186 protein-coding genes, 5 pseudogenes, 2 riboswitches and 1 other annotated feature (2 of these 194 only partly in view) are annotated in these 230,686 nt (G+C 49.5%); of the genes and pseudogenes, 87 read left to right on the forward strand and 104 right to left on the reverse strand.

Annotated features, from left to right (window positions below; all coding sequences use genetic code 11):
- From MHH78_RS18765 to murB, 14 genes are all read left to right on the forward strand, one after another.
- Window positions 1-280 carry the 3' portion of a DUF2500 domain-containing protein gene (locus tag MHH78_RS18765; protein ID WP_076079279.1) on the forward strand. The gene continues 119 nt to the left of window position 1, outside the view, so only the last 280 of its 399 coding nucleotides appear in the window; the start codon falls outside the window, past its left edge; its stop codon occupies window positions 278-280.
- A gap of 238 nt (window positions 281-518) precedes the next feature.
- On the forward strand, window positions 519-941 hold the full coding sequence (locus MHH78_RS18770; protein WP_036726550.1) for a cell wall hydrolase: 423 nt from the start codon (window positions 519-521) through the stop codon (window positions 939-941).
- Window positions 942-1,115: 174 nt separating this feature from the next.
- Window positions 1,116-1,508, forward strand: a complete 393-nt coding sequence (gene gerQ, locus MHH78_RS18775) for a spore coat protein GerQ (RefSeq protein ID WP_341170343.1) — start codon at window positions 1,116-1,118, stop codon at window positions 1,506-1,508.
- A gap of 316 nt (window positions 1,509-1,824) precedes the next feature.
- On the forward strand, window positions 1,825-3,141 hold the full coding sequence (locus tag MHH78_RS18780; protein ID WP_341168390.1) for a hemolysin family protein: 1,317 nt from the start codon (window positions 1,825-1,827) through the stop codon (window positions 3,139-3,141).
- Between the two features lie 161 nt (window positions 3,142-3,302).
- Entirely contained in the window at window positions 3,303-5,222 is a 1,920-nt protein-coding gene (locus tag MHH78_RS18785; protein ID WP_341168391.1) for a sensor histidine kinase, read from the forward strand.
- Between the two features lie 93 nt (window positions 5,223-5,315).
- On the forward strand, window positions 5,316-6,074 hold the full coding sequence (locus MHH78_RS18790; RefSeq protein ID WP_341168392.1) for a DsbA family protein: 759 nt from the start codon (window positions 5,316-5,318) through the stop codon (window positions 6,072-6,074).
- Window positions 6,071-6,505, forward strand: a complete 435-nt coding sequence (locus MHH78_RS18795; protein WP_076079276.1) for a disulfide oxidoreductase — start codon at window positions 6,071-6,073, stop codon at window positions 6,503-6,505. The genes MHH78_RS18790 and MHH78_RS18795 overlap by 4 nt, the downstream gene beginning before the upstream one ends.
- A gap of 226 nt (window positions 6,506-6,731) precedes the next feature.
- A riboswitch (cyclic di-AMP (ydaO/yuaA leader) is annotated at window positions 6,732-6,891 on the forward strand.
- 128 nt (window positions 6,892-7,019) lie between these two features.
- A complete protein-coding gene (locus MHH78_RS18800) occupies window positions 7,020-8,837 on the forward strand; it encodes an APC family permease (RefSeq protein ID WP_339314571.1) in 1,818 nt (605 codons plus the stop codon).
- 174 nt (window positions 8,838-9,011) lie between these two features.
- Complete coding sequence (locus MHH78_RS18805) at window positions 9,012-10,049, forward strand: ABC transporter substrate-binding protein (RefSeq protein WP_341168393.1); 1,038 nt, start codon at window positions 9,012-9,014, stop codon at window positions 10,047-10,049.
- Between the two features lie 152 nt (window positions 10,050-10,201).
- Window positions 10,202-11,263 (forward strand): FecCD family ABC transporter permease, encoded by a 1,062-nt coding sequence (locus MHH78_RS18810; RefSeq protein ID WP_339257241.1) that lies wholly within the window; start codon window positions 10,202-10,204, stop codon window positions 11,261-11,263.
- On the forward strand, window positions 11,260-12,294 hold the full coding sequence (locus tag MHH78_RS18815; RefSeq protein ID WP_341168394.1) for a FecCD family ABC transporter permease: 1,035 nt from the start codon (window positions 11,260-11,262) through the stop codon (window positions 12,292-12,294). The genes MHH78_RS18810 and MHH78_RS18815 overlap by 4 nt, the downstream gene beginning before the upstream one ends.
- Before the next feature lie 42 nt (window positions 12,295-12,336).
- On the forward strand, window positions 12,337-13,143 hold the full coding sequence (locus MHH78_RS18820; protein WP_036726562.1) for an ABC transporter ATP-binding protein: 807 nt from the start codon (window positions 12,337-12,339) through the stop codon (window positions 13,141-13,143).
- 9 nt (window positions 13,144-13,152) lie between these two features.
- Window positions 13,153-13,962 (forward strand): (2Fe-2S)-binding protein, encoded by an 810-nt coding sequence (locus MHH78_RS18825; protein WP_341168395.1) that lies wholly within the window; start codon window positions 13,153-13,155, stop codon window positions 13,960-13,962.
- Window positions 13,963-14,129: 167 nt separating this feature from the next.
- Complete coding sequence (gene murB, locus MHH78_RS18830; RefSeq protein WP_341168396.1) at window positions 14,130-15,044, forward strand: UDP-N-acetylmuramate dehydrogenase; 915 nt, start codon at window positions 14,130-14,132, stop codon at window positions 15,042-15,044.
- A 96-nt stretch (window positions 15,045-15,140) separates the two neighbouring features.
- On the opposite strand, the gene MHH78_RS18835 is transcribed toward murB, so the two are convergent.
- Window positions 15,141-15,476: a hypothetical protein gene (locus tag MHH78_RS18835; RefSeq protein ID WP_341168397.1), complete on the reverse strand. Its 336-nt coding sequence runs from the start codon at window positions 15,474-15,476 to the stop codon at window positions 15,141-15,143.
- Between the two features lie 175 nt (window positions 15,477-15,651).
- On the opposite strand from MHH78_RS18835, the gene MHH78_RS18840 reads away from it, so the two are divergent.
- From MHH78_RS18840 to MHH78_RS18880, 9 genes are all read left to right on the forward strand, one after another.
- The gene (locus MHH78_RS18840) at window positions 15,652-16,392 is read left to right on the forward strand and encodes a ZIP family metal transporter (protein WP_076079268.1); all 741 of its coding nucleotides are present in this window, start codon (window positions 15,652-15,654) and stop codon (window positions 16,390-16,392) included.
- A 72-nt stretch (window positions 16,393-16,464) separates the two neighbouring features.
- Window positions 16,465-16,508, forward strand: a riboswitch (PreQ1 riboswitch).
- An 82-nt stretch (window positions 16,509-16,590) separates the two neighbouring features.
- Window positions 16,591-17,091 carry a preQ(1) synthase gene (gene queF / locus MHH78_RS18845; RefSeq protein ID WP_036726570.1) on the forward strand — a complete coding sequence of 167 codons (501 nt, stop codon included), beginning with the start codon at window positions 16,591-16,593 and terminating at the stop codon, window positions 17,089-17,091.
- A 45-nt stretch (window positions 17,092-17,136) separates the two neighbouring features.
- On the forward strand, window positions 17,137-17,802 hold the full coding sequence (gene queC, locus MHH78_RS18850) for a 7-cyano-7-deazaguanine synthase QueC (protein WP_340993125.1): 666 nt from the start codon (window positions 17,137-17,139) through the stop codon (window positions 17,800-17,802).
- Entirely contained in the window at window positions 17,802-18,284 is a 483-nt protein-coding gene (locus tag MHH78_RS18855; protein ID WP_341168398.1) for a 6-pyruvoyl trahydropterin synthase family protein, read from the forward strand. Before queC ends, MHH78_RS18855 begins: the two co-directional genes overlap by 1 nt.
- Window positions 18,277-18,999, forward strand: coding sequence for a 7-carboxy-7-deazaguanine synthase QueE (gene queE, locus MHH78_RS18860; protein WP_341168399.1), 723 nt, complete (start codon window positions 18,277-18,279; stop codon window positions 18,997-18,999). Before MHH78_RS18855 ends, queE begins: the two co-directional genes overlap by 8 nt.
- A 96-nt stretch (window positions 19,000-19,095) precedes the next feature.
- Window positions 19,096-19,257 carry a hypothetical protein gene (locus MHH78_RS18865; RefSeq protein WP_209989982.1) on the forward strand — a complete coding sequence of 54 codons (162 nt, stop codon included), beginning with the start codon at window positions 19,096-19,098 and terminating at the stop codon, window positions 19,255-19,257.
- Window positions 19,258-19,311: 54 nt separating this feature from the next.
- A complete protein-coding gene (locus tag MHH78_RS18870) occupies window positions 19,312-20,124 on the forward strand; it encodes a VanW family protein (protein ID WP_341168400.1) in 813 nt (270 codons plus the stop codon).
- Window positions 20,125-20,322: 198 nt separating this feature from the next.
- Window positions 20,323-21,237, forward strand: coding sequence for a DMT family transporter (locus MHH78_RS18875; protein WP_341168401.1), 915 nt, complete (start codon window positions 20,323-20,325; stop codon window positions 21,235-21,237).
- Between the two features lie 74 nt (window positions 21,238-21,311).
- On the forward strand, window positions 21,312-22,148 hold the full coding sequence (locus tag MHH78_RS18880) for a class I SAM-dependent methyltransferase (RefSeq protein ID WP_076079262.1): 837 nt from the start codon (window positions 21,312-21,314) through the stop codon (window positions 22,146-22,148).
- A 37-nt stretch (window positions 22,149-22,185) separates the two neighbouring features.
- On the opposite strand, the gene MHH78_RS18885 is transcribed toward MHH78_RS18880, so the two are convergent.
- The gene (locus MHH78_RS18885) at window positions 22,186-23,103 is read right to left on the reverse strand and encodes a LysR family transcriptional regulator (protein ID WP_076079261.1); all 918 of its coding nucleotides are present in this window, start codon (window positions 23,101-23,103) and stop codon (window positions 22,186-22,188) included.
- A 260-nt stretch (window positions 23,104-23,363) separates the two neighbouring features.
- On the opposite strand from MHH78_RS18885, the gene MHH78_RS18890 reads away from it, so the two are divergent.
- From MHH78_RS18890 to MHH78_RS18920, 7 genes are all read left to right on the forward strand, one after another.
- Window positions 23,364-24,317: a phosphate ABC transporter substrate-binding protein PstS family protein gene (locus MHH78_RS18890; RefSeq protein ID WP_036726583.1), complete on the forward strand. Its 954-nt coding sequence runs from the start codon at window positions 23,364-23,366 to the stop codon at window positions 24,315-24,317.
- A gap of 165 nt (window positions 24,318-24,482) precedes the next feature.
- The gene (gene pstC / locus MHH78_RS18895) at window positions 24,483-25,316 is read left to right on the forward strand and encodes a phosphate ABC transporter permease subunit PstC (protein WP_442792645.1); all 834 of its coding nucleotides are present in this window, start codon (window positions 24,483-24,485) and stop codon (window positions 25,314-25,316) included.
- A complete protein-coding gene (gene pstA / locus MHH78_RS18900) occupies window positions 25,313-26,209 on the forward strand; it encodes a phosphate ABC transporter permease PstA (RefSeq protein ID WP_036726586.1) in 897 nt (298 codons plus the stop codon). Before pstC ends, pstA begins: the two co-directional genes overlap by 4 nt.
- Before the next feature lie 97 nt (window positions 26,210-26,306).
- Window positions 26,307-27,083 carry a phosphate ABC transporter ATP-binding protein PstB gene (pstB, locus tag MHH78_RS18905; RefSeq protein WP_036695365.1) on the forward strand — a complete coding sequence of 259 codons (777 nt, stop codon included), beginning with the start codon at window positions 26,307-26,309 and terminating at the stop codon, window positions 27,081-27,083.
- A gap of 75 nt (window positions 27,084-27,158) precedes the next feature.
- Complete coding sequence (locus MHH78_RS18910; RefSeq protein ID WP_341168402.1) at window positions 27,159-27,512, forward strand: hypothetical protein; 354 nt, start codon at window positions 27,159-27,161, stop codon at window positions 27,510-27,512.
- 76 nt (window positions 27,513-27,588) lie between these two features.
- Window positions 27,589-28,317, forward strand: a complete 729-nt coding sequence (locus MHH78_RS18915) for an MBL fold metallo-hydrolase (RefSeq protein ID WP_341168403.1) — start codon at window positions 27,589-27,591, stop codon at window positions 28,315-28,317.
- Entirely contained in the window at window positions 28,310-28,894 is a 585-nt protein-coding gene (locus MHH78_RS18920) for a TetR/AcrR family transcriptional regulator (protein WP_076086118.1), read from the forward strand. Before MHH78_RS18915 ends, MHH78_RS18920 begins: the two co-directional genes overlap by 8 nt.
- A gap of 39 nt (window positions 28,895-28,933) precedes the next feature.
- Here MHH78_RS18920 and MHH78_RS18925 read toward each other — a convergent pair whose 3' ends face one another.
- Window positions 28,934-29,593 (reverse strand): helix-turn-helix transcriptional regulator, encoded by a 660-nt coding sequence (locus MHH78_RS18925; RefSeq protein ID WP_076086121.1) that lies wholly within the window; start codon window positions 29,591-29,593, stop codon window positions 28,934-28,936.
- A gap of 167 nt (window positions 29,594-29,760) precedes the next feature.
- Here MHH78_RS18925 and MHH78_RS18930 point away from each other — a divergent pair, with 167 nt between their 5' ends.
- The 5 genes from MHH78_RS18930 to MHH78_RS18945 all read left to right on the forward strand — a co-directional run bounded on the left by MHH78_RS18930 (window position 29,761) and on the right by MHH78_RS18945 (window position 32,888).
- Window positions 29,761-31,167, forward strand: coding sequence for an MFS transporter (locus MHH78_RS18930; protein WP_341168404.1), 1,407 nt, complete (start codon window positions 29,761-29,763; stop codon window positions 31,165-31,167).
- Window positions 31,124-31,456 (forward strand): winged helix-turn-helix transcriptional regulator, encoded by a 333-nt coding sequence (locus MHH78_RS33955; protein WP_445668051.1) that lies wholly within the window; start codon window positions 31,124-31,126, stop codon window positions 31,454-31,456. The genes MHH78_RS18930 and MHH78_RS33955 overlap by 44 nt, the downstream gene beginning before the upstream one ends.
- A 26-nt stretch (window positions 31,457-31,482) precedes the next feature.
- Window positions 31,483-31,842 (forward strand): HesB/IscA family protein, encoded by a 360-nt coding sequence (locus MHH78_RS18935; RefSeq protein WP_339257200.1) that lies wholly within the window; start codon window positions 31,483-31,485, stop codon window positions 31,840-31,842.
- A 28-nt stretch (window positions 31,843-31,870) separates the two neighbouring features.
- A complete protein-coding gene (locus tag MHH78_RS18940; protein WP_143803904.1) occupies window positions 31,871-32,155 on the forward strand; it encodes a hypothetical protein in 285 nt (94 codons plus the stop codon).
- Window positions 32,156-32,243: 88 nt separating this feature from the next.
- Window positions 32,244-32,888, forward strand: a complete 645-nt coding sequence (locus MHH78_RS18945) for an AlkZ-related protein (protein ID WP_341168405.1) — start codon at window positions 32,244-32,246, stop codon at window positions 32,886-32,888.
- A gap of 159 nt (window positions 32,889-33,047) precedes the next feature.
- On the opposite strand, the gene MHH78_RS18950 is transcribed toward MHH78_RS18945, so the two are convergent.
- The 3 genes from MHH78_RS18950 to MHH78_RS18960 form a co-directional block, all read right to left on the reverse strand.
- Complete coding sequence (locus MHH78_RS18950) at window positions 33,048-33,224, reverse strand: hypothetical protein (protein WP_155991496.1); 177 nt, start codon at window positions 33,222-33,224, stop codon at window positions 33,048-33,050.
- Between the two features lie 240 nt (window positions 33,225-33,464).
- Window positions 33,465-34,694, reverse strand: a complete 1,230-nt coding sequence (locus MHH78_RS18955) for an aminopeptidase (RefSeq protein ID WP_341168406.1) — start codon at window positions 34,692-34,694, stop codon at window positions 33,465-33,467.
- Between the two features lie 53 nt (window positions 34,695-34,747).
- Window positions 34,748-35,992 (reverse strand): aminopeptidase, encoded by a 1,245-nt coding sequence (locus MHH78_RS18960; protein WP_341168407.1) that lies wholly within the window; start codon window positions 35,990-35,992, stop codon window positions 34,748-34,750.
- 162 nt (window positions 35,993-36,154) lie between these two features.
- On the opposite strand from MHH78_RS18960, the gene MHH78_RS18965 reads away from it, so the two are divergent.
- Window positions 36,155-36,436, forward strand: a complete 282-nt coding sequence (locus tag MHH78_RS18965; protein ID WP_341168408.1) for a hypothetical protein — start codon at window positions 36,155-36,157, stop codon at window positions 36,434-36,436.
- 82 nt (window positions 36,437-36,518) lie between these two features.
- Here the strand turns inward: MHH78_RS18965 and MHH78_RS18970 are convergent, their stop codons facing one another.
- On the reverse strand, window positions 36,519-37,871 hold the full coding sequence (locus MHH78_RS18970; protein ID WP_445668052.1) for a TrkH family potassium uptake protein: 1,353 nt from the start codon (window positions 37,869-37,871) through the stop codon (window positions 36,519-36,521).
- A 148-nt stretch (window positions 37,872-38,019) separates the two neighbouring features.
- On the opposite strand from MHH78_RS18970, the gene MHH78_RS18975 reads away from it, so the two are divergent.
- Window positions 38,020-38,379: a VOC family protein gene (locus MHH78_RS18975; RefSeq protein WP_340940436.1), complete on the forward strand. Its 360-nt coding sequence runs from the start codon at window positions 38,020-38,022 to the stop codon at window positions 38,377-38,379.
- Window positions 38,380-38,818: 439 nt separating this feature from the next.
- On the opposite strand, the gene MHH78_RS18980 is transcribed toward MHH78_RS18975, so the two are convergent.
- Window positions 38,819-40,141: a hemolysin family protein gene (locus MHH78_RS18980; RefSeq protein WP_076086188.1), complete on the reverse strand. Its 1,323-nt coding sequence runs from the start codon at window positions 40,139-40,141 to the stop codon at window positions 38,819-38,821.
- A gap of 115 nt (window positions 40,142-40,256) precedes the next feature.
- Here MHH78_RS18980 and MHH78_RS18985 point away from each other — a divergent pair, with 115 nt between their 5' ends.
- The 18 genes from MHH78_RS18985 (at window position 40,257) to MHH78_RS19070 (ending at window position 64,497) form a co-directional block, all read left to right on the forward strand.
- Complete coding sequence (locus MHH78_RS18985) at window positions 40,257-41,024, forward strand: DUF1836 domain-containing protein (protein WP_341168410.1); 768 nt, start codon at window positions 40,257-40,259, stop codon at window positions 41,022-41,024.
- An 82-nt stretch (window positions 41,025-41,106) separates the two neighbouring features.
- Window positions 41,107-42,324, forward strand: coding sequence for an MFS transporter (locus MHH78_RS18990; RefSeq protein WP_341168411.1), 1,218 nt, complete (start codon window positions 41,107-41,109; stop codon window positions 42,322-42,324).
- Window positions 42,325-42,511: 187 nt separating this feature from the next.
- Window positions 42,512-43,855 (forward strand): ABC transporter substrate-binding protein, encoded by a 1,344-nt coding sequence (locus MHH78_RS18995; protein WP_341168412.1) that lies wholly within the window; start codon window positions 42,512-42,514, stop codon window positions 43,853-43,855.
- Window positions 43,856-43,916: 61 nt separating this feature from the next.
- Complete coding sequence (locus MHH78_RS19000; RefSeq protein ID WP_341170344.1) at window positions 43,917-44,825, forward strand: carbohydrate ABC transporter permease; 909 nt, start codon at window positions 43,917-43,919, stop codon at window positions 44,823-44,825.
- 3 nt (window positions 44,826-44,828) lie between these two features.
- Entirely contained in the window at window positions 44,829-45,677 is an 849-nt protein-coding gene (locus MHH78_RS19005; protein ID WP_076086200.1) for a carbohydrate ABC transporter permease, read from the forward strand.
- A 30-nt stretch (window positions 45,678-45,707) separates the two neighbouring features.
- Entirely contained in the window at window positions 45,708-47,522 is a 1,815-nt protein-coding gene (locus MHH78_RS19010) for a sensor histidine kinase (RefSeq protein WP_341168413.1), read from the forward strand.
- Window positions 47,519-49,138 (forward strand): response regulator, encoded by a 1,620-nt coding sequence (locus tag MHH78_RS19015; RefSeq protein ID WP_341168414.1) that lies wholly within the window; start codon window positions 47,519-47,521, stop codon window positions 49,136-49,138. Before MHH78_RS19010 ends, MHH78_RS19015 begins: the two co-directional genes overlap by 4 nt.
- A gap of 840 nt (window positions 49,139-49,978) precedes the next feature.
- The gene (locus MHH78_RS19020) at window positions 49,979-51,691 is read left to right on the forward strand and encodes a TerB N-terminal domain-containing protein (protein WP_341168415.1); all 1,713 of its coding nucleotides are present in this window, start codon (window positions 49,979-49,981) and stop codon (window positions 51,689-51,691) included.
- Window positions 51,692-51,700: 9 nt separating this feature from the next.
- Window positions 51,701-53,020, forward strand: coding sequence for an ATP-binding protein (locus tag MHH78_RS19025; RefSeq protein WP_076085734.1), 1,320 nt, complete (start codon window positions 51,701-51,703; stop codon window positions 53,018-53,020).
- Window positions 53,017-55,218, forward strand: a complete 2,202-nt coding sequence (locus MHH78_RS19030; protein ID WP_076085737.1) for a DEAD/DEAH box helicase — start codon at window positions 53,017-53,019, stop codon at window positions 55,216-55,218. The genes MHH78_RS19025 and MHH78_RS19030 overlap by 4 nt, the downstream gene beginning before the upstream one ends.
- A 156-nt stretch (window positions 55,219-55,374) precedes the next feature.
- Window positions 55,375-56,016: a hypothetical protein gene (locus MHH78_RS19035; protein WP_076085809.1), complete on the forward strand. Its 642-nt coding sequence runs from the start codon at window positions 55,375-55,377 to the stop codon at window positions 56,014-56,016.
- 385 nt (window positions 56,017-56,401) lie between these two features.
- Window positions 56,402-57,217: a membrane protein insertase YidC gene (gene yidC / locus MHH78_RS19040; protein ID WP_076085740.1), complete on the forward strand. Its 816-nt coding sequence runs from the start codon at window positions 56,402-56,404 to the stop codon at window positions 57,215-57,217.
- Between the two features lie 317 nt (window positions 57,218-57,534).
- Window positions 57,535-57,996, forward strand: a complete 462-nt coding sequence (locus MHH78_RS19045) for a GNAT family N-acetyltransferase (protein ID WP_341168416.1) — start codon at window positions 57,535-57,537, stop codon at window positions 57,994-57,996.
- Window positions 57,997-58,089: 93 nt separating this feature from the next.
- On the forward strand, window positions 58,090-59,466 hold the full coding sequence (locus tag MHH78_RS19050; protein WP_209873932.1) for an extracellular solute-binding protein: 1,377 nt from the start codon (window positions 58,090-58,092) through the stop codon (window positions 59,464-59,466).
- Window positions 59,467-59,686: 220 nt separating this feature from the next.
- Window positions 59,687-60,577, forward strand: a complete 891-nt coding sequence (locus MHH78_RS19055; RefSeq protein WP_036726672.1) for a carbohydrate ABC transporter permease — start codon at window positions 59,687-59,689, stop codon at window positions 60,575-60,577.
- An 18-nt stretch (window positions 60,578-60,595) separates the two neighbouring features.
- Entirely contained in the window at window positions 60,596-61,420 is an 825-nt protein-coding gene (locus MHH78_RS19060; RefSeq protein WP_076085749.1) for a carbohydrate ABC transporter permease, read from the forward strand.
- A 90-nt stretch (window positions 61,421-61,510) separates the two neighbouring features.
- Window positions 61,511-63,298: a cache domain-containing sensor histidine kinase gene (locus tag MHH78_RS19065; RefSeq protein ID WP_341168417.1), complete on the forward strand. Its 1,788-nt coding sequence runs from the start codon at window positions 61,511-61,513 to the stop codon at window positions 63,296-63,298.
- On the forward strand, window positions 63,295-64,497 hold the full coding sequence (locus MHH78_RS19070) for a response regulator (RefSeq protein ID WP_076085754.1): 1,203 nt from the start codon (window positions 63,295-63,297) through the stop codon (window positions 64,495-64,497). The genes MHH78_RS19065 and MHH78_RS19070 overlap by 4 nt, the downstream gene beginning before the upstream one ends.
- On the opposite strand, the gene MHH78_RS19075 is transcribed toward MHH78_RS19070, so the two are convergent.
- The 3 genes from MHH78_RS19075 to murI are packed head-to-tail and all read right to left on the reverse strand — an operon-like array spanning window position 64,475 to window position 66,702.
- Window positions 64,475-65,071, reverse strand: coding sequence for a DUF2441 domain-containing protein (locus MHH78_RS19075; RefSeq protein WP_341168418.1), 597 nt, complete (start codon window positions 65,069-65,071; stop codon window positions 64,475-64,477). The two genes, MHH78_RS19070 and MHH78_RS19075, sit on opposite strands and share 23 nt — an antisense overlap.
- A gap of 44 nt (window positions 65,072-65,115) precedes the next feature.
- Window positions 65,116-65,889 carry a GNAT family N-acetyltransferase gene (locus MHH78_RS19080; RefSeq protein WP_341168419.1) on the reverse strand — a complete coding sequence of 258 codons (774 nt, stop codon included), beginning with the start codon at window positions 65,887-65,889 and terminating at the stop codon, window positions 65,116-65,118.
- Between the two features lie 6 nt (window positions 65,890-65,895).
- Window positions 65,896-66,702: a glutamate racemase gene (gene murI / locus MHH78_RS19085; RefSeq protein WP_341168420.1), complete on the reverse strand. Its 807-nt coding sequence runs from the start codon at window positions 66,700-66,702 to the stop codon at window positions 65,896-65,898.
- A 102-nt stretch (window positions 66,703-66,804) separates the two neighbouring features.
- Here murI and MHH78_RS19090 point away from each other — a divergent pair, with 102 nt between their 5' ends.
- Window positions 66,805-67,332, forward strand: a complete 528-nt coding sequence (locus MHH78_RS19090) for a GrpB family protein (protein WP_341168421.1) — start codon at window positions 66,805-66,807, stop codon at window positions 67,330-67,332.
- A gap of 7 nt (window positions 67,333-67,339) precedes the next feature.
- Here the strand turns inward: MHH78_RS19090 and MHH78_RS19095 are convergent, their stop codons facing one another.
- Both MHH78_RS19095 and MHH78_RS19100 read right to left on the reverse strand, forming a co-directional pair.
- Window positions 67,340-68,497, reverse strand: coding sequence for a C45 family peptidase (locus MHH78_RS19095; RefSeq protein WP_341168422.1), 1,158 nt, complete (start codon window positions 68,495-68,497; stop codon window positions 67,340-67,342).
- A 307-nt stretch (window positions 68,498-68,804) separates the two neighbouring features.
- Complete coding sequence (locus MHH78_RS19100) at window positions 68,805-68,927, reverse strand: hypothetical protein (RefSeq protein ID WP_268748454.1); 123 nt, start codon at window positions 68,925-68,927, stop codon at window positions 68,805-68,807.
- Window positions 68,928-69,138: 211 nt separating this feature from the next.
- On the opposite strand from MHH78_RS19100, the gene MHH78_RS19105 reads away from it, so the two are divergent.
- The 5 genes from MHH78_RS19105 (at window position 69,139) to MHH78_RS19125 (ending at window position 74,720) form a co-directional block, all read left to right on the forward strand.
- Window positions 69,139-71,685, forward strand: coding sequence for a diguanylate cyclase domain-containing protein (locus tag MHH78_RS19105; protein WP_341168423.1), 2,547 nt, complete (start codon window positions 69,139-69,141; stop codon window positions 71,683-71,685).
- A gap of 376 nt (window positions 71,686-72,061) precedes the next feature.
- Window positions 72,062-72,742, forward strand: coding sequence for a succinylglutamate desuccinylase/aspartoacylase family protein (locus MHH78_RS19110; protein ID WP_076085775.1), 681 nt, complete (start codon window positions 72,062-72,064; stop codon window positions 72,740-72,742).
- A 100-nt stretch (window positions 72,743-72,842) separates the two neighbouring features.
- On the forward strand, window positions 72,843-73,223 hold the full coding sequence (locus MHH78_RS19115; RefSeq protein WP_340940476.1) for a GntR family transcriptional regulator: 381 nt from the start codon (window positions 72,843-72,845) through the stop codon (window positions 73,221-73,223).
- The gene (locus MHH78_RS19120; protein WP_341168424.1) at window positions 73,220-74,089 is read left to right on the forward strand and encodes an ABC transporter ATP-binding protein; all 870 of its coding nucleotides are present in this window, start codon (window positions 73,220-73,222) and stop codon (window positions 74,087-74,089) included. The genes MHH78_RS19115 and MHH78_RS19120 overlap by 4 nt, the downstream gene beginning before the upstream one ends.
- Entirely contained in the window at window positions 74,082-74,720 is a 639-nt protein-coding gene (locus MHH78_RS19125) for an ABC-2 transporter permease (RefSeq protein WP_341168425.1), read from the forward strand. Before MHH78_RS19120 ends, MHH78_RS19125 begins: the two co-directional genes overlap by 8 nt.
- A 97-nt stretch (window positions 74,721-74,817) precedes the next feature.
- Here MHH78_RS19125 and MHH78_RS19130 read toward each other — a convergent pair whose 3' ends face one another.
- Entirely contained in the window at window positions 74,818-75,180 is a 363-nt protein-coding gene (locus tag MHH78_RS19130) for a ribosomal protein L7/L12 (protein WP_341168426.1), read from the reverse strand.
- 173 nt (window positions 75,181-75,353) lie between these two features.
- Here MHH78_RS19130 and MHH78_RS19135 point away from each other — a divergent pair, with 173 nt between their 5' ends.
- Window positions 75,354-76,307: an NADP-dependent oxidoreductase gene (locus tag MHH78_RS19135; RefSeq protein ID WP_341168427.1), complete on the forward strand. Its 954-nt coding sequence runs from the start codon at window positions 75,354-75,356 to the stop codon at window positions 76,305-76,307.
- Here MHH78_RS19135 and MHH78_RS19140 read toward each other — a convergent pair.
- A complete protein-coding gene (locus MHH78_RS19140) occupies window positions 76,304-76,906 on the reverse strand; it encodes a TetR/AcrR family transcriptional regulator (RefSeq protein WP_341168428.1) in 603 nt (200 codons plus the stop codon). The two genes, MHH78_RS19135 and MHH78_RS19140, sit on opposite strands and share 4 nt — an antisense overlap.
- A gap of 154 nt (window positions 76,907-77,060) precedes the next feature.
- Between MHH78_RS19140 and MHH78_RS19145 the strand changes: the two genes are divergently transcribed.
- Entirely contained in the window at window positions 77,061-77,252 is a 192-nt protein-coding gene (locus MHH78_RS19145) for a hypothetical protein (protein ID WP_076085806.1), read from the forward strand.
- Between the two features lie 92 nt (window positions 77,253-77,344).
- Window positions 77,345-77,815 carry a GNAT family N-acetyltransferase gene (locus tag MHH78_RS19150; RefSeq protein ID WP_341168429.1) on the forward strand — a complete coding sequence of 157 codons (471 nt, stop codon included), beginning with the start codon at window positions 77,345-77,347 and terminating at the stop codon, window positions 77,813-77,815.
- Window positions 77,816-77,839: 24 nt separating this feature from the next.
- Here MHH78_RS19150 and MHH78_RS19155 read toward each other — a convergent pair whose 3' ends face one another.
- Window positions 77,840-78,619, reverse strand: coding sequence for a helix-turn-helix domain-containing protein (locus MHH78_RS19155; protein WP_076074960.1), 780 nt, complete (start codon window positions 78,617-78,619; stop codon window positions 77,840-77,842).
- A 134-nt stretch (window positions 78,620-78,753) separates the two neighbouring features.
- Between MHH78_RS19155 and MHH78_RS19160 the strand changes: the two genes are divergently transcribed.
- From MHH78_RS19160 to MHH78_RS19175, 4 genes are all read left to right on the forward strand, one after another.
- Window positions 78,754-80,544 (forward strand): glycoside hydrolase family 2 protein, encoded by a 1,791-nt coding sequence (locus MHH78_RS19160; RefSeq protein ID WP_341168430.1) that lies wholly within the window; start codon window positions 78,754-78,756, stop codon window positions 80,542-80,544.
- A 124-nt stretch (window positions 80,545-80,668) separates the two neighbouring features.
- Window positions 80,669-81,142 carry a C40 family peptidase gene (locus MHH78_RS19165; protein WP_341168431.1) on the forward strand — a complete coding sequence of 158 codons (474 nt, stop codon included), beginning with the start codon at window positions 80,669-80,671 and terminating at the stop codon, window positions 81,140-81,142.
- Window positions 81,143-81,287: 145 nt separating this feature from the next.
- Window positions 81,288-81,713, forward strand: coding sequence for a MarR family winged helix-turn-helix transcriptional regulator (locus MHH78_RS19170; RefSeq protein ID WP_076074967.1), 426 nt, complete (start codon window positions 81,288-81,290; stop codon window positions 81,711-81,713).
- Between the two features lie 117 nt (window positions 81,714-81,830).
- Window positions 81,831-83,213 (forward strand): MFS transporter, encoded by a 1,383-nt coding sequence (locus MHH78_RS19175; protein WP_341168432.1) that lies wholly within the window; start codon window positions 81,831-81,833, stop codon window positions 83,211-83,213.
- 658 nt (window positions 83,214-83,871) lie between these two features.
- Here the strand turns inward: MHH78_RS19175 and MHH78_RS19180 are convergent.
- Window positions 83,872-84,915 (reverse strand): YeiH family protein, encoded by a 1,044-nt coding sequence (locus MHH78_RS19180; RefSeq protein ID WP_341168433.1) that lies wholly within the window; start codon window positions 84,913-84,915, stop codon window positions 83,872-83,874.
- A gap of 127 nt (window positions 84,916-85,042) precedes the next feature.
- Between MHH78_RS19180 and MHH78_RS19185 the strand changes: the two genes are divergently transcribed.
- Window positions 85,043-85,936: a LysR family transcriptional regulator gene (locus MHH78_RS19185; RefSeq protein WP_341170345.1), complete on the forward strand. Its 894-nt coding sequence runs from the start codon at window positions 85,043-85,045 to the stop codon at window positions 85,934-85,936.
- Window positions 85,937-85,949: 13 nt separating this feature from the next.
- Here MHH78_RS19185 and MHH78_RS19190 read toward each other — a convergent pair whose 3' ends face one another.
- Window positions 85,950-86,525 carry a dihydrofolate reductase family protein gene (locus MHH78_RS19190; RefSeq protein ID WP_341168434.1) on the reverse strand — a complete coding sequence of 192 codons (576 nt, stop codon included), beginning with the start codon at window positions 86,523-86,525 and terminating at the stop codon, window positions 85,950-85,952.
- A gap of 1,475 nt (window positions 86,526-88,000) precedes the next feature.
- Here MHH78_RS19190 and MHH78_RS19195 point away from each other — a divergent pair.
- Both MHH78_RS19195 and MHH78_RS19200 read left to right on the forward strand, forming a co-directional pair.
- A complete protein-coding gene (locus MHH78_RS19195) occupies window positions 88,001-95,530 on the forward strand; it encodes a SpvB/TcaC N-terminal domain-containing protein (protein ID WP_341168435.1) in 7,530 nt (2,509 codons plus the stop codon).
- Window positions 95,531-95,607: 77 nt separating this feature from the next.
- Window positions 95,608-104,862 carry a Tc toxin subunit A-related protein gene (locus tag MHH78_RS19200; protein WP_341168436.1) on the forward strand — a complete coding sequence of 3,085 codons (9,255 nt, stop codon included), beginning with the start codon at window positions 95,608-95,610 and terminating at the stop codon, window positions 104,860-104,862.
- Window positions 104,863-105,457: 595 nt separating this feature from the next.
- Here MHH78_RS19200 and MHH78_RS19205 read toward each other — a convergent pair.
- Window positions 105,458-106,588: an IS4 family transposase gene (locus tag MHH78_RS19205; RefSeq protein WP_341168437.1), complete on the reverse strand. Its 1,131-nt coding sequence runs from the start codon at window positions 106,586-106,588 to the stop codon at window positions 105,458-105,460.
- Between the two features lie 284 nt (window positions 106,589-106,872).
- On the opposite strand from MHH78_RS19205, the pseudogene MHH78_RS19210 reads away from it, so the two are divergent.
- The 3 genes and pseudogenes from MHH78_RS19210 to MHH78_RS19220 all read left to right on the forward strand — a co-directional run bounded on the left by MHH78_RS19210 (window position 106,873) and on the right by MHH78_RS19220 (window position 115,011).
- A pseudogene (locus MHH78_RS19210) lies at window positions 106,873-108,176 on the forward strand (IS1380 family transposase).
- Window positions 108,177-109,341: 1,165 nt separating this feature from the next.
- Window positions 109,342-110,724, forward strand: coding sequence for a hypothetical protein (locus MHH78_RS19215; protein ID WP_341168438.1), 1,383 nt, complete (start codon window positions 109,342-109,344; stop codon window positions 110,722-110,724).
- A gap of 486 nt (window positions 110,725-111,210) precedes the next feature.
- Window positions 111,211-115,011: a hypothetical protein gene (locus MHH78_RS19220; RefSeq protein WP_341168439.1), complete on the forward strand. Its 3,801-nt coding sequence runs from the start codon at window positions 111,211-111,213 to the stop codon at window positions 115,009-115,011.
- 1,027 nt (window positions 115,012-116,038) lie between these two features.
- Here MHH78_RS19220 and MHH78_RS19225 read toward each other — a convergent pair.
- The 19 genes and pseudogenes from MHH78_RS19225 to MHH78_RS19315 all read right to left on the reverse strand — a co-directional run bounded on the left by MHH78_RS19225 (window position 116,039) and on the right by MHH78_RS19315 (window position 140,027).
- Window positions 116,039-116,551, reverse strand: a complete 513-nt coding sequence (locus tag MHH78_RS19225; protein WP_341168440.1) for a hypothetical protein — start codon at window positions 116,549-116,551, stop codon at window positions 116,039-116,041.
- Window positions 116,552-116,859: 308 nt separating this feature from the next.
- Window positions 116,860-118,350 (reverse strand): hypothetical protein, encoded by a 1,491-nt coding sequence (locus MHH78_RS19230; RefSeq protein WP_076074980.1) that lies wholly within the window; start codon window positions 118,348-118,350, stop codon window positions 116,860-116,862.
- A gap of 1 nt (window position 118,351) precedes the next feature.
- On the reverse strand, window positions 118,352-119,203 hold the full coding sequence (locus MHH78_RS19235) for a hypothetical protein (RefSeq protein ID WP_076074982.1): 852 nt from the start codon (window positions 119,201-119,203) through the stop codon (window positions 118,352-118,354).
- A gap of 132 nt (window positions 119,204-119,335) precedes the next feature.
- Window positions 119,336-120,094 (reverse strand): annotated as a pseudogene (locus MHH78_RS19240) (IS4 family transposase); the annotation flags it as partial.
- Window positions 120,095-120,219: 125 nt separating this feature from the next.
- Window positions 120,220-121,275, reverse strand: coding sequence for a hypothetical protein (locus tag MHH78_RS19245; protein ID WP_341168441.1), 1,056 nt, complete (start codon window positions 121,273-121,275; stop codon window positions 120,220-120,222).
- A 30-nt stretch (window positions 121,276-121,305) separates the two neighbouring features.
- Window positions 121,306-122,577 (reverse strand): hypothetical protein, encoded by a 1,272-nt coding sequence (locus MHH78_RS19250; RefSeq protein ID WP_341168442.1) that lies wholly within the window; start codon window positions 122,575-122,577, stop codon window positions 121,306-121,308.
- Window positions 122,574-123,860 carry an ATP-grasp domain-containing protein gene (locus MHH78_RS19255; RefSeq protein ID WP_341168443.1) on the reverse strand — a complete coding sequence of 429 codons (1,287 nt, stop codon included), beginning with the start codon at window positions 123,858-123,860 and terminating at the stop codon, window positions 122,574-122,576. Before MHH78_RS19255 ends, MHH78_RS19250 begins: the two co-directional genes overlap by 4 nt.
- Window positions 123,857-124,726 (reverse strand): sugar phosphate isomerase/epimerase family protein, encoded by an 870-nt coding sequence (locus MHH78_RS19260; protein ID WP_341170346.1) that lies wholly within the window; start codon window positions 124,724-124,726, stop codon window positions 123,857-123,859. The genes MHH78_RS19255 and MHH78_RS19260 overlap by 4 nt, the downstream gene beginning before the upstream one ends.
- Window positions 124,716-125,708 (reverse strand): hypothetical protein, encoded by a 993-nt coding sequence (locus MHH78_RS19265; protein ID WP_341168444.1) that lies wholly within the window; start codon window positions 125,706-125,708, stop codon window positions 124,716-124,718. Before MHH78_RS19265 ends, MHH78_RS19260 begins: the two co-directional genes overlap by 11 nt.
- A gap of 4 nt (window positions 125,709-125,712) precedes the next feature.
- Window positions 125,713-126,855, reverse strand: coding sequence for a hypothetical protein (locus tag MHH78_RS19270; protein WP_341168445.1), 1,143 nt, complete (start codon window positions 126,853-126,855; stop codon window positions 125,713-125,715).
- A complete protein-coding gene (locus MHH78_RS19275) occupies window positions 126,852-127,109 on the reverse strand; it encodes an acyl carrier protein (protein WP_341168446.1) in 258 nt (85 codons plus the stop codon). The genes MHH78_RS19270 and MHH78_RS19275 overlap by 4 nt, the downstream gene beginning before the upstream one ends.
- On the reverse strand, window positions 127,093-128,637 hold the full coding sequence (locus MHH78_RS19280) for a class I adenylate-forming enzyme family protein (protein WP_341168447.1): 1,545 nt from the start codon (window positions 128,635-128,637) through the stop codon (window positions 127,093-127,095). Before MHH78_RS19280 ends, MHH78_RS19275 begins: the two co-directional genes overlap by 17 nt.
- Window positions 128,634-130,430 carry an ABC transporter ATP-binding protein gene (locus MHH78_RS19285; RefSeq protein ID WP_341168448.1) on the reverse strand — a complete coding sequence of 599 codons (1,797 nt, stop codon included), beginning with the start codon at window positions 130,428-130,430 and terminating at the stop codon, window positions 128,634-128,636. The genes MHH78_RS19280 and MHH78_RS19285 overlap by 4 nt, the downstream gene beginning before the upstream one ends.
- Window positions 130,417-131,790 (reverse strand): glycosyltransferase family 4 protein, encoded by a 1,374-nt coding sequence (locus MHH78_RS19290; protein ID WP_341168449.1) that lies wholly within the window; start codon window positions 131,788-131,790, stop codon window positions 130,417-130,419. Before MHH78_RS19290 ends, MHH78_RS19285 begins: the two co-directional genes overlap by 14 nt.
- The gene (locus MHH78_RS19295; RefSeq protein ID WP_341168450.1) at window positions 131,753-132,700 is read right to left on the reverse strand and encodes a DUF6005 family protein; all 948 of its coding nucleotides are present in this window, start codon (window positions 132,698-132,700) and stop codon (window positions 131,753-131,755) included. The genes MHH78_RS19290 and MHH78_RS19295 overlap by 38 nt, the downstream gene beginning before the upstream one ends.
- Before the next feature lies 1 nt (window position 132,701).
- Entirely contained in the window at window positions 132,702-132,974 is a 273-nt protein-coding gene (locus MHH78_RS19300) for an acyl carrier protein (RefSeq protein WP_341168451.1), read from the reverse strand.
- A gap of 26 nt (window positions 132,975-133,000) precedes the next feature.
- A complete protein-coding gene (locus MHH78_RS19305; RefSeq protein ID WP_340952673.1) occupies window positions 133,001-133,282 on the reverse strand; it encodes a phosphopantetheine-binding protein in 282 nt (93 codons plus the stop codon).
- Entirely contained in the window at window positions 133,275-134,423 is a 1,149-nt protein-coding gene (locus MHH78_RS19310; RefSeq protein ID WP_341168452.1) for an AMP-binding protein, read from the reverse strand. Before MHH78_RS19310 ends, MHH78_RS19305 begins: the two co-directional genes overlap by 8 nt.
- Before the next feature lie 267 nt (window positions 134,424-134,690).
- Window positions 134,691-140,027, reverse strand: coding sequence for a sugar-binding protein (locus tag MHH78_RS19315; RefSeq protein ID WP_341168453.1), 5,337 nt, complete (start codon window positions 140,025-140,027; stop codon window positions 134,691-134,693).
- Between the two features lie 427 nt (window positions 140,028-140,454).
- On the opposite strand from MHH78_RS19315, the pseudogene MHH78_RS19320 reads away from it, so the two are divergent.
- A pseudogene (locus MHH78_RS19320) lies at window positions 140,455-141,198 on the forward strand (suppressor of fused domain protein).
- An 85-nt stretch (window positions 141,199-141,283) separates the two neighbouring features.
- Here the strand turns inward: MHH78_RS19320 and MHH78_RS19325 are convergent.
- The 11 genes from MHH78_RS19325 to MHH78_RS19375 all read right to left on the reverse strand — a co-directional run bounded on the left by MHH78_RS19325 (window position 141,284) and on the right by MHH78_RS19375 (window position 153,582).
- The gene (locus MHH78_RS19325; RefSeq protein ID WP_341168454.1) at window positions 141,284-142,633 is read right to left on the reverse strand and encodes an FAD-dependent oxidoreductase; all 1,350 of its coding nucleotides are present in this window, start codon (window positions 142,631-142,633) and stop codon (window positions 141,284-141,286) included.
- A gap of 41 nt (window positions 142,634-142,674) precedes the next feature.
- Window positions 142,675-144,303, reverse strand: a complete 1,629-nt coding sequence (locus MHH78_RS19330; protein ID WP_341168455.1) for a response regulator — start codon at window positions 144,301-144,303, stop codon at window positions 142,675-142,677.
- Window positions 144,284-146,137 carry a sensor histidine kinase gene (locus MHH78_RS19335; RefSeq protein ID WP_341168456.1) on the reverse strand — a complete coding sequence of 618 codons (1,854 nt, stop codon included), beginning with the start codon at window positions 146,135-146,137 and terminating at the stop codon, window positions 144,284-144,286. Before MHH78_RS19335 ends, MHH78_RS19330 begins: the two co-directional genes overlap by 20 nt.
- 60 nt (window positions 146,138-146,197) lie before the next feature.
- A complete protein-coding gene (locus MHH78_RS19340) occupies window positions 146,198-147,691 on the reverse strand; it encodes an extracellular solute-binding protein (RefSeq protein WP_341168457.1) in 1,494 nt (497 codons plus the stop codon).
- Window positions 147,692-147,729: 38 nt separating this feature from the next.
- Entirely contained in the window at window positions 147,730-148,611 is an 882-nt protein-coding gene (locus tag MHH78_RS19345) for a carbohydrate ABC transporter permease (RefSeq protein ID WP_341168458.1), read from the reverse strand.
- 13 nt (window positions 148,612-148,624) lie between these two features.
- Entirely contained in the window at window positions 148,625-149,590 is a 966-nt protein-coding gene (locus MHH78_RS19350; protein ID WP_445668053.1) for an ABC transporter permease, read from the reverse strand.
- A gap of 245 nt (window positions 149,591-149,835) precedes the next feature.
- The gene (locus tag MHH78_RS19355; protein WP_339314436.1) at window positions 149,836-150,222 is read right to left on the reverse strand and encodes a MerR family transcriptional regulator; all 387 of its coding nucleotides are present in this window, start codon (window positions 150,220-150,222) and stop codon (window positions 149,836-149,838) included.
- Between the two features lie 22 nt (window positions 150,223-150,244).
- Window positions 150,245-151,189, reverse strand: coding sequence for an aldo/keto reductase (locus MHH78_RS19360; protein WP_341168459.1), 945 nt, complete (start codon window positions 151,187-151,189; stop codon window positions 150,245-150,247).
- 220 nt (window positions 151,190-151,409) lie between these two features.
- Window positions 151,410-151,829: an arsenate reductase (thioredoxin) gene (gene arsC, locus MHH78_RS19365; protein WP_341168460.1), complete on the reverse strand. Its 420-nt coding sequence runs from the start codon at window positions 151,827-151,829 to the stop codon at window positions 151,410-151,412.
- A gap of 20 nt (window positions 151,830-151,849) precedes the next feature.
- Window positions 151,850-153,133, reverse strand: coding sequence for an arsenic transporter (locus MHH78_RS19370; protein WP_445668101.1), 1,284 nt, complete (start codon window positions 153,131-153,133; stop codon window positions 151,850-151,852).
- 122 nt (window positions 153,134-153,255) lie between these two features.
- Window positions 153,256-153,582: an ArsR/SmtB family transcription factor gene (locus MHH78_RS19375; RefSeq protein WP_076075131.1), complete on the reverse strand. Its 327-nt coding sequence runs from the start codon at window positions 153,580-153,582 to the stop codon at window positions 153,256-153,258.
- 133 nt (window positions 153,583-153,715) lie between these two features.
- On the opposite strand from MHH78_RS19375, the gene MHH78_RS19380 reads away from it, so the two are divergent.
- From MHH78_RS19380 to MHH78_RS19390, 3 genes and pseudogenes are all read left to right on the forward strand, one after another.
- On the forward strand, window positions 153,716-154,165 hold the full coding sequence (locus MHH78_RS19380; RefSeq protein WP_076075134.1) for a MarR family winged helix-turn-helix transcriptional regulator: 450 nt from the start codon (window positions 153,716-153,718) through the stop codon (window positions 154,163-154,165).
- Window positions 154,166-154,224: 59 nt separating this feature from the next.
- A pseudogene (locus MHH78_RS19385) lies at window positions 154,225-154,904 on the forward strand (methyltransferase domain-containing protein).
- 12 nt (window positions 154,905-154,916) lie between these two features.
- Window positions 154,917-155,465, forward strand: coding sequence for an arsinothricin resistance N-acetyltransferase ArsN1 family A (locus MHH78_RS19390; RefSeq protein ID WP_341168462.1), 549 nt, complete (start codon window positions 154,917-154,919; stop codon window positions 155,463-155,465).
- A gap of 58 nt (window positions 155,466-155,523) precedes the next feature.
- On the opposite strand, the gene MHH78_RS19395 is transcribed toward MHH78_RS19390, so the two are convergent.
- A complete protein-coding gene (locus MHH78_RS19395; protein ID WP_341168463.1) occupies window positions 155,524-157,050 on the reverse strand; it encodes an NAD-dependent epimerase/dehydratase family protein in 1,527 nt (508 codons plus the stop codon).
- Window positions 157,051-157,222: 172 nt separating this feature from the next.
- Here MHH78_RS19395 and MHH78_RS19400 point away from each other — a divergent pair, with 172 nt between their 5' ends.
- Window positions 157,223-157,783, forward strand: coding sequence for a TetR/AcrR family transcriptional regulator (locus MHH78_RS19400; protein ID WP_341168464.1), 561 nt, complete (start codon window positions 157,223-157,225; stop codon window positions 157,781-157,783).
- 16 nt (window positions 157,784-157,799) lie between these two features.
- Here MHH78_RS19400 and MHH78_RS19405 read toward each other — a convergent pair whose 3' ends face one another.
- The 9 genes from MHH78_RS19405 to MHH78_RS19445 all read right to left on the reverse strand — a co-directional run bounded on the left by MHH78_RS19405 (window position 157,800) and on the right by MHH78_RS19445 (window position 168,402).
- Window positions 157,800-159,968, reverse strand: a complete 2,169-nt coding sequence (locus tag MHH78_RS19405) for an MMPL family transporter (RefSeq protein WP_445668054.1) — start codon at window positions 159,966-159,968, stop codon at window positions 157,800-157,802.
- A 184-nt stretch (window positions 159,969-160,152) separates the two neighbouring features.
- Window positions 160,153-160,806 carry a response regulator transcription factor gene (locus MHH78_RS19410; RefSeq protein WP_341168466.1) on the reverse strand — a complete coding sequence of 218 codons (654 nt, stop codon included), beginning with the start codon at window positions 160,804-160,806 and terminating at the stop codon, window positions 160,153-160,155.
- Between the two features lie 11 nt (window positions 160,807-160,817).
- Complete coding sequence (locus tag MHH78_RS19415) at window positions 160,818-161,984, reverse strand: sensor histidine kinase (protein ID WP_341168467.1); 1,167 nt, start codon at window positions 161,982-161,984, stop codon at window positions 160,818-160,820.
- Between the two features lie 204 nt (window positions 161,985-162,188).
- Window positions 162,189-164,126 carry a bile acid Fe-S flavoenzyme BaiCD gene (baiCD, locus tag MHH78_RS19420; protein WP_341168468.1) on the reverse strand — a complete coding sequence of 646 codons (1,938 nt, stop codon included), beginning with the start codon at window positions 164,124-164,126 and terminating at the stop codon, window positions 162,189-162,191.
- Between the two features lie 169 nt (window positions 164,127-164,295).
- A complete protein-coding gene (locus tag MHH78_RS19425; protein ID WP_341168469.1) occupies window positions 164,296-164,880 on the reverse strand; it encodes a TetR/AcrR family transcriptional regulator in 585 nt (194 codons plus the stop codon).
- Window positions 164,881-164,994: 114 nt separating this feature from the next.
- The gene (locus tag MHH78_RS19430; protein ID WP_341168470.1) at window positions 164,995-165,450 is read right to left on the reverse strand and encodes a GNAT family N-acetyltransferase; all 456 of its coding nucleotides are present in this window, start codon (window positions 165,448-165,450) and stop codon (window positions 164,995-164,997) included.
- 148 nt (window positions 165,451-165,598) lie between these two features.
- Window positions 165,599-166,747 carry a galactonate dehydratase gene (gene dgoD, locus MHH78_RS19435; protein ID WP_341168471.1) on the reverse strand — a complete coding sequence of 383 codons (1,149 nt, stop codon included), beginning with the start codon at window positions 166,745-166,747 and terminating at the stop codon, window positions 165,599-165,601.
- Entirely contained in the window at window positions 166,744-167,415 is a 672-nt protein-coding gene (locus MHH78_RS19440) for a bifunctional 4-hydroxy-2-oxoglutarate aldolase/2-dehydro-3-deoxy-phosphogluconate aldolase (RefSeq protein WP_341168472.1), read from the reverse strand. Before MHH78_RS19440 ends, dgoD begins: the two co-directional genes overlap by 4 nt.
- A 30-nt stretch (window positions 167,416-167,445) precedes the next feature.
- Window positions 167,446-168,402 carry a sugar kinase gene (locus MHH78_RS19445; protein WP_341168473.1) on the reverse strand — a complete coding sequence of 319 codons (957 nt, stop codon included), beginning with the start codon at window positions 168,400-168,402 and terminating at the stop codon, window positions 167,446-167,448.
- Between the two features lie 219 nt (window positions 168,403-168,621).
- On the opposite strand from MHH78_RS19445, the gene MHH78_RS19450 reads away from it, so the two are divergent.
- The gene (locus MHH78_RS19450) at window positions 168,622-169,296 is read left to right on the forward strand and encodes a FadR/GntR family transcriptional regulator (RefSeq protein ID WP_341168474.1); all 675 of its coding nucleotides are present in this window, start codon (window positions 168,622-168,624) and stop codon (window positions 169,294-169,296) included.
- Between the two features lie 64 nt (window positions 169,297-169,360).
- On the opposite strand, the pseudogene MHH78_RS19455 reads toward MHH78_RS19450, so the two are convergent.
- The 3 genes and pseudogenes from MHH78_RS19455 to MHH78_RS19465 all read right to left on the reverse strand — a co-directional run.
- Window positions 169,361-169,684: pseudogene (locus tag MHH78_RS19455) on the reverse strand (MFS transporter); the annotation flags it as partial.
- A gap of 142 nt (window positions 169,685-169,826) precedes the next feature.
- Window positions 169,827-170,312, reverse strand: a complete 486-nt coding sequence (locus tag MHH78_RS19460) for a DinB family protein (protein ID WP_341168475.1) — start codon at window positions 170,310-170,312, stop codon at window positions 169,827-169,829.
- A gap of 107 nt (window positions 170,313-170,419) precedes the next feature.
- A complete protein-coding gene (locus MHH78_RS19465; RefSeq protein WP_341168476.1) occupies window positions 170,420-171,259 on the reverse strand; it encodes an SDR family NAD(P)-dependent oxidoreductase in 840 nt (279 codons plus the stop codon).
- Between the two features lie 198 nt (window positions 171,260-171,457).
- On the opposite strand from MHH78_RS19465, the gene MHH78_RS19470 reads away from it, so the two are divergent.
- Window positions 171,458-172,366, forward strand: coding sequence for an AraC family transcriptional regulator (locus MHH78_RS19470; protein WP_445668102.1), 909 nt, complete (start codon window positions 171,458-171,460; stop codon window positions 172,364-172,366).
- Between the two features lie 132 nt (window positions 172,367-172,498).
- On the opposite strand, the gene MHH78_RS19475 is transcribed toward MHH78_RS19470, so the two are convergent.
- The 6 genes from MHH78_RS19475 to tnpA form a co-directional block, all read right to left on the reverse strand.
- Entirely contained in the window at window positions 172,499-173,725 is a 1,227-nt protein-coding gene (locus MHH78_RS19475) for a macrolide family glycosyltransferase (protein WP_341168478.1), read from the reverse strand.
- Window positions 173,726-173,794: 69 nt separating this feature from the next.
- Window positions 173,795-175,159, reverse strand: a complete 1,365-nt coding sequence (locus MHH78_RS19480) for an MFS transporter (protein ID WP_341168479.1) — start codon at window positions 175,157-175,159, stop codon at window positions 173,795-173,797.
- Window positions 175,160-175,306: 147 nt separating this feature from the next.
- Window positions 175,307-177,160, reverse strand: coding sequence for an alanine--tRNA ligase (locus MHH78_RS19485; protein ID WP_341168480.1), 1,854 nt, complete (start codon window positions 177,158-177,160; stop codon window positions 175,307-175,309).
- A gap of 69 nt (window positions 177,161-177,229) precedes the next feature.
- Window positions 177,230-177,473 (reverse strand) — a binding site (T-box leader).
- 53 nt (window positions 177,474-177,526) lie between these two features.
- Complete coding sequence (locus MHH78_RS19490) at window positions 177,527-178,108, reverse strand: TetR/AcrR family transcriptional regulator (protein ID WP_341168481.1); 582 nt, start codon at window positions 178,106-178,108, stop codon at window positions 177,527-177,529.
- A gap of 148 nt (window positions 178,109-178,256) precedes the next feature.
- The gene (gene tnpB, locus MHH78_RS19495; protein WP_341168482.1) at window positions 178,257-179,330 is read right to left on the reverse strand and encodes an IS200/IS605 family element RNA-guided endonuclease TnpB; all 1,074 of its coding nucleotides are present in this window, start codon (window positions 179,328-179,330) and stop codon (window positions 178,257-178,259) included.
- A 6-nt stretch (window positions 179,331-179,336) separates the two neighbouring features.
- On the reverse strand, window positions 179,337-179,738 hold the full coding sequence (tnpA, locus tag MHH78_RS19500; RefSeq protein ID WP_143803733.1) for an IS200/IS605 family transposase: 402 nt from the start codon (window positions 179,736-179,738) through the stop codon (window positions 179,337-179,339).
- A gap of 254 nt (window positions 179,739-179,992) precedes the next feature.
- Between tnpA and lpdA the strand changes: the two genes are divergently transcribed.
- Entirely contained in the window at window positions 179,993-181,369 is a 1,377-nt protein-coding gene (gene lpdA / locus MHH78_RS19505; RefSeq protein WP_341168483.1) for a dihydrolipoyl dehydrogenase, read from the forward strand.
- 172 nt (window positions 181,370-181,541) lie between these two features.
- Here the strand turns inward: lpdA and MHH78_RS19510 are convergent, their stop codons facing one another.
- Window positions 181,542-182,546, reverse strand: coding sequence for a M23 family metallopeptidase (locus MHH78_RS19510; protein WP_341168484.1), 1,005 nt, complete (start codon window positions 182,544-182,546; stop codon window positions 181,542-181,544).
- Window positions 182,547-182,755: 209 nt separating this feature from the next.
- On the opposite strand from MHH78_RS19510, the gene MHH78_RS19515 reads away from it, so the two are divergent.
- Complete coding sequence (locus MHH78_RS19515; protein ID WP_341168485.1) at window positions 182,756-183,481, forward strand: response regulator transcription factor; 726 nt, start codon at window positions 182,756-182,758, stop codon at window positions 183,479-183,481.
- Entirely contained in the window at window positions 183,478-185,247 is a 1,770-nt protein-coding gene (locus tag MHH78_RS19520; protein ID WP_341168486.1) for a sensor histidine kinase, read from the forward strand. The genes MHH78_RS19515 and MHH78_RS19520 overlap by 4 nt, the downstream gene beginning before the upstream one ends.
- A gap of 73 nt (window positions 185,248-185,320) precedes the next feature.
- On the opposite strand, the gene MHH78_RS19525 is transcribed toward MHH78_RS19520, so the two are convergent.
- The 35 genes from MHH78_RS19525 to MHH78_RS19695 form a co-directional block, all read right to left on the reverse strand.
- Window positions 185,321-185,746 (reverse strand): SRPBCC family protein, encoded by a 426-nt coding sequence (locus MHH78_RS19525; protein WP_341170348.1) that lies wholly within the window; start codon window positions 185,744-185,746, stop codon window positions 185,321-185,323.
- Between the two features lie 37 nt (window positions 185,747-185,783).
- Entirely contained in the window at window positions 185,784-186,470 is a 687-nt protein-coding gene (locus MHH78_RS19530) for a TetR/AcrR family transcriptional regulator (RefSeq protein ID WP_445668055.1), read from the reverse strand.
- A 55-nt stretch (window positions 186,471-186,525) separates the two neighbouring features.
- Window positions 186,526-187,698 (reverse strand): FAD-dependent oxidoreductase, encoded by a 1,173-nt coding sequence (locus MHH78_RS19535; protein ID WP_341168488.1) that lies wholly within the window; start codon window positions 187,696-187,698, stop codon window positions 186,526-186,528.
- Between the two features lie 33 nt (window positions 187,699-187,731).
- Entirely contained in the window at window positions 187,732-189,153 is a 1,422-nt protein-coding gene (locus tag MHH78_RS19540; RefSeq protein ID WP_341168489.1) for an MDR family MFS transporter, read from the reverse strand.
- 499 nt (window positions 189,154-189,652) lie between these two features.
- Complete coding sequence (locus MHH78_RS19545; RefSeq protein WP_341168490.1) at window positions 189,653-191,116, reverse strand: alpha/beta hydrolase family protein; 1,464 nt, start codon at window positions 191,114-191,116, stop codon at window positions 189,653-189,655.
- A 188-nt stretch (window positions 191,117-191,304) separates the two neighbouring features.
- Window positions 191,305-192,513, reverse strand: a complete 1,209-nt coding sequence (locus MHH78_RS19550; RefSeq protein WP_341168491.1) for a GDSL-type esterase/lipase family protein — start codon at window positions 192,511-192,513, stop codon at window positions 191,305-191,307.
- A 17-nt stretch (window positions 192,514-192,530) separates the two neighbouring features.
- The gene (locus MHH78_RS19555; protein WP_341168492.1) at window positions 192,531-194,747 is read right to left on the reverse strand and encodes an FAD-dependent oxidoreductase; all 2,217 of its coding nucleotides are present in this window, start codon (window positions 194,745-194,747) and stop codon (window positions 192,531-192,533) included.
- Between the two features lie 99 nt (window positions 194,748-194,846).
- The gene (locus tag MHH78_RS19560; protein WP_341168493.1) at window positions 194,847-196,472 is read right to left on the reverse strand and encodes a response regulator transcription factor; all 1,626 of its coding nucleotides are present in this window, start codon (window positions 196,470-196,472) and stop codon (window positions 194,847-194,849) included.
- Window positions 196,469-198,208: a sensor histidine kinase gene (locus MHH78_RS19565; RefSeq protein WP_341168494.1), complete on the reverse strand. Its 1,740-nt coding sequence runs from the start codon at window positions 198,206-198,208 to the stop codon at window positions 196,469-196,471. The genes MHH78_RS19560 and MHH78_RS19565 overlap by 4 nt, the downstream gene beginning before the upstream one ends.
- 91 nt (window positions 198,209-198,299) lie before the next feature.
- On the reverse strand, window positions 198,300-199,886 hold the full coding sequence (locus tag MHH78_RS19570) for an extracellular solute-binding protein (protein WP_341168495.1): 1,587 nt from the start codon (window positions 199,884-199,886) through the stop codon (window positions 198,300-198,302).
- Between the two features lie 65 nt (window positions 199,887-199,951).
- Window positions 199,952-200,821, reverse strand: coding sequence for a carbohydrate ABC transporter permease (locus MHH78_RS19575; protein ID WP_341168496.1), 870 nt, complete (start codon window positions 200,819-200,821; stop codon window positions 199,952-199,954).
- A gap of 13 nt (window positions 200,822-200,834) precedes the next feature.
- Window positions 200,835-201,782 (reverse strand): ABC transporter permease, encoded by a 948-nt coding sequence (locus tag MHH78_RS19580; RefSeq protein WP_036726841.1) that lies wholly within the window; start codon window positions 201,780-201,782, stop codon window positions 200,835-200,837.
- Between the two features lie 170 nt (window positions 201,783-201,952).
- Window positions 201,953-203,557: a hypothetical protein gene (locus MHH78_RS19585; RefSeq protein ID WP_341168497.1), complete on the reverse strand. Its 1,605-nt coding sequence runs from the start codon at window positions 203,555-203,557 to the stop codon at window positions 201,953-201,955.
- On the reverse strand, window positions 203,541-204,293 hold the full coding sequence (locus MHH78_RS19590; RefSeq protein WP_341168498.1) for an ABC transporter ATP-binding protein: 753 nt from the start codon (window positions 204,291-204,293) through the stop codon (window positions 203,541-203,543). Before MHH78_RS19590 ends, MHH78_RS19585 begins: the two co-directional genes overlap by 17 nt.
- A 137-nt stretch (window positions 204,294-204,430) precedes the next feature.
- Window positions 204,431-205,987: a glycine betaine uptake BCCT transporter gene (locus MHH78_RS19595; RefSeq protein ID WP_341168499.1), complete on the reverse strand. Its 1,557-nt coding sequence runs from the start codon at window positions 205,985-205,987 to the stop codon at window positions 204,431-204,433.
- Window positions 205,988-206,100: 113 nt separating this feature from the next.
- Window positions 206,101-206,289, reverse strand: coding sequence for a hypothetical protein (locus tag MHH78_RS19600; protein ID WP_036726849.1), 189 nt, complete (start codon window positions 206,287-206,289; stop codon window positions 206,101-206,103).
- A 101-nt stretch (window positions 206,290-206,390) separates the two neighbouring features.
- A complete protein-coding gene (locus tag MHH78_RS19605) occupies window positions 206,391-206,693 on the reverse strand; it encodes a MazG-like family protein (RefSeq protein WP_341168500.1) in 303 nt (100 codons plus the stop codon).
- Between the two features lie 36 nt (window positions 206,694-206,729).
- On the reverse strand, window positions 206,730-207,761 hold the full coding sequence (locus MHH78_RS19610; RefSeq protein WP_341168501.1) for a hypothetical protein: 1,032 nt from the start codon (window positions 207,759-207,761) through the stop codon (window positions 206,730-206,732).
- Between the two features lie 91 nt (window positions 207,762-207,852).
- Window positions 207,853-208,689 carry a class I SAM-dependent methyltransferase gene (locus MHH78_RS19615; protein ID WP_341168502.1) on the reverse strand — a complete coding sequence of 279 codons (837 nt, stop codon included), beginning with the start codon at window positions 208,687-208,689 and terminating at the stop codon, window positions 207,853-207,855.
- A gap of 243 nt (window positions 208,690-208,932) precedes the next feature.
- Complete coding sequence (locus tag MHH78_RS19620; RefSeq protein ID WP_341168503.1) at window positions 208,933-210,522, reverse strand: ABC transporter ATP-binding protein; 1,590 nt, start codon at window positions 210,520-210,522, stop codon at window positions 208,933-208,935.
- A 179-nt stretch (window positions 210,523-210,701) separates the two neighbouring features.
- Window positions 210,702-211,094 (reverse strand): GNAT family N-acetyltransferase, encoded by a 393-nt coding sequence (locus MHH78_RS19625; protein ID WP_341168504.1) that lies wholly within the window; start codon window positions 211,092-211,094, stop codon window positions 210,702-210,704.
- The gene (locus tag MHH78_RS19630; protein ID WP_076075252.1) at window positions 211,087-212,367 is read right to left on the reverse strand and encodes an ABC transporter ATP-binding protein; all 1,281 of its coding nucleotides are present in this window, start codon (window positions 212,365-212,367) and stop codon (window positions 211,087-211,089) included. The genes MHH78_RS19625 and MHH78_RS19630 overlap by 8 nt, the downstream gene beginning before the upstream one ends.
- Window positions 212,368-212,378: 11 nt before the next feature.
- Window positions 212,379-214,103, reverse strand: a complete 1,725-nt coding sequence (locus tag MHH78_RS19635) for an ABC transporter permease (protein ID WP_341168505.1) — start codon at window positions 214,101-214,103, stop codon at window positions 212,379-212,381.
- Window positions 214,104-214,384: 281 nt separating this feature from the next.
- Complete coding sequence (locus MHH78_RS19640; RefSeq protein WP_341168506.1) at window positions 214,385-216,631, reverse strand: hypothetical protein; 2,247 nt, start codon at window positions 216,629-216,631, stop codon at window positions 214,385-214,387.
- Window positions 216,632-216,879: 248 nt separating this feature from the next.
- Window positions 216,880-217,629: an ABC transporter permease gene (locus MHH78_RS19645; protein WP_076075260.1), complete on the reverse strand. Its 750-nt coding sequence runs from the start codon at window positions 217,627-217,629 to the stop codon at window positions 216,880-216,882.
- Window positions 217,626-218,411: an ABC transporter permease gene (locus MHH78_RS19650; RefSeq protein WP_341168507.1), complete on the reverse strand. Its 786-nt coding sequence runs from the start codon at window positions 218,409-218,411 to the stop codon at window positions 217,626-217,628. The genes MHH78_RS19645 and MHH78_RS19650 overlap by 4 nt, the downstream gene beginning before the upstream one ends.
- On the reverse strand, window positions 218,408-219,121 hold the full coding sequence (locus MHH78_RS19655) for an ABC transporter ATP-binding protein (protein ID WP_341168508.1): 714 nt from the start codon (window positions 219,119-219,121) through the stop codon (window positions 218,408-218,410). Before MHH78_RS19655 ends, MHH78_RS19650 begins: the two co-directional genes overlap by 4 nt.
- A 91-nt stretch (window positions 219,122-219,212) precedes the next feature.
- Complete coding sequence (locus MHH78_RS19660; protein WP_341168509.1) at window positions 219,213-220,223, reverse strand: HAMP domain-containing sensor histidine kinase; 1,011 nt, start codon at window positions 220,221-220,223, stop codon at window positions 219,213-219,215.
- Window positions 220,220-220,897: a response regulator transcription factor gene (locus MHH78_RS19665; protein WP_036726867.1), complete on the reverse strand. Its 678-nt coding sequence runs from the start codon at window positions 220,895-220,897 to the stop codon at window positions 220,220-220,222. Before MHH78_RS19665 ends, MHH78_RS19660 begins: the two co-directional genes overlap by 4 nt.
- A complete protein-coding gene (locus MHH78_RS19670; RefSeq protein ID WP_036726871.1) occupies window positions 220,872-221,087 on the reverse strand; it encodes an aspartyl-phosphate phosphatase Spo0E family protein in 216 nt (71 codons plus the stop codon). The genes MHH78_RS19665 and MHH78_RS19670 overlap by 26 nt, the downstream gene beginning before the upstream one ends.
- Before the next feature lie 208 nt (window positions 221,088-221,295).
- On the reverse strand, window positions 221,296-222,705 hold the full coding sequence (locus MHH78_RS19675) for a transcriptional regulator (protein ID WP_341168510.1): 1,410 nt from the start codon (window positions 222,703-222,705) through the stop codon (window positions 221,296-221,298).
- A gap of 584 nt (window positions 222,706-223,289) precedes the next feature.
- Window positions 223,290-224,276 carry a hypothetical protein gene (locus tag MHH78_RS19680; protein ID WP_341168511.1) on the reverse strand — a complete coding sequence of 329 codons (987 nt, stop codon included), beginning with the start codon at window positions 224,274-224,276 and terminating at the stop codon, window positions 223,290-223,292.
- Window positions 224,277-224,292: 16 nt separating this feature from the next.
- Window positions 224,293-225,054 carry a (S)-benzoin forming benzil reductase gene (locus MHH78_RS19685; protein WP_341168512.1) on the reverse strand — a complete coding sequence of 254 codons (762 nt, stop codon included), beginning with the start codon at window positions 225,052-225,054 and terminating at the stop codon, window positions 224,293-224,295.
- An 11-nt stretch (window positions 225,055-225,065) separates the two neighbouring features.
- A complete protein-coding gene (locus MHH78_RS19690) occupies window positions 225,066-225,680 on the reverse strand; it encodes a TetR/AcrR family transcriptional regulator (RefSeq protein ID WP_341168513.1) in 615 nt (204 codons plus the stop codon).
- 157 nt (window positions 225,681-225,837) lie between these two features.
- The gene (locus MHH78_RS19695; RefSeq protein ID WP_341168514.1) at window positions 225,838-227,715 is read right to left on the reverse strand and encodes a beta-L-arabinofuranosidase domain-containing protein; all 1,878 of its coding nucleotides are present in this window, start codon (window positions 227,713-227,715) and stop codon (window positions 225,838-225,840) included.
- A gap of 352 nt (window positions 227,716-228,067) precedes the next feature.
- On the opposite strand from MHH78_RS19695, the gene bioA reads away from it, so the two are divergent.
- The 3 genes in view from bioA to bioB are tightly spaced (at most 5 nt apart) and all read left to right on the forward strand, a layout consistent with a single transcriptional unit that may run on beyond the window.
- Window positions 228,068-229,390: an adenosylmethionine--8-amino-7-oxononanoate transaminase gene (gene bioA, locus MHH78_RS19700; protein ID WP_341170349.1), complete on the forward strand. Its 1,323-nt coding sequence runs from the start codon at window positions 228,068-228,070 to the stop codon at window positions 229,388-229,390.
- A gap of 5 nt (window positions 229,391-229,395) precedes the next feature.
- Window positions 229,396-230,142 (forward strand): dethiobiotin synthase, encoded by a 747-nt coding sequence (gene bioD, locus MHH78_RS19705; RefSeq protein WP_341168515.1) that lies wholly within the window; start codon window positions 229,396-229,398, stop codon window positions 230,140-230,142.
- 5 nt (window positions 230,143-230,147) lie between these two features.
- Window positions 230,148-230,686: the 5' portion of a biotin synthase BioB gene (bioB, locus tag MHH78_RS19710; RefSeq protein ID WP_341168516.1), read on the forward strand. Its footprint extends 460 nt past the window's final position; 539 of the gene's 999 nt are visible here — the first part of the coding sequence; it begins with the start codon at window positions 230,148-230,150; its stop codon lies beyond the right edge, outside the window.

Below are 230,686 nucleotides of genomic sequence, written 5' to 3' on the forward strand. Positions count from 1 at the left end.
GAGCCGGAACAATAATGCCCCCCTGCAGTCCATTCCCGCCCGTATCGTGAGCAAGCGGACCGAAGTGCGCCAGCAGCAGTCCCAGGAGGATAGTCTCTCCAGCCGGACCAGCACCACCTACTATCTGACCTATGAAGCTGAGGATGGGGTGCGCAGGGAATTCAAGGTGGAGGGACAGGAATACGGGATGAGTGCTGAGGGGGATCAAGGCATACTGACGTATCAGGGGACACGGTATCATGGCTTTCAGCGGCGTCCTCACTACTCCACGGCGGAGTAGCTAAGATGGCAATGTATTATAGATGGTGATAGGACCCCCTGGTTCCCGCTGTGGAGCCAGGGGGTTTTTGCGTGTATCCGGCATAGAGATGGAAGAAGAGGAAGCAGGAAATTGGGCGCAGACTGTCACCTCCTGGGCGAATACACATACAATACAGCGAGCAGCAAAAGAACAACGGAGAATCACATAGTTTGCATAGCTTCACCCGTCCATGAAATGAATGTAAGGAGGAGAACGCGTGGCTGTCATCAAAACAAACTCGGAGGACGTTAGAGTGCTTGCACGGCTGATGCGGGCAGAGGCTGAAGAGGATGGGGAGTCAGGCATGCTGATGGTCGGCAATGTCGGCGTGAACCGGATTCTTGGAAATTGTCTGGATTTCAACAACATCCGCAGTGTGAACGACATGGTGTACCAGAGCCCCGGCGGCTTCGAAGCCCCGCAGAAGGGATACTTCTATCAACGGGCGCGGGAAGCCGATATCCGGCTGGCGAAACGTGCGATTGCCGGGGAGCGAACCTGGCCGGCCTCGAATGCGCTCTGGTTCTTCCGCCCTGTCGGCGACTGTCCGGCGACCTGGTACAATCAGCAGAATACCGGACGCTACAAGGCTCACTGCTTCTTCACTCCGACACAGGGAGATTGTCCGGCAGTATACTAGGCAAGACAAGGCAGTTATTACACTTTAGGAGGTAATCCGTACATGATCGTTCAACCGTACCGCCCAGTTCCTTATATGATGGGCAGCAATCCAGCAGGCAGTATGAACAATATGAACAATATGAATAATATGGAGAACATGAATAACATGAACAACATGGGGCACATCGGGAATATGGGGAAAATGGGAAACATGGGGAATATGGGAAACATGGTCGGCATGCCGCCCCAGGTCAGCAGCGGCAGTCCCATGTTGCCTGGCGGCACGGTGGTCTCAACAGCCGCACCTGTGTTTGAACAGTCCTACGTGGAGAACATTTTCCGCCTGAACCTGGGCAAGGTAGGCACCTTCTATTTCACGTATGAGAACAACAAAGACTGGAATGCCAAGGTCTATACAGGGGTGCTGGAAGCTGCGGGCCGTGACCACCTGATTATCAGCGACCGGGCTACCGGCCAGCGGGTAGTGCTGCTGATGGTTAACTTTGATTACGCTACTTTCGAAGAGCCGCTTGTCTATCAATATCCGGGCGTTGTCGGGAATCCGCTTGGAGTGCGCAACTGCTAATCCGCTTTTTTCGGCCATTTATCCATAGAATCATCCAAAAACGGCTGTCCGCCTTGGTTTGAGGCGGTCAGCCGTTACTTATGCTCCCGTACGTACATATGCTGTATTTTTCGAGGGGACACGCATGCTTGCTGTTTCACCTAATATATTTATATAATGAAAGTATTATTTATAATCCGTGATTTTGTATAGGAGATGAGGGCATTGGGGAATTGATACGCAAGGGTTCTTTTAGCGTAATCGAGTCTGACATTTTGAGCAAACGAAGGAGGTGGGCCTATCCAGCCGTACAGATTACGGTGGATAGGAGTATAAATTGAGCGACCCTTTACCCGGTATATTACATGTAGGACTTATTATTTTGCTTGTGCTGCTTAACGGTTTTTTCGTTTCGGTGGAGTACGCGATGGTGAAGGTGCGCAGCGGGCGCATTGAATCGCTGATTGAGGAAGGCAGCAAGAGAGCGCTGGCCGCAAGGAGCATCGTCCATAATCTGGATGGCTTCCTGTCGGCCTGCCAGCTTGGGGTAACCCTTGCTTCACTTGCACTGGGCTGGCTCGGAGAACCGGCCGTGGCCACGATTGTGGGGCCGCTGGTCAGGGGTCTGGGCTTTGATGATACTACTGTATTTGTCATCTCCCTGATTATTGCCTTCATGTTCATCACGGTTCTCCATATCGTACTCGGCGAGCTTGCACCGAAGACCATTGCTGTGAATAAGGCTGAGGCGGTGCTTCTGTTAACTGCGGGACCGATGAACGTTTTCTACCGGATCATGTTTCCATTCATCTGGGTGGTTAACGGGCTGGCCCGGGGACTGCTGCGGATCTTCCGTCTGACACCGGCTTCCGAGCTGGCTACTGCGCATACGGAGGAAGAAATCCGCATCCTGATGCAGGAGAGTAACAAAAGCGGCCTCATCGACAACACAGAAATGACATTGGTGGATAATATTTTTGGATTTGCCGACACCATGGCCCGGGAGATTATGATTCCGCGTACCGAGATGATCTGTCTGAACACGCATCTGGAGACGGAGGAGAATCTGGAGATTGCCTTCGATGGCATGAGAACCCGGTATCCGGTCTGTGACGGAGACAAGGACCATATTCTTGGCTTCATTCATATTAAGGATATGATCCGGGAGAAGGCGCCGAGCTATAATGAATTGATCCGTCCGATTTTGACGGTACCGGAATCGATTCAGATCAGCAGCCTCCTGAAGGTCATGCAGCGTGCCAAGACCCAGATCGCCATTCTTATTGATGAGTACGGCGGTACCTCGGGGATGGTTACACTGGAGGATATTATGGAAGAGATTGTCGGTGAGATTCAGGATGAGTTCGACGAGGAGCGGCCCGGCATTGAGCAGCTGGGAGAGGATGAGTTCTCCGTTGACGGACTGATGCTGATTGAAGAGATTAACGACAAGCTCGGAATCCATATGGAGACTGATGATTATGATACGATCGGCGGCTGGCTGTATTCCAAGCTGGAGGTCAATCCGCCGCAAAAGGGCCAGTCCTTTGAGTTCGACAATCATTTATTCGTGGTCGAAGAAACCGATAATAAGCGGATTTCCCGGATCAAGCTGCTGAAGCTGCAGTTATTGACGGAAGAAGCCGGAGCATAAGCTGCTGCATACAATATAAGCATGGCGCTACTACAGCGCTGTGCTTTTTTGTCATTATAAGGACGAATGGTTCTGACCTGTCTCCGATTCGGCCGGATTTAAGGCGGGTAAGGAAGTGTAAATACATGTAATCTATCCGATTCAAGAAAGGGGCGGGAGCGTTGGAACATCCTCACAACAATTACAATGATCTGCTTGTCCTCTTGTCGGTTGCGATAGCCTTTCTCTCCTGCTTCACGGCGCTCGATCTGACGGAACGTCTGCTTCGCGGCCAGCGGAGCTCCCGGTTCATCCTGCTCATCTCCCTGGTGCTTGGCACAGGCCTGTGGAGCATGCATTTCATCGGGATGCGCGCAATGGATATGGCCGTTCCGGTATCATATAATCTGCCGTTACTGGCGTTCTCTCTAGTGATTCCCGTGGCAGCTTCATATATGCTGTTAGCTATGCTGAATAACCCGCACACCCGCAGCAGGGTCTATCGGGCTCTGGGCGGCCTGTTGTTCAGCAGCGGCATCCTGATTATGCATTTCAGCGGCATTCTGTCCATGAGACTTACGGCAACGTATGAGCAAGGCGCCTTTTCTATTATTCTGGCGGTATTGTTCGCCCTGATCGTTCCGGTGGTCACCGCTTCCTACGATCCGAAGTGGCTGGAGCAGGCCTACAATATGTTCAGCTTCAAAAAGCTGCTGCTTGTCCTGACCCTGACCGGCGCGTTCACAGGCATCCATTACGCTGCCATGGCGGGCGCTTCATTCCCTCTAGGAGAACCGTCCAGTGCAGCCGCGCACGTGCTCTATTTGCAGGATTCGATACTGGGAATGATCCTCTGTGGCTCCTTCCTGTTCATTGTGTCGATCGTCCTTGCTCTGTTGTACAGGGACCGGCAGCGGGTACTCCAGTCAGCCGCCTTCAATGAGCAGCGGTATACTGCGCTGTTCGAGCATAACCCTGATATGGTGATCTGCATTGATCCTGCCCGTAAGAAGATAATCAGTGCTAATCCTGCTCTGCGGGACATTACCGGATATAGCAGCGAAGAACTGGGGAATTATAAGGCGATACTATACAGCGAACGGGATGAAGCGGCCGTACGGGAGGCCATAACGCGCGCTTCACGGGGGCAGTCCTCCAAGCTGGAGCTGAAGGTACGGAGCAAAGGCGGGGAGCAGCTGATCTGTAGTGTCACCGTCTTTCCTTTGCTGCATCATACGGAGCAGTGGGTCTATATTGTGGCCGAGGATGTGACTGCCCTGATGAAGTATCAGTATGAGCTGCTGGAGGCCAGGGATGCCGCGGAGAGTGCGGTGACGATGAAAAGCGAGTTCCTCGCCACCATGAGCCATGAGATCCGCACGCCGCTGAACGGCATTATCGGCGTCAACCAGCTGCTGGCCGAGGAGATCAGCAATCCTGAGCATCTGGAGCTCCTACGGCTTCAGAGTACAAGCAGCCATGCTCTGCTGCATGTGATGAGCGATATTCTCGATATCTCCCGGCTGGAGGCGGATGCCCTCTCGCTGAACAAGGATTCTTTCGGGCTAAAGGCGCTGCTCCAGGGCTGTATGGACTTGTTCATGGTGAGCACACAAGACAAGCCGTTATCTCTGGAGCTGGAGATCGAAGAAGGGCTTCCGGACAAGTTCACCGGGGACCCTGCGCGTATCCGCCAGATTCTGATCAACCTGATCGGCAATGCGGTGAAATTCACGCCATCCGGCACGGTAACAGTTAAGGTGGAGTCCTATGGCGTCAGGGAGACCGCTCAGGCGCTGCAATTCATGGTGCGCGACACCGGCATTGGCATCTCACCGGATAAGCTGCAGCTGCTCTTCCAGTCCTTCTCGCAGGTGGACGGGTCGCATACCCGCAAGTACCCCGGCACGGGTCTGGGCCTTGCGATCTGCAAGAAGCTTGTAGACCTGATGCAAGGAGAGATCTGGGCAGAGCCGGCAGAAGGGGGCGGCACACAATTCTTCTTCAGAATTAAGCTGCAGTCGCAAGAGGATTCCCCGGAGGTATTTTTCGGCAAGGATACAGGGGAGGGGGAGTCAGCGGAGGAGAATGAAGCCGTATAAGACAGCGATTGCCAACAAGAGAGTTAACATTATATAATTTGAAAGTAACTATTCTTTTATCACGACAGTCCAGAGGACGGAAAGGAACTCTCTTTGAGCAAAACGAAAAAGAACCGTGTCATGGCTCCCCAAATGAGCAAGCAGGAGAAGCGCAGGGCAGAGCAGGAGCAGCAGAAGCAGAAAACGAGAATTCTGATCGTGAGTACGGTGGCCATCGTTATTATTATTTTTGTAGGCTTATTCATGCTTGCTTCCAAGGACTCTTCGCCTGCCGGCACAGACAGCACGCCGGTTGCCTTCAATTACAGTGAAATGATGCGGCTTGGCAAGGAGGATGCTCCGGTCAAAATAGTGGAATTCGGCGACTTCAAATGTCCGGCTTGCGCCCAGTTCACCGGTGTCATCAAGCCGCAGATCGTTCAGGGCTATGTAGATCAGAATAAAGCAGCCTTTTATTTCGTGAATCTGGCCTTCATCGGCAAGGATTCGAGAACGGCCTCCCTGGCAGCCCTATCGGTGTATCATCAGAACCAGGAAGCGTTCTGGAAGTACTTCGATGCGATCTACGCCAATCAGGGGAATGAAGAGGAGGAATGGGCTACGCCCGACTTCATGGTGAGTCTCGCCAAGCAGCTGGAACTGCCGGTGGATTATGATCTGCTGCGCAAGGATATTGATGACCGCACCTATGAGAAGGAGCTGGACCGGGATATTCAGCTTGGCACCGATACGGGCGTAACGAATACGCCATCCTTGTACGTGAACGGCATCAAGGTGAAGGAGCCTTTCAATATGGAGGCGATTGACGCCCAGATTCAGGCAGCAGCAGCGGGAGCAGGGGCCGCCCAATGACCGCCTTCTCTGCCTTCTGCCGGCGTAACTGTCTCTACTTGGCCTGGTTCGTCTGTGTGGTTGCTGTAGCGGGAAGCCTGTATCTCAGTGAGGTCCTGCATTACGAGCCCTGCAAGCTGTGCTGGTTCCAGCGGATCTTCATGTACCCGCAGCTGTTCCTGCTGGGGATCGCCACCTACCGGGCGGACAAGCGGATCATTCCTTACGTGCTTCCCCTTAGTCTGATCGGCGGCAGCATCTCCATATATCATTATGCGGAGCAAAAAATTCCGGCGCTCAGCAAGGTGCTTCCCTGCACCATCGGCGTACCGTGCAACAAGGATTATCTGAACTGGTTCGGATTTATAACGATCCCTCTGCTTGCACTTATAGCCTTTGCCTTAATCTCCATTCTGCTCTGGACAGGACGCAAAGAGGAGCCGGCAGAGTAAGAAGCTGACGGGCAGAAGGAAGAGAAGAGAATACCCTTAATTTTAGCAAAAAATAATAGGCAAAAACCCTGTAAAATCACGTGGTAAAGGGATAATGAAAGAGAATGAAAGATCAAGACATACCGGATGATGGATTTGGTTGTTTTGAGTGCTTTTCATTCTTTTTTCATTTGTTTCCACGCTTTACGGAAGACGTGTTGTAGCTTAATATTAGTCCTTGTGAGAAGTTGAATATGCGCTGAATTTTCCGGAAGGAAAAACGGGGGAACCACACTTTGGCCAAGGCCAAAAGGGGTGAATCGGAGCAGGCTACCTGACCTGTAACCGTAGGGCTACCACAGTCCGAATCCGCCAGCTAACCTCGTAAGCCACAAGTGGGATAATGACCATGCACATTAGGCATGCGGATCATTTCCGTATGCTTATTTTGGTGCCTGCATTTATGAAATCCACTTATGAAAACAGCGCAGGGAAAGCCCATTTCAACTTAACCAAGAGAGGAACTGTTACTACAATGGTAAGCAAGGTAAAACGACTATTGATCGGGCGTCCGATGAAGTCGAACGAACTCGATCATGAAAAGTTATCCAAGGTGAAAGCACTGGCTGTCCTGTCTTCTGATGCGCTCTCGTCTGTAGCCTACGGAACAGAACAAATTCTGATTGTACTGGTGGCCGCCGGGTTCACCGCTATCTGGTACTCTTTGCCAATTGCATTAGCCGTATTGGGCTTGCTGGCCATTCTGATTCTATCCTACCGGCAGACGATCTTCGCTTATCCCCAAGGCGGGGGCGCGTATATTGTCGCCAAAACCAACCTCGGGGTTCATACCGGCTTACTGGCCGGCGGCTCTCTTCTGGTGGATTACATTCTGACGGTGGCGGTAAGCGCCTCGGCGGGGACGGATGCAATCACTTCAGCTTTTCCAAGTCTGCATAATCATAGTGTTCTGATAGCGGTATCTGTTATCGTGCTCTTAACGATTGTTAACCTGCGGGGAGTGACCGAATCGGCCTCCTTCATCGCTATCCCGGTCTATCTGTTCGTTGTTTCCATCTTCGTGCTCATCATCTCGGGGGTCTTCAAATATATGACCGGCGGCGCCCATGCCCATGTTCCTGAGATTGGCTCGGCGGTATCGAACGTGAGTATGTTCCTGCTGCTGAAGGCCTTCAGCTCCGGCTGTTCGGCTCTGACCGGGGTAGAAGCGGTCTCCAATGCTATTCCTAACTTCAAAGCGCCCGCGGAGAAAAATGCAGCCAAAACGCTGATGCTCATGGGCCTCATTCTCGGGGTAATGTTCACAGGTATTACGCTGCTCGCTTACTGGTACGGTATCATGCCTGATGAGAAGGCCACGGTGGTCTCACAGATTACCGAATCTACCTTCGGCCGCGGCGGACTGTACTTCTTCATTCAGGGGATTACGGCGGTTATCCTGTTCCTGGCAGCCAATACGGCGTACTCAGCCTTCCCGCTGCTGGCGTTCATGTTCGCCAAAGACAAATATCTGCCCCATGCCTTCATGGTGCGCGGCGACCGGCTGGGCTTCTCCAACGGTATTATTTTCCTCGGTGTCATGTCGGCTGTGCTGGTGGCGGCGTTTCACGGGAATACGGAAGGACTCATTCCATTATATGCAGTAGGGGTATTCATTCCGTTCACGCTGTCGCAGCTGGGCATGATGGTCCAATGGTACAGAACGAAGCCGAAAGGCTGGCAGAGCAAGTTCGCCGTCAATACGGTGGGGATGCTCACTACATTAACGATCACCCTGATTTTCATAATCACTAAATTCTCCAGCGTGTGGATGGCCTTTATCTTCCTGCCGGCTGTTATCATCGTGTTCCACCGGATTCACCGCCATTATATGAATATTGCCGATCAGCTACGGATCTGTCCGGCTACCGATAAGCCTTGTATCAAAGGAAGCACCGTAGTCGTTCCGGTCGCCGGTGTGACTCGCGCTGTACTGCATTCGATCAGCTATGCGAAGTCATTGACCGATAATGTGGTCGCTGTATATGTAGGCTTCGATGAAGAAGAGATTCACAAGATGGAGCAGAAGTGGGAGGAGTGGAACCCCGGCGTACGCCTAATCGTCCTGCGCTCCCGCTACCGCAGCATTATCCGTCCGCTGGTGAAGTTCATCGATACAGTAGAGTGGAAGACCTCTTCAACCGATCATATTACCGTCCTGATTCCGCAATTCGTGACCAAGCACTGGTGGCAGGCGGTGCTGCATAATCAGACCAGCTTGTTCATCCGCTCTTATCTGATGAATCAGAAGGACATTGTCATCGCCACGGTTCCTTTCCATCTGCATAAATAATATAGAAGATTATAGGAAGACGGCTGTTTCTGCTTAATGCGGAGACGGCCGTTTTTACGTTATTAAAAGTTATTGGTTGACATAGAGAATGAGAATCAATATCATCAGTATAGACAAGATGAAGGTAACAGGGCTTTTGCCAATCATGAGGGTAACATACTGGAGGGGTATTCAATGTTTTCGTTCAACCTGCAAGGATCAAGAAGCGGGAAGCTGGCGGTGGCCGGACTTATGACTACAACACTGCTGCTGTCCGCTTGCGGAAATAATAATAGCAACGCAGGCAGTAACGGTGGAGCAGGCACCGCACCTGCGGCAACCGCAGAAGCGACTGCGGAGGCCACAGCGGTACCTGCAGCAACTGCAGCACCCGCTGTGGAGAAGACCGTAACGGATGCAATGGGACATAAGGTGACCGTTCCCGCTAATCCGCAGCGTGTAATTGCTTCTTATCTGGAGGATTATCTGGTAGCACTCGGCGTGACTCCGGTTGCCCAGTGGTCTACGAAGAATGGTACTCAGGCTTACCTCGCTGCTGAGCTTAAGGACGTTCCGCCGATCAGCTATGACCTGCCGCTTGAAGCCGTCACCAGCTTCACGCCGGATTTCCACATCGTCCAGTCGGAGGGCTCGGTTCAGAACGGTCTTTATGACCAGCTGAACAAAATCGCACCAACCTATGTACTCGGCGACGAGGTCAGCAGTGACTGGCGTGCGGCCTTGCTCAAGATCGGTGAGCTGCTCAATAAGACACCGGAAGCGGAGAAGGCTATTGCAGATTATGACCAGAAAGCGGCTTCGGCCAAAGCGGCTGTATCTGAGGCGATTGGTGATGATTCAGTAGCGGTTCTGTGGCTGGTGTCTAAGAATTTCTTCATCGTGGACGAGACCCGCAGCAGCGGTGCGGTATTGTATGGCGATCTTGGAGTGAAGCTCCCAAATCTCGTGACCGACATTCCTGCAGAATCCAGAGCACCGTGGAACCCGATTTCACTGGAGAAATTATCTGAGCTGACTGCAGAGCATATCATTCTGGTGAACAGTGACAAGGCAAGCGGAGCTGAGATTACAGAAGGTGCAGTCTGGAAGGGAATCCCGGCCGTTAAAGCAGGGAATGTTCATGAATTCGGCAAAGATACCAGCTGGCTGTACAGCGGTCCTATAGCCAATACCAAGACCATCGATGATATTCTGAGCAGTTTTGTGAAATAGGTTCTTTACCGGCCGGAGAATGGTGCAGGCTTTTATATCCTCAGGATATAGAAGGCTGCCTCTTTTTTAAGTTGAACAATATTCATATCTTTGCGATAATGAGAATCATAATCATCTATATTTCCCTAATAATCCTGATAAGGAGACGGCATATGGCTTCATCCACAGATTCTGCTCTACAAGCTCCTTCTGTTGAAGGGAACACATCTGTCCGGTCGCGGCCGCTTGCCGCTGCTGTTATTCTGGTGCTGGGAATAGCAGCGATTGTCTTCGGCCTGATGGTATCCGTATCGGTCGGTGCGGCGGATATCCGGCTGGCTACCGTATGGGAGGCGGTGTTCCGGTTCAATCCGGAGCTGCCCCAGCATCAGGTCATCCGGGAGCTGCGGATTCCCCGGGCTGCCGCAGGAGCGCTGGTCGGCGCATGTTTTGCCGTTGCCGGTGCGATTATGCAGGGGATGACCCGCAACCCGCTGGCGGATTCCGGACTGCTTGGTCTTAATGCAGGTGCGGGCGTTGGACTGGCTCTGGCTTTTGCTTTCGCGCCAACATTATCCTTCGCGTACATCATGCTGTACTGCTTCCTTGGAGCGGCTGTGGCCTCACTGCTGGTATTCGGGATCGGTTCGCTCTCCCATAGCGGACTGACCCCGCTTCGGCTGACCCTCGCCGGTGCGGCAGTAAGCGCCATGCTGCTGGCGGTTAGTCAGGGCATTGCTATCCTGTTCAGCCTCTCCCAGGATATCGCTTTTTGGATGGCCGGGGGGATTGGAGGAGCGAGCTGGAAGCAGCTGCAGGTAATATCTCCTTGGGTCGCGGCGGCCCTGATCGGTGCACTGATGTTGTCGCGTTCGATTACGCTACTGAGCCTGGGCAGGGATGTTGCAGCAGGTCTCGGACAGCGCACCGGTCTGGTACAGACTGCAGGGATGATTATTGTCGTCATCCTCGCCGGAGCGGCAGTCTCCACGGTAGGGCCGATCGCTTTTGTCGGATTAATGATTCCGCATATTACGCGTTACCTCGTTGGGGTTGACTACCGCTGGATTATTCCCTGCTCCGCAGTCCTTGGAAGCATTCTGGTCCTGGTGGCCGATATTGCGGCCAGGATGATTAATGCGCCATACGAAACACCAATAGGTGCCTTAATTGCAGTATTCGGCGTACCGTTCTTCATCTATCTGGCCAGCAAACGCAAGGGGGAGCTGAAATGAACCGTTCCACCTCATTCCCCCCGGCCAAGCCGCGCCTTTCCAGAGAGGCTGGTATTCTGACACTGCTTGCTGTGCTTATCGTCATTCTGTTTCTGGTCAGTATGAATACCGGCTTAATGCGTCTGACACCGCTCGAAGTTCTACATACCCTATCCGGCAACGGCACCAAGCAGCAGCAGCTGATTTTGTTTGATTTCCGGCTGCCCCGGATCGTGATCTCCTTGCTGATTGGTGCAGGCTTCGCGGTAGCCGGTGCAATTCTGCAAGGCTTGTCGCGTAATGCTCTCGCTGAGCCTTCCACCCTGGGGATCAATGCCGGAGCCGGATTCGCTGTACTGATCTTTATCTCCTTTGTACCGGCTACTACAGCAGCTCCGATCCTCGTGCTTCCGCTACTGGCGCTTGCAGGGGCCACGCTTACTGCAGCACTGATCTACTTCCTGTCTTACAGGAGGGAGGATGGGCTCTCGCCGACACGGCTGATCCTGATCGGGATTGCTGTGGGTGCCGGGATATACGCTTTTCAGCTTATTTTGTCATTAAGACTCGACCCGCAGAATTATCAGTTCGTAGCTATCTGGCTGGCCGGCAAAATCTGGGGCGGAGACTGGCGGTTTGTGCTGGCCCTTCTACCCTGGATATTGATCCTGCTGCCCTTCGCATTCTACAAAGCCCGGGTGCTCAACGTACTGAATCTGGGCGATGAGCTCTCCAAGGGACTGGGCCTACCGCTCGAACGGGAACGGCGGTGGCTGCTGGCTGCGGCTGTTGCGCTGGCAGGAGCCTGTGTATCGGTAAGCGGCAGCATTGGTTTTGTCGGGCTAATTGCGCCGCACCTGGCCCGCAGGCTGGTCGGCCCGCGCCATCAGATCCTGCTGCCTGCGGCTGCCCTGATCGGAGCCCTGCTGCTGCTTACGGCAGATACGATCGGTCGCTGGATCCTGCAGCCTGCGGAGGTACCTACTGGTATCGTAGTAGCGATTATTGGAGCACCGTACTTTTTATATCTTTTGGCCACATCGAAAGCGTAGTACAGGGATGTATATATTAAAAAAATCTAAGGAGTGTTTATCATGTCGGAACGTTTAAATACAGAGCAGCTGAGCATCGGATATGCGGAGACTATGATTGTAAAGGGGCTGAATCTATCGCTTCCGACAGGGAAGATTACAGCGCTTGTCGGGGCGAACGGCTCCGGGAAGTCCACGATTCTGAAGACAATGGCCCGGATCATGAAGCCGAAGAGCGGCAATGTAATGCTTGACGGGAAGTCCATTCACAATCTCTCCACCAAAGAGGTGGCCCGCCAGCTGGCGATTCTGCCGCAGAATCCTACGGCCCCGGACGGCTTAACGGTATCTGAGCTGGTAGGGTATGGACGGTATCCGCATCAGAAGGGCTTCGGCAGCCTGACGCCTGAAGACCGCAGCATTATTGCCGAGGCGATTGAATTGACCGGCATGAATGAATTCCGTGACCGGCCGATTGACCGTCTCTCCGGCGGACAGCGGCAGCGGGCCTGGATCGCCATGGCGCTGGCCCAGCAGACGGATATTCTGTTCCTTGACGAGCCGACGACCTTCCTGGATATGGCCCATCAGCTGGAGGTGCTTCAGCTGCTGCAGAAGCTCAATGAGCAGGAAGGCCGGACAATTATTATGGTTGTCCATGATTTGAACCATGCCTCCCGTTACGCGCAGCATATGGTAGCGATCAAATCCGGTAATGTGATCAGCGAAGGCGCTCCGAATGAGGTAATGACACCGGCGGTGCTGCGCGAGGTATTCGGCATTGAGGCGGATATTGTACCTGATCCGCGTACAGGTGTGCCGCTCTGTCTGCCTTACGAGCTGGCTGCGTACAAAGTTGCCGGGCTGTAGGAGAGGAACATGAATGAATTCCTGAGGCAAGAATATAAGTCTAAATTTGACCTCCATCTTGAGGTGCCGGAGGGAGCCGTGTATTCCTTCGCTGCTGCTGAGCTGGCAGAAGAGGCGGGGATGAGGACCTTCATGGAGGCTTACCGGCCGCTGATGAAGGCGCTTGACGATAAAGCGGCCGGTGCGTACTTCGGCGGTTATCTGAGCATTATTGCACTCGCGGTCCAGTATTCCGTGACCGGCTTCTTGTGCGTACCGGACTTCAGCTTACGGAACCTTCAACTGCATCTTGTTCCGGCAGATGGCTACTGCAGAATTGCCTTCTCGCTTCGTGAATGGGGGATGGTACAAGCTCCGGCAGATGAGCCGGACCGGAAGGCTTGGCGCAATGAGGCGCTCACCAGCTTCTACCAGAGCACGGCCGGGCCGCTGATCCGGATGGCTTCACAGGTGAGCGGACTTTCGCCCGGGGAGATCTGGGGGCAGCTGCCGACCAAATTCAACTATTATGCGGAAGCCTTTGCCGCTGAACTGACAGATCCGCTCCTGCTTCGCCGGCTGGAGGAGGATTACGCGTATCTGAAGGATGAGCTGCCCGCTGCCGTATTCGGGATGCCGCGGAATCCGTTCCAGGTGAAGGTACGGAGAATTGAATCGCTCACGGACCCGCAGCAGACGGTTCAGTTGCGTAACCGCTGCTGTATGTATTACCGGACTGAGGGCGGACGGCTGTGTTATACCTGCCCCCGGATGAAGGAGGAGGAGCGGTCCGCACGGCGGGAGGAATTCCGTGCCGAGCGCGCAGCGGCTGGAGAATAGGGTATAATTGGGAATTTCGAAACATAATAATGCTGTATGCAGCTTCGTAACAGGCTCCTGTCATTGACAAGGGAGCCTGTTCGTTGTTAAAGTTGTGGTTGCTGAGGCGTGATTGGCCGGCGATGAGCCCCACCATTATCTTGTTCATAGAGTTAGGAGCATGAAGAATGAATATTGACAACATATATGAGGATTTGCAGCCGCTTGTTACAGCAGGCTCACTGAAACGCCGGGAGAGCCTTAAGAATCTGGTCTATACCCGCATGGGCGGCGAAGCAGATATTTTGGCTGCTCCTGTTACATATGAAGAGATCCAGAGTATCTATGCTTATGCCCAGGATCATCAGATCCCGCTTACAATTCTCGGAAACGGCTCCAATGTCATTATCCGGGACGGAGGCATCCGCGGCATCGTGCTCCAGACCTCCGATCTGTCAGAGATGGGCATCCGTGGCGGCCTGCTCTATGCGCAGTGCGGGGCGAAGATTATCGATGTCTCGGGCTATGCGCTGGAGCAGGCGCTGACCGGTCTGGAATTCGCCTGTGGCATCCCCGGCACGGTAGGCGGGGCGCTATATATGAATGCTGGAGCCTACGGCGGGGAAGTGAAGGATGTGCTGCACAGTGCGCTTGTCGTTGACCCGGACGGCCAGCTTGTGACCCTGCACAGCGACCAGCTTCAATGGGGCTACCGCAAAAGTATCTTCTCCAGCGGAAAGTATATCGTGCTGGAGGCCAGATTTGCGCTTCTTCCAGGCGATCCTGCCGCGATTAAGGCGTCCATGGATGAGTTAACCTATCTCCGGGAATCGAAGCAGCCGCTGGAGTATCCGTCCTGCGGCAGTGTATTCAAGCGGCCGCCGGGCCGGTTCGCGGGGCAGCTGATTCAGGAGAGCGGACTCCAGGGGACGCGCATCGGAGGTGCAGAGGTCTCACGCAAGCATGCGGGCTTCATTATCAACGCCGACAATGCAACGGCCAGCGATTATATCGGATTGATCCAGCATGTACGCTCAGCGGTGAAGCACAAGTTCGATGTGGAGCTGGAGACGGAAGTAGAGATTATAGGGGAAGAACTATAGACGATAGTTGTGGAAAAAGAGGGTGCAGTCCTAAGCCGGAATGTTGGTTTAGGACTGCACCCTCTTTAGATTCTTACGGCCGGAGCCGCCGGATAATCAGCTTACAGCCAGTGAATATTTCGCCCGGCTCGTTTGCAGATCCACCTTGGCCTCGGATACCTCATGAAGCTCTAGTCCGCTCACTGCCAGCTCATATCCCGGCTGCGGCAGAGGCACAAGCTCACCATCCGCATTCAAGGTACTGCCTGTACCGCGCAGTATGACTGCACTGTCCAGGTAATCATCAATGACATCGTCAGCGTTCCGGTAGTCAACGGTCTCCAGCTTGAAGTGGACGGTGTCCAGGTCATCCAGCTCCTGCTTTTCGATGACCAGCGTTGTATCCTTCCGGGCTTCCAGCCAATCTATAAGCTTCTGTACGTTTGCTTCCATAGTATGATCCCATCCTTCGGTTAATAGAGATTGTTAATTCTAAGTTACCCCTTTCCATGCAAATGAATCCGTGCAAATTAGTTGAACTATGCAAGGTGTTTGCCGTTCTTCATTCGTGTGTAAACTATTCTTATGCATTGTAATAATGCCAATATCTTATAAGAAGGTGAAGCGGATGGGAAACGCATTGTTATGGGGCGCAGTCTCCGGCTCGGCGGTCTTGATTGGCGCACTCTTGGCCTTATTCCTGCGGATTCCGAATAAGCTGATCGGCTTCATTATGGCGTTCGGGACCGGTGTCCTGATCGGCGCGGCGGCGTATGAATTGCTAGAGGATTCGGCCAGTGACGGCGGACTGGCCCCGACGATTATCGGGTTCACCGCTGGAGCGCTGGTGTTCACGGTGTTCGACTGGCTGATCTCGCGCAAGGGCGGAGCCGGACGTAAGCGCTCAGCCAGAGCGTCTTCAGGGAAGAGTGATGCCAAGGGCGGAGGGCTGGCTATTTTTGCCGGAACGGTACTGGATGCGATTCCTGAATCAATCATGATCGGCGCAAGCCTCATTGCCGGTCAAGGCGTTAGCGTACTGCTGGTCATTGCCATCTTCATCAGCAATATTCCCGAAGGCTTGTCCAGCACGGCTGGACTGAAGCAGGACGGCTATGGCAAAGGCAAGATTATGCTGCTGTGGCTCGGCGTACTCGCTATCTCCACACTGGCCTCAGGGGCGGGATATGAGTTCATGGATCACGCAAGCGGGTATACGGAAGCGCTGATTGCCTCTTTTGCCGGAGGAGGGATTATTGCTATGGTGTCCTCCAGCATGATGCCCGAAGCCTACGAAGAAGGGGGGCCGCTCACGGGGTTCATCGCTGCGATGGGACTGCTGTGCTCGCTGATTCTGGATCAGCTGTGAGGGTTGTCAAGCCCGCTGTAATCATGGTATAGTTCAAGACGCACCAAGATAAAGAAGGAATCTGCGCCGCGCGCAGGAGAGGTTCGCGAACTCCCTCTATAAAAAACTAAGCTATCTTAGTAGAGCCAGGTTTTCGAAATCTCGTTCTTCTTTCCAGTTCAGGCCAGGGGCCTAGGGAAAAGAGAGGGGTTTTTTGTCATGTCAGAAGGCAGAATGCAAGAGGAAATGCAGGAGGTTACCCTGCTGGGCAACCAAGGCACGCAGTACAAGTTCGGCTATGATCCGGGGATTCTGGAGGCGTTTGATAACAAGCATCCCGGCCGCGATTATTTCGTCAAATTCAACTGTCCCGAGTTCACCAGCCTGTGTCCCGTGACCGGTCAGCCGGATTTCGGGGTGATGTATATTTCGTACATTCCTGATATCCGAATGGTGGAATCGAAGTCACTGAAGCTCTATCTGTTCAGCTTCCGCAATCATGGGGATTTCCATGAGGACTGTGTCAACATTATTATGAATGATCTGATCTCGCTGATGGAGCCGCGTTATATCGAAGTGTGGGGCAAATTCACGCCGCGCGGCGGTATTTCCATCGATCCTTACTGCAACTGGGGGCGTCCGGGAACCAAATATGAGGCGATGGCCGAGCACCGGCTGATGAATCATGATTTGTATCCCGAGAAAGTGGACAACCGTTAATCCGCAGAAGCCAGCTTCACAGAGCAATAAGGAGGAGAGATCATTATGGTAAATAGAAAAGCATTAGTCGTCTTCAGCGGCGGCCAAGACAGCACGACCTGCCTGGCGTGGGCATTGCAGGAATTCCAGGAGGTTCAGGTGGTCACGTTCAATTATAATCAGCGCCATGCGGCCGAGATTGAAGTCGCCAAGGCGATTGCCGCAAGGTTCGGCGTGAAGCAGCATATTCTGGACCTGGGGCTGCTGAACCAGTTGGCTCCGAACGCTTTGACCCGGGATGATATTGACATTACCGCAGGTGAAGGGGAAGAGCTGCCCAGCACGTTCGTGGATGGACGTAATCTGCTGTTCCTGTCCTTCGCGGCCATTCTGGCCAAGCAGCTCGGCTACTCCAACATTATCACCGGGGTCTGCCAGACGGACTTCAGCGGGTACCCGGACTGCCGTGATGTGTTCGTGAAGTCGCTGAATGTCACGCTTAATCTGTCCATGGATGTGGAGTTCGTCATTCATACCCCGCTGATGTGGCTGGACAAGAAGCAAACCTGGAAGCTGGCAGACGAGCTGGGCCAGTTCGATTATGTCCGGGAGCAGACCCTGACCTGCTATAACGGAATCATCGGCAGCGGCTGCGGCACCTGTCCGGCATGTCTTCTGCGTAAGCGGGGTCTGGAGCAATATGAGGCAGAGCGTCAGGAGGCGGGACTATAATGCGGGGCGAAGTAGCGGTCTGCAAAATATTCACCTTCGACGCTGCCCATCAGCTGATCGGACACAAGGGGAAATGCAGTAATCTGCACGGACATACCTACAGGCTTGAGGTAGTGCTGAAGGGCGTGCCGTCCGTGGTAGAAGGGCAGTCGGATGAAGGGTTCGTCATCGATTTCAGCGATATTAAGGCGGCTGTGCAGGGGGCGGTGGTTGGGCGTCTGGATCATGCTTTTCTGGCGATGGGCAATGAGCCTGTGCTGGAGACGCTGATGGCGACCGGCTCCAAGGTAGCGACGCTCTCCTTCCGCACCACTGCGGAGAATCTGTCTGCCTATATTGCCTATGAGCTGAAGCAAGCGGCGTTGCCGGTGTATTCGGTCAAGCTATGGGAGACTCCGACCTCCTGGGCTGAGGTGCTGGCAGCAGATATCCCCGAGGAGGGACCGGCTTACCGGCTGTATGGAGGCTGCGATAATGAGTAGAATCCCGGTCATTGAAATGTTCGGCCCGACAATCCAGGGGGAAGGGGCGGTCATTGGCGTCAAAACGATGTTCGTCCGCACCTACGGCTGCGACTACCGCTGCGGCTGGTGCGATTCCGCCTTCACCTGGGACGGCTCGGCTAAGGATAAAGTAACGATGCTTACGCCGCAGGAGATTCTCTCCGGGTTGCTGGAGCTGGCCGGGGAGAATTTCAATTGTGTGACCATCTCCGGGGGGAACCCGGCACTGATCGGGGAGGCGATGGGCGAATTCATCTCCCTCCTCCACGAGCGGGGCATCCAGGCGGCGATTGAGACGCAGGGCAGCCGTTGGCAAGACTGGTTCCATGAGGTGGATATGCTGACGATCAGCCCCAAGCCGCCCAGCTCCGGGATGCAGACGAACTGGGATAAGCTGGATGAGATTATGCATAGAATCGCTGATAACGGCAAGGCTGCGCATAGCCTGAAGGTGGTTGTTTTTAACCAGGAGGATTATGAGTATGCCCGCAAGGTTCACTTCAGGTACCCTGAGGTCCCGCTGTTCCTGCAGCCGGGTAACGATAACGTCACCGAGGAAGGTGACATCTCAGGCCGTCTGCTGGGGCGGCTGGAATGGCTGTTCGGCCTGGTCATTGCCGATCCGCAGATGAACCGCGCACGGGTGCTGCCGCAGCTGCATGCCCTGATCTGGCATAATAAGCGGGGAAAGTAAGATTTTCTCATAAGGATTAGGTATACTGAAGACTGGGCTTCTTGAGCAAGGAGGCCCGGTCTTTTACTATTTGCAGGAAACAGAGGAGGAATTAGAATGGGGAATGGTTATTACGCAGGCTGGGGTACACTGGCTCTGATTAATGCCGGACTGGCGCAAGGGAAGAACCGGAGCGGAATGAACTGGTTTCTATTGTCATTGCTGCTGGGACCGCTCGCTACGTTTATTCTGGTAATCTCTGAGAAGCTTCCAGAGTAGAGGATTATATAATTATTGAATCGGCAGAATTGCTACACGGGGGAGGTATGAGCAATGACGATGCAGGCTATGAAGCCGATCCGGCGTTCCAAGCTGCGATTGTTTGCTGGGAAGCGTTATTTCACCTGGAAAAGATACTGGAAATGGATCACAGCAAGCGGACATCTAGCCAAAGAGCAGCGAATTGAAGCCCTGCCGTACGGTGCGGCCAGCCATGCTACACCGCTGCTGCGCAAATTGCGCAATGTGGATATGCAGCTTCAGCACAACAAAGTCGTGAACCTGAGGCTCGCGGTGGCGAAGCTGGACGGGCTTGTCATTCAACCGGGCGAGAGCTTCTCCTATTGGCGCAGGATCGGCAAACCGACGCGAAGAAAAGGCTACCTGGACGGAATGGTGCTCCATTATGGCGGGTTCCGTTCCGGCACAGGCGGCGGGCTCTGCCAATTGTCCAATCTGATCTACTGGATGACGCTGCATACGCCGCTTACGGTTACCGAGCGGCACCGGCACAGCTATGATGTCTTCCCCGATGAGCAGCGGACCCAGCCCTTTGGCAGCGGGGCTACCTGTGCCTATAATTATCTGGATCTCCAGCTGCGCAATGATACAGAGCATGCTTATCAGCTTAAGCTGCACCTGGATGAGACTCATCTGCACGGAGAATGGCGCTGTTCAGGGCAGCAGCTCTACCATTACGAAGTCTATGAAGATGGCCACCGCATCAGCCTGGAGCCGTGGGGCGGGTATATCCGGCGCAATGCGATCCGCCGCAGAGTGCTGACGCATAGCGGAGAGCTGGCCGGTGACGAAGCGGTGGCCGAGAACCACGCGCTGATGATGTATTCTCCGCTGCTGCACGGATAAATCCGCAGGATTTGGGATATACCATAGTGTAAAGAGAACAAATATAAGGCATGGAACCCGTCGGAGGCGGATTCTGTGCCTTTGTTTGTGCTGAATAGCAACATATAGATTCTATATTTTGAAAAAATGCTGCTTTTTTCGCCGATTTACGTTAAATTAACATAATGAGTCTTACATCCTATGAAGGGGCGTTCTGTCATGCGTACCAATAAACCGCCCGTTCCCGTGCCTCTCCTGATGGTAATCGGAATTGTGGCCATCTCGTTTTCTTCCATCTTCATCAAATGGTCCTCCGCGCCCGTATCGGTCCAAGGGATGTACCGGCTGCTGTTCACCTCGCTGCTGATGCTGCCGTTCGCCCGTCCCTATAGCGGCGCACTCTTTCAGCTGCGGCGGAAGGACTGGCTGCTGCTGGGAGTGTCCGGTGTCATGCTTGCCCTGCATTTTCTGCTGTGGATGGGTTCGCTGAATTATACCTCGGTAGCCAGCTCGACGATGATTATGGCGCTGGAGCCGTTATTCATTATGCTCGGTGCGTACATACTGTATAAAGAGCGTAATTCGGTCTTTGCTATCCTGGGGATGGCGATTGCCATCTTCGGCGTTACTTTTATCGGCTGGGGAGACATTGGCTTGTCTGCTGAGAATCTGAAGGGCGACATGCTGTCGGTTGGAGGAACCGTAGCGGTAGCCGCACATATGCTGCTTGGACAAAAGCTGGTGGCGCGTATGCCGTCCTATCTGTACAGCCTGATTGTATTTATCGCTGCGGCCGCCGTATTTGCCGTCTACAATCTCGTGACCGCCACACCGTTCTTCGATTATCCGGCCCGGGAATGGGGCATCTTCGTCCTGCTGGCGGTGGTGCCCACCGTCTTCGGCCATATCCTGTTCAACTGGCTACTGCAATATACGTCGGCGACTACCGTCTCGATGAATATTCTGGGAGAACCTGTTGGCGCGAGTATTCTCGCATTCCTGCTGCTGGGTGAGCAGCTTAGCGGCCTGCAGTGGGCGGGCGGCGTGCTGGTCATGGCCGGGCTGGGCGTCTATCTGTATGCCGGGCGAAGGAAAGCGCTGAAGCTCCGGCAGTCTCTGCCGAATGCTTCCTAACTTATACGCGGACAGACCCGTGAGGCAAACTTGATTACATTTTATAGAACATAGATAAAGGGGTAACGAAAGCAATGAATGAACCTAATCAGAATGAACCGGATGGCCTCAATAAGGAGGCGGCACCTACAAGCGAGGAGCTGTGGAATGAGGATACCTATGCGGCCTGGACCAGCCGGTTTGGAACCCCTGCGGAGGCTGCGGAGAAGCTGTCGAAGGACCCTGCGGGGAAGCTGTATCCGCTGAATACCTATCTCGGTGAAGTGAAGGGCCGGAGGATCATGAATCTGATGGGCTCTAACGGCATGAAGGCGGTAGCGCTGGGGCTGCTAGGGGCTGAGGTGACTGTCGCGGATTTCTCGGAGGCCAATGCCCGTTATGCTGGTGAACTCGCGCAGGCGGCCGGAGTGCAGCTTGACTATATCGTGTCGGATGTCCTGGAGCTGCCGGAAGCGCAACTTAACGGCTCTTATGATACGGTTTTTGCCGAAATGGGGATTGTTCACTATTTTACGGATTTGACTCCGTTCATGGCTACGGCCTACCGCTTGCTGGCACCGGGCGGAACGTTCGTACTGCGGGATTTCCATCCGGTAACGACCAAGCTGATCTCCTCCAAGGGGTCGACGGCCAAGGTGCGTAAGCATAAGGTGAGCGGGGATTATTTCGATACGGCGCTTGAAGAGAAGCAGGTGTCCTATTCCAAATACATGCCTTCTCCAGGAGGAGCACCGGAGGCGGACAAGCCGAATGTCGTCTACTGGCGGCGCTGGACGCTGGGCGAGCTGGTTACCGCTGCCGCTGCCAGCGGACTGGTGATAAGAGAGCTGGTGGAGGAGCCCAATCTGTCGTCGGATGTGTACGATAAGGGAATTCCCAAGACCTTCACCCTGGTAGCTGTCAAAAGATAATAAGGTTCACCATCACACGGTATCCCCGTTAGCGCAGTTACACAGGCGCTCCGGGGATACCGTTTATTTGTGCAGAACTCGCTGCCATCCCAGCAAAAGCCTGCTGGAGCGGGGAAAGCGTATAGTCCTTGCGCCAGGCCAGCACAAAGGATCCGTCAGCCGGAAGAATTCCGGGCAGCTTGGCGTAGGCCAGACGGCCCGCCGCTACTTCACCCTCAATCCCGGAACGGGAGAACACGCCCACCATACGGCCTGTGTACAGCATCCCCTTGACGGCCTCCGGCGAGCCCAGCACCGCATGGTTCCAGACTCTTACATTATTAAGCTGTGCCCACTGGTCGGAGATTCCGCGCAGGAAGGAGGCGGCTTCATGCTGCACCCAAGGCTCGCGGGCTACGGCTTGGGCGGTCAGCTCCTGCTCCCTGGCAAAGGGATGCTCCGGCGCAAAGACCAGCACGGTCTCCTCTTCAGCAATCACCTGCGTATGGAAGGTATCATCCTGGCCCTCTGCACTATGCAGCACGGCGAGCTGGATCTCCCGGCTGCGCAGACGTTCCCGGATGGCGTCATCCGGCAGTACGGATAAGTAGACATCGATCCCGTCATATTGCTGTGTGAATTGGGACAGCAGTTTGGGCACAAGATAACTGGCAGGGATATCGCTTGCGGTAAGCTCCAGATTCCCCGAGGCGAGCGAGGTGAACTGTTTGACCGTCCGCTCGGCCTCGGCGCTCAGCGAGACAATACGGACCGCATACTGATACAAGGCGCGTCCGGCATCCGTCAGCAGGACCCGGCCGCTCCGGTACTGGAACAGGGAAGCACCCAGCTCACTCTCCAGACTTTTCATATGGAAGGAGACGGTAGGCTGCTTAAGGTTCATCTCGGCGGCGACATCCGTTACTTTTTTATATTTTTCGATGAGAACTAGGATTTGCAGCTTTACAAGGTTCATGAAGATTCCTCCGGGGATGGGGCAGAAAGACCCCTATTGTTGTTTCGGTATAGATTTTATCTATTCAACTACTCAATTAATATTATAACTTTTATCCTCCGGTTTACAAACTCAGTACTTTTATCTAACGAACGGGCCCTAGAATAAGAAGAGTCAGAAGAGACGCTGATAGACACACAATAATGCTTCCCAAGTGAGTTTTGTACGAAGCAGATGGAACGCAGCAGACACTCACAAAACCTTTAGGAGGAAAAAAAACAATGCAATTCAAAAAATCGTGGATCATGGCTTTGACTCTTACCAGCGTACTGGCACTTTCAGCATGCGGCAACGGAAACAACGGGGGAAATAAGGCAACAACCAATAACGGAGGGAATACACCGGCTGCTACAAACACAGAATCCAGCAGCGGTGCGAAGCTGAGCGGTTCGGTCCTGGCATCAGGCTCCACAGCACTTCAGCCGCTCGTAGAGCAGGTCGCTGAGAAATTCATGGATGCGAATGCAGGCGTGGACATTCAGGTTCAAGGCGGCGGCAGCGGAACGGGCTTGACTCAGGTCTCTGAGAAGCAAGTCGATATCGGGAACTCGGACGTATTCGCTGAAGAGAAGCTGAAGGATGCAGCGAAGGCGGCTGAGCTGGTGGATCATCAGGTGGCGGTTGTAGCGATTGCGGCAGTAAGCAACCCGGCAGCAGGCGTAGACAGCTTGACCAAGCAGCAGCTGGTGGATATTTTCACAGGTAAAATCACGAACTGGAAAGAGGTCGGCGGTGCAGACCAGGCCATCCAGATCATCAACCGTCCGGCAAGCTCAGGTACCCGTGCTACCTTCGAGAGCTTCGCTCTTGGCACCAAGACCGAGGATCTGAAGGGCTCGATCCAGGAGGATTCCTCCGGTACGGTTAAGAAAATGATCGGCGAAACACCGGGAGCTATCGGTTATCTGGCACTGTCCTACCTGGATGATTCCGTGAAAACATTAAACTATGACGGCGTTGAGCCTTCGGTAGACAACGTAGTGGCCGGTAAATATCCGGTATGGGCTTACGAGCACATGTACACTAACGGTGAACCCAATGAGACTGTAAAAGCCTTCCTGGATTACTTCCTGACGGATGAAGTACAGACTGGCGATGTGGTAGAGCTTGGCTACATTCCGGCTTCCAAAATGCAGGTATCGCGTGATGTTGCAGGTACTGTAACACCTAAATAAGCTTCACCGGTTCGCAAGGTTAATTGATTTCAACTTTAATGTGATTAGAGGCGGATAAACTCTGCCTCTCTTTTCACTTTAGAAAGAGGGAGCATCTTGAGGGGACAACCAACAAACAAGCGGCTGGAAAAACATCATATAGAAAATTTAATCGGACGTATTTATATGTCCTTTTGTGTGCTGCTGCTCATTGTCATCATTATATCCATGGTCTATTTCGTAGCCTCCAAAGGCGTGGCCAACTTCGTGAGCGGTGAGGTCAAGGTCTCTGAATTCCTGTTCGGCACGAAGTGGTCGCCTGAAGCAGACACACCTTCCTATGGAGCCTTCCCGTTCATTTCGGGTTCCTTCCTGGTCACGCTGCTGGCTGCGCTTATCGCAAGTCCGCTCAGTATCTGCGCTGCGCTCTTCATGACAGAGATTGTGCCGGGCTGGGGTAAAAAGCTGCTGCAGCCGGTCATCGAGCTGCTGTCAGGCATTCCATCTGTTGTCTACGGGTTCGTAGGCTTAAGCGTCATTGTTCCATTTCTGCGGGATACGCTGCCCGGACAGGGCATCGGGGTGGCTGCAGGCGCGCTAGTGCTGTCGGTCATGATTCTGCCGACGATTACCAGCGTGGCTGCAGACGCGCTTGCTTCATTGCCGCAAAACTTGAAAGAATCCTCCTTTGCGCTCGGTGCCACACGCTGGCAGACGATCTCCCGGGTCATTCTCCCGACGACCTTCCCGGCGATTATGACGGGTGTAGTGCTTGGTATGGCCCGCGCCTTCGGCGAGGCTCTTGCCGTGCAGATGGTTATCGGTAACGCGCCGTTCGTGCCTCACTCCCTGTTCGAGTCCGCGTCCACCCTTACCAGTGTCATCACGCTGGGCATGGGGAATACCACGATGGGTTCACCGCAGAACAATGCGCTGTGGAGTATGGCGCTGGTGCTGATGCTGATGACCTTCGTATTCGTCCTGCTGGTGAGAATGCTCGAAAGGAGAAATAAAATTTGAAGCCGAGAACTGCGAATAAAATAGCCACAGTCGTTATCGTAACCTTTGCATTGCTGATCGTAGCCATCCTGGTTAGCTTGCTCGGATATATCCTGATCCGCGGTTTCAATCATATTAGCTGGGACTTCCTGACCTCCGCGCCGCAAAAGATCCGCGCAGGCGGAGGCGTCGGGCCGCAGCTGTTCAACTCATTGTTCCTGCTGGTGCTGACCTTGATCATCACCGTGCCGCTGGGGTTGGGTGCCGGAATCTTCATGGCAGAGTATGCCCGTCCCGGCAAGCTGACCAACTTCATCCGTCTGGTCGTGGAGGTATTGTCGTCCTTCCCGTCGATTATCGTGGGTCTGTTCGGTCTCTTGCTGATCGTCAACACCTTCAATCTCGGGTTCTCCCTGATTTCGGGTGCGCTCGCGTTAACCTTCTTCAACCTTCCGCTGATGGTGCGCATCACGGAGCAAGCCTTCCGCACGGTGCCTAAGCAGCAGAAGGAGGCAGGCTTCGCGCTTGGACTATCCAAGTGGAAGATTGTCACCTCGGTCTTGCTTCCGGTAGCCTTGCCGACTATTATCACTGGCACAATCCTGTCGGCTGGCCGCGTGTTCGGTGAAGCAGCCGCGCTGATGTTCACGGCAGGGATGAGCAGCCCGCGCCTGGACTTCAGCAACTGGAATCCTCTTAGCCCATCCTCACCGCTCAATCCGTTCCGTCCGGCGGAGACGCTGGCGGTGCATATCTGGAAGGTCAACAGTGAAGGCCTGGCACCGGATGCACTTCAGATCGCAGCGGGTGCTTCAGCCGTACTGGTGCTGACCGTATTAATCTTCAATCTGGCTGCCCGTTACTTCGGCAGATTCATCTACCGCAAGCTTACTGCATCCAAGAGAATGAGCTAGGCTTGTTACACACAGGGAGGGCACAGGCTTCCGAAGCGAGTTTTGCGCAGAAGAGTCAGAATGTGTAAGCTATCAGAACTTTTAGGAGGAGTAAGGGATGGGAATAGCAGAGCCAGTCGTACGCGAATCATTTCAAACGGAGGATCTGAGTATTTATTATGGGACGTATGAGGCGGTGAAGGGGATTAGCCTTCCTTTTGCCCAGAATACGGTTACCGCATTGATCGGCCCGTCGGGCTGCGGGAAATCAACCTTTCTTCGTTCGCTGAACCGGATGAATGACGATATTTCCGGCTCTACTACCAAGGGCAGCATCTGGATTGACGGTGTCGATATCAATGCTACAGGCACGGATGTAATCAAGCTGCGGCAAAAGATCGGCATGGTCTGGCAAAAGCCCAATCCGTTCTACAAATCGATCTACGACAATATCGCCTTCGGCCCGAAATATCACGGCATCAAGGGCAAGCAGGCGCTGGATGAAATCGTCGAGAGCAGCCTGCGCCGCGCCGCCCTGTGGGACGAGGTCAAAGACCGCTTGAAGGATTCCGCTCTGGCGTTGTCCGGCGGACAGCAGCAGCGTCTGTGTATCGCCCGGGCGCTGTCGGTCAACCCGCAGATCCTTCTGCTCGATGAGCCAGCTTCGGCCCTTGACCCGGTATCAACCGGTAAGGTGGAGGAGCTGATCAAGGAGCTGAAGGAAGAGCTGCGCATCGTGATCGTCACTCACAACATGCAGCAGGCCGCGCGGATCTCGGATTACACCGCCTACTTCTATCTCGGCTCTCTGGTGGAATACGACAAGACCGAGAAGGTCTTCACGAACCCCGAGAACCAGATGACGCAGGAGTACATTATGGGCCGGTTTGGCTGAGCGGGAGACGGGCCGGGACGCGTATAGAAGGGAATAGACAAATTCGATCACACTGATCGTTCAGGACACCATCCAATGCGGGTGGTGTTTTTGGCTGTTCAGGAGATAATCAGCCGCGAGGGGGGCGGACTCAATGTAATCGAAAAACCGATTACATTGCGCGGAGCGAGGGCGTGCGGACTCAATGTAATCGAAAAACCGATTACATTGGGCGGAGCGAGGGCGTGCGAACTCAATGTAATCGAAAAACCGATTACATTGCGCGGAGCGAGGGCGTGCGGACTCAATGTAATCGAAAAACCGATTACATTGGGCGGAGCGAGGGCGTGCGGACCCAATGAAATCGAAAAACCGATCACATTGGACTGGCACGAGGAGCAGAGACTGGATGTCGCCACACCCCTGCCTAAGCCGTTCACTTTTGTATGAGTAAATATCTCTTGCGAAACTAATCTAATTAGTTTATATTTTAACTAATGAGATTAGTTTCGAGGAGGAAGTTACGATGAGAGTAACAAGAGAAGGGCATTTGCATCAGCTTACGTGGCTGCCGCGTATTTTTCCAGTGAATTGTTATTTGATCGAGGAAGAACAGGAGCTTACACTTATTGACGCGGGAATGTCCTACAGTTTGAAAGGCATTCTAAGCCAGGTTGCCAAGCTTGGTAAGCCGCTGACCCGTATTATTCTCACTCATGGTCATATGGATCATGTCGGGGCGCTTGATGCCTTGAAGAAGGAGGTGCCGGAGGCTAAGGTCTATATCTCGGAGCGGGATGCTGCATTGTTGGCTGGTGACCGCTCGCTTAGAGCCGGTGAGCTGCAGACTCCTATTAAGGGCAGTGTACCCGCCAAAATAGTGACCCGGCCCGACATTCTGGTGCATGACGGCGATAGCATCGGCTCGCTGACAGCGTTCAGCACTCCCGGACATACGCCGGGATCGATGTCTTTTCAGGACCGGCGCAGTGGAGCGCTGATCGTTGGTGATGCGTTCCAGACCTTCCGGGCCACGGCAGTGTCCGGCAAGAAGGTTCCCTGGTTTCCTTTTCCGGCTATGGCGACTTGGAGCCCCGAACAGGCCTTGGTGAGTGCCTACAGGCTGATTGATCTTGCCCCTTCTGTACTGGCGGTAGGACATGGTGATCTGCTTGTAGCTCCGATAGAGGCGATGAAGCGGGCGGCTGCGGAGGCCGAAGGGCAAGTAAAGGGAGGAGAGAGGGTACATGGCTAGAGCAGGACTGGATACACACACGCTGGTACTGGCCGCAGCAGAGCTGGCAGACGCACACGGAATTGAGGAAGTTACGCTTGCTGCGCTGGCCGCCAAGCTGGGCGTACGTTCTCCGTCGCTCTATAATCACATTAACGGACTCTCAGGGCTGCGTACACTGATGGCGGTATATGGTCTGGAGCAGCTGCATGAGGTCATATCGGAGGCAACGGAGGGGCTAAGCGGAGAGGCTGCAGTACATGCCATGAGTCAGGCTTACATCGGATTCACCAGAGCGCACCCGGGGCTGTACCAGACGACGCTAAAAGCACCCGAACAAGGAGACACCGCTCTGGAAGCGGCGGGAGGGAAGATCCTGTCGCTCATCATCCAGGTGATATCCGCATTCGGTTTGGATGAGGAAGGCAATCTGCATGCTGTCCGTGGACTACGGAGTATCCTGCATGGATTGTCTACCCTGGAGCATCAAGGCGGATTTGGAATGCCGCTTGACCTGAATGTTACACTCACCCGGCTGATTAATACCTATATTGCGGGAATCCGCTGTATGGGAGCGGACGAAGTACGCCTGAAATAACAACAAAGAGCAATCTCCAAGAAGAGGTTGCTCTTGTTGTCACGGCTTATGTTGCCTTACGGTGTAGATACAGTTTCTGCCTCCCTTTAAAATGTACTCCCCCCGTTCAATATGAATATCCTCCCCTAGAACGGTTTTAAATAAATGCAGTTCATTCTTGCATAACCCGGTACATACAGCCGCCGCTTCACAGATCGGGCAATGTTTCTCGATGAATAAGAGACTGCCATCCTCCTGCTCCTTAACCTCGGCCATATAACCTTCATTCGTTCGAATCTCGGCCAGTTTCTCCAATTTCTCTCTAACATCCGATGCCGTACCAAGATGCTTGAGATATTGTGCCTGCATGTTTTTATTTCGAACATCCAGCAGCTTGTCCAGCCCTTCATTGCCAAAAGCCTCTTTCATCGAATTAATGAGACTGATGGATAAATCCGAATATCCGGTTGGAAAAAAACGATTAGCTGCGGGTGTTAATATCCACAGCTTGGTGGGCCGGCCCATGGGACGGGCCTCTTCCACATTCGTAACCAATCCCTCTTCCTTCAGTGCATTCAAATGTTGGCGAATAGCCATTCCAGACAGCGAAAAATGAGCGGAGAGGGTCATAACATCCATGCCCCCACGCTCCTTTAACAGATCAATGATCGCTCTTCGGGTACGGGTGGAGACATCCTTTTTGATTTCATTCCGGCTCATGGTGCTCCTCCTTTTTGCAGCTATTGAAGCTTCATCACTCCCTACATTTTAAATAAAAATGTTGACAAAGTCAAAGGCCGAATGTAGCCTAGACATTATAAACAAAAATGTTTACTAAGTATCCGGATACGATGTATACATACCAATTTTCTTGGAGGTCACCATTCATGTCGTCTAATCATCAAAGTATTTTCAGCCCGCGTTATTTTGCACTATCCATAGGGATTATCCTGTCCGTGATGGCCGTTGGATTCGAAGGTCTATCCGTAACCACCATTGCTCCTTCGATTGCCGGAGACTTGAACGGTCTTAGCCTGTTCGGATGGATATTCAGTACGTACCTGCTTGCGCAGATTATCGGTACACTGGTCGTCGGTCGAATTATAGATAAAAGAGGACCTGCTGCACCATTCACATATGCGCTTCTGTTGTTTATCGCAGGACTGGTCGCTGCCGCAACCGCAGGCGATATGTATATCATGATTGGATCACGGGCCCTGCAAGGTTTGGGTGCCGGAGCTATGATGACTTGTGTGTATACGGCTATTTCCTTAAGTTACCCGGATGAGTTACGTGCCAAAATACTTGGAGCCTTTGGTACAGCCTATGTTCTTCCGTCCATGCTCGGTCCATATGTGGCAGGTCTTATAGCAGATCAGTGGTCGTGGCGGTTTGTTTTCTGGGGGATCTTACCTGTGCTGGTTGTTTCAGCAGTGCTTAGTTTACCGGCTTTCAGGAAATTGAAAGTGCAGCAGACGGGAGGGGACAGCGGATCTTCATCCACTTGGATGGCGTTACTCTTAACGATGGGTACAGGCCTTTTCCTGATTGGTCTAAGTATGCTTCCAAGTATAATGGGATTTATATTCGCCCTGATTGGCCTCGTAGGTGTGATATTACCGCTCCGTCAATTGCTGCCCAAGGGAACACTTACGCTGCGAAGAGGGATGCCGGCGATTCTCGCAACACGCGGATTGTTCTTCGCTGCCTATGCCAGCACACAGAATTTCCTGGTATTGGCTCTAATTGATGTGCAGGGAATTACACCTTCTCAGGCGGGTTTAATCGTAGCGAGTGCTGCACTAAGCTGGTGTATCATTGCGTATGTGCAAGGACGTTGGGATGCGGCAGATCAGGGCCGTGGACGTCATATGAGAATTATTCTGGGGGTATTTCTGCTAGCCATAGGGATTGCCATCGTCTTTTGGATACCGGTTGTGTCTGTTGCCGTTGCAGTTATGGGTCAGATTATCGCGGGGGTCGGTATTGGATTGGCGCATCCGGTTAGCGGTGTTGTAGCCTTTTCCCAAACAGGGGAAGGCGGCGCGGGCCAAACCTCGGCAAATCTGCAATTTGCGGATTCTTTTACACCCGGTGTAGTTATTGGGATTGGGGGTTCCATCCTTGTCGTGTGTCAGGCTGCTGGAATGTCACTGCAATCCGGCTTAATTGTAGCCATGGGCTTCCATCTCTTGTTGATCATCATAAGTATCATTGCCAGCACCCGGATCTCACCGCAATCCATCAAGAATGCTGATCCTAAGAAAGAGGGTGTACCGGTCATTGTCCAATGAGGATAGGGAGAAACTTCTTATAGCCTATGACATCATCGGGTCCAAATGGACGATCCATATCTTATTCACTCTTTCTTACGGTCCGAAGAAGTTTAGCGAAATGACCCGGAGTATTCCTTCCATTACGCAAAGAATCCTTTCCCAGCGTTTAAAGGAGCTTCAACATCATAATCTGGTCAGGAGAACCAGTCCCCAGCGTCCTACACGAACCATGTATGAACTTACACCAAAAGGAGTAGCTCTCGCTACGTTCATACCTTGTCTAATGGACTGGGGGACCCAAAACTAAATTAAGCTTGTATAGGAGGAATGAAAATGAACATTGAGGTCAGTGAGATCGCAGCAGAGAAAATCGCCGAAATCTTATTAACCGCTGATACAAGGCACTCTTTTCTTAGAGTAGGTGTTGAAGAAGGGGGATGCAGCGGATTGTCTTATACCCTTGTCTTGGATGAGCAGCAAACAGAGGAGGATGTGGTGTTCAATAAAGATAAATTCCGTCTATTAGTTCACACGAAGAGTATTCCATATATCGATGGTCTCGAAATTGACTATGAACAAAGCGGAATGATAGGCGGATTCACCATGAATAACCCTAATGCCAAAGCCTCATGTGGATGCGGGGCCAGTTTTCGAATGGCTAACTATCGGGGGGAAGTTAAAAAATGTGATTAACCTGCAGGAAGGGAAGGAGAGAAGAGAAATGATATCATTTGAGGTATCTGAACAAGCGATTGATTCTTTTAAGGATGAATGGGGTTTGGCAGAGGCCCAACATGTAAGGATTTATGCAAAATATGCGGGTGGAGGCTCAGATGCTTTTACGATTGGCATCAATGCAAGTGCTACACCGATCGATCCGGCAGTGGTTCAATCCATCGGAGGCTTTCATTTCTTTGTCGAGAAATCAGATGCCTGGATTTTACAGGATGAACATTTTCAGATTGGCTGTAATGAAAATGGTATATTTTTAAACAAAATCTCCTAATGAGCTTATGCAGGAAGTGAATTTGCTCATTTATAATGATAAGCTTAATTTGGTGTACAAGCCAGATTGATTTAGGAGGCTGAATGACGTGGGCGAAGCAGGTAAGCAAGAGAATGTAACCACCTTTGAAGAGATGGCTGAGGTAGTTGCTAGGCTGGGGATTGTGCCGCTGGCACCCCTGATCCCGGAGCATCCGTCTGTGAACGGGCTGACGCTGGCGGAGAATTGGCATACGGATACAGAGCTGGACCCCTGGCGCTGGCGGGTCAGATTTCCCGGAGAAGGCTTAGCCGGCTACGGAAAATTCATCAAGAAAAAAGCCGTGCTCGTATCCCGCGAGTGGCTTCCGGCTTACTTGGCAGCGTCCGGGCCCCGGCAGTCTCTGGAAGAGCGGTATCAGAGCGGCCTGGCCACGAGAGAAGCACTGACTCTGCTGGAGATTATCCGGGCGAATGAGGGAATAGAGACACGCCAGCTGCGCTCTATGGCGGATATGAAGGCCAAGGAGAAGAAAACGGCTTTTGACAATGCAGTAACGGAGCTGCAAGGGTCTCTGGATATCGTAATCTCCGGCGTGAAGCAACGGGTGAATGCGGACGGAGAGCCGAATGGCTGGAACAGCACCTCTTTTGAAACCTCGGGGCACTGGATGCATGAAGCGGGCATTCCGCCCTTTGAGGGATCGAGAGAAGAGGCGGTTGCCTGGATTAATAAGGCACTGGGCTGGAAATAGACAAAGAACGGTAGTCCTTCATATGAAGAGGGCTGCCGTTTTTGGCGTTTTGACATGGGATACAAATAAAAACGGCTAATCTCATTCCCGCAGGAGACTGGCCGTAAGCGCTTACGAATATGTGATTGTACTGCGTATCTTGTGTATATTGAAGCAGCCTTACAGCATGGGGCCAAGGTAGGCAACCAGGAAGTACAGGAATCCGAACAGCAGCATGATGTAGGCGGTGTACTTGATGGCGTCGGAGGCAACGATACTTAAGTCTTTGGGAGCCTGGACTTCCAGACGTTCTGTTTCCATAGAATCCGTGTTGTCATGAGTGAAAGTTTCTTTCATCTGAATTCCCTCCTTAGATTATTCATGGACTAAAACATTCCTCTTTTGGAACTGTAAACACTATCTATAATTGTATTGTGACATATTTGTGAACTAATTTCAACAATATTGTGAAAATTCTTTGACTGAATGTTCACATTTGGGCTGTTTGGGTTGCTTTGACCTCATTTCAACACAAAGACCCCGCCATATTCCTCAAGAGGAGATAGCGGGGTCTCATTCATAGTACATAGATTAAGCTTAAGCCCAGTCTCCATTCCGGAAGATCGGGTCGGTGGAGCCGTCATCGGCAATTCCGTCGATATTCATCTCCGGGGAGCCCATCATGAAGTCTACATGAGTGAGACTTTGGTTCATGCCCTTGTCTAAAAGCTGTTCCTTGCTCATATTAATGCCGTCCTGCAGGGTGAAGGCGTAGGAAGCGCCAAGTGCCAGATGGCAGGAAGCATTCTCGTCATACAGGGTAGTGTAGTAGAGAATGCCGCTCTCCGAGATCGGGGAGTGGAAGGGCACAAGCGCCACTTCGCCGAAGTAGGCGGCCCCTTCATCCATAGCCAGCAGGGAAGCAAGGGCTTCCTGGCCGACTTCAGCAGTAAAGTCTGTCACTTTACCATTCTCCAAGGTCAGGCTGAAGCGGTCGATGATGTTGCCGCCATAGCTGAGCGGCTTCGTGCTGCGGACCGTGCCGTTCGCACCCGTCTTCAGCGGAGCGGTGAATACTTCCTCGGTCGGAATGTTCGCCAGGAAGGACATGCCGCGGCTGTTCACCGCACCCGCCTGACACCAGATATGCCCTTCAGGCAATTCGATCGTCAGATCAGTGCCTGGAGCTGTGTAGTGCAGCTTGCGGTATTTCTTCGCGTTCAGCAGCTCACAGCGCTGCTTCAGACCGGCCAGATGGACACTCCAGGCCTGCACCGGATTCTCCTGGTCTGCGCGCACGGCCTTGAAGATGGCGTTCCAGAGCAGTTCAATCTGCTGCTCAGGTGCAGCGTCCGGGAACACCTTCGCGGCCCAAGAGGCGGATGGGAAGGCGAGGCCGGTCCAGCTGACCTGGTTAGCCATCAGCATCTCGCGGTAAGGAGCCATAGCTTGACCGGCGGTCTTCTGATGGTCCGCAATGCGGCTTGCATCTACTCCGTTCAGCAAGTCCGGATTCGCGGAGATGATTGTCAGGAATGCCGCTCCGCCTCTTGCCAGATCCTCCAGCTCATCGGCCTGCCACTTCGGCGGCTCAAGGAAGCTCTCGGACGGCGCCAGATCATAGCGGGTACGGGTGACGAATTCATCGGAATAGTTAACCTTGACGAGCTTCGCACCTGCTTCATAGGCCTGGCGTACAATCAGGCGGACCAGTGCAGCCGATACGATATCCGCATTCACGACAAGGGTCTGGCCGGGTTGGATATTAACGCCGATCTTTACAGCGAGCAGTGCGTAATTCTCCAGCTTTTGGTTGAAATCCAGCAATAGCTTCAGCTCCATTCATTATCTAATGAAATGCAATAGCTTATAAGGGGGGGTTAGAAGGCCCAGTTGCCCTTCTGGAAGACCGGCTCGCGTGTACCGTCAGCGGTAATTCCGTAGATATCCATCTCGGCCGAGCCGATCATGAAGTCAACGTGAGTCACACTGTTATTGAGGCCGCGGGCGGTCAGTTCATCCTGGTTCATTTCCTTGCCGCCTTCCAGACAGAAGGCATAGGCGGTGCCAATAGCCAGATGGTTGGAGGCATTCTCGTCGAACAAGGTATTGAAGTAGAGAATCCCTGATTCCGAGATCGGCGACTGATGCGGCACAAGTGCAACTTCCCCCAGATACTTGGCGCCTTCATCCAGGCTGATCAGATATTCGAGGGCTTCCTGGCCCTGCTCAGCGCTCACACTGGTAATCCGGCCCTGTTCAAAAGTGATCGAGAAGCCGTCAATTACATTTCCGCCGTAGCTGAGCGGCTTCGTGCTGCGGACCGTACCGTTAACGCCGGTTTTCAGCGGAGCTGTGAACACTTCTTCCGTTGGCATGTTGGCGACAAAAGAATGACCTTTGGCATTGATGCTGTCCCCCTGCGCCCATAGATGGCCTTCAGGCAGCTCGATGCTAAGGTCAGTTCCAGGTGCTATGTAATGCAGGCTGGCGTACTTCTTCGCGTTAAGAACATTAGCCTTCGACTCAAGTGTGTCGAGATGCTCCTGCCAGGCGGCAACAGGGTCCTCACGGTCCAGACGGACAGTATGGAAGATAGCCTCCCACAGCTTGTCTACACGCTGGTCAGCAGGGACATCAGGGAATACCTTGTCTGCCCAAGGCTGGGACGGAATCGCTACAATGCTCCAGCTAACCTTGTCGGACATCTGCAAGTCGCGGTATTTTGTAAGTGCTGCGCCCCGTGTCTTCTGGAAATTGGCAATCCGTTCAGGATCAATGCCTTTGAGGGCATCCGGGTTCTCGGCAATGACCGACAGGAAGGCGGCACCGTTCTCGGCAAGCTCGGTCATTTCACCGGCAAACCAGGTTGGGGCCTTGGTGAATACTTCGGGCGACGCATGCTCGAACTGCTGGCGGGTGATGAACTCGTCACTCCAGTTCACCTTAACCTGACTTGCGCCGATGGCATACGCCTTGGCCGTAATCAGGCGGACGAACTCAGCCGCAGTGATCGGTGCGTTCACGACCAGGATTTGTCCCGGCTGAATATTCACACCGATTTGAACTGCTAAATCAGCGTATTTACTTAGCTTGTCCTGAAGCTCTGTTTCAGTCATTGACATTTCCTCCATTACCATTATTTTTAGCTCTGTATAAGCATTGTACTAAATTATTAACCGCCGGATGAAAAAAGTCAATTACAGCGCAAAAGGAAAGAGAAATGCTGACATATCAATGTTATACTGAATATTGTGGGCATGATCAGATGAAAGGAAGGAAAGAGGATGAACCTGGAAATCACCAAAGCAGAAATGAAACGCGTAGAGGATAGAAGTTTTGTGGGGAGAACGGTATTTACATTAGAGAATCACCGTTCCCCTTATGAGATTACTTTCTACAGTTCCCGTGGAACCGAATGGGATTACAGCCTGAGCTTCGCCGGGGAGCCGGGGAGTGAGGAGCAGTTCCTGGAAGTCGATGCGCTGCTGGAGAATGACGATGATCTGTACAATCAGCTGCTGGATGCAGCGCTGGATACCCAGGATATCCCGGAAGAGGAAGCTTAAGCTTATTCCGGATATAACAATGCGACCCCGTCCCGTCTGATTGCCTAGGACGAGCAGGGTCGCATTTCTTATGTGTGCTTTCTTAGCCGATGGTGATATTGCCTTCCGGGTAACGGTACAGCTCCTTGCTGTTCTTCGGCTTGAGCGCATAGGCCAGAGTAAGCGGTCCGGTCCGGCCCACGAACATAAGAATGATCACCAGCACCTTGCCGATCGTGGTCAGCTCTGTGGTCAGTCCCATAGTGATGCCTGAAGTGCCGAAAGCGGACACCGCCTCGAACAATACGCTCAGGAAATCCGCGCTCTCTGTTACGGACAATAGCATGGTAGAGATGACCACCAACATTAGAGAGAGCAGCGTCATAGTAATAGCCCTGTATACATTCTCCTTCGAGATCCGGTGGCGGAACATGACGATATCCTCTTTGCCCCTTAGCTTGGCGTAGGCGGTGCTGGCCAGAATCGCAAAGGTGGTAATCTTGATTCCGCCGCCGGTGGAGCCGGGAGCCGCCCCGATGAACATCAGCAGAATCATCAGGAATTGGGTGGATTCCCGCAGCAGCGGAATCTCAATGGTTGTCACCCCGCCGGAACGGGGCGTAATAGCTTGCAGGAAGGAGGCCATAATCTTGCCTCCGGCATGCAGCGGCTTCAGTGTAGCGTTCAGCTCCAGCCAGAAGAAGACAACAGCTCCGACCAGAATCAGCACTGCTGAAGTTGCGAGCACGACCTTCGAATGTAGTGTCAGCCGCTTGCGCTTGGGATAATCGATCACATCGGACAATACAATGAAGCCGATACCGCCGAGGAAAATCAGCAGCATGGAGGTAATATTCACAATAGGATCTTCCACATAGCGTGTTAAACCGCTGAATGGCCCGTGAACGTCGCCGAACAGATCGAAGCCCGCGTTGTTGAAGATGGAGATACTATGGAATATTCCGTAATACACTGCTTTGCCTATAGGCATATCTACTATAAATCTTGCGGCCAGCAGAATGGCGCCGGTCAACTGGATCACGAGGGAGTAGATAAGCACCCGGCGGATCAGCTTCACAATACCCTGCATGGAATTCTGGTTCATGGATTCCTGCAGCAAGAGGCGTTCCTTCAATGAGATTCGTTTGTTCAGCACCAGCGTAATCAGCGTAGCCATCGTTACGAATCCAAGACCGCCGAACTGGAACAGCACCAGCAGCACGATCTGTCCAAAGGTCGAAAGCTGCGTACCCGTATCTATGACGGCAAGTCCGGTTACACAGGTCGCAGAGGTCGCCATGAACAGCGCATCAATGAACGAGATTCTTCCGCCCGTAGAAGCGGCAGGCAGGGACAGCAGCAGGGTTCCGGCAGCGATCAGCAGCACGAAGCCGAGCGATAGTATTTTGGGCGGCGTCAGCTTCAAATGCCCAAAGAAAAGGTTAGCCAAGTTCATTCTCCTGACAATAGGGATAGGATCTGACAAGATTATAGCATAACTTATATTCTCATCCCTAAACAGGCAGGAAATTGACATATTTTATCGAAATCATTAAAGGCTGTAGGATTCAACAACTTGCACTCTATGAGGAGGCTATACTGCTGTGACAAGTCCGATACGCAATCAGATTGGCGCTGTCTTCATCCCGGTTAGTGATATCGAAAGGTCCAAGAACTGGTATTGCAGTCTGCTCGGACTGCCGCTTGACGGCGAAGTATTATTCGGGCATCTGTATGAGGTGCCGATGCAGGGGCCGGGGATTGTACTGGACAGTAAAATATTCACAGCCGAAGCCGTGCTGAAGGTGCCGTCCTTCCATCTGCTTACCGATGATATTGATGCCGCCTATGATTATGTCAAAGCCAGCGGGGCAGAGATCCTTACGGATATTGAGAATGACCACTGGTTTAACTTTAAGGACCCGGACGGAAACGTGTTAATGATCTGCCGCTCCGTCACTTAGTTAACCGGGTTAATTATATTTGTTAATCACGTTAATTATACAAGGATAATATTCGCTTTTTATTGCAGGAGGAAAGGAAAAGTATATAGTTAATCGCATTAACTATAAGGATGGAATAAAGGAAATGACGAACGGATTCGGAGGAAGAGCACTACCTGCAATGAGTTGGTGGAAAGTTGTAGTTTGATTTTGCTAACTTTAACGGTACCGTTTCAGCGAGAAATAGAAGGAACATTTATCGTGTGCAACATATAAATTTGAACAAAGCATCCTAACGGATCCATAGGATTACCTGCGTGGTAGCCGAATGTATGTTGTTTTTTACATACATTGTGTCCATATGCCGCTGTGCCAGCCGATTACATTCAAGTACAAGAACAAAGGCGCTCCCCAGTAACTCAAGGGGAGCGCCTTACTTGTTGCAGCTTATCTATAAGCCTTACTCGTGGTGTGCATCTGATTCTTCGGTGACCGGAAGATCGATCAGGATCTCCACCTTGCGGATACGGTGGCGGTTCATCTCTCGGACCGTCAGGGTGACATGCTCGTAGGTGAGGCTTTTGCCGACAGCCGGTTCTTCCATATGACTGTACAGCCATCCGCCGATTGTGGTGACTTCTTCATCATGGAAATCAAGTCCGGTAAGATCCTTGACCTCCAGCAGGGAGACATTGCCGTCGAACAGATAATGAGTGTCGCTCAGCTTTTCCACATTTCTGCGCTCATCCTCGTCGAACTCATCGCGGATCTCACCGACGATCTCCTCCAGAATATCCTCAATCGTAATCAGACCGGAGGTGCCGCCGTATTCATCCAGCAGCAGGGCGATATGCACGCGCTCCTTCTGCATACGGGTCAGGAGGGTCTTTACTGGCGTAACCTCCGATACTGTCACCAGAGGCAGGATCAGGCTTTTGAAATCGAAATCAGGATTATTGTCGTATTGCAGGTAGAGCTGCTTGGTATTAATCATGCCAATGATATTGTCTTTGCTGCCGTCAGCTACAGGGAAGCGGGTATACTGCTCCTTGCGGATAATTTCAAAATTCTCCTGCAGCGAATGATCGGTGAACAGGCAGACCATATCTGTCCGGGGAACCATAATTTCCTTGGCGAGCATCTCATCAAAGGTGAAAATCCGGTTAACATAACCATATTCCGCTTTGTTGATTTTGCCGCTCTCATAGCTCTCGGACAAGATCAGGCGGATCTCGTCTTCACTGTGCGCGTCGCCGTGTTCACTGGCAGGCTTCATGCCGAACATACGGACGAGCAGGTTGGCAGAACCGTTCATGATCCAAATCAAAGGGTACAATATTCTGTAGAACCAAATAATCAGCGGTGCGGTAATCTGACCAATTTTCTCCGGAATATTAATAGCGGCGGTCTTCGGTGCAAGCTCTCCGACCACGACGTGGAGGAAGGTGGCGATAATGAAGGCCAATGCAAAAGCAATGGGCTTACTAACGTTGTGACTCACACCAGCCAGATCAAACAGTGGAATGAGCAGCTGCTCAAAGGCAGGCTCTGCCAATGCCCCGATCCCGAGTGCAGTAATCGTGATACCGAGCTGACAGGCGGACAGATATCCGTCCAGGTTAGCGGCTACCCGCTGTACTGCCAGTGCGTTCTTCTTGCCGTCCAGCACCATTTGGCTGACCTGGCTGCCCCGTAATCTCACTACTGCAAACTCCGTCGCTACAAAAAATGCGGTTAAAATAATCAAAATTGCCACGAGCGTCAAACTAAGTCCTATACCCATATAATCTTTACCATCCCTTTCGTCCCTAAAATAGGTTATACTCATATTATGAGTTCATATGAACCTATTGTACGAACTTTTCAGTGAAATATCAAATGGTGGAGGGTTGCCAGCTATGGAAGCTTTTACACTTAGCCGGATAGAGATGTCCGGACTATTACTGTCTCTAGGGCCCAACTCGGAGCGTAAGCCGCTCCATATTCTGCAGGAAGCCTGGACTAAGTTCCACCGTGACGAGGTGCGGGAGGGGACAAGCCTGCCCGCTTTTCTGTCTACGGATATCCCCCCGATTCTGCAAAAGCTGATCAAAGGCGGCGGCGTCAAAGGGCTGTCCCTGGGTGAAATTGCTTCGCTTGGCGGTCTGATTGAGTATTCCACTTTATCCGTCTCTGCTATGCAGAATTGGGTGAAGCGTGATTTCAAGGAATATCTCGGGTCCCCGCGTGAAGGGAAGAAGTACTCCATTAATCAGGCGGCCATTCTATTTATAATAGATGATCTGAAGGCTGCGCTTGATTTCGAGAGCATCAGGCAGCTCTTTCGTATGCTGTTCCTGGCGCCTGAGCGCGATGACGATGATCTGGTGGAGCCGGCACAGCTGTATCACGGATATGCTGAGCTGTTCGAGGAGATCAAGACCCGTTCCCCGGTGCCGGCGCATGGGCATGCTCTAACCGGTAATCCTAAGGAATATCAGTGGAAATCGGACAGCGCAATCAAGTCGGCCATGGACAAAATGATGAAGCGACTCAGCCACCTGAGCAGAGGGCAGCGGGATGCGGTGCAGAATATGCTGCTGATCGCTGCCATCTCGGTGCAGACCTGTTATTTTCAGGCGATGGCCCGGCAATATTTCAATGCGGTGTTATTCCTTGATTTTTGAATCATCCGCTTCTAGAATGTGTAAGTGATACTAGTCAGGAACTATTGGATTAGCGGGAATCAGGGGAGAGGGGCCTTAAGTCATGTGGAATCAAATGTCGCTGCTGCAGAATCCGAAGCAGCGGAAGCTGCTCTTCAGTGCAGGTCTAAGCTGGATGTTCGACGCGATGGATGTAGGGATGATCTCGTTCGTCGTGGCTGCACTAGCCAAGGAATGGTCGCTGGGACCGGAAAAGATCGGCTATTTAACCAGCATTAACTCGGTAGGGATGGCGGTCGGTGCAGCCGCAGCCGGAATTATGGCGGACCGCTTCGGCCGCAAATCGGTGCTGCTCTGGACGCTGCTGATCTTCTCGATTGCAAGCGGACTGTCGGCATTCGCCGCAGGTTATGCAGTATTATGTGTGCTGCGCTTCGTTGCCGGCTTCGGGCTGGGCGGAGAGCTGCCGGTGGCTTCTACGCTGGTATCCGAGAGCATGCCGGTCAAGGAAAGAGGCCGTGCTGTTGTGCTGCTTGAGAGCTTCTGGGCGGTGGGCTGGATTCTGTCGGCGCTGATTGCGTACTTCGTCATTCCGGATTACGGCTGGCGGGTCGCCTTCGCCATCGGGGCGGTACCGGCGCTATATGCGCTCTATCTGCGCAGGGCAATCGATGACTCACCGAAGTTCGCGGAGATCAAGAAAGCTCCTCCAGTGCCCTTGAAGAAGCGTGTAGCGGCAGTCTGGTCGGCAGAGTACCGCCGCTCGACCATCATGCTGTGGATTCTGTGGTTTACCGTGGTGTTCTCTTATTATGGAATGTTCCTGTGGCTGCCGACGGTGATGGTGCTGAAGGGCTTCAGTCTGGTCAAAAGCTTCGAGTATGTGCTGATCATGACACTCGCCCAGTTGCCGGGGTACTTCACCGCCGCTTATTTCATCGAGAAATACGGCCGCAAGTTCGTACTGGTCATCTACCTGCTGTTGACAGCCGTTAGCGCTGCCTGGTTCGGCAATTCAACGACCGAAGGCATGCTGATGGCTGCCGGGATCTGCCTGTCGTTCTTCAACCTGGGAGCGTGGGGCGGGATGTACGCCTACACACCTGAGTTGTATCCGACTAAGATCCGTTCTACAGGTGCCGGACTCGCCACCTCCTTTGGACGGATTGGAGGCATTATTGCCCCAACGCTGGTCGGCCTGTTGGTTGGCAAGGCGGTCGGGATTGGCTCCATCTTCATGATCTTCTTCGTCACGATTGTAATCGGCGCTCTGGCGGTGCTGTTCCTGGGGAAGGAAACGAAGGGACTGGAGCTAGAGTAGACTGCTTACGGAACAGATTTATACTTAAAAGAACTAACCAGGACTAACAGGCCAGCCGGAAGATTCCGGCTGGCTTTTGTCTTACTTATTTGATATAACCCCTTACTTTTCTGGATTTACCCTATGCAGAGCGTTCCGTATAATCATTAATGTAACCGCTTACTTCACAAATTTGAGGAGGCAACAGATGACAATCAAGGGGACCAAAGGACTTGTACTGCTTCTAAGCTCCATAATGCTGATGACTACGGCTGCATGCTCATCCGGCGGATCGAATGCACCGGACGGCGCTAAGGCTTCTTCCAAGACTGAGGGTTCGGCACCTGCAATTGAGCTGCGAATGACCTGGTGGGGCTCGCAGACACGCCACGATCTGACTACCAAGATGATCAAGCGCTTCGAGGAGAAGAATCCGGGTATTACGATTAAGCCGGAATATTCCGGCTGGGACGGCTATTTCGATAAGCTGTCTACCCAGGTGGCTGGCTCGAATGCTCCGGATATCATTCAGATGGACTATGCGTTCCTGTCCGATTACGCCAAGCGCGGCACCTTGCTTGACCTGACGCCTTATACCCAGGATGGAACGCTGCGGACGGAGGACCATGACAGCAGCATGCTCTCGGCAGGAAGCATTGACGGCAAATTGTACGCCGTCACGCTTGGAGTGAACGCTCCCGGCGTTGTCTATAATGCTTCCGTGCTTCAGGAGCTGGGAATTGCGGAGCCGCAGGAGTCGTGGACGTGGAAGGATTTTGCGGAGATGGCGAATACGATTGCTAAGAAGAAAGGCGACGGCTACTATGGTACGCCGGATATTTCGGGCACTACGAACATCTTCGAGGTATTCGTGCGCCAGAACGGGAGCGGCCTGTTCGCCGGGAATAAGCTCGGGGTCTCCCGGGAGGTCATCGATGAATGGTTCAATTACTGGCAGGGGCTGCGGGACAGCGGCGGCGCTACAACGGCAGAGGTAACTGCCGCGATGACGAATGCTCTGGAGACCCGGCCACTGTCCATTGGCCAGTCTGCCCTTGATTTTGCCTGGTCCAACCAGCTGATTACCTATCAGAATGTGCTGAAGGATCAGAGCCAGAAGCTGAAGATGCAGGTGATTCCGCATATGGAAGGGGAGCAGAAGATCGGCGAATATCTGAAGCCCGGCCAGTTCATCTCCGGGAATGCCAAGACCAAGTATCCCAAAGAGGTGGCGAAGCTGATCGACTTCATGGTCAATGATCCGGAAGGCACCGCTATTCTGGGGGCTGAACGGGGAGTGCCGGTCAATTCCGCAGTGCGGGAGCAGTTGAAGCCCTCGCTTACCGCCGAGGAGCAGTTAATCTTTGATTTTATCGATGTGGTCTCCAAGCATTCCAGTGATATTGACCCGCCTTACCCGCAGGGCTTCTCGGAGATTGATAAGAACTTCAAGAGCGCCAGCGAGCAGATCTCCTTCGGTCAGGCCGGCATTCCGCAGGTAAGCGAGCAGTTCATCTCCGGTGCTAACGCCATACTGGACAAGGCCAAATAAATACAGAGGAGCGAGAGAGCCATTGAGTGCAGATCTGATTACAGTAGATAGACCAGCAGGGATGAAGCGGCGTAAAACAAAGCTGCGCTACAATCAGAACGGGATTGCCCTCCTGTTCCTGTCGCCCTGGCTGCTGGGGCTGGTGTGCCTGACCTTGGGGCCGATGGCGGCCTCACTCTATTTTTCTTTTACAGATTACAGTATTCTGGAGAGCTCCAGATGGATCGGATTGGATAACTTCACCACCATGCTCACTGCAGATCCGCTATTTATCCAGTCGCTTAAGGTGACATTTATCTTCGTATTCGTGTCGGTGCCGCTGAAGCTGATGTTTGCCTTGGCGGTCGCCCTGCTTCTTAACAAAGGCATACGGGGCCTCGGCATCTACCGGACGGTCTATTACATCCCTACGCTGCTTGGAGGCAGTGTCGCTATTGCGATGCTGTGGCGCAAGATGCTCGGCGGCGATGGGCTGCTGAATCAGCTATTGGCCATGGCGGGGATACAGGCGCCTGACTGGGTATCGAATCCCAAATACTCGCTGTATTCGCTGATCCTGCTGTCGGTATGGCAATTCGGCTCGTCGATGATCATCTTCCTGTCCGGGCTGAAGCAGGTGCCGCCGGAATATTATGACGCCTCCTCGGTGGACGGTGCAGGCAAAGTGGGGCAATTCCTGCACATTACGCTGCCGGTGCTGTCTCCGGTTATCTTTTTCAATGTCATCATGCAGACGATCACCGCCTTCCAGTCGTTCACCCAAGCGTTCATTATCAGTAACGGCAGCGGGGGACCGGTGAATTCCACCCTGATGTATTCCCTGTACCTGTACAAGAAGGGCTTCTCCTTCTTCCAGATGGGCTATGCCTCGGCGATGGCCTGGGTACTGGTGCTGCTGATCGGGGTATTCACACTCCTGCTATTCGGCAGCAGCAAGCTGTGGGTGCATTATGAAGATGGGGGGAAATAAGCTATGGATACAGGCAGCGCTTCGAAAAGTGCCATATGGCTCAAGCACTTCATCATCTGTCTGATCGCCTTTGTCATGCTGTACCCGGTGCTGTGGCTGGTAGGCAGCTCGTTCAAGCCGGCGAATATGATTTTCTCGGAAATCTGGTTCTGGCCCCGGCAGTGGAATTTCCATAATTATGTCAGCGGCTGGTTCGGGTTCCAGGGCAGCTCCTTCGCCCGGTTCCTGCAGAACTCGGCTCTGGTCTCTCTGGGGGCCGTGCTCGGTAATGTGATCACCTGCTCCATGGCGGCTTATGCGTTCGCGCGGCTGAATTTCCGGTTCAAGGCACTGGGCTTCGCGCTGATGCTGATGACGATTATGCTCCCGCTGCATGTGACCCTTATCCCGCGTTATATCCTTTTCAACAGCCTGGGTTGGGTGAACACCTTCGCGCCGCTGATTCTGCCCAAGTGGATGGCGACGGACGGCTTCTTTATCTTCCTGACGGTCCAGTTCATCCGGGGTTTGCCGAAGGAGCTGGACGAAGCGGCAACGATTGACGGCTGCGGGCCGGTGCAAATCTTCAGCCGGATTATTATTCCGCTGGCGCTGCCTGCGCTGATCACGACGATGATTTTCACCTTTATGTGGACCTGGGATGATTTCTTCAGCCAGCTCATCTTCCTTAGCGATATTGGAAAATACACCGTGCCGCTCGGGCTGCGGCTGTTCCTGGACTCCAGCTCGCAGTCGGATTGGGGCCCGATGTTCGCCATGTCGGTGCTGTCGCTGGTGCCGTGCTTCATTCTCTTTATCACGCTGCAAAAGTATTTCGTGGAAGGAATTGCGACATCCGGCCTGAAAGGATAGAATCTTGGGAAAAGCATAGGGATGGGGCAAATGCAAAAAAGAATGCTCGGCACCTGGCTGCTGCGGATCAGGCGGAGCAAGCTCTCCACGCTGATGGCGGCCAGTATTATTACGTTCAATCTGATCTTTCTCGGGTTCATAGTCCTGCTGGCGTACCGGACCTTCTCGGACGTAACCTTCAGCGAGATCAGCACCACCAGGCTTGCCCTGCTGAATGAGAGCACGAAGCGCGGCTTCGACTTCATGACCAATGTGTCAGGCACCGCCTACTCTATTGCCGCGAACAAGAACGTTATTGAGGGGCTGGAGACTACGCCTGGCTCCAAGTATCAGATGATCTCCAGGAGGCGGGAGATTACGGAGATTCTCCAGCATTCGCTGGTGCTGAACGAAGGGGTAAGCTCAATTGAGATTTACAGTGACTTGTTCAGCGGGGTGCCGCAAAGCTCCACGGACCTTGTCTTTCCTGTCTCTTCGATTAGGAACGAGAGCTGGTATCCCCAGCTGAAGCAGGCGGATTCACTCTGGGTTCCCCTGGAGGGCAGCGGCGGCGAAGACGAGCCTTATCTGATCGGCCATATCCAGCATCTGTTCGGAAATGAAGGCAAAACGATCGGCTACCTCTATATCCGGCTGTCCGCAGACGATATCCTAAAGCAGTTCAAGGATATCCCTGCTGTGCTGGACGGTCAGATTCATCTGGTGGATACAAGCGGCAATCTTCTGCTGCTGGTGAACAAGGAGGAGGGCTCTGCCGGCAAAACTGTACTAGATGCGGACTGGCTCTACCAGCATACGTATGAGGGCAATGAAGGCTATGAGCTGCTGAACAAGGACGGACAGTCCTATCTCGTCCTGTTCTCCAGACCGAGCACTATCTCCTGGCGGCTGGTTCAGGTCATCCCGACCCGTGAGTTGCTGCAGGAGGTTCGTAAGGCGGACAGGCAGGTGATCGGGATCGGACTGCTCTGCCTGCTCCTGTCGGCGCTGCTGGCGTACTTCTTCATCCGCAATATGATCCGTCCGGTACGCAGGCTGATTCAGGAGATGCGGAAGCTGGAGCGCGGAGACTTCCGGGCTAGTATGAGTGAGTCGCTGACGGAGGAATACACGCAGATGTCTTACGGCTTCAACCACATGGTGAACCGGCTGCAGGAGCTGGTGCAGAGCGAGCGGGAAGCAAGCGCCGCGAAGCGGGAGGCTCAGGCAGGGCTGCTGGAGGCCCAGATCAAGCCGCATTTCCTGTACAACACACTGGATATGATTCACTGGAAGGCAATGGATTACGACGCCCAGGATATCAGCTACATGATTACCCAGCTTGGCAAAATGCTGCGCATCGGCCTGAGCGGCGGCAGAATGCTCATTCGTCTGCGCGACGAGCTGGAGCATGCGCGGTGTTATGTCAGCATCCAGCAGGAACGGCTGCCGATTGCCATTGAGTATACGGAGTCGATTGCGGACCCGGCGGTCCGGAGTTATTTCATTCCGAAGGTCATTCTCCAGCCGCTGATTGAGAATTCAATTATTCATGGCAGCCGGGAGCCTGGCTCCGGCCCTTTGCAGATTCATCTGGAGGTGCAGGAGATTAAGACGCCGGGAAGGCAGCCTTACTTGCAAATCACACTGCTGGATAACGGCCGGGGCTTAGAGGAAGGCTGGTCGATGGAGCAGGTGAGCGGCATCGGCACCCGGAATGTGATGAGCCGGATTCAGTTGTACTGCGGGGAACCGTATGGACTATACTTGGCCAACCGGCCGGAGAGAGGGGTTGCGGCTATGATTACGCTGCCAGTCATTGAGACGGAGGAGCAGCTGGAACGGCTGCTGCGCGATCAGATATGAGCCGCTCTATACTGCTGGTGGATGACGACCCGCATATTCTGAAAGCCCTTACGAGACATGTGGGCTGGGAGAAGCTGGGCCTGACCCTGGCTGGAACAGCGGTCAACGGCCATGAAGCGCTGGAGCTGTTCCGCAGGCTCTCCCCCGATCTGGTGATGACCGATGTCTATATGCCGGGCATGGGCGGGCTGGAGCTTACAGAGGCGCTAAGGGAGCTGGCCCCGGAGCTGCCGGTTATTATCTTGAGCGGCTACGAGGAATTCGAGAATGCCCGGCAGGCGATGCGCTGGGGCGTCAGCCATTTCCTGCTGAAGCCGGCCCGGGTAGACGAGATCGAAGCAGTGCTTCGCGCTGTGCTGCTGGATCTGGATGCCGGAGAGCAGAAGAAGCGGCTGGAGGAGCGTTATCAGCAGGAAATCGGCCGCACGCTTCCTTTTCTGCGGGAACGTCTGCTTATGGAGCTGTTGACCACCCGCTACAGTGCGGAGGAATGTTCCGAGGAGCGGCTCGGATATCTCCAGATTACCCGTCCGCAGCGGCTGGCGGCGGCCAGCATCCAGCTGAACCGGCCTTCGCCGCTGCATAAGCTGAAGGAGCGCGAATGGCAGCTGCTGCGCTTCGGAGCGGGCAATATCTGCCGGGAGACACTCCAGCACAAGCTTGCCGGACATCCCTCTGTGCAAGGTCATGTGCTGGACTATTCCGACGATCTGCTGGTGGTGCTGCTGCTGGATCGTGAGGCGGGAGAACCGATCCCGGTTCTGAAGGAAGTAGTGCAGGAGACGATGGATAAGATCCGAAATTACATTCAGCTTCAGGCCTATGCCGGCATTGGTTCGGTCAAATCTGCCATCCATGAACTGATCGATTCTTATCTGGAGAGCAGAGAGGCGCTTGCTTCCGCGGAGTTTCAGGAGACCAGTCCCATCTATGCCTATGAGCCGTGCAAAGCCACCAACCCGTGGACGCTGGAGGACTATTCCCGGCTGCTCCAGGAGTGGAATGAGGTGCTGCTGTGCAGGGATTCCTCAAAAGTATGGGAGACCTGGGAGATCATCTTCGGCAGGCTCCGGCAGGAGGACCAGAATAATATTCAGGACATACAGACGGTGTGTGTCGGGCTGTTCACTACGCTGATGTATTACTGGAATGCCTGCTGCCCGGGCCGCACTCCCCCTATGAGCATGTCCGAATTCCTGCAGGCGGTGACGGGCTATTATACCTGGAGAAGCTTGACGGAGTGGATGGGGCAGATGATTCCGGCCTTCCTGACCGCAGCTTTTACCGAGATGAACGTCAAGAAGAACCGTCTGGTAGAGAGCGTCAAAAGCTATGTGGAAGCCCACTACACTCAGGAGATCAGCTTCATGGGCCTCGCGCAGGAGCTGCATGTGCATCCGAAATATCTCAGCCAGCTGTTCAAACGGATCAGCGGTGAGAATTTCGTCAGCTACCTGAATCAGTACCGGGTGGACCGGGCCATCGAATTCCTGCAATCCGGCCAGCATATGGTGTATGAGATCAGTGAAATGGTCGGCTTCAACAACCCCGCCTATTTCAGTCAGGTGTTCAAGATGATTACCGGGCGCAGCCCGAGTGATTATTTGAAGGGGTGAGGGTGGGGGGCAAGGGCAGGTGCAAGTACTATATAAATTGAACTAGTGGTTTTTTATGTTTTGGGAATAGCCGTGACTCCAGAGAAGTTTTGGACTTCCGGCCGCTGTTGTGTTTGAATTTCCTGATTTAAACCGCGTTACGCGGTAGAAATTCAAACACAAAGGCGGTCGCTACCGCTCCTCCAGTTCCAAAATTCCCCTCCGCCACTTTTCCTTTAACTTGAATTTTTAGTTCAATTTATATAGTAAACCCCTGTAGCTTTGCTCCGCTATTGCAGCCCGCAGGGTGAGTATAGTATATTCTTATGGAGACACAAACGAACGTTCTCATTGCCCGGCAGGTTACATCAAGTTGCGGTGTGGTGACAGACGCTCTCATCCAAGATCTTGAGGAGTTAGTCTCTCAAGGTCTTTTTATTGATTTATGGCGGTACGCCGGCGGCGGGTGCATTCCTGCTGTGCGACTGTGCGACTCTATAGACAGATGCTTCAGATATTTTAGCGGTTATGCGGACTGAGAATCCGTTATTTCTTCAAAAAGCTACTTTATGAGGCCCGAGCGGACTGAGAAGCGCTTATTTGGGTTATTTGGCCCTGAAATGAGACGATATTGTCTAATTAAGGGATTCTGAGTCCGCTTGACTGTCATATTTGCCGGATTTGTTCGGAATAACGGAATCTCAGTCCGGCAGAGCGGGATAGGAGTAGCGGGGAGTAAGAGTAGCAAGTATAGTAACTTTATTAACTGCTCCAATACATGACTGGAACGGCTGCATCGGCTGCTTAGGGTATATGATATAATGTGAGAATTACCAAGACATACGGGTGGGGCGATGAAGCATGGCTAAAGACAGGCAGGGGCTGCATTTCTCGGAGTTGGTCTGGGAGAGTACGGAGCAGAATGTGGCGATTCCGCCGCGCGGTACTGTAGATGAAGGCAGCCGGAAGCCTAAGTCAGAGCCGGTTAAGAAGACAACGTCCGGTTACGATACAGTCCAGCTCCAGCTCTGGGATATGGAAGAGAGTGTGGAGCCGGTAACCACTACAGAGAGCGAGTTCGTCCAGCGTGCACGTGAGCTTGTAGAGCATAAGGAGCCTGCGGCGCTGTTCGTCCCGTTCAAAAGCTATTGGCCCACCTACGGGCATATGACCGGCGCGCAGAGCAGATGGTATTTCTTTTGGCGGGATGAAGTCCGGCAGGGGAGATACCCGAAGACCGATCTCTCATATATCTTCCTGCATATCTATGAGCTGATTAACGGTGTGGGCTGGGACGAGCCTCAGGAGGGCTGCCGTCAGCTCGGTCTGCTGTGGGAGGCCTACCGTGATAGTTACAAACGTCTGGATCAGTACCTTGGCGGGTGGATTGCGGATTTCTCTTTTGTCCATAAGCTGGATATCCCTCTCTCGGAGATTGTGGCCCGTTCGCGCGGGCTGGCCGGGGATCTGGCTGAGCTTGAGCTGGTCCGCTGCCTGTCTACTGCCCCGGAGCAGCTTAGCATCGAGGTACTGAGTGTGATGTCGGACTATGATATCAGCAAGTCCAAATTCTATACCGGCGAGGGTAAAATCGCTGCGGATCGTTATATTCCCCAGGTTGTAGCCCTAATTGATGCTTATGTCGCGCGGAAGCATGGCTCGAATCTAATCACGATGTTCCCGCCTGCCCCTCCTGTCGTCCGTGAGCGTTATTTGTTCCGCAGCGCGGTATACGATATCTCCCTGTATGGCTATTCTGTTCTTGTGCCTGTCATCCGGGTCAGCAAGTCCCCGCCGCTGCGCAGCCTGATTACCCGGCTGTTCCGGCTGACCGAGAATAAGCTGCGGGCGCTGATGGGATACCGGGGAAGACTGAAGGATGTCCGGGTTGATGCCGATATGGATGATCTCGTCACCCGGTTCCTGGAGCGTGAATTCCGCAAGGCGGAGCTGGAAGAGAAGGGACCGGCAGTGGTCATTGACCAGCAGAAGCTGGAGCAGTTGGCAAGCGACTCCGAGGTGGTGCGTTCCTTGCTTACGGTGGAAGACACCGGGGAGCCGGGTCATGAGGATGACGCGGAATGGATAATTGAGTCTGAAGGAGCACATGGAGGAGCCGAATCAGCGGGCGAGGAAAGTGTTGCGAATGCGAATGAAAGAGTTGCATCAGCTGTATCGGCAAATGAGGATAGCTCTGCAAAAGCTGAAGAGCAAGCGGGCCGGATGGCTGGTGGTGGGCGGTTAGGAGGCACGCGGGAAGACCTCCCGGGTGATTCCCTGTCTGCCGGACAGAAACTTGCCGATTCTCAGCCGCCAGCCTCAGATAGCGAAGCGGACCGCTGGACGCTGTTCGCTTCAGAGCTGACTCCGCTGCAACGGGAGGCCGTGCTGACGCTGGCAGAGGAGGACGGCTCTGCGAAGGTGCAGCGGCTGGCTGCGGGAGCAGGAACGATGGCAGAGCTGCTCTACGATGAGATTAATGAGCTGGCAATGGACAGTCTGGGAGACCTCATTATTGACGGGGAAGAGCTGACCGAAGAATGTCTATCCATGCTGGACTATATAAAGAGGTGAAATTCGTAAATGAACCCACTCAAAATACCGAAGCGGATGACCACCGCGCTCGTCAATTCGCTGACAGCGGGAGTTGTACCGCGTATCGGTCTTGAACATATCGCCGTCGGCCGGCGGCCGGAGGTGGAGGCGATTCTCCGCGATATGGAGAATATCGCCGATGGCGGAGCTGCCTTCAAGCTGATAACAGGCAAGTTCGGCAGCGGTAAAAGCTTCCTGCTCCAGATCATCCGCAACTATGCGATGGACCGTGACTTCGTGGTTGCCGATGCTGACCTGTCGCCGGAGCGGCGGCTGGTCGGCACGAAGGGCCAGGGGCTCGCCACCTACCGCGAGCTGATGAGCCATCTCTCGACCCGGACCCGCCCGGATGGAGGGGCGCTGGAGATTATGCTGCAGAAGTGGATCATGACGCTGCAGCAGGCGGTGATGCAGGATAAGGGCTATGGCCCTGATGCGCCGGAGCTTGGCGATGAGGTCGGGCAGCGCATCTATTCGGTGGCCTCCGAGATGCGCGGGCTGGTGCATGGCTTCGACTTCGCCAAGGTGCTGGCCTCCTACTGGAACGGGCACAAGCTGGCCGATGACGGGCTGAAGCAGGATGCCCTGCGCTGGCTGCGGGGAGAGTTCCCGACCCGCACGGAAGCGCGGAAGGCGCTCGGTGTTGGGGTCATCATCGATGATGACAACTGGTATGACTACATGAAGCTGTGGGCGGAATTCACCGGAGCCATCGGTTATAAGGGCTTGCTGCTGTTCATCGATGAAGGGGTGAACCTCTACAAGATTACCAACAGCATCTCGCGGCAGAGCAATTACGAGAAGCTGCTGACTATGTTCAATGATACGATGCAGGGCAAAGCAGAGCGGCTGGGCATCTTCGTTGGCGGTACGCCGCAGTTCGTGGAGGACCACCGGCGCGGTCTGTTCAGCTATGAGGCCCTGCGCTCCCGGCTGGTGGCCGGACGGTATGCAGGCAGCGGGCTGAACAATTACACAGGGCCGATTATCGCGCTGGACATGCTGTCCCATGAAGAGATTCTGATCCTGCTCCAGAAGCTGCGGGATATCCACGCGCTGCACTACGGATATGAAGCAAGACTGACACAGGAGCAGCTGGTGCATTTCATGGAGGAGGCGGTCAACCGGCTGGGAGCTGATGAACTGCTCACCGCACGAGAGGTGGTGCGGGACTTCATGGATCTGCTGCATACCCTGCACCAGCATCCGGAGCTTTCATTCGAGAAGCTGGTCGGGGAGCGGACTTCGCGGCCTGCCGAGACGGAACAGAATGAGCTGGACGGCTTCCTGGCGGAGTTCGACCTATGAGTGATAATCCGTTCTACCGGCTGGCCCCGTTCATCAAGGAATTCATCTACAAGAACCGCTGGGATACGCTGCGCGAGGCGCAGGTCGATGCCTGCCGTGTGCTGTTTGACACGCCGCATCATCTGCTGATCGCTTCAGGGACGGCTTCAGGCAAGACCGAAGCAGCTTTCTTCCCGGCGCTTACGGAGCTGCACCAGCGTCCGTCTGCATCGGTAGGTATTCTATATATCGCGCCGCTGAAGGCGCTGATTAACGACCAGTTCACGCGGCTGAATGATCTGCTGCGTGAAGGGAACATTCCGGTCTGGCACTGGCATGGCGATGTGCCGCAGGCGGACAAGACCAAGCTGATGCAGAACCCTTCAGGGGTGCTGCAGATCACCCCTGAATCGCTGGAGGGCCTGCTGATGAACCGCCCGAATGCGATCCCGGCCCTGTTCCATGATCTGCGCTTCATCGTTATCGATGAAGTTCATGCCTTCATGGGCGCGGACCGCGGCATTCAGGTGCTGAGCCAGCTGGCGCGGATCTCGCGGATGGCGGGCTGTCATCCGCGGCGGGTCGGCCTGTCTGCGACCTTAAGCGACTACGCCTCCGTCACGGAGTGGCTGGCGGCAGGCACGCGCGAGAGCGTGGAGGTCAGCGCGCCGCAGGGCGGGCGCAAGCTGCGGCTGAGCGTGGAGCATTTCTCGTTCCCGGATGCGCGGAATGAAGAGGAGGCCGAACACCTGGAGCGGGCGCGCCAGGCTTACTATGGCTTCATCTATGATCACACGCATGTGAAGAAGGCGCTCATCTTCACGAACAGCCGCACCGATGCCGAAGAGGCCATCCTGGAGATGCGGCGCATTGCCGCCAAGCGCGGCGAGCGGGATGTCTTCCATGTGCATCATGGAAGCATCTCCGCGATGCTGCGCGAGGAGACCGAGGCCACGCTCCGTGAGGGCGCAGGGCCGGCTGTGGCTGCAGCGACGCTGACGCTGGAGCTGGGGATTGACCTGGGCGAGCTGGAGCGGGTACTCCAGCTCGGCGCGCCTTATAGCTGCGCGAGCTTCGTGCAGCGGCTGGGCCGCTCGGGCAGGCGCGGGGACGCCGCCTCCGAGATGATCTTCGTCACGCCAGAGGAGGAGGACGAGGAGGCGCAGCTCCCGGCGCGCATGCCGTGGACGCTGCTGCGGGCCATTGCCGTCATCGAGCTGTACGTACGCGAGAAGTGGGTAGAGCCGCTGGCCGTGCGCCAGCTGCCGGTCGGTCTCCTGTATCATCAGACGATGAGCATTCTGAAGAGCATGGGCGAAGCAGAGCCGGAGGAGCTGAAAGAGGCTGTGCTTAGCCTGCCGTCCTTCCGCAGCATCGATCCCGCTGATTATGATGACTTCATGGAGTACATGCTGGGCATGGGCCATATCGAGAAGATGGATGAAGGCAGCCTGCTAATTGGAATGGCTGGCGAGAAGATCGTTAACAACTTCCGCTTCTATGCGGTATTCAAGGACGATGAAGAGCATGTCGTCTATAACGGAACCGAGGAGATCGGGTCCATTACCACCGTTCCGCCTCCGGGCTACTGCTTCACACTGGCAGGCAAGCTATGGAAGGTCGAGGAGGTGGACAACCGCCATAAGGCCGTTTATGTCAAAGGCTCACGCGGTAAAGTGGATACCTTATGGCTCGGCGCAGGCGGAGATGTCCATACCCGGATTATGACGAAGATCCGCGAAGTATTAGGATCTACGGCTCTGTACCCATACCTTGCACCAAGCGCGGCCGCCAGACTGGAACGGGCCCGCAGGCTCGCGAAGGAGAGCGGACTGCTGACGCGTTCCGTTCTGCCAGCCGGGGGAGACTCCATGTTCATCCTTCCGTGGGCTGGCAGCCGCCAGTTCCGTACGCTGGAGCGCCTTCTCAAGAACAATCTGAAGGAGCCGCTTGGCTTGCGCTCGGTCGTGCCCATGGAACCGTATTACATGGTAGTCGCCGGTAAAGTGGATGCAGAGAAGCTGGAGGATGAGATTATCGCTGAGACCGCTGCCGCTACGGATGCACTCGCGCTCCTGAAGCCGGATGAAGCCCCTTACCTCGGCAAATATGATGAGTTCATCCCGCATGACCTGCTGCGCAAAGCTTTTTCGCTCGACGGCCTTGATGTGCCGGGTCTGGTCGGTGTGGTCAAACAATGGAAGCAGCCTCCGGCATAATTGATATAGTGATAGCCAATATGCGGAGATGTCTCTCGCTTATACAACAAGAAGCAGTTGATCCTATCGTGATCAACTGCTTCTTGTTTAACCACGGAAATTATACAAAGAACTACGGTATAATTAGAAAAATATTATATGGTGGGTGAGGATTCTATGGAAGCAAAAGCGTTAGAGCGTTTACCAGATCCAACAATGTTACAAAAGCTAATGAAAATCAAAGCATCACTGAATATTATTCTTTGTCAGGAGGAATGGCTTCGTTACCATAGCTATGTTCAAGATTGGAATGAGGGTGTTTCTATGGCGAAAATAGATAATGGATCAGGGGATCATCTGTTTATTTTGTTTTCTCCTGAAGGCTCCATCATAAAAGGCTTCGATCACGAATCTGAATTAAGCCCATATGCACAAGATGAACATAAAGTATGGCAAGGGATTTATGATGACGTCCCAAAGGAATTATTATCATTACTTGAAGATGATGCAATTGAAAAAGAAGATGTGACTTTTTGTATTTGGCGTAAAAACAGTGACACTAGCTGGCACAAAGGAAACGTTGAGATTCCAGAAGGTACAAGTGATGGTTCTGATTTTTTATTGGGCTGTATATTCCATACACCAGAGGATTTTGTGGAATTTGCAACAGGTTACTTTGAATTATCCCTATCCTTAGAGGTTGTTGCAAAAATCTACGAGGATCTCCTCATTACGGAAGAGATGATCCATATCTTGAATTCCAGCTGTGACGTAAAGGAAGTTCTTCAAGAATTAGAGCTATTACGCTTAAGAGGTTAGTGAGATTCGCCAGCATCCTGGAACCACACCGTTACTCTAACGTATAGACGTTTAACCATTATTCAAATTATTCCATTATGACGCATACAGGCGGAGGTGAACCGGACTGGAGTATTTATACGACTTGATTCAATTGGCATTCTCCATCGCTTTTATCTATTCGTTAGTGTCGATACCCCTTACCTACTTTTCTTTGCAGGAGATCCACTGGGGTCATGAACTTGCTGCACCCGGTTTAACCTGGTCTGTATCGGTCCGGCTGTCGGAGCCGAGCAGTATTCAGCGGTGGATCGCACGAACCGCCAGGCGTAGAGAAGCACCTGATGAGGATGACAATAGTCCTTTCCTACATTGAGATCCATACATTCAATTAGGGAGGGCAACAATGAACAAGATGAACCTGTATCCAAAATGGGCCAAGCCCCTTCTCGTCCTAGCAATGGGACTTATTACGGCCATAGTGCTTAGCGGCTGCTCAGCAGCATCCCAAACCAGCCCGATTAGTGCGGATTCCCCAGGGATATTCAACCACTTCTTTATTTATCCGTTTTCGTTCTTAATCCAATTCTTCGGAAATGCCTTTCAAGGAAATTACGGTTTATCGATTGTGCTGATGACGCTCATCATCAGGCTTGCAATCCTGCCGCTCATGATGAATCAGACCAAGAAGCAAATGGCTATGAGAGCAAAGATGGCCGTCCTCCAGCCGGAGTTAACGGAGCTGAAGGAGAGGTATAAGAACAATGCCAGTGCGGATGCCGCTAAGCAGCAGCAGGCCGAGATGATGCTGCTCTACCAGAAGCATCAGTTTAATCCGTTAAGTATGGGCTGTTTACCGATGCTGCTCCAATGGCCGATCACCCTCGCATTTTATTACGCCATTCGCCGTACCCCAGAGATTGCCGCACACGATTTCCTGTGGTTCAACCTGGGAACCGCAGATATGATTCTGCCGCTTATTGCCGCTGCGGTCTATTACGTGCAGTTCCGCGTATCGCAATCTGCAGCTGTACAGAATCAGCAAAGCCCGGGTAACCAAATGGCTTGGATGGGATGGCTGTCACCGGTCATGATGGGACTGTTCTCGTTTCAGGTACCCGCAGCCTTGCCGTTATATTGGGTGGTTGGCGGGATATTCATTATCGTGCAGACGGTCATTCTGAATATACTGTACGCGAAGCCGGACTTACAAAGTAGTTGAATCTGGAAGCAGCCGATCTAACGTGATCGGCTGCTTTTACTGAAGATGCACTTCAGAAATTAGCAAAAAGCAAAAAGAAGCGGAGGGGAAATTTGGAACTGTAGGAGCGATAGCGACCGCCTGAAAGCTTTCCGCAGGAAAGCTCCCTTCTGAAGCATCAGCAGTCACCGGATTTCTACCACGAACAGTGGTTTAAATCAAGAAATCTGGTGACAACAGCGGCCGGAAGTCCAAATGTTCACCGCAGTGACGACCAAGCTTAGAGTTCAATTCTTTAGTGCTTTTTATAAAAATATAAATAGACGAGGTGACTCCAAGTGATTTCACTTATAACTGTAAGACTAGCGTCCATAGCAGATGCTGAGGCACTGTCGGGACTCAATCAAGAGTTCAACGGCGGCGTCCACAGATCCCCGGCCCGAATTATTGAACATCTACATACTAACCGTAACGAACTGATTGCCGTAGCCGAGTTGAACGGTAGCATCGTGGGTTTTGGCTGCGCTCAAAGCCTGTATTCCTTTTGCTATGAGGAGCCCTATGGAGAAATTACAGAACTCTATGTGCAAGATACCGCCCGAAGAAAGGGAGCTGCCAGAGCTATCATTACTTGTCTGGAAGACGAGCTTAGGTTGCGCGGAGTGAGACGGGTCAAGGTATTGACGGGTAGAAGGAACACTGCGGCTATTCGGACCTACGAAGATTGTGGCTATGTGAAAGACGATGAGCAGATGTTAGATAAAGAGCTGACGAATGAAGCCCGCCCAAGCATACCCTAGAAAAAACAAACCTCATTTCTGCAGTTCCCACCTTGCCCGGAAGCGCTCTACGCGATGATAATTAGCTTATCACGACAGAGGGGGCTTTAATGAATGGTCAACAGAAAAATGAAGCAAACCGCCACCGTCGCGTTCGCCGCGCTAATGGCAGTAAGCCTTGCCGCATGCGGGAACTCGAACAACAACGCCAATTCCAAGGCTAAGGACACCGCCGCACCGAACGCCGCCACAGGCAGCGGCAATGCCGCTGCTACAGACGCTCCGAGCGACAAGAAGGTAACCATTACCTTCCAGAACATCTACCCTGACCCAGCAACACCGTCTTACAAAATGATCCACGAGCTGACTGACCAGTACATGAAAGAGCATCCCAATGTAAAGATTGAGCTGGATACGCTGAACACGGATCAACAGAAGGTGAAGCTGAAAACACAAGCAGCCTCCAAAGAAATACCTGATATTACGATGGTTAACCCTGCCGCTCAAATGAAGCCCTTTGTAGATGCAGGATTATTAGCCCCGCTGAATGATGTGCTCGATCAGAATGGACTGAAAGATACGTACCAAGCGGGTCTGCTCGACTATTACAGCTTCGATAACAATGTGTATGCGCTTCCTGACGGCAATAATATCGAAGTGGTCTACTACAACAAAGACTTGTTCGCCCAAGCCGGAATTGCAGCACCTCCAACCACGTTTGAAGAATTACTGAAGGACGTTAAGCTCTTAAAAGACAAAGGGATTACTCCACTGGCTATCGGTGAAAAGGATTCGTGGACCGGCTCGTTCCTGTTCATGAACATCCTGCTTCGTACTAACGGCGGTCCTGGCTTCCTGAAAGACGTAGTGGATGGCAAGAAAACATTTGAAGATCCTGCCTTTGTTGAAGCGGTAGACGCGTTCCAGCAACTGGTAGCAGCAGGCGCATTCCCTGACGGGGCAACTTCCATCGATGCAAATGCCGGCGGGAACATTTTCAGATCCGGTAAGGCAGCAATGTGGGTTATCGGTACTTGGGAGACGGGCGCGAATGATGCTTCTTCCGTAGCCGGTAAAGTGGGAGCCTTCCAATTTCCTACTGTTAACGGTAAAGGTGATCCGAACGAATTCATGCTTGCACCGGGCAGCGCATTTGCCGTGTCTGCAAACAGCGAGCATCTGAAGGAAACGAAGGATTTCCTGAACTTCTTCGCTTCTGAATATCCTAAAAAACAGTTCGAACTGAAGAATGCTGTAGGTATCGGGCAAAAGGTAGACGGTGACCTGAAAGCTGCCGGTTACTCCGAGCTGGCTATCACTGTGGCCGGTCTGTTCAACCAAGTAAAAGGCGGCGATCTTTCCTTCGACAACACGATGAATCCAGCAACTTCACAAGTCCACCTCAGCAGCATTCAGAACCTGTTCGTTCAAAAGATGGATTCCAAGGCGGTAGCCAAAGAGCATCAGGCCGCATTTGAAGCCAATAAATAAGCCTAAGACTTCAGCGTTTCGTATAATCTAAGCTTTACTCAATTTACGCCATCTAACGCATTCCCTGCAATCGTATAGCCGTCCTGCTCGATGCGAAGCCAGCTGATTCAGGCTGCTTCGTATCGGGTTTATCATGCACTTTTTAAAGTTAATAGCATTAATCATTAATGATATGAATCAATAGATAAAGAAGAATCTGCTTGATTAGGAGGCGGGAAAGATGAAAGTCCTTAAGGTTCCGGCATACACAATCGCTGCCTTCATACTGCCATGTCTGTTGCTCTATGTGTGCCTGGTATTCGTTCCCATACTGGTCTCATTATACACGGGCTTATTGAAGTGGGACGGTCTAACGACCTCTCAGTTCGTCGGCTTCGGCAACTTCAAGAATATGTTCTGGAATGACCCGGTGTTCTGGCCCTCTGTTCGGAGAACGCTGCTGTACGCCGTGGCTTCCATGCTGGAAATCCCGCTCTGTCTGGGGATGGCGATCCTGCTGAACCGCTATCTGCGCAGAGCCAACACGCTGGTGTCGATCTACTTCACGCCGGTCATCTTATCAGTCGTTATTATTGGACAACTCTGGAAGACCATCTATAACCCTACTTCGATGGGGGGGATGCTGAACGGTGTGCTGGTGTCCCTGGGGCTGGAGAGCTGGACGCATAACTGGCTGACCGAGCCTAATATCGCCATGTATTCTCTGTATCTGGTGTCCCTGTGGCAGTATTTCGGCTACCATCTGCTGATTCAGTATACCGGAGTGCAGAACATTCCCGACGAGCTGTACGAAGCGGCCAGAATTGACGGGGCTGACGGCTTCAAGGCGGATCGTTACATTACGCTTCCGCTAATCATTCCGATTTTCAAAATCTCGATCATCCTGGCGTTCATCGGGTCCCTGCAAGCCTTCGACCTGGTCATGGTCATGACTGGCGGCGGTCCGGCGCATGCAACCGATGTCATCTCCACCCATATGTATAACAGCTCCTTCTTGTCCTTCAAGTATGGCTACGGCAGCGCGATTGCGACGTTCCTCGTGGTGGTCTGTCTCATTTTTACCGGCATCATCAACATGATCTTCAACCGGCTTGAGCGAAAATTCGAATAGGAAAGGAGTGCGCGGACCATGCGTAAGCTTAAAAAAGGAATCGTGTATCTTCTTTTTGCCATTCCTGTCATTACCCAGCTCTACCCGCTACTGTGGCTCCTGCTATACTCTCTGAAGACGAATGAGGAGATTCAGGACGGGAGCTTCTTTTCTTTACCGCGAAAATTTCAATGGCATAACTACTACGAGGCTTACACCTCGGGCAGTTATCTGAAGTACCTGTCGAACAGCGTGTTCGTTACCGCCCTTACGATGATTTGTGTCATTCTGCTGGCTTCTATGGCAGCCTATGCGATCTCCCGGTTCCGGTGGAAATACGGCAATGTCGTGATGACCATTTTCCTGATGGGGATGATGATCCCGATGCAGGCCACGCTGCTGCCGCTGATGATTATTTTCAAAAACATGCATATTCTCAACACCCACTGGTCGCTGATTCTGCCGTACATCGCGTTCTCGACTCCCATCGCCGTGTTCATCTTGAGCGGCTTCATGAGAGCTATTCCACATGAGATCGAAGAATCGGCGTTCATCGACGGGGCGAGCGTGTACCGGATCTTCCGCAGCATTATCCTGCCGGTGTCGATTCCGCCTGTCATGACCGTATGTATCTTAACCTTCATCAATATCTGGAACGAGTACATCCTGGCTGCTACGTTCATCTCGTCAGAGAAGCTCAAAACCCTTCCATTCGGGGTCTATACCTTCGTGAGCCAGTATTCGGTCAACTACGGGAATATCGGGGCCTTCCTGGTGATGGGCGCGCTGCCGGTCATTCTGATCTACTTCTTCCTGTCGAATCAGATTACCAAAGGGATGGTGGCCGGAGCGGTTAAGGGGTAGGGTAAGGCATGCTGAATTCCCTCATTGCATAAAAATGGAAAAGTTTTATAATAGGAAACGGCAGAACAGGTGCGTAAAGGGGAGAGTCTTATGAAGCTCGGCTTTCATTCCATTCATCATCGGTTGTTCTTGCTGTTTCTTTTTTGCATGTCCAGTATTCTGCTTATTGTCAGCCTGCTGTACTATAACCGGACTACAGACCAATTGCATGAGAAGATCGGTGATTTGTCGCAAAAAAACGTCGCCCAGAGCGCAGGCCTATTTACGCTTCTCTATAAGGGGTATGACGCCTTGTCCAAATCGCTCAGCAATAACTTCGAGATGATCCGCTTGATTAATGAGAAGACGGACGGGCCGGCGGTGGCTTATATCAATGAGCAGACGGTGACGAATATCATCGGCTCGATCTTTTATTCGCGGGACGATCTGGTGGGTATTCATGTGATCACGGACCGCGGCAAGATCTACAACTATGGCAACTATATGAATGTGGTCGATCCGAATTATAGGCAGGAGGACTGGTACCGGCAATTGCAGGCTTCCTCAGGGAAAATGGTCTGGCTCGGGGTGTACCCGCACTCCCTGATCGACCAGGTGGAGGACAGTCCGGTCTTCGCCTTCGGGCGGCAGCTCTATGACCTGAATGAGCATAAGCCGATAGGCATCGTGCTGTATGAGACAGACCCGCAGCCGGTGCTGGACGCGCTGGAGAATCTGAAGCTGGGCGCGCACAGCCAGGTCTACCTGATGTCCCCGGATGGACGGTTTGTCACCTCGGCCACAGATCCCCAGCCGGACGCTGCCCGTCTGCCTAAGCTCCCCGCTTCGGAGCATGTGATGGTTCAGCAGGAGCGCGGCCAACTGGTTGTGGCGTCTAAGCTGTCTTTCTCGGGCTGGTGGGTGATGAGTATTACGCCGGACAAGGATCTGAATGTGGAGCTGGTGGAGATGAAGCGTTATCTCTTGATCGTGATTTCGGCGCTGATCCTGGTCTCCACATTAATTGCTTCCATTGTATCGAAGACCATCTCTTCGCCGCTGAAGAAGCTGATCCGCGAGATGCGGCAGGTGGAGGTGGGGAATTTCCGCGGCATGGTCAAGGTCTCTTCGTATCAGGAGATTAATATTCTGGTCGCTTCCTTCAACCGGATGGTCCGGCGGATCGAGGAGCTGATTGAACGGGTCAAGCTGTCCTCGGTCAGCGAAAAAAATGCGGAGCTGCATGCCCTGCAGTCTCAGGTGAACCCGCATTTTCTATACAATACGCTGGATATGATCTACTGGATGCTCGATGAGGAGGGCAATGAACAGCTTGGCGAGCTGGTGCTCTCTCTGTCATCTATGTTCCGTTACAGCAGCCAGTGGGAGGACGGGGCCGATGTAAGCCTGAGTGAGGAGCTGGAGCAGATCGGGCATTACCTGAAGATTATCTCGATCCGTCTGGAGGGCCGCCTCGTAATCGTGACGGATATCGATGAACGCTGGCTGAACATAAGGGTCCCGAAGATGACGGTGCAGCCGGTCATTGAGAATGCGGTCAAGCATGGACTGGAGCCGCTCTCGCGTCAGGGGATTCTTAAGGTATACACCCGGCAAGAGGACGACCACCTTGAGCTAATTGTGGAGGATAACGGGGACGGAATGAACGGGGAGCAGCTTGCAAGGCTACAGGAGTCGCTGAATGTGGATGGTCCTGATAGTTCGGGCTCCAGTGGCAGAGAAGGCGGCAAAAGCGGGATCGGACTCCAGAACCTGCACCGCCGCCTGCGGTTCATGTTCGGGGAGGGCTATGGTCTGCAAATTCAGAGCTTCCCCGGTGAGGGGACGCAGGTGGCGATCGTGCTGCCTATTCCAGTGGAAGGAGAGCTGCCGGGATGAATATTCTTATAGCCGATGATGAACGGGCCATCCGTGAAGGCATCAAGCGTACGATTAAGCAGATTAGTGCAGAGCATCAGGTGTTCGTGGCTGAGCGGGCGGAGGAAGCGGTGAAGATTCTGGAAGAGCAGCACATCCATATCGTGCTGACCGATATTCTGATGCCGGGCATGAACGGGCTGGAATTCATGAAAATCTCGAAACGCCGGTATCCGTATGTGAAATGGATTGTCATCTCTGCCCACAGCGAATTCTCCTATGCCCAGGAAGCGGTCCGGCTGGGGGCACGGGACTATCTGCTCAAGCCGATCGGCAAGCATAAGCTGACCGAGCTGATCGACAGCCTGACAAGCGAAATCCAGCAGGATAACCAAATCTCGCGGCAAGGCGAGCGGCTGAAGGCCAGTCTGCGGTTCCTGCGCGAGGGGGTTTTTCAGCGGCTGGCCTCCGGGCTGGATATCGGGAATCTGGACATCGACGCGTTCATTGAAGATTATCACTCCTTCTATCTGGTGATGGTTCAGCTGGAGGCGGGGGATCAGAGCGCCCGGCTGGAGCATTTCATTGTTGAGAATGTTCTCTCCGAGCTGATCGAGCGGTATGGGCGGGGCTTCGTGGTCAGCTATGACCGCCAGCACCTGCTGGGCCTGATCTCACCGGGCGAGAGCGTCCGGGTAGAGCAGTTCCAGGAGGAGGTGAAGACGCATCTGACGCATTATTTGAAAATCCCTTTTCAGATGATCTATTCCGGGCGGAGCTGTGACTTCCATACGGTGCCGCAGATCGTGAAGCGGATGCGGGAGGCTTCGGCCTTCCAGGGGCCGCCGCTTGAGCCGCTCAAGGGGAGTGGGGAGAAGGCGATTGAAGTGGCGCTGCACTACATTAAGGAGCATTTCTACGAGGAGCTGTCACTGGAGAGAATCGCTTCGGTGGTGTTCCTGAATCCGGCTTATTTCAGCCAGCTGTTCAAGCAGAAGACGGGGCAGGGGTACAAGGAATATGTCACCTCGCTGCGGCTGGAGCAGGCGAAGCTGCTACTACTGAATCCGGGGCTGAAGCTGGCCGATATCGCAGAGCGGGTAGGCTACCAGGACATGCGCCATTTCACCCAAATGTTCCGCAAGAAATACAACCTTACCCCCACAGAATACCGCCAGCAGGAGAGCATCAGCATTCTTAGGAGCAAGGGTACTCTGTGAGGATGTCTACGACTTCGATTCTTCCGTTAATCAACAGCTCTGGGAGCGTATTATTATAATTACCTTTCCAGTATTCTCTGGCTTGTTCGATTTTACGGGAGAATGGGGCCCCGTCTTCCTTGGGCAATAGACTGCCGTCACCTTCAAAAATAGCTCCAGTGACCTTAAGTTTCACGATCTGCAGCACTTTCCGGTGATACGAATCGAATATGCTTTTCCACATCAGGGCGTCTTCATAGCTCTTTGCTGCGTATAAGCAAGACAAACGTGAAGGATACTCAGGATGTTCCTGTAACCTTACCATTTCAACGATCACCTCTCGAACCGCTCGGATGGTCTGCTCCGCATACTTAACTGTAACATCTGCATCCTCTTTATCCAATTTCAAACCCTCCTCAGTATAATTGCCGTGCAGGATTTGAATAACGTCTTCCCCTTTGGCATTCAACTGTTCTTGCTCAAAAAAGAAGCGATACAAGGTGTTTTTTTGCTGGTTGTCAAAATGAATGATTTGATTCAGGGCCATCTTCTTCCGGGTTACAATGTGGTAAACGTATCTATCGCTTGCTTGCATAGTCTGCCTCCTGTAGATATGGTTGATTACACTAATTCAATCCATCAATAATTAAGCCAGTGCTCCAGCGTAACAGCGCGGGTAAGGCCAATGGATTCGGCGAGGCGGATGGAGGCGAGGTTGTTCTCCAGCACCTGGTACCTGGGAATGTAGCCCCGTTGCAGAGTGTGGAAGACTGCTGTGCGGACTACGCGCTGTGCCAAGCCTCGCTGTCTGGCAGCTTCTATGGTACGCACACCGCCAATCTCCCAGATTCGTTCCTCATTGCGGTACACCATACATGTACTGAGTGGCGTATCCCCGTCAAATAACGTCACAGCGAACGCCCCGTCTGCAAAATACTGCGTGATCTCCTCTAGCGAATAATCATTCGCCATCCACAGCGGCAGCAGCCGTTCATCGATAGCTTCACTGACCGTGCAGGCCTCATCTGCGCTGAACCCCTGGCCTTCGGCCGAAGAATAAGAATAGAGACTACGGACCCGCCGCAGCGTGAAATACGGTTCCAGCGCCTGACGGTACGCATCCTCCTGAAGCTTGAAGACCAGGTTGGCGTCCCGCGGCAACCGCTTCAGCAGGGCAGGGAAGACCTCAGGACTGCTATAGTCCATCAGCACAACGGTGTCAGCCTCCGGGTAGGTCCGGTGATCATAGCCGAAGGTTGTGGCAGGCATAAGCAGCAGCACGCCCCACTCATCCTGTTGTTCAATCAGCACGCTGTCGATCTGAGCGTGATAAGCCGTCATCATTTTGAGCAGCGTAACATTTTTCAGCGGATTCCGGCGTAATTTCTCCATTATGGCTGTATAGTGACTCATGCGGGATCACTCCTTTTTGCTCAGATTAATAGATTGTTCAATGTCATCCAGACGCTTGAACAGGCGCTCATACTTGGATAACAATGCAGGATTGTCTACCTGTAAACTGGACCTGTAAAAAAGGATATCGCCCGTCCCCTCATTGATCCGGCCCCCCGCTTCAAGGAGCTGTTTCAAATGTCTGGCGGTTCCGAGACTGCCCGAGATGAAGTCAACCGTATCCGGGAATATCTTCCGCAGGCTTCCCTCGAAGTAGGGGAAATGGGTACATCCAAGGACCACCGTGCTGTACCGCTTAAGGTCCAAGTGTGCCAGCGCTCTTTTCAGATAGGGAATAATTCTCTCTTCGTCAAAATCAAAATGCTCCGCAAACTGAACCAGCCCGGGCAGCGGCAGACTGTCTACAATCTCCCCGTGATCAATGCGGTGCACCAAATCATGATACTTCTTCTCCTGCAGCGTTAAGCGGGTGGCGAGTACCAGCACCTTCTTCTGCTTGCCCTCCGATTGTTCAACCGCAGGCTTGACTGCCGGCTCGATCCCGAGGACCGGAAAGTCATACCGTTGCCGCAGCTCTTCGATCACGATGCTGGTGGCTGTGTTACAAGCGATAACCAACGCTTTGATATGCTGCTTGGCCATGAATTCCACCGCTTGCAGGATGTACTCCCTGACTTCGTCTTTCGTCTTCTCCCCATAGGGCACATGGTCTGTATCTGCATAGAAGAGGTAGTCCTCTTGCGGCAAGAGCTTAAGCGCCTGATGAAGCACGGTTAACCCGCCAATTCCGGAGTCAAAAAATCCAATTCGCATATGTCCACTCTTTCCGTCATTATTAAAAGGATTCTATTATTCTATCATTAGACTTATTGTAGAACTATAGTGTATGGATAAAATCGAAGGAGGAGAGGGATTATGGCTGAGAAGACTAAGGTTGTAGAGGTGGTTCCGTATGATCCGGCCTGGAAGGCGGAATATAGCAGAATTGAGAAGCGGATGCTGGAGATCGCCGGAGATCTGATTATCGCAGCGGAGCATGTGGGCAGCACCTCGATTGAAGGATTGTGGGCCAAGCCTGTGATTGATATCGATCTGGTGATGGAGAGCTATGACCAGCTGCCGGAGATCATCCGCAGACTGCATGCATTCGGTTATGAGCATCAGGGTAATATGGGCATTGAGGGCCGGGAAGCCTTCAAGAGCAACCAGGATGACGGATTCATGAAATACCATCTTTATGTATGTCCCAAGGACGGCAAGGGTTACGTGGAGCATATCCGGTTCCGTGATTATCTGCGCAGCCATCCCGCTGCCCGGGAGGAATATCAGGCGGTCAAGCAGCGGCTGGCTGAAGAGTACCGTTATGACATTGATGCCTATTGTGACGGGAAGACGGCGTTTGTGCAGTCTATTCTGCGGAAGGCGTCACAGCAGCAAGAATGAGGTAATGTTACCGGGTAGGGGTCCAGAATCCCTCAGCGGAACGCTTGTCCGGCAGTACTGCCTCGTATACACGCATTCCCGCCGGGTCATGGAACCCGAATGTTCTCCAGCCGTTTAACTGCGGGGAACCGAAGCAGATATGCAGCTCGCGGGCGGTGTTGTCACAGACCATGGACCATAGGGTGCCTAAGCCTTCGCTGTAATGGTGACAGCAGATCCCCTCGGGATATTCCCTTCCTGCGGCGGCTTTCATGGCTTCTACAGGATTGATAGGGGTGTTATCGTCCATAAGTGCTGCACGCAGCGCGTCATATCTTGTCCATGAGTTCTCCATGACTTGCTGATTGTGTAGCTGCATGGAGGGCAGGGTGTAATGGTTCGCCGAGAGCACAAGCTGGCTTGTGCTTAAGCTGGCAGCAGCCGGATGATATTGGATCGCTTTCCCGGTACCAGCCGTCTCCACAAGGGCGATGTTCCCTTGGGCGTCAGAGATCAGGAAGTTTCTGTAGTCAGCCACCGGCATGCTGCGCATGAGCTGGACCGCTTCTTCCGCGGTAGTACATTGATCCAGCAAGGCCCGGACTACGCCTGGAAAAATAAAGCCCTCCCCGGTCATCTCCGGCCGGACTCTCCCCGAGGTGGTGGTTACGGTAAGCCCTGCCTCATTCATCCCGTCATAACGCCCGAACAGCTGCAGCGCAAAGCCGGTATGCGCCGGTTTGCCCTTCACCCGGGTTGTGCTGAGCAGCAGCTGATTATACGGCTCATCCTCCCAGCCAAAATCATAATTACGCATATGACAGATATGTCTGCTCTGTTCCCCACTTGCTCCAGTTCGGTAGGCTGCCTGTGTGCAGTGGCCCGGTGCCTGAAAATAGGAATAATAGAATACGACATGGGCGGCCTCTACGCCGGTCTCATCGGCGAAGCCTTGAATTTCTTCATTCAAGCCGGGGCAGTAGCGCTCGAAGCTCTCCATGGCTTTGTCCGCAGCATAGGGAGTCAGCGGGGAGGCTCCTATGAAGGGGGAGGACAAGAAGGATAGCATGGCGGAGTTATTCTTATGATGGGCGCCCAAGGCGCGTCCGACCTCATAATGAGTGCCTTCGGTAACGAGATGTGTAAATTGTGCGGTCTTGCGCTGTAACAGGGGATTAGCCTCCATGTGAATGTTCCTTCTCTCGGTTATTCTCTGCGCAGAGTAGGTTCATTATAAGGGGCCTATAGATCAGGCGGCAAAGCCTGATGCGCCCCAAATCCCCGGATGCGCAGCCAAGCGGCGAAGCGCAGTTATGAATTAGTCGCATTTTCACTGGAATAGAAGGAAATACTTGTATTATTGAGGTTTTTAAGGTAAATTATTGGTAAGACTTTCGGATTACAATTCTTCCGGAAGTGCAACCTAATACTTGGTATATGCAAGCCGAAGAGGAGCATTTCCCCCAAATGCTCCTTTTTGCGTGGGCAGGCTGTTAAGGTGCGAATGAAACGGTCTGAAGCACATAGCGGATGAGGAAGAAGGCAATGATCAGTATGGAGAAGGCGCTTAGCAGAAAAGAAACAATCTCTCTACCTGAACGTTTGGTTCGCCGCATTACGGTCACCTCGGAGTATAGGAATGGATTAGCCGTCACAGGTTATGCTCTATCCATCCATATTATACATAATTATTCCAGGACTGTAATACAAGCCAAAACAGGCTGTGCAGACCAGACTTATGTTTGTTATTGCTGCCCAAAGTAAGTTAGAATGAACCTACGCCAAAACAGCTTAGAAATCATTTACTTCAATGGAGGCATTGCACCTATGTCAGATTTTAATACAGAACATGAGAATCAGCCGCTGAACCGGACCCTGTTGAATGAAGCCGGGCTGGACCCCAAGGAACCCGTGGATCTTAATAACTGTGAGAAGGAGCCCATCCATATTCCCGGACTTATTCAGCCGCATGGTGTATTGCTGGCTGTAACTCAGGACACAGCTCCTAGGATTGTCCAGGCCAGTCTGAATACGGGTAAGTTACTGGGAACAGCTGCAGAATCACTGTTAGGAACGCCTATGGCTGACCTGGTAGGCCCGGAGCAGCTGAAGATGATGCTTGAACGCAGTGTGAATGCGAAAGAAACAGCAGATTTACAATATATAGTTATAACGATTAAAGTGGCAGATCAGCCGGTGGACTTCTTCTGCATCATTCACGAAAGTGAAGGGTTGATGATCGTTGAACTGGAGCCTGCCTCCATCGATCAGAGCGACAGCTCCAATGACTTCGACTGGATCCGCACGTTCTTCGGACGGCTGAAGCATACGGCGAACCGTCTCGAAGCCAGCCAGGCCGCCGCCGAGCAGGTGAAGGAGATGCTCGGTTATGACCGGGTCATGATCTACGAATTCGATGAACAGTGGAACGGCAAGGTGATTGCGGAAGCCAAGGAAGAAGGACTGGAACCGTTCCTTGGCCATCATTATCCTGCGTCTGACATTCCGAAGCAGGCGCGTGAGCTGTATCTGCGCAACTGGCTGCGGACAATCGTCGATGTGAACTATCTTCCGGTTCCGATCACCCCGGTGCTGCAGCCGCTTACCGGTAAGCCCTTGAACCTCAGCTTGTCCATCCTCCGTAGTGTGTCTCCGCTCCATATTGAGTATTTGCAGAATATGGGGGTAGGCGCAACGACCACCATCTCGCTGATCAATAATAACAAGCTCTGGGGACTGATCACCTGTCATCACTATTCTCCCAAGTATGTCCCGCACCGTATCCGTAATCTGTGTAATTTCCTGGGTGCCTTCTTCTCGAGTGAGCTGTACCAGCGTCAGCAGCTCGACAATTATCAGACGGAGCTGGAGCTGCGGACCAAGGCGATGAGGATTGTCGATATTTTCACAGGTAACGTCAGCTCTTCCCGGGTGATTGAACAGCTCGGCGATGAAGAGCAGACGCTACTGGGTATGATGGAGGCTTCCGGCGCAGCCGTGTGTTATCAGGACAAGCTGATGCTGTTCGGAGTAGCACCCTCCCAGGAGCAGGTGCGGGAGCTTGCCGGCTGGCTGGCAGGGAAGTCGAAGGATTACACCTACTGCACCTCCAGGCTCAGTCTGGAATATGAATCAGCCAAAGCTTACAAGAATAAAGCCTCCGGTGTCATCTATCTCTCCCTGACTCCAGGACACCAGAATTACATGATCTGGTTCAGGCCTGAGGTGGTCGAGATTGTGGACTGGGCCGGAGATCCGGCTAAGGCTGTCATTCAGGAGAATGACGGACAGCGCCTGTCTCCCCGCAAGTCCTTTGAGAAATGGCGGCAGGTGGTTCAGTCCACCTCACTTCCGTGGAGAGAGCAGCATCTTAACATTCTGCCTCAGCTCAAATCTATTCTGCGTGGACAGACCGAGAACCAACTGCGTCAGGCGGAAGAACAGGCCCTGCAGAATGCCCGCAGTCTGCGCCACAACGAACAGCGGTATCTGCAGCTGATGGATCTGTCTCCGGTAGCCTTCTTCATGATTACCGATGATGTGATCGCCTACTGCAATAACCGTGCAGTGGAGCTGATGGGTGAAGAGAAAGGAAAATCCCTGATCGGGCAGCCGTTCCTGAACTATGTGCAGGAGTCTTACCGGCCAGCCCTGGAGCAGCACTTCACAGACCTGAGCCAGAATGTGACCCAGTTCGTATCCGATCAGGGACAGTTCCTGAGCAGTGACGGGCAACCGCTGGACGTAAGCCTGAGTCTGGCCTCGGTTATTCATGGCGGCAGACCATCCGTTATGGCGGTGCTTAACACTGGAACCGGTACAGAGGCGAAGGGTGAAGCCTATATCGATGCGGCCAATCAGATGCAAAGCTATCTGACGACCGATTCACTAACCGATCTGCCGAACCGCCAGGCCCTTGTGCATGAGCTGGATCATCGCTGGGAGGATACGCTGAATACCCGGGAACCCTTGCTGCTGCTGTCGATTGATATCGATGATTTCCATTCCTATAATGCGGTACACGGGCTGAAGGGCGGCGATCTCTGTATCCAGTCGGTAGCCGACGTACTGAATATCATCAGCATCACGCACGGCACCTTCGTGGCCCGCTTCAGCGGGGCGAACTTCATTCTCACGATGGCGGGTGCGTCCGCCTCCCAGGCGGAGCAATTAGCCGAGTCCGTCCGTCAAGGTGTCTCTGATCTGCAGATTCCCCGCGACCGCTTTGAAGAGGAAGGGGTGGTCACTGTAAGCATAGGCGGCCTGTTGAAGGTACCGGTTCCCTCTGACCGCCCGTCTGACTTCATTGCCAAGGCGGAGAAGGCTCTTTATGAGGCGAAGTCTGCCGGGAAGAACCAGGTCGTGTTTTATTAAAATAAAATTTATATGCTTCACACTATAAACTATCCTTCTATTTCTCGCTGAAACGGTACCGTCCTTTAAAAGGACTACGAAGCTGTTTCTACTTGACACCCGCTAGTACTATCGTGCATCCAGAGAAGAAGCCGGATGAGTCCATATTGGACTTGTCCGGTTTTTTTAGAAAGAATTTATATGTTTTGGGGCCCCCGCAAAGTTTTTGGGTCATCACCTACGCTAAAGCTCCACTTTGTGGGGTTATTTTGCTGTCCTATTCGTCCAATCCCCCGCAGGTAATCCGCATACATTACAGAGTAACCGTTGGTGCTGTCCAGAATCTTGTATACCATCATCCACATGATCCGCATTATCCAGAGCGAGGTGAACCACATTGTCTGTAGAGAAGCATACGCTGGCGGCAGGAACGCCCTATGCCACACCTTATTATGTCATTAGCAGCGGTGTCCCCGGACCTGTATTCATGATCATCTCCGGTGTTCACGGCAATGAGCCGGCGAGCAGCCGTGCAGCGCAAGGCATCGCCAGCCGGCTCAGCCGGGGAGATCTGATGCTGCGTTCAGGAAAGCTGATTATCGTCCCGCTGGTGAATCAAATCGCACGGCGCAAGGGGATTCGCGGGAAGCCCGACCTGAACCGTACCTTCCCGCGCGGACAAGGCGCCCCGGCCCGTCATCCATTGTCGGCAGCCGTATGGCAGCTTGCCTTGCGCTACCGTCCCTCGTGGGTACTGGATCTGCATGAGGCGAACGGGTTGTCCGAGCTGAATCCGAAGCGGGTCGGCCAGACCTTGATCATCAGCCCGGTCAGCCGGGCGCATGGACTGGCGAAGCAAATTGTGATGCGGATGAATCAGACGATCACTAATAGAGCTTACCGCTTCAACATACGGCATAGGGAGCGTGCAGGAACTTCACGGATGGCCTTCCAGCGCCTGCTCGGTGCCCGGGCGGTGACCGTAGAGACCTGCTGGAGCTTGGATTACGCCTTAAGAGTAAGGCTGCAGAGTGAGATCGTATACCACTTTCTGCGGTCTCAGGGAATGATCGGCTAATTAAGGGGATGACATTAAGAGATTGACACAACTGGACATAGTGTATATATTACATATATACACTAGTTACAACAAACACAAAGGAAGCTGATGCTGCTGCATGAATATCGTGATATCAAGTACATCTGGCGAACCCATCTACGCCCAGATTGTGGGACAGGTCCGCCAGATGATTCTCCAAGGCGAGCTGGTCTCGGGTACGCCCCTGCCATCGATCCGCTTACTGGCGAAGGAGCTGCAGATTAGCGTCATTACCACCAAGCGGGCTTATGAGGAGCTGGAGCGGGAGGGGCTGATCAACTCGATTGTCGGCAAGGGGTCTTTTGTCTCCGGGGCCGATCAGGAATATATCCGGGAACAGCGGCTGCGGATGGTAGAGGGCAAGCTGAAGGATATTATTGACGAGAGCAGACAACTGGGCATGGAATACGCTGAACTCGCGGAGATGCTGAAGCTGCTCTATGAGGAGGAACAGGAATGAGTACTGTAATTGAGCTGGACCATGTAACGAAGAGCTACGACCGTTTTGAGCTGAAGGATATTTCGTTATCGATTAAGGAGGGTTACATTACCGGGCTGATCGGCCCGAATGGTGCAGGCAAGACCTCAATGATCAAGTTGATGATGGGCTTAATCTTGCAGGATCAAGGGGACATCCGGGTCTTCGGCCAGAACAACCGTCAGGAGCAGGCTGCGATTCGGGGGCGGATCGGCTACGTCTCGGATGAGAGCTTCTATTATGAGCATATGACCGTGAAGCAGATGAAGAACATTATTGCTCCGTTCTATCCCGGTTGGAACAACGATACATATCTGAGATTTCAGGAGCAGTTCAAGCTGTCTCCGGGCAAGAAGATTAAGGACTTGTCAAAGGGGATGAAAATCAAATTCTCACTCGCCGTAGCCTTGTCCCATGGTGCCGATCTGCTGATTATGGATGAGCCTACTTCGGGGCTTGATCCGATCTTCCGCCGGGAGATGCTGGAGCTGCTCAGTGAGCATATCCAGGATGAGAAGAAGTCGATTCTATTCTCCACTCATAACACTACGGATCTGGACCGGATTGCCGATTATATTGTATTCATTAATGAGGGACGGGTTGTGTTCCATGAGATGAAGGAGAGTCTGAGCGAGCGCTATCTGCTGGTCAAAGGCGGGAAGGAGCTGCTGGACCGGGATGTCCGGCGGTGGTTCGTGGGGCTGCGGGAGAACGGGCTGGGATTCGAGGGCCTGATCAGCAATCGTGCGGAGGGCGAACATTACTTCAGGGACACGGCACTCTGCGAGACACCTACGCTGGAAGAGATTATGTACTACACGGTAAAAGGGGACGAAGCCCATGCATAATTCCATAGCGCTGATCCGTAAAGACTTCATTCTTACCCGGAAGTTCGCTTTGCTGCTGATTCCCTATTTTGTGCTTATGTTATATTCCAGTGCACAAGCCTATACGGTATTCTCGTTGTTGCCGGCACTATTGCTCCTGATAAACGGCTGTACGATTGATATGCAGCATAACAACCAGAAGTTTCTGGCCACGCTCCCGGTGCCAAGGCAACGGCTGATTCAAGCGAAATATCTGACGATCATTCCACTCTCGCTATTCAGTCTCATTTGTACCTTAATCATGTACTGGGTTGCGGTGACTATGGGCAAGCTGGATGAACCGCTGCGCTGGAGAGAGCTGGGCCTGATTACGGCGCTGATTCCGCTGCTGGCCTCATTCTATCTCCCGCTGTATTACTGGTTAGGGCAGAAAGGGATGCAGTTCGTCAATATAGTGTTTATGATGGTCATTATGCTGAGTTTCACTACAATTGGAAGCTTGAACAAAGAGTTTCCGGCGGTCGCTCAATGGGTTCAGGACGGTAAAATAGACAATATGCTGCCCGTAGTCATCGGCGTGCTGGCATACCTCATTATTATCTATAGCTCCTATCTGATTTCGTCGCGAATTTATATGCACAAGGATATTTAGCTTCATTGCCGGTATGAGCTTCATCCCAAGAATGACCTCAGCTTCCACAATCCCGTGGCAGTCTGAGGTCATTCTTGATCATTCACTCATGGTTCACTCAGCGGAAGTTCCCGCCCCGTTCCAGGTTATCTACGAAGTCCTTGGCTTCCTTGAGGCCCAAATTCCGCGCTTCGCGTATGACCTTGATCGCCTGGATCTTCTTGCCTTCGGCCATGAGCAGGCGGATTCTCCGCTCGAGGTCCGGTGCCAGTTCCGGGTTCTGCACGAATAAGGGAGCCGGGATGTCAGTAGCTCTGCCGCTAGCCGGGGAAGAGTACATTCCGCCGTAAGCATCTCTTTGCGCTAACCGGGACTCTAGCTCATTCACACGTCTCTTCAGACTGAACACACTGAGCATAAGCAATAGCGCCAGCACCAGAGCCAGAATGGCGATGAGATCGATCGTATCCATATGTTCCATAGGCATTGCTCCTTCCCTAATTATCTACTACCCGTAAGAAGAAAGAATGAACACTTCAGGCCTGAATGTTGATTGTATCCGCTTGGGCGGGACCCTACAATGAATTACAGGAACAGTACACCTATTGCTTCAACGGTACGCGGATTCCCAATTCATCTGGAGGAGTGATCGCAGTGAACGAAGCTACACCTATGAAGGCGATTCGGATACATCAATTTGGAGGGCTAGAAGAGTTAAGGTATGAGGATGCGCCGATCCCCGTTCCCGCAGCGGACGAGATTCTGATTAAGGTGGCAGGGACCGCATTCAATCAGGCAGATGTCAAAATCCGCAAGGGATACCTGCAAGCTATTTTCCCGCATGAATTTCCTTACATTCCTAACTTTGAGGTGTCGGGTACGGTGGAGGCAGCAGGAGCAGAGGTTACGGACTTTCAGCCGGGGGACAGAGTCTATGCTGCACTCGATATGTCCCGGGACGGTGCTGCCGCAGAGTATGTGGTTACCAAAGCGCAGTATGCTGCGCTGGCGCCAGTCTCCCTGGAGCTATCCGATGCTGCCGCGCTGCCGATTGGTGTCTTAACCGCATGGCAGGGGTTATTCGATCATGGTAACCTGCCGCAGGGTGGGCGTGTACTGATTGCCGGAGCCGCTGGCGGGGTAGGCAGCTATGCAGTGCAATTTGCCAAGCAGCATGGAGCGTATGTTATCGGGACTTCCTCGGCGGCCAGTATGCCGATGCTTCAGGAGCTGGGGATTGACGAAATCATTGATTACACCAAGGAGAGCGTCACGGACAAGCTGAAGGATAAGGTGGATCTGATCCTCAATCTGTCCCCTGAGAGCACTGAGGTACTCAACACATGGCTGCCGCTGCTAAAAGAGGGAGGAGCGCTGATCTCGGCGGTGAATCCTGCGGACGAAATGCTGGCAGCGCAGCTTGGCGTTAAGGCACACCGGCTGTTTGCACAAGAGGATCGCACGCTGCTGACGCGGGTTGCAGAGCTGGTGGATGCGGGCAAGCTGAAGCTCTGGATTACCGGCCGTCTGCCGCTGGCCGAGCTGGCTGCCGCACATGCCATGAGCGAGGCCGGTAAGCTCCGTGGTAAGGTACTGATTACGATTTAAGACTTAGCGATCAGAGTCGACTGCATGAATAAGACCTCATTATAGATCACCGCCAGCTCCTCCGGAGTATAAGGCATCCCGCTGTGCAGCCATTCTTCCGTAATTCCGAGAAAAATGGACGCGGAATGCGCAGCGAGATACTCTGGAGGAACCGCCGGGTGGTCGGTAAATACGCCATTCATCTCCAGCTTCCGGTAGAAGCTGCGCTTGATAACCTCCTTGAATTGCCCCGGAAATGCCGCATCCCCTTTAGCTCCGAGAAATAAGCGGATACGCTCGCCGTGCTGGTGCAGATACTCAAGGATATGCACCAAGGGCGGATAGGGCAAGCCCTTCAGATAATGCCCGGACATCTCTTCACGTACGATTTTGACAACCATCACCTGCTCCAGACCTGTCAGTATTTCCCTCTGCAGCTGCTCCAGGAGATCGTATTTATCTGTAAAATGCAGATAGAACGTTCCCCTGTTAATATGTGTTCTAAGCGCCAGCTGGCGTACGCTCACCTTGTGAAATCCTTCCTGCTCCATGAGCTGGAGGAAGTTATCCTCGATCAAAGCCCGGGTTCCCGCTGACATCCTCTCATGTATATCGCCCATAATGTGTTCGCCTCTTCCGTTAACTGCTGAAACTCTATCTTTTTAAAATAGGATATTTAAAGCCAAAATTCAAATGTTAGCTAAGCCAAAGTCTTTCTGTTTACCATAAATGAGATTAAATGGTGTATAATTGAGGGAAAGGGAGGCGATTGTAATGACTGATTTCTTCAATCCGGGACCTCATGCGAATTCGACTGATCCCGGCGGGCACAAAGCCAATCATGACGTCAATGAACAGAAGCTTCATAACGAAGGGCCTCAGGGATTCTGGCGGCAGATCTCTGATCTGGTAATTGCAGTAGCTGTTATTGCTTTGATTGTTGTTGTGATCATGTGGATTTTTTGATTATCTTTGATTATATAAGAAGCACTTAAGATTAGCACTTACAGCATGGTCGTCGCTGCGGTGAACATTTGGCCCTCCGGCCGCTGTTGTGTTTGGATTTCCTGATTATAACCGCTCCTCGCGGTAGAAATCCAAACACAGCCTTTGCTTACGATGCGAGCTTTCCTTCGGAAAGCTTTCAGGCGGACGCTATCGCTCCTCCAGTTCCAAATTTCCCCTCCACTTCTTTTGCTTTTTTTGTTAATTTCTTTAGTGCGTCTTATATAACATCTCCACATCCGTCCCATCATAACGGTGAAATCGGGTATTGGATCGGTGAAGCCCATTGGGGGCACGGTTACGGAACCGAGGCTGCCAGAGCGGTTATTGAATTTGCTTTTACCGAAAAGAAGTATCACAAGGTCTATGCCCGGCATTTCGCCTCCAACCCGGCCTCAGGAAGAATTATGCAGAAGTGCGGAATGACCTATGAAGGCACATTGAAAGATCAAATACATAAGATTAATTCGTATGAGGATTTGGTTTATTACGGAATCGTTAATCCCGCTCATCTAAGCCAATAACCCCGAGCCACTCTTCCTTCGCCATCAGCCCTGCACTCGATATTCACTCGGCGTCTGGCCGGTGAACTTCTTGAACTGCCGCATGAAATGGACATCGTTCTCATAGCCGCAACTCGCAGAGATCTGGCAGACGCTATACGTGGTGCTCTTCAGTAAATAGGACGCATGCCCCAGCCGGTTCTGAATGATGTCGCTGACGGCCGGAATGCCGAAGATCTGCTTATAGATCTGCTGAAAATAGGACGGGCTCATGTTCATCCGCTCCGCGAGCTGTTCGACAGAGTACCAGGTGGAGGGGGAACTGAGCACTTCATTTCTCAGGTTCAGGAATGAATCATAGTACTTGCTGACCGGCTGGCTGGCCTCCACATGATGCCGCATATCGCTAAGCTTCATGAACAGGCAACGAATAATGGAGTCGATAATCTCCTGGCGGAAGCTGCCGTTCTGCAGATTCTCCCAGTGAAGCTCATTCACTTTTCTAGTGATATAGAGCGGGTCATGGGCCTTCATTAAGGTGTCCAGCGGCAGCTTCAAGCGTTCAAACCAAGCATTCGCCCCCTCCAGCTCGAAGTGAAACCAGTCATGCACCAGCGGCAGCTCTGCGTCTCTGTAGAAGTAGTGGCTGTTTCTGTTATAGATGATGTAAGTATTCGGTTCAGCATAGACGCTCCGCGTCTGAAGCCTCAGCTCCATCTTGCTCCGAAAGAATACAAAGACGTAATCGCCGGAGCCTTCCGGGCGGTCAATCGTCATGCCCTCTGGATGAATAACATTCGAACCGCACCGCTTTAGGGTGATCATACACAATTCCACCTTTTAGATGATAGATCAGTCAATCAATAGAATAATTCATTTTCTTTCCCGGGACAAGGGAGTACTCTGTGATAGTGAATATGGAGAATACTTCAGTAATGAGAAAGAGGGTTAATTCTAATATGACTGGAACAACGACGAAAGCAGCTACGAAATTCTATACCCCGAACTACCCGAGACCCCAATTTGTCCGCAGCCAGTGGCTGGATCTGAACGGAGAATGGGACTTTAGCTTCGATGATGATCACGCAGGCATTGCGGCGCGCTGGATGGATTATTTTCCGGCCACACATACCATTAACGTTCCATTCACCTACGAGACAGCGGCCAGCGGCATCGGTGAGGAGACCTTCCACCCACGGATCTGGTACCGCAAGCAACTCGTCCTGTCCCCGGCGGTAGAAGGGAAGCGGACGGTGCTGCATTTTGAAGGCGTGGATTATAAGGCGGTCTGCTGGGTGAACGGCGGCTATGCAGGAGAGCATGAGGGGGCGTATAGCCGGTTCTCCTTCGATATTACCGATCTGCTCAGGCAGGATGGCGTGAACGAGATTGTGCTGATGGTGACTGACAGCGACAGTTGTCTGCAGCCCCGGGGCAAGCAGCGCTGGGCGGGCCGGAACCACGATTCATTCTATGTGCAGACGACAGGCATCTGGAAGAGTGTCTGGCTGGAGCATGTCCACGCTACCCGGCTGGATTCAGTGAAAATGACGCCAGACATTAACCGCCAAATGCTCCGGCTGGATTACCACATGCAAGGCCTGACCGAAGCAAAGGATCTCCGGCTGGAGACGGAAATTACGTTTCAGGGCCAACGAGTAAATAAGCTTAGCCTGTCGGTGGACAGAGCGAGGATGACTGTGGAAGTTAGCATGATGGAGGGCATTAACGGCCCTTGGCTGCAGAACCTGTGGTCACCGGGGAATCCGAACCTTTTTGACATCGAATTCGTGCTGTATGCGGGTGAACAGGAGATTGACCGGGTAGGCTCGTATTTCGGTATGCGCAGCATTTCGATCAAGGGGGGCCAGATCCTGCTGAACAACCTCCCGCTGTATCAAAGACTGATCCTGGACCAGGGCTACTGGACCGATACTCATTTGACTCCGCCGTCTGAAGAAGCGCTGATTCAAGATATTGAGGCGATTATGGAGATGGGCTACAACGGCCTGCGTAAGCATATGAAGGTTGAAGATGCCCGCTTCCTGTACTGGTGCGATGTTAAGGGGCTATTGGTCTGGTCTGAAATGGCGGCGGCTTATGAATTTAATGACGAGGCTATGGAGCGTTTCACCAACGAATGGCTGGAGGTCGTGCGGCAGCAGTATAATCATCCGTGCATCATCACCTGGGTGCCTTTTAACGAATCGTGGGGAGTGCAGAATATCCTTCATGACGTCCGGCAGCAGACATTCACGGAGGGTATCTATTATTTGACCAAATCTATCGATCCTTATCGGCCGGTGATTACGAATGACGGCTGGGAGCATACCGTGTCCGACATTCTGACCCTGCATGATTATGTGGAGCGGGGCGAAGCGTTATATGAAACTTACAGGGACAAAGACTCTATTACCGGCAGCAGCGGCACGTATAACGAATGGAAGTTTGCTTTTGCAGAAGGTTACAGCTATAAGGGGCAGCCGATCATCATCAGCGAATATGGGGGGATTGCGTTCAAGAGCGAGCACGGCTGGGGTTATGGCCAGCAGGTGGATAGCGAGGAAGCTTTTGTGGAGCGGTTCGGCAGCTTGACCCGGGCGATTCAGGCGATTCCGTTCATCTCCGGCTACTGTTATACGCAGGTTACAGACGTTCAGGATGAGGTCAACGGCTTAATGACCGCGGAGCGCGAGCCGAAGGTACCGCTTACGCGGATACGGGAGATTAACCTGCGCCAGGGGATGTAAACTCTTTCAAAAAGCACCGAAGGGGTTGACGAACGAAGAATATTAAACTATCATTCATAATAGTTACAAAAAATTAATATATGTCAGGCAGCATTAGCCGGCAAGAAAGGAGACTGAGTTCTTTTTGAAGAAAGGAATCGTGTGGCTACTGGGTATTGTACTATTGCTATCGTTTGGATCCGAAAGAGCATCTGCGGATAACAGCTCCAGGCTTGACCAAGAGGTTAATGAGGTTATGGGCACTCCATATAAATGGGGGGGCACCAAGGTATCTGAAGGGTTTGACTGTTCCGGATTTATAATATACATATTTGGCAAGTTCAACTTAGATCTTCCGAGAACATCCAAGTCGCAGGCGAGCGCAGGCGAATATGTAGCCAAGTCCGATCTACGTCCGGGAGATCTTGTCTTTTTCGACACCGGAGGCAACGGCATCTCGCATGCAGGCATCTATGTGGGGGATAACCAATTTGCACATTCCTCAAGCAATAATGGAGTAACCATCACCAAGCTGTCTTCGAGCTACTACAAGGATAGATACGTAACCGCCAGAAGAACCATTTCGGAGAGCATGTATCAGAAGATGACTGGCAATTAAATATATTAATACTACGAGCCTCTAGAACTTCTAGGGGCTCTATTTATATATAAAGACTGATCTTTAAATGATTTGACACGGGAATGAGGTGAGATTATAATGGTCGCAGCAACTATAGTCATGACTGCTATCAAGGAGGTCAACCTTGGAATTAGAACAATATATTGGTGTGAATGTGCAGCGCGCGGCACTTAAATTGAATAATTACTATCAAAAGGTAGTTAACCCGTTTGACATCACAGTGGATCAGTGGGAAATCCTAATCGTACTATGGGAAAAGGAAGGAATCACGCAAAAAGAACTTGCCGAGAGACTGCACAAGGACCAGACTAATGTTGCACGAATGCTGTTTAAGCTGGAAAAGAAGGAGTTTATATATCGTGTGGTTCATGAAACGGATAGAAGGTCTTTGCGTGTATATTTAACGCCTAAAGGACGAGATATTAAAGATGAAATTCTGGCCCCTTCCAATGAAGCCTATAATAAAACGATCCAGGGGTTATCCAAAGAAGAAGTTGAGACGTTTCGAAGGGTTCTTACTGTAATCTATAACAACGTAAAAGACTTATAGCCGACAGAGGAGTTTCTCTGCACTTAAAAGGGAGAGACTTTTCTGGCAAAATACTTGCTGAGGCAACTATGGTTGAGACTATTAATAGCATATTCTATTTCTAAGGAGAGTTGTAAGATGGAACTATCAGCAGAAGAAACAGGGGTTTTCGACGCCAAGTATAGAGCATTAACCATTGGAATTATTCTTGCTGTAACTACCGTTGCGTTTGAAGGTTTAGCAGTGGTTACAATTGCTCCAAGCCTGGCACAGAAATTGAACGGGCTGCATTTATACGGCTGGATATTCAGCTCTTTTCTGTTGGCACAAATCCTGGGAACGATGATCATAGGAGCGCGGATTAACAAAAACGGCGTATTTGCATCGTTTGGCCTATCCATACTATTTTTTGTGATCGGCATCGTGATTGCGGCTACTTCCGTGAATATGCTTACCCTAATTATAGGGAGAGTTTTTCAAGGCTTTGGTGGAGGTGCTATCATTACATGTGTGTATTACAGCATTACTGTAGGTTATCCCGATAAGCTGAGAACGAGAATACTTGCTTTGTTTTCCGGCGCATATATTTTACCTGCATTAATTGGCCCTTATATTGCCGGGCTTATAGCGGAGCATATCTCCTGGAGAGTTGTTTTTTGGCTGGTGCTTCCCTTCATTGGTTTGGCCGTCTTGCTGACGCTTCCCGCTTTCCGAAAATTTACAGGTAGAGTGAATACACCGTCCAAGAATAACCGAAAAGAAGGCTTTGCAGTACTACTGACTATTGGAGCGGGAATGTTGCTGGCTGGGCTGGGCTTCATAACCGATTGGAAAGGCATGGTGCTGTCGGCAGCAGGCTTGCTTATCATGATTCAGCCCTTGCGGAAGCTGCTGCCAGAGGGCACCTTAAGTGCCAGAAGAGGTTTGCCGGCTACGATTGCTTCCAGAGGATTCTTTGTGGCCAGTTATAATGCGACCGAGAGCTATGTTGTCCTGGCTTTGACAGATGTGAAAAAGCTTCCTGCGGATATGGCGGGATTAATTGTAGCCGCAGGTGCATTAAGCTGGTCAGCGGCAGCCTGGATCCAGTCCAAGTTAGATGCCAAGGATCATGGGACGGGACGGAAGAAGCGGGTAACCGTTGGTATTGGATTTATGATTATTGGAGTGGCTGCGGTCATTCTCGCTGTTGGCCTTCCCGAAGGAGGGATCGCATTTGCAGTGATTTCACAGCTTTTCACTGGCTTCGGCATCGGTTTGGCACATCCTACGACCGGAGCGATTGCACTGCAGCATACCACAACAGGTGAGGAAGGAGAGATAGCCGCCAGCCTTCAGTTTACAGATGCATTTAGTCCGGGGTTAAGCATTGGAATCGGCGGAGGCCTTATCGCCGTCAGTCAATCACTGGATTTGGGGTTGTTGACTGGGATTATATTGGCTCTGTCTCTTCAATTGTTTTTCGTTCTTTTAAGTTTTATGCTTTCCTTCCGTATTAAGCAGGCGAAGGGCTTCTTCTAACAGAAAGATTAACAAACTCCAGATCGATATAAGTATTTCTTATAAAAATACCTGAAAGAAATACGGCGCATCATCGCAGCCGATTCAATGATCATCTTCGGATTCCATGGAGAGCAGTTTACTCCTTCCGGTGGCGTGGACTCCTTCATTACCAGTGTCGAACAGCTGCGGCATGGATTGGACATCTTTCCTGTAGACTGAGATAATACAATGGAATCCATCTAAGGTGGTGTATGCAGATGCCGGCAACCTGGACATTTCATGCAAGCAGAATCAGAGTATCCCCTACTGTTAACTAATCATTTACAGGGGGAATCTAGAACCGCCCGGCCACCCTTCATGAAGGAGGCTGGGTGTGTTTTCCGAAAGGACACAACTATGAACCTGTCAGAACTAACCCAACATACTGCATCCCGCCTAAGTCCAATGCGACTGATCCCATGGGCATGTAGATGACCGGGAATTAGCCTGATCTCTACTCCTATAATCAGACGGCGACGTTGCCCTGGAATCCACCGGGGGGAGTCGCCGTTTTTGTTAGGGTGTGTAGCTCATAGTGTGCCCTGGCTCCTCGATATGCACCATCACCCGCACCAAATAATCCTCCGGATGCTTTATAACGATCTCATCCAGCAGGAATTCCTCGTAAGCATCTCTTTTAATAACATAAGTTCAAAACCTTCACAAGCAGGAAACCTAACCCGGATAGCAGGACCGATCCGATCAAGCCGGCTCCGAAGGCCTTGAGGCCCATGCGTCTAAAAGCAGCTAAATCTACGTTCAGGCCGAGGCCCGCCATAGCCATTGCAATGAGGAAGTACGCAGCAAGTATAAGCTTATCCGTGATTGCTTCAGGGATGATCTGCAGAGTATTGACGGTGCTCATTAGCAGGAACCCCAGGATGAACCACGGAACTGGTATAGATTTCAGACGGGATCGTCCGGTCTCCAGGTTTGCCTGCCGCTCCTTGCGGTTGGCCCAGATTCCGATGATTACAGCGATCGGCACCAGCATGGTGACACGTGTTAATTTGACGATGACTGCCAGATCAACCGCCTGCTTGCCGGCCGGCCCAGTTGCTGCAATGACATGAGCAATTTCGTGGAGCGTTGCGCCTGAGAAGATGCCGTAGCCCAGTGGAGTCAGGTTAATGAAAGGGTAGAGAAGGGTATACATCAGTGTGAAAATGGTGCCCAAGATCGCAACGGTTGCCGCGCTGATCGCCGTTTCCTCGTCACTTGCTTTGAGCTGCGGAGCGATGGCTACTACCGCTGCCGCTCCGCAGATCGCCGTGCCGCAGGCCGTCAGCAGTCCCAGTCTGTTTTCTACCTTGAACAGTCTCGCAAGCACAAGCACCGTACAGAATGTGAACCCAATACAAACCAAGGCGATCAGCAGTACCTTGGGGCCAGCCTGAAGGATATCCTTCAGGCTAAGCCGCATGCCGAGCAATATGATGCCATATCGCAGAAGTTTTTTGGAGGTAAAGGAGATTCCATGTGTTAGATAACTCGGAATGCCTAGCGTTGCTCTCCAGATCATTCCGAGCAGAATAGCTATGACTAACTGTCCCATAATGCACAGGAAGGGGAAGGCGGATATGTATTTGGCAAATAGGGCCAGCATCAGAGGCAAGGCGATACCGAGCGCAAATCCCAGCTTCTTCTTTTCTTTCATGTGCACAGCTAGGTGTAGATTCATCGAAGTCACGTCCAATAAGTTGAATTTAGTTCCTTTAAACACTATATTCAGTTATGATTGATTAGGGAAATACGGATTTTGAATCTATATCATAATAAATTGTTATCTTAAAGGTGGTGCGCGATCGATCATGCTTGAATCCCTGGTAGTCTATGTAACGGTTGTGGAGCAGCGGAACTTTTCCAGGGCGGCAGAGCTTCTGCATCTGTCACAGCCTGGAGTCAGTCTGCAGATCCGTAATCTGGAGAAGGAACTCGGCGTAAGGCTCATGAACCGTTCGCCCAAATGGGTGAAGTTGACGGAAGCGGGGGAGCTGTTCTATAGACGCGCGAAGGAAATGCTGAATCTCTATGAGTCCGTGAAGCTGGATCTGGCCCGGCTGCATGATACCGTCAGCGGAAGCTTACATATCGGGGCAAGCTTTACGATTGGCGAATATGTGTTGCCCCGGCTGTTCTCATCCTTCGCCAAGCAATATCCCGATGTGGACATGGGGATGACGATTGCGAATTCATCAGAGATTGCGTCTGCCTTGCGGGAGAATAAGATTGAAGTGGGGCTGATCGAAGGAAGTATCGAGGCGGCAGATCTGCAGGTTGTTCATTTTATGAAAGACGAACTGATCATCGTTGCTGCTGAGAATCACCCGCTCTCACGAACGGGCGTGGTGGAGATCAACGTACTACAGGATCAGATATGGGTGCTTCGTGAGGGCGGCTCGGGGACGCGTTCGTTCAGTAATCATTTTTTGGAACAAGCGGGCTTAAGAGTGATGCGCTCCTATGAGATCAACAGCAGTCAGGGCGTGAAGGAGGCCGTAGCTGCCGGACTGGGGATTTCTATTCTCTCGAAGTGGGTGGTCCGCAGGGAGATCGAGACCGGTAAGCTCATAGAAATTCCTGTGCAAGGCCTGAGCCTTGAAAGAGACTTCTCGATTGTGCGGCTGACCGGTCATGTTCCCAGCAGAGCGAATGAGGTGTTCGTGGAGAGATTGGTGAAGCTGGATAGTGCTTTTACCTGAATATTCGACTAGGTCATCTAACGGTCTGGTATACGAGGCCTATGGCTCCAGAATCAAATGTTTTGTTCTCGATAAGCTTCAGATTAATCTTCTCCTGGACACCTTGGAATAACGGCAAGCCGCTGCCGATCACGATGGGGGAGACCGTAATTTTATACTCATCGATTAAGCCAAGCTGCATAAGGGTATGAGCGAACCGGGGACTGCCGAGGATAACGATATCCTGGCCTGGCTGTTGTTTGAGACGCTTGATCTCTTCCTCGACGTTCTCTTTGACCAGTCTGGAATTATTCCATTCGACGTTCTTCAGAGTTGTGGAAAAGACTACTTTGGCTGTCTTCTCAATCCATTCCGCATGATCCCGTTCATACGGAGAAGCGGATGGATCTGAGGGTACGGAGGGCCAATAACTGTGCATCATTTGATATGTACCACGACCCCAAATGACCGTGTCCGCAGTACTCAGAATTCCCCTCGCGTGGCTCTCCAGATCAGCATCATAGGCAACCCAGCTAATATCCATTGGGCCGTTCGGGCCTTCTACAAAACCGTCAAGCGAAGCGTGCAGGAATAGAACGAGTTTTCTCATATTCGTTGATCCTCCGATATTCAATTTGGTTATTAGGCTTAGTATAACTCATTATGTTTTGAATATTAAAGATTTAAGATTTAAGGATTGATTATGGAAGAGACAACACTATAGATAGGATTCTAGATTGAACTTGGCTAGGAGTATTACAATATTTGGTATGATCATAATGAATGATGAGCTTGTGTAAGCTGAACATGATCTTGCAGTGTCATAATAATGCTTGTCAGTATAATTAATGATACAATTGTTATCTATGTTTATTAGATAAGGATTTATGTCCGCGGGTAGATGAGACAGTTGATGCGTTATTGGGATGGAAGCGATAAATACAACGTAGCATGTAAACCGTCAAAATCCTGTCAGAGGACGATTAGTACATGATTGTACAGTGACACAAATATTGCCTGATAGAAAAGCCTTTAATAATAAGGCTTTTTTTATTTTTTGGAGAAACTTAGTGTCATATATATGCGACACAAAGTTTCCCCCGTTCAAGGAGTTTGACGCTAAAGTTCCCCCTTTAAAGGAGAATGTAATATAAGAGGAAGCGTTAGTATCACTGCAACTAATCACATCCGTCAAGAAATCCGAATTCGCCAGAACTAGACTATTTTTAATAAAGGATTTTTGAAATAACTGAAAGATTAATTTTTATAAAAGAGGCAGAATATGTGTAAACCAATCATTCTCAATAATCTTAGAGTGAAACGATGATATGCATTTAGTAAAATTAAATAGGGAAGTTATATTATATGGGCCGTTAGAATACGATCATTGGGTTTTGATTGAAATGGATCCATTGGTACAAATTATTGTGAAAAACCATTGGAGATTAATCATGCATATTTGGAAAGCCCGATTATTGGGGTTCGCATTGTGTGAAAATCGGAATTCGTACTTGTCGGTATCGTTAAACTATGGAGGAGAATAATGGCTATTTATTTAGTGAGGCATGCTATTGCCGATGAAGTATACTGTGGGGCTTAAGTCAGAGAGGACTTAATTTACAAGGCTATAGGGAATCTGATTAGGTTGTTATATTAAAGATAACAATGGCATCTTTCAAAAACAACATACGCAGTGGAGAGGAACGAATAATGGCGTAATTGCTGGAATGCTAAACGAAATCGTTTATGAACGATTCTCAGGGCTATGTTTTTCGAGGTTACATATGGGACGAGAAGTATCCTGGCGATGAGAATCCACTGGAGTTTTATTAACGAGTCGAAGAAACATTCAAGCGATTTGGGAGCCAAGGAACGGTCGATGAGATTCTCGGAGAATAAAATTCAAAAGAAATAGCAGTACCTGAAAACACTGATGCTCATGTTAGTGTTTTTTTGTTTGTCATACAATCGGCTTCTCCAAAACTCAGCAATTAAATTTTATGAATAAAAATTCTCCCCAAGAAAAAAATACCTGTAAAGACTTAATAGGAAATGATTAATCAATCACAACGAAGAGGTGAAACCGTGCATAGAGAGACAGAAAGATCCCACTCGACAGAGTCGTTTATTAATCCGGAAAGAGGAAAAACGGAGTCCAATGCCATCGAAATTCCAACCATTTCCTTGCCGAAGGGGGGAGGTGCAATCAAAGGCATAGATGAGAAATTCTCTGTCAATGTGATGAACGGAACAGCTTCTCTGTCCATCCCTTTGCCTTTTGCATCAACTAGGGGCAACGCACTCGCTGCTTTAAACTTGTCCTATAATTCAGGCTCGGGGAATGGAATATTTGGGTTAGGATGGACCTTGAATCTTTCCTCCATTAAACGGAAAACAGATAATAAATTGCCCCGTTACCACGACGAAGCCGATTCGGACATCTTTCTCCTGTCGGAAGCCGATGACCTTGTTCCAGAATACGCCAAAGGAGCGGATGGACGTCTTCGCAACAACACGGACAGCACCTTCATATACAAAGAGAAGCTTTCCCCCGATGGTTTCTTTATGATCCGATCCTACCGCCCCCGCATTGAGGGCTTGTACGCCCGGATTGAAAGATGGACAGACCTTGCCACGAAAGAAAGGAAATGGCGAGTAGTGACCCGAGACAATATAACCACGCTGTTTGGCTGGAGTGCATCCTCCAGGATTTCCGATCCTGCAGCCCCTGCAAAGATATATGAATGGCTTCCGGAAATTACATTCGATGACAAGGGAAACTGCGCTTATTACAAGTATAAGAAGGAGGACGGCAAAGGGATCAAACCGGGGAAGCTGCATCAACAAAATCGCTTGAGAAATGGGCAGCCCACATACACCAATTTGTATTTGGACAAGGTGTTGTACGGAAATAAAACACCCTTCGGTTTATTTGGAGCTGCCTACCCGGATGAAGCGGACTACTTGTTCCAGACTGTGTTTGATTACGGTGAATATGAGATGAATGCGCCTTTTGCTAAAGGCGGTGAATGGGAATACAGAACCGATTCCTTTTCGGACTACAGGGCCGGGTTTGAGATCAGAACCACCCGACTTTGCAGACGGGTGCTGCTGTTTCATTATTTTGCCGAGCTTCCCGGAGGCTCCGCTGTGGTACGGTCACTGGATTTTGCCTATGATACTGCAGGTGATGTTGGACTAACATTCCTGATATCAACCACTACCCATGGGTATATCAAGAAACCGGATGGAGGTTATACGGATAAAGCGATGCCTCCCCTTGAATTTGGCTATCAGCAGTTGGAGTGGAACAAGGAGATCAAACCTTTGGCTGCGGAGGCACTGATTCATGCGCCTGCCGGACTGGATGAACCGCGATATCAATTTACGGATCTTTTTAATGAAGGGCTTTCCGGCATTCTGACTGAACAAGCGGGAGCGTGGTTCTATAAACATAATCTCGGAAACGGAAATTTCGGACCGGCCAAATGCATTGCGCCAAAACCTTCATTCACCGGGCTTGGCTCAAAGCTGCAGCTGATGGATTTGGCTGCGGATGGCATCAAGCAACTGGTCAGCTTGTCCGGCGAACCGCGAGGGTATTTTGAGCTGAGCGAAAGGGAAGAGTGGCAGAGATTCCAGCCGTTTCAGCACCTGCCTAATATTAATATGGATGATGCCAATGTCCATTTGCTTGATCTCAACGGGGATGGGCAAGCGGAAATTCTCGTCACGGAGGATCATATCTTCACCTGGTATGAATCAGCAGGGCGGGAGGGATATCAAGATAGACATAGAGTTTACAACCCTTTCGATGAAGAGGCAGGCCCGTATCTTGTTTTTTCCGATCCCAGGCAAAGCTTCTTCAAAGCGGATATGTCCGGTGACGGGCTGATAGATATGGTAAGAGTAAGAAATGGCCAGATCTGTTATTGGCCCAATTTAGGGAACGGCAATTTCGGCGCAAAGGTGGAGATGGACCATGCCCCGGTATTTGACCACCCGGATGTCTATCATCCATCCTACTTGCGCTTTGCCGATATTGACGGCTCAGGAACCACTGATATTATCTATCTGGGCAAAAACAAGTTCACCTGCTGGATGAATTTAAGCGGAAATGAGTTCGCTGTCGTCCCAGTCGAGATTGATTCCTTCCCTGAAATTCATAATTTGACAGAAACCACAGTTGTTGACCTGCTGGGCAATGGGGTTGCCTGTGTAGTATGGTCGAGTCCCTTGGCGAAGGATGCGCCGTCGCCACTCCGGTATATAGATCTGATGAACGGCAAGAAGCCTCATGTTATGGTGCTGTACAAAAACAATCTCGGTAAAGAAGTTAAACTTAAATACACCCCTTCGACCACATTTTGCCTTGAGGACAGGCAGGCGGGTAACCCTTGGGCGACCAAACTGCATTTCCCGGTACAATGCATTTCCGAAACGGAAATCCGCGACTGTGTTTCAGGGTATCGGTTCGTCAGTGCCTACCGGTATCATCATGGCTATTACGACCATATGGAAAGAGAATTCAGGGGATTTGGCATGGTAGAGAAGACAGATACGGAACAATTCGACCACTGGATCAAAGGAGGGGCCAGCAATATCGTCGATCAAACGCTTCATCAAGCGCCGGTGCTAACCAAGAGCTGGTACCATACCGGTGCTTATCTGGACATGGGCAACAGCAGTAATCCGTTCGCAGAGGGATATTGGCATGCAGTAATGGCCAAGCACGGATTTGAGGTGGACAACTTAGAAGCAGCCTTGCCGGATTCATGGATCGATGCTGCACCGGTGACAGACCCGGGTCACATTGCCCAGCCCAGCGGCAGGGAGATGAGAGAAGCATTCCGCGCTTGCAAAGGAAAGACGCTTCGTGTGGAAATCTTCTCTTGCGATGCTCCGGTCTCGGATGCATCTGACGAACAGATACGGAAACAGCTCACTCCATACTCTGTAGCCGAGTACAACTGGATGATCGAGCTGCTGCAGCCTACGGGACAGAATGAACATGCCGTGTTTGCGGTCAAGGATAGTGAAACGGTCACCTACAACTATGAACGGAACACGAAAGACCCGCGGATTCTCCACACCCTTAACCTGAAAAGTGATGAATATGGAAATATTCTGGAATCGGCTTCAGTGGTATATCCGAGGCTTCAGCCGGAAGATTCACTACCCGCGCCGGTCAAGGAAGCTCAGAGCAGGACAACGATAACGTTTACGGAGAACCGTTATACTAACGACGTGGATACCGATAACGCATACAGATTGAGACTCCCTGCTGAAACGAGGAACTATGAATTAAGGGGCATACCAAAGAACGGAACCCTGTATGCAATCAGTGATTTTGCAGACATCCTCACAGCTTCCGCGGAAGTGGACTACCATCAGACGGAGCAAGCGCCCGAACCGGGCAGTCCGGTTAGAAGATTAATTGAACATGTCCGCACGTTATACCGCAGCAACAATTTGAAGGACACTCTAAGTTCTGATCAGTTGGAATCCCTTGCACTACCTTTCGAGAAGTATCAGCTCGTCTGCTCATCGAATCTGCTCGAAAGCGTCTACGGGGCAAAAGTAAATGAAGAATTGATGCTTGAGGGCAAATACACCTTGCTGGATGGCAATGAACACTGGTGGCGCGGCTCAGGAACCACTCAGTTTCTTGAGACGGGTGAAGCGGCTGCTTCTGCGCGGAGCCGATTCTATCTTCCAATATCCTATACCGATCCCTATGGGGCGATAACGAAGGTGAAATACGAGGAGAATTACCATCTTTACATGGAAGCGACGGAAGACGCATTGGGAAATACAACTAGGATCGAATTATTCAATTTCAGGACACTCTCTGCGCAGCGCATCAAGGATCTGAACCATAATATTTCTGAAGTTCTTACTGATGAATTGGGTTTTGTAAAAGCAATGGCAGTCCTGGGCAAGGGAACGGAAGCGGATGATCTAGAGGGCGTCTCGGAATATGCTTCTCCATCTGAAAATACGTTAACAGACGAGTTCTTCCACTCTGGCGCATCGGATACGCTGATGGCACGCGGAAAAAGTTTGCTGCAGCATGCGACCGCAAGATTTGTGTATGACTTAGATGCCTATACCCGATCAGGCAAGCCGGCCGTTGCCGCTTCTATTCTGAGAGAGCAGCATTATAAGACAAACAGCGATTCTCCTGTCCAAATCAGTCTGGAATACTCTGGCGGTCTCGGACAAACCGTAATGAAAAAAGTCCAGGCTGAACCGGGGGCGGCCAAACAAGTGATTATCCATGCAGATCATACGTATACAGTTAGCACTGTGGATACGGCTGCGCTGGAACCCAAGCAGCTGCGCTGGATTGGCAGTGGCAGAAGCGTGCTCAACAATAAAGGTAATCCTGTAAAACAATACGAGCCCTATTTCTCAGTAACGCATCACTATGAAGATCTGCAGGTATTGGTGGAGACCGGGGTTACACCCGTGTTCTATTATGATGCGCCAGGCCGGTTAATCCGGACCGAAATGCCAAACGGTACGCTCACTCGCACGGAGTTTGATGCATGGAAGCAGGTTATCTACGATCTGAATGACACGGTGCTGGAGTCTGAGTGGTATGCCAAACGTTCGAAACGGCAGATTGATGCCGAGCTTATTGCGGCAGGGAAGGACCCGGCTCGGGAAAAGGCAGCCGCAGACCAGAGTGCCAAACACGCTGGCACACCCAATGTCCAGCACTTGGATACCTTGGGACGACCAGTCTTGTCCACTGAGCATAACCGGGATTTGAATGGTGATGAAGAGTTTTGCCTGACCTTGGCCGAACTTGATATCGAGGGCAATCTGCGCAAAGTGACCGATGCTCGCGGTAATGCAGTAATGATGTTCAAATATGACATGCTCGGCAACAAGATCTATCAAAACAGTATGGACGCAGGGCAGCGGTGGACTTTGATGAACATTCTGAACCTTCCGCTTCGTACCTGGGACGAGAGAAAGCATGAATTTCAATATGATTACGATCTCTTGCATCGGCCGACCCATAGCAAGGTTATCGGCGGAGATGGCGAAGCACCGCTGAATCATATTGTTGAGCGGATCATATACGGGGAAACGCAGCAGAGCGCTGAGCTGAGTAACCTTAAGGGTCAAATCTTCCGGCGGTACGACACGGGAGGGATGCTGGAAATGCCCGGATATGACTTCAAAGGGCAGTCTAGATCCACAACCCGCAAGCTGTTCAGCAACTATAAGGGGGTTGCCGACTGGACAGATGCCAATTTGGCCGCTGATCTGGAAGCCGAAGGATTCACCTTTGTGACGGAAACTGATGCGCTCGGCAGGATAACCAAGCAGACAGCACCGGATGGAAGTGTGATTGTGCCTGCGTACAACGAAGCGGGTCTACTGGACAGTGAAAGTGTCACCCATCCTGGGAGCTCCCAGGATGCTGTATACATCAAGAACATTGACTACAACGAAAAAGGCCAGCGCAACTCTATCGAGTACGGCAATGCTGTTATCACCCGGTTTTATTATGACAAGGAAACTTTCCGGTTAAATCGGCTGGAGACAAAGCGCATGAATGGCGACCCGCTCCAGGATTGGTCTTACACCTATGATCCGGCTGGGAATATTACTCATATGGAGGACAGAAATATTCCCGCAGTATTCTTTGACAACCAGAAAATTACCGGCGTCTCTACATATATGTACGATGCCCTGTACCGGCTGGCGGAAGCTACCGGCAGAGAGAATGACTCTGCTGTGGCTCCCGGGAACACAGACAACTGGAGTGACTTTACCTTCATGAAGCAGTTGAACCCGGGCGATCCGCTCGCCATGCGGAAATACACGCAGAGTTACCTATATGACAAGGCCGGAAATATAGTACAGATCAGCCACCAGGCTCGTGACAACAACTGGACGAGAAAATACAACTATCAGGCAGCCAATAACCGGCTAATCAGCACTCAGCTTGGTGCGCATAAATACAGTTATACGCTTCATCCGCGTCATGGCTATATAACCGCAATGCCTCATTTAGAAGAGATGGTCTGGAACTTCAAGGAAGAACTCATCGGGACTATCCGCCAGAAGCGCACCGATGGCGGGACGGCGGAAACGACCTATTACCAATATGACAGCCAGGGGCAACGGTTACGGAAAATCACTGAGAACCAGGCTAACAGAGGGGATATCCCAAACAAGAAAGATGAGCGGATCTATATTGGCGGCTATGAGCGGTACAAGCAGCACAGCGGTACAGATGCCGGATTGGAACGCACCAGTCTTAGCCTAATGGACAAACAGCACCGGTTGGTGATGATTGACACCGAGACAAAGCCAAGGGCAATTGTCGGCATTCCCATGGGGCGAACGGCGCCAGTTCAGACCGTGCGTTATCAGCTGCACAATCACCTGGGCTCGGCGGCACTGGAGCTGGATGGGACGGCGAGGGTTATCAGTTACGAGGAGTTTCACCCTTATGGCACAACCGCTTATCAGGCCAGGAACGCCGCAATTAAGTGCGCCGCGAAGCGATACCGCTATACAGGTATGGAGCGGGATGAGGAGAGCGGTCTGGAATACCATAGTGCGCGGTACTATGCTTCGTGGCTGGGGCGATGGGTGAGCGCGGATCCGGCAGACTTGAGCGGTGGCTTAAATGTCTACCGCTATGCCATGAACAATCCTGTCAAGTTCTTTGATGCTAACGGGATGTGGGAAGTGGACATGCATTTAGGTGCAGTGTATTGGGTTGGCAGATTGGCTGGTGCCACACATAAAGAAGCGTTACAGGCTGCAATTGCCAGCCAGTCGCTTGATGATTCTATGCACACTGAAGCAACATGGATGAAAACAATAGCTTTCTTTACCATGTCTGATGAAAAAATGAACCGCGCCAACAATTCCCATTCCCTAAATGTGACCTCGGAAGAGAGCTTGCGTGTAGCAAAAGCCGGCATCGACAGTAAAAATATCCATCTTTTTGGATTGGGTCTGCATTCCGCCGGCGATTTTCTCCCGCATGCGAATTTGTCGGGATACAGTACGTGGGGACATCAAAATGGAATGAATGAGGATCTCTCCATATCCTTTATGTTCACTTCAACTGCGGATGAAACTCATAGAAACCCCAACAAAGCGCTGGCTACGTTTGAACGGTTCCGCACCTTATGGTCTGGATATAAAGGCACTGAGAGTAAAATCCCTGAATTTGATAAGAAGACGTTGGCCCTGATCTCGGATTTCATTAACGCCAAGGACGAGAAAGCGAAAACTGAGGCATTAAAGAAAGGTTTACAGGCTGCAAAAGTGGGCGAAGAGGAAATTGAACAGTTCCTAGCATTGTTTGGCGATAAGGAAGCCCGGCAGGCGCTTTGGGAGAGCAGCTCCACTGATCAGAGCCAGATCGAAGCATTGGAACAGTCAGGTACGATCTGGGATTCCATTCAAAACGGTGAGAATACGAAGTTGATGAATTCGAGACAAATTAATATTGACGATGAGCTGAACGGTCTACCGACTATGTCTAAGAATCAGGTTTTACTGAATGAACAAGAAGAGGACAGCAGAAGCTCCATTGACGCCCACCGAAGAAGAATCCACGAATTTGCACGTTAATCGCCTGTCAGGCAGGAGCCGATTTTGCCAGTAGTCGATCACTGATAATCATAATCGAAAACCAAGGAGTGTCGATCATGACCGACAATAACCGTGACAAGCATCACCTGAAGCTGGAGCTGCTAAAGTCAGAGCTGCAATCCAAGGAACAGCAAACCGTGTTCGAGAATATTTACACCAAACATACCGGCGATTGGTCCGGCATTAAGACTGAGCTAAGCAATGAATCAGCCTTCTCAGCCCCGGATATCGGAAATCTGGAGTTTACCCACCGCCTGGGTGAATGGAGCAGTTACAATACCAACCTGATTGCTGCATTCAAGCAAGACGATCAGATTCACACCATGCGTGATATTGCCATGCAATGGAACACGGCTGCGTTCATGAAAAAAGTCAAAGATTATGCACCGGCTGAAACGGAAGAGGAGAAGCAGGCCTTTGCCCGCCATTTGCACCGCGAGTTATTTCAAATGGAACCTACCGCGCTGCTGATCAACATGATCAAAGATCCGCAGGTTCCATTATTAAACGATGCTATCGGTGCTCAGGTAGGCATGATCCTAGAGAAGCATCCCGAATTCAACATTAAGACTACCTCGGTTTACGAAATTCTCAATCAAGCCGATACATTTAGCGGCATTCCTGCGGAATACCAAGAACCGCTGAAGAATCGGATAAAGACATTGCAACGGATCACAGCGCTAAGTCCGGACTCGGAGGCGCTGCCTGTTCTGTACAACATGAATTTTCATTCAGCCCATCAAATTTCGGAACTGCCAAGAACACAATTTATAGATGCTCTGTGCACAAGCTGTATGGATGACAGCACGCTTGCGCAAATCCATACCAATGCCGAGCGGGCGCGCGCGCGCAACGAGCAGACGATTATGGCTTTGAGAGAGATGTATAAGGGCACCGGCATTGCGATGATTGACAAGAGTCTGCAAGTCACAGAACAAGCAGAGCTTGAAGCTGAGAGTGAGACTGCATTATCCCTGCTGAAAAAGACTACGGAGAAGCATAACCTGTCCTGGGATTTGCTGTTTGGCGATGCTGATTTTGGTGAATGTGATGAGTGCAGCTCTGTATACAGCCCGGCGTCTTATTATGTGGAACTGCTGGAATATCTTCGCAACAACAACTTGGGCGGACTTAACCGGAAGTATGATAAAAGCTGCCCAACAGAGATTCTTTCCAGTCCTTACGATTTCTCCGACACACCTCTTGACAAGCTGTTCAAGCGCAGACCCGATTTGGGTTGCCTGGAGCTGACCTGCCAGAACATCAACACCCTTATTCCATATATTGACCTGGTCAATGAGGTAATGGAAAATTACGTTGCCTTTAAAAAGCTGAAGCCTTTCAACGTAGCGGATGAATCGAGCAGTGAACTGCTGGCAGAACCGCAGCATACTGAATATCAAGCTTATTGCCTCTTGAAGAACGAGGTATATCCGTTCAATCTCCCTTACCACCAGCCGATAGATGCGGAGAGAATATACCTGGAACAACTGGGAACCAGCCGGTACGAGCTTATGGAGACCTTCCGCAAAAGCAACAATGGAGGAAATGCTGAACATACCCGCCTCAATGATGAAGTACTGGGCAGAGCAGCGGATGCGGAATATTTAGGGATAACTCTGGAGGAATATATTATCCTGACCAAAGAGTCTTTCATAAGCAAAGACCTGGTGGATAAGCTGGAACGTAAATCTCAAACCGATGACGAATACCGGAAACGTATTGGCGTGAAGGAAGTATTTCAATATTACGGATATGATGATGAGCGTTCCATGCTGGACGAGGATGGGCTTGCGCTGATTAAAAGGGAATTTTTGCGCCGGACCGGCATCGACTACATCAGTCTGGTGGAACTGTTGAAAACCGGCTTTATCAATCCCAACTTACCTAGGGGAAAATCGAAAGTCATTACCGATAGCTTGCACTTTAGTTATCGCTTTTTGCAAAACTACGCCAAGGCTTACGGGTTGGATAGAATGGCAAGCGATTTGGCAAAAGGTGAGAAGCTGGCTCATTTGATGCCCATACTTCAGCAGTTATTTACGGGAAATCTAAGGTGCTCTATAACTGATCAGAACACCCCCGAGATTTCCGAAAAGGATATCATTCAGTGGATTAAATGCGAATTCTATAAAGTAGGTAAGATGATTGTAATTGAGAACGGAAAGAGCTGCTTGAATGGCCGGATTTTGGGGCTGCATGAGGTTGAATTGAAGGTAGACAATTGCATGCTGAGTTATAGCGGCAATGAACAGATTGACGTCCATATCGGAACAATAGATAAACAAACCGGGAAAGTCCTGCTTGAGGACACATCCTATTTAGATTTAAATACGTTACAGCGCCTAACGTTTATTAGCGATAGAGGCGAGAAGGGCATCTTTCTGCCTGTCAAGGAGCACATTTATCTGAACTTGTTGAAGCACAGGGACACTGGGGATCTCAGTACGGCAAGGCTGCAGCATCTGGATGGAACAGCTCTGACGGTCCTGGAATATGATAGAATTCATCGCTTTATCAGGCTCTGGCGCAAGCTCGGATGGACGATCCGTGAAACCGATCAAGCCATTGCCGGACTGGGAACTGCACCATCCCGGGAGAGTAGCCCGGCGGAGCGCTTATTCACCTACTCCGGCTGTGAAGACGAGTGTGGAGATACGGAGTGCATGGAGTGCGAAGAGGATGCAGGTAGGACCTATGCGGATATCAACTCAGCACTGATTCATCAGCTTGTACCTGTAAAGAAACTTTTGATCAGAACCGCGCTGGAACCCTTTCAACTGCTTCCGTTCTGGACCCATATGGATACGGAGGGGAACCATTCGCTCTATCGGCAGCTGTTTCTCACTTACAATATAATCGGCAGCGAGCCCATTTTTGTACCGGATCAGTACGGGAATGTTCTGACAGACGAAGACATCAAACTGTCCGATTATCACTCTCTTATCATGGCCGCCCTTGGCTTGAAGGCGGATCATATTAATGATATTATGTCTGCCGCGAAAAAAGAAGACAAGCTTACCGTAAGCAATTTGTCCGTCCTGTACCGCTACCGGCTGCTGTCCGATGTGCTGGATCTGGATATTCCGGAATTTCTAAACAGCCTTCCGGTCAAAGAGCAGGGTGAAGGCCTTCAGGATATCTTCCTCAATGCCTATGAGACTTATATGTTTGTAACAGATTATGACCGTATTGAACCTTCCGGGTTCACCAGTAAGCAGCTGAGCTACATTATCAAGGGGTTAGATGACGATAAGGAACCTCTCGCCCCTACCCAGTTGGAGATTTTGAAACTGGCCAAAGGGTTGTACGACGCATTGAACATCATCGAAGAAGAGAATAAAGATATTAAGGCCGCTCGTTCAAGCAAGGGTACGACGTCTGCTCAGGACTCTGAAGAGCAGGCTACCAGCACGCTCATTCGGACCAAAATGAGTCTTCTCGGAACTATCCAAACGGACATTATTGAGAAGATTATTGGACTTCTGGAAGGAACAAATATATATACAACCAGCGCGCCTAAGAAACTTTCCCTCTCTGTGCCGGAAGCGCTGGCCCGTAAACTGAAATATGAAAAAAAGCAGGGAACACTCTCAATTACAGGAATTTTAACGAAATCTGAAATAACAGATTACCACAAGCTCAGCATGAATGAAGGCTGGCTTGAAGCTTTGACCTCTATTCAAAAGCAGCAGGCAAAACTATTTAAAGAACTTCTGACGGATATGCTCAAAAGCGTAAAGACCATTCCGGCAGACCGGAAAAAAGAAATTAAGGACATCATCATGTTGGGTGACGTCAGCGCAGCACCGAAAACAACAAGTGCAGAGGATGCCGATACTGAAATCAGCGTAGACACTGACACCGAAAGAGAAACTGAAACCAAACCAGAAACGGCCCCGTTAAAAAGAATAGCTTTTCTCGAATTCTTCATGCCTTATCTACGCCAGCAGCTCACACGTAATGCTGTGATGAGTACGCTTGCGGAATTTGCCGGGCTTGAAGCGGAGATTACCGATGTTCTGGTTTCCCATATCCTGAGAATAGGCGATTCCGCAGAACCGATTTACAGCATTTTTGAGAATATCAAGAGAAGTGCTGTACCTGCGAGCAGCAGCGGCTATCTGGTAACCGCCAACACAGACTATACGTTTATCGTCAAATCAAGCAATACCGAGCCGTTTATCAGCATTAACGATGAGGCGCTTGTGAAATCGGAAGAGGAAGCGGCGGCGGATGAATGGTGGAGCGAGCCGGTAACACTGCAAGCTGGAAAGCTATACCTGTTGAAAGCAAAAGGGGTCGAGCTGGAAAATTTGTTCTGGAAGACCACTACTACTGCGGTAGTTCCTATTCCTCCCTCCGCATTGATCCCTGACTTTGCTTCCGAGAAGTGTACTCCGGCATTGGTTGCTTTGAAGAAAGCGGCTGTACTGGTGTCCACCTTTAAATTAAGTGCGGATGAAATCCGATTTTTTGAGCTGCATAATAAGGGCTTTGATGAGTTAAGCTTTCATGCCCCACAGCTTAAACATTGGCTGCGTCTGGAGGATTACGTTAGACTGCGCAATTCTTTGCCGCAGCATAAACTGACGATCCTGGAATTTTGGAAATGGATTTATAAGTCCACAAAAGAGGAGAACGAGAAAGAGCTTATTCAGAAGATTGCCGACCTCACGACCTGGAAACACGAACATATTCAGAAATTAACCGCTCCCAGTTATTACAATTTAATTCAATGCGATGACTACCGGGACGAACGTAGCCTGCTTAAATTGCAGAAGGCAGTTGAGATTATTGACAGAATCGGGGTTCCCGTGGAAGCGTTATTCACATGGGCGGAACCCGTTGCAAAATTTAATGAGCACCGCAAAATTGCTGACAGCATTAAAAATGCCCTTCGCGCCAGAACAAACCGCACCGACTGGGAACAGGTGGCGAAGCCGCTTCATGACAAACTGCGCAACCATCAAAAGGAAGCATTGACCGGCTATTTATTGCAGCAAAAAGAACTGATTGAATGGAACGTGACGGATGCAGATGGGCTGTTCGAATATTTCCTGATCGACGTTCAAATGGATGCCTGTATGGAAACCTCGCGCATCAAACAGGCGATTTCCTCTGTGCAATTATTTGTGCAGCGCTGCTTTTTGGGATTGGAGGAAGAGCACAGCGGCATTAAACCGGGTGTGCTGGACAGACCCCGCTGGGACTGGATGCAGCGCTACCGTGTCTGGGAAGCCAACCGTAAAGTATTTCTGTATCCCGAGAACTGGATCGAAAGTAACCTGAGAGATGATAAGAGTCCGTTCTTCAAGGAACTCGAAAGTGAATTGTTGCAGGCGGATATCAATAAACAGAATATCACCGATGCTCTGAAGTCTTATCTGTATAAGGTAGATGAAATTGCCAATATGGAGGTAGTCGGGTTATATGTCGAGGGAATCCAAACCAAGACCAGCTGTGGCGAAGAGCACATTACGGAGTGGTGCGAAGGCGCAAAGCTGCATGTTTTTTCCCGGACACAGAGTGCTCCGTATGTATTCTATTACCGGTATCTGGCCCTGGATAAAATGTATTGGTATCCCTGGGAGAAGATGCAGGTGGATATACCCAGTTATGATGTGGAGTATATCGAACCAGAAACTGGGCGGTTGGTTTCTGACAGCGGATGTTATGTAATCCCGGTGGTTTGGAATAAACGCCTAATCGTATTCTTTCCGCAGATCATGAAAAAAACAGTACCAAATGAAGAGTGCAAGGAGACAACTCTTAAGGACCTTAGCACAAAAACAGTGGATCAAATGAAACCAAGCGATTTCTATGAAATTAAACTGGCGTGGAGCGAACACCGGAACGGAAAATGGACACAAAAACAAGTCAGCAACGATGCAGTCGTTACGGCACACAATGTTGAAAATAAAGTTCTTATTGCCATTCAGCACTTCAAGTTCATTCCAATTGTTGAAGCGGAGAAGGTCACGATCAACATTGATGATGCCTATAAAAATGAGGCTGATGGTAAGTACAAAGGCGCCTTTGAATTTAACGGGACTTCCGCAAAAGTTGTGACGACGCCCATCACTACTAAACCGATATCCATTCAATATTTCAACCAGACTTTAGGGGAATTTGGTTATGAAATGCATACCTGGCAAGTAGTGAAATGCACATCCGAGTCCACAGAACAGTGGGTCCCTCAGTATAATGGCGTGTTCTTTTATGAATTCAAAAATAATGAACGAATATGGGGGCCTAGACTGAATAATAAAAATTTAAACCATAATAGAATTCTCAACCATTACAGAAATTTCCACCACCCCGACACACAAAATCTGCTGGGATATATGAACATCGAAGATTTGAAAGCTTTTTTCAAAGCCAATCAGTCGCTGGATCTAGATTTTGGAAGGTATCAGGATGACGTTGAACTATCGTATCATGAACTGAAGGGGAGCTATTCGCTCTATAACTGGGAGCTTTTCTTTCATACGCCTGTTCTCTTGGCAGACGCGCTTAGTAAAGCACAGCAGTTTGAAGAAGCTGCGAAGTGGTTCCACTATGTGTTCAATCCGATAGCAGAAGGGAATAAGGATAACCGTTTCTGGCAATTCAAACCCTTTTCACAAATCAACAGCCAGAGAATTCTGGACAGTATATTTAACGACCTTAAACCTAACACAGTGAATAAAAAAATCAGTGAGTGGCGGGATAAACCGTTTATGCCTCATCTGGTAGCACGAAGCAGACCTGTCGCCTATATGAAATGGGCCGTCATGAAATACATTGATAATCTGGTGGCCTGGGGAGATCAGCTCTTCCGTCAGGATACGATTGAAACGATCAATCAGGCAACACAGCTCTACGTATTGGCAGGCCATATCCTGGGTCCGCGGCCGATGATGATCCCAAGGAGCGGCAAAATCAAACCCCAGACCTATCTGGGTCTGTTGGATAAATGGGACGCTTTTGGCAATGCCTTGGTAGAACTGGAGCTTTCAGTGCCATTCAGCAATCAAATCGAGCTTCCATTTGGCGAGGTGAATCATGAGTTAGTGTTTGCCAACCTCTTCGGTTTGGCCTCATCACCTTACTTCTGTATCCCGAACAATCCTAAGCTTATGGGGTATTGGGATACTCTAGCCGATAGGCTCTTTAAAATCCGCCATTGCCAGAACATTGAAGGGGTCTTCCGCAAGCTGGCTTTGTTTGAGCCTCCGATTGATCCGGCTCTGCTGGTTAAGGCGGCGGCACAAGGCCTTAGCATTGCTTCTGTATTAAATGATCTCAATGCACCAATGCCTAATTACCGCTTCTATTATTTGCTGCAGAAAGCGCTTGAACTGTGCAATGAATTGAAATCACTCGGCAGTTCCATGCTCTCTGCTATTGAGAAGAAGGATAATGAGGCTCTTACGCTGCTCCGTGCCAAGCATGAAGGAGTCATGCTGAACCTGATGATGGAGATCAAGAAGAAACAACTCGAAGAAGCTCAAAAAAATGTAATCTCCTTGCAGCAAAATCGTACGACATTAGAAGCAAGAATGAAATATTATTTGAAGCTAACTGGAATGGAAGAAAGCCTGGTACCTGCTCCAGAAGCAGATTTCAGTGAGATTCCGAACGACATCGTGACTGTGGATGGGGAAAGCGGCTTGAAATTGATCCCGTTTGAGAAAGAGGATATGGACAAAGCAAGCGCTGCGGCAAAAATGCAGAGCGAAATAGGAAAACTGGAAGCCTTGGCGTCAACGCTCCATGTCCTGCCTGCTATGAACTTCTTTGGAGAGCCACTTGGGGTTGGCGGAGGTGGTCAGTGGGGATATCCTAATGTGGCCAATGCCACATCAGCCATAGCCCGACATAAGAAAAATGATGCCGATGAGCTGTCTTTTGAATCCTCCATGGCTGGCAAAAAGGCCGGATTTACCCGGGCGATGCAAGAGCGTACCTTCCAGGCCAATGCTGCCGGATATGAACTTAAGCAGCTCGACAAACAAATTACAACCCAAGAGATCCGGATGGATATGGCCAACCAGGAGATAACCAATCAGCAGAAGTCTATAGACAATGCAATGGAAGTTGAAGAATTTATTAAAAACAAATATTCAAGCGAAGAGCTTTATCACTGGACGAGGGGAAGTCTGAAGACCCTGTACCGCCAGGTATATGATCTGGCTTATGATCTCGCCAAGAAAGCGGAGAAGACCTATTGTTTTGAACGTGGAATCACCAGCGCAAACTTTATACAGCCCGGTTATTTTGATGCAGGTAGGGATGGATTGCTCTCGGGTGAGCAGCTGTATGTTGGACTTAAGCAGCTGGAAGCCGCGTATCAGAATGAACGGGGCTATGATTATGAGGTTACCAAACAGATTTCTCTTTACCAACTCAATCCTTTGTCGGTCATACAGCTCAGGGAGACAGGCAAATGTGAATTTGCATTACCGGAAATTTGGTTTGATATGGATTATCCGGGACACTACAAACGCCGGATCAAATCTGTTTCGCTTACAATTCCTTGTATCGCCGGACCCTATACAGGAATCAATGCTAAGCTCAGCTTGCTGGAGAACAAATTCCGTAATACAGCCATCGGTTCAAAAGCTTATGAAGAGAAAAAGGGAGAGCCGGATCTCAGGTTCAGTGCTTACCTGGTACCCATCCAAGCAATTGCTGCGAGTTCTGCGCAGAATGACAGCGGTATGTTTGAGTTGAATTTCAAGGATGAACGGTATCTTCCTTTTGAAGGAGCGGGAGTGATCAGCAAGTGGCGCCTGGAATTGCCGTCCTTCCGGCAGTATGACTATGGCAGTATTTCGGATGTCATTATGCACTTGAAGTTTACTGCAAGCGAAGGCGGTGAACAGTTAAAGTCCGCTGCTTCCGAATTCGTATGGAAACAGCTAAAGAATTTTGAGGAGGAGTTAAGCGATACTGGATTAACTGTTGCCCTTAGCATGAGACATGATTTACCGAATGAATGGTTCTCTTTAACAAATAGTGGGACCGTCAAAATGAAAATCAGCAAAAAGAATCTGCCTTATTCGGCTCAGAAAACCAATTCAGAAGTTGTGAGTTTGTTGTTGGTAGCGAAACTTGGTAAGAGCCAATCGTTGCTCACAGTTAATCTTGGGCAGGGGCCGTTTACACTTGAAAAAAAGACAACAGAAACTAATTTACTGCAAGGTAGGTCACCATCTACAATCATGCTGGATATAGATTTTAACTTGTCCATTGATGACATTCAGAAGGTGGATCTTGAGGACCTTTATCTGGTGATGAATGTGATATTAGTTCCGCCTAAGTAAGTATACTTCATGCGAATGACGTACAAATACCTGAGACTAAATTGGGAGATAAAGCCTTTCGTACACATTCAAAATAGTGAACATTGATGCAATATGGCGGAAGCTGTGATATATAGCGACATAAGCTGCCGCCTTTTTTCATCCTTGAGATCTGCGAGTTGCTTACGAAGCTTACGCATCTCTTCATCGTCGCCTTTAACTCTGCCGCTTGCGGTCTACGCCGGCGACAAGTTCCATTTGTGAAGGACGAGTTTTATTTCACCTGAGAATGATTTGGTCATTAAATGAATCGAGTAGGAGGGGGCGGCCCCCCCCCGTCCTCTCACACCACCGTAAATGGGGGAACTTTAGAGTCAATGAAGGGGTAAACTTTATGTCACTGTAGAACATGAATTATTAAACGATTGAGTCGAGGTTCACTTTTAAATAATTACTTCTTCACAAAACCCGTATTTCTTTTAATATATAATTAATCAATATTTCATCATATTTTAAAGTAATTATATATATTGTGTCACTTATTATTAAATTCAAATTCTAACCTTTACTTTATAGAATTAAATACTCTTATATGCAGGCATGTTGATTACCCATATTATGGGATGACAAAAACACCTAAATGTTCTTTACGCCTGAGCTGATTAAGCTGAACCTGCCACTCCAGCGGAAGATTAAATATACGCCAGTACTGCATAAATTCCCAAAGAGTCAGCTTAGCAAAGACCGGTACCTTCGGATGAATTTCATCAAAAATGTATTTTAGAAGCACATATGCGGTAAGGGCCACAAACAATTGGCTATACACTGCATTTTCGGTGTTTCCAAACAGACAAGGGACATTCAAATGCTGTTTCACCCAGCGGAAAAAGACTTCAATCTCCCAGCGTGCTTTGTAAATTTCAGCAATCACGTGAGCGGACTCTTTTCTCAAATCAGTGACGACCCGTACGACTTCGCCCCGGTCATTTTCAAATTCAACGACGCGGTGGCGCTGGGCGGATTGGTGTTTCCCTTGACCGATATAACAGGTAATATCGCGTACAATTTTGGTGTCTCCCTCTGCCGGTCGCTGACGTTTTCGCGGCAACACCAAGTGGAGATTGTCTTTCAAACGAATCACAAAGGACTGACCTTGCTGCACATATTGATCCAATCGACCGATTTTTCCATATGCCCGATCCTGGACTAGAAGGTAGTCCTTATCGGCCAAGACTTCTCCAAATGGAGCGTCATTGCGCCGGGCAATCGATTCGACCACCTTCACGGGTGAATGCTGTCCATGCGAGAAGGCCACATGCAGCTTGATACCTCCTCTGAATTTTTTATACGGAGCCCAAGACATACGGGAGTTTGCCGCCGTAACCGTCGTAGAGTCAATAAGCAGAAGATCTTTAGGCAGATTCAGGTGCCGCCGGGTTTGCCGGTTACATTTCTGGACGAGCATTTGAAACAAACGCTTGAAGATATCGTAAGGCACTTCACCGGCTTTGCCCGAAAGAGTGGAGTAATGAACCTTGGGCAAATCGTAGTTCGAGCCCACCCGAGCACTTTGACGAAAGCCATCCCATTGGTGGTAGCAGGCTTGGATAAAGTAGTCGAACAACACACCGACAGTCATTTTGGTTCCTGTATCCTCGTAGTTCTCGGTTTGCCCAGTCACCATTTCGACTTCTTCCGGGGTTAATACTTGTTTGAACACGGCCAGGAATGGGGTATTATTATTCATGAGGTCGCCTCATTTCGGTTTGGTTTGGTCGTACTTACCATTACCCGAAATGGCGGCCTTTCTTGTCCCTTTTTTTGGGAAATCAACACGCTTATCTTATATGTAAAAAATATATCTGATGAATTTACTCTTGTTTATATATAAATAGATTGCATCGTGTAATATAATGTAAATAATCCTAAATTTCGAAAGTAATCTTCTATAAAAACAAAAAAAGGGCTCAAATCTTTGGTAGAATGGTGTTTACGACAACAACATCACCCAAAGAGAGGAGCACCTTTTAGGTGAAGTCTACCACATCTATTTCTAAAATCAAGACCGAATTTTCCCTGACTCAGTCGACAAGCATCGGAGGAAGCAAGATCTTCCTGGATTATCTCGAAAAAATCAAACTGCGCCAGGTGCTGCACACCGTATCCGGAGGCAAAGCCCGCAATGCGCGTTTCTCCATGCACCACATTCTGCTGTATCTCATCGTCGGCTGGGTCTTGGGCTGTGAGCGTCTGTTTCACTTTCGCAGATGGCAAAAGGACTCCCTGCTTCAGCGTTTTCTCGGTGGGCGCTGTCCGCACCACTCTCTTCTGTACAAAGAACTGGCTCGACTGGCCAAAATGAATCCCCATGTACATACGCAACTCCGGCTCGTGAACTTCGAAGTGATTCGGCCAGCTCTGCCCTCCAAACTCATTCTCGATTTGGATTCCACCGTGGAGACGGTCTATGGGAATCAGGCTAAGGCCGCCAAAGGGGTAAACGCCCATAAGCCGGGGCGCAAAAGCTACCATCCCTTGCTGGCTTTCGAAGGACAATCTCACCTCTGCCTAAATGCCGTGCTACGCGGCGGAAACGTTCACTCCTCCACGGAGGCGTCGACGTTTCTGGAAGAGACCTTTGGCCTCCTGGGCCAGCACCCGGTCCAATACGCCCGGTTTGACAAAGGCTTTGGCGGCGAAGACTTCTATTCCTTGTGGGAGGAACGAAAGATTGGCTATGTGGGCAAAATGAAATGGACGAAGCGTCTGTCCGCTGAAGTGGCCTCTTGCCGGTACTGGAAACGTTACGTCGACGAAGACTGGATCATTGAAGGCATCGCCCTGTGGTACCAAGCGACCTCCTGGACGAAGCCACGGCGGGTCGCCGTCATCCGCAAAGCCACCGTTGTTCAAGACGACCAAGCGTGTTTCCTGCTGGACACGGATTGGCAGTACGAAGCCATCGTCACGAACCTGGACTGGGAAGCGATCGGGACGTATGGCGGTTTTACAACCAGCGCTGCTGCATGGAAAACTATATCAAAGAAGCCAAGCGTGGATTTTCCATCGACAAGATCGCAACCGGCTCCTTTGAAGCCAATGAAATCGACCTCCTCGTCAAATTGCTGGCGTATAACCTTTATGAGCGCTTCAAACGATATTGTTGTGAACCTATTCATTTTGGTTATACAGTAGCAAGGTTTCGTCTAGAATTTTTTCAGTGTGCGGCGACGCTGATGAGTCACAGTCGAACCACCGTACTCAAACTGACGAAGGAATTTGTAAACCGCCACGCCTGGAGGCGAATAGAATCTCGAATCGCCCTGCTCGAATGAAGCCTTCTAGAATTTAACATGGAAATTCAAATGCCCGGTCCTCTGGGGTGGGGGAATCTGTACGCAGCACCGTCAGTTTGGAATATCCCCCCTGTTAGTACACCCTGATTTTTACAGGTTTTTTTGGCGGACAATCCTTGGCTTCCTTGTCACTACGCACTTTCGAAATTCAGGATGAATATTCTAACAAATGAGTTCTTAAGACAAGACTGGTTCAACAATTGAAGATAATCAGCAAATCTGGTTTTTGGGAACTGAGTATGAGCACTTAGTTGCAACTGGTATGGTGATCGAAAATACAGGCTTCGGCTTAAATCCGGGCCAAGTTTCTATGAACTACTTTGGACTTGAAGGTGAGGTATACGAGTATTCTCAATTTCACTTAACTCACTTGGGAATAAAATTAATTAACGTCTAGTTTCCTTATTAGGAACAAATATTTCTGCAAAATAAGCAATAGTCTTGAACTTTTTACAGAATACAACTAAATGATTTCCCCCTGCTGAGTACAAAGCATTGATAAAACAGGTCCCAAAAAGAGAAAGACCAGCCCTCGATGTGTTGCTCCAAATTTTTCTGTATTCCTTTTTCGCTACTTAAGATTGTCGGGTCACTGTTTAGAAAGTATAAGCATTGCTATTCTAAGTTTATGGTATTAAAATGCCTCGTAAAAAGAAAAACGATCGTCGTGAGACACTCATATGTAATATAAATGCTGAAATGTGAGAGTCACACTGTCCAATAATGGTAGTACCGTACGTGAAGGAATCATATAAGTAGTAGACGTATAAGGTGTATATCCTGATATCCAATAATTAAGAAGCAGCTGGGAGAGTTTTACAGTATGGAGCTTCATATATGACTCTCTTGGCCATCTAAATAAGACGAAAGTGATAGTTCACAGCAATTATCGTAGTGGTCAGGGTGATCTTATCTCACTAACGAGCAAGTGAGTAGGAACTTCCTTATCGGCACCAAAAGAAATTTATGTAAAAATCTCTAAAGTGCCTCGTCAAGCTTTAACATCGAATATTGTGAGAAGTTTGAGCAGCTGAGATCTATACGATATCGATATATGAGATATCGTAGACTAAAAAACACTATATAATGACGTAATGGTAACTGGGAATAAGCCTAAGAAAGCATAAATAAAGGAGGTTTTGATTTGACATTTATATCCGTTAACAAAGAACTTATTTGCAGTAATTTAAGCAAGAATAAACTGAATAGAATTATAAATATTTACTATGGTGAAAAAGTAAAACGTGATGAGTTAGAAGCGTATGAACAAGGGCTATACGATTATTTAAAAGAAGAATATCCTTCACGTGAACGATTGGAGCAAGCATTAGGTGAAATTCAACATTTCAATGATTTATCGAAAGACTTCTTGGTGATGGCTATTAACTTTCAGATTTCCGCTGCTGAAGTTGTTTATTATATGGCCAGCGAGTCAAGCATAGCTCGCCTAGACACACTTTTTTTCCCCATGGTGTACCTTTACAGACAAAGTATAGAACTTCTGCTCAAAGCGATTTATTTTCAAGAGGTACAGGATCAATCTGAGAGAAAGTTATTCATTGGAAGAACCCGACATGATTTGAGCACATTATATCAAGAGGTGACGGCCTTACCTATTAATCCGGATCAAGATAAGGCAGGATATACATGGTTAGCAGACTTTTTTGACAATATAAGCTTGTTTGATAAAGTGTCGGATTCTTTTCGATACCCTTACAAGTTTCATATGACTAACGATGTGTTTGATCGACATTTAAAAGTTAAGAAGGTGTTCGAAGAACGAAAAGATATAGATTTAATTAAGCTTTCAACAAAGTTTAGTTATGCTTTTGCTTTGCTCCAACGTTTAATAATAGAGTTGCCTCAAGAATGTAATGAAATCCCTTATGCAGTTGACAAGTTAGGCGATTTCATTGATAACCCTGATTGTAGTTCCGAATTTTTAGAAGAGGGTGGACATTATTATTTGAGATGTGTTATAGGTGAAGATTACAGACCAACAGATTTCAATCGCTATGCGGATGCGTATAGCGATTGCGCCGAGTACCTATATAAAAAACGAATAAGCGATTTTACGGAGAACCATAGAAGTAACATAAGCTGTTATCATCCTGTTTGCTATTTATTACGCAATGCGATCGAATTATCTTTAAAAAAGCTTTGTGCAAGATGTGCAGAATACGATGAGGCTATTGAGTTAATAAGCACAAAGAAACACAATCTGCTTGGACTATGGAATGGTTCTAAAGATAAGCATGCTGAAGGACCAATGAATTTTTTTCCGATTCCACACTCAAATCAAATTGATTTTTATGTAAAATTGGTAAATGGAGTGGATGAAACTTCTTCACGTTTTAGATACCCGACAGATAATAATCTTGAACATTATAACCCTGTTCCTTATCGTTATCATTTCGGTATCCATTATTACTTGTTAAGTACTTGTTTTGAAAGAATCCGGGTTACTGAGTATATTATTGACGAAGCTACTGACGGTAGAGAAGACTATAGGGAGCTTCGAATATGAATACTCTGTGTTTTAAATAAAGCAGGTTTTTAGTATTTCTAATCGACATTGACCTATTTTAAAATGATACTTCTTCATATTTTACGGCTAGAGGATTGCATCAAGAATGAAGATCCTCCTAACTTTTACTTATCACATGATTTCGATTTATCACAAGTAGAATTTTTCCAATCATAATTACGGCATGTTTCTTATGGGGTAATCGGTTTATTACTCGTAAAATTTGATGATAACGATTAAAAAGTGGCACTTAATAATTTCCTATATGGAATAACTGTTAAATGCATTTAACAGGAAACATACTGTTGAAAAGAAAAAGGGGCTGTTCCAATTTGGTGTGGCTTCTTTATATTTGTTAGAGACTATCACCATTATATGAAAATACTTAGTCCGTAGTCCTCTGTTAACATTTTATGAAGGTATACCAGATATCTTTGTCGAACTTGTGATTAAGCAATTTCTATAAAATAGAAGGGGTGCGTTCAAGTGAGTCTAATAAATGAGAATCAACTCGATGAGTGGGTACGTGGAAATACACGAGAAGCTCAAGGGAAAATAGTTGAACTTGTTTGGCGATTGGTTGCTGTGTCTTCTCCGAATCCGAAAGAGCGCAGGTTTCCACTAGGAGATAGTATTGGACAGCCAGGTCCTGACGGATTATTAAATACTGAATATAGTTTTGATCCTTTTGTACCTGAAGGGAGATCGTTCTGGGAAATTGGTACTGGATATAACGCTAGAGACAAAGCAACATCGGATTATCATGGATTGACTGACGCAACTCCAGAAGAGGTAAGGAAAGAATCAACATTTGTCTTCGTTACACCGCTTTCTGGTAGAAGGGATTGGCAGCATACATGGAAAGAGAACGCGCAAGCTGAATGGTTACATAGTAGACGACAGAACAACGAGTGGGCCGATGTTCGTGTAATAGATGGATCCGTACTTATAGATTGGTTGCACCATTTTCCCGCTGTAGAAACATGGCTTGCAGAGATTATGAATTTACCTATCCAGTACATACAAACTGCAGAGCAACATTGGGGAGATTTAAAAACTATAGGAGACCCTCCGCCTCTTACACCGGAAGTCTTTCTTACTAACCGCAATGGGGCTAGTGATAAATTGAATGAACTATTTTCTGGAACATTGTTTCAACTTAAAGTAGACACCCTCTTTCCTGAACAGGTAGCAGATTTTGTTGCTGCTCATGTTGCATCCTTAGATGAAGAATCGAAAGTGGATATCGCCGGGCGCTGTCTTATCATTTCGAATGTGGAAGCTTGGAATGCAATGGTTTCTCTGAAAACACCTCATTTTCTAGTTGCAAATTTTGACCTTGATGAGACAGAAACAAGTACAAAACTTCTGGAAAGAGCACGTAGAGGCAGGCACTTGGTCATCTTTAGCGGAAGACCAGGCGGGATACCGCATCCGAACAGAGTTACTATTCCAAACCCTAAAAGTTATCAATTGAAAGAAGCTTTGGTTAAGGCCGGATACAACGAGGAACGAGCACGTACTCTAGCGCAGAAAAGTGACGGTAATTTAAGCTCCTTACTTAGATGTATCCAACATCTTTCATTGATGGCGGAATGGGCTCAAAGAACGGATGCAGCTGAACTTGTTATTGCAGAACTACTTGGTGCATGGAATGAACGGTCTGATGCAGATAAATCAATCGTGGAGAAACTTTCGGGAAACCTTTACGGGGATTGGATCGGAAAGATTCGTGATATTTCGCTTCGTTCGAACAGTCCCCTAATCAATAGAGAGGGTAACTGGAAGTTTGTTTTGCGATACGAGGGATGGTATGCTCTTGGACCACGAATATATGATGAACTTCTCGACCGATTTAAAGAAATTGCATTGACAGTTTTAAAAGAACGCGACCCTCAATTCGATTTACCTGGTGATCAGAGGTATGCGGCTAGTATATACGGTAAGGATTTAAATCATTCTAAGCTAATTAGGAAAGGGATAGCAGAAACATTGGCATTGCTAGGAAGCCAAGCTCAAGCGTTGATATCATGTTCCTCAGCAAAAGCTGTGATGACGGCTTCCACAACAATTAGGGAACTCTTTTTTGGTGCAGACTGGATCCTTTGGGCCAGCCTGAATGATCTTTTACCATTATTTGCTGAGGCAGCTCCAAATGAATTTCTTGGTTCAGTTGAAGAAGCATTAGCAAATGAATACTCTCCATTTGAGAGCGTTTTTTCGCAAGAGGGAACAGGATTGATGGGGCACAATTACATGACAGGATTACTTTGGGCATTGGAAACCTTAGCTTGGGATGCTGAATATTTAACCCGTGTAGTTATGATACTTGGAGAACTTGCTCAAAAAGATCCAGGTGGAAACTGGGCTAATCGTCCTGCTAATTCTCTCTCGACTATCTTATTGCCGTGGTTGCCTCAGACTAGTGCCTCAGTTTCAAAGAGAAAAGTAGCTGTCTCAACCCTTTTCCTAGAGTTTCCTGATGTTGCGTGGAAATTACTATTAGAGCTTCTTCCTAGTTCACATCAAGTCTCATCAGGTTCTCATAAGCCATCGTGGAGAGAACTAATTTCAGATGATTGGACTAAAGGTGTTACGAATCAAGAATATTGGGAGCAGATATCCGGATATGCACGATTATTAATAGAAGCTTCTAAGCATGATTTATCAAAACTAAATGAATTAATTTCACGTTTCTCAGACTTGCCCCAGCCAGTGGGTGATGAACTGTTAAGTTACTTGAGTTCTCCAGAAGTTCTTTGTTTACCTCAAGAAGCTCGCTTTAAAATATGGAATGAACTTACGGTTCTTATTTTAAGACACAGAAAGTTTTCAGATGCAAAGTGGTCAATACCTTCGAAAATGGTTGATAATATCCAAACTGTTGCCGACAGTCTTTCTCCCGTAGACCCATTTTATCGAAACCAACGAATCTTTAATGACTATGATTCACATTTATTTGAGGAACTTGGGAATTATCAAGAACAACAGAGAAAGCTAGATGAGCTTAGACAGAACGCTGTAAAGGAAATCTTGGTTTCAGGGGGTGTTGAAGAGCTTCTAAACTTTGCTAAGGTTGTTGAGCATCCAATGTATGTAGGACTTGCTTCAGGCGTACTGGGTGAGGAGGACGTTATTGAAAAAGCTATTCTTCCAGAATTAATTATTTCGAATATGGATTCATTGTCGAGGTTTGTTGGTGGCTTTATATTGGGGGCATTCCGTAAACATGGGTGGCAATGGATTGATAATCTCGATTTTTCAAATTGGAGTAAACCCCAAATTGCGCAACTGCTTGTATATCTACCTTTCAGTTCAGAGACGTGGGGGAGGTTAGAAAATCTTCTTGGAGAGGACCAAATACTATATTGGTCCCTAACAAATGCAAATCCATATGAAACAGAAGAACAATTGGATTGGGCAATTGATTGTTTACTTCAATATAATCGACCGCATGCCGCTGTCAAATGCCTGGACAAACTATTACATGATAAAGGCACTATTGATAGCCAACAAGCTGTGCGTGTGCTACGAGCAGTGCTTGCTTCCCCTAAGGGTATTCAATCAATTGATGCTCATGACATTGTAGAGATTATTAAGGCTCTACAGAATGAAGAGAAAATAAACCAAGATGAGCTTGCACAAATAGAATGGAATTATTTGACTTTGCTTCGACATTATCCTGATGCAAAACCAAAAATTTTAGAGCAACAACTAGCTGAACAACCAACTTTTTTTTGTCAGGTCATACGCACAGTGTTTCGCTCCAAAAATGAAGAGCAACAAATTGAAGATGATTCATCGGAGGATAAGAAAAATATAGCATCAAATGCTTATAACTTACTTAGAGAATGGAGTAAACCACCAGGTAGTCGGGAAGGGACATTCGATGGAGATTTTCTGATTAATTGGCTTGAAGAAGTGAAAAAACTTTCTCATGAATCAGGCCATTTGGAAGTCGCACTTACTATGGTTGGACATGTGCTCATTTATACACCTGCTGATCCAGATGGACTTTGGATACATCATTCTGCAGCCAAGGTATTAAATGAAAAAGATGCTAAGGATATGCGGGAAGGTTATAGAACTGAATTGTATAACTCGAGAGGAGTTCACTCCTGGACAGCAGGTAAAGAGGAAAAAGAATTAGCTGAAAAATATAGGAAGCAAGCAGAAGAAGTAGAACTTCACGGGTACCATCGCTTAGCAGACGTACTTCGTCAGTTGGCCTCTTCCTACGAATATGAGTCACAACTTCAGGCATCTGAAGATCTTTTTGAGGACTAAGACCTAACAAGAGCATTTTACTAGGTCCCCGGAATAAAATTTCGGGGATTTTTCGAACAGCAATAATATGAAACAATGGCAAAGTAACATTTCAAATATAAGAAATATAATTTATAGTGACGCATCAAACTATAGGATTGCTTAAGTTATATTAAATTTACGTAAAATAATAATTTGACGAATAAGTTTGCAGAGCTAGATACTAAGGGCCTTGCGCTAAATAGTATAATAAAATTAACCCAATTAATTAATAGGACTAATTAGAACTATATGGAATGTAAAGAGTTAAATAAATGCACTTAAATTACGATGCTGGGACTCAGGGATCACAATTATTAAAAGCATCGTAAACAATAACTATATTTGACCGGCCGTATTAACTAAATGAAAAGCGTTGTGTCAATAAAAGAAAAATAATTTAACAAAATGATCTATGTAAAGATAAAGAGGAATGAATCAGCATTATAAGTATACAAGTACAATAAGCCAGATCAGATGTAAAAACTGTAAAAACGGCTCGAAGAAGCTTGAATTAGGCTGATCTTATTTATTTACTTATTACTTCTTCACAAAACCCGTATTTTGTACATATGTATAAGACGATCTCTTGTTATTGGCCTACATGTCTGTGTTGTTTGTTTGATTGACACAAAGTCCCCTTATTAACTCTTTCCAAGGGAAAATCTTTGGAGTTTGGTACTACACAATCTAATTACCTCTGTGATATCGAGATTACCGAGCTCTTGCATCAACATTTTGTGCTGAAGGGCGTATGCTTTTAAAGTTCTCGTACTGAATTCTTGAATACGCTTGTCAGCTTCATATAACCTCCACAACTTACTTAATTGCATAACAAAACCTCCCATTAGAAGCGATTAAATCTAGTTTGCTTCTAAGGAGAGGTTTTAATAATCAACTGGTGCGTGTTGAACTAGCGTTTCCCGTTAGCGCAATGACTTGGAAATACCAATTGAGTAGCGTTCCCACCTTCGCGAACCTTCATGGGCTTTAATCTTCTCTTTCTCGACTAATCCACAATTACTAAGTTTTCATAATTTGAGCCATCGCCGATGTTATCAGCGGACAACCATTCAAAATAGCTTAATCCTAGTTTATTTGCGATAAAATAAGCTGGCGGCTCTTCACCAACATATTTCACTAAATCAAAAGCTTTTTCCACGTCTTCAATTGAATTACCCTGCTTCATAATTAATTCTCTAAGTAGAACCATATCAAGCTCATCTTTCTCAATAATTAGTTCATCAGTCCAATCGCACTTATATGTAGATATGATTTCATCCTTCTCAAAAATGGATAGTTCCCATCCGTGATCTTCCATATATGAATAATGAACTAATAAGCCTGTATTTAATGATACAATCGATTTACGGATACCAAATGCCGGTCCCTTAACAATAAAAGTCACCCAACCATTAGACTCAGGGAAAACAAATCCTTTATTGTTTGAAGCTCTAATTAATTCAACGACTTTTTGCTGATCGCTTGTCTGCAAATGATAACTTGCACTAAATTCGCTCATCATTAAGCTCCTATTGAGTTTTTTATAGCGTACCACCACGTTCTCTTTTAATCAAAACATTGGAAGTAGCCATTATGTACAGTATTCGCGAAATCATTATGCTATCCTGCCCGTTAGCTTAAAGAAACACTGGAAGTCTAATACTTTATTTTCTTTTGACAGTTTGCTGTTTCATTAGCCATCCCCCATGGTTGGTGTTTGCAGAGAATGGGAGAATATGCAACTTATTTATGTTTTCAAATGTTAAAAGAGACGAGACATTGTGCCGCCTCCATTACATATGTTCACTTTGCTGTCTGTATACAACGTTATCCCATAAAAAACTCAAACAAATCTTCATCAGTCCGCAAAATTCTGGACTCCTCCACACCCAGCTCCACTGCCAAATCCACGGAAGCAGCGGCCAGTACTGCCGAATTCGCCTTCACATCGAAGGCTGCTTCAATAAGTGAATGATAACGGCTGTAAGTCTGGTTAATCCGGGTAATGATCTCCAGATATGCCTGATCGACTTTTGCCAGTATGGAATCTGTGTAAGCATCAAGCATACACTTTAATTCCTGCTCCCTTGCCTCAAGCTTCCCCTTGGCGAAACCCCACACCAGGTTAGCTGTTACTGTTCCGATAATGGAACCCAGCACCGGAACCGGAATCAGCATCTGGCCGATAGCTCCCCCTGTTGCCGCAATGCCCGCTTCGATACAGAGTACCTGTCCTTGTGTAACAAATTCGTCCATGGAGATTTGCTCCTGCTCTAGATCAGCCATCAAGGAAGACAATCCCATCATGGCACTCGCGACTGCTCCGGCGAATGGAGCAGAGAGTGACGTCAGATTGGTCAGTGCATAAATCGTTCCGGCCGTAACGCCTGCCTTCGCTCCTGCCTTCGCTCCATCAAGCCCGATCTCCTGCCAATCCTCCTGTTCAAACTCCTGAAGCTTCTTCCCCTCCTTCACCTTACGGTAAATGGCGGTAACTGCGGATAAGGAAGCAGAAACAACAGCAGCCGTACCCGCTGCTTTGACTCCTTCCCTGATGGAAGGCGACTTTTGCGCTTCAATCTGCTTCACTTTTTCTTTCCCGTCCTGACGGATGTCTTTTTGGATACGCCGATTCTCATCCACAAGCTGGTCCTGAACCTTGGTGACCGTCTCGCCTGCTTTACCCAGCTGGACTTCACTATATTCCGAGATAGAAGGCTTAACTACATTCTGGAAGCTCCGGCCGGTACGCTGTTCAAGTTCCTCCACCTTCTTAAGAATGGCCCGGACAGATTTCTCGTTTAAGCCTGCCGGCATACTGCCGGAGCGGATAGTCTGAATAATCTCGTATTGATCCTTCGGAATCGAGTAGTTCATCGATAAATTTTCATATTTATCAAAATGCTCCAGCACATGCTTGAGTGTATTATTGGTACCGTTGATAAACTTCGACTGGACCTTAACGCCTTTTAGAATAAAGTCCTCCGGCGCTGTTCTTCCAACCCCTTCAAAGGTAGCTACCTCCGGGTTGCCGTGCAATGCTGCCCGGGCATTGCGCACATGCACTTCCATTTGTTCCGCCACTTCTCCATGCTTCGTCTGCCCGGACCCCAAGATATTATCCGGCTTTGCAAGGAACTGGCGCATTTTTTGCATATGACCCAAGGCATTTTCAAAAAAAGACTCTTGTTCTCCCTGAGCTGCCAGCACATCTCTGACAGTCTGATCAATATTACGGGCCGCAGCTTCATGTTTCCAGTCATTAAATGCGCCAATACCGACAGCAGTTATCTGGTTCTTCCATACCTGTGAAGCCATCTTATTTGCCAACTTCCTTCATGAACAACGCTGACAGGCTTTCTGTATTATTAATGATCGCCCGCAGGATATCCCGTTGGTCCTGGGTGAACTCGGTAAAGGACCGGATCGATCTGGCAGTACCGGTAAAGGTCATCAGACTCTGTTCCAGACCGATTGCCAGCTTCTGCGTGGATTCCTTCAAGTGTACAATCTCAGCATCAGTAGCCTCCAGCACCCTAGTGGCTTTAACAATCTCCACCCGCTCTTTATCCGCTTTGATCGCTGCATCCTTGTTCTTCTTGCTGGCAAGGAAACCGCCGGCTGCAAGACTCACAGCGCCAATGCCCCAGCCGACCGGTCCTGCCAAGGCAAGAAGGGCACTGCCGCCTGCCATACCACCGCCGCCCGCGGCAAGTGCACCGCCGCCCAACCAGGCTAGAGCCGCATTAGTTGCTGCTGCTCCCGTCAGTCCGGAGATAGCAGCGCCTGTTGAAGCTGTGCCGAAGGTAGTCGCAATTGCCATCGCTGCCGTCGGTGCTAGTGCTGCTGTTGCTACACCAGCTGCTACGCCTGCTGCCGCGCCACCTCCGGCCAGCTTAATCATTGTTTTTTCATCATAGGAAATTTCACTTAACGCCTTAAAGCTGGCCAGATTAACACGAACCTGCTCAATGCTTTTGGCAAACTCCTTTGGCGTGTTGGCAAGTGTATTAATATAAGCCTCCACTTTTTTAATAACATCGGTGCCGTAAGTGCGAACATTATGTAATTTGATTGCATTTCCTTTTACCTTTTCAGAAGAAACCTCATATTTGCGCAGTGCCGATTTCAGATTCTCGATAGCTTCCTTCTTTAAAGAGCTGTTTAGCATGATAGATTACTCCTTTTTTTATATTAATCTGGGTCTTTTTACATAGTAATATATTTCATCCTGATCGTCTGTCGTATATTGTCGGGAGAATATCATTGTATTCATGGCGTTAGACCTATCTCTGTTTTCTTGCTAAATGCAAGTTTCAATCCCCCACCGCATGTTATAGATGGACCTGAGTTCATCGAGTGGGAAATCTGCTTCAGACAGATTCGTAATAACGGTCTCATAAGCGCCACCTGGCAGGACGAACCGAACTACCCGAAAAGATATGGGGTAGTACAGTTGCTCCTTCAGATCTAAGAAATCAAAGGTAGACGTAGAAGGGACGAACTTGTACATTTCGGGATGAGCTTTGACCTCTTTGGTTTGTTTTTTAGTAAGCACCCGATGAATCTCCTGATCAAACGAACCGCTATTGGGCAAACGCAAGCCCGAGAGAATACCACTGGAGGCCAGATCTTTTACTCGAATGACATAGTTCCACCCCTTGCGTTCAATATGCGCGAAATTGTTGTAACTTTCATAACCTCGATCGGCAATGACAATCGTTTTTCCCTCAATGGAGGAACGGTCAACCATATCCCCTAGCGCTTTTCTCTCATTACTTAATCTCCGTGATTGAACAATCGCATCCACGTAAAGTCTGTTGCAAAGGTCATAGGTGGCGTTTAAATGGAGCAGATTATAGCCTCTTGCTTCCGATTGACTTTGAAAATAGGTGTCAGTATCCGCAGGGTCAGTGGCAAAATGCAAATCCGAACCGTCAATGGCGAGTAACCGATACCCTCGGTAGTTCTTGAGATCCGTATAGGATTGCGTAAATTTTTGAAACAAATACGCCAATGCAGACGGCAAGATTTTATTTCTCTGTTGGACAAAAGCAGAAGAAGTGGCTGTGTTTTTCTCTTATTTTCACACAAAAAAGCAGGCTATCTTTTCGATAACCTGCTTTTTTGTTGATCTTTGGTCCTGCGCCTTAACTTAATGACATTGACCAATTAGCGGCCTTTTTTCTAAGAGTTACTAACCTCAGTCACCATCTTCATCGTCTGGACCATGTTATATTCTTTCTTCACAATCTCTTCGAGTTTTACGATAGCTTGATCATGAACACGATTATTAGATGCGATCATTTTAATAACTGTCGTTCTATAAATTTCCCATAAATGACTTAGTTCCACGCTTTGTTCTGCTAACTGCTTATAGAGATTGGTATGGGACGATTTATCTTCTAGTAACTTAAAAAGCCTGTTATTCTTCTTATGATTCTGTGCAAAAGAACTGCTTCTCAAGGCAAATATGCTAGTATCGTTCAAATTACCTACAAGTTCTTCGAATTCCTCTACATAATCGGTCAACGCTTTTAGTCCCAACTGATAATGAAGACCATATTGCTCAAGAAAAACGATATTATCATCCAATATATTGCTTCTGAGTTCTGAGATAAACGAGTCCTGTACTGAACATTCATGGTTAAAATTCCTTATCGATCCTTCATGCACAGAAACCATTATGAATCTAACTTTTTTGCCGCTTTTAATTAGATATTGGGTAGATTCCATAATGACTTCAAGTGGAGTTTGATAATCGTGCATTCGCCCTGGAGATAAGCAATCTTCAATTACTGTGTATGCATCCCCACTCGCACATTTTCCATGAATAAATGTCGGATGGATAAAATGTATTTTTCCGGATTCTCTTCCACTGGAATAAAAAAAGCGGTCCACATCGAGAAAGACATATTTCTTCTTGTCTAAAGCGCCTTGAATCATCTCATCCAGGAAAGGTATATCAGATTGCTCAATAAGCTGATCCTCAAAGCGAAGATAATGATAGAGCTGTTCCGTGTCATATTGAACTTTCGGCAGCATTAATCCTTGATGAAGCAAGCTTTCAAAATTGTCTTCGGGGAATGTCTGGTTGATGATTTTTTTCCAGTACTGTGTTTTAAAAGTCAGAGGCAGCTTCTCGAACGATGAATGATGACTAATGAGAATCGCCATCAAGTTATTATTGACACAATCAAGCCATATGTCATTATAAGGAAAAATCCGATGGGTAGGTGTCACATGGTCAACTCCCTATGATGAACTCACTTATTAGGTTGATAGCCAGCTCACATCATTTAACGTACCGTCAGGGCGGAGAATAACTTCCTTCGGAAGAGCATGAGACAGAAAATGAACATTGCCGCAGGTTAAGCCATAGGCCCCCACATGGGGAAACGCGATCCAATCCCCCGGCTCTAGAGGCGGGAGCATGACGCTGCCTTGCAGCACATCTGCGGGAGTGCACAATTTACCGCAAACATTGTAGGAGACTCGCCCCTCTCCTTCACCGGATTCGTATAGCTTGCGCTCCCCCGCCTTCCAAAGCTGAAGCGGCAGAGGCTGCTTGAAGCTTCGTCCCATCAGGCTGGAAAAAGCCCGATGGTGAGTCCCCCCATCGACAATGGCGAAGGCTTTGCCTTTGGAGAGCTTGGTATACAGCACTCTGACCGCATAAATCCCCATCATTGCGGCAATTCGCCGCCCTGATTCTACGAATACCATGTCCAATTCCAGATCCCGGTTGCGCTCTAGCTCCCCGGCAAGATACGCCCCGAAAGCTTCGACAGGAAACGGCTCATCGCCTTCAAACATGGGAACGCCGAAACCGCCGCCGAGCCCTAAGCATCGAAGCTGCAGGCCGAATTGGTTTCGCACCTGCCGGGTGAGACCGAACATCATCGGAACACTCTCCATATAAAAGTCGAGGTGAAAATTTTGCGTGCCCTGGTACGTATGCAATCCGATCAGCTCTAGCCCTTCAAGGGTAATGGCGGTTTGCACCGCCACATTAATTTCACTGTCGTCGATGCCAAACTGGGAGGCAAGTCCGACCGATGACATCCGCGAGCCTTTGGCTCCAATAGACAAATTGACCCTTAACATAACGGGAGCGGCAATACCAAGCGCAACAGCTTCATCGTGAATGACGAATAGCTCCGGGATGGACTCCGCATTAATCGCGTAGATCCCATGGCGAAGCACATGATGAATCTCGTCCGCGCTTTTGCCCGGTCCGGTAAACACGATGCTGTTCGGATTTACCCCGTTAGAGCGGGCAATCTCATATTCCCCAACCGATGCGACTTCGATCGGCGAACCCCAGCCGTTTATGAGACGGCATACCTCCGGATTGGGGTTGACTTTCATGGAATAATATAGCGTCACATCCTTGGGTAAAGCGTCCCGCAGCGAAAAATAATCTGAGCCCAGCCTTCCCTCGTCATATACATAAACGGGTGACCCAAACGGCTCGGCTGCTTCCAGCCAAAAGGGTTGGCCCACCTCCTGCCGATTAGACAGTCGTTGTGAAGCCATAGTCATATGACAGCTCCCCTCCATTCCATGATTGCTTCCTCCAGCCCTTGACGGGCAAACTTCTCAGCTTCATCGTCCACACCCCAGCTCAGAGTCGAGACCCTGCAAGATCGGATACGGTCTGCCGATTCCCCATCATGGTGGAAACCATACACGAATGCCCCACCTTGTTCGGCAGAGATCCTTATCGATGTTACCTTTTCGGCAAATTCTGCAAATTTGGCTCCAGGGTGGAGCTTGAAATCATAGGATTGAGTCTCCATTCTAGGAAACCCGCGTTCGAGCAAGTGCTTGCGAATCTTTAGCAAATACGTGACCATGGTAAGACGGGCGTTGATCTCAATAACCGGTATTAAAGTTCCGTCTTTATCCAGTATGGAGTCTACCCCGATGAAACCCTCGTAGCCCCGGGAATGTAAAGATTTACCCAGCTGTTGCAGCTGTTCGGTATAAGCCACGATCAAGGATTCAGGCAGGTCCGGGTGCAGATGGCTCCCCCTGTACACTCCTGCATCCGTAATCCTCTGCTCGGTCATAGCCAGGATCTCGCAATCGGTTCCCCCCAGCCAGAGCTGTGCCGTCAGATGGCGCTCGACCTGATGCCAGCGTTCCACCGTCACAACCGGTTGCCCGCCTTCCCGAGAAATCTGCCTCTGTAAATATCCGAGCAGCGTCTCCAAATCCGCGCCCCGATGGATATGGAACAGCGCTTTACCGGAAGAACCGTAAGCGGTTTTTACAACCAGCCGGGCTCCAGGATGCCGTCCCTCCAACTCGGCGCAAGAACGGCGGATCGCGTCAAGCCCCTCGCATATCCTACCGTCGCTGACTGGAAAGCCGATTTCTTCGCATAATTTACGCGTTGCGATCTTGCTGTTCAGTTCCACGGACAATCGGGCTGGCGGGCCGATCCATCTCCCTCCGTTTTCCTTGAGAAACTGCTCCTCCTGCTCGTCCATCAAGTAAGGAACAGCCATCCGGTTGCGAAACTCACCCGTATATTCAGACCGTGCGCCAATCGCGATGGATGGTATGGCTATCTTCTCTTCTTCCAAATAAGATAGGAATTCAGGATCCGGAGCTTCTTTCAGGAGAACAAGATCATCCCGGTCAGCCAAATAAATTTGGTAGAGATCCATTTGCGATACGAGCCGATCTCCGGACGCATTGTTAATATGGGGTAAGCGAATCTCTTGAGCGGCTTTTCCTTGTTCCCAATTAATATTGGAGTACCAGAGCTTCGGTGCGCGCGTTCCGGTCAGATGCTCCACATAAGGTGCGTTATTCATGTTCCCGTCACCTCCACTTTCTCCAGCTTGAGATCGGACTCCAGCCCTTTAAGCCAGCCTAACTCCGACTTTAAGATTTGAAAGGGGTTGGCTCCGAACCATTCCAGAGATACCGGGGCTCGGGTAGGGTCCAAGATAAGGCGCTTCATTATGGCTTGGCAGTCCATTTCTCCATCGGCCAAGGGTACGATACCTCTGCGGCTGCCGCTCGGAGAATAGATATTGTTAGGAGAGAATACTTCGAGCCATTGCCGGGATTCCACATTCTTCAGATGGATATTGACAATCCATGGCTTCAAGCGTTCGAAGGCGGCAAGGGGATCAGCGCCCGATTCCCAAATGTGCAGAAAGTCCAAATTCAGCTTCAAGGCAGGGTGGCCGGTTTGCCGGAGCAGTTGAAGTGTGGAATCTAAGCCGTCGGCAGCGGTTCCCGGATGAGTCTCAACCACTGTATAGACCCCTTCCCTCTCTGCTATGGCGCAAAGGATTTTTAGACGTTCGGTGCAAAGCTCCCAGTCCTTCTCATCAAGAGATTGACTGCTCAGGTTTCCGGCGAAAATCCTCAGCTTATTGGTGTGGAACGCTTTGGCCGCCTGTACGGTGTCCTGCCATTCCTTAAGTAGAACGTCCATTGGGAGATTCCCCATGAGAGGGATGTAATCGCTCAGCATGCTGATTTCGAGCCCGTAGCTGAACATTTCGTCCAGCATACCTTCCAGCTCCTGGCCCCGTTGGCGAAGTAAAGCCTTGGCATGCACGCCCCACAGTTCTATACCGTTGAAGCCCGTATCAAGAGCATAACGAAGCAGCTCCTGGAAGGATACCAGCTCGTGCCGAAAAGAAATCGTGCATAGATTATACCGCAGTCAGATCACCGCCTATTCCATTCATCCAGCCCAGGAATTGAAGCTCCGCATCCCGAATTTCCCGCAGTCTGGCAAGAGCCGAGCGCAGCAGCGCTTCGTCCCCGATGTGCTTGCGGTATTTCACAAGCAGGAAATTCAGTGTAGTCCATAGCTTCACGATCCCGCTGATCCGGTTCGTCCCTTCCAGCGCCTGCCCCTTGTCCATCACGCCCAGCTGGGCAAAGCTATTCCATATGGAGGACCGGAGCTTGGTTATGGAAGCAATGCCGATCGAGTTCTGGTTCAGCCAGTTCGAGGTTTGTTCCGGGCTTAAAGCCAGAGATTCCTGCAAATCCCGGGCAAAGCTGTCAAACGCGGCGGTACCCGAACTGTATTGAGAACGGACATACATGTCGTAGTTTCGCTTGGCTGCATAGGCGAAGATATCACGCTTGCCGGGAGACTCGAACCCATTCCCTTCTTGATCCGGCTGAAGCTCGTAGTAAATGATGTCCTCCTCTTCCGGCTCCGCCGATGCCCGCATAAGCTCTTCTCCGGTCAGGAATCCGTTGAAACCGACAATGGGATCGAATACTCTGAAGGCGTTATGCGCTTCATCGAAGCTGTCTGCGAGGATATAATGCTCGAATCCGCTCTCTGCCATGCTCAGCATATTGGGAGGGAAAAAATCCAGATCGGATGGGCGGCATTTCACTACCGCACGGTTCCCTGACTGAACAGACTGCTTTAGCGCCTCAGGTCCAGTTCCCTTGTAAACCAGATGGATGCCGTACAGAAAGGGCAAGCTTTTGTTCAATCGCACATGCTGGCTCGCCGTAATAATGCGCGATACATAATTGACATTCCAGTAATCCAGCAGAAACAGATCAGGGTTGGCCCCGGACCGGTATAAGTGGGTCAAGATGCAGGAAGCGGCACATTCCATCGCCGCCAGCTTCATCATTTCCGGCTTGGCATCCGGCGTATCCGTATGAGACGTCATATCTTCATTCTCCTTCTTCATTTGAGGAAATAAGGCAAACAAAGGACGGTATTTTGCCGCTGACAGGATCGGCTTCGAGCCTTGAGACGGTGTCTATGGACAAATTCACCGGCTTGCCCGCCGCTTGGTGAAGAAAGGCGGATAGCTTGGTCTGCACGTCCTCGAACTCGCTTGGCGGGGCTTCAGTCGCCAGCCGGACGGAAAAAGAGGTGTACGTATTCTGCACGATCTGAAATTGGCGGACTCCTCTGGCTGCAGCAAGCTCCCAAAAAAACTTGTCCAAATACCGGAAGACGGCGGAATGCACCTGCGCTCCAGGCAGCCGGATCTGGGATGTTCGAATGGGAAGCAGTTGAAGAAGGAGACGGCCGGTTTCAGGGTACCTGCGAATACTTCCGATATCCCCTGTCCGGTAACGGACATAAGGCAGACTCCTCATGATCAGCGAGGTGACCAACACTTCGCCAAATTCCCCCTCCTCTACATGGAGTCCGGAGGCCGGATCGATAATTTCCACATATACGGCAGACTCATCGATTTCCAGTTGTCCGCTCTGATTGGCGAACGCGATACACCAGAACTCTTCCAATCCGTAATAGTCTACGCATGGAACGCGGAACACCTCCTCGATCCGTTCTTTCTGGGAGCCATGCAGCGTTTCGCCCCAGTTCTGGGTAAACAGGAGGGAAGACGGCAACGAATATCCCTCGTCACGCATATATTCGGCCAACGTGCAGAGAGCGGAAGCTCTCCCTTGGATAAAATGAGGATCTTCCCTGATCATCCGTTCTGCATAATGTCTAAGGGACCTGGGCTCCGCCAGCAGACGGTTGCTCAGCAGCAGCATCCGGTGCCTGGACGGCAGCCCCCATTTTTTTCTATGCTTATACAGGGTCAGCGAGAGTGTCCATACCTCCTCCGGGGTTTTCACGCAGCGGAACGGCACTCCGGTAGTTCCCGAGGTGAATGATTCGATCACCCGCCTTGCATCGGGATGTTCGAAAAGGGCGCGGTTGCCTGCGATCAAGTGTTTGTCTGTAATCGGCAGCTGATGGAAATCAACGTCCGTATAAGGGTTATAAAACGGGTACGTCCGGCGCAATTCGCCGGCCAGCTCTTGCAAATGGCCCGGGGTGAACACCTTCATGAAGCCACCTTGCGTTCTACAAAATGCAATACGGCCTGGACGCTTCGGAACGATTCCGGGCGAATATCGTCCACATCCAGCTCAAAGCCGAATGTATCCTCCAGAGCCGACAGAAGCTCCAGGATTTGAATGGAGTCGATTCCCAGATCATCTACCAAAGCATGGCCCAGCTCGACCTCGCTTGTTAGCCTCTTGGCCACAGCGGCTATCGTTTCTCTCACCTTAAAGAGTATATCTTCATGCTCTATGGACATGCTCTTCCTCCTTCACCATAGATTTCAGGGCTTTGCGATCCAGCTTTCCGCTGGCTGTTCTGGGCAGAGCCGTAACGAAGCGGAATTCCCTGGGACGCAAGGCCGGGGATAACCGTTTTACGCACCAGGCATGCAGTTCCGGGCTGCTGAGTGGCTCTGTGGAAGCTGCGGATACGATCACGGCAATCAGACGATGTCCCCATTGAAGATCTTCTACGGCCGACACCGCAGCGTCCGCCACCCCAGGCAAGCTTAATAGGACGCTTTCGACCGCTTCCGGGTACACCGTGTGTCCCCCGACAAGGAGAGCGTTATCGGTTCGCCCGGTCAAGTGCAAATATCCATCCTCGTCCAGATACCCGGTATCCCGGGTATGCAGGCCGAGGGGGCCTAGGATCTCGCGGGTGCGATCCGGATCGTCATAATAGCCGATCATCACATTCGGCCCCCGAACGACCACCTCTCCACTCTCCCCTGTGGCCGCCTCCCTTCCGTCCTGAACGATGGCCAGCTCGACGCCGTTAATGGGTATCCCGGCGGATTGCGGTTTCGTCCTCAACTGAGCGTAGGGCAAATACGAGACGCGCGGAGATGCTTCGGTCAGTCCATAGGAGGGCGTCAGCCGCACGTGAGGCAGACGATCAGCCAAACGAAGCAGCATGACGGCAGGCATCGGGCCGCCGACAATGAGCATCTGCCGGAGCGTGAGCAGATCCTCCGCCGCCCATTTGGCGGACTGGATTAGAGGCAGGATCGCAGACGGCACAGTGCATAAGAAGGTCACCTTGTTCGTACGGACGCACTGGATCATCTCGAAGGGATGCACGAAGCCCCCGCTTAGAACAAGATTAGCTCCAGAGGCCATGGCGGCAAACCATTCCCCAACAATGGTCGAGCAATACCCCAGTGACTTCGAGAGCAGAACGATGTCCTTGTCGCACAGAGACGTGTAGTCCAGGATTGCGTCCACATTGGACAGCATGTTGTGGTCGCTCAGCATGATACCCTTCGGCTCTCCCGTCGAACCGGAGGAGAGGAATATCATACGCGCGGCCTCTGGCGGCGTGTACCGGCGTACCGGCCGCGGAGCGGCGCCGATTCCTGCAACCGGTCCGCTTGCCATACCTGCATACAGGCAGAATGGCAACTCCTCCCCTTGCATGTTCCATTCCGCAAGGATTGGAAGCTTCTCTTCAGAGACGAACACAGCTTCGGGTTCAAATTTGCGGATGAGGCGAAGCATGTCCTGTCCTGGCATGTAGCTGTGGATGGGGAGCGGAATGCCTCCCGCCAAAATGACGGCCCCGATGACAGCCAGACACTCCGGCGTCGGAGCCATCCAGACGGCCCCGATAAAATTCGGACGCAGCTGCTCCTGCTTCAGCCGTTCAGCGAGAAGGTCCATGCGGTTTCCGAGTTCCGCATAACTTGTCCATTCGGACTCGCCGCTTCGTGCCGCGTAAGTGATTCCCCGGTCATGCCTTCGTGCACGTTGAAACAATTCCCTGAGCGTGCCTGTGCCATTCATGCCATAACCCCCTCTTTAGGAGATGCCTGTCCGGCCACAGATGTATCGCGCTCGAAGGTCGATGCCATAGCATAATACTCAGCCGATTGCTTCATGAGCTCTTCGTGGTCGCCTTCCGCCACCAGACAACCGTTCTCCATCACCAGAATACGGTCCGCGTTCATAATGGTTTGCAGGCGATGGGTGGCTACCAGAACCGTCTTGCCCGCCATGGCGTGGCGTATGGAATCCATGAGTTCAATCTCCGTAAGCTGGTCCAAGGCGGAGGTCGGTTCGTCCAGGATAAGAATATCGGGATTGTGCAAGAGGACACGCGCAATAGCCAGCCTCTGCCGCTGTCCGCCAGATAGCTGGAAGCCTTTATGGTCAATCTTCGTGTCGAGTCCTTCCGGCAGTTGATCCAGCAGAGATCCGAGCCGCGCATTCAGGGCTGCTTGCCTGACCATCTCCTCCGTCGCGTCCAGCTTCCCGACAGCAATATTTTCCATAAGGGTGCCCCGGAACAAGTAAGGCTCCTGGAACACGATGCCAACCTTTCGGCTGATCGCGCTGCGGGTCATCTCCTCCAGATTTTGTCCGCCGATGCGAATTTCACCTTCGAGAATGGGCATCATCCCAATAAGCGCCCGGAAAAGGGTGGATTTCCCAGACCCGCTTCGCCCGACGAAAGCATAAACCTTGCCCGGAGACAGCGACAGTGATAGATCCTTCAAGATTTCCGTTCCACCGTACCCGACGCGCAGATTGCACACTTCGATATCGGACGGCGTTGCTTCAAGCTGAGGCTCCCTGGCAGGCGAAACCTGCTTCCTCTCGTTTTCCGAATAGAGATCGATCGGGGTCTGGATGAATTGCTCGATTCTGCCCATTGCAACTTCCGCGCCTTGAAGCTCTCTGAAAAAGTTGTTAATCTGCTGTGCCGGATTCAGAGCGTTTTGCAGATAGGTTACGGAGGCAACCATCATGCCAACGGTCAACACTTGGTGGAGCACCTGATCGCTGCCGATCCAATAGATGGCAGCCAGGATCAGGCTAATCACGAAACCACTGATTTGAAACGACATCACGGCATACAGCGTTTCCCGGGTGCTGGCCTTCACCAGCCCCTTGTACATCGTTTCATTCCGCTTCCGTTCCCATCCCTCAAGTCCTAAAGCCCGGATTTCCTGCGAGCTTTCGATCGCTTCATAGAGATAGGTTCCGATCTCTTCATTATGGGTTCGAACGTCGGACGAATAACGCGCCACAGGGTTGCGGAACAGCCCTGGCACCCATAAGAGGAAAGGGATGCTAAGCGTCGCAACGATGCCAAGCCGCCAGTCCATATAGTACAGGATTCCGAGGGATATCAGCATCATAAACAGCTGTGAGGTAATCTCGACCAGGATGTGGTTGAGGAAATTTCCCATCGTAGCTGTATCCATCCCGAGCAAGGCCGAGAATTTACCGGGTCCGTGCTTCTGAATTTCCGGAATGGGGATCTGCCGGACATGCTTCAACAGCTCGTCCCGGATATCCAGCATATTACAGATGCCCAGATAACGGAACAGACCTACCCGGATAAACAGGAACACGATGGAGAGAACACCTATTCCCAAGGAAAGGCTAAGCAGCGGGACAATCAGCTTACGGTTTCCACCAATCAGCACATGGTCGATCAGATAGGCGAAGATTAAGGGCTGAAGCATGACGAGTCCCAATTGCAGGAACGTGCAAACATAAGCGATCAAGGTTAAATTCCATTTGATTTTCACGTAGGGAGCAAGACGTCGGAACAGTTTAAACGTGTGCATGATGGTTCCTCCCGGCAAAATGTTGAATTAGCGGCTTCACCCTGCGCAGCCATTCCTCCGTGTCACCCTGCGGCTGCCAATCCAGAACCGACAGCGGCGATTCACTCAAACAGCCTGTCGCTTCCAATAAGCTGATATGATAGATTTCGTTCAGCGTTCTCATAGATGATTCCAGCAGGGCGGTCTCCTCCGCCTCACCTGCTATCTGTCTAAGGGGAGTATTCAGGAGCCTCCTGATCTGCGGCATGATGATTCGATAGTCGTACATTAGAGCGCCACGCCGCGCGCCTTGCGAGAGATTGCCGTGAAGCTTCTCATCCAGCAGAACCTCGGTGCAGCTGCGCACCAGCCCGTCCAGATCTATCTTCGGATGTTCACCGGACCAATCTACCTGGACGAAGGAACCGTCCTCGCCTTCAACAAGCAGCTCCCGGAAACCGTCCCAGTTGGTGCAGACCACAGGAAGACCTTGGGCTTTCGCTTCCAGGAGGTTGAAGCCAAACGTCTCTCCCGGATCGGTGGAGAGGTTGACCAGAAGCCTGGATTCCCGGAACAGGCGGTCTTTCTCACTCCCGTGGACGGGACCTGTAAATTCCACGGCTTGCTCCAGTCTATATTTCGCTACGATGGCTTCAAGCCGTTCTTGATACCGGTCAGCTTCCTGCACAGCCCCCGTATATTCTCCGGCAATCGTCAATACCGTGTCCGGGACACGCTGCTTGATTTCCGCCATAGCCTCTAAGAGCACATGAATGTTCTTTACCTCTTCCAGCCGGCCGATGGATAACAGACGTTTACCGGCAAGCGGCCGAACCGGCTCCGCGGCCAGCAAGGTGTCGATGCATAACGGGATCTTATGGGCATGCGCATACCGGGGGGAGAGATTAACCAGCGCCTGTCTGCAAGATTCTGTACTGGCAAGCAGCACATCCTGTTCTGTAATCCAAGGCGCACAGGACAGCCAGGTTGTCAGCCAACGGGCGGATGCGACGGAATGGGCGATAACCATGAAGCGAAGCGGAAGCTTGGCGAAGCTCCGAACCAGCATCAGGAAAGGCATGAAATAAGGAGCGTTCACATAAAGCGTATCGATTCCGTATTCCTCGCATAAGCGGGCCAGCCGCTCCGATGCTTGCGGAAGTGAAGACATCGGCTGCTTGGAGAATTGGCGAAGCGAACCCCCGAAGATCTTGGCAAAGCGCACCGGCGGAATGCGGATGAGCTCCGTATATTCAGCCAGGTACCCTGTCCATTGGTCATCAATCACCCGTTCGTTCAACCGGGGGGAATGGCCGTCGAAGCAGCCCACCCTAGGTCTGCACTCAGCATGCAAATCGAGGCTTCCAGCGGTGATAGACATCGATCAATTCCTCCTTCAGCTGTTGCTCCGTCCTGTGCAGCTGCTCCACCTTATCCACCAGCAGTCCGATTTCTCCGGTTCGTCCCGGCATGGACGTACGGATCGCCAGGTAAGCGAGCGTACTCCACATTCTTATGAATCCTTCCAGCTGCGACTGATACAGCTCCGTCCCTTGATTAAGCGCTTCCGAAAAATATTGATACAGCAGCCCGTAGCTGTATTTGCGTTTGGCGAGGATGCCGAGCTGGGATACAGCATCCTTCAAGGCCCCGGGCGGATACATATCGGGCGACTCCACCGTCTGCATAATCCTCCGCCTCACCGTGCCGGTTAGCGACCGTTCACCCGGATCGGTCTCGATCGTATCCTCGAAGATTCTCGCCACCTCGTGAGCGTCCGGCGCATGGAGCCATTCGGGATGAAGCAGCAGTCCCCCGCCCAGCTCATTGCTTAGAAAAGCATCGTGTACATGGCTCGCGGCCACTAATCCTTCCCACTCAAAATAGCGGTCGTATACCATGAATTGACCGCCCCGCATTCCGTGTACGATGACAAAATGGGGCTGATGCATGGTTTGAAACGTTCTTTTTTGATAGGGCATATGAAACAGATCGAGCTGTACCAAAACAGGAAGCTCCGGATGACGCCGCAGGACCTCCAGGAACTTCTTCAGGTTGACGAGTTTTTCGGCCCCGTAATCATACCACTCCACGGCCCCTTCCCCGTACAGGCGGGTGAACAGCCGCAAATATTCGGACGGTGTGATGTCCGCTGAGAAATAGGTCAGCTTGCCGTCCTCCGTAACGCTAAATGGCGCGTCCCAAGCACCGATATAGAGCGGACGTTCATCCCATCCGGCTTGCTCCAAGCCATAACCGAGTCCGTTCAGAAAGCAATGGGCTTGTTTCACGTCAAACCCCGGTTTTAACGGCCCGTTTGGCCAATATGCGTTGTGAGATCAAGCGCGCGGTGGCGAAGTTCTCCTGCAGAAGCTCGTCGTCCTCGTAAAAAATCTCGTACTGCTGTTCAATCTGCATCATCAGGTTGACCAGCAGCACCGAATCCACGCCTGCATCCTCCAATGGGGAGTCCCCATTCAATTCCTCCGCCAGCTCCGGTCTGGAGGTCAAATCGGCCACCCGGTCAATCACGAATTGTATGATATCCTGTTCATTCACGTTCATCATCATATCCATCCTTTTCTATGATCTTAAGATTTGGTTTCCACTTGGGCGATGGGCTCCCCCTTAAGGGCATGGATGAAATCGACTAAAGAACCGACCGTTTGGAAGACGGCAGGATCCAAATCCTCCTCGGGAACAGTTACGTTGAACACTTCCTCGATGTAGACCACCAATTGGAGTACCATGATCGAATCTACGTTTAAGTCTTCGTACAGCCGGTCTTCCTCTTTAATGACGTCCGGGAGAGCGAGCTCCAATTGTTCGGACATGACCTGCCTCAATTGAGCTATCGTTTGTTCCTTATCCATGAATACCATACTCCTCTTCTACCAATTGTTTTCGCATAACCTTCCCTGTACCCGTCTTCGGAATGTCCTCCGTAAAAGCAATAAAGCCCGGAACTTTATAAGCAGGCAGAAACCGCGCGCACCACCTCTTCACCTCCTCCTGAGACAGCGCATCGCCCTTCCGGACGATTCGGGCTTTGACAGCTTCCCCCCAAACGGGATGCGGAGCCTTGTGCACGACAGCTTCCTGAACGCCGTCCAGCCTCCGGATGACATCCTCCACCTCGGAGGGAGCTACCTTCAGTCCTGACACATTAATCAGATCATCCATCCGGCACTGGACATGAAGCCTGCCGCCCGACCAATATCCCAAATCTCCGGTATGAATCCGGCGTCCGCCAGTAGTAATGATGATTTCATTTGGCTGCTCCGGGGTTCCGGGCCTTTCAATTGCCATATGTTCCAGCAAAATCCCGGCATCCGTAGAACCGGAGGGCCGGTCGCCAAGCGAGATGCAGCCCGCCTCAGAGCACCCGTATTGCTGGATCACCTCCACCCCAGCACCCCCAAGCCTGTTCAGCAGTTCTGCTGACATCGGAGAACCAGAGGATACCATCTTTCTAAGAAGCACCTTCTCTCTCATCAGGCTGAGCAGAATTTGAAAGAGGAAGGGCACCGCATATACCACATGGCGATCATGCTGCTGCATGAGATGCAGGGCGAACTTGGGGTTCTTGTCCGTCACGATAACCGGCTCTACACCGCGCTTAAGTGCGGAAAGCGTGCCTGTGATGAATCCGAAGGAATGGGATACGGGCACCAGAATGATCGGTGTATCCTCCCCGCTGCAGGGCAGCAGCTTGTTGTAGGCCTCGATTTCCATTTGCACATGAGACCAAGACCGTTCCACTAACTTGGGAGCGCCGGTCGTGCCTGAGCTGAATTGAAGCAAGGACGGCTCCCCATTCATCCGATCCAGGCGTGAGTGCAGAGGGTGAAAGACGGTGCTGCCTCCTGCGTCGGTCAGCAGACCCGTACAGCCTGCGTCATCGGCTTGACTGAGAACGGTTTCAATCGGGGTGTCGCCGTTTATCAGAAGCACCGAACCCTCATTCCTAATCATCAGCTCCGTGGCGGCCAGAATATTCGCCGGCTCCTTCATGCATACAGCTGTCCGCCGTTCCTTCCAAACAGAGGAACCCAATAATGCGTATATCGCGTTTATTCGACGTTCCAGTTCATGCTGGTCATAATGTTCTTTATTAACAATGAACATGGGGTCTCCTTTCCCATGAGATTTTTTTACTTCTTTGAGTATTTTCGCCACATAACGACGTTTTCCTTCCCTTGTAGTCAGGATTGCTAAAAAGAGACCCTTCCGGCTGGATCTTGCTCAGCCGAAAGGGTCCGCATGTTTCTGTTTACGCTTTTACTTAGCGAGATATTCGATGAACTTTATAAAGATAGTAGCTACTTCAGCGCGGGTGGCATTGGCTTGAGGGGCAAAGAAGTTGCCCGGCTTACCTGATACAATTCCGATGCCCTGCTGTGCCTGAACGGCCTTCAACGCCCATGAGCTGATTTGACTCTCGTCCGCGAAGGACTTCGATTGACTTTCAGGTATCTCATAGCCCTTGTACTTCATGTAATTGTACAGCATCACCAGCATCTGCTCGCGTGTAATCGGTGAATTGGGTTCAAACAGGTCTGCGTTTATACCGTTGACGATGCCGCTTTCGGCCGCCCACTCGACTGCCGCCGTGTACCACTGCCCATCCGTCACGTCGCTAAAACGGGAATTCGTGTAGCTGGAGCGGTTTACGTTCTCAAGATTGGCCAGTACCTGCACGTACATCGCACGCGTCATTGAGGTGCCCGGTGAGAACGTCGTGGACGTCGTGCCGTTGAAAAGACCGTATGTGTAGGCGGAGTTTACGTAGCTGTAGAACCAGTCGTCCATGTTGACATCCCTGAAAGGATTGCCAGACACCACGAGGAAGCCCAGCGGGGTGTCGTCATCGAACACAAATTCCGTACCCTCATGGATGTTCAGCGACATGCCTTTGTCTAAGCCGGCACTCGCGCCGCCGTGTAGTGTCACTTCGGCGCTCTTGCCCGCCGGAATGGTCACCTTACCTTTTGAGTCTATAGTCGTACCTTCGGGTACCTTAATCTTCGTCCCGCCCTTGGTCACAATCTCGCCGCCGCCGGGCAGGATGGTATTGCCGTTCTTGTCCGTGACCGCGGGCTTATCCTTCGGTGTGTTCACTGTGTAGGTCGGCTTCAACGATCCAGTGACTGTCCCAGTGCTGGTATTGCCCGTATTGCCGGTATTGCCCGAACTGCTGGTATTGCCGGTATTGCCACCAGAAGCACCGGGTACGCTCATTTTTCTCTGCGCGAACATCCAATCAAAGACGTCAGTGTAGTCGTTGTTCCAAGTCGGCAACTTAGAGGACTGCGCTGTAGGCTTAAGGCTCCACTCCTTGTTGGAACCTATATTGGACAGAGTATCTGTGTACCCTGAAATATTGTTCCACAGAACTGAAGCTTCCATCTCATGGCCGGAAGGAATCCAATTGGTTCCATTAACAGGTGCTTCCGCCTTGGTCCATTGGTCATAAGGCCAAACGAATATTTCATTTCTGTCGATGAACGTGTGCCTAGCGTTTTCCAATAGGGGCATTATATTCGCTATATAAGCTTCCGCCCCTGTTTTTATTGTTGAAGAATCAGTTGTGTTAACGAATGACCAGTATGCAAAGTTTTTAAGAGTTTCGGCTTGTTTCGCGTTGATTGATGGTGGATAAGACATAGGCGCCGCGGCTGCGAGCAAATCGGGATATGTCGTCAAGAAAGTATTCGTATAAGCGGATCCCATAGAGAAGCCTGCCATGTAGATACGGTTGGGGTCAACAAGTCCCTTACTTACCAGATCATCGATATAAGCCTTTAAGGTAGCGGGTGTTGCCTGAACGTTGTTTTGAGCCCGCAAAGCGATGATATGACTAGCGTATTTAGCGTTCTTCTCCATTTTTTTCATAAGCGCGGTGGCTCCGTTGGCGGACCTGATGGGCGCAAAGGTATCCCCGTCCTGTGTACCGCCGCGGGTAGAACCGTGAGCGTAAATGTAAAGGGGAAGCCCTTTTACCGGAACGCCGTTGCCGTCCTTATGAATATAGAGTCCATACTGCATCGCTTCCGCTTTGTCAATTTTGGGACCCACTTCAAATTTGTCGATGATTTCATTAACGGTACCTGACTGTGCGAAAGACGACTTAACAATGGCGGCCTTGCCATCAAGCTTGATATCGCCACTAGATACAATGTTGTAATTCTGGACGGTGGATTTGGATGCTTCCAAAGTGGACTGTCCGCCGGTTAATGTCCAAAATTCCAATTCTACAACGATGTAGCGGCCTTTAGTAAGTCCAGCTTGATAATCAGGAGAGTTCTGGTTCACACCCTTATACCCTCTGGGTCTAGGTTCGTCATTGACGTATACTCTACTGACGGTGCGTGTGCCTTGATATGCCAGGCTACCGTTGAACAGAGTATTCCTCGCCGAGACTGTAAACAGATTTGAACTAAGGCCGGCACCCACAGCTTCATTTCCCGCACCCAGATCAATGATAACGGCTGTGGTAAATTCTCCGGTGGCAAAGTTATCATTGTATACGATAAAGTTAAGTAACGTTGTGGCCGGATCGGGTTTGAATGTAACATGGATTACCTTGTCATCGGTGTTCACGTTATTCAAGGTATAGGTATTGTTTGCAATCTCTACAGACTCTCCATTTACAGTTACAGTATCCACGACATAACCGCCGATCGGAGTGAATGTAAAGGATTGGCTTCCGCCGTCAGCTACCCGAATCAAGCCGGATGGCGAGATGGTGCCGTTTAATCCTGCCGTGGCGTTAACGGGGTGTCTGGTTACCGTGGAGCTCCCAAGCAGCAGCAAGCTATTCTTGAAACTGTCAGAACTGCCATAACCCGCGTCGGGCTTACCTAAAGCGGATACAACCTCATAACGGTCATTCCCTGCACCCGTTGAGTTATTGATGTACACATCAAACGTAATCGGGGAATTGCTCGTGAATTCAATGGTTCTTCTAGGTATCTTCACTTCCGCGATATACCCGGTATCCGTTCGTGTAACTGAACCGTCGCGGCCCTCAGCGGCTTGACCTGAGAAAATACCGCTTGCGCCAATACGCCACTGGTTTGAGCCACTTTTTCCGTCACCGACATAAAATTCCACGCTGTCGGTCATGTACTCAGTGCCAGGCGTGTGACCGGTGCACACATTCGGATCTGTAACCACAACGCGTGCATACAGGAAGTCTTCGTCCCAAAATACTTTGGCTTTGCCGGTGGCCTTGGGGCCTATCTTCTGGTCGGGTGCGCTACTGTTGTTGATGTCAAACGCCGCAGCTTGTTCCCACAGTTTGTCGTTAGTGCCCAATACAGGTGAACCGTATCCGGCAACAGGCCGATGGTTTGCTGTGGTCTGCGCGAACATCCAATCAAAGACGTCAGTGTAATCATTGTTCCAAGCCGGCAAGTTAGAGGACTGCGCTGTTGGCGCTATGCTCCAAGTCCCCATCGTTATGTCATTGTAAAGAACAGCCGCTTCAACTTCATGCGCCACCGAATCACTCAAGGCAGGCGAATGGTTCGGATTCGGTTTCTGATTCGGCTGATCAAATTGATTGTAAGGCCATATAAGAGCCTCGTTGCTCTCAAAGCGCGAAGCTCTCGCGTTGATCATTTTCGGCATATTGGTGGTTATGAAGTTAGCGAGGTTAGTCTGGTATACTCCAACGTTATACTCATTGATAAACATCCAATAGGCCAGGTTGGTGTGAACGTAGTTGGCGTTCGCGTTCGGTGAGCCGCTTACCGGAGACATAGGTGCGGCGGACGCGAAGAAGCCGGGATAAGCGTTAATTAAGCTGTTCGTATACTGACCGCCCCATGAGAAGCCCGCCGCGTAAATACGGTTAGGGTCTACTGCACCGCTGGCAACCAGGTCATCTATAACCTTCTTAACATTGGCTGTGGAGGGAGTACTCGTGCCATTATAGGAAATATTCAGGATATGGCTGGCGTATTTCTCGGGGGACTTTTCCATTTTCTTCATCAGAGCGACCGAGCCATTCGCGGATTTCATCGCCGCTTTTGGGTCAGTCGCAGCGCTTGTGCCGCCGCGTCCCCTGCCGTGGGTATAGACATACAGCGGCAAGCCCCGCGACACTTCACCGTTTCCATCCTTGTGAAGGTAGAGCGCGCGATTGACCGAATTGCCCGTAGGTGCTGTAAATTGGTCAAGGATCGGATTCACAACTTTTTCCTGTTCAAAAACCGCGTAGTTAAGCGGATCCCCTTCTGTCAGTAAAATCTCGCCGTTTTGGACGACGCTGTAAACCTGTTTTGTTGAGTTCATGTTGCCATCCAGTGTTATATTGCCGCCGCTCTCTGAATAAAACTCAAACTCAACTACGATGTAACGGCCGCGTTCCAGTCCCTCCTGATAATCCGGTGAACGGCTTACCGTCCCCAGATAGCCGCGTACCTTCGGTTCGTCATTGGCGTATACCCTAGTGATCTTGCGCGTCCCTTCAAAGGTTACCGAGTCGCCGTTCAGGGTCGTGTTCCTGGCCGAGACGGTAAACAAGTCCGGATTAAGCTTGGAGCCTTCCGCCGACTTCCCTTCGCCTAAGTCTATGATGACAGCCGTCGTGTACTCGCCACGGGCGAAGTTGTCATTCCATACGATAAAGGGGAGCACCTCCGCGGCCGAATCATTTTTGAAAGTCACCTGAAGGGTATGGTTAGCGACAACATTTGAGAAGGTATAAGTGCCGTCATCGGATAGAGCTGCGTCCTCTCCGTCTACCTTTACGGTATCTACAATTTTGCCGTAATCGGGGGTAACCGTAAAGGTTGTGTCTGAGCCGCTAGCTATTCTCAGAACATTGCCGGGTGCGTTCGGCGTTATTCGGCCGCCCGATTCCGCCGTGGCGGTGATTGAGAATCTCTCGTCCGCTCCACTAGCGGCAATGAGATTCAGGCTGTTTGTATAAGAAGCAGCATTGTTGTAAGCCGCGTCCGGAATTCCGAAACAGGAAACGACTTCATAGCGGTCACCGCCCTTTTCCGACGAGTTATTGATATATACTTCAAAGGTAAACGGGCCTGCCTGCAAGTTCAAGGTTCTTTTAGGGATTCTCATCTCCACGATATAACCTGTGTCCGTGATCTCAGCCCACGCAGCTCTGCCCGGAGCGTTTTGCCCTGAAAACACGCCCGTTGCGCTGATGCGCCATTGATTCGCGCCTTGGGTTCCGGCGCCGGCATAAAACTCCAGGCCGTCGTACTGATAATCATTGCCGGGTCCCTGATATAGATTGCTATCCTCCACGACTACGCGGGCATACAGATAGTCTTGGTCCCAAAGAATCCTGGCTGTGCCTGTGGAATGGGGCCTGGGGTCGCCGGGCACAGTGCTTTTGTTGATAAGATGCTCCATTGTCAGGGCCCACAGCGGGTCGTTTGACCCGAGTTCGGGAGTTCCAAAAATGGCGGTAGGCGTTTCATTTGTCTGCAAGCTTGTAAGATCTGTAGAACTGCTGTCGCTATTAAGTGCTTCTGTATATTCGTTGTTGTCAGTGGCGGCGGCAAAGCTGGCAGGCATTAGTGACGCCACCATTAGCAAGCAACATAGGAACACGAGCATTTTGCCAAATCGTTTTGACATCATTGAAAATCCTCCTTTTTTCGATCCGTGCACCCACGGCTTACCCATATCGTAAACACCAAGGCTTCAACAGCTTACTTCATCGCAGCGAATATAACAGCGCTTTCATAATTTCCTCCTCCATAAATTAGTTGTTATTTCACCCTATGTAGAATTTCACAATTTATTCAAGTATCAATCTACATGGGCGACATTCAAGTTGAGTTTTACGGCTCCGATCTCAATAATTTCGTTTTGTCTTTTGCGGTCATTTTACCAACAGATGGCTTCCAGATCAAAAATGATATAGTTCATATATGCTCCTTTTGTAATTCGAATCGATAGACCCATCGCTCCGGGGCTATGTCTTTTGTTATACTTCCAAGTGAGGTTTCAAACCATCTCTCATCTAGAATCAGGAATATAAACCCACACAGAGGAGCGCAAAGACATGAGCTTTTTCAAAAAACTGTTTGGCGGCAATGCGATGGGCAAATCGGAAGACGGTACCACCATTTATGGTTATGACGCTCTGGATCAGCAGTAGATTACACCTCCCTCCAATATTTTGTATATGGAAGATTTAAACGAACATTTTAATCGGGTCTTTCCAAACCGGGAAACCGGCGTGTTCCATGAACTGATTTCAGACATCGTACATATTGATGTGAATATTATGGAAGCTACACCCGATGAGCCATACCGGGTGCTGTACACCAATGGGATGAGCGATCTGCCGATGACGCTCCCGCAGGAGATCCGTGAAGAGTACAAGCATCTGGAACGCGCGGAGCTGATGATGTTTTTGCCGGCGGACTGGCCGCTTACGCAGGAGGATTTCGAAGCGGAGGAGAACTACTGGCCGATCCGGCTGATGAAAATGCTTGCCCGATTCCCGCATATGTATCAGACATGGCTTGGCTACGGCCATACGATCCCCAACACGGAGGATTACGAGCCTTATGCGGATAACACGGAGCTGTCCGGCGTGATCCTGTATGCTCTGCCGGAAGAGGTCAGCACCGTCCATACGAAAGACGGCAATCAGGTTCAGGTTTATTTCCTGGTTCCGCTTTTCCGGGAAGAAATGGAGTTCAAGCTGGAGTCCGGCATGGACGAACTGATGGCCAAGCTGTTCGAGCTTCCAGAGGATTTCCTCATTCTGAATCCGAATAGACGCAACGCGTGTAAATAACTGGCCCGGATGAACAGGTTAGAAAAAGCTTTAAAAGGCTGAGCCTAAGTCAAGAATATGACTTTGGGCTCAGCCTTTTTATTTCCTAGTACCGCTCATTGATCTGCTCTCCTAACCATGCGCCTTGGCGGACAAGTCTGCGCTGCAGGTCCGTGATGTCGATACTTCGCGTTTCCCGCGTGCCCTTCTCAGCCAGAATCGCCGCGGCCGTACCGGAGGCTTCGCCCATGGCAAAGCAATTCGGCATGACCCGGGTGGAGCCTTGGGCTGCTCTATCGGTTGATATCGCTCTGCCGGCTACGATTACGTTCTGAATGCCGACCGGAAGCAAAGCGCGATAAGGGATGCCGTGCGACTCTCCCGGCGATAGACGTACCATCGTCATGCCGCTCGTAGGCTTTGCCATATGAATATCAATAAAGTAGGCGTTTCGGGCAATATCGTCCGGGAACGAACGGCACGCCAGAAAATCGTCGGCGGTGACGATATAATCGCCGATGATCCGGCGGGTTTCCCGAATGCCGATCTGTTCGCCCGTCAACGTCAGGAAAGCGTTCTCAAATCCGGGAATCGCTTCCCGCAGCCAACCAGTAATGTGTTCAACAAGCGCGCGGCCTTCGATTGCTCCGCGGGTCAGATCATCCGTATTTGAACCATCTATCCCGAATACATGCCCGAAATTGAAGCCTGCCGTCTGATCGTTTAGCCAGGAAATACCGGCCCAATCTCTCGCGACGCGCAGCCGCCCTTCACGCTTCGCCTTGTTGATTGCATGTTTCAGATCGTGACTGTGCGTCTCAACACTTGAGAGAAATTGGTTCCGGTCCAGGTTATTCAGAACGAAGCACATCGTCCCCGGCTGCAGCTCTCCATCATCTCCACCTTTGGCGAATTGCCCGCCCGCAAGATAGGTGAGATCCGCATCGCTCGTTGCATCAATGTACAGCTTCCCCTTCACCGCCTGGGTTCCGGTCTTGTTGTTAATGATCGCTGCTTCAATGACGCCGTCCTGTTGAAGAACTTGACCGACGAATGTATGATACAGCACTTTAACGCCAGCCTCCATCATCTTCTCGTCCAATAGGCGCTTTAGAATTTCCGCATCAATCGGCACCCAATCCAGCCGGTCCTTCCATGCTTCCTGAAACCTCTCCTCCATCTTGCTCTTCATATCAAGCAGAATTTCCAGCCCAATCCCACGGATTACCGGCTTGATCTGATCGGTATACGGGCAAAATGCAGGAACCTGAGAGACCGTTGCCATGCCGCCCAGGTATCCCCTTTGCTCTATCAGCAATACGGATGCCCCGTTTCTTGCCGCTGCGAGCGCTGCCGCTACTCCTGACGGTCCTCCTCCGGCAACGACAACATCCACTTCCGTGTAGACAGGAATATCGCGCTCGGGTATTTTAACGGTTAGTGCCATATCGGTCATTCTGACCACCTCCACCTGATTTCTTCCATTGCAGCTTCAACTTACATCGAACGCGGTGAGACCGAACGCTCTTGTTTTTTTAATTCACTCGGGGCTACGCCCCAATATTTACGAAACACTCTGGCAAAATAACTGACATCACGATATCCCGCCGCTTCTGCTGCATCATACACCTTAACGCCGCTGTGTAAGAGCTCTTTGGCATGCTCCATACTCCGCTTCAGGAGAAATTCTGAAATGGATTTCCCTTCCTCCCGCTTAAAGAGCCGGCTAAGGTAAGAGGGATTGACATATAATCTTTCGGCCAGCGTGTGCAAGGTCAGTTCTTCTTTCCCCAGCATTTCCTCCACGGCCTCGATCATTTGTTTAACGAGCCGATGGCTGGAATGCTTTCGTTCGCGTTCCCGGTATTGGGTAATGCGGCTGGCCACTCGTTTGGACCATTCCACGATTTGCTCTTTGGAGAGCAGGGATTCAAAGGACAGAAACATCGAATAATCCTCTTGCAGCACCTCCTGCATCGACCAGCCCCGCGATTGAATCATACGTGTAAATAAGCTGCTCAAATACAGCAAATGCTCGTATACCTTTGGGGTTGAGACAGCCTGGGAGTATACGTCCTTGAAATAGCAGTCTATCAGCTCAGCAACCACTGCCGCGTGATCCGTATGAACCGCAATCTCCAGCTGCTTTTCGAACTCAGCGTCATAATGAAACGGCTGCTCCTTGTTGGTTACGTCCAGGTAAGGAACGAACACCTCATGTCCGTAAATGGCCCGTTCCTGCAGCGCACGGCGTGCCTGCCGGTAGGACAGCGAAACATGATCCCATGAGCCTGGGGTCCCGAGTCCGGCGCTGGCGGTAAGCTTCAGACACTCATTAACAATGTTAAAGAGACGGGGAACGTCAACATTGATCCGCTGGATGATATCTGGAACCGATTCCTCCGGCTGTCCCAAAAAGAGCAGCACGGTTGCTCCGTCCGCATCATTAAAGACCCGGCAGTCTTCATGCTGCAAACATTCAGCCGCTATGCATTCCAGTGAAAACTGCAGCAACGCTTGATCCGAAGACGTAAATCGTTCTCCTTGCTCGTGAATCGGATCGATTTCACATACGGCTACAGCAAACCAAGTATAGAGGGCAAGCTCCAGATTCAGCTCCTCCATATGCTTCTTGAGCTCCCAGTCCGCATACCGGCCCTGTATCCAGTTTCTATAAAAGTCATCCTGGAGCTGAGGCAGGCGGTCATGCCATTTCCGCTCCAGCTCAATCATACTGTGCTTTTCCATCAGTTCCGTTCGGATCTCTTCCGCAGCCGCAAGAATAGCATTCAAGATTTCATCGTCTCCGGCCGGCTTCAGCAAGTACTTCATGACGCCAAGCCCAACAGCAGCCTGCGCATACGGGAAATCGTCATGGCCGCTTAAAATCACGAATTTCATGTGCGTTTCCTGCTGCAGCACCGTTCTCGCCAAGGTCAACCCGTCCATCTCCGGCATCTCGATATCGAGCAGCACGATATCCGGCTTCCTGCGCTCGATCATGGACAGTGCTTCTAAGCCGTTCTCGGCAAGCGCTACCACTTCGATGCCATGCTCATTCCACGGTATATTGTTAGCCAGACTATTCAAAATTCGAATTTCATCTTCAACAATCATGAGATTCATGTTCCGCTTCCCCTCTCTCCTCCCGGCAGCGGTCTGCCGGTAAATCGATGACCGCCGTCGTTCCGTTCCCTTCCTCGCTGACGATCTTCAATTCCGCCGTCTCCCCATAGTAAATGGCGATTCGAGCCTGGACATTGAGCAGCGCAAAAAACTCGGAGTTCTTCTCGGGGGGTGTCGTGTAATCCCCGAATCTGATTCTCGTCAAGGCCTGTTGAATCCGCATAAGCCTCGGCCTTGGAATCCCTTTTCCATTATCGGTTACCTGGATGATCAGCCGGTCATTAGACACATCGGTGCGAATGCTTAATACTCCGCCTTTTTTTCGTTTCTCCAATCCATGCAATATGGCATTCTCAACCAGCGGCTGAAGCAGCAGCTTCAGAATATGCAAATGATGGCTATCCCCGGAAGCGCAGTACCCCACCGTAAACCGCTCGGCAAAACGGATTTGCTGAATGCGAATATAGTATTGAAGGTGCTTGAACGTTTCCTCCACCGTAAACGACTCCTGCCCTTTGCTCAAACTGAGCCTGAAGAAGTTCGACAAGTTCAATACCATTGTACTGATCTCTTCCGCTTCATAATTTTTGGCTGTCCAATAAATCGAATCCAGCGTGTTGTACAAAAAGTGGGGATTAATCTGAGCCTGCAGAAATTTGAGCTCCGTCTTGGTCATTCTGAGCTGTTGCTCATAGATATCCTTGATCAGATGACGCTGCTGACTCGCCGTTTCGTTGAAAGCATCCGTTAAATACCCCAACTCGTCCTGCCGCCCGTTCTCCAGCCTGATATTCAGATTGCCTTTACGCAGCTGCCGCATGCCGGACACAAGTCTTGATATCGGAGAAGCAATTCCGCTGTAGATAAACCAGGCAATCCAGACGGCAAGCACGACGCTGAGTGCAATAATGCAGTACGCAAAAATTTGCAGCGGCCTCGACTTATTGTAAATCTCACGCTCGGGCTGGATCAGCAGCAGCGACCATCCGCTTCGGGGAGAAGTCACCCGCAGAATCAAATTTTTCTCATCCGTTTCCGGGGTTTCCCGGACAACAACACTGCCTGGCTGGACGTCCTTCCATTCGAAAGACAACGTTTCTGTAGAAGCATTCGATACGATCAACCGCTCCCGGGCATCAAACAGATAGACCTTGGAGCTGCTGTTCGCCAGCAAATGGGACAACGAGCGGAGCAATTGATTCTTCGAAATCGACAGCATGAGGACATTTTCGCCTTTTTCGGCGCGATAGAAATCCATAAGTCTCATCATAATCAGCTGATTCCGGTTATAGATAGGATCCGGGTGTCCGGACAAATTCTCTTCATGGCGTTCTGACAAGTAGTATATGCTTGCGCCATTTGCCTTCAGGGCCTCATCGTACCATGGTTCAGGGTCTTGGGATTCACGGTGCAGCAGCCCGAGCTTGGTTGCGATCAGCGAGTTGGAGGGACGATGATAAATCATGGCGTCGCTTAAATATTCATTGACCATGGTTATATTCGTAATCTCTTCCATGACACGCGTGAAGTCCATAATCGCTCCGGAGGTCAGGGTCTTCTCCTGATGAGACAGCAGGGTGGATAAATTAGTATCGGTTGCGATCAAGGTGGACAGATTATGGATGCTCTTTAAGGTCAGGTCAACAAACTCCACAGCGGAGTTCATGGCACTGAGCGTGCGCTCGCCAAGCTCCTGCTCCAAAATCCGCTGAGACTTTACATTGGCAAACATGCTGAACGCCACCAGCGGCAGCAGGATGAGAAGAAAATAACAGGTTAGCCTAAACTGAATCGACTGCTTCAAGACGCTGCGGAATTGCGTCAGCCACTTCATACGATTCCCCCACGATACATGCTGCCTTCATTATAGCTTAGACCCCGTTATCCGTCCTGTTCATTGCCCGTTGACTTCCTTCGTCATTTCTTCGCCGCCGTTTTTCTTCCAGTCTTCAACAAATTGATCAAAACTGTCTACCGGCTGCTGGCCTATGATGATTTTCGTGAAGGCTTCGACCTCCATTTTGGACAGCTTAGGTCCGTATTTACCCATTCCAGGCGTCGGTACGCCCAGATATTGATTACGGATGGCAACCTTGTTAATCTTGTCGACAATCTCATTCAGCTTAAACTCCATACCAAGCGAGTCCAGACGTTCTCTGGATACTTCAGAATTAAACGGTACAATCGCTTCGCCGAGCGTGAGCCGGTAAATATGCTTGTTGTGCTCATCAAAGTTCGTAACCACCTTTCCGTCCTCCATATTCCATACCTCGCCCTCAAATCCGAGCATGAGTGTGCGGTATCCGTCTCCGATCATGAAATCAAGCATCTTAATCACAGCCTCCGGATGTTTGCTCGTAACCGGAATCACATTAAATCCGGAAACATAGCTATTGCCCCAGGTTCCCTGCTTCCCGTCAGGTCCGGTTGGATATTCGAGGGTAATCCACTCTGCATTGGGATCATTTTTCTGGTTGGTCAGGATCGGGCCGCGGGTATCATACCAGTTCCCGGAGAACAGGCCCACTTTGCCGCTGGCGACTTTCTCGTCAACATTGGCCATCTTATTTAAAGCCCACTCGGGATCAATCAGCTTTTCCTTATAGAGATCGGCAAGATAGCTTAGTGCTTCCTTCATTTCCGGCAGTGTGCTGGAATTCACCAATTGCCCGTCCCGTTCAGTCCATTGCCCCCGCTGGATTCCCCATGCCCCGATAAACGGAGCTACTCTGCCGAGGTTTTCCTGCAGGATCAGGCCAAACGTATCGTCTTTGCCGTTTCCGTCCGGATCATCCTGCGCAAAAGCGCGAATCACCTCTTTGTATTCTTCCAGCGTTGCCGGCGGTTTGAGCCCCAGACGGTCCAGCCAATCCTTGCGTGCAAACATGATTTCATTGCCCGGGATCGGGTTCAGGCCGGGAATCGCATAGATCTTTCCGTCCACGGTGACAACCTTCCAGGCTTCCTCCGGGATACTTTTCTTCAGATTCGGTCCATATTCGTCGATTAAATCATTCAGAGGGGTAAGGGCCTTCTGCCGGACATAGCTTTCGAACCAATTGGCATCATAGGACAGGAGCATATCCGGCAGATCATCGGAGGCCATAATCACGTTCAGGGCATCCCCGTAACCGTCCGCTGGAGGCGTGATCAGCTTGATGTCCAGGCCCGTGTTCTCGCGGATGTAATCAATATAAGGATTATTGTTCTCGTCCATGCCTGGCGGGAACTTCCGTCCGGCATTGCTTAATACGATATCAATGGCCTGACGTTCTTCCTTCCCTTCGGCCCCTCCCTCCTTCGTGCCTGATGAACACGCAGACACCAGCAGCATGGAGGTCACCGCCAGGATGGATACGGATCTTTTTACAAAGATTGAGACTTTCATATAACAATCCCCTCTCTTATCTCATGTTACATGCCGTTCTAGCCTTTTACCGATCCAAGCATAATTCCTTTGACAAAATGCTTTTGCAGAAACGGATACACGATCAGGATCGGAACTGTGCTGGCAATCAGCGCCGCAGCCTTCAAGGACTCCAAGGCCAGCAGGGTGCTGTCGATATTGGCGGCGTACCCGTTGTTATTGCTGATGTTCGATTGATTGAACATGATCAGCTCACGCAGATACACCTGCAGCGGGAAGAGATTCCGGTCCGTCACATACAGGACAGTGTCAAAGAAGGCGTTCCAATGTCCGACCGCATGGAACAAGGTAATCGTTGCAATGACCGGCATGGATAACGGAACGACGATCCGGATGAGCGTTCCGATATTGGAGGAGCCGTCAATCTTGGCTGATTCCTCCAATTCGGGCGGCACGCCTTGAAAGAAATTTTTCATAATAATAACATTGAACGCGCTAACCGCTCCAGGAATGATATAGACCCAGAAGGAATTCAGCAGTCCGGTCGCTTTCACGACCAGAAAGGTTGGAATCATGCCCCCGTTAAACAGCATTGTGAACACAATCAGGAACATGATGGCTGATCGTCCTTTAATATAAGCCTTGGACAGCGGATAGGCCAGCATACAAGTGATCACCACATTTAACAGCGTCCCGATGACCGTGCGCAGCAAACTGACCTTGAAGGCGTTCATAAAGGCATGCTCGCGCAGTACCTTCACATACGCTTCGAAACTGAAATCCACCGGCCATAACGTCACCCTGCCCGATGTTATCGCCTGATGACTGCTGAAAGACTGGGCCACGATATGCAGGAATGGGAGAAGCGCAAGCAATGCAATGAAACCCAGGGCCAGGTAATTAAGCCTCGATGCCAGATGTTCCCCCCTAGTAAGTCTCATAGATTCACCCCCTCTACCATAAGCTGTCCTGGCCAAGCTTTCTGGCGGCTTTGTTGGCGAGGACGACCAATATCAGACTGATGACCGATTTGAACAACCCGACAGCGGTAGTAAAGCTGAATTGGCCCTGCGTAATTCCTGTCCGGTATACATAAGTCTCGATAACATCGGCCACATTGTATACCAGCGGATTGTAGAGCACAAAGATCTGTTCGAACCCGACATCCAGAACGCTCCCGAGGCGCAGTACGAACAGGATCACGATGGTCCCGATGAGCGATGGCAGGGTGACGTGGATCAACTGCTTCCATTTGCCCGCGCCGTCTACGACAGCGGCCTCGTAGATTTGTGGATCGATCGATGCCAGCGCAGCCAGATAGATGATGGCCCCCCATCCCGCTTCTTTCCAGATATCGCTGACCACAAGCACCGTTCTGAACCATTCCTGACTGCCCAGGAAGAAGATCGGCTCCAAACCGAGCATGCCCAGAAACTGATTGACGATCCCCGTTGCCGGGGACAGCACGTTGATCAGAATGCCTCCGATGATGACCCAGGACAGAAAATGCGGTAAATAGACAAGCGTCTGGACCCCCCGCTTATACAGCATGTGCCGGACTTCATTCAGCATCAGGGCCAGGATGATCGGACCCGGAAATCCCCAGATCAGCTTGTACAAACTGATCAGCAGCGTATTTTTGAATACCGTGTAAAACTCGCTGTCCGTAAACATATTTTTAAAATGCGTAAGTCCCACCCATTCACTGCCGCGGATGCCGGCAAAGGCGCTGAAATCCTGAAAGGCAACGATGATGCCTCCCATGGGCACATATTTAAAAATGATAAAATACGCGAGTCCCGGCAGCATAATCAGGTATAGGTCCCAGTACTTTTTCAGGGCCTGAAACCGCTCCGGCTTTACCGTACGAAGGGGATGGTTCTCGGGCTGCCGATCCGCCGCTGCCAAATCTGAATCCATAGGATACCTCCTTTACCCTTAGTCATTTTGTCTTATCCATGTGGTATTCTCATTGTACCTGCCGTTTGGCATTTGCTTTAAGGCCATTTGCATGACCTTTTAGGTGAATTTCTTGACCACTTGACCGGGAACAACAATATTCCAAACCAAAACTCACCATCTGCGCTACTATACATACAGAAAAAAAGCTGGCTAATAAGCCAGCTTCTAGTCCATCCAGTATACTTAGTCTTTTTCTTGTTCTTTCAGGCCTCCCGCCTGGTATCTTTTTCCCAGGAACGGTAGTAATCAATTTTATCCCGCAGAATATCCAAAGTCTGATGAATCGTCTGAACCTGCTCGATTAATTTCCGCTCATGCTCTTCTAGAAGTTGTCTGCGCTGGGGAATGCCCTCATTGCCAAGCCGCATCATATCAGCGAACTGTTGCATAAGTGCAATCGGCATTCCTGTAGTCTTAAGTTTTGCGAGTAGTACGATCCATTCAAAATCATGCTCCCGATATATCCGATGACCATTCTCGGCACGGGGGATAGGGTCCATCAGACCGATCCTTTCGTAATAACGGAGGGTATGTACGCTTAACCCCGTCATCTCAGCTGCCTGCTGAATGGTCAGTTCTTTACCGGTCATAACGAGTACGCTCCTTTCAACTTCAGTTCAATTGATCAAGCTGTTCTGGGCTAATTTGGAGCTGAGGTGCCCCCAGATTTTCTTCTAATTGCGCTAGACCGCTTGCAGCAACAATGGGAAGAGCTCTCGGATGCTTGTGCAGCATCCAAGCCAGGACAAGCTGATTCGGTGTCGCTCCCAGCTCTCCGGCAACCTTCCTTAGCGTATGCAATCGGGTCATCTGATCCTCTCTCCGATATGCATCGGGTAGGACAGCTTCCTTTTTGTTGTATACGCCTCCAAGGAGGGGGGAATACGCCAAGAGCGTAAAATCATCGTGTTGACTGCAGTAAGCAAGTAAATCCTCATCCGTACTGACCTGCACTCCGAAATTCGCATCCGCTTTAGGCTGCAAATACGTATATCGCTGCTGGATGCAGCAATAGGATTGCCATCCTTTTGACTGACTGACCGCTTTGGCCTCAAGGAGCCTGGACAGCTGGTAATTGCTGCAGCCTATAGCCCTTACTTTACCCGATTTGACCAAGGAATCAAAGGTCTCCAAGGTTTCCTCAAGTTCAGTTTCGTTATCGTCTACATGAGCATAGTATAAATCTACATAATCTGTTCCAAGCCTCAGCAAACTTTCGTCAATCTCCTTCTCAATCGCTTGGCGGCCTAAGCCTTCCATTTTTTCGCTTTTCGGCACGACCGGTTTCGCTCCCACTTTGGTGGCCAAAATGATCTGATGTCTGTTTTTTCTTTCTTTCATCCATTCGCCAAGCAAAGCCTCGCTTTCTCCGCCAACACAGCCTTCGTTCCAGATCGCATAATTATTGGCTGTATCCAGAAAGTTTCCCCCTGCTTCAAAAAAATGATCAAGCAGCTGGAAAGAGGTTTTTTTGTCAGTTCGCGATCCAAAATTCAGACAGCCCAAAGAATAAGCACTTACCAGCATTCCTGTATTCCCCAACTTAAAATGCTTCACACGATATCCTCCCTTTAACAAATTGAATGAACTTCCACTTTTTTGCATCGTACGTGACCAGTATAAAAGTTTAAGTGCACTCTAAGTCAATACTACTAATCTAATATCCTTCTCTATTTTTAACAATGCAAAAACACCTCCAAAACTCCATATCTTACGACATGAGTGCTTCTCTTGAAGGTGTTTTTTAGTTGGAAGCCTTCTAGTCTCCCCTATCTCATTATTTACCTGTTTCAGCGAATTGCTTGATGCGCTCGCCCACTTGATCACGAACCCGCTGGAAGACTGCCCACTTCTCTTCATCAGTTCCCTGCGCTTTTGCAGGATCATCAAATCCCCAGTGCTCACGTTGTACTTGAGGCGGAGTAATTGGGCACTTATCTGCGGCATCTCCACACAAGGTAATGACGAGATCGGAGCTGTTCAGCAGCTGCGGATCGATAATATCTGACGTTTGCGCTGAGATATCTATACCTACTTCGCTCATCGCCTGAACGGCTTTCGGATTCAAACCATGAGCCTCAATGCCAGCACTGTATACATTCCATTCATCACTCATGTATTTCTTGGCCCAGCCTTCAGCCATCTGGCTCCGGCAGGAGTTTCCTGTACACAAAAAGTAAATGGTTTTCTTATCCATGAGTCACAATCTCCTTAGAGTTAAAATAGGTTCAATGTTATATATAGTCCAAGCAGTGTGATGAACAGCGTAGGGATCGTCAAAATAATGCCTGTTTTGAAATACGTTGCCCAGGATATCTTCACTCCTTTGGCGGACAGCACATGCAGCCACAGCAAGGTCGCCAGTGAACCAATTGGTGTGATCTTCGGTCCTAAGTCAGAGCCGATAACATTCGCATAAATCAATGCTTCCTTAATCAGTCCCGAGGTATGCGTAGCATCAATGGCCAACGCATCAATCATAACCGTAGGCATGTTATTCATTACGGAGGAGATGATTGCAGCAATAAAGCCCATCCCCATCGTTGCGGCGAACAATCCCTGATCGGCCACAGCTTGAAGGACTTCAGCTAATACATCAGTAAGGCCAGCATTTCTCAGACCATATACAACTACATACATGCCGATGGAAAAGAATACAATCGCCCAAGGTGCACCCTTCACCACTTCCATAGTCGGTACAACAGGACTTTTTCTTGCCATGATCAGGAAAAAGATTGCGATGATTCCGGCCACTACTGAAACCGGAATATTCAGGAACTCACTGACAAAGTATCCTACCAGCAGAACCGCAAGTACAAACCAGGATAACTTAAACATCTGCTTGTCTTTAATAGCCTCTTCAGGTTTTTTTAGCTGGGAGCTATCAAAATGTCTTGGAATACTTTTTCGGAAGAAGAGATAGAGCACGAGAATACTTGCCCCTAAGGAAAACAAGGTGGGCATTAACATCCGTCCGGCATAGTCCATAAAGGTAAGTCCAAAAAAGTCAGCCGATACGATATTTACCAGATTGCTTACAACCAGCGGCAAAGAAGTAGTATCTGCTACAAACCCGCTGGCAAGGATGAAAGGAAAAATCTTTTTCTCATCAAAATTCAGCGCTCGGACCATTGCCAGCACAATTGGGGTTAGAATAAGCGCTGCTCCGTCATTAGCAAAGAAAGCAGCTACTACAGCACCAAGAATGATAACATAGATAAACATCCGGGTTCCATTCCCGCTGGCAGCCTTGGCCATATGTAAAGCAGCCCATTCGAAGAATCCGATTCTATCGAGGATCAGCGAGATCAGAATGATTGCCACAAAGGCCAGCGTAGCATTCCATACGATCAGCGTAACATCCAGAACATCATTCAAGCTGACTACACCGGCAAGTAAAGCGAGTAACGCTCCACCGCAGGCAGACCATCCAATGGACAGGCTTTTAGGCTGCCAAATGACAAAAATAAGTGTGCCTGCAAAGATAAGACTTGCCAGCATTACCAAATGAATTCCCCCAATATAAGTCTATCTCCCACGCATCAGAGCACTCCTTTCATAAAGTTAAGTTTCATTCCGAACATTATTATATAATTATATGCTTATATATACAACACAAAAAGTTATTCACAGCAAGCTGCGTTAGACGGCTTATTTAAATACGATAAAAGGCTATTAGCTTCCGGGGTAAGATGTAAAATGGCCTTCACATGAGGCTTATCCTCTATATTCAAAGAATAATACACCCACTGCCCTCTCTTCTGTTCCTTAACCAGCCCACTGCTTTTTAATTTGCGTAGATGCTGACTGACGGCTGGCTGTGAGATGTCAAAAAGATCTACGAATTCACATACACACCACTCCCGCTCTTTTAAAAGTGTTAGAATCGTGAGACGGGTTTTATCTCCAAGAAGTTTTAAATCTTCCGCAAGTTCATTTAGTACATCCATTAAAAACTCCTCCTCCGTCAATATAAGACAATACTTATATTCTAAGACCTTGATGACCAATTATCAACTAAGTAAAAATAATATTTGCATTTTGCAATTAATCGCTGTATAACTAGTGCAAGAGGTGAAAACAATGGAAACTCCAAGAGAACTACTCCAAATCATGACCCGGCGTTTAGGACTACTTAATAAGGATTGCTGCAGCGTAGGGGGATGTAGTCTCTCCGCGACCCAAAGCCACCTGCTATATGAGATAGACCGCGGCCATAATCCTTCTATGCAACAAGTCGCCGAAACACTTGGCACTGATATTACAACCTTCAGCAGACAAGTCCAGTCTTTGGTGAAAATGAACCTGGTTAATAAGACGCCTGATCCCACGGATCGCAGAGTCTATATTCTTTCACTTACTCCCGAAGGAAAAATGGTGGCTACAACTATTGATCAACAAATGAATGAATACCTGAATGCAGCCTTCTCGCATATGAGTGAGTTTGAAGTAGAAACATTACTTCGATCCATTAAGCTTTTCAACGTAGCCATGGGAAAATCCAGCAATTGCTGCGCACCTGTGAAAGGGTGATTTCTCTTCCCTACTACTTGCAAATTACAAACATTTTTTTAGAAGAGGAGTGTTTATTTATGAGCAAACTCACTAATGATCAGATCCGGCAGAATGTACGGGGGCGCTATCAAAAAATCGCTGTAAAAAAGGTTGAAGCCCCCTCTTCCTGCTGCACACCTGCTGATAGCAGTTGCTGTGACTCCCCGGCTGATTTCGATGCCATATCCGCTAAGCTGGGTTATTCCAGTGGTGATCTCACAGCAGTTCCTGAGGGCGCAAATTTAGGCCTTGGTTGTGGGAATCCCCAGGCTATTGCCGAACTGCAGGCGGGTGAATATGTTCTGGATCTCGGAAGTGGCGGTGGATTTGATTGTTTCCTCGCTTGCCGGCAGGTAGGTGATGAAGGCCATGTTATAGGTGTGGATATGACACCTGAGATGATCAGCCGAGCAAGAGATAATGCCATTAAGGGTGAGTTCAGTAACACCGAATTCAGATTAGGTGAAATTGAGCATCTACCTCTCGCTGACAACTCCATTAATGTCATTATCTCTAACTGCGTGATTAACCTTTCACCAGACAAACAACAAGTATTCCGTGAGGCTTAGTAGAGCAAATGCTTCGAGCAAGTGGTTTTACTGAGATCAGTATTGAACCAAAAGACGAATCCAGAACTTTTATCAAAGACTGGGTTCCCGGTGCGAACATTGACCAATACATCGTTTCTGCTGTAATTAAAGCGACAAAGGAATCTTAGGGGGATGTTCATATGACCAATACATTAACTGTTCGTCAGGCCAAACCAACGGATATCAAAAGTGTCCTTCGTATCTACAATCAGGGAATCGAGGATCGAATCGCTACACTTGAAACCGAAATGAAGGATTTATCTTATATGGAGGCATGGTTTAATGATCACCAAGACCGTTTTAGTGTTTTGGTGGCTGAACGAGAAGGTGAAGTCATTGGCTGGGCCTCTCTGAACCCATATTCTCACCGCTGCGCGTATAACGGAGTCGCTGACCTTTCTGTATACATTGATCGAAGCTTTCGTGGGCAGGGTGTAGGCAGCTCCCTCCTGGAGTCCTTACACAAGGTAGCAAAGGAAAATAGCTTTTATAAAATGGTTCTCTTTACCTTTCCGCTTAATGAGAGTGGTCAAGGATTGTATCGGAAAATGGGCTACCGGGAGGTTGGTGTATTTGAGAAGCAGGGAATGCTGGACGAAGCATTTATTGATGTGATGATTATGGAGAAGCTTCTACTGGTGAACCACATCCTCGATAATGTATCCATCCAGCCCCTTTTCCAATGCTAACTCAAAAGCCTTATCTGCTAAGATTTGCGCTGTCTGTTCCTTTTTGGTCTCACGTAGATTACGTTTCAACATCTAATTCAGATACCATTTTTGCATATTCCCGGCCATCATCCTTGCCTTGAATCGGGTTCCATACTTGGGCGAAAAACGGTTCACGTTTCGCACGTTCTTTGTAATTCCAGGTTTCGCGCTCACATTGCGGGCAGAAATGTCCTCCCTCCAGAACCAGTTTGGGGCTGGCATTAAAGGTATGGCCGAATGCACATTTGAAATCAAGCTTATCCGTCCAATTCCCCGTCTCCATCTCTGCAGACAAACATTCACCACCGCGGAAGGCTGCAGCCCCTTTCATATCTTCAATATTTAACTCTGAGGCAGGCTTATTCTCATCGTAACCATGGTCAAGCTTGATCACTTTATTCCAATCGGAGAATTTCTTCATCTCGGACAGCTTCTCCGGAATCGCCTCCCAGTTTGCCTTGCTTCCCCAATAAGCATCGATTTTCTCCAGATCGTTATCCTCTATAAAGCGTAGCGTTCCGCGTTCTTTCACAGCCTGCTTTTTCAGAGTACGTTTAATCATAGACCCCATGAATTTTTGCCCTCCCGGGAGCTTCGTGATGACTTTCGCTACGGGGACGAGTGCGCCAAGATTATCGAGGTAGCTCTGATAGAAGTATTCCATCGTATCCCGGCGGAAATGGAAATAATCCTCCAGCTTGTCGGAATCCAGATAGTATTGTCCATGGAAATTCCGGGTGGCATACCATTTCGGATCGATGACATGATCCAGATTGGTGATGCCAAGCTTGCCGTACAGCACCTGGTACATCTCAAGCGTGCTCACCCGGCAGCTTTCGCCTCCGCCAATGTTGTAAATATGCTGCCAGAATGCCTGATCAAGCTCTCCGTCAATATCCTGGATGCACAGGTTGCGCATTAATCGTCCTGAATCCCGGTCTGACACATACTCCAGCACATTCTCCAGACAGTTATGGAACATAATCGGGTCCTGAATCTTGCTCATCGCAGGGCCCATAATACCGGTCTGGCGGAGACTTACCCAATAGCTGAGTCCGGATTCAATCACCATACGCTCGGCAGCGATTTTGGAGACGGCATAGTAATCATACACACTTGGCTTGAGAGGATCTCCCACACGCCCCCAATGGATAGGCGGCATACGGTCGCCTGTCTCAGCGATTGTACCGATATTTACAAAGCGCGTTATCCCTGCACGGCCACTCTTCTTAATGGCGTCAACTATGTTCTTGGCTGAACCATGGTTAATCTGCATGGCCCGCTCGGGAAACTCATCAGCCGCAGGAGATACAAAAGCAGCAATATGAAGAATAATGTCGGCATCCTTCACACATTCTTCCACCAGGCTGCGATCCAACAAATTTCCGTAGACTATTTTTACACCGTTCAACCCTTCATAGGGCCGGAGCTTCTCACGGCTTTTAGGATTGTCTAAATCAAAGAGCAGCAGTTCGCATTTCCCCAAATCGTTGATTAGCAGCTTTAATGTCTCTCCACCCATATTGCCTGCTGCACCCGTAATCATGATCCGTTTTTTCTTCATTATTGTTCACCTGCATCATTAGTTTATTGACAAGTCATTCGTCTACCTTCATACTACAAACACGGTGTCTATTTAACAACCATCAGTTGTTTTATGCTTTGATATAATTTAGACATTTGAGATCACGGTGTCTATTTTTATAGAAATTTTATGGCTTGGAGATGATTTGACCATGAATCAACGTGAACGCTTAACGAAGCTATTGTTGAAGCAGAGCTTGATCCGCTTGCTCAAAGAGAAGAGTATAAGCCAAATCAGCGTGAAGGAATTGTGCTCCGCAGCAGGCATCAACCGCTCCACGTTCTACTTACATTATGCCAATGCTTACGACCTGCTTGAACATGTTGAACAGGAGATTATTAATAATACGAGTGCCTATCTGGATAAAATTGAAGCGGGAAACAACGGTACTACTTATATCCTGGCATTTCTGGAGTACATTAAAAAAGATGAGGAGCTATTCACTGTCATGCTCCTCACCTCCAATGAAAACGTGTTATTTCCCAAACGCCTACTGAATGAAATCCTCAAGAATATTGATAGCCAGCTTCAGCTCAACGTACCTGAACGGTTGAAACGGTATACTTATACTTACCTGGTCAATGGAAGCCTGGCGATCATCCAGGAATGGATACAAGAAGGGTTCATCCTCTCCAGTAATGAGCTGGCAGAGCTCATCTTCTCTTTAGCCGACCATTCCTTATTGGCGATTACGCAGCTCAAAGAGAAGTGAGTATCTATTGAATAATCTAAGCAGCACTACGCTCCAGCTCTTTCATTACCGATTCACCTTCAATGTCCAGATTAGGCAAAATGCGGTCCAGCCATTTCGGCAGATACCATGCGGATTTACCCATTAGGGTCATTACAGCCGGAACGATAAGCAGTCTGACTACAAAGGCATCGAAGAGAATACCAAAGGCAAGCGCGAAGCCCATCGACTTGATAATCGGATCTTCGGCCAGCATGAAGCCGGTGAATACGGAGATCATAATCAGACCCGCTGCCGTTACTACACCGCCACTGTGCCCCATTCCCGCCAGCACGGCTTGCTTGGCATCCCCTGTATGCTTGAATTCTTCACGCATCCTGCTAACGAGGAAGACCTCATAATCCATCGCAAGGCCGAACAGGATGCCTACAACGATGATGGGAAGAAAGTTTAGAACCGGACCAGCACCATAGAAGCCAAAGACGCTGCCCAGATGTCCATCCTGAATAACGAAGACGACAAATCCAAAGGTTGCGGCAAGGGAGAGAATAAAGCCCAGCACCGCCTTCACTGGCACCAGCAGCGAACGGAATACAACCATCAGCAGGAGAAACGCCAGTCCTACGATGATAAGACAGAATTTAGGCAGCGCATCACTCAGGTTCTGCGAAATTTCAAGATTAACCGCTGTGCCGCCTGTGACCATAAATTCCACATGGTTATTCTCTAGAATATCAGGAGCCTGATCTCTGATTGCATCTATAAGCTTAGTCGTTTCCATATCATGCGGCCCTGTCGCCGGGATAATATTAATCAGTGCAACTTCTCCAGACGGTCCGGGAATAGCCGGTGATACCGTACCTATATTGGGGATATTGCCCAGTTTTTTTAACCCGCTTGATACATTGGTCATGAAGTCTCCTTCCCCTTCGGCAACGGCCAGAACAATAAGCGGACTGTGAAAGCCTTCGCCATACCCTTCCGAGAGCAGGTCATACGCCCGGCGCTCCGTTTTTTCCGTTGATTTCACCCCGTCGTCGGAACTCCCTAACTGCAGATGTGAGAAAGGTAAGGCAATTACACCCAGCAAGATCATTCCCAGAATAACTATCGTCCAAGGCTTATTTGTTACAAAATGCCCCAGACGGTTCTTTTTTGTGTTCATCCGTTTACGGGGCTTCAGCCACTTGTTTCCGCTTGAAGCAGTGACCTTGCTCCCCACAGCGCTGAGCACGGCAGGAACCAGGATGATCGAGGTGAGCATGGCTAAGAGTACACAGAATGCACCTGCCAGCCCCATAGCTGTCAGAAACGGAATGTTCACGACAGCCAGACCGGCCAGTCCGATGATGACCGTAATGGCTGCGAACACTACGGAGCTGCCTGCTGTAGCATTTGCGATCGCTATTGATTCCCGGCTGCTATAGCCCGCGGCCAATTGTTGACGGAACCTGGAGACAATAAATAGCGCGTAGTCTATGCCCACCGCCAGCCCAAGCATAGCTGCGAGCGCCATGGAGGTTGAGGGAATATCCAGCATATTGGAGCCAAGCATTACACCGAGCAAGCCAATCCCGAGGCCTACCACTGCAGTTGCAATGGGCAATACTCCGAGCAGGAAGGAACTGAAGGTGATAGACAGAACCAAGAAAGCGATCAGTACACCAATGACTTCGGACGGACCCATGATTTTCATCTGGACGTAAGCAGGACCCGTCAGCTCAGCTTGCCAATTGGAGAAGCGCATCCCTTCCGCTACAGCTGTGATATGGTCTCTGGAAGCTTCTGTGACTTCACCGGCAGGTATTTTGTAGGTGATGTCCATGTAGGCTATCGTCTTGTCCGCATTTAGCGACCGGTTATCATAAGGACCCGCTACGGACTTCACTTGCGGATCTTCCATAATCTCTTTTAGTGTTTTCTGCATGACGGCCTGAGAGGCTTCTGAGGACAAGGTTTGACCTTGTGGTGCTTTCATGACGAGCCGGGTTTGTCCCCCTTCTTCCTGCGGTCCGGCAAATTCTTTGTTTAACAGATCAATTGCTGATTGGGATTTCAGCCCTGGAATAGAGGTGTTGTCATTGAACGCTGGCCCCAAGCTAAGCGCAAGTATTGCAAATGCCACTAAAACTGCAAATCCCCCAAACATCACTGCTTTCGCATTGCGTGCTGACCAATGACCTAAACGGTATAAATATTTTGCCATTTCGTGTCCTCCCGACATCCTATTGTTGTTTATTCTCTATGTATTTAGTGTATAGGAAAAGCTTAAAGGGCGAATCGTACCAAGGGGAAGGCGTGGACATGTACTTTTGGGAAGTAACAAACAGCAAAAAAAGACACTATCCCGGCATATCCCGAGGCGGGAATAGCTGGATAATGTCTAGTGACTAGATATGAAGAATGCCCTGTTCTATGGCAGTAGCTACGGCCTGGGCACGTGATTCTACTCCAAGCTTACTGTAGATATTGGTCAAATGCGACTTAATTGTCCGCTCCGTAACGCCCATATCAAAGGCAATTTCTTTACTTTTAAACCCCCGGGCCACAAGCTGCAAAATAAGCAGTTCCTTATCCGTAAGGTTAAAGGGTTCTGTATCCTTTGCCCCGGCAATTTTTGACCGTTCCTTTGCCGCGAATACTTTAGTTAGGATATCAGCCTGTAACAGGGTACTCCCCCGGATTGCCGATTCAATGGTCCGGAATAATTCGTCCCGGCTTGTATCTTTGAGTAAATACCCTTTGGCCCCAAGGGCCAGCGCATTGATCATTAATCCATCCTCATTGTAGGTTGTTAAGATGATTATAGGAATATTATATTGCTTAGCATTTATAGCCTTCAGGGTATCAAGTCCGCTCATCACAGGCATATTTAAATCCAACAAAATCACGTCGGGCACAAGTGTTTCCACTAAGTGAAGAGCAATCTGACCATTCTCCGCTTCACCAGCAATGCTAAAGCGTGGATCGGTCTCCAAAATCATTTTTAATCCTTCCCGTACCACTAAGTGATCATCTACGATAAGTATTTGGTATGGCTGCATATCCCGTCTCCTTAGCTCAATGGAACTTCTATTTGGATGCTGGTACCGCTGGACAGGCTCACAATATTGATTTCACCTCCGATTAAACGTGCACGCTCATATAAACCCAGTATGCCGTAATGTCCGGTGGTTTTCCCGATAAGTTTGGTATCAAAGCCCGCACCATTGTCCTTAATAACAAGCTGAATCCGGTTATTCTGCTCCAGAACACTTATCCATACCTTATTAGCTTTAGCATGCTTTGCTACATTCATTAAGCTTTCACTAATGATTTGCAGACTATGCTCCTTGATTGTTCCCGGCAGTAACGAGCTAATGTTAATCTGGTGAATAACATCAATTCCCGTTGCTTGATTAAATCTTCGTATTTCATCTGTAATTGCTTCTGTGAAATCGATCCCGGAAGCGGATTTCACCCGAAGATTATCAATTGCAAGACGAGCCTCCGCTAGTGTCCGCCGTGCCTGACGCATGGAGATCTCAACAAATTCTTGCGCCCTTTGGACCTTCCCTTGTGAAATATACGCATTGACTGCTTCAAGCTGCATGATCAGACCCGCCACTCCCTGAGCCAAAGTGTCATGCAGATCACGTGCCATACGTTGCCGTTCATTAGCAAGAGTTAGCTCCTCGACCTTTTGGTGTGCCTTTTCTAAATCCTCCAGAAAGACTTGGGTCCGAACCCGGGCATGTACCTGCCGAAAAAACAAAGAGGCGTATGCACCCACAATAATCAGCATTAAGAGGAATAATAGAACGAGTAGTATCGGATCATATTCGTTTCCTAAATAGAATAGCGCATAGGAGAACATCAAAATAGAGTATAGGCAAACCAGCACTATTGTCCGCTTCTGATAATACAACCCAATGCTTTGTCCGATGAGTACAGGAAACAAGCCAATGAGTACAGCAGGTGAGCTAATAGGCATTAGTAAAGCACAAGTGAAGATGAATATTCCTTGTACGATGAAATAAGCCCAAGTTTGGCTGAGGGAGATCCGGTACAGGCTCCAATGAAGAACGCCATGGAGAATATAAATTATAGTGAAAATTATAGTATTCAAAAAGACCAGGTCACTGGTACTTTGCAGAATCATGGAAGCAACGTAGACTAAAGAAACCCAGATAAGAATAGGTACCCGCGCAACCATCAATTCATCTACTCTGGACGTTCTCATTTCATCCCCCCATCCACATTTACTTGATTGTACTATAGATCAATAATTATAGAATCGTACGAAAGGGAAAGGGATATACTCGGCAGCCCTTTCATACTGATGAATTCTAGTTCACGTTAAAATAAAAGAGCATTGTAGTAATCCTACAACGCCCTCTTAATTCTAATGTAAAGCCCCTGCACTTTCGGTTCATTTGCTGTTCTGTCAGATCATTCTCGCTACTTCATGCGCTTCGCTGACGGCGTTTAAGGCTCTGCGGGCACGTAAAGCATCACCAATCACATGAACAGGGATATCATGCTCATTGCAAAAATGCTGGAGCCCCTCATAGTTCCGTGACTTTGCCCCGATGGCGACAACTACGGAGTCACATGGGTACGTAGATACTTCACCATTGTTTTCAATGAAGACTCCATGCTCAGTAATTTCAAGGCATTTGGTGTCGGTCAAAAGCTGGACCCCTGATTCATGCAGGCTTTCCATGACACAGATCGAGCGTAGCTCACCCAAGTCTTTAGCTACTTTATCCAGCATTTCGACTACAGTGATCTTAGAAGCCTTACCATGAAGGTATTCGGCAACCTCAAGACCAACGAGTCCCCCGCCGACAATAACGACTTCTCCGGTAACAATGGCTTCTCCAGACAGTACATCATGCGAATTCGTAACCTTGGTCAACTGGCTTCCGGGAATTCTCAGCTCCATGGGAGCTGCGCCTATGGCCACAATCACTTCGTCCGGCTTGAGCTCTTCCAGGAGTGAAGCCGTAACCGGGCTATCCAGTCTTACCTCAATCCCCTCTCTGATTACCTGTTCTCCCCGGGATATAGCGGCTGCTTTCATCTCTTCTTTTCTTGGCGCTTCACCTGCCAGTGCAAACTGGCCGCCCAGCGCTCTTGCCGCCTCGCATACAATCGGCTGATGTCCTCTGCGCTTCAGAACCATGGCCGCTTCCAAACCGGCGATCCCGCCACCGGCAACCACGACCTTCTTGGGATGATCTGTCATCATCAGCTTGTATTCCGCTTCTCTGCCCAGAGCCGGGTTTCGTAAGCATGTAATGAACGGCACTTCACTTGAGACAAATCCGTCATAACAGCCCTGATTGCAGGCGACACATTGTACGATATCGTTGCTGTTGCCGGACTCTGCCTTCAGGCAGAATTCAGGGTCAGCAAGCTGGGCACGTCCAATCACCACCATATCTGCTTTGCCGTCCGCGAGGATTTCCTCTGCCTGGTCAGGGGCATTAATACGTCCTACCGCAACAGTCAGCATCCCTGTTTCCTGGCGGATTCTGGCGGCATTATCGACATTGAATCCTCTTGGCAGATCGATAGGAGGAACTTCATATTTGATTGCCGCAGAAGAGAAGTTTCCTCTGGAGACGTCAAGCGCATCCACTCCGGCAGCTTGTGCCAACTTACAGAATGCGATAACATCCTCTATACTCAGCCCGCCCTCCAGATAATCATCGTGAGCATCAATACGCATGAACAACGGCATATCTGCCGGAATGTTGTCGCGAATCGAAGTAATACATTCAATCAGGAATCTGGCTCTGTTCTCCAGGCTTCCCCCGTATTCATCGGTTCTCCGGTTAAAGAAGGGGCTCAGGAAGGAATGCGGGGTATAGTTATGGCCTGCATGAAATTCAATGGCATCGAAGCCGGCTGCTACTGCCCGCCGTGCTCCTTCTCCGAAGGCTTTGGCTGCTGCCTGCAATGTCTCAATTTCGGCTCCCGGAATGGTATATTCTGTACCAGGCACAGGCACGGGACTTGGAATAATAATCATCTGCTCCGGATCACTCGCAACGGCCAACCCACCCAGCCACAGCTGAATTCCTGCCTTGCCGCCTGCATTATGGATGGCCTCTGTAAGCTGCTGAAGACCGGGAATATATTTATCATCAGAGATGGCCAGGAACTTCTTAGGCGCAGCTGGCCCATATACCGAACATACCTCAGTGAAATTTAAACCGCAGCCTCCTTCAGCTCTGGCTACATGGTAATCGATAAGCTGCTGGGTAACGAAGCGTTCCTCAGTAGGCATTTTGGTTCCCATGGCCGGAAAGATAATACGGTTCTTCAACTCTAACCCTCTGATTTTAATAGGACTGAACAAAGCAGGATAAGCCATAACACATTCTCCTTCATATTCTTTTTCAAGGCCCGAAACTTTGTTATAAATTTCACATAATCAGTTCGACCTGATTACTGACACCTCAAATATACCTGAGAGAATGAGTTGTGACAATATGTTTAAAACAAATTGTTTGAATTTTCTACGACATTGTTCATACGATCTGTTAATCGGAAAATAACGAATCAATCAACAGGTTAAGGTAATCTATACGCGCTTCTTTGTCAGCCAGGAATAATCCATCTGTTTCCGTAATCCCTTCGTATTCGGTAGGATAATTAATAGATGAAGTGAAAATTAAATACTTGAACCTGAAGTTATCATCATCTTCTGGTATGAGATTACGTAAACACCCTTTGAGCAGGCTGCCAATCTCCTCTGACAGATCGATAACCCGTCTTGAGGTTTTATCATCATCTGAACATTCTAAGGAATGTGTGTAGATTACTCTGTTACCGGGAAAACGCAGCGAATATTCCATAATCTCATTGGCGGCCAGCAGCAGCTTCTCTTTTGGGCTGCAGGCTTCATCTCGTAAGATTGACAATACAGTAAGGATATTCTGGATGTAGAATTCCTTAACCAGATTGAGCATTTCCTCTTTACTTCGGAAATAATAATTGATGGCACTCACATTTACATCCGCTTCCTTGGCAATGGCCCGGATCGCGATATTGCAGCTTTTATTTTTTCCCATCAGGTACAGTGCACGGTCCAGTATACGTTCCTCAATATTTTTTAGCTCTCTCATAGGATCCCCTCCATTACTTCTCTCTTATGACATTATACTTACACGGGGATCTTGCAGCAATTACGGCTTGTAGTTGAAGTACAAAAGAAACCCAGAGTAGTGTAATATATTAAACTACAGTTCCTTCGTCATAAAACTACTATTCGGATCTGGGATATAATCTGCAAATGGCTCACAATAGGTGAAGCCGAAATCTTCATACAGCTTGCGGGCGGGGATGAATGAATCCATGGAACCCGTCTCCAGGCTGATCCGTTTATATCCGCGGCTTATGGCTACTTCAATAATATGAGCAAGAATATTTCTGGCTACACCTTTGCGCAAATGCTTCTTGGCAGTCCGCATTGATTTGAGCTCTGCATGCTCTGTGTCCAATTCCTTGATCGCCCCGCAGCCCAGAAGCTCTTCATCCTCCCAGGCGCACCAGAAGGTAATTTCCGGCTGCTTCAACCCGTCCAGATTAAGGGCATGAATGCTCTCTGGCGGAGAGTCCTCTGCCATTCCTTGCAGATGTTCTGCAATTAATCCAATCACTTGTGCCCCGCTCAAATCATCTACAAGAATCTTCACTGCAACCACTCCTACGTTAATGTTAAGTATGAATTATACCTGTTAATCTTCTGTATTTCATATTACTCCCATGGCAGGTTTTCTGACAACATCTAAAATAAAAAAACCGCTATAATAGCGGCTTCAATAGGACTATATTTGCTTAAGCTTACCACTCCGCAATGCTGCCGTCGCTGTGCCGCCATACCGGGTTTCTCCAGCGGTGGCCGTCCTCCGCCATCTTCCGCACATACTCCTCGTTCACGGTAATGCCAAGGCCCGGTCCGGAAGGAATATGGACATGCCCGTCACTGTAGGCAAAGACGGACGGATCGGTGATATAATCCAGCAGGTCATTGCCTTGATTATAATGGATGCCCAGGCTTTGTTCTTGAATGACCGCATTGTAAGACGTTGCATCCACCTGAAGACAGGCGGCCAGGGCGATCGGCCCAAGCGGGCAATGCGGAGCGACCGCGACATCGAACGCCTCGGCCATGGCAAATATTTTCTTGCATTCCGTGATCCCTCCTGCATGGGACAAGTCGGGCTGAATAATGTCAACCACCCCATCCTTCAGCAGATTTTTAAATTCCCAGCGTGAGTACATACGTTCACCCGTGGCGATCGGAGTGCTGGTATGATGTGCGATCTCCCGCAGAACTTCGTTGTTCTCCGGCAGCACCGGTTCTTCTATGAACATCAGGCGGTAGGGATCCAGCTCTCTGGCCAGTCCCCGTGCCATCGGTTTGTGAAGCCTTCCGTGAAAATCAACAGCAATCCCGAATTCCGGTCCGCAGGCCTCCCTAATGGCGGCGACCCGCTCGACGATAGCATAAATCTTGTCATGGGTATCAATGAACTGCATCTCTTCCGAGGCATTCATCTTAATCGCCGTGAACCCGGCGGCCTTCTTCTCCAGAGCCGCCTTGACAACATCGATGGGGCGGTCTCCGCCTACCCAGGAGTACACCCGCATGGAATTGCGGCAAGCGCCACCCAGCAGCTGATACACAGGCGCATTGTAGATTTTCCCTTTAATATCCCATAAGGCTTGATCGATCCCGGCTATCGCACTCATTAGAATAGCCCCGCCACGATAGAAGCCTCCCCGGTACATCAATTGCCATAGATCTTCAATCCGCTGGGGATCCTGCCCGATCAAATAATCCATCAGCTCTTCCACTGCGGCCTGCACCGTATGTGCCTTGCCTTCGACCACCGGCTCCCCCCAGCCGGATGGGCCTTCATCGGTTTCAATCTTCAGAAACAGCCAGCGGGGAGGAACGATAAAGGTCTCGAATCCGGTTATTTTCATGGTTTTTTTGCTCCTTTGGTGTTGTTCATTCTAGCCTTGCGGACTTCCTTGGCGAATTGGCAGGCCGTCTCTGTGATTCTCCCATAGTCGCCCTGCTCCACCGCTTCCCGATTGACGAGAGCGCTTCCAAGACCGACGGCAACGGCTCCGGCGGCAATGAAGGCTCCGACATTCTGGAGTGTCACGCCTCCTGTCGGCATCATCCGGATGTGACCAAGAGGCCCCTGCAGTTCCTTGATGTAGGAGGCACCGAGTGAACCGCCCGGGAATACCTTAAGCAGGTCTGCACCCGCTTCATGTCCTCTGACCACTTCGGTCGGTGTCATTACACCTGGAATCGAGATTCGCCCGTGCTGTAAGGTCAGTCCTACAATCGCCTCATTCAGATTGGGGGAGAAAATAAAATCGGCTCCCGCCGCGATCGCCTGCTCGGCCTGCGTCAGCTTCAGTACGGTACCCGCTCCAACCAGCAGGCGATCTCCATATTTCGCCTTCATGTCCGCGATCAACCGGTATACCACCGGGGTATCGGCTGTAATCTCCAGCGCTCCGACACCGCCGTCTGCCAATGCCGCAGCAATGTGCTCCACCCGTTCAGGCGGTGGTCTGCGGATAACGGCGACCAGCCCGGAGGTTAACAGCTGCTCAATCTGTCTATCTTTGTCCATTTCTTCTTCCTCCTTGGGAATGCGCTTCAGTTACCGGATAATATCCTCTATGCCGGTTCCCCCGGCCAAGAGAAGATCCACATCCTGCCGGGCCGGGAGACCTTCGACGTCGCCGCTTACCCCGACAACAATGGAACCGACAGCATTGCCGCGCCGCACAGCAGAAGGCAGCTCCTCTCCCTGGAGCAAACCGCTTATAAAGCCTGCGGCAAAACCGTCACCGGCACCCATCGGATCAATGAGTCTCTTCACGGGAAACCCGGGCTCAGTTCCAGAGATTCGTCCGTTACTGTAATAAGCCCCGTCCGCGCCGAGCTTGATAACGGCAGCACCGGCACCGGATTTCAGCAATCGCTCTGCTACCTCTGCAGGCTCATTACATCCTGTCAGAAACTGCCCCTCCTCCATGCCGGGCAGCACGTAGTCGGCAAGAGCCGCGATTTCGTTAAGAACACGATAAGCCTCTTCTCGGTTCCACAGCTTCCAGCGGATATTGGGATCGAACACAATGGCTGTACCGTGTTTTTTGGCCGCTTCGAGAGCACGAAAGGTTAATCTCCTGCACTCATGGCTAAGCGCCGGAGTAATACCCGTAACATGCAGGATGCGGGCACCACCAACATATGCCTCATTAAGCTCCTCCGCTTGCATCAGGCTGGCCGCCGAATGTTTGCGATAGTAGTACACCTGTATTTGGTCCGGGGATATTTGTTCTTTGAAGAACACTCCCGTCGGCGCTTCATCTGTAACCCTGACTTCGGAAGTATCAATGCCATGTCCTCTTACGAACTGTCTGATATACCGTCCAAATGGATCATTTCCGAGCTTGCTGAACCAGCCTATGGTATGCCCCATTCGGGCAAGTCCAATGGCCACATTGGTCTCAGCTCCTGCAACATGCTTGTGAAAACCGTTCACATACTCCAGGGGAACCATCCGGTCCGGTGCCAGAAGCACCATGGTTTCCCCAAAGGTTACGACCTCCATTGCCCCTCCTCCTTCTGCTGCTTCTTCACTCATTGAGTCTTCTTATAAAGATCATATCTTTACGAATGATTATATGATATAGATATGATCTTTATGGTGAAATCATATTATCTTGTTCTTCACTAGTCAATACTAAATCAATATTCAGATGTCTCAGTTTATTGTCACGAAGCTCTTATGCTAGAATGAATGTATTCCAAGTCAAAGGGACGGCTAACTATGAAACAGAATAAACAAACTGCATTTCAATCTACAATAGAGATTATGAAGCAGAAAATTATCGATGGGGAATGGGCTCCGGGAGACCGCCTCCCTACTCTCCAGCAGCTGGCCGTTGTTTTATCGGTTAGTGTCACTACAGTACGTGAGGCGCTGCGGATATTAGAGAGTCAGGGGAATGTCAGCATTGAGCACGGGCGCGGGATGTATGTACGAAACGATCCGCTGCTGCTGGATGATCCGGCGGTCGCCTTAGAAGAATTAGACAACATTTCGATCGTGGATCTGCTGGAAGCCAGACTGCTCATTGAGCCGGAACTTGCCGCTTTAGCCGCGAAGCGGGCCGATGAGGATCAGATCCGTCGGCTGCGGGTACTGGCAGATCGGATGGTGCAGCAAATGGAGGAAGGCGGCTCCTTCTTCGAGACAGACCTCGCCTTCCATCAGTTAATTGCCGAAGCGGCAGCGAATCCGGTAGTGGCGCGGATGCTGAATTCGATTCTTCCATTACTGGCCGAAGGACGCAAGCAGACCAATACGCTGCCCAATATGCGGACCAAGGCTTCCAATTATCATGTTCTGATCGCCATTGCCATCGAGGAACGGCAAAGCGAAACAGCACGGCAGCTAATGGAAAGCCATATCCAGAGTATGCTGACCACCCTTAAGCAGTAGATTCTATCAGAATACAAAAGAAACCCAGAGTCTTTAAAAGACCTGGATTGCTCTATTGAACAATTATCAGAGACAGAATGAGCGCTACGCCCGCAGCTTGAATGACCCGTGCAATCATGAGTAACTCAAATCCCGGGGAAACGGTCGCCACCGCTGTGCCGAGTAAAGCCAATAGGAGCGAAGCCGTGAACAATTGTCTGGTTGAAAACCATTGGAGTAACAATCCGGATACCGGAACCAATATGCCGAGGGTCAGTAAGTAACCAGTCGTCAGCCATTGGGCCGTTGCGGCGGTGATATGAAGCTGGTTGATTAAATCGCTGAGCACTACGTTTAGAGCCGTCTCGTTAAACATCCCAATAAATCCGCTTAATAGTAAGGATACCATGATCGGAATAACTTTATATTTTTGCACTGCATTATGCTGTGCTTATGCCGCTGCTTGCATATTCTCCACTCTCCAATCCATAATTTAAGGCATGAGATATCTTTAATAGACTTAAAAAAGAAGTGTAATCTCCATGAAATCACTAAGGTTTAGCGAGGTTCATTTTCGGCGGGATATACCCGAGCTGCCTGCCCATTTTTACAATTTGTCCTCTATGACGAAATTCGTGGGTGATAGTGTGCGAAAATAACCATAATTTGGTTAACTCTACACTGTCACTATGCCAGGATGCTGGAACGGTAGGATCCCATTTGTTTTTAAAGTCATTTAGGAATTCATAAACCAGTTCATCCGTGTTCTTAAACATTTCACGCATTTTCTGTACATTGTCAACGGATTCCGGGTTTAATTTGGGTAGTGATTTACCAAGGGCACGAATCCCTAACCATATCTGATAACAATCGGCTACATGAGCATGCAGACTACGGATAGAAACTCCGCCGAAGGTTTCTATTTCTTTCACATAATCTGTGGGGGACTGCTGCACACTCATAGGTTTTTGAGGAGTCGCTGCAGTTAGAAAGAGCATTGTATGGAGAGCATAATCGGTTGCCTTTGAGAACTTCATTGATAATCACCCCAAACAAGGAGTATAAATATCTATAATAACTATTATGTTTGATTACGTCAAGGATAAATGTGTTAGTATCATTTGTTTCAACTCTCAAACGAAGGTTATTTAAAATCAGTTCGAAAGCTGATGTCCTTGTTCGCTTTCAGTTCTTCACGCAATTGATCCAGCTTCTCGGACGCTCTCCGGTAAGCATCACTTCCCAAGAACAATTGGACCGGGGGATTCGGAGATTCCGCCAGATCGATGAACACCTCTGCTGCTTTTTCAGGATCGCCAAGCTGCTTGCCGTCTGTCGCTACGAACTGGTTGTGCCCAGAGTGAAGCTCGCTGTAATCCTCAATTTTATGGGCAGACAGAACCAGGGAATCTGACTTATTGAACTGGGTTCTAAATCCCCCGGGTGCTACTGCCGTCACTTTGATGCCCAGAGATTGCACATCCTGAGCAAGCACCGCAGTCAATCCCATTAGCGAGAACTTCGTGGCAGCATACACACTCCAGCCCATATGCGGAGCGAAGCCGGCAATTGAAGCAATATTGAATATATGCCCTGAACGCTGCTTCCGCATATAGGGCAGTACACTTTGAATGACATGAATCGGACCAAATACATTGACTTCAAAGTTTGCCATGATTTCCTTCTGCGACAACTCCTCGATCGCACCGCCGATGCCATAGCCTGCATTGTTAACGGCCACATCTATTTGCCCGAACTGCTCATACGTCTTGTTCACAGATGTCTGAATCGAACCCGCTTGGGTCAGATCAACCGCGAGCGGCAGGAATCGCTCTTCCGGCACTTCACCCACAGCTTGCTTTAAATCGTCTATATTACGTGAAGTTGCAGCGACTCTATATCCGCGCTTAATCAATTTTCTCACCAGGGACAGTCCCAGTCCTTTCGAAGCACCGGTCACGTACCATACTTTATAATGCTGCATATTTTCCCCTCCAATGGATAATCGGTATTGCGTAAATAGGCAATGGCTACAGATCTGTCGGAACAAACCTATTATGCTCCTTCCAGGCTAAATTCCGTTAGAATATTACTCCCACATTCTTGCCTATTATTCTCATCCGCTTAACAAATACAGTTCAAGAATATATTATGATTAAAAGAGAAAACAGCAATGAGAGGGATGCACATGTTAGATGAGACTCAAAAAACATATTACAAACAGTTGGAACTTGCCCAACTCGTAGAGAAATTCTCTGGTGCAGACGGCGACCATGCTACCCTGATCCCCTCATTGCATCTGGTCCGCGATTCCCGCTCCGAGGTTCCGATATGCAGAATTCAAAAACCTTCGCTATGCATTGTAGCTCAAGGTGAGAAGGTGATCATGCTCGCAGATGAGCGCTACAAATACGGGGTATCCGATTACCTGGCGGTGTCCCTGGATGTACCGATAACCGGCCGGGCCACTCAGGCCTCTCGTGAATCCCCCTACTTGGCGATTCGTCTAGATATAGAGGCCAGCCAAATTGTTCAGATCCTGAAGGAGACGGAATTACTTCAAGGCAGAACCAATAGATATCACAGAGGGCTATTCGTAGGTACAATGAATAATGCTCTCCTCGATGCAGCCGTCAGACTGGTAGGCCTGTTAGAGACACCGAAGGACATTCCGGCACTGGCGCCCCTCGTCATACGTGAGATTTATTACAGACTCCTTAGCGATGATCAAGGGGATGTGTTCAAGCAGATTGCCATGGCTGGAAGCAACTACGCCTCCATTGCCAAGGTGGTCGAGCGGATCAAGAGGGAATACAACCAGCCGCTTCGCATCGAAGAATTAGCCGAACTGGCGAACATGAGCTCCTCCTCATTGTATCGTCACTTCAAAGAAGTGACCGCCATGACTCCGGTACAGTATCAGAAGCAAATTCGACTGCAGGAAGCGCGCCGTCGCTTGTTAACCGAATCTACCCATGTGGCAGATATCGCATTCGAGGTAGGCTATGAGAGCCCTTCCCAATTCAGCCGTGAATATGCGCGCCTGTTCGGCTTCTCTCCGATGAGTGATATCAAGCAGTTCATCAAATAAGATCAGTCTGCCCGGTAGTTTAACGCCGGAGTCAGTCTGCACCTTTATTTATTCGGAAAATCAACTAAACAAAAGCGCTAACACTGTTCCGTCATAAAGGAAATCATCCTCACCAAGCGTGTCCAATGCATGTCAAATATTAGTAATCACAGCCATATGACTCATAATCATTTCGGCGGCCCGCTTATAACCGCCGGACTGCCTTAAAGATTCACCGATGAGGCAAGCCTGCTGTTTATATAATGGATTGCTTAGGACTTCTAACAATGCCTCTCTCATATCCGTTGCACTGAGGTTAAGTTTATTTAAAGTGATACCCGCCCCCAACTCCTGTACCCGATTGGCTACAAGAGGCTGATCCGACGTTAATGGAATCATTACCAACGGAACGTTGTAATATAGCGCCTCACTCGTACTATTCATTCCGGCATGTGTAATAAAAACATCCGTATGCTGTAGCATATGGAGCTGTGCAACGTATGGCATGACGATAAAATTAGGAGGAATTTGATCAGCCAGCGGCTCCATATCCGTGTATCTTCCTGAAGATAGAACCACATTCACCGGCATATCCCCAAATGCTTCAAAGCAAAGCCGATAGAAATCCAAGTTTTTATTTAAAATAGTACCCATAGCAATGTACACGGTATGGGGGTAACGTTCACGAAGCAGCTCAAACGGGAAGATCTCAGCATCTTGACGCGGTATGATCGAAGGACCTGTGAAAATAAAACGATTGTCCAGTTTTTCTGCATGTGGCTGAAAATAACGGCTTGTATACACAAGCTTTAACCGGCCTGTATGTGCCGGAATCTCTTCCATGGACGGAAGACTCACTTGATACTCTTGCGCTAACTCCCGTGTTATCTTCATCGTAGCCTCATACAGCTCCTTCGTATTCGTATCCATCTCCTGCTCTTTCATGCCTCCGCCAGTCCCCAACGGATCAACGAAAGCAAAGGAAGCAATCGAACATACCGCGGGAATCCCTAGCTTTTCTGCAAGAATAGTCCCTCCCCAGCCCATCAGTGAATCAAAGATCAAATAATCGAACTTTTGATTGCCAATCACTCGAAACACCTCGGGTATAATCCTCTGAATGATACCGCCTACCATCATATAAATGAACTGATAAGGATGATTGTACTCCAGCGGTTTCAACACGGGATCATGAGAAAAGGCATCTTGCGGAAATGGATAGGTTATGAGCAGGGCTCCGGTTTGTTCAATTCGGGAGCGATACTCCTCCACGCATACATAGACAACTTCCTCTCCACTGTCAATCAACTGGGTAACTAATCCTAACGACGGATTCACATGGCCTTCAGCCGGAGTAATGACCACTAATACACGTGCCATTGTATCTACCTCCCAATGCAATTTATCCTCCGTTCTTCGTGATGTATTTAGCTACACGATGGTCATCCGTTACATGGGAAGGTTCTCTTTCGACTGGCTGATCGGATGATGGTCTTGATGAACGAGTTCGGTGATTCGTAAAGATGCGAAGAAACTTAATAAGACCCATAGTAATTGGAGTGTTAGCACGATCACCACTCCTGTCGATATGCCCCACTGTAAAGTTTCGGACAAGGCGATTAGAGCGCCGCCCACTCCTATACTTACACCCATATAGAAGGAATCCACAAATTGCAGATTCGAAGATATTTCTCCCTCTTTCCCGGGCGCCGCATGTTGTAGAGCAATGGCTGCGGTCGTAGGATTAGCCAATCCAACACCGAAGCCGGTAATCATTTGCGAGAGCAGGATGAGTATGATTCCACCTTCCGAGAGCATAAGGGCCAGAATCACAAGTACAGTCCCAGCGATCATAATCCCGATACCTGACATAACTCTGTGCTTTCGGCCACGACCTTGATCCCGTACATCAAGCTTCGCCTGCAGCCACGCTGCGGCGGACCAGCTCAGAGAACCTGCTGCTACAATGAGGCCGGCAAGATCTGCTGATACCCCCTTTACTTCGGTTAGTGCCAAAATCACAAAACTCTCCGTTGTAAAATAACAAGCTACATACAGCCCCCTGGAAACCAATGTAGCAGGCAATCCTTTTTTTACCGCAAAAGTGCCCTTAGGCAGAAGTATCCGCATGGGTGGGATCATGACGATTAAACCACCCAGAGTCAGTACAATTCCTGTCCAATCGGTTATCATACCGAGTCCTGTGAGTAATAGCCCCGTTCCAATGGCAAGCACGATCGCGTGAAGAGTCTTCGAGTGTGCTTTTTGCGCCGGACCCGTCAGCGCCTGCCGAAGTTGCAGTTCACGGAAAGAGCGGAATGTGAGGCTCAATGCCAAGCCTATCAGGGGTAAAACAATCCAGAAAACAAATCGCCATGACATATAGGAGGCAATTAGGCCTGCCAGGTAAGGTCCTATTAAGGAAGGCAGAACAAATGCCATGGAGAATGCTGCTAAAATCTGAGTACGCAAAGCATCCGAATAATGCAACGTCACACAGGTGTAAATGCATGTGATCAGAGCTCCCGCTCCAAAGCCTTGAAGGGCTCTTCCTGCAATAAGCATGTGCATATCCAAGGAAACAGCCGCAACCACGGTTCCCAGCACAAAAATACTAAACGACACGAGCAAGGAGATGAAAACGCCGCGCTTGTCAACCAGTTGCCCTATAACCAAGGTTCCAATAAGCTGGGATAACAAAAATGCGCTGAAAATCCAACCGTATAAATGAATACCCTGCAAGCTTTGTGCCATTGTCGCAGCAATTGTCGTAATAGCCAGCCCCTCGAAAGCTACGGTGGTTAGAACCAGCATAATACCAATCGTTAACGCTCTGTGCTGCCTATCAAAAATTCCAATCTGATTGTTGTTTGTCTCCTACACCTCCATAATAGATTTTTTATGGAAAATTTAGCCTTATTTATGATCTAAATATATATTAGCCAGTTCACTTTGTAAAGTCTAATGTTTAAAAAGTCCTCCTTTAATCCTTCTGACTCCAGCAGCAGAAGATTGTTCTTTTGTAATACGGAACGTTCCTAAGTTTGTGGTATCTTCTACATGAGGACCTCCACATACTTCCCGGCTCCATACTTTCCCTTCGTGATCTTGGATGGTATACACCTTAACGATTTCCGGATATTTATCCCAAAAGTTTCCTTCCACATTACTTTCTTTGGCTTCAAGTTTAGGCAGCTCTGAAATAGAGGTAACTGCTCTGGATGAAATTGCATCATTCACATACTTCTCCACCTTAGCTATTTGCTCGAGGGTAAGTTTTTCATCATGGTTGAAGTCAAACCGTAATCGTTCAGAAGTAATATTACTTCCTTGTTGGTGAACATGATCACCTAGAACTTCCCTTAACCCCGCAAGTAGCAAATGAGATACCGTGTGCAGCGCGGTTGTTTCTGCGGAATGTTCAGCTAAGCCACCTTTAAATTTACCTGCAGAAGCAGTTCTGCTCATTTCAATATGTTTCTTTGCCGCCTCTGTATAAGACGCCTTGTCCTCCATGCTATATCCACTTTCCATTAGAAACTCTTCCGTCAACTCCAAAGGAAACCCATAGGTTTCGTAAAAATAAAAGGCATCTGCACCCGTAACGTTCCCCTTATTCTTTAGATGTTTTTGGATTTCAACTTCTCCTTGCTGTAACGTTCTATAGAAAAGACTTTCTTCCTTATTTACGATTTCGATTACTTTCTTTTTATTGCGGATCAAATCTTCATAAGCTGTTGCTTCATCGATATAAACTTCAGACAACTGACCCACAAAGCTTCCTTGTATCCCTATTTTTTTACCTGCACGAATTGCCCTTCTTAATAGCCTTCTTGTTATATACCCTGCATCACTATTTGCTGGCTCTGCACCGTCATTAATGAGAAACGTAGCCGCTCTCACATGATCCAGTATGATTCTAAAGGACTTTAGATCGTCAGCATAGGACTTCCCGCTTAGCTCCATCAACTTGTTCTTGGGATTAAGGAAGAAAGCCGTATTATAAATATCCTTGTCCCCGTTAAGGGCTGTAGCCACCCTTTCTAATCCGCCTCCATAATCCAGATTGGGATTTTGCATTTTTACGAATCCTGTCTCTCCTTTTGTGTAACACATAAATACGTTGTTCCCAATTTCCAGGAATCTGTCGCTTTCAGAAGCAGGATGATCCAGTGGATCACCGCTTGGGTCAAGATCATAAAACATTTCACTATCGGGTCCACCCGGTTCACCAACCGGCATATGGAGAGGACTTCCGGCCCGGCTCCACCAGTTTTCTTTTTCATCGTATAAAAATATTTTCCCGCCTCTAGATGCCCCGTATTGCCAGGGATCATCTTCAATGATGGGTTCTATCCCAACGGATTTGAATTTTGCTGACCAGAGCCCAATGGCTTCCGTATCTTTCGGTATGTTCAGTTCATCACTTCCTGCGAAAGCACTGATATACAGCCTGCCCGGATCCATTCCTAATTCCATGATCTGCCAATGCCAAATAGCGTCGATTTGCTTTTGCTTATAGTGTTGTTCATTTGCCTTGAACTCCCACCGGCCTATCATTTCGAAAAATGTCAGATGCGACGTATCTCCTACTTCCTCAATATCCACTGTCCTTAAGCACTTCTGAATATTAGCAATCTCATTGCCGATCGGATGCTTTTCCCCCAATAAATAGGGAACCATCGGCTGCATTCCACTTCCTGTAAACAACGTTGAAGGATCATTTTCCGGTAACAAGCTAGAAGAAGGCACTTGGCTAGCCCCTATTCTTTTCATAAAATCAACATAGGATTGTCTCAACTCATCTGGTGTCATTCTAAACCCTCCATCAAATATTAATTATGCTTAAAACAAAAAAGCCCTAAGCTGACATGTTTCTTGTCAACTTAGGGCGAACGATTATGTCCGTGTTACCACCTAACTTCAGATTGCTCTGCGCTCTATCAGTACGGGATTGCTCCGATACTGTTTCCTGAATAACGGTGGAACTCCGTTGAAGCCTACTAAGATTCCTCTGTTCGGTCCACAGCTCCGAGACTGCTTCACTATTAGATCAATGAAGATTCGCACCAACCATCTTCTCTCTGTGAGATCCTTAATAGTTACTATTTCTCATCATAGCCTTTTCGTTTTAAGTTAAAGCTATGCTAGCACAATCAGCTTGCTTCGTCAAATAAAAAGTTACCTGGAGCCGGCGCTTACCATTTGTTTGATCTGCACACGACCTGCCTGTAATAAAGCATCACTGAACTTCTCATCACTAACTGCCCTTGCCAGTGCCACAGTACCCACCATACTGCTCACCAACGCATAACCATTAGAGGGATCGATCCCAGCCATATTTGTAATAAACGCGATGAAACGTTGCAGCTCTTGTGTGTACGCTTGCCTAATATTTTCCGGTAGCTGGGCAACCTCTCCTGATAAAGCAGGTAAGATACAACCGGCTTCCATCTGATCCCGATGCAGAGGGCTTAAGTAAAAATCAATGACGGCCTCAATCGACGTCTGATCTTCATCTTTATTTTGGTCTGCAATTCTCTGAAGTGTGTCGATGGTGTCACTAATTGCGAAATGACAGGTCTCCATCACAAGCTGATCTTTATTTGCAAAATGGGAGTAAAATCCTCCGTGCGTCAGTCCAGCACCTTTCATAATATGTGGAAGACTAATATTCCGCACGCCGTGGGTGCGAAATGCTTTGGCTGCGCTGGTAATAATATGGCTTCGAACTTTGAGCTTGTGTCCTTTCGGATAAGGCATCCTGCTCTCTCCCTTTTGTATAAGTCTGTATTTATGAATGTTTGTGAACTACCATCCACCTAAGAGGTGGCGGCTTCTTGGTCAATGAAGCTACTGCTCCAAGTTTACCCAAGCTCAAAGGCTAGTCCCTAGCCCAATCATTGCAATATCACATTGCTAGTTTCAGTAGGTTTTGAGCAGCGTTTACATCGCGATCATGATGCACGTTACATTCTGGACAAGTCCACTCTCGCAAGGCGAGATTCTTCACCTCTGCGTTCTTATAACCGCAACAGGAGCAAAGCTGACTGCTTGCATAGTGCTTAGGGGCAATAATAAGTTCTCTGCCATACCATTGAGCCTTATATTCAAGCATCGAACGGAACTTACTCCAAGATACCTCGCTAATCGCTTTTGCAAGTTTGTGATTCTGCATCATATTCTTTACACGTAAGTCTTCCATCACGATGACTTGGTTTTCGTTTATCATTTTGGTAGACGTTTTATGCAAGAAGTCTTTACGCTGATTTGCTATTTTTTCATGTAGCTTGGCAACTTTCAGCCTAGCCTTATGACGGTTATGGCTTCCCTTCTTCTTCCGCGATACATCCTTTTGCAGCTTCGCTAATCGCTTTTCAGACGTACGCAAGTATTTAGGATTGGATATGATTTCGCCATTTGAAGTCATAGCAAAGTCTTTCAGCCCAAGATCAACGCCAATCTTCGTATGCATTTTGGGCAACTGGACGATATCCGTTTCAACCAATACGGAAGCATAATACTTTCCCGTTGGTGTTTTTGAAATCGTGCATGATTTGATCAGCCCCACGAATGGGCGGTGCAGCTTGATTTTGATGCTAGTTTTTAGCTTTGGAATCTTGAGATATCCATCCTCTATAGCCACTGTTCCATTTTGGTTATTCGTTGTGAAGCTATGATTATTCGTCTTCTTGCTCTTGAATTTAGGAAATCCCGTTTTCTTATCCCGAAAAAAATTCTTATAAGCCTTGTCTAAATTCAGTTGTGTATTCGCTAAGGCAAGGCTATCGACTTCTTTCAGCCAGTCGAATTCCTTTTTGTATTGTGCGGGTGTATTCTTGAGTATCGTTTCCGTTTGCTTGTAATGTTCAATTTTATCTGCAAGCATTCTGTTGTAGATGAAGCGAACGCATCCGAACACTTTAGCGAAGTAGTGTTGTTGCCCATGGCTTGGATAGATACGGTATTTGTAGGCTTTCAGCAATGGCGATCACCCTTTCACACCTTGGTTTTCGATGTATTTTTGAATGACGTCTATTGGCGCTCCACCCGTTGTAAGCAAGCAATAGGAGCGTGACCAAAAAGCCTCTTTCCAAAGTGATTTTCGAAGGGTAGGAAACTCCTTCTTGATCAGCCTAGATGATGCACTCTTATAAGCGTTGAGAAATTTAGAAATGTCGGTATTAGGATGAGTTTTCATTAGGATGTGAACGTGATCCCTGTCATGATTCCATTCCTGCAAAGTCACATTGTAAGTAGGCTGAATGTATGCAAATATCTCTTTCAGACGTTCGGATATTGGATCTGTAATTACTTTCCTACGATACTTGATTACTAGAATAAGGTGGAAGTGAAGGGAGAACACTGAATGGTTATTCGAGTCTAATTTCATTAATTTCACTGACCTTTCCAAGATACGACTGAATACATTTATTATAGCATCTTAGGCGGTTATAATCCATGTAGATTAGACCGTTTCCATTCATCCCCCACTTAAAGAAGATGGGAGAATTCTGTCAACTGAGGGTTAAAATATTATAATTATCATATTATTTGATGTCAATTTATTATGAAGTGTTGACTCTTTTAAAATATGATGACTATAATATATTACGATCATCATATTTTAATTTGGAGGTACTCATCATGAACTCATTAGAAGCTGTAGATACCCTGGTCATTGGATCGGGGCCTGGCGGTTATGTAGCCGCATTACGTTCATCACAATTGGGTATGAAAACATTCATTGTGGAGCGCCACCAGATCGGAGGGGTATGTACGCATGTAGGCTGTATTCCTTCCAAAGCGCTGATTGCTGAAGCGGAGCGTATTCATTTGCGTAGACACTGTTATACTGTTGACGAAGCTTCTTCTTTTCAGGAGGCTCAGTTGTTTAAGCAAGCTGTGGTGGATAAGCAGTCTGGAGGAGTTCGGTTTTTACTTAAAACAGCAGGTGTGACAGTTATCGAAGGAGAAGCCAGCTTGATAGATGCGAATACCGTTGAAATTCATCACGCTGAACAGAATGAGCGCCGAATAGGCTTCAAACATCTCATTCTGGCAACCGGTTCCCGTCCGATTGAAATCAGCGCTCTTCCTTTCGGCGGACGGATTCTTTCATCCACTGAGGCATTATCGCTGGCCGGTATTCCTAAGAGCCTTGTTGTAGTTGGCGGCGGTTATATTGGTGTGGAACTGGGTCAGATGTTTGCGAGATTTGGAACCACAGTTACGATGCTTGAGGGCGGTGAACAGATTTTACCCGGATTTGAAGCAGAGCTTGTCGCACCTGTCGTTCGTCAACTGAAGAAGGACGGGATAACCATCTTAACGGAAGCTAAGGTTACAGGAACAGACCAATATACGAGTCACATCAATCTACATTATATGCGTCAGGATCAACACCATGTTGTTCAAGCTGAATATGCGTTAATTACGGTGGGCAGGAAACCGAACACAGATGGAACCTTGGGTCTTGAAAATATAGGTCTGTCCCCTACTCCACAAGGCTTGATCGAGATTGACAAGCAGTGCAGAACATCTATCCCGCATATCTATGCCATTGGAGATATTGTTCAAGGCCCTGCCTTGGCTCATAAAGCTTCATATGAAGCAAAAATTGCAGCAGAAGCGATCGCGGGTAAACCCTCTGTCATCGACTACAAAGCTCTTCCGCTGGTTGTGTTCTCTCACCCGGAGATTGCGAGCGTTGGTCTTAGCGAAACGGCGTGTAAACAACAATCGATTCCTGTTGTCGTTGGAAAATCTATTTTTTCTATTAATGGCCGTGCGCTGGCTCTGAAAGAAACCGAAGGCTTTGTCAAAATCGTTGCTCATGCTGTGTCTGGTCTTGTATTAGGTGCACAGATTGTAGGCGCTGAAGCATCTACTCTTATATCTGAGCTATCCCTTGCGATTGAGATGGGAGCAACGGTAGAAGATATGGCTATGACCATTCATCCGCATCCAACGTTAGGCGAAATCATCATGGAGGCCGCAGAACAAGCCCATCGCAGATTGTAACAAACGAAAATTATTGATGCAGGAGGTTTACTTATGGTTCAGGTTGTACCTCTAATAAGCGGAATGGCTCCCGTCAAATAGGGTACAGCCTCCTCATGTGAGAGCACCGTCACCTCGTTCCCCTTGCCTGAATTACCTAAAGCAAGCCGCAATTCAACACTTTTTACACTCTCTATTCGCGCAGTCCCTGAAAAGTATTCCCCCGTGTCAGCTTCTGACTTTGATCGGCCCAGCGGATCTGAATCGAACGGGAAGTGAATAGATCGGGCCCGTCCGATACTTGAAAATGCAAGTGTGCTTCACTGGAGTTCCCTGAATTACCAAGATGTCCGATGAGATCTCCCTGCTGGACGTTATCTCCTTTTTTGACGGCTACACTGCCTTGCTTGAGATGTGCTGTGATGCTGTGCTCCCCATTTCCATGATCAATGACCACAACATTGCCTGCCGGTTCTTCAGCGTTCATCACGCCCGGCGTGTTGTCCGGGATGTCATTTTTGACTTCAACCACCCTTCCATCTGCTGCTGCATAGAGCGGTTCACCAAAAGCATAATAATTCTCATTGTCCGTTCCCTTGCCTTCATAGCTGGAAGCATCCTGGACGCGGATAATGTCGAGTGCGTAACGCTGGGTTTCATGAGCATAATGATAGTTGGACAACACATCGTTCCCTCCCCAGAACACAAACCATTCGCCCTTCAGCGGAAACTGGAATGCAGTCTTGGTCAGCGCCTTATCCGTTTCTTCATGCGATTCAAGCGGCTGAATAAGCAGCCCCGCAATCTGGTGATTTTCGGCAAAAGAGGCTTGAATCCCCTTGGTCCCCGTCTGATCCTTCCATGAGCTTTCAATCAGATGGTTCATTTTAAACTCCGCAACCTTCTCCCATGAAGCAACGCCTTCCATAAAGCTATCGGCAGTCGTCTTGAATTCGTCCAGCGATATGATTCCCTGTAGCTCCGGACTCATCTGCTTGTAGATATCCTCCTTCGATCCATTCATTAAGGTATCCATGAAATTGTCAGGTGTAATCATTGCGTCCTCCTCGGCTGTCTGTTCTACCAGTAATTGCTCTTGTGGTTCAGATGATTCCGAAGTGCCGCACGCAGACAACATCACACACATGCCAAGCGCTGCGGCAAGCAGCTTCCAGTTTTTCGAATATACTCTAGTCATTTCCCTGTACTCCTTTGTTAGAACAATATCTTTCCAGTCCAGTGTACGACATCAATCTTATCTACCGTCTAACCTACTCTTACGTCTATCATAACTTTGAGACATGCTACATCGCCAAAATTAAGAATCCGTTAAGATTGCCGGCACGCAACACAGTGTTTCAGAATGGTATGATACTTATATAAAAAGCTGGGAGGCTCTATTTTGTCATGGATGAAGTTTCAATCTTGCTTGTTGATGATGAACAGGCGATTCTGCATATGCTCCGAACGGTATTGCTCAAGGAGCAATTCCTGGATATTGATACGGTCACTACCGGTGAAGAGGCGATTGCTGCATGTAAAAAGAAAACCTATCACTGCATCGTGCTGGACGTGATGCTACCAGGCCGAAGCAGGCTGGAAATCTGCCCTTTTCTGCGTCAAATTACAGATGCCCCTATTCTCTTTCTGACAGCGAAAACCACCGATTATGACAAGCTGACCGGCTTTGCGGTTGGCGGAGACGATTATGTTGTTAAACCCTTTAACCCGCTGGAAGTAGTCGCACGGATCAAATCCCTGCTGAGACGATATTTGCCCAGACAGACGGAAGCAGAACAGGTGCCACAGGAAGGCATCTATGATTTTGGACGCTTTCAGGTCATGGAGCCAGCCGGTGAGCTCAGAGTCGAAGGTCAACCTGTGAACTGCCCTGCGCTGGTCTATCAGTTGCTGCTGTTCTTTTGCAAACATCCCAATCGTATCTTCACCAAGTCTGAATTGTATGAGCGGGTCTGGGGATCGGAGGCCATTTCGGATGACAACACCGTCATGGTACATATCCACCGGATTCGTGAGCGTATTGAGGCTGATCCCTCCAACCCTGAATTATTGGTGAACGTTCGCGGGCTAGGGTATAAGCTCATTCAGTCCGACATGGGGCATGGGCGATGAGTGTAAGACGCAGATTGATGACGCGGTTCATTGGCCTGCTTGCGGGTACGGTGATTCTGATCTTGATCATCGGCGGAAGTATAGCTTACTGGGTCATTCAGCAGCTGAATGAGGCCAGCCTTGTTGAAGATTTTGCGTCTGTCGGGCTCGACCAGCTAATCAGCACAGCAGAGATTTTGCCGGATGGTAGTGTTAAGTATGATCCCAAGCTGCTGAAGCGAATCGAGGAAAACAAAGGCTGGCTTCAGATTCTCGATGAGCAAGGTCGTGTGCTGGATGCATTTCATACCCCTTCCGATGTGCCGAATCACTATAAACCTGGAGAACTCATATCTTATTGGCAAGGACAAAAGCCCTTTCCCTACCGGCTATATCTGCTTATCCGCGAAAGAGAAGGAATTAATTTCACCCTATTGTATGGAGAGAACAACCAGGCTGTAACCATGCTGGAGCAAGCATATAACGGGGGCCGTTATGCCAATAACAAGCTTGAACTGGCCTCCGGGCAACAGGAAATCATTCGAGCAGCGGATGCCTATCTTCAGATTTTGGATGAACTGGGACGGGAGGTTACTTCTTTCAATAAGCCTGTAACAGGTATCCCGGACAGCTACAGCATCCAGGATCTGATTCTGCGTACACGATACCCCATCCGGTATGGAGTTAGTACAGTGACCAGCTATGATGAGCAGAATCATTCTACCTGGATGCTGAGTATTCCTCTTGGGAGCAATCCGGCGGGGAGCAACGAGAATCCCTTCGGGTTTATTTTTGGTCCTGCCCTGGCTGCACTTCTGGTATCTATTATCGGCTTGCTGATCCTGCTTGCTGTCTGGTATGCCAACCTGTTCGGTTATCCTATGCTCCATATGCTCCAATGGCTGCAGCGGCTTGAACGCGGACAATATGAGGAGCCGGCCGGCCCCCGCGGCAGGCCGCTTAGCCAGAAGAAGAACGGGAAATGGCGGCGGAAATATCGGGTATATACGGAAGTGTTACGTTCCATCCAGACGTTATCCGATACTCTGAAACAGGATAAAGAACTCCGCAGACAGACCGACTCTCTTCGCGAGGAATGGATTGCTGGAATCACCCATGATTTAAAGACACCCCTGTCCTCCATTCAGGGCTATGCACATATGCTGGAAGCAGAGAGGTACGAGTGGGCTTCTAATGAAGTGCGGGAATTCGCGGGCATTATGTTAGACAAGTCGATGTACATGGACAGGCTGGTAAGCGACCTGGCCATGACTTATCGTCTGCGCAGCGGCGGATACCAGCCCCCTGTTGAGCTAACGGATATCAATGCTCTGCTTCAGGATTTGGTACAGCGTGCTGAACGTAACCCGGCTTATGGTGAGGGCCGCATTACTTTCCAGCCTGCCCCGGCTCAGGTACAGGGTTATGTACACATTCCCTCCTTTGAACGGATCGTTGATAATCTGACCGCCAATGCCCTACTCCATAATCCGCCGGACGCGAAGCTGATTGTAAGTGTACAGCCTGGTAAAGAGGCAGGCGATTTCATCGTTCAATTTGCCGATAATGGACGCGGGATGGATCAGGAGACGGTGTGGAAGCTGTTCGAACGATACTACCGTGGCACAGATACAGCGACGCCCGATATCGGATCAGGCCTTGGCATGGCGGTAACCAAAGGGCTGATCGAAGCCATGCAAGGGCGAATTGAGGTTCGATCGAGTCCCGAAGAAGGAACGGTGATACGTTTGATATGGGATGCTCATTCGAGGGCTGGAACGAATTAATCCAGAGTTCATGTACACATTGGGGCATCAAAAGAAAGACGCCGGGCATCTTCCCCGTCGTCTTCTTTGATCATTAGTTGTGCTCCGTATAGGCTTTAAAGTTGTCCATGATCGTTTGCCAGCCTGCTTGCTGGAGCTCGACGGGATTGGCGTTTTCCGCATCGAATGTTTGAATGATCTTCGTCTCATTCCCTTGATCAACGAACGTAATATCCACTCTTCTTCCGTCTTCTATGGTGTAGCTGATCACCTCATGCTGATTCACGACATCGTATACGCCGCCAAAATCAAAGCCCATGCTGCCATCCTTCGCTTCCATCCGTGTCAGAAAGGTACCGCCGGCCTGCAGATTGTTCTCGGCTCTCGGCGCATGCCAGTCCTCGGACGCCTGATTCCACTTCGTGATGTGATCCGGCTCGGTCCAGTAGCGCCATACCTTCCCGATAGGGGCTTGAACCACGGCTTGTACAGTTACTTTCGTCGGTTGATTCGCTTCCATTTCAATAGACACCTCTCTCATGATCTTCGTCGCTTGATTACTTACCATTGTCTCCTAACTGTTTGTGCAATATCCCCTGAAGTATTACTTCAATGGCCCAGAAGAACCTCTCCTTGGAGGCAGTATCTCCCGAGAATAAATCAGTCTTCAGACTGTTCATCAACGGAAACCGTACCGGATCTGCTTCATTATAGTAACTCTGGGCAGTTTCCATCAGTTCGTTTGCTCTCTTTGCCTTCTCCAAGGCAATGGAAGACACGTACAGGAGCAACAGGTCCGTTCCCCAAGCAGCGGACGTTGAGGTGATTCCTCCCTTCTGGAGGACAGTAAGTAAATACTCATTCAGACGAAAAGCATGATTCCCAATAGGAATCGTCTGTAGAGACAGCTCAGCTAATCCGGGTTGCTCGATAAGCAGCTCCGCATAAGCATGCAGTGCTTGAAATAACTGCTCCTTCCAGTTATCTTCCGTCAGCTCCGGCAGGTTCAACTCACCGAGACCAAGGTCAAGCACATAAGAACTCAATTCCTGCAAATTTTTGACGTAAACATACAGGGAGGAAGGTCCGGTGTCCAGTTGTTTGGCAACCTTCCTCATGCTCATACCGGAGGTCCCTTCCTGCTTCAGCAGCTCATAGGCGGTTTTGACAATTAGTTCATGACTGAGGGGTTCTTTGGCTGGCCGGTTGCGGCGGCTCACAATTTCTCGTTTAGGTTTCATCATACTTTTCTTATAACATGCCGGAAGACAATAGTAAATACACCCGCGGAAGATAACCTCATCCCAGCTGATCAGCCTGAACTTGGTAAGATTGTATCAGTTCAGCAAATTTTGGTGCCGCATTCTGTGAGAAGCTCAGGATGAGATTTTCGTTAGAGACATATGCTTTCTCTGAGGCATACTGGAACATTTTCTCCTCATATTCTTCAATGGCCACTGATGTCTGCTTGTTCCTTACTATGGCAAGAGCCAGCTCCAGCGCATCCAGCATTGCAAGATTCACCCCTTCTCCGGCAAAAGGAGACATGACATGTGCTGCATCCCCGATCAACGTGACACCAGAGTTCCGTTCCCAGCGAAAGCCGACAGGCAGCATGTAAATCCGTCTGGGCACAACAGCATCTTCCGCATACCGGATATAATTCTTGAGCGGTTCACTCCAATCGTGAAACAGCTCAAGCAGCTTTGTCTTTATCTCCTGCGGGTTATCGTTCCGGATTTCGTCTAACCAGTCCCGCTCTACCTTGAAGCTCGCATATACTTTGATCCGTCCGTTGCCGTTCAGCTGGCCCAGAATCCCTTTGTGATCATCCAGTGCAAACATCTTGCCACGTGCGTTGAATACGGCCAGATCCGGGTGATCGGCTGCAATAACGTTAAGCTCCAGCATAGTCAGACCTGAATATTCAACATTTGTATCGGTAAGCAGAGGGCGAACGCGGGAAAAGGCGCCATCCGCACCAATGACAAGATCTGCCACAGCGATATGTCCATTCTCAAAATGAAGCTCCGTCTTACCCTCGCCCAGAGCTACAACCTTCTCCAGTTTATACCCATATTGAATGGTAGACGGATCTAATTTGTTTAAAAGCAAGTCACAAAGCACACCACGGTCAATCTCCGGGCGTCTCTGCCCTTCCGAGATCTCTTCATCGGCCACTTCATCCAGGTATATAGTCCCCGTCTTATCCATGAGCCGGAAGTCTTCGCCCTCAAACCGTGCTGCCTGCAGAAAAGCTTCATATAATCCGGCTTCCTTTAAAGCGAGCTGCCCGGATTCTTCATGAATATCTAAGGAACCTCCGCGTTCGTGGCTTAGATCCTCATGCTCACGTTCGTAAATCGTCGAGGAAATACCATGCTGCTGCAGAATCAGGGCAAGCGTTAGACCCCCAGGTCCACCTCCAATAATAGCGATCCGGCGTTGTTCTGTAGAATTATTTGTTGTCATGTGTAGACATCTCCTTCGTTTGAAAGTATTTTCTCAAGAATCGTGCTTCTTGCCTGCAAAAAACAAAGATAAAACCAATGCAATAACTGCAAAGCCCAAAGTAATCCAGAATGTTGAGCCGAAGGCATGACCTAATTGATCGGGTGAATGCTGTGCGGGAAGTCCCCTGATTTGTTTGGCCAGAAAAGCCATCGTGATGGTAACGCCGAAGGAGGACATAATTTGCTGTGCTGAAGTGGTTATGGGCGTAACACGGCTTATTAATTCCTTGGGAGCTGATCTGAGGACATGGGTATTAATCTGCATCATCGTTAATCCTTGCCCAAGCCCTGCAAAAGCAAAGCTGCAAATGATATATAGCGAACTGGTATGGGCATCAATCTGCGTCAGTGCAAGCAAGGACCCGCAGAGCGACAGAATACCCATGATTGCTACCGGGCGAACACCGAAACGGTCAAACAAGCGGCCGCCGGCATTAATCCCGACAGTAGATAACAGGGCTTGCGGTATCACATATAATCCAGCTTCAAGAGGGGGTAGCCCTCTCACTTGCTGTAAATACAGCGGGAACAAAAGGATACTTCCGAACAAAGCGATCTGATTCAGCCAGGCGACAGAAATGCCATGCACAAAGGTAGGCGAACGGAATACTCTTAGCTCCAGCAGCGGATGCTTGTGCCGCAGCTCATTCCATATAAAGACGGCCAGTATAACCAGGCCCCAGGCCAGAGGAGCTAACGTCCATAGATTGGACCACCCCTTCTCTCCTGCTTGATGTACGGCAAACACAATTGAAGTAAAGGCAACCGGAGCCAAAAGCGCGCCGATCACATCCAGCTTGTTATTGGCTTTTGCATCCGATGCAGGTAAGTACCTCCAGGCCATCAGTAAAGCTAAAGCGCCAACCGGTACGTTGATGAAAAAGATCCAGTGCCAGTTGATGTACTCGATCAGCCAGCCCGACAATAAGGGACCCAGAATGGGAGCAAGCAGCATCGGGATCCCGAGGATGCCCATGACCGATCCTCTTTTGTCCGGAGGAGCGACCATGAATACAGTGGCAATTCCGATGGGAGCCACCATGCCTCCGCCCAGACCTTGAATGATGCGGAAAATGATAAGCTGACTAGGAGTGGTCGCCATTGCACACAGAACAGAAGCGAGCACAAATAACACAATGCTGATCATGAACATCCGTTTGGGTGAGAAACGGTCAGAGAACCAGCCGGCTAACGGAATGACTGCCGATAAAGACAAGGTATACGCCGTAATGACCCACTGAATCGTACTAAGATTGGTATCGAAGGCACTTACTAATTTCGGCACGGCTACATTCATGATGGTGCTGTCTAAGATCACCAGGAACATCCCTGAAGCAACAGCGAGAAGTATGGGCAAAATCTGTTTTAAGGAAAAGTCTGCTTGCATACTACGGCTATCCTTTGTCTCTGACATAAACGCTCTCCTCCTTTCCTTACATAAGCGTATGAATTAGTTAACCTGATACATTTATAACACAACGAACACTGTTCGTCAAGAATGGTGTTCGTTATTGGGTATGCGTCTTTCTTAGAATAAAAGGGTGTCCCATAAGCCATGAAATGGCTGGGACACCCTTTGTTTTGGAGCTGGATGGACATTTGCGCTCGGTGAGGACGCTCCGCCCCGCAGTAGTCATTCGGATACTGTAGGCGCTGGAACGATAGTAACTGCAGAATGTTGAACAAAGGCCAGTTTTCACCCAAAACACAACATTCTACTGTATGAAATACAATAGAATCTCATTTTACGGTCAGTAATCCATTTTCTATTGCAGGAAATACAATCACCTACTTGAATGTAAGAGCAGAAATCGGTAACGGGTGCAGGATCAGCCCAATATCTAGCTCGATGTTCATGCTCAGCCTTTAACACCCCTGAGGTTCATTCTTACAGTTTTAAAGTTGATGAGATATTAAAGGTCTTCCGGCTTTATAAATTTCACCTCGGGATAGCTGTCGTTTGGACCCTCAAGCAGTTGTCCCCCTTCTCCTTTCAATGCCTTATTAAAGAAATCGAGAACATATTGATTTACGACGTCTGATCCTCTTTTACCATTAATATCTCCTGTGATTCCAGTCAGTTTAATCAGCTCAGAATAGAATTGAAGGTCCGTGAAATTGAAGTGCTGGGTACCCTCTATATAAATCGCAGGCCCTCCCTGATTGATCACATTTTTAATAATGTGCAGCTCTTCTTCAAGTTGTTTGGTGACTTCGTTATCGGGATTGGTACCTTTCTTGAAATCTGTCAACCAGTCTTTAAAAACTCCGGATCTTATGAACATAAACGGCTTGTTTAGATCATCTCTATTGTCCACTTCGATCAGTGACCCGTCCATATTGACCCCGGCCTTGATTCTAGGATCTACATAAGTAGTATTAAACGCTGTTGCCCCCCCGAAGGAATGCCCCATTACGCCCAGATGATCTAGATCGATTTTTCCTTTAAATTGACTTTCGATTGCACCTGAATTCAGCTTTTCAATTTCGTCGATTACAAACTCCACATCTTTCGTCCATATCTTACCGATTCTTCTGCGATCTTCTACGGTAGTCGTCTTGGTGGTATAGTCCGTTACACGGCCATCCGGAAAAATGGTAGCAAAGGTGCTATACGTATGATCGATAGTGACCACGATATATCCGTGACTGGCGAGATTCTCGGCCTGAGATGCATGGAGAACCCGACTGGTTCCCATACCGTGAGATAGCAGTACCACAGGATAAGGACTTGTAGAAGGCAATATTTCTACATTTTCATAAGAGTTGGTTTTACTATACTTCCAGTAATCGAATACAAAGTCTGGTAGGTTTAATGAATTAGAATAGGTCTGGATATACTTTTTGAACATTTCTTTATCTTTGGGAAAAAGAGCTTCACTCTTCTTGTTACTGCTATTTGCAGTAGGATACCACACTTGAACCATTAGTTCCCTCTTATCGCTTGGATCTGCGGTTAAGACTTCATCTCTGTTCTGATCCGTAAAATGAAAGGTTTGAGTACCCACTTTCTCCGGACCTTCAAGCTTCGGCAAATGAAAGACTGGCAAGTATACAGACAAGCCGGTAGATATACCAAGCAGAATGACGATGATGGAAGATGAACTATATTTCAACAGCTTCCCTGCTTTTATATTCCTTATATTCCCCATCTTGCCTAAATGCCTGAGTATAACGATGAGTATGAGTAACGCCGTCATCATATATACCAAAAGCAACTGCCATCTGTATCCCTCTACAAATAATTGAACTACCAATATAACGCTGCTTCCTATCCCCAAAACCAGTCCTGTTGTCTTTGCCCCTCTTCTGATAAACAATAGATCTGCGAGTAGCGCGAAACAGGATAGAACTAAAAGTATCTCAAATAATCTCATTTGACACCCTCTCTTTCTACTTCTTCTTTTGCTAAGATGTAAGCTTAACCAATGAAAGTGTATTCCCCGTGACGTCAATATGAACTGAATATGAACGGACAAAAGAAATGCATCAAAAGCTAAAAACCCTCAGGACGCTAGGATAGCGTTCCTGAGGGTTCATCCATTGCACAATGTCTAATGAGCCATTATAAGGGAGGCTGCACCAATAACAGCTTCCCAAGCTGGATCACCGTTTGATCGTACCAATCCGGATGCTGCCGGATATGCTCACTGCTCCGTTCATTACCGCTTGCCTCGAACACAGCCGCTTTGTCTGTCTTGCCGGTATCGAGCTCGAAGCGAACCGTATGTTGCCCGTTCGGGAGTTCCGGCAGGAATACATACTGATTCCGGTTATGATCGTTGTAGAATGTGAAGCGATCGACAATAAAGGGTTCTCCGCCATCCACCGTCACCTTCAATCTGCCGGAATCAGGTCCTCCGATATCGAATAATCCGATACGGGTGCCCTCGAACTGCACCGTGACCGCCTCTCCAGGATCGGCTGCCCGCCACAGGCCGGGAAACAACCAGCTGTACTCGCGAGCTAGAGCAGAATCACCCGGTGTCAGATATGACCATCCTGCAGAAAAAGTAGTCAAACTATCCAGTGGCAGCATGGTCGCATACTCCCAAGGATTAGCGGGGACCAGCGGATTCTGAGGCAGGTGATGTACGAACCTTCCCGGCTGATCTTGAAGCTCTCTAATGAGCTCAAAGGACCGGGTGATCGTATCCGTGTAAATCTGGTGTCCTTCGGGAATGGTCGGATGGATCGAATCATGCGTAAAAATAACGGCGCCGGGAATGGATACGTCTTCTCTTGAGGTGAACACGAGTTGTCCCTCCGACACCAGATGACTGACCGCTACGCCCAGATGGATCGAAGGAATCCCATAATAGTCAGCCACTTCCTCTTGCATTAGAGCGCCCCTCTGGTATTCCCCGGACTGGAACAAGGTCACATCCCGCTCCTTCAGCGTATACACGAACAGGATATCGGTAAACCGGCTCCGCTTGCGGATCTGACGGACAATCCCTTCGATCCGCGCCTTGGATTCGGGATCTCCGCCATCGTTACCGACAAATTCAACAAATACCAGATCAGGCCGGTGACGCAGTACATCTGTCTCCACACGGGCACAGCCCAGATCCGATCCTGTCCCGTTAATACCTGCATTCACCGCGCGGATATCCGCCTTAGGATATTGCTCACGAAGCCAATCCGCCGTCATGACCCTGTATCCTTCAGAACGCGTATTACTGCCACCGAAATAGACGATGGTGACCGTATCCCCATTTTCCAGCTTCTGAATGACATTAGGGAGCCCTCTTCGAGGGAATACATCCTTCATCTCGACTTCACCTGACCTCACTTATCGTTTTTAGGAGCAAAGCATTTTACAGCAAACACTTCAAAATAAGGCGAACCATACGTCGCATAGAAATCAAAACGGATTCGTATGACCGCCTTCGCATCCACCTTATGTTTGTTCAAGGTGAGATAATTGCCGCGGGTTATGATTGTCCGCTCGCTTCCGTCTTCCAAGGTTAAGGTCAACTCATAATCTTGGATCAGAGACTCAATCGGATCGTCGAAATGCTCCAAATTCAGCTGCGGGTTGAAAACAAGCTGGATTTCATCCACATTTTTGGGGCTGGCCAAACCAAATTCCAGCCATTCCTGTCCTTGCGTACGCTCAGAAATCCAGCTGTTCGGCAGACCATAAGGTCTGGAGAAGCCGTTGACGACATTCCCCGGATTATACATATCCTGGGCTGGCAACAGCTCCTTGAAACAAATGCTCTTATTGAATTTCTTCAGTCCGGACGGCTCTTCCGGTCTATAATAGAAGCTGACCGCTCCGGTCATTTTCTCTTCATTGCCGTATACGGCGAGGCCCGCCGTACCTTCCAGTACGATGTAGATTTTGTCGTCAGCCGGTTTCTGGCAGCCGAGGTCCAGCGTAATCCAGTCGTCATGACCGGTTGCAACAGCCAAGTTGTACTCTTTCAACCCGCTGACGGGAATATAATTTTCCTTCCGTTCCCCGCCGAATAGCTTCACCTGCAGGGTCTCCGGATGCCCGGACCTGTTTTTAATTTTGATCCGTACGCTTTCAGCTAAGGATGTCTGAATCGGCAGGACCAGACATAACCCTGTCTCCAGGGAAAGCTCTTCGGCTGGATGAAGATTGTCGTAGCTGCGCTGAGATGAAGCACGAATCGTTAATCCGTCAGCGAAATACGGGTCCAATTCCTCCTGAAGCCCTACAATCGTCTGTCCGTCCCGGAGCAGCAGCGCCTGCAGCTCGCTCATATGATCCTCAGCTATAGCCGCAGGGTCGGCCTCATATTTCAAGCATAACGAAGCAGCCGTTCCCACCGCCTGTCCCATACAACCGCAGGTTGCCATTACTCTGGTCGATCCGAAGGCCACATGGGTAGCACTTATATTGCGGCCGGCGAACATAAGATTAGGAATATTTCGTGAATATAAACTGCGGAAAGGGATATTGTACAATCCGGGCACGAAATTCCAGGCTGTAGCCGGCCCCTCATCGTAGATGCCCTTATTGGCATGTAAATCCATATACCATCCGCCGACGGATACAGCATCCTCGAAATGCGGCTTTGTGGTAAGATCGTTCTGGGACAGCATGTGATCACCAATAAACCGCCTGGACTCCCGCTTTCCCGGAATCGGGCATACATAATCCAGGATGAGATTGGCTACATCATCAAATTCGCCGCTATTTTTGATATAATCCCAAATTCCGTACACCAGTTTCCGCAGCTCCAAGGCGATCTCTTCATTATTCTTGATAATATCCAGATGCCCGCCGTATTCCAGCCACCACAATCCGCCAAGCCCGTTGATTTTCCTTGGAAAAGACCGGTGGTTTAAGCCTTGTCTGATACTATCGAAAAAAGCCAGCTTCGTAATATCATACGCAAAGCCAGGTCTTTGGTAGGGAACGGAATATCCTACGTCACGGGCTTGAAACAGGATCGTATCGCCCATGGTGTAATGGTCTGCCACTTCAGGCGCCAGTTCTTCCCCGTATTCATGCTTCGCCTCTCTCCCCTGCCGGAAGAGAGCCCCTGCCTGATAGCCGACAATGCCATCTCCGGAACAATCGATATAGGTCCGGCTTTCGAAACGGAATTTTCTTTCGGAAGCTAATTGAAGACCCTCCACCCACTTAATTCTGCCGTTCTCCATCCCCGTTTCATGCACACATGTATTCAGGAATAGAGCAATGTTAGCCTCACCATAGACCATGTCGAGCAAGACCGTATCCGAAAGCGAAAGCATAAGCTTCTTGTTGTACAACGGATTATAGTGAAAAATCTTCAGCTTGAGCTCTTCCACCAATCCGCCCTCGCGCGCATAATAGGATGGACTGTTTCCGAGATATGCCGACCCGTTGATATGAACCCTGACCTCGCTGCTCGCATTTCCCCCAAGGACCGGCCGGTCATTAATGAGTGAGACCTGCAGCCCTTGGCGTGCGGCAGCAATGGCTGCGCAGATCCCGGCAATACCTCCGCCTACGACGGTTACATCTGCTTTAATAAGCTCCATTTTGATAACCTCCATGATTAGATCCTTCTCTCATGGTAAGCTTTTTGGGGAGCTTTTTTTTACATGATTTCACGAAAAAATTATACGATTGTTGCAAGGTTATCCGGATTCATACCGGGTCATTTTAATCCGGTATTGCTTGGGCGTATCCCCTGTATATTCTTTAAATAATTTGCAAAAATAACCTTCGTTCACAATCCCTACTTCCTCGCACAATTCCAATATTGAATAATCCCGAACATTTAACAGCTCGAGAGCTAGTTGGATTTTTTTACGGTTGATGTAAGTGATCACGCCCTCGTTCATTGTTTTTTTGAATAAGCTGCTAAAATACGATGGAGCTAAATTCACTTCCTCGGCAATCGACTCGAGCGTTAACCGCTGTTTCAGGTTACGCTCTATAAACTGTATAGCACTCATGATTTCAGCGCGGTGTAAAAGCTGGCCGGCGTGTACATAGTCGTAGGTGAAGTCGCCAATATAGGCAAGCTGCTCCCGGAAAGACATACACTCGATGGGAAACTCTGCTACCTCCGTGGTCAGCTTGTTTCCTGATTTAAACTTCACCGTAATGTCTCTGTACAAGTCCCGCAGCATAGGCACCATGATGGACTTATGGATTTTATGGTCCGTAACGAACTGGTTCAGATCAGCAAAGGCCTTCTCCAGCTCATCCTTGGAGACCTTTCTTTTCAGCCCGTCAAGAAATTCAGCCAGCCTCTGCTGAAATTCTTCTTTTCTGTCATTGTGGTATTGGAAGCGGTGCATAGGTGTTTTTACTGCTTTCTCTGTATGATAATAGAAATCATCACTCACCTTTTGTGCTTCCGTGTAAGCTTGTTTGATCGATTCCCAGCCCCGGTGCGGACCTCCAAAAGCGACAGATACCCTTACATTCAAGTATTGGTGCAAATGGGAGACGATCTGCCCCCCTAATGCCTGGCAATCATATTCCGTTTCCAGATCACTGCGGTGATTCTCCCAGGAAAGGAAGCCAATAAAACGGTTAGCGGATAAATCCGCAGCTACACCACTGCCCCCATTCATCACCGTTTCCTCGATGATATTCGTAATCGCATACCTCAGGATGCTTTGATCAGACGCTGAATAAGCGTTCCGGAAACTTTCATACCTGTTCATTTCGACAATAAAACAGCAATAATTAGCTTGGAAGAAATGAAACTGCATGCGGTTGGCAAAATCCGATGCCCGGTGAGAAGGAATTTCGCCCCTGATCAGCTCGTTAAAAAACTGCTTGCGGACTCTATATTTATTTTCAAGCACGGATACGTTTAACGATTGAAATTCCGCTTCTTTTTTCTTAAGCTCATTTAAATTCCCGGCTGCCTTATCTAAAGCCCGGTTCAAATCCGCTTCCCTGAGCGGAACCTTAACAATGTACTCCATTACGTTGGCTTGAATCGCTCTCTGAGCGTATTCAAAGGAGGAATAAGCGGTCAAAAGAATGAACTGGGTACGGGGGAGCGTTGACTTTAGCTGCTCTATCATGGAAATCCCATCCATTCGCGGCATCACGATATCAGATATCACGATATCCGGCTTAAGCTTTACGATCTCCTCTATCCCCTCCAGCCCATTATTCGCTGTGCCCACCAGATGAAATCGCTTATCCCTAAGGGAGAGCTCTTGAAAAAACAATTCCAGCCGCTGAAGGATCAGATCCTCATCATCAACAATGAAGCAGGTGTATTCTCTCACCATCATGCATCTCCTTTAAACAAGCCTGCCGGGAATACGGCCTGAACACGGGTTATTTCCTTAGGTATACTCGTAATTTGGAGTCCGAATTCTTCTCCGTAGTGAAGTCTGATCCGGTCATGAATATTGTTTAATCCGATTCTTTTCCTTTTCACTTCCACATCACTGGGTTCTGAAGTTAAAATATGCTGTATGGTATCAGCCGGAATACCCTCGCCTTGATCAACGACTTCTATGATGACCCTGCCGCCCTCTCTGTACGCATGAATAGTAATAGGGCCTTCGATCCCCCCTCCGTTATAACCATGGAAGATACTGTTCTCCACAAGCGGCTGCAGCAGCATTCTAAATACCGGAAAGTCTGTTAATCCTGCTTCGATATCTTCAATCAATTGAAAGCTCCTGTTATAACGGATGTTCTGGATCGCGATATAGTCCGATACATTTTGCAGTTCCTGGCGCAGTGAGACCTTCTCCGAAGCGTCGGCGATCCCGTATTCCAGGATTGAAATCAGAGACTCGATCACCACATCTACTTTCTCAATCTGTCCGAGCCGTATGACATTGCTGATAGAACCAAGCGTGTTATACAGGAAATGAGGGTTGATTTGCGACTGCAGCACTTGAATTTCCAGCTTGCGTTCAAGTTCATGATGAAGCTCTGCTCCCCGGATCAGTTCCACAATTTGCTGCAGCATACGATCGAATGCCCGGGAGAGATCGCCAAACTCATCGTTTCGGTTAATAGATATAGTAGTTGTCAGGAGGCCCTGCTCCACCCGTTTCATTTTTGTTTTGAGTGCATAGAGTGGAGTCCTTATATATTTGGCAATAAAAAAGGATACGAACAGGCTTAAGAGAAAACCTGCAGCCAGAAGCTCGATATAATAGGTTTCCAATCTGGACAAAGCCGCTTTCAAGCGTGATTCATCATTGATTGAGATAATGGTCCAGTTGAACTTTTCCGTCGGTTTTTTCAGAAGGGAGACCTGAGTTCCCTCTTTGGTATGCAATTGAAGGCTTGTTTCTGCGGTATCCAGAATTTGTTCCGCTGACGTTTCGCCGATTGAAAACGTATGGTCTTGAATATTCAGGGAGCCTTTATTTCCCGAAAATCCGGCAATGATTTTTCCCGATGCGGTGATTAGAGCCAGATTCATTTGTTCTTGTCTATTAATCTTGAACAAGGTTTCTTCAATGGCATTGAGATCCAAATCTACCGCAATGGCCATAGGAAACGGAGTGCCGTTCAGATACCGGACCATGGTAACGGTCCAGCCGGAATATTTAGATTTGTAAGGGTCGCTGACAAAGGTTGTCCTTCTGTTCTGGTCAGCGGCAGCAAACAAGGGTTTTCTTTCAGCTAAAGGTTCATCGAATATCCGGGTAGCCGTGCTTCCGCCTAGAATGGATAAATCGCTTTGGATCAGATAAATATTACTGACGTAACTGCTGTTGAGTTCATATAGCTCTCTTAATTGTTTTTTAATTACGTCCGTATTGTCAATATTGGCTTTCACCGATGATTCCACCGAGAACAGGATCGTCTGGAAGGAGGAAAAATTGACGGTGAAATACTGGTCTATCTTGTCAAGAATTTGGTTGGTGTAATACACATCCGTGGTTCTTATTTCCTTTTGGACATAGCGGTAAGATAATTGGCTGATCAAGATGATGCAGCTTAATACAAAGGCAAAGACGATCAAAAATAATTTTAAGGGCAGGCTGATTCTTCTTCGCATCGATCATCTTCCTTCTGCATCGGTATGGAACAAATCATAGCATATGACAATAAAGAGAGGGCTAAGGATAGCCGCTCTCTTCGTTTATTTTTTACTTGATTAAGCCTGCTTCCTTAAATTGTTTGATTACAGACTCCTTATACCTCTGCATGTCAAACTTGGTCTCCAGTGTATCTAGGAAATTGTCCCAGTTCGAAAGTGGTTCCTTGCCAGTCATAAATTTGACCAGGCTCTCATTAATGTAACGCTGGCGGTCAGCTGCCAATGAATCGTTCGGGTCTTCAGTCAATAAGTTCCCGGGCAACGTAGGCGCCACGTATTTCTGATTGTTCTCAAACGCTTCTGCCGTCTTGGGATTCTGGAAGCTGAAGTACTCCGCATCATCCCCGCGGCGCGGCATTCTATAATGATCGACCCAGAGGTACTTTTCTTTCATGTCCTTCGATAATTCAGAGGTTTTATTTTTGATCTTGCCGTCCACCACATCCCAGTGAATCCCTTTGATCCCGTAGGCAAAATTCGGATAGGCTTCTTGGTCCGTGAAGAAATAATTCAGCATGGACAAGATCCGGATGATTTTCTCCTTATCCGCTTTCTTGGATATGGCCCATGAATTGCCCTGGAACGATTTTCTCTCTACAATCTGATCACCATAAGGACCTGTCATTGGAGGAATAACGATCCATTCCGGCACCTCTCCGCTGATTTCTTTCATTTTCTGCTGATAATCCGGCTCCAGCCTGCGGGCGTCTCTGATCATGAAGCCCACTTTCCCCTTGAATAACTTTTGGTCGAGCAAATCGGGCGTATTCATCGTCACCCAGTCCGGATCTACAACTTTGGCTTCCATCATTTTATGGATATAAGCGAGTGCTTCTTTCATTTTGGGATCGGTATACAGGAACACCGGTTCATTATCCTTCACATCAATGGCTGAGGGAGGATTGACACCGAACATCCACATCAGACTATCGAAGCCGTAGGTTTGCAGATTACCTTCTTTATTCATACCGCCGATGAATCCGTACGTATCGTTCTTGCCGTTACCGTCCGGGTCCTTCTCTGTAAAGGCTTTCATAACTTCGAACAGCTCGTCAGGTGTTGTAGGCACCTCCATATTCAGCTTTGTCAGCCAATCCTTGCGGATGAAGTAGCTTCGGCTGATACCGTTGACATTATCATAACCTGGAACCCCAATGGTTTGTCCCTGATAGGTCACTGCCTCCCAGGAGTCGCTGCTGAAACGTTTCTGCAATTCAGGAAATTGATCAAGATACGGTGTCAGATCCGCAAGAACGCCTTGATCATAATATTGCGCAAGATCCGCCCGGCTTTTCAAGAAGATCAAATCCGGAATATCTCCGCCGGCTATGAGCGTATTTAATTTAGTCGTGGCTTGCCCGGATTGGGGAATCATCATTTCGAGGTCAATGTTTACGGCTTCCTCCAGCATTTGGCGCTGAATATCTTCTTCACGTGGAGGAATCGGAGCAGCCGCATTGAACGTACCCTGGTTAAACATCGTAATCTTCAATTTGGTTTCAAAGGGACTCTGCTGGCCCTCTGAATTCCCCGATGCTGCCGGCGTATCTTCTTTTGGTCCCCCACATCCTGACAATACCGTTCCCATACCCACTATTGCTGTCAGCATAGCCAATGTAATTGCTTTACGTTGCATAATGACCTCTCCTTTGCTTCTATATTATCACGGTTTCCCCGTAACAACTCAGGTTGGAATGCCTTTTAACCTTTAACCGATCCCAAGAGAACACCCTTGGTAAAATGCTTTTGCATAAACGGGTATACGATCAAAATCGGAACCGTAGTCACGACAACGGCAGCCATTTGCACAGCGAACGTACTAACCGTGCCGGAATTGGCAAGCGAATCAGCACTTTGTGTGGCGACGTTAAGCAGGATGTTGCGCAAGATCACTTGAAGCGGCATTAAGCTGGAATCATTGATATACACAATAGCATCGAAGTAACTGTTCCAGTGCCCGACCGCGTAAAATAAAGAAATTGTGGACAGGACGGGCAGAGACAGGGGTAAAATGATCCGCCATAACGACTGAAGCTCACTTGCACCGTCCACCCTCGCTGATTCCTCGATTTCTGCGGGCAATTGCTCAAAAAATCCTTTAATGATGACCAGATTAAAGGCACTAATGAGCTGTGGAATAATCAGTACCCACGGGCTGTTCAGCAATCCCAGAGAGCGGACTAATAAATATGTCGGAATTAATCCTCCCCCAAACATCATGGTGAAGACAATGAAGAGCAGGAACGGGCTTCGTCCCGGCAAATATTTTTTGGATAAGGGGTAAGCCGCGATTACCGTAAAAAACACATTCAGCGCAGTGCCTACAATCGTCCGAAACAAGGTGATTTTATACGCCTGACCGATCCCGTGAGAAATGAATACTTCTTTGTAGGCTAGAAAGGTAAAGGTCTCTGGTATAATCACAATTCCTCTTCTTAACACTTCTGATTCCGGGGTCACTGAAACAGCAACCACATAGAGAAAGGGCAGTAAGCACATCAAGGACAGCAAAATCAGAATAAAATAAACGACGGCTTGCCAGACTTTTTCCCCGGTTGTCAAATTGATCATTTGGATCACCCCCTCACCAGATTTGCCCATCGAATTTTTTGGCCAGCTTATTGGCCGCGAGCACTAAACCAAATCCGATGACCGCTTTAAACAATCCCACAGCCGTAGCCAGGCCAATCTTCAGCCGCTCAAGCCCTTCACGGTAGACCCATGTGTCAATAATGTCGATCTTCTCCTGATTAAAGCTGTTGGCAAACATGAATATCTGGTCAAAACCGGCATCCAGAATATGGCTTAATTTGAGGATCAGCATCAGAATCATAACTCCCCGGATGCCGGGAAGGGTTACATGCCATAGCTGTCTCCATTTGGAGGCGCCATCCATTCGTGCTGCTTCATATAGACTGGGATCGATGCCTGCTAATGCGGCAAGGTACAATATCGCTCCCCAGCCAATATCCTTCCATATTTCAGATAAGATAATCAGCAGCCGGCCCCAGGCAGGTTCTGTCAGGAATGAGATGGGTTCAACTCCAGCCTCCTTCAAAATCATGTTGAACAGCCCATCCCCCGGGGCCAATAACGCCACCATCATTCCATACACAATGACCCATGACAGAAAATGGGGCAAATAAGTGATCGTTTGTACGATTTTCTTAAACCATTGGGTATACACTTCATTCAGCAGCAAAGCCAGAAGGACCGGAGCCGAGAAGCCGAACAACAGCTTATACAGCGATATGATAATCGTGTTTCTCATGATGTCCCAGAAATAAACGCCGTTCATAAAATCCGTGAAATTTCTAAATCCCACCCACGGGCTGTCCCATAGCCCCAAAGCCAGGTTATAGTTCTTAAAAGCAATAATGATTCCCGCCATAGGAATGTATTTGAATACGGCAAAATACACTAACGCCGGGAACAGGAGAGCGTACATCACTTTATACTTTTTTATCGTTCTTATCCATGAGTTCCGCTTTTGGGGTAGGGGCATGGCGTCCGCTGCCAATTTCGCTTGCATATCATCACCTCGTCTCTATTTATAGTTGTATAGTAGCACCCCCTGCCCGGATAAATTTCTGTGATTTCTAGAATTTCTTATAAGATATTAATCTGAATTGTGAATGGAGGCTTTACGAAAAAAACCTCAGGACGCTAGGATCGCGTTCCTGAGGGTTCAGCCATTGTATATTATTTCAGGCTAAATCTGCTGCATGAGTACCTTGAGACAAGCTTAAATGCACTGATAAAATAAACGACAGTGAGCGAGGCGACGGTGAGAGCTAGTATCCAGGGGGCCGGGCGCAGCAAGAATGCTGCAAGGAAACCTATCGAACCCAGACTGTTTAGCAATGTAAACCAGGGGTTACCCGTAGTCATATCCGTGGTGTAAGGCTGGAGGAGATAATACAGCAGTAAATGATGTACCGTGAAAATCACCGCCAGCGCCAGCGTTAACAGCCATATTGGAAGAAGGATCGGATGGAACCTCCCTTCCGCGACGATCAGGATAAATACACTCAGAACAGCCGCCAGGCTCCCTCCAATCAGTATATTTCTGCCCAGCAGCCAGCGGAGGCGCAAGCGGAAATGCTTAAGCGCATCCTTCCGGTAAAAGGAATACCGCATCAGCGGCAGGTCACAGTGGCGAAACAGTGCTCTGCACAATTGATTGCCCATCGTCAATTGAAACATCGCCAGAATGATAAAAGATACATACCGTTCCAGCTGTGTTACATTCAGATGCTCCGTATAAAACAGCGCGGAAAGCGCTAAGAGAACGCCGATTACGCTAATGATTACTAACCTTTTATGAAAAGGTGCGGCTACAAGTCCCCTATGCCGTTTAACAAACACAGAATGCAAATAGGCGTATCCCCTCTTGTCTTGAGCAGGAAGAACCCCGCTATTGTCTGTGCGGTCCGTCTGTACACTTTTTTGTTGAAGATCCATCAGCATACGTTCCATGTTTAGCAGCGGATCATCGAAGCTGGTCACCGCTCTTACCGCATCCGTGTAATTCGTTCTGCGCAGCAGTGTATATCCGGCGGCCAGGCCGCTGAGCAGCAGCAATACCAGAAGCAGCGGTTGACCAAGGACTGCGGCGCCGAACAGTGACACATCAATCAACCCTGTGAATGGCAGATAAGCCGCAGCAAGTGTGATCAGCATGACCAGTGAGACAAGCCCTGTCTTCTTCACCAGTATGATTTTGACATACCGGAAAAGTCTCAAATGCAGCAGTTCACATAAGATCCTCCACATCGTCACAGCCCCAACCAGCAAGAGTGCCTGCTGTGCCGAGATGCCTAAGCTGCCGGCAGTCATCATCATGGCAATCCATTGGTACACCAGAAAGGTTGCATACCGGTTAACCAGTACTGCCCGCATATACCTTGTAGGCGCAACCCGCATCAGCCGGACGAAAGTGTATTTCATTTTACTGGATTCCAGTACCTTCGCACTTGATACCCCTGCCAGTAAGACACTCATGCAGAAATACATATGCATAAACAAAGCAAGCCGTTCATCCGCCGTAGAGTTGTCTGTCCACAGAGCAATAGGCAGCGCAAGCAGCACTCCAAAATAGAGCAAGCTCTCGGCTAAACCGCCCATAAGGATCAGAACAACGGCGGCAACACCCGCCCTCCGCTTGGCCTGTACAGCCGCATACGCCCGGTCTGTAATCATCCTCCCGATTAGAGGCAGACGTTGGGCATAAAAGATCAGCTTGTTGACAAAGATTGCAATCTGCAGCTGCCAGATGCGGACCATGGTATTAATTATCTCCGGCATCGGCATCCTCCTCCCCGCTCCCGGACTCGTCTGCGTCAACTTCACTCAATAGTTCAATCACCTGCTGCTCAAAATCCGGCTGTTTCAGCACCTCTGCTGATACGCGCGTTAGCTTGCCTCTATGAAGTACCACCAGCTCATCGCATAAATCGGCAGCCAGCTGCAAGATATGCGTGGAGAAGATCAGCACATGCTCATCCTTCATTTCCCGCAGCAGCTTCTTCATCTCTAAGGCCACGATGACATCTAACGAAGTCAGCGGTTCATCCAGCAGAATGACCGGGGGCTTCATTAGCAGGAAAAGCAGCATTTGCAGTTTATTCTTCATTCCATGCGAGTAATGCTTAATCAGCTTATGGCGGTCACTCTCCTCAATAGACATCAAATCGAATAGCGCGTCTATATCGTCTCCCCGGTCTGCAATCGCTGCTTGATTCACATCAATATAAAAACGGATAAACTCATATCCGGTTAGAAATTCCGGCAAAATGGGCAGTGCATAGACATAACCGACATCCTCAGGCTGCAAATCACGGCTGGAATGGCCTTGTACCAGCTTCATGCTTCCGCGATCCGCCTGCATTTCCCCGCCTAAGCAATTGAACAATGTCGTTTTCCCGGCCCCGTTGCGGCCAAGGAGACCGTAAATCTTCCCCTGCTCAAACACAAAATCCGCACCTGACAGTACATGCTTATCGCCGAAATCTTTCTCTAAATTCTCTACCACTAGCTCCATCCTCTTATGTTTTAGCCTCAGATTATCCTTTGTGATCTTTAACACACACCTTTTTATATTTTTAGTTAAGGATAACACCGGCTATTGGAGGGTGGGGGGGAGAGAACTCTTTTAAATAACTTTTCACAAATGAATGATCATATGGAATCCGCATTAGCTTGGATAGCCTCATGCTCTTCCAGCAGCTGCTTCAGCTTTTGACGTTGGCGCTTTTCCCGTTGACGGCGCTCTTTGTCCTCCTCCTTGAGCGCTTTAAGCAGGGAGAAGCACATGCCGATCAGGACAATGGCAAAAGGCAGCGCAGCTACAATGGAAGCGGTCTGAAGGCCGCCCAAGCCACCGCTAATCAGCAGCACAACAGCGATGGAGGATTGCAGAATACCCCAGGTTAATTTGACTCTTGCGCTGGGATTCAGCTTGCCGTCTGACGTCAGCATGCCCAGTACAAAGGTAGCCGAATCAGCTGATGTAATGAAGAAGATCATAATCAGGATCGTAGCTATTAACGATACTATGGTGCCTAAGGGCAATTGCTCCAGCATGACGAACAGGGCGGTGGTCGTGTCTCCTTTAACGGCTTCAGCCAGCTGGACACCATCGAAGAGCTCCATTTGCATGCCCGTTCCGCCAAATACCGAAAACCAGATAAAACCGAACAGACTCGGTATAATCAGCACACAAATGACAAATTCCTTGATTGTTCTTCCTTTGGATACCCTCGCAATGAATGTTCCGACAAAGGGTGCCCAGGCAATCCACCAGGCCCAATAGAATAAGGTCCACGCCCCGACCCAGGTTCCCTTGGAAAAAGGCGTTAACCTCAAGCTCATATTGACGATGTTTTGCAGATAACTGCCTAATGTGGTGGTAAAGGTATCAAAGATAAACGAGGTCGGACCCGTCATCCATACGAACAGCATCAAAAGAACGGCGATCACTAAGTTGGTGTTGCTGAGGATTTTGATACCCTTGTCCAGACCACTGGTAGCGGAGATGAGGAACAGCACGGTCACTACCGCAATAATTGCAATCTGAGCGGCTACGGTGTTCGGAAGTCCGAATAAATAATGCAGACCTCCGTTAATCTGCAGAGCCCCGAGACCCAGCGAAGTCGCTACTCCAAAAATAGTGGCAATCACCGCCAAAATATCGATGGCCTTGCCCAGCCAGCCGGATACCAGCCTCTCCCCGAGTAGAGGGATAAAAGCAGAGCTGATCAAGCCTTTGTACCCTTTGCGGAACTGGAAATAAGCAAGTGTCAAACCGATAACGGCATAGATGGCCCATGGGTGCAGTCCCCAATGGAAAAAAGAATAGCGCATGGAGATCCGTGCTGCTTCTGTCGTCCCTCCTGTTACGCCCTCCGGCGGAGATAAATAATGGGACAGCGGTTCAGCGACACCCCAGTAGACCAGCCCGATCCCCATTCCTGCGCTGAATAGCATCGACAGCCAGGATATCGTGGAATATTCCGGTTCGTCGTCATCGTCTCCCAGCCGGATACTGCCGAACCTGCTGAAGGCTAAATAGAAGGTGAAGATCAAGAAGAACAGAGTCGCCAGCAAATAGAACCAGCCGAAATTATGGATGGAGAAAGTGTACGCAGCATTAGCGGTACTGGCCATCTGGTCAGGCGCCACAGCTCCCCATATGGCAAAAATCGCTACGATGGTAATTGAAATGATAAAAACCATATATGAACCTCCATGAGTAGTGTATGTATACAATAATAAACAAAAAAACCCTCAGGAACGCATGGAAGGCTTCCTGAGGGTCCATCCATTGTACTTTTCTGTCAGGGTCCTGCTCAGTTCTGTCTGTTCTCCACCGATTTCATACGGTTCTGGTCGTCAGGCACCCGGTCATGACTGAATTCCTGACCTGCTTCTACTTCCCCATCTTCGGATACAGCCCGGGCAAAGCTAGTGAACTGTCTCTTCTCCTCGTCCTGCTCATGCTTCAGCTTCAAAAGCTCCTTCGGGTCCTGAGTTGTCATCACGCTAACCTCCTGAGAAATCTATTCATGCTGTTGATCTGCACTATAGAAGTTTTTCCATACTATGGGGGTGCTTATGCACGAAGATTGGAGAATGCGCTTTAGTCCTTAACTTTTATGAGCACTCCATCCCTATTCTCATAGGTCCTTTTCTCATTTTTGTCGATCTTGTTCATGATCTCTTCTTCCAGGTTAATCCCCAGAATCTCCGACAGTCCAATCAGGTAGATAGCAACATCCGCTAATTCTTCACCGAGGTCATCTTTCTTCTTCCGGTAGGCTTCGCAGGCTTCAGACAGTTCCCCGTGGGTCAGACAGAATTCCTGATAAATATCTGTGACATTGAACCCCTTCTCAAGCTTATTCTGATATACTCTCTTCTGGAGTTGTGCTAAATCAATCATTGTGATCACCTCTATCTTCTGTCTTATTGAACTAACTTATTGAACCGATCCCATATGCTTGCGTAAATGCACTAACGACATGGGCTGGATTCGCTGGGCTTCGGCGATATTCTCATACAATAGGTGGCTCTTGCCTGCCTGGGCAAACGACTCACGTAAGGCTGCGATTCTTCCTTTTTTGAGATCAAGGAACTGGAAGTCGATCTGCTTCAGATGCTTCATTGCGGTCAAAGGCTCTAACTCCTTCGCGGTCACGGCTGCTGAAATCTCTCTTAGCTGTAACATTTCAAGCTGCGTTGCGGTCCATAAAGGATCTATATCCTCCAGGGATTTCATCTGATCGAGTTCAAGCTGTATAAGCCCCGGCATATTCGAAAAGTCACACAAAGCCTCAAGCTTCGGCAAGGATAAGTTCAGGTATGTAAGATTGCTCATGGACTCCAGGGCATCCACCTTCGTTAAGTTGCGGATAGCCGCCAGACTCAGCATGGGGACGGTAGAATCTGCGAGCGCATCCAGTGATCCTTTCAAGATGGAGTCGTGAATGAAGAGGCACAGCAGGTTCGGTAACCGGCGGACAAATTCCAGCTCATGAATCGTAGTCCGTAAGATTAAGGTGTCCAGGCTGGAAGCTTCGCCAATCGGCGTTAAGTCATGAAATTTCCCATGGACCGAGAGATATTGCAGCTGCTTGAAGCTTGTGAGAAAGCTTAGGTCAATCGGCTTTTTTGCCGAAATGGATAAAAACAGCAGCCGCGCTAACTTGCCAAGCACACTCAGATCCACACTATGAAACAGATTCAACTCTAAGGCTGTGATGTGTTGTAATTCAGATAGGGTCTGTAGCAATTCCTCGGAATAGCGCACTTTCCTGTCGGCTTGACTAATTGACAAGACCAGATCCGGGCGTTCGGCAAATACATGCTGATCTAATTCCTGCAGATCCTGAAGCTTGTCCACATCGATGACATACGAAATAAGCGCCCGCTGTCTGAGCTCCTTCACCGCTTGATCCATTTTACCTTTTGTCCAAGGTGCACCATTCATTGAGCTTGTCCATACTCCCATTCCCGTAAACCCCCGTCCCTTCGGATATAAAAAGTCCCGCCTGTTTGTGGCAGACGGGATTTTGACTAAGCATGCTTATTGAGCGGCAGCCTTATAGCTTACGCACCACGTAGATGAGATTCATTCCACAATCAAGCGTGCCAGGTAATTTGGTGAACGCAATTTCTTGTTCGACAATCAGCTTCCAGAACTCCTGGTCGCCCCGGGCATTCTCCAAGGCAACGTCTCCAGCTTGCGTGTATAGTCCGGCAGAGCTTCTCTCCAGAATATTAACCGGAAACTGGGCAAATAAAGCATCCAGTTCAGAGCTCCTCATCATATGGACGTAATGCTTACTGGGAACTGGATAATGATCTTCGTCCTGAACCCCTGTATTCATGAGCCATCTTGTAGCATCGATCCCGAACTGGTCCTTCTCATAGCGGATGCCTTCGAGATAATACATGGAGGCGCCGATGAAGCTCATCGACCCGACAATCAGTAGGCCGCCCGGCTTCAGTACTCTCAGCAGCTCCCGGATTCCATCCGTCTCTTTGTCCAAGAGATAATTAATTACACCACCGATGCATACCACAGAGTCGAACGTAGCATTTTCAAACACGCTCATATCCAGCACATCTAGTACATGGTATGCCTTGATTCTGTCCACCAGGGACAGCTCTTGCATTTTGGACTTGTTGAATTCAATCTGATGGCTGGACAGATCAGCGACGGTCAACTCAGAACACATGGTAGCCAGATCTTTGGTGTACCTGCCTGAACCTGCACCAATCTCCAACACTTGGTCCCCAGGCTTGATATAGCGCTGTAGAATGTCCAGATGCACCTGATACAAAAGCTCGCCGGGACCATCCTTCTCCAGCCGTGTCCATTCACGGTCGCCATAGTTGTCGTACCGGGTTCTCGGGATTTCGGGGTTGTAGCTCATGAAAGCCTCTCCTCTTCATATGAAATTTGAACATCGGAGTAATATCGCTAATGTCGCTAATGTCGCTAATATCGCCTGCACTCATACAACCACCTCCTCCTTGGAATCCGTCTGCACCTATTATACTAAGCCTCGGCTTATTTGACATCCTAAATATTCCAAACTAAAGTTTCCAAACAAAAGTTCCTCAGTGTGGGACTACCGTGACTCCTGAGAAGTTTTGGGCTTGAGGTCCTCTTTCGTCTAAATTTTCTGCTTCTCCACCATCTTGTAATACATTCCCTGTTGGACCAGTAATTCGGCTGGGCTGCCCTGCTCAACAATTCTTCCCTTATCCACGACCAGGATGACATCTGCATTCTTCACGGTGGACAGCCGGTGTGCAATCACTAGGATCGTCTGCTTCCCTTTCAGGCTCAGCAAGGTGTCGTTCAAGTCACTCTCTGTCAAGGCGTCCAGAGCTGAGGTGTATTCATCCAGCATCAGAATCCGAGGTTCACTCATGAAGGCCCTGGCTAATAGAATCCGCTGGATCTCGCCGCCGGAGAGATTGTCTCCATGGTTCTCCACCTGCTTATCATACGCTTCAGGCATGGCTTGTACGAATGGGTCCACATGGGCAAGCTCAACAGCAGTGCTGAATTTCTGCCATGTCTCTTCATTCATGTCTTCCTTCTGCAATGGATAAATAATGTTGTCGAGAATGGACTTGTTCCATAACACTCCCTTTTGCGGGGAATAGCCGACATATCGTCTTAGTTCATGAATGTCCAGTTCTTGGATCGGAACGCCGTCCAGGCAGATCTCCCCTTCATCCGGCTCTATGAACCTGTGAATCAGCTCGAATATCGTAGATTTCCCTGAGCCGCTTAATCCAACAATTCCCACGATAGCGCCGGGCTGAATGTCCAGATTAAAGTCAGTGATCCCAAAATAATCGTCTGGAGCGTACCGGTACGAGACATTCCTCAGCTGCAGGAGGGGGACACGGTGATAGTCGGGAGCTGTAGCTCCCGATGAAATTTTCTCCAGTTCAAGGATGTCATTCAGGTTATTAATAATGACCGTCATGCGGCTCCTATCGATGTTCAGCGTAAACAGCGACTTGAAAATCTGATACAGTCTTGGAAGAATCACAATGAAGGCCAGCAATGTGCCTGGTGAGATGTGGCCTTTTAGAATCAGGAACAGACTATAGCCGTAAATGATGCCCGTAATGATGGAAATGATATTCAAATAGTTGATGCCCTTATCCAAAATGCCATGATACTGCTTATCCAGGCGCTCCGTCTTGCTCCTGAAACGCTTGAAGCCATACATACATAGAGGGAATGAGAGGATGGCCGCGAGTGTAAGCTCGGTACTCATCGAGAACATGATCCACAGGGTCGCGATCAGCAGAATAGCATTCGAGACCATGGCCATCAGGGTGTCTACCACGAAAATTTCACACAGCATCCCTACCTGCAGGGTGATCCGGTTAATGATTTCCCCCTTGCCGATGCTGTCCACATCTCTTGGCCGGGTCTGGAGTACATCTGAGAACAGCCGCAGGCGCAGATTCTTGGATAAATGGTTGCCAAGCTCATTATTGTAATAAGAGGTGACGCTGTTCAAGGCGGCGTAAATTACGGGAATTAGAATGAGCAGGAGCATATAGAATGCAGCCGTCCCGATCTGCCTGCCGGGCAAGATATTGTCAAATAAGTCTTTGAACAGGAGGGGCTGAAGAGTCGAGACGAATGCGGCTACTATATTGAAGAATAGAATCATAGCAAGGATACCCTTACTATTAGACAGTATCTCCTTAATCAGCGTCCGGGTAGGATTCATAAGCCCGCAGAACCTCCTTCAAAGAGCGCAGCTTATGTAATCATAACGGATCGGGATGATGGAATTAACCTGCCTAATAATAGTAAATTACCTTACATATTATAGAATTACTGTCGGTTTACGGTCTCCAAAAAACCAGCGTCCATAAGGGTTCGTTGGCTTCTCAGTTCTTGTATGCATTACTTTCCTTCCTCCGCCCGCCAAATTCCGGCCGCTGTAGACGAGAAGCCGCACTTCTCATAGAATTCCTTATGCTCGCGGCTATAAGTGAGGGTTACTATGGTCAATCCGCGTCGAATAGACTCGTTCAATAGCTCCTTAACAAGCTGCTGCCCCACTCCGCGCCTCTGATACTCTGGATGGATGATAATGTCCTCGATATACCCGTGCTCCAGGCCGGTTCCGGCAACGTAGCCAAAGGCAATGAGTCTGCCTGCGGGATCTCTGGCTCCCGCCCAGAAATTGCACCGCTGAAACAGGGCGGGATAGTCAGAATCTCTTCTTGCCCAGCCCACGGCTTCTCTTAGACCAGGCACTTCCTCCGCTCGAATATCCAGGTTGATTTCAATCATTTTCCAGGTACAACACCTTTGCTTTTTTGTCGTAGGCAATCAGTTCCGCGTACCGGCCCCAGTCAATCAGGATATCCAGTTGAAGTGCGGCTTCTTCCGCCTCAAAATGCTTTTCGAAAATCTCCACGAAAAAGGCTCCTTCCATTTTATTATTTGATTTCGATTGCAGAATCCAGATGATTTTCTCCATGATGGGAACATGCTCCAGCACCTGGTCTTTAAAAATTTCCTTCCGGGAGAGAACACTTGCATTGGCAAACTGGCGTCCTGGCTCTGTCAACTCGATATCTCCATGCAGAACCGTTGCAAATTGCAGCATTTCCACCGCCTCGACGATGGGCAGGAAATCTTCCAGTTTCAGACTTAATTGATCGGCCAGCTTGTACAAGTCCACTTGTTGACCCAGATCGTCAATCAGTTCAATGAAGCCTGTGAGGGCGCCTGCCGGAACCGGTGGTATTTTCTCGATGGTGTTTTGCTTTTCTTCGGCCGGACCGGCAGGCTTCACTTCCCTTTGGGTCAGTATGGAGTAGATTTGGTCCACAAGCGATGTGAACTGCAGATCTTGTTTATCCCTCCAGTGCGCCATGGGAATGGGAATATCGGAGATTACACGGGCAGGGTCCCTGGAGAGGACGATGGCCCGGTCCGACATATAGACAGCTTCCTCAATACTGTGGGTGACCATAATGATGCATTTGGTAGGGATTTGCTTCTCCGTCCATAATTCCAACAGGTCGCGCTTCAAGTTCTCTGCGGTCAATACGTCAAGGGCGGAGAACGGCTCATCCATCAGGAGAATATCCGGCTCCATGACGAGCGCCCGGCCGATACCGACACGCTGGCGCATCCCTCCGGACAATTCTTTGGGGTACGCTCCTTCAAATCCGTCAAGCCCAATCATATCGATGACCGAGAGGGCTTTACGCATTTTGTCGGCTTCGCGCAGCGGTTTGTTCTCCAGCCCCAGCTTCACATTCTCCAGGACTGTAAGCCAAGGAAACAATGCAAATGATTGGAATACCATTCCCACACCCGGATTGGTACCGGCAATCTCCCGTCCATTATAGAGCACCGTGCCCTGTGAAGGAGGGACAAGACCTGCAATGATGCGCAGAAGAGTCGATTTCCCTGAACCTGAAGGTCCCAGGATGGATACCAGCTCGCCCTCCTTAATCTTGATATTAATATCCTCCATAATACTCACATTTGCCTGCTTCGGCTGATCATAACGTTTGGTGATTTGCTTTAATTCAATCAATACTTTGGTCATGTTCTACACCTCTAATCCAAGTGATATTTGCTTTCAGCTAATGCATACAGCCTGCGCCACACCAGGCGGTTCACAATTACAACGAGAAGGCACATGACGAATATTCCCCAGATGATCTCCGGCCAATTGCCGTTCGTAGTGGCCTCAGCGATGTACGTACCTAACCCGGCTGCTTGAAGATCCTGATCCTTCCACGATACAATTTCCGAGACAATGCTGGCGTTCCAGGCGCCTCCGCTTGCCGTAATACAGCCGGTTACAAGAAATGGAAAGACGGCGGGGAGAATTAGTTTTTTCCAGGTCTGCCAGCGTGTCAATTTCAAAGTCACCGCAGCTTCCTTAAGATCGGAAGGAATGGCCATCGCACCGGCAATCACATTAAATAATACATACCATTGTGTCCCCAGCATCATCAGCGGAATTGCCCCAATCTCCATCGATATCCCGAACTTCAAGTACAGAATCGTGAATATCGGAAATGCCATGTTCGCCGGAAAAGAAGACAACACCTGCACAACAGGCTGAACAATTCGTGATAGCCGAGGATTCGTTCCAATGAACACACCCACGGGCAGCGTCCAGATCACAGCCAGAAGTGTCGAAACAACAACGCGTAACCCGGTCAGCAGACCGAGGAATACCACATGAATCAGCTCGCTCCAGCTTAAGCGGGCAATCTCCAGAATCCCCGAATACAAATATTGGAGCATAATTAAAGCGGCCACAAGCAAGATTAGCCATTTGAAGATTGTCTTGACCAGTGATGGGACATGCGGCAATTTCACATGTAAGCTTGTGGCTGAGAGCCGCAAGAATCCGTCATGAACGCCGCCGTGCAGCTTACGGTTAAGATCATGAACAAAGCTGGCCCGCTTCAGAAGCTCCAACACCCATGAGGTTGGCGCCTCGCCTGCTTCTGTCTGTTCATTCTTGAATTTCTGGCTCCAGGCAATAATCGGACGCCAGAAGAATTGGTCCACCATCACAATCAGCACCACCATCGCCAGGATCGCATAGATCAAGGCCTTAATATTACCTTCATCTGCGGCCAAGGCCATGTACGTCCCGATGCCGGGCAGATGCAGATCCTGGTTCAGCACGCTGATCGACTCACTGGCTGCGAGGAAAAACCAGCCTCCGCCAAACGACATCATGCTGTTCCAGACCAAGCCGATCATCGAGAATGGCACTTCCAGCTTCGTGAAACGATGCCATCTGCCCAATTGATTCATTGCGGCAGCCTCCTTCAGATCGCGGGGGATCGTCTTAAGGGAATGATAGTAGCTGAGGGTCATATTCCAGACCTGACTGGTGAAAATAGCGAAGATTGAAGCCATTTCCACTCCTAGCAGGCTCCCCGGAAACAATGCCATAAAAGCCAGGACAGTGGCCGAAAGAAATCCAAGCACCGGAACGGATTGCAGGATATCAATGGCGGGAATCATGAATTTCTCGGCTGTCCGGTTATACGCCGCAATGCGGCCGTACACGAAGGTGAAGATCAAGGATGCTGCAAAAGCGATAAACATGCGCAGGAGCGAGCGGCCTGCATAGTAAGGCAGCCACTTAGGGTCCAGACTGAGCGAAGACAGTTCCTCTGGATCTAAAGGCACCTGCATCCCTGAGCCTAACTTTGCCGCGGCATACAGGATGGATAACAACAAGGATATGACGAGAATATCCGCCCAGCCGAATGGTCTGCGCTGGTTCCCTTGATGGAAAAAGTTCATTTGCATAATGTACAACTCCAATCTGACGTAAATAAATAAACTCTCCACTGCCTCAGCAGGGAGAGTTGCACATTCCTTCATTCACGAGAGCTGCAAGGCTATTCCGATTCAGTCATTCAGGGGGGCCTGAAGACAGACTGAATACAATAGACCTATACTGCAATGGGGGAAGGGGATGCTTCCTGCTTAACCACAACCATAGGTTCGTAAGATTGCTTATTCGGCTTCTGCTGTCCATCTCCAGTTCCCTCCCTTCATTAAATGAATTTATCAATCCTTAACTGTGCTTACGTGGCGTAGTTAACAATAGTGGCTTCCCCGGTGCGCTCATCATAGGCGACCCATACTTCATCGCCAGCTTCTACGCCATACACCGGTTCTATAGATTGCCTGATCCGGTAGCTCTGTCCGCCGCGTTCGACGGTGATCGTGGCAAGCGGCCGGTCGCCGGTCGTTCCCCGGTAGTCGACCGATCGAACTCTGGCACTGCCTTGCTTGCCTTGCAGAAGCCGCGATTGAAGCGCAACCTCCTCCGGCTTCGCAGTTACGGGAACTACTGCTCCTACAGTGACTTCCAGATTCTCCGGGACGAACTGGCTGTTCACCTTGCGCAGACGTTCCTGTCCGTGCATCATCACAATCTCAAGCAGCAGCAGCTGCTGGCCGGCAAGCTTCAACGGGAACCTCTGAATGCTTGTAATTTCAGCCTCTAAGGTGAGCTGACTGGCCTGATCCCTCCGCTCTGCTGGACCATACCGCAACAATCTGACTATGCTGTCCCTAACGATCAGATCTGCCCGTTCTCCGGTACGGTAGACGAAGCCGGAGGGCTGCACCACAGGCACACTGTAGTTTTGGCCTGCTGCCTCAAAGTGCAGCAGCAGTGCTTGCCCGCGGTTTACAGGTCCGCAGGCTTCCATCTGTCTTAAGACCGCATCATGAATGATCCGGGGAGGCGCCTGGTTCTTAAGCTCGCTCTCCCGTACCAGGGTCGCCTTATGCTTGCTCCGGTTATAGCTAATCATCACCTGATCGCCTGGACGGATCGGGTTCAGATAAGAAATGACCTGCTTGATCTGGACTTCCTTACTCTGGCCCTGGTCCGTGAAACGGACGGTAAGCCGGACCTGTGGTTGTTCGTTGACCAGCATCCCAGTCTCGGCCAGATTGATAACCGTGCCTTGAATCAGAACCCCCTCGGCCAGCTTCTGCCACCGCTTGCGGATGAGAAGCTGTGGCAGCCAGAGTAGTCCCACCACCATCAGTAAAGGAATTGCGAGCCAGATCACCCAGTTCACAACCAGGGCATTCCATGTCAGCACATAGTTCTTGAAGGTCGCTGCAGATAATTGATCCTCCCCGGCAGCCATCTGCCATTGCTGCAGCTCCCCGTTGCTGATCTGTCCGCTAAGCCCCTCCTTGACATGCAGCCAGCCTCCCAATGAATCCAGACTTGAATAGTACAGTGTATCATTATTCGCTTCTTTATAGAAGCTCAGCTTCGGATCTTGCAGCTTATCGTAGGATAATGTCTTAAGCGCGGCATTGACATTCGTAAATTCCCCAGTCTGCTCATGATACAAATAACCGCGTAAGGTACCCTTGATCTCGTCTTCCGTGGTGGACCCGGCAATCAGCGTCTCTTGGTCGTTCAGCGGGAAGAGCCTGGCCTGATAGACCGGCTCCGGCGTCTTGACGGCTTCGCCCCATTTACCCGCAGCCTCATTGTAATAGTGAACCTGTTTTGGATATTCGCTGCTTACCCGCAGTAGCCGGGTATTGTCCAGTCCGAGCTGCGCGGCAAACTCCTGTCCTACCCTCTTCTGCGCTTCGGGAGCACTCTCCTGCGCCCCCTTCAGCCCAAATAGAGGTATGCCGTCCTTGCCGAAGAGGGCAGAAGCATAAGCGGTACGCCCGTCCTTCAGTCCCACCTCATAGACGGGGAGGGAATAACCATCCTGGAAGCTGAAGGAGGCTTCCCGAATGGAGACCGGCCGTGCGGGAAGAGCAGCTGAGCCGTTCAGATTCACGTAGTGTAGCTGAGCCTGGCTGACCTCCGCCACATGGACCGCTGAGCTTTTATCCGCCCCGGCGAACAGTAATCTGCCCCGCCACTCATGCCCGTCGGAGCTCAGAAAGGTCGGGATATTAAAGCTTCCTTGTACCAGCTCTTTCGTGTCCCCCGCCGGATCAATAACATTCACCTGCAGGCCTGCCTTATCCTTGGTTGCGATCATCAGCTTACCGGCCTGATAAGAGACCAGCCGCTGCCGGTGGATGTCTGAGCGCAGCTCCACCTCCTGCTCAGCCTTATGGGTGCCTGCGTCATACAACGTTGCCATTAGCCCGTTGCTGCTGTCCGTGACCGCAAGCACCTTCTTGCCCTGGTCCAGATAGTACAACGCTTTGACCGGGAGCAGGCGGTCCGCTGCACTGCGTATATAACCGGAATAATCGTTCCATACCAGGATGCTAAGGATCACTGCAGGAATCCAAAATACCAGAGTAAATAAGGACAAATATGATTTTCTCATCGCCTTCTCGCTCCTCTACATGGTTCGGTGTTCACTATAGCCTTCACCTTAAGTCACTAAGATGAATCGGCAAGCGGGAATTCATCATTCATGCGGGATGACCTCTGTCAGGTACTTGGGTGTAATGCGATCTTCCAGGACGCCAAAAAACGGTACATCCTTGTACCGTTCCATGACTTATTGCCTTTATGTTAATATACTTGGCGTCTCTACGTCCAGAAGGCCCCCTCTTCATCCTCTCTCTGGCTTCAAGCATCCCGGATACGGTAGACAACAATCGCTGTCGCCACAAAGGACACCGTCCAAATCATTACAATACCGGCCCCCTGAACAGGCGTAAGGACATTCAGTTCGCCAGAGGAGGGCAGGAGGTACATGTAACGTCCAGCCGTATCCGGGAAGTAAGCCGGCAGAAGCCCCCGCGACCATGGACTGATAATGAAATAATAGCCAAGCAGGATCACCAGGGCCGGAAGGGTTCTTCTCAATAAAGCCCCTATCGCCGCGCTAAGCAGTGTGGTCAAGGTCAGATAGCCCGTTGCCCCCAGCAATGCTTGTATGACTTCATGAGGTTCAACCCCTGCTGCATGACCATCCAGCCTCCAGCCCGCATATAAGACACCAGAGGCCGTAAGGATAAATGCGGCGGGAATCGTAATCAGGGTGAGTGCCAGATGCTTCATGAATAATTGGCGTCCGCGCCAGGGGATTACCGTTAACGTTGTGCGGATCTGTCCGCCCGTATATTCGGAGCAAGCCGCCAAGATCCCCAGAATAATGAACCCTGCCTGAAGATAGCTCATCGAGGCAAGTCCTGTATTCAGGATTCCGGGTGCTGCGGCTCCTTCCTGCAGAGAGGCGGAAGTAAAGGCCGCGGTCAAAAGAAGATGAACAAGAAATGTAACCGTAACAGCGGTCCATGTCCATGGCAATGTCATCAGCTTGTCCAGTTCAGCTCTAAGGACTCGTATAGTCTTCCTGCCGGATGAGACACTCATGCCGCCACATCCCTCCTATGGAAGACAATGGCTGCAATCCCAAGCAGCACGGCTACCCAGGCAAACATGATCAAACCGCCGGTAACCGGGGTGTGATAGCTGTCGAACAGACTGCCTATAGCCTTGGGTGCCACGCTGTCCTTCGTAAACATAAACATCTCGAAGCCGGCCCGGTCCGGCAAATAGAATGCCAGCTTCGTCACCTTGGCCAGCAGGACACTGAAGGATACCAGCGATGAATTAATCATGAGCACGGTAAGCGGGATCATGCCCTGCTTCGTCAGCAGCGTCAGCCCGAAGGCCAACAGTGCAGTGAAGATCCAGTAGCAGACGGCACCGGCAAGCCGGGTCCATTCAAGTAGCGGGGCATAGTCACCTAATATATAGTGTGTGGTTGGTACAATCAGAATCACAGCAAGGATACACAGGAGGATGCTGATGACAGATACAGCGACTGCTTTTGCCAGAAACAACTGAAGCCGCGATGACACAACCATCAGACTTGTGGAAATCTGCTGCCCTCCGGCCCCTTCACTGCTCTCTGTCCGGTACTCGCTGCTGACTGCAAGCACGCCAAGGATAATAACGCCCTGCACACCAAGACCTAATCCGCTGTAGCCCATTTCGGGCAGCCGTGTGCTGACTCCAGCTATAATCGCCTCTTTTTCTGCTATAGCGTCCAAGGCAGCAATGACCGCAGGAGCCAATGCTCCAATAAGCAGGGCGAGCCAGATCCCCGGCAGCGAGAGCAATTTCAAGATTTCTGCGTGGAATGCCTTCACCAAGCATCACCTGCCTGTTCAGAGGTCAGGGCGAAGAAGGCATCCTCCAGCGTGGAATGACTGCCGGTTACCTCCTGCAAGGTGCCGTCTGCGACAATTCTCCCCTGCTTAATGATCACCACATCGTCCACCGTTTCGGCTAGCTCGCCCATAAGATGACTGGAGAGCAGCACCGTATTCCCGGCTTCTGCACGCTTACGCAGAAATGTCCGAATCCAGCGGATGCCTTCCGGGTCGAGCCCGTTCACAGGTTCATCCAGAATCAGAATCTCCGGGTCTGCCAGCAGCGCTGCGGCAATCCCCAGTCTTCTCCCCATGCCGAGCGAATACCGCTTGACTCTAGTGCCTGCTGCCTTGGTAAGACCAACGATATCCAGCACCTCCTCGACACGTGAGCGGGGCAGACCGGCGGCGCAAGCAATCCAGCGCAGGTGTGCGCGTCCTGTCCGCATCGGATGGGCTCCAGATCCGTCCAGTGCGGCACCTACGGTTGCCAGCGGGTGCTGTAATTCTGCGAAGGGCTTGCCATGAATCAAGGCGCTCCCGGAGGTGGCATGATCCAATCCGAGCAGGATACGGAGTGTAGAGCTTTTGCCGGCCCCGTTGGGTCCCAGGAATCCTGTGACTCTTCCAGGTCTGGCTTCGAAGGTGATCCCGGATAGAATCTCCTGCGTACCGCGGCGTTTGACTAAGTTATTGATAGTAAGCAACCATAACACATCCTTTCGTTATGGTGCTAAGTATACAGCTGCAAGGTTACATCCCGGTGGGCAGGCTGTTTACTTCCGGGTTAACTTCAGGTTACATTCTGCTAATGACTACCCTCGTCCCCTGCCCGCTCGAGTTGAATTCAGCCTTCAGGTTCATTGTATTCAGCATGTAATGTACGGTCGATAGTCCTATTCCCGCCCCGCCGCCGTATGCGGAATGATCCATACCCGGGCCTCGGTCAGCGACAAGAATCCGTTCCTGCTGCACATCCACAGCAATCCAAGCATATTTCCCGTCCGCTGCATGGCGAATGATATTCTGAAATAGATTATCCAGCACCCGGGTCATCCACCCAGGATCTGCTGTCCAGTGGAAGGTCGCTTCTGCGGGTAGATCAACATCGACCTGAATGCCATGTTCTTCAAAAACCGGATACCACGCAGCAACCGAGGCTCTTACCAGACGCCCCATGTCTGTGGGTGCAGGCTCGAAGGGATATTTTCCCGAGGTAAGCAAGGTGTAAGAGAGCAAATCATCCATCAGTTCTCCGGTCCGGGTAATGGTCTGGTTGATCTCGGCTAAGGAGCTCTGTCCTTCTGGACTCATGGGTTCTTTGTTTAGCCTGGTGACATGTCCCCGCAGGATGGTCAGCGGCGTCCGCAGGTCGTGGGACATGTTGGCAATGAGCCGTTGCCGCAGCCCGGCCTCTTCCTGCTCCCGCCTGCGGCTGTCTTCCAGCTGCCGGATCATCCGGTTGAAGGAACCGCCTAACTGGTCTATTTCATCCATGCGGTCCTTTTGAATCAGGACAGGTCCAGGCCACGAATCCGCAGCAGCGGGAGTAGCGGACATAGCTTCTTGTAAGCGGGTCAGACGTTTGCGGAGTCTCCAGAAGAACAGCCAGGATAGAACAACGAACGCCACAATAATACCAGTGAACATAAGCACTGTAATGTAAAACAGGTTCAATGTATTGAATCTTGGCTCTGTCCCGGGAGTGCCAAAGAAGGATGAGAATACCATCAGCACAATAGGCGGAAGAAGGATGAACAGAAAGTGCAGCTTCAGAAAATGCCGGAACAAGGAACGGGGCTGCTTCATAGCTTCACCCGGTAGCCGATTCCCTTCAGCGTCTCAATAATCTCCGGGGTCTCCGGGTCACGCTCCAGCTTGTGCCGCAGCCGGTGGAGATGTACCAGTAAAGTCTTATCTCCAGGGATATAAGCTTCCTCCCAGACGGCTTCATAGAGCTGTTCCTTCGGCAGAACCTGATTCGGATGGCGCAGGAAATACATCAGGATCTGATGCTGCTTCCCTGTCAAAATAATCTCTTCTCCTGTACGCTTGTCATAGATGGTCTGAAGCTTCGTGTCCACTTCAATGTGAGTGCCCAGTGTAATGCGGTCCGAAGAGACTCCGCCGCTCCGGCGGATTAATACCTCCAGCCTGGCCACCAATTCATCGGTATGGAAGGGCTTCGTCACATAATCATCTGCGAATTGTAGGCCCTCCACCTTATCGTCGACGGAGGTCCGGGCGGTCAACAGCAGCACTGGAACGGCGGGTGCCGCCTTTTTTAACCGTTTGCCTATAGTAAATCCATCTAAGCCCGGTAACATGATATCCAGAATAACGACATCATACTGCGTAACCTCAGCCTCGGCTCCCTCACCGGATTGCAGCCATTGTACCGAATATCCCCGCTGCTCCAGCTCCTCTTTGACCCAAGTGCCGATTTTCTCATTATCTTCAATATAAAGTATGTTTGTTCTCAAGTAATTTCCTGCTCTCTATTAATCTCTGCTGCTCTCCCTCCATATTATACTGGTTAATCAATTCATCCAATACCATGGATTGCTTAAGGACCGCAGGGTGCTGAAGATCATGATGTTTCTCCGCCAGAATGTGAAGCCGGTTCCGGGCACGTTCAATCCGGACCTGCACGAGCATATTTCTGTTCACCATAGAATCCTCCCTTTATGCTATCTTAGGGTTTTATGACAGATAATAGGATGTCTTTTGCATTGCACAAAATAACTTCAGAACATAACAAAAAAGGCGCCCCCGAAACTTCAGGAGCACCCCTGTATATTTTCGCGAAAATGATTAAGTTCCCCAACCATGTCCCAGTGTAGTCACCAAGGTTATCGTCATAGAAATAACAACTGAAACGCTACAGAGCGTCAAGAATAACAAGACTTTTTTTCGCATTGAGCCGACACACCTCACTTGATAGATTTTTGAATCTTTCCTGCAGTTCCTGATCCGCGAAATCCCTATACTGCTCAAAAAGAGTCATACAAGCAATCATATTTCGGCTGCTATTGATCCTAATTGATATTTCCAAGCCTTTCAGTACCGTGTTCAACGCCTGTTCCTTACTCTTGCTGTGATTGAAAAAATAGACTGCAAGGTCGATGAGGAATTGCGCGTAGCTCTCTTGCAGGATGGCCTGATTGTATTCACCGAACTCTGTCTTGCTGGATTCATAAGGTATGTATGCCGCGAACCGCTCTAAGATACTGTCGATATTAAGCTTAAATATATTCGCCGCTTGAACCATATAACGCAATGCCACAAATATTTCATCCTCTTGAATAGCTATATAGTCTGCGTACTCATGTATTACATCCAAATCTCCGGACATTAACCGGTACAGATAAGTGTTAGCCACGGCCCATTCCGTAAATTGTGCAATGACCTGCCGGGATTCTTCATCGTTCTCCTGAACCCAGCGTTCACCATTTGCATACAATTTCACAAAGGATAATGCCCTCTTGTAGTCGCCGCACTCTTCGCTGGCCGTAGATCTGGCTAAGTATGCGTACAGGATATAATAGTAAAAAGGACGCTCAGGACGCTTCACCCTTTCTTCTATTGTGTCAGACCGGCGGCCTTCCAGCTCGTATTGAACGGATGCAATCCGGTGCATTTCCTTAGCGAGTTCGTCTACTCTCTTCCACTTGTGTACCAGACCATAAATATGCATTAGCTGTTTCATTGCATCGAGCTGATCGGCTGCGTCTAAGCGGTTGACATACAACTCAAATTGAGTGGCTGCACGTAACTTCTCCTCCAGATCCTGTTGTTCTTCTAATTCAATCTGAAATATACGGTACTGGCATAATGCTAACCGTTCGGAATGCTGATACTTTTCGGCTTCGCTCACACCCTGATACAGTATCCTTGCAGCTTTGCTTTTATTGTCCTCATAAAAAAGTTCAGCGAATTCAAACAGTAAAGATGCATAAGACAAATCCTCCAGCAGACGGTTCACAATCTGTTCAAGACAGTCCAGACGTTCTAACTCAGCTGAGCGAAATATAAAGGGTCGTATCCGCCGCATGGAGACTACAAAAGAAAAGCATTCCTCTACATAGTCTTCAAAAAAATAGTCTTCCGGCAGCTTCATTCCAGCAGTAATCGCAGCAAGCTGTGCCATAGAGATTGGATGTTTACCTTTTAAGATCCGGCTGAGCGTACCTGAATTGAGACCCGCTAACTCTGCAAAATGTGAATGTATCATTTGATTTCTGTTCATATACGCGAGCAGTTCTTCCCGAATCGAATTGACCGATCCCAAACCAATACACCTCCTTCCATAAAATAGGATGAAAAGCATACGTGTAGTTGATACTAAGGTTGAATCAAACGGTGGTCAATACAAAGGTATATTTTACTATTTATCCCGTTTACATCTATTATTATATACCGAAAAACAAATTACGTAATATATTTCGTGTATTATAAATCGTTAAATTAACTTGTTTCCTCCCCTATCATAAAAACATACCGAAAAGTTGAGGGAGATATTGCATTTTGAGGATAAAGGATGCACGGAAAGCCGCAGGGTATACCCAAGAATCCATCGTACATCAGATTAACGACACCATGAAATGCACCTTGCGCAACTACCAGAATATTGAGTACGGTGTGGTACTCCCGAACGTTACATTGGCGCTTCTAATCAGTCACTTGTGTGGTGTTGATCCCCGTGAAGTAGATGAATGGAAATACTCTAACCAACATGCAGATGCGCAAAAAAATGGCAATTGAATTTCCATAGTCAAATTTTTCACGGCAAAAGGTTCATTCTATACGCAAAAAACCACCGATGAAGGTTCTAAATCTTCATTGGTGGTTTTTGCTTTGTATGGATACAACGAATTAATCCTTATAGATTCTCCTATAGTTGTCCCGAAGGCGCGCTCCGTCGCCCTCTAACACAGTGACAACATAATCCTCCAGATCTTCGGAATAATTAAAATGCACATTGGCCCCTGTATCCAGGAAGACGATCATGACATCCAGGCTGCGGCAATGCTCTACGATCTGAATGCCGTTATACCGGGCAAACGCCTGGAAATCTCCCCATGTGCGGAATTCGTTATGCTGCTGCTCCTCCTCTTTCCTGTCCTCTCCGTGTTCCCCGATGAATTTCATATTCTCGCCTGTGAACTGCAGCTTCTCATCATAAAAGATCTCCAGCAGCCAACGCTTAAATTGAAATCCCAATATAGTGCCTGTTATACTGCTGTGGTTTTCTTTGGTGGTGCACCGCATGAGTAGATCCGTGAAGCGGCGGTCCTGCTGCCCCGGCAGCTTGAAGAATCCGCCTTGCTTCAGGTATTCGCTGACCATACAGCCCATGCTCTCCAGCACCAGGATCATTGGCTCAGCTATAATGCGGTTCAGTTTTCTTTGGGTACTGTAACGGCTGCTGATCTGATCCAGCAGATAATCGTCATGGTCCGCCGAGTATTGGAAAATAACCCGCAGTCCGTTGCTTAGCTGCGCTCTAATACTCTTGCTGTTCTGAGTGAAGTTGACGGTGGTCAGCCCAAGCTCTGCCAGGTAAGTGGCAAAATCCTGCCATTGGTGCATGTCACTCCCCGCAACTCTTCGTCCTCTGCGGCTGAAGTCAAGCTGCGATCCGAAATAGCCTTTTTTTGCGTAAACCACCGTTAACCTGCATTGCCGGAACTCAAATTCCAGGCTGAGCCCGTGCTCACTTCTGTAGCTGACTTGACAGTCAAGCATAAGCTCCTGAAGTGTCCGTCCGTGATTCTCCGGTATTTCCATATAACCGCCTGCATGCAAGAAATCGTCAAGCTGGCTGAAGTTGCTTAGTTTTCTGGAGGGACTGATGCTCATCACCTCTCTCATAACATTAATTGATGGTTTCAATAAGAACATTCTTTCCGAAATCTTCACTGATAAGAATCTCAATTAATTTAGAGGCCGTGTATTCCGGCGATTGCAGCTTCCCTTCTTCAGATAGCTGAATGAATTCATTCACGTAGGGGAACAGCTCAGTGGATACAGACCGTATTTCCGATTGCAAGCTTGTATCGATCATGCCGGGATATACTGCTGCTGCTTTTGCCGGATAGGCAGCCAGCTTCTGTTCTATGTCTATACACTTGGTAAAAGAGTCTAGACCTGCTTTGGCAGTACTGTAGGCGCTTTGTGAAGGCAGTATGTACTTTGCAGAAGCTGAGGAGATATTCAGGATTCTTTTGTCCACATTCAGATGCTTAGTAAGCTGTAAAAAGTTGGAGGTGATCACCATCGGTGCTAACAGATTCAAATGCAGGTTCTCTAGGATCTGCTCCGTTTCTAACCGCTCAATCGGGCTTACAGGAGTCAACATGGCGGCATTATTGATCAGATAGATGGCTTCATCGCTGGAAGGAAGAGCAATTCGGCTGAAAATATCTTCACAAAGCTGATCGATACCACTAATATTTGTTAAATCATAATTGAAATAATCCATTTGACAATCCAGTTGCTTCGCACGCTCCATGAGTCCTTGGTTAGCCGTTCTGGATATACATATCAGATGGTGGGACGGGTCGATGAATTGATTCGCCAGGGATTCACCGATTCCTCTGGATGTACCTGTAATAATAATATGTTTCAAGTGTATCACTCCCCTGTAGGTTATTGGTGATCTTCACGAAGTATCATTCTTCGGACAGCCTCTTCCCAAATCAGCTCATAGTCGAGGTCCATCTTCATCATCTTGCATCTGGATAAATTATCTATAAGCAGGGCAAGAATGGCTGCGTTAACGCCGATGGTTGAAGAAGCAATAAGCCCGAATTCAGCGCCCTTCGATAAAAGTTGAACAAAACCGTTAACAAAATCCTGTTGAATTTTCAATAGCGGAGCTCTAAATTGCTCATCACGCTCGGCCAGCATCGTGAACTCGCTAAGTACCCTTAATGTTGAACGATACTCTGCGTCGCTGCTTGGCAGCATGTTTAGTCCGCCGTTAATTAATGTCTCTGCAAAATTGTCTTTGTTAACGGATACCGTATCAAAGTACGCTGTAAAATGATGATCCCGGAAAATATGCTCAAAGGTCCGGCTGATCAGCTCTTCTTTTGTCGCAAAATGATAGTAAATGGAGGATTTGGTGATCCCCACCTTCTTGGAAATCATGCCCAGACTCGTTTTCTCTATTCCATACTCTGCAAATAGCTCAAATGCTGCCTGGATGATGTAACTTGCTGTAATCTCTCTTTTCTTGATAACCCTCAGGCTCCTTTCCATTGAATTAATGTCATTATAAGGATTGGCCCTATGAATTGTCAATAATTTAACGACCGATCGTTCAAAAAATATATTTACACATAAAACAACCACCTGCAAGGATGCAGGTGGTTGTTCTGCTAAATAACGCCTATGCTTATTTAAATAGACATCGAAGCTAAAACCCCACTTTGTGGGGGGATTTTACCGGGAAATACACCTGATAAGGCTCATACCCGATATCGCGGATTCTTCTGAGCTGGATGCCCGGGTCCTGGCGGGTGGTCTTGAAGAAGTAACGCCAGCTCCCCCACTCCCGTTCATTCTCCATGATGATCTCACCGGCTGCATCCGCTAATGGGGCATACAGAATCCGCTCGTTCTCGGTGATACCAGCCAGCACTTCCGGGCCAAAGCGGAACGCGCCGGTCTGCTCGTCGTCAGGCAGAGGGATGAACCGGATGCCCACGGGCAGAATGATGCTGATCCGGTCGCCGTCCTGCCAGTTACGCAGTATCGTGTAGAAGGCGGAGTGATCCGCAGACTTCCCGTGCAGCTCGCCGTTCACATAGATCACAGCTTCTGACATGATCCAGTCTGGAATCCGCAGATGGACGGCAAACTCGCTGGCAGAGCTGGTATGGACGGTGAAATCATATTTTCTGTAATCCGGCATGTTCTCATGAAGTGCAGTAATCTCATTCAGCTCCTGCTGCCCGGCTGTGTTCGAGGAGTTCAGCATGCTTCCGCTCATATGATCCTGGGATTGCTGAATCCGCACATTCTCTCCGTGGATCTCGGCGGTCAGCTCCGAACGGAAATACTGGCAGACATAGATATCGTTCTGCTCCTGATAATAGATGCCTCTGTTGAGCGCCGCATTGGCCTGGACCATCGTTCCGTGGCAGCAGAAGAAGCTGTCTGTCTCCGTGCTCCAGTCCTTCCGCAGCCCGGCCTTCATCGGCAGGAAGTAAGTCAGCAGCCCGGTTGCCGGATCACTATGCTTGTTGCCGGTCAGATGGTATTCCTGGTAATAGGCCTGCGCCATAATCCCGTTGTACATATTATATTCAATATACTGCGTATAGGCCGGATTCGAAGTGTGCCGGAAAAGAAATTCTGCCAAACGGATCATGTTATACACGGTACAGTGCTCCTGATTCTTATCTCCAAGGCGGGCCTTGATCTTCATCTTCGGCATCCATACTTCACCCGCCGTATTTCCGCCCGTTGCCAGTGTTCCCCGCTCGGTGACCGCACATTTCCAGTAGGCCGTGACAATATCCATCCAACGCTGCTCGCCGGTGACCTCGTAAGCTCTGGCGCAGCCGAGTACCTCGGGAATGGTTGTGTTGGCATGCATGTTGGTCAGCGGGTCTTTATTCTCCAGTAACGGACGGAACAATCTGCTGCGGTAATACCGTTCCAGCAAAACAGTGTATTTATCGTTCCCGGTCAGCTCCAGCAGATCGGCCCAAGCCTCCAGCATACCGCCTGTCTCCATGTCCAGTATGTCATCGAACTTCTCTCTGGTAAAGGTACTGCTCCAATCGACGAACCAGTCGGCGAATCGGTCCGCGATATCAAGCGCCTTGTCGCTCCCGGTGAAATGATGCATATCGACAAGACCCATAAACAGCTTATGAATATTATATTGCGGTGCCCAGATTGCCTTGCCTTGGGCCACCCAGTGCAGATATTTCTCGGGAATCGGTGCGGCCCATTGTCCGCCGTTATCCTTTTGGCATTCAGCCAGCTCGTCCAGGATAAGGTCAGCCTTCAGCTTGAGCTCCAGATCCCCGGTCTCATGATACCGGATCGCTGCCGCTGACAGCCAGTGTCCCAGGAAATGTCCGCGGATCTGGCAGACCGGCGTCTCCCATCCCCCATGCGCATCTTCCGGGATATCCCTGCCGTCATATCTTCCCGCCTCTACTTTATAGTTAAAGAGGAGATTATCATTCGTCAGTTTCATCAGATACCGGCGGTTGGCCTCTTCCCTGCGTTTCAAATCATGATCTTGAAGAATGACCTGTTTGCCCTTCAGTTCTCTCATTGCTACAGCCCCTTAATCTGGTTGGATTAAATATTCAGTAGGTAGGATTTCACAATGAAAGTATATAGCAGCGCTTCCAACAATCCAATGATTAATACTCATATAAAGTTGATTCATACTGATGAGCGGTGAAAATCCGGGGACAAAGGCGACCGCTTCGCTTTTCCGCGGGTAATTCTGTATGGTGTCAATCCTCAATCTAACACTTTGAATTCTCTTTACAGGGGCGTCTAGGTCTGCTAAAATAACCAAATCCGATTGTGAACCTTAAATGATCATTTTGGTTGACAATTAAAAAACAATTACCGGATGGTGATAATTTGTGATAACAGATTACGAACGGCTTGCTGCCATGAATAAGGATCACTTATGGCATCCTTTTACTCAAATGAAAGACTACAATGACTCTGATCCGCTCATTATTGAACGTGGCGAAGGCATTATGCTGTATGACGTTCAAGGACGCGCTTATTATGATGGTTTCTCATCCGTTTGGCTCAACGTACATGGACACAACGTGCCGGAGCTAAATCAGGCGATCACAGAACAGTTAGGGCGTGTCGCCCACTCTACCCTTCTCGGAATGGCCAATGTACCAGCAATCGAACTTGCAGCAAAGTTGGTGGGAATTACTCCGGAAGGATTAAATAAAGTGTTTTACTCAGATTCAGGAGCAACCGGTGTTGAGATCGCGATCAAAATGGCTTTTCAATACTGGCATAACAAGGGGATACGAGGTAAAACGAAGTTTATCACGATGAATCAAGCCTACCATGGAGATACAATTGGCGCGGTGAGTGTTGGTGCAATTCCTTTGTATCATGACGTGTTCCGCCCCATGTTATTTCCTTCGCATGTTATTCCTTATCCCTACGCTTATCGCCATGAGGGTGGTGAGACGAAGGCATTGGATGCTTCGCTAACTGCACTGCGTAATTTGCTTGAGACGAGGGCAGATGAGATTGCGGCTCTCATCGTGGAGCCGATTGTGCAAGGGGCTGGTGGCATCATTCTCATGCCACCGGGTTGTTTAAGTCAGATGGCTACGCTATGCCGGGAGCATGGCGTGCTGATCATAGCTGACGAGGTGGCGACAGGTTTCGGTCGAACGGGCGCTATGTTCGCTTGTGAACTCGAAAATGTTTCACCAGATTTGATGGTGATTGGGAAAGGGTTGACTGGCGGCTATTTGCCAGTGGCAGCGACGCTTGCGACTGACGAGGTGTACGAGGCGTTTTATGCTGATTACCAAGAGCAGAAAACATTTTTCCACGGTCATTCTTACACAGGGAACCCGCTTGGTTGTGCCGTTGCTTTGGCTAGCTTGAAGCTGTTTGAAGAGCGCAACATGGTCAAAGGAGTAAGAGCAAAGGCATCATTTGTCGAGCATAAGCTCGCAGCGCTTAAAGACCGCCCGCACGTCGGTGAAATCCGACAAAAGGGACTGATGATCGGAATAGAACTTGTGCGGGATAAGGTTACACGAGAGCCATACGATTGGGCAGATCGAATCGGCGTTCGTACGAGTCAGCGGGCCAGAGAACTTGGCATGCTAACAAGACCACTCGGGAATGTGATTGTCTTCATCCCTCCGCTTGCCAGTAGTGAAGCTGAGTTGGATGCCATGATAAGTATATTGACGGAATCGATACGCAAAGTCACCGAAGGTGGTTAAATTAGATGAACAAAGTGAACTGTGGACAGGTACGCGGATTATTTGTGACAGGTACGGACACAGGTGTAGGCAAGACTGTTGTAACGGCAGCCATTACCGCTATGCTCCGCGCTGAAGGGCTGAATGCCGGTGTCTGGAAGCCGATTCAGTCTGGTGCACCTCTTGGTAGTGGACTTACCGATGCTGAGCGACTGCTGAAAAGCACGGAAATCAATGAGCGGCCAGAGGCAGTCGCGCCATTTACATTTGAAGCTCCGCTTACGCCGATGCTTGCTGCCAAGCAGGCTGGTGTGACCCTTACGCTGAATGAGATAATCGCTTCTGGCTTACCGCTCACTAGACGATACGAAGTGCTGCTCATCGAAGGCGCGGGCGGCGTAGCTGTACCACTGACCGAAGACGCCCTCATGGTGGATTTAATCTCGGAGCTTGGGATACCTGCTCTAATTGTAGCCCGTTCTGGCCTCGGAACCATTAACCACACACTTCTGACTGCATCATTCCTTCAGAGTCGCGGCGTCCCAATTGTTGGCGTCATTTTAAATGATGGAGAATTAACAGAGCTGAATGACGATCCGAGTGTTACTGCGAATGGACAACTAATTGAACAATACAGCAACCTTAAGGTGCTCGGTCGGTTTCCACATTTGTACGCCGAAGCGACTTCAGAGACATTGATACATACCGTACGAAACACAATACAATTCACGCCTATCAGAGAGGTATTTGCAGTTCAATATATGGGAGGATGATTGAGATGGAAATAGTTGCATCGGAGATGGAGTGGCAATCGCTATCCCAAAAAGCATTGCAGGGAGAATGTTTAACAGTAGAGGAAGGGCTTGCTGTGCTGGAAGCGGACAACGATGAGATACTGCTACTCATGCAGGCTGCGTTTAAGGTGAGGAAACATTTTTACGGTAAAAAAGTGAAGCTGAATATGATCATCAATGCCAAAAGCGGCTTATGCCCTGAGGACTGCGGCTACTGCTCACAATCGATTATTTCCACGGCACCGGTTAAGAAATACACCCTGCTAGATAAAGACACGTTGCTATCAGGCGCACGTGAAGCGATGGCACGCAAAGCCGGAACCTATTGCATTGTAGCTGCTGGGAAGGGACCAACAGACAAGGAGCTAGATCAAGTAGTGGACGCGGTTAGAGAAATTCGTCATACAATGCCTCTAAAAATTTGCGCATGTCTGGGCATTCTCAAGGACGATCAAGCGAAACGTCTTGCAGAAGCTGGTGTACATCGTTACAACCATAACTTGAACACGAGCAGAGCTAATTA

It is taken from the genome of Paenibacillus sp. FSL H3-0333 (assembly GCF_038002805.1).
GTDB classification, from domain to species: domain Bacteria; phylum Bacillota; class Bacilli; order Paenibacillales; family Paenibacillaceae; genus Paenibacillus_AQ; species Paenibacillus_AQ silagei.

Coding starts and splice junctions, on each gene's coding strand:
- MHH78_RS19305 (WP_340952673.1), bottom strand. CDS start 133,282: ATGGATAAGGAACAAACGATAGCTCAATTGAGGCAGGTCATGTCCGAA.
- MHH78_RS19575 (WP_341168496.1), bottom strand. CDS start 200,821: ATGATCAATTTGACAACCGGGGAAAAAGTCTGGCAAGCCGTCGTTTAT.
- MHH78_RS19475 (WP_341168478.1), bottom strand. CDS start 173,725: ATGGCACGTGTATTAGTGGTCATTACTCCGGCTGAAGGCCATGTGAAT.
- MHH78_RS18865 (WP_209989982.1), top strand. CDS start 19,096: ATGGGGAATGGTTATTACGCAGGCTGGGGTACACTGGCTCTGATTAAT.
- baiCD (WP_341168468.1), bottom strand. CDS start 164,126: ATGGCTTATCCTGCTTTGTTCAGTCCTATTAAAATCAGAGGGTTAGAG.
- MHH78_RS19125 (WP_341168425.1), top strand. CDS start 74,082: ATGCATAATTCCATAGCGCTGATCCGTAAAGACTTCATTCTTACCCGG.
- MHH78_RS19390 (WP_341168462.1), top strand. CDS start 154,917: ATGACCAATACATTAACTGTTCGTCAGGCCAAACCAACGGATATCAAA.
- MHH78_RS19580 (WP_036726841.1), bottom strand. CDS start 201,782: ATGCAAGCGAAATTGGCAGCGGACGCCATGCCCCTACCCCAAAAGCGG.
- MHH78_RS19100 (WP_268748454.1), bottom strand. CDS start 68,927: ATGCGGCGAACCAAACGTTCAGGTAGAGAGATTGTTTCTTTTCTGCTA.
- MHH78_RS19155 (WP_076074960.1), bottom strand. CDS start 78,619: ATGATCACCCTAAAGCGGTGCGGTTCGAATGTTATTCATCCAGAGGGC.
- MHH78_RS19235 (WP_076074982.1), bottom strand. CDS start 119,203: ATGCTAAACAGCTCTTTAAAGAAGGAAGCTATCGAGAATCTGAAATCG.
- MHH78_RS18920 (WP_076086118.1), top strand. CDS start 28,310: ATGGCTAGAGCAGGACTGGATACACACACGCTGGTACTGGCCGCAGCA.
- MHH78_RS19525 (WP_341170348.1), bottom strand. CDS start 185,746: ATGGAAGCGAATCAACCGACGAAAGTAACTGTACAAGCCGTGGTTCAA.
- MHH78_RS19330 (WP_341168455.1), bottom strand. CDS start 144,303: ATGAATCTCATGATTGTTGAAGATGAAATTCGAATTTTGAATAGTCTG.
- MHH78_RS19370 (WP_445668101.1), bottom strand. CDS start 153,133: ATGCTGGCAAGTCTTATCTTTGCAGGCACACTTATTTTTGTCATTTGG.
- MHH78_RS19315 (WP_341168453.1), bottom strand. CDS start 140,027: ATGATGTCAAAACGATTTGGCAAAATGCTCGTGTTCCTATGTTGCTTG.
- MHH78_RS18940 (WP_143803904.1), top strand. CDS start 31,871: ATGATATCATTTGAGGTATCTGAACAAGCGATTGATTCTTTTAAGGAT.
- MHH78_RS19175 (WP_341168432.1), top strand. CDS start 81,831: ATGGAACTATCAGCAGAAGAAACAGGGGTTTTCGACGCCAAGTATAGA.
- MHH78_RS19020 (WP_341168415.1), top strand. CDS start 49,979: ATGGCTAAAGACAGGCAGGGGCTGCATTTCTCGGAGTTGGTCTGGGAG.
- murB (WP_341168396.1), top strand. CDS start 14,130: ATGAATATTGACAACATATATGAGGATTTGCAGCCGCTTGTTACAGCA.
- bioA (WP_341170349.1), top strand. CDS start 228,068: ATGAATAAGGATCACTTATGGCATCCTTTTACTCAAATGAAAGACTAC.
- MHH78_RS19130 (WP_341168426.1), bottom strand. CDS start 75,180: ATGGAACATATGGATACGATCGATCTCATCGCCATTCTGGCTCTGGTG.
- MHH78_RS19410 (WP_341168466.1), bottom strand. CDS start 160,806: ATGCAGCCATACCAAATACTTATCGTAGATGATCACTTAGTGGTACGG.
- MHH78_RS19145 (WP_076085806.1), top strand. CDS start 77,061: ATGACTGATTTCTTCAATCCGGGACCTCATGCGAATTCGACTGATCCC.
- MHH78_RS19035 (WP_076085809.1), top strand. CDS start 55,375: ATGGAAGCAAAAGCGTTAGAGCGTTTACCAGATCCAACAATGTTACAA.
- MHH78_RS18960 (WP_341168407.1), bottom strand. CDS start 35,992: ATGTCAATGACTGAAACAGAGCTTCAGGACAAGCTAAGTAAATACGCT.
- MHH78_RS19255 (WP_341168443.1), bottom strand. CDS start 123,860: ATGAATAACGCACCTTATGTGGAGCATCTGACCGGAACGCGCGCACCG.
- MHH78_RS33955 (WP_445668051.1), top strand. CDS start 31,124: ATGCTGATCCTAAGAAAGAGGGTGTACCGGTCATTGTCCAATGAGGAT.
- MHH78_RS19605 (WP_341168500.1), bottom strand. CDS start 206,693: ATGATTGATTTAGCACAACTCCAGAAGAGAGTATATCAGAATAAGCTT.
- MHH78_RS19335 (WP_341168456.1), bottom strand. CDS start 146,137: ATGAAGTGGCTGACGCAATTCCGCAGCGTCTTGAAGCAGTCGATTCAG.
- MHH78_RS19285 (WP_341168448.1), bottom strand. CDS start 130,430: ATGCACACGTTTAAACTGTTCCGACGTCTTGCTCCCTACGTGAAAATC.
- MHH78_RS19375 (WP_076075131.1), bottom strand. CDS start 153,582: ATGGATGTACTAAATGAACTTGCGGAAGATTTAAAACTTCTTGGAGAT.
- MHH78_RS19640 (WP_341168506.1), bottom strand. CDS start 216,631: ATGAGAAAATCATATTTGTCCTTATTTACTCTGGTATTTTGGATTCCT.
- MHH78_RS18815 (WP_341168394.1), top strand. CDS start 11,260: ATGAACCGTTCCACCTCATTCCCCCCGGCCAAGCCGCGCCTTTCCAGA.
- MHH78_RS19620 (WP_341168503.1), bottom strand. CDS start 210,522: ATGAATCCTACCCGGACGCTGATTAAGGAGATACTGTCTAATAGTAAG.
- MHH78_RS19270 (WP_341168445.1), bottom strand. CDS start 126,855: ATGAAGGTGTTCACCCCGGGCCATTTGCAAGAGCTGGCCGGCGAATTG.
- MHH78_RS19050 (WP_209873932.1), top strand. CDS start 58,090: ATGGTCAACAGAAAAATGAAGCAAACCGCCACCGTCGCGTTCGCCGCG.
- MHH78_RS18840 (WP_076079268.1), top strand. CDS start 15,652: ATGGGAAACGCATTGTTATGGGGCGCAGTCTCCGGCTCGGCGGTCTTG.
- MHH78_RS19160 (WP_341168430.1), top strand. CDS start 78,754: ATGACTGGAACAACGACGAAAGCAGCTACGAAATTCTATACCCCGAAC.
- MHH78_RS19265 (WP_341168444.1), bottom strand. CDS start 125,708: ATGACGTCTCATACGGATACGCCGGATGCCAAGCCGGAAATGATGAAG.
- MHH78_RS19450 (WP_341168474.1), top strand. CDS start 168,622: ATGAAACAGAATAAACAAACTGCATTTCAATCTACAATAGAGATTATG.
- queF (WP_036726570.1), top strand. CDS start 16,591: ATGTCAGAAGGCAGAATGCAAGAGGAAATGCAGGAGGTTACCCTGCTG.
- tnpA (WP_143803733.1), bottom strand. CDS start 179,738: ATGAAATTAGACTCGAATAACCATTCAGTGTTCTCCCTTCACTTCCAC.
- MHH78_RS19460 (WP_341168475.1), bottom strand. CDS start 170,312: ATGAAGTTCTCAAAGGCAACCGATTATGCTCTCCATACAATGCTCTTT.
- MHH78_RS19630 (WP_076075252.1), bottom strand. CDS start 212,367: ATGACCAAAGTATTGATTGAATTAAAGCAAATCACCAAACGTTATGAT.
- queC (WP_340993125.1), top strand. CDS start 17,137: ATGGTAAATAGAAAAGCATTAGTCGTCTTCAGCGGCGGCCAAGACAGC.
- gerQ (WP_341170343.1), top strand. CDS start 1,116: ATGGGGAAAATGGGAAACATGGGGAATATGGGAAACATGGTCGGCATG.
- MHH78_RS19560 (WP_341168493.1), bottom strand. CDS start 196,472: ATGATGGTGAGAGAATACACCTGCTTCATTGTTGATGATGAGGATCTG.
- MHH78_RS19695 (WP_341168514.1), bottom strand. CDS start 227,715: ATGAGAGAACTGAAGGGCAAACAGGTCATTCTTCAAGATCATGATTTG.
- MHH78_RS19005 (WP_076086200.1), top strand. CDS start 44,829: ATGGATACAGGCAGCGCTTCGAAAAGTGCCATATGGCTCAAGCACTTC.
- MHH78_RS19635 (WP_341168505.1), bottom strand. CDS start 214,103: ATGCAAATGAACTTTTTCCATCAAGGGAACCAGCGCAGACCATTCGGC.
- MHH78_RS18980 (WP_076086188.1), bottom strand. CDS start 40,141: ATGGGTATAGGACTTAGTTTGACGCTCGTGGCAATTTTGATTATTTTA.
- MHH78_RS19120 (WP_341168424.1), top strand. CDS start 73,220: ATGAGTACTGTAATTGAGCTGGACCATGTAACGAAGAGCTACGACCGT.
- MHH78_RS19070 (WP_076085754.1), top strand. CDS start 63,295: ATGAATATTCTTATAGCCGATGATGAACGGGCCATCCGTGAAGGCATC.
- MHH78_RS19060 (WP_076085749.1), top strand. CDS start 60,596: ATGCGTAAGCTTAAAAAAGGAATCGTGTATCTTCTTTTTGCCATTCCT.
- MHH78_RS19570 (WP_341168495.1), bottom strand. CDS start 199,886: ATGCAACGTAAAGCAATTACATTGGCTATGCTGACAGCAATAGTGGGT.
- MHH78_RS19440 (WP_341168472.1), bottom strand. CDS start 167,415: ATGGACAAAGATAGACAGATTGAGCAGCTGTTAACCTCCGGGCTGGTC.
- MHH78_RS19380 (WP_076075134.1), top strand. CDS start 153,716: ATGGAAACTCCAAGAGAACTACTCCAAATCATGACCCGGCGTTTAGGA.
- MHH78_RS19345 (WP_341168458.1), bottom strand. CDS start 148,611: ATGAGACTTACTAGGGGGGAACATCTGGCATCGAGGCTTAATTACCTG.
- MHH78_RS19615 (WP_341168502.1), bottom strand. CDS start 208,689: ATGAGCTACAACCCCGAAATCCCGAGAACCCGGTACGACAACTATGGC.
- MHH78_RS18875 (WP_341168401.1), top strand. CDS start 20,323: ATGCGTACCAATAAACCGCCCGTTCCCGTGCCTCTCCTGATGGTAATC.
- bioD (WP_341168515.1), top strand. CDS start 229,396: ATGAACAAAGTGAACTGTGGACAGGTACGCGGATTATTTGTGACAGGT.
- MHH78_RS18890 (WP_036726583.1), top strand. CDS start 23,364: ATGCAATTCAAAAAATCGTGGATCATGGCTTTGACTCTTACCAGCGTA.
- MHH78_RS18795 (WP_076079276.1), top strand. CDS start 6,071: ATGACCGCCTTCTCTGCCTTCTGCCGGCGTAACTGTCTCTACTTGGCC.
- MHH78_RS19280 (WP_341168447.1), bottom strand. CDS start 128,637: ATGAATGGCACAGGCACGCTCAGGGAATTGTTTCAACGTGCACGAAGG.
- MHH78_RS19510 (WP_341168484.1), bottom strand. CDS start 182,546: ATGACTAGAGTATATTCGAAAAACTGGAAGCTGCTTGCCGCAGCGCTT.
- arsC (WP_341168460.1), bottom strand. CDS start 151,829: ATGGATAAGAAAACCATTTACTTTTTGTGTACAGGAAACTCCTGCCGG.
- pstB (WP_036695365.1), top strand. CDS start 26,307: ATGGGAATAGCAGAGCCAGTCGTACGCGAATCATTTCAAACGGAGGAT.
- yidC (WP_076085740.1), top strand. CDS start 56,402: ATGAACAAGATGAACCTGTATCCAAAATGGGCCAAGCCCCTTCTCGTC.
- MHH78_RS18885 (WP_076079261.1), bottom strand. CDS start 23,103: ATGAACCTTGTAAAGCTGCAAATCCTAGTTCTCATCGAAAAATATAAA.
- MHH78_RS18985 (WP_341168410.1), top strand. CDS start 40,257: ATGGAAGCTTTTACACTTAGCCGGATAGAGATGTCCGGACTATTACTG.
- MHH78_RS19225 (WP_341168440.1), bottom strand. CDS start 116,551: ATGAGCGAATTTAGTGCAAGTTATCATTTGCAGACAAGCGATCAGCAA.
- pstC (WP_442792645.1), top strand. CDS start 24,483: ATGTCCTTTTGTGTGCTGCTGCTCATTGTCATCATTATATCCATGGTC.
- MHH78_RS18910 (WP_341168402.1), top strand. CDS start 27,159: ATGCGGGTGGTGTTTTTGGCTGTTCAGGAGATAATCAGCCGCGAGGGG.
- MHH78_RS19290 (WP_341168449.1), bottom strand. CDS start 131,790: ATGTCTATCACCGCTGGAAGCCTCGATTTGCATGCTGAGTGCAGACCT.
- dgoD (WP_341168471.1), bottom strand. CDS start 166,747: ATGAAAATAACCGGATTCGAGACCTTTATCGTTCCTCCCCGCTGGCTG.
- MHH78_RS18835 (WP_341168397.1), bottom strand. CDS start 15,476: ATGGAAGCAAACGTACAGAAGCTTATAGATTGGCTGGAAGCCCGGAAG.
- MHH78_RS19180 (WP_341168433.1), bottom strand. CDS start 84,915: ATGAATCTACACCTAGCTGTGCACATGAAAGAAAAGAAGAAGCTGGGA.
- MHH78_RS19680 (WP_341168511.1), bottom strand. CDS start 224,276: ATGAGCATCAGTCCCTCCAGAAAACTAAGCAACTTCAGCCAGCTTGAC.
- MHH78_RS18870 (WP_341168400.1), top strand. CDS start 19,312: ATGACGATGCAGGCTATGAAGCCGATCCGGCGTTCCAAGCTGCGATTG.
- MHH78_RS19485 (WP_341168480.1), bottom strand. CDS start 177,160: ATGACACCAGATGAGTTGAGACAATCCTATGTTGATTTTATGAAAAGA.
- MHH78_RS19075 (WP_341168418.1), bottom strand. CDS start 65,071: ATGCAAGCAAGCGATAGATACGTTTACCACATTGTAACCCGGAAGAAG.
- MHH78_RS19230 (WP_076074980.1), bottom strand. CDS start 118,350: ATGGCTTCACAGGTATGGAAGAACCAGATAACTGCTGTCGGTATTGGC.
- MHH78_RS19565 (WP_341168494.1), bottom strand. CDS start 198,208: ATGCGAAGAAGAATCAGCCTGCCCTTAAAATTATTTTTGATCGTCTTT.
- MHH78_RS18915 (WP_341168403.1), top strand. CDS start 27,589: ATGAGAGTAACAAGAGAAGGGCATTTGCATCAGCTTACGTGGCTGCCG.
- MHH78_RS19520 (WP_341168486.1), top strand. CDS start 183,478: ATGAGTGTAAGACGCAGATTGATGACGCGGTTCATTGGCCTGCTTGCG.
- MHH78_RS19090 (WP_341168421.1), top strand. CDS start 66,805: ATGGCTGAGAAGACTAAGGTTGTAGAGGTGGTTCCGTATGATCCGGCC.
- queE (WP_341168399.1), top strand. CDS start 18,277: ATGAGTAGAATCCCGGTCATTGAAATGTTCGGCCCGACAATCCAGGGG.
- MHH78_RS19395 (WP_341168463.1), bottom strand. CDS start 157,050: ATGAAGAAAAAACGGATCATGATTACGGGTGCAGCAGGCAATATGGGT.
- MHH78_RS18810 (WP_339257241.1), top strand. CDS start 10,202: ATGGCTTCATCCACAGATTCTGCTCTACAAGCTCCTTCTGTTGAAGGG.
- MHH78_RS19340 (WP_341168457.1), bottom strand. CDS start 147,691: ATGAAAGTCTCAATCTTTGTAAAAAGATCCGTATCCATCCTGGCGGTG.
- MHH78_RS19600 (WP_036726849.1), bottom strand. CDS start 206,289: ATGACAACTCAGGACCCGAAGGAGCTTTTGAAGCTGAAGCATGAGCAG.
- MHH78_RS18825 (WP_341168395.1), top strand. CDS start 13,153: ATGAATGAATTCCTGAGGCAAGAATATAAGTCTAAATTTGACCTCCAT.
- MHH78_RS19140 (WP_341168428.1), bottom strand. CDS start 76,906: ATGGGCGATATACATGAGAGGATGTCAGCGGGAACCCGGGCTTTGATC.
- MHH78_RS19590 (WP_341168498.1), bottom strand. CDS start 204,293: ATGGAGCTAGTGGTAGAGAATTTAGAGAAAGATTTCGGCGATAAGCAT.
- MHH78_RS19645 (WP_076075260.1), bottom strand. CDS start 217,629: ATGAGTGTCTCATCCGGCAGGAAGACTATACGAGTCCTTAGAGCTGAA.
- MHH78_RS19515 (WP_341168485.1), top strand. CDS start 182,756: ATGGATGAAGTTTCAATCTTGCTTGTTGATGATGAACAGGCGATTCTG.
- MHH78_RS19530 (WP_445668055.1), bottom strand. CDS start 186,470: ATGATGAAACCTAAACGAGAAATTGTGAGCCGCCGCAACCGGCCAGCC.
- MHH78_RS19535 (WP_341168488.1), bottom strand. CDS start 187,698: ATGACAACAAATAATTCTACAGAACAACGCCGGATCGCTATTATTGGA.
- MHH78_RS19415 (WP_341168467.1), bottom strand. CDS start 161,984: ATGAGAACGTCCAGAGTAGATGAATTGATGGTTGCGCGGGTACCTATT.
- MHH78_RS18950 (WP_155991496.1), bottom strand. CDS start 33,224: ATGAAAGAAACTTTCACTCATGACAACACGGATTCTATGGAAACAGAA.
- MHH78_RS19325 (WP_341168454.1), bottom strand. CDS start 142,633: ATGACCGATATGGCACTAACCGTTAAAATACCCGAGCGCGATATTCCT.
- MHH78_RS19080 (WP_341168419.1), bottom strand. CDS start 65,889: ATGAGTCACTATACAGCCATAATGGAGAAATTACGCCGGAATCCGCTG.
- MHH78_RS18925 (WP_076086121.1), bottom strand. CDS start 29,593: ATGAGCCGGAATGAAATCAAAAAGGATGTCTCCACCCGTACCCGAAGA.
- MHH78_RS19670 (WP_036726871.1), bottom strand. CDS start 221,087: ATGGTGAACAGAAATATGCTCGTGCAGGTCCGGATTGAACGTGCCCGG.
- MHH78_RS19480 (WP_341168479.1), bottom strand. CDS start 175,159: ATGCTGGTTCTAACCACCGTAGCTTTCGAGGGGCTGGCTATTACGACA.
- MHH78_RS19300 (WP_341168451.1), bottom strand. CDS start 132,974: ATGAACGTGAATGAACAGGATATCATACAATTCGTGATTGACCGGGTG.
- MHH78_RS19585 (WP_341168497.1), bottom strand. CDS start 203,557: ATGCCGGAGATAATTAATACCATGGTCCGCATCTGGCAGCTGCAGATT.
- MHH78_RS19690 (WP_341168513.1), bottom strand. CDS start 225,680: ATGGAAAGGAGCCTGAGGGTTATCAAGAAAAGAGAGATTACAGCAAGT.
- MHH78_RS19445 (WP_341168473.1), bottom strand. CDS start 168,402: ATGGAGGTCGTAACCTTTGGGGAAACCATGGTGCTTCTGGCACCGGAC.
- MHH78_RS19025 (WP_076085734.1), top strand. CDS start 51,701: ATGAACCCACTCAAAATACCGAAGCGGATGACCACCGCGCTCGTCAAT.
- MHH78_RS19105 (WP_341168423.1), top strand. CDS start 69,139: ATGTCAGATTTTAATACAGAACATGAGAATCAGCCGCTGAACCGGACC.
- MHH78_RS19555 (WP_341168492.1), bottom strand. CDS start 194,747: ATGGAGCTTATTAAAGCAGATGTAACCGTCGTAGGCGGAGGTATTGCC.
- MHH78_RS18995 (WP_341168412.1), top strand. CDS start 42,512: ATGACAATCAAGGGGACCAAAGGACTTGTACTGCTTCTAAGCTCCATA.
- MHH78_RS19660 (WP_341168509.1), bottom strand. CDS start 220,223: ATGAAGCAGCCCCGTTCCTTGTTCCGGCATTTTCTGAAGCTGCACTTT.
- MHH78_RS18820 (WP_036726562.1), top strand. CDS start 12,337: ATGTCGGAACGTTTAAATACAGAGCAGCTGAGCATCGGATATGCGGAG.
- MHH78_RS19010 (WP_341168413.1), top strand. CDS start 45,708: ATGCAAAAAAGAATGCTCGGCACCTGGCTGCTGCGGATCAGGCGGAGC.
- MHH78_RS19055 (WP_036726672.1), top strand. CDS start 59,687: ATGAAAGTCCTTAAGGTTCCGGCATACACAATCGCTGCCTTCATACTG.
- MHH78_RS19465 (WP_341168476.1), bottom strand. CDS start 171,259: ATGCAGCATTATAAAGTATGGTACGTGACCGGTGCTTCGAAAGGACTG.
- MHH78_RS19540 (WP_341168489.1), bottom strand. CDS start 189,153: ATGTCAGAGACAAAGGATAGCCGTAGTATGCAAGCAGACTTTTCCTTA.
- MHH78_RS19200 (WP_341168436.1), top strand. CDS start 95,608: ATGACCGACAATAACCGTGACAAGCATCACCTGAAGCTGGAGCTGCTA.
- MHH78_RS19115 (WP_340940476.1), top strand. CDS start 72,843: ATGAATATCGTGATATCAAGTACATCTGGCGAACCCATCTACGCCCAG.
- murI (WP_341168420.1), bottom strand. CDS start 66,702: ATGCGAATTGGATTTTTTGACTCCGGAATTGGCGGGTTAACCGTGCTT.
- MHH78_RS19095 (WP_341168422.1), bottom strand. CDS start 68,497: ATGGAGGCTAATCCCCTGTTACAGCGCAAGACCGCACAATTTACACAT.
- MHH78_RS19310 (WP_341168452.1), bottom strand. CDS start 134,423: ATGAAGGAGCCGGCGAATATTCTGGCCGCCACGGAGCTGATGATTAGG.
- MHH78_RS19015 (WP_341168414.1), top strand. CDS start 47,519: ATGAGCCGCTCTATACTGCTGGTGGATGACGACCCGCATATTCTGAAA.
- MHH78_RS19250 (WP_341168442.1), bottom strand. CDS start 122,577: ATGACTATGGCTTCACAACGACTGTCTAATCGGCAGGAGGTGGGCCAA.
- MHH78_RS19545 (WP_341168490.1), bottom strand. CDS start 191,116: ATGAGATTATTTGAGATACTTTTAGTTCTATCCTGTTTCGCGCTACTC.
- lpdA (WP_341168483.1), top strand. CDS start 179,993: ATGAACTCATTAGAAGCTGTAGATACCCTGGTCATTGGATCGGGGCCT.
- MHH78_RS19425 (WP_341168469.1), bottom strand. CDS start 164,880: ATGAGAGAGCTAAAAAATATTGAGGAACGTATACTGGACCGTGCACTG.
- MHH78_RS19595 (WP_341168499.1), bottom strand. CDS start 205,987: ATGGTTTTTATCATTTCAATTACCATCGTAGCGATTTTTGCCATATGG.
- MHH78_RS18935 (WP_339257200.1), top strand. CDS start 31,483: ATGAACATTGAGGTCAGTGAGATCGCAGCAGAGAAAATCGCCGAAATC.
- MHH78_RS19205 (WP_341168437.1), bottom strand. CDS start 106,588: ATGAATAATAATACCCCATTCCTGGCCGTGTTCAAACAAGTATTAACC.
- MHH78_RS19190 (WP_341168434.1), bottom strand. CDS start 86,525: ATGAGAAAACTCGTTCTATTCCTGCACGCTTCGCTTGACGGTTTTGTA.
- MHH78_RS19405 (WP_445668054.1), bottom strand. CDS start 159,968: ATGGCAAAATATTTATACCGTTTAGGTCATTGGTCAGCACGCAATGCG.
- MHH78_RS19000 (WP_341170344.1), top strand. CDS start 43,917: ATGAAGCGGCGTAAAACAAAGCTGCGCTACAATCAGAACGGGATTGCC.
- MHH78_RS18965 (WP_341168408.1), top strand. CDS start 36,155: ATGAACCTGGAAATCACCAAAGCAGAAATGAAACGCGTAGAGGATAGA.
- MHH78_RS19355 (WP_339314436.1), bottom strand. CDS start 150,222: ATGACCGGTAAAGAACTGACCATTCAGCAGGCAGCTGAGATGACGGGG.
- MHH78_RS19030 (WP_076085737.1), top strand. CDS start 53,017: ATGAGTGATAATCCGTTCTACCGGCTGGCCCCGTTCATCAAGGAATTC.
- MHH78_RS19550 (WP_341168491.1), bottom strand. CDS start 192,513: ATGAAGGATGTATTCCCTCGAAGAGGGCTCCCTAATGTCATTCAGAAG.
- MHH78_RS18805 (WP_341168393.1), top strand. CDS start 9,012: ATGTTTTCGTTCAACCTGCAAGGATCAAGAAGCGGGAAGCTGGCGGTG.
- MHH78_RS19275 (WP_341168446.1), bottom strand. CDS start 127,109: ATGTCCATAGAGCATGAAGATATACTCTTTAAGGTGAGAGAAACGATA.
- MHH78_RS18990 (WP_341168411.1), top strand. CDS start 41,107: ATGTGGAATCAAATGTCGCTGCTGCAGAATCCGAAGCAGCGGAAGCTG.
- MHH78_RS18880 (WP_076079262.1), top strand. CDS start 21,312: ATGAATGAACCTAATCAGAATGAACCGGATGGCCTCAATAAGGAGGCG.
- MHH78_RS19350 (WP_445668053.1), bottom strand. CDS start 149,590: ATGGATTCAGATTTGGCAGCGGCGGATCGGCAGCCCGAGAACCATCCC.
- MHH78_RS19470 (WP_445668102.1), top strand. CDS start 171,458: ATGCACATGTTAGATGAGACTCAAAAAACATATTACAAACAGTTGGAA.
- MHH78_RS19400 (WP_341168464.1), top strand. CDS start 157,223: ATGAATCAACGTGAACGCTTAACGAAGCTATTGTTGAAGCAGAGCTTG.
- MHH78_RS18855 (WP_341168398.1), top strand. CDS start 17,802: ATGCGGGGCGAAGTAGCGGTCTGCAAAATATTCACCTTCGACGCTGCC.
- MHH78_RS18930 (WP_341168404.1), top strand. CDS start 29,761: ATGTCGTCTAATCATCAAAGTATTTTCAGCCCGCGTTATTTTGCACTA.
- MHH78_RS18800 (WP_339314571.1), top strand. CDS start 7,020: ATGGTAAGCAAGGTAAAACGACTATTGATCGGGCGTCCGATGAAGTCG.
- MHH78_RS19610 (WP_341168501.1), bottom strand. CDS start 207,761: ATGGGAGTATGGACAAGCTCAATGAATGGTGCACCTTGGACAAAAGGT.
- MHH78_RS18970 (WP_445668052.1), bottom strand. CDS start 37,871: ATGAACTTGGCTAACCTTTTCTTTGGGCATTTGAAGCTGACGCCGCCC.
- MHH78_RS19625 (WP_341168504.1), bottom strand. CDS start 211,094: ATGATTGAAATCAACCTGGATATTCGAGCGGAGGAAGTGCCTGGTCTA.
- MHH78_RS19065 (WP_341168417.1), top strand. CDS start 61,511: ATGAAGCTCGGCTTTCATTCCATTCATCATCGGTTGTTCTTGCTGTTT.
- MHH78_RS19490 (WP_341168481.1), bottom strand. CDS start 178,108: ATGCCTTATCCGAAAGGACACAAGCTCAAAGTTCGAAGCCATATTATT.